The organism is Dokdonia sp. Hel_I_53 (genome assembly GCF_007827465.1).
GTDB lineage: Bacteria > Bacteroidota > Bacteroidia > Flavobacteriales > Flavobacteriaceae > Dokdonia.
In genome coordinates, this window is record NZ_VISL01000001.1 from 1,275,515 (window position 1) to 1,442,500 (window position 166,986).

Genomic DNA, 166,986 nt, shown 5'->3' on the forward strand with positions numbered 1-166,986 from the left:
TGTCAGAATGAAAAAACATGGTTGTACCCACAATAATTCCAAGTCCTACTTGCCCTATAATTTTATATTTACCAGAAAGACCTTCTTTGTTCTTTTCCATTTTCTTTTTATAATCATCAATAAAACCGATGATTCCCATCCATACTGTTGTAATTATGAGAAGTACGATGTAGATGTTATCAAGATTTGCAAAAAGGATCACAGGGATTAAAGTAGAGGCTATAATTATGAGACCTCCCATTGTCGGAGTTCCAGCCTTTTCTGCTTGCCCATCAAGCCCCAAGTCTCTTATTTGTTCTCCCATTTGCTTACGCTGTAAGAACTTAATAATACGCTCTCCGTAAACTGTAGATAATGTAAGGGAAAGCAATATTGCGAGGGCAGCTCTAAACGTACTAAACTGAAATAAGCCTGCACCAGGTACATTATAAGCTTCGTCTAACCATTGAAATAGATGATACAGCATTATTTATCTAGTGTTTTTAAAGTTTCTTGTACGATTTTAAAGTCATCAAAATCAAAGCGCTCTCCATTGATTTCTTGATAATTCTCATGACCCTTCCCTGCTATAAGTATAATATCTCCAGAATTTGCTAATTGACAAGCTGTTTTTATAGCCTGCCTTCTATCCGTTATCGTAAGAATTTTTTTATAATTATGAGGTGCTACTCCATTTTCGATCTCCGCAATAATAGTTTCTGGCTTTTCTGTGCGGGGATTATCACTGGTTATTATAGTTTTTGTGCTTAAGCTACTAGCTATGTGCCCCATTTTAGGGCGTTTAGCCTTATCACGATCTCCACCAGCTCCAATAATTGTAATTAAAGATTCATTTTTTGTTCTGATATCATTGATTGTTTCTAATACATTTTTAAGAGCATCTGGAGTATGCGCATAATCAACGACGGCAGTAATATTTTGAGGAGAAACTATACATTGAAATCTACCTGAAACACTTTCTAACTCACTTAAAAGTTGTAATGCTTCAATCTGAGTTAATCCGAGCAACTCTGCCGTACCGTAGATTGCTAATAAATTATATGCATTAAAAGCACCTATAAGCTTTGTCCAAACTTCTTGGTCTTGGATTTTGAGTAAAAGACCTGAAAGTTGATTTTCTAGAATTTGCGCACGATAATCTGCATAAGATTTTAGAGCATAGGTGATTTTTCTGGCCTTTGTGTTTTGCAACATCACGAGTCCATTTTTGTCATCTATATTCACCAAGGCAAAAGCAGTCTTGGGCAGCTCATCAAAAAATTTCTTTTTTACATCTCTATACTCTGCAAAAGAACTGTGATAATCTAAGTGATCGTGCGATAGATTTGTAAATATTCCTCCCTCAAAATGCAATCCTTCTGTACGTTTCTGGTCGATACCGTGAGAACTCACTTCCATAAAACAAAATTCTACACCCACTTCTGACATTTTTGCCAAATATTTATTAATCGTTAGGCTATCAGGTGTTGTATGCGTTGCTTTATATTCATCCTTATCAACAATAATTTTTACAGTCGATAATAATCCTGTTTTATAACCTGCTTTTGTAAACAGTTGATACAAAAGACTTGCTATTGTGGTCTTACCATTTGTGCCTGTAATTCCTATAAGTTTCAGATTAGCTGATGGATTTCCATAAAAATTTGAAGCCATCGTAGCAAGTGCACTCGCGCTATTTAGAACCTGAACGTATGTGACACCGTTAACTATTTTCGAAGGTAACTTTTCACAAATGATAGCAATAGCCCCTTGATCTACTGCTTTATCTATAAATACATGACCATCACTTTGAGTTCCTTTTATAGCAACAAATACATCATTGAGTCCCACTTCACGAGAATCAAAATGCATATCTGTAACAGCAATATCCGTAGTTCCTACTACAGACTCGAGGGTCACTTTATATAAAATATCCTTCAGTACGATCACGATAATTCTAAGGTTATAGGTTTGTTTTTTTCTAGTTTTAATCCAGGTTTTAGAGATTGGCTTTTCACTTTCCCGCTTCCGCGAAAGCGTACACTGAGCCCTAAGTTTTCTAACAAGGAGACTGCATCCATACCTGACATTCCTTTTACATCTGGAATTGTTTCAAAGCCCTTATTAACATTTGCATAGTAGCGCTGGTAATCATTCTCGACAACTGTTGAACTTTTCATAGGAAGTGCTAGCTCGTCAACTACCGGAGTATCTGAATAAATTTTTTGAGCTATCTCTTTAAAAACCGGAGCAGCAACTATATTACCGTAATAGCCTAATTCTTTTTTAGGCTTATGCACCACAACAATGCAAGAATACTTTGGATTATCTGCCGGAAAATACCCTGCAAAAGAAGAGATATATCTACCTGGTTCAATCCAGTATTCTACCTGACAAGTTCCTGTCTTTCCAGCCATTGAAAATTCTGGACTATAAATATTGCTTGCCGTTCCATGTTCTACAGTATTCTTCATCATTTGCTTTACAGCACCTATGGTTTCTTGCGATGCAATTCGGGAGTTAAGTACTTCCTTATCAAAACGCTCTATACTACGATCCCATTCCTTAACCTCTTTAATAAAACGAGGTTTCACCATCTCACCATTATTAGCCACTGCATTGTAGAAAGTGAGGGTCTGCAATGGTGTGAGCTGAACTCCATACCCAAAAGCCATCCACGGCAATGTAGTACCGTACCAATTATCATCGCCTGGGTAAGGAAACTTTGGAACACCTTCTCCTTTTATTTCCAATCCCAGCTTTTCGTTGAGACCCATATTAAAAAGCCTCTTTAAAAATTGCTCTGGATTATCTTTATAACTTTCGTTAATCATTTTGGCGAAAGCTGTATTACTACTAAGCTCAAATGCTTTTGAAGCCGTAATTTTACCGTAGCCACCCCATTTTGAGTCATAAACAGTACGATCATAAAATTTCACACGACCATTTTCTGTATCGAGTACGGTACTAGAATCTATGACCTTATCTTCAAGCGCAGCGACCATAGACATCAGCTTAAATGTTGACCCTGGCTCGTGAGATTCACCTACTGCATAATTAAGCCTCTCATAATATTTTCCCGCTGATGTACGCCCTAGATTTGAGATAGCTTTAATTTCACCAGTCCCAGTCTCCATTACCACTACACTACCGTGATCTGCCTCAAACTTTTGTAGACTACTCAATAATGCGTTATGTGCGACATCTTGAATATTTACATCTATAGTAGAAATTACATCGTAGCCATCGCGAGGGTCTACAGCATTACCTACGCCTATAGGCTTCCATTCTCCATTTGCGATTTTTTGTTTAAGACGACGCCCTTCCTTCCCTCTTAAATAAGAACCATAGGCACCCTCTAAACCAACTCGAGTATAGTAACCACTATCATCCTGACGCTCATAACCTACCGTACGCTCTGCCATTTTTTCTAATGGATGCTCGCGCTCTGTATGTTCCTCTACGATCACACCACCTCTGTATTGACCCTTATTAAAAAGTGGTAATGCTTTTAATTTTATATAATCTGCATACCCTAACTTTCGAGCTATGAATAAATATCTATTTTTTGTTGACCTAGCTTTACGAAGTCTGTTTTCATAATATGCAGGTGTTTTACCTAACATTTTTGAAAGGCCCTTAGAAAGACCCACAATATGCTCATTAAAATCTTCATTTGAAGGGGAAATGGCATCCCATCGTATATCATATTTAATTTGAGAAGTAGCAAGTAAACTCCCGTCTTCTGCATAAAGATTCCCTCTTGTTGCGGGAATAATATCCATTTTTTCTGTGCTCTTTACCGCCATCTCGCGATACTTATCACCTTGAAAAATTTGTATTGCTACAAGCTTATACCCAACAATAATCGCCAGGATGAACATACATCCTGCGACAAAATATAAACGATTCAATATGTCTTTTTCTCTTGCTGCCACGAGTGGTTATCTACTTTTTATTGATCTCACCTTTATCTTTCTTGGCGGTATATCTGCTGGTTTTATGCCTCGTCCTTTTAAAGACCTTGCTACACTGCTATTTGTTTTCAACTTCCATAAATTCACTCTTGCATCAACACTCTCACTTCTTAACTCAGCAACCTGCTCCTTTAGGCGAGCTATCTCGTATACTTTTTGATCTGCCTTGTGAGAGCTAGCAATCATCACAAGCGCCAGTACTGAGAGAAAAATGATCATACGCCAGTTCTTTACAGAGTCTTCATCTACTAGAAATTTTCCTTTAAGAATATTATTAATATTTGATTTCATTTCTCTTTATTAGGGGATTAGAAAATGGTTTAGCCGTAAGAAAACTATATCTTTTCTGCTATTCTTAATTTTGCACTTCTAGCTCTATTATTAACTTTTATTTCATCTTTAGAAGGAATGATAAGCTTACCCACTTTTTTAAACGGCACTTCAAAATTCCCGTACATATCTTTTTCAGGTTCACCCTCAAACATTCCGTTACGGATATATCTTTTTACTAATCTATCTTCTAATGAGTGATAGCTAATTAAACTTATACGACCTCCGCTTTCTAACAACTGCTCAGTTTGCAGTAAAAATTCTTTTAATACCTCTATTTCTTGGTTTACTTCAATACGTATGGCTTGATAAATCTGAGCAAGAATTTTATGTGCTTTATGGTTTGGCAGAAAAGCGGCTAGCGTTTTTTTTAGTTGCTCACTAGTTTGTATGTGACTCACTTGCCTAGCCTGCATAATAGCACTCGCTAGTTTTGGCGCATTGCGTAGTTCTCCATATTGATAAAACACTTGTTTGAGCTGACCTTCCTCATAATCGTTAATAACATTATATGCAGAGAGCACATCCTTCTGATTCATTCGCATATCCAAGTTACTTTCAAAACGAGTTGAAAATCCTCTTTCTGCCACATCAAATTGATGTGAACTCACTCCAAAATCACCTAAAATCCCATCTACTTTTTTAATTCCGTGAAAACGCATAAAGCGCTTGATATACCTAAAATTTTCAGGAATGAGAGTAAAGCGTTCATCATTCAAATCATTACGTACTGCGTCTGGATCTTGATCAAAAGCAAAGAGCCTTCCCTCCTCATTAAGCCTACTCAATATTTCTTTAGAGTGCCCACCACCCCCAAACGTAACATCTACATAAACCCCATTAGGCTTTACATCCAGACCATCAACGGTCTCTTTTAATAAAACTGGATTATGATAATTCATCTGGTATATCGCTATCTCCCATAACCTCTTCAGCTAGATCTGCAAAGTCTACCGCTGCCTCATCTATGGCTTTTTCATATAAATCTTTATCCCAAATCTCGAGAATATTGAAAGCTGCATTTACTACGATCATCTTCTCTAGACCCGCAAAAGACGAAAGGTCTTTTGAAACTAAAATCCTACCCGTACTATCGACATCTACAGGTTTAACCCCAGCATTAAAACGACGTATAAATTCATCATTTTTCTTATTGAAACGATTAAGCCTATTTACTTTTGCGCTAAGTGTATTCCACTCTGCTATAGGGTACAATTCAAGACACTTTTGAAACACAGCACGCTTTAACACAAACCCGTCTTGAAGAATAGGGGCCAACTGTTTTTTGAACGCTCCCGGTAGCATAAGCCTACCTTTAGCATCAATTTTACATTCATATGTTCCAATGAGATTAAGCACTTAGAATTGATTAGTTTATTTTGTTTAACTCAAATATAGGACAAATATTACCACATATTACCACATTTTACCACTTTGTTAATAAGTTACCCCACTTACAAGCGGTTATTAACAACATTTTGGGCTTTTGCTTTAACGAAGGTGATATGGAAGACCTACTCGTACGCGTTTATCGTCCATCAATTCGGAAAAAACTATTCATTTACCCATAAGATAGTAGTAGATAACTAATTGATCAGAAAGCACATTACTTAGGTATGAAAAAATACAAAACGCTTTTAATCAATTAAATATAGTCTGAAATACATGGCTTATTTTAATATGAATAGCATTTGGAAAAAAAATTTACAATCTATCTTAAATAGCTATATTTGCTAGAACTGACGTCTAACCAACTCTATGGAACACAAACTTACAACCGAAGGAAAATTTACGTACCTCGAAAAAGGCGAAGGCACACCTATAATCATCTTGCATGGCCTTATGGGTGGTCTTAGTAATTTTGACGCAGTAACTACTTTTTTTTCTGAAAAGGGATATAAAGTTGTGATACCAGAACTTCCTGTATACACAATGCCTCTTGTAAAAACCGGTGTAAAAAGTTTTGCAAAATACCTCAACGAGTTTATCAAAATGAAAGGCTACGAAGAAGTTATTCTTTTAGGAAATTCTATGGGTGGACATGTTGGGTTATATCATACAAAAATGCATCCAGAATACGTAAAAGGCCTTGTTATTACAGGTAGTTCTGGTCTATATGAAAGTGCGATGGGTGAAAGTTATCCAAAACGCGGAGATTACGATTACATAAAGAAAAAAGCCGAGGGGGTTTTTTATGATCCTAAATGCGCTACAAAAGAAATTGTAGATGAAGTTTATGACACGGTTAATGACCGCAATAAGCTTCTTAAAACCCTTGCAATTGCAAAAAGTGCAATACGTCACAACATGGCGCAAGATCTGCCAGAGATGAACACTCCTACTTGCATTATTTGGGGTAGACAAGATGGTGTAACTCCTCCAGAAGTAGCTGAAGATTTTGATAAATTATTACCAGACTCAAATCTTTATTGGATAGATGAGTGTGGCCATGCTGCAATGATGGAGAAACCAGAAGAATTTAACACCATTCTTTTAGACTGGCTTAAACAAAGAGGATTCTAAGTGTAGTAGTTATTTCGCACAACAATATTTCCTTTTTGATTATTTCTTAATTGAGCTACTTGGTAAGTAAATGTCTATTTTTGTAGGTATGAAAATTAAATCTGCAACATTTGTTGTAAGCAACTCTGAAGTAGCAAAGTGTCCCAAAACTAAACTCCCAGAATATGCTTTTATAGGTCGGTCTAACGTTGGGAAATCTTCTCTCATTAATATGCTTACTAATCGTAAAAGCCTAGCAAAAACATCTGGACGTCCGGGGAAGACACAGCTCATAAATCATTTTCTTATTAATGAAAATTGGCATTTAGTGGACCTCCCAGGTTACGGATATGCTAAAGTGTCTAAAAAAGATAAGAAAACCTTTCAAAGATTTATCACAAATTACTTTGAAAAACGAGAGCAAATGATTTCTGCATTTGTTCTGGTAGACTGTCGTCACGAGCCGCAAAAGATTGATTTGGAATTTATGGAGTATTTAGGAGAACGCGAAATCCCTTTTTCCATTATTTTCACAAAAGCTGATAAGTTAAGACCGCAGGCACTTGAACGCAATATCGAAAATTATAAAAAAATAATGCTTGATGGTATTTGGTGGGACTTCCCTAACTATTTTGTAAGTAGTTCTTCGTCTGGTGAAGGCCAAGAGGAAATTCTCAGTTATATTGATGACATAAATTCAAACCTTAAGCTGTCATAAAAAAGCTTAGACTTAAATCAATTTCTTTACCTCATCAATTAGTTTGTCTATAGAATCTAAAGCATTCATTTTTTCAGTTGTTATTCCTACTTCTATCTCTTCAGCTCGTTGAATTAAAAGGATTGGAAAACTATACTTAGGCAACCACTTAGAATTATATTTCTTTAAGAACTCATCCTTATGTAAAAATTCAAATGGGATACTTACGCTTTCGCGAAAGCGTAACCACTCTTTCTTCTCTTTTAAAATGCCATGTGTTAGACTACACAGATTACAATTATAAGTTGAAGGACTCAAAAGTTTATGCCCCACATCTAGCAAAGCATTGTGCTTTCCTGAATTTGCATTATAAACAAAGAGGAATTTTTTAATCACTTTTTCTTTTCTAGATCAAGATGCTTAGCGAAGTAATCGCAAAAATCTTTCATCGTGTCTGCCATTTTATCATCGTTAGTTGCTCTACGAAAAGAATCTGTCATCCCAACGAGTGTCTGGTGGAAGAAAATTTGCATTTCATCTACAGGCATATCTTTTGTCCACAAATCAATACGCACAGATTCTTTTTGATTGTGATCCCATAAGGATAATAACATCGCTTTGGCTTCCTCATTTGCAACGCCTCCATCACGAGCTGTCCAAGCCATTTTTTCTGGAACTCGATTTTCATCTAGCTCTATTGCAATTTTTATATCAGATTTATGTGCTACTGCCATTGTATTACGGTTTATATTTTGCCGCTGCAAAGATAGTGGCTGCATCTTGAATGAGCATTGTTTTAAGTGGAACATCGTTATTTTCCATATAAGACTTTACAATCTCAAACCCAATAAACCTAGCAATACGCCCTGGAGTTTCGTTATCAAATTCTAAATAAAACTTTGAAAAAGGCGCTGGGTTCATAAATCTACTCAAGAGTTTGCGATCTGTACTATAAAGCAATTCTTTTTTAATAAAATATTCCCATATATTTCTTTCGTTCTGTTGGGCAAAGTTTAGTTCTTCTTTTGTGTAACCCATTATCTCATACTCTGGCTTTAAAGTGAGTAATCTTTTCATTGCAAAAAGCTTTTTACCTTCGTAGATCATTTCAGATAGAAATTCGATATTCTTTGGTTTTGAAACTACACCTTTTACAAATATGGCAGCCACATCTACATCAATTTGTTCCTTTCTAAAGTTTTTTGATTGAAATCTTGGGATGCCTGTATAGAAATGATGTTCTGCTCCCAAATATGTATCTAGTGCTATTACCAGTAGACTATCTGCAAGTACGACCTTATTACGATAGTCTACCTCTGAGGTTATCGTTATTATTTTTGGAACTGTCACCTGAGGATAATAGTACGTAATATGTTTAAATAAGTCTTGTAAAGATTCTTTTTCCTCTTTAAAATCTGGAAACTCCTTTAGAACTTCTGTGTTTAACTCTAGCTGGATAGTATCCTTAAATTTTTGATACCAATACTCATCTGGATATTTTTTTGAAAAAAGGTAGGGGTAGCGAGTGGTCAACTCCGACAGATCGCTATTTGTTGCTGCAGCAAATTCTTTATCAAATCTGACTACCTCCATATCTACAGGTTGATTTTCAATTTCTGATGGGATTTTAACTTCTTCTGCACATCCCAAAAAGAACACAGAAAGTAAAAACAGCATAAGTAGATTCTTCATAGAGTTTGTATCTTTATAATAGCTAATGTATGGCTCTTTCGAAAGATGTTATAAGCTTTAAACTAATTGTAAAAATACCAAATTTATAAACCATAAATATACGCGATATGCAAACTCAAAAAGTAGTTGATCACATTGTTAACTGGCTAAAAGATTATGCCACAAATGCTCGCATGTCTGGGTTTGTTATAGGTATAAGTGGCGGTGTAGATAGTGCTCTTACCTCTACTCTTTGTGCAAAAACTGGCTTACGAGTTCTTTGTATAGAAATGCCTATACATCAGGATGAGCGTCAAGTATCGAGAGCAAAGGAGCACATCAATCAACTCAAAAAAAGATTTGCAAATGTGACAAATCTTGAAGTGAATCTTACAGAAACCTTTGAAGAACTAAAAAAGGCATTGCCTATAGTAGAAAATAGCGAGCAGCTTAATTTAAGTCTCGCAAATACACGTGCAAGATTACGTATGAGCACTCTTTATTATTTTGCAGGATTACATAAGTATTTAGTTGCTGGAACTGGTAATAAGGTGGAAGATTTCGGCGTAGGCTTTTATACAAAATATGGAGATGGAGGTGTAGATTTAAGTCCTATTGCAGACCTTATGAAGTCTGATGTTTTCAAACTAGCTTCAGCAGTGGGTGTGCCAGAAAGTATTCTAAATGCGGCTCCAACGGATGGCCTTTGGGGGGACGATCGCACAGATGAGGATCAAATAGGTGCGTCATATGATCAATTAGAATGGGCAATGCTCCAAGATGAAAATGGTCATACAGCAAATGATTTTAATGGTGAGCAAGCTAGAGTTTTTAAATTATACAAAAAATTAAACACGGCAAACCTCCATAAAATGAATCCTATCCCTGTTTGTAAAATACCCGTTAATCTTAAGAAGTGAACCTCTTGTCGATTTTGTTTTCAATAACTTCAATTTTTCTACCAATTGAGTTACTTTGTAAAACAAAAGATGCAAGTTTATTCCCTTCTTTACTTGTCCTATTTTACTCGTCAAAGAATAAACAATGAACAAAGTCTTAATTGCAGACCACCATCCAATTACTAGAAAAGGAATATCATCAATACTCCTAGCTGAAGGTAATTTCGAAGTCATTGGCTCCGTGCAAGATGGTAATGATCTTTTAGAGACATTAAACTCAAAAGAGGTTGATTTACTTATTCTAGAAATTGATATACCTAACCTCAACAGTATTACAGCTCTAAAGGCTATAAAACGTGAATTTCCTAACATTAAAATATTAGTATTAAGCTGCCATCCAGAAGAGATGTATGCATTAAGTTCTATAAAATATGGGGCAGCTGGCTATGTAAGCAAAACAGCTTCTATACAAAGAGTTCTTGATGCTATTAATCAAGTTCAACGCGGTGGAATCTATATTAATGAATCCTTGAGCAAGCAATTAGTTAGTGAAGGTAACGCTGGACAAGGGCTCGCTTATAAATACAAAAAACTATCCAGCAGAGAAATTGAGGTTCTTAATTTGTTATCTAATGGAAAACGCAACAAAGAGATTGCCCACGAACTCAATATTAACGAGAAAACAGTGAGCACTTATAAAATGAGACTTCTCAAAAAGCTCGAAGCACAAAACGTAGCAGAACTCATTAAACATGCACGTTTGCTACAAAGCAGCCACGTTTAGACTGATAAAACCCTTCCTAATTTATTTCCTAACAGCGTATTGAGAGATTGATAATCGAGAATGTCTTTGATAATATCATTATTTTCAGAGCTGTTTTGAGTTTGCTCCATTAAATCCTTTATCTTTTGTGTTATCAGGTATTTTCTCAAACTTAACACTGTCTCTGAAACAAACTGTGATATAGAGGTATCTTTTTTACGGACATACACTTCTCTAGTATCCCAGCGATGCAATTCATACTTCTCATCGTTGAGAATAATATTTGAGATTTCTGATGCTTCTTCAGGCGCTAACTCATTGATGAAATTTTGAACTTGAAAGTTAGGGTCTGCATGCAATCGCTCCACGATTTTTGCGTATAGTGTCTTGAAAAGATCATTTGTAAACTCTACCTCATCATCTTGTAGGTCTAGATATATTTTTTCAAAAACTTTTGATGTATGCACAACTGGCTCAAGTTTTACGTTGCCATGATCATCTTCCGTCATAACGAGGTCTTCAAAATCTTCTTCCTTATGACCGTAAAGTAGTAATGCTTCGATAAGTTTCCGTTCTAACTCATAAAGAACATTTATTTTTTCTGACCTAGAAACAGCTTCGTTTGCAACTACAGACATTTCACCTGTAGCTTTAATTGGAGCTTTTTTTGAGGACTCTTTTCTGTTTTTATTTAAAATCTGAGCAAGAGTATTATACAACACATTTTCAGAAATATCCATTATTCTAGCACACTCTTGGATATAAATCTCTTGTTTAATAGCATCGGGTATTTTTGAAATACTCTCTACCATATCTCGCACAGTTCCAGCTTTTTTTACTGGATCTCCAGCGGCTTCCTTTACAAGTAAGTTTGCTTTGAACTGAATAAAATCTTGAGCGTTCTCCTTAAAATAGTCGAGAATTTCATCTCTAGAATGTTTTCGAGCAAATGAATCTGGATCTTCTCCTTCTGGAAAAGAACACACTTTGACGTTCATCCCCTGCTCTAGAATAAGGTCAATACCTCTTATGGCAGCACGCTCTCCTGCGGCATCACCATCAAAGAGTACCGTAATATTCTTTGTAAGTCTATTTACTAATCGTATTTGATCTGCTGTAAGCGCTGTTCCTGATGAAGAAACAACATTTTCGATTCCAGATTGATGCATTTGAATCACATCTGTATACCCTTCAACGAGGTAGCAATTGTCTTCCTTTGCTATCGCTTGTTTTGCATAATAAATACCATAGAGCACTTTACTCTTGTGATAAATATCACTCTCTGGAGAGTTAAGATATTTTGCCGCTTTTTTACTGCTATCCAATATTCGCCCACCAAAACCTAAGACACGGCCACTCATGGAATGTATTGGAAACATCACTCTTCCTTTAAATCGGTCAAATTGTTTCTCTTCTTTTACTATGGAAAGTCCCGTTTTTTCTAAGAATTCTAATTTGTATCCTTTACGAAGAGCCTCTCCAGTAAATGCATCCCATTGATCAAGATTATATCCGAGCTCAAATTTTTCTATAGTTTCATCTGTAAAGCCTCGCTCTTTAAAATAGGAGAGACCTATCGCTTTTCCCTGCTCAGTTTGAAGTAACGTTTTATGAAAATAATCTCGTGCATACTCACTTACGAGATACATACTTTCCCGCTCGTTTGCCTGCTCTTTTTGCTCGTCTGTTTGCTCAGTTTCTTCTACCTCAATATTATACTTCTTAGCAAGATATTTTATTGCTTCTGGATACGTAAAATGCTCATGTTCCATTATAAACGAAACCGCAGAACCACCTTTTCCACTTGAAAAATCTTTCCAAATTTGTTTTACAGGTGATACCATAAAACTTGGTGACCTTTCATCTGTAAAGGGAGAGAGTCCCTTAAAATTAGAGCCAGATTTTTTAAGATTAACAAAGTCACCTATTACCTCCTCTACTCGAGCAGTTTCAAATACTTTAGCTATGGTTTCTTTACTTATCAAAGGAGGATATTATCTGAGTTAAAAATAAAACAGTTTGTAAAAATAGTTTAAAAAATTACAACCCAATAATACTTAAATAGAGATATAAAAATAGCCTAAACTCCATTGAGTCTAGGCTATTTTAAGATTTTGGATATCTACGCTTTCGCGAAAGCGCAAACAACCCAGACTAACACTCAAAAAATATTACAAATCCCAACGTAAACCTAAAGACAAGTTGTTTACCTCCCCAAGATTTTCGGTTTTAAACGCTGAACTTAAATCATATTTTCCATACAAACTTAAGTCCCCAGATAATCTTATGTAACTACTAAATCCGTAAACAAAATTATCACCTCCAAAATCTGTTTTCTCTTTTGTTTTCACACGTTCACCGTCCACTTTATACTTGAGTTTTTGCTGCGTTCCTAAACGAAAACCTGCGTATCCTCCAATTCCCATTCTAAATTGCCTTGCAAGTCTATATCTTACATAATCTTCTTTTTGTTCTTTTTTCCATCCTCCAAATTCAAAATGAATTGGCACTACTAAATTTGAGAACCTTAATTGAGATTTATCCAAATCTTCTGGAAACTCTTCAAAACTAGCCATATCATTTGAAACTACAAGACGTTCATTTTCCTTCTTGAATAACTTATTTGTTTGTAGAGAAAGTCCATATTTTAAATGTAACGCGCCAGAATTTTCAAATACTCTTGTTTTCCATGCATACCCTAACTCAAAGAAGCGAGATCTTCCTATTGAAAATTGGTCCCCTATTTCACTATCCACTTCAGTAATACCATTATTGAGTCCGAACGCAATCACTAACTCACTGTACGTTCTTTTATCATATTCCTTTGTATCACCTACTTTACCATCATTTATTGTAATACCATATGTTTTTTTACCATCATCACCATCCGTACCCATATCAAAAACAACTTGTGATCCAACGTCATTATTAATTTTTCCATTTCTCTGGACTAGCTCAATCTTGTTATCAATAATTGCAGTTTCATTTTTGATATTAAGGGCTACTTTCTCTGCAAAAGCGAGTTTCTGTTCCTCTGCTTCTTCTTTTGTAATTTCTCCGCTTTCAACTTGTTTATTTAAAAACATCACACGCCTTTTAAGGGATTCTTTCTCGACGTTAATAAGCTCTTCTCTTTTTTCTTTGAGATACTCTATTTGATTTTGCTTATTCCTAATTCCTGAAACTTCTTTCTCTGAAGAGTCTTGAGCAGTTAAAGTTTGGGCAAAGATTGCCAGTGTCGCCGCGAGGGCAAGTCTAATAATTGATTTCATAATTGTTTGATTTTTGAGCGCTGTAAAGCGCGTTTATTGATGATTCTAATTAATTGTTTTTTGCTGCTACGGCATCTACTGCTTTATTAAAATTAGCTTTCAAAGTGTGAAATATTTTATCCTTAAAAGTATCTGGGTCTACTTCTGCTTCTATATCTAGCAGCATCGCATGAGCATCAAAGTTTGTGGTACTTGTATCAAATTTCTTATCATTAGTTATCTCACGAAAGGCTGCATCTAATAACTGATTTGCTTCGAAAGCGGCAACAGCATTACTTAGTTCTACCGATGAGTTTTGAATCTTGGTATTTCCAAGTTTTATATCTTTTAGACTTGTTTGTTCTAAATGTACATCATCGGTTTGCGCTACTACAACTGTGTTTTGAACATTTGCTATAGATGAAGACTTCTTAATAATAGGCCTCTTGAGATTCTTGTTGCTAGCCACGGCAGCATTAGGTTGTTCTTCATCATCTTCAATTATCTCTGCTACTTGAGTCGATAATTCTTCTTTGTCATCCTCCTCTTGGCTAAAGATTGGATTTCTTATTTTTTGATCTGTTTCAACGGAAGTATCGGTATTCTCTACATATTGGTTTTGAAGTAATCCTCTTGAATCATTATTGAAGATAAAAGTAGCAATGCTTATACCTGCAATAAAGCTAGCTGCAATACCTATCCATAACTTCCTCTGGCTTTTGTTTTTATTCTTCTCTACAGCGAGTTTACCTTCAATTCTATCCCAGGCAGATGCAGTAGGTGTAATACGCCTAGCTTCTAGTTTTTGTTTTATATTATTTTCAAAGTTCATCTTTGTCTAATTTAAATGCCTTGCAGGCTAGTATTTAATTCTTTGTCCAGTTGCAGTTGTAATCGCTTTCGTGCTTTAAACAGTTGGCTCTTTGATGTGCTCTCACTTATACCCAGTGTTTTTGCAATCTCTTGATGTTTATAACCTTCAATAGCATACATCACAAAAACTACTCTATACCCTTCTGGTAACTTATCTATTAATTCTTGAAGATGAGCAACCTCAAAATCTGTTTGTATATTATTTATCGCTTCACTACTTTCAACTTCCCCATCCTCAGAAAAATATAATTTTTTTACAGTGCGTAGATAAGATATACTCTCCCTTACCATTATCTTTCTTATCCATCCCTCAAAACTACCCTCATCATTAAAAGACTCTAGTTTTGTAAAAACCTTTAAAAATCCGTTACACATGGCTTCTTCTGCCTGATGTACATCTTTAATGTAATAGCGACATACACTTAACATTTTAGGCGCATGCTTCTCATAAAGTTTATGCTGAGCATCTCTGTGGCCTTTAATAGACTTCTTTATGAGTTGCTTTTCTGTATTAAACTGTATGACCTTCATTAGTAGTTGATGCGTTTCTATTTATATAGACGTCACTATTTTAAAAATAGTTGCCTCAGTTCAAAAAAAAAACTCCCAAACTTTTTAAAATTTCTATTTTAAAGGGTTTGGGAGTTGTTATAATTTTCAAGAAGTTTTTATCCTTTATATTTCATGGGGAGATGAACGACCTTTTTTGTTTCAAAAAAGTCTTCCTCAAAAAATGAAGGAAGTTCATAAATTTTTGCAGTCGTATATTTTTGTAATTCTTCTGTAAGATCACCACCCTTAAGGTAAAGGATTCCATTTTTTAATTCATGAGTAGATTTTTTTGCGATATGTCCTTTTACCCATCTTACAAAAGTTTCCATCTGGGCTACAGCCCTTGAAACGATAAAGTCATACTGACCGGGAACATTTTCTACTCGATCATTAGTGGTTTTCACATTAGTGAGACCGAGACCTTCCACAACTTCATTTACGACTTTAATTTTTTTACCGATACTGTCAACTAAATGAAAATCGCATTCTGGATGTAATATAGCGAGTGGTACACCTGGAAAACCACCACCGGTTCCCACATCTAAAATTTTTGACCCTGGATTAAAACGTTGGACTTTTGCAATACCTAAAGAATGAAGTACGTGACGCATATAAATTTCATCAATGTCTTTGCGGCTTACTACATTGATTTTAAGATTCCAGTCTTGATACAAGTCTTTAAGTTTCAAAAATTGCTCGACTTGAGTATCTGTGAGATCTGGGAAGTATTTTGTAATGATTTCCATAAATGATAGACTATTGTTGCAAAAGTACCATAAATCAGACAGTAATTTAACGCAGGTTCATGGTGGTCATACGTATTAAATGTTATTTTTACGAAATTATAGATTGAAATTAAAATTTCCGCGAAAGCGAATCCAAACATAGGATCATATTGCACAATAATAACTTCTATTTTGCGCTATGATCAAGTAATACATCAAGATATGGATACAACAACCATTAAATTTTCTCGCACAGACTCTGCTAAGTTCTTTAGAACTTTAAATAAACGTGTAAATTCTTACTTTAAAGATAACAACATTAAACGTACAGGTAATTGGAAACTCTACGTCAAAGCAATTTTTATGTTTGCTATTTACTTAGTCCCTTACTTTCTATTTCTTACGCTTGATATGCCTGGATGGTTACAATTACTCCTTACCATTTTAATGGGTGTTGGAATGGCTGGAATAGGTATGAATGTCATGCATGATGGGAATCACGGTTCTTTTTCTAGCAAAAAATGGGTCAATAAATTAATGGGTAGTAGTATTTATATTCTTGCTGGAAATGTATATAACTGGCAAGTACAACACAATGTACTCCACCATACCTATACTAATATTCACGGGCACGATGAAGATATGGAAGCTGGAAGAGTGCTACGTTTTTCTAAACATGGTAAGTGGCACTGGATGCACAAATTCCAGCATTATTATTCTATTTTCCTATACGGTCTTTTAACTTTTAACTGGGCACTCACGACAGATTTCTTCCAGATGAAAAGGTACATGAAACGTAAGTTATCCTACGGAAAATTACAAAGCCCTGTAAGACAATGGAGCACACTACTTATTACCAAAGCAATCTACTTAGGAATGTGGATTGTGATCCCACTTATTTTTATAGATCTTCCTTGGTGGAAAATACTTCTTGGCTTTTTTATAATGCACTACGTTGCTGGTGTTATCTTAAGTGTTATTTTTCAATTAGCACACATGGTAGAAGATGCACACATGCCATTGCCAGATGAGACAGGTACTATGAAAAACACTTGGGCAATACACCAATTATTTACTACTGTAAATTTTAGCACTAAAAATAGACTCATGAATTGGTTTTCTGGAGGGCTTAATCATCAGGTAGAGCATCATATTTTCCCACATATTAGTCATGTTCACTACACCAAAATTAGTAAGATAGTAAAAGAGACAGCCAAGGAATTTAACTTGCCTTACCATGAGTATAAAACTACTAGAAAGGCTCTTGTAGCTCATTTTAGTCACCTAAGAGAGATGGGGATGAAACCTGCGATGACTGCTTAATTATAATATAAAATTTATTAAAATATCAAACGCCAAATCCTCAAAGGATTTGGCGTTTTTAGTAACTTGCATTTTTAAATTAATAGACGACTAAACGACCGCTAAGCATGAACAAACTATCTACCCGCGTAACTGAAATGGCAACATCTGCAACCCTAGCTATGGCTGCAAAAGCAAGAGAATTAAGAGGAGAAGGTAAAGATATCATAGGCTTAAGTCTTGGTGAACCTGACTTTAATACTCCAGATTTTATTAAAGAGGCTGCTAAAGATGCTATAGATCAAAACTATAACTCGTACACTCCAGTAGATGGTTATGCAGAGCTTAAGGATGCTATTATTACAAAATTTAAACGTGACAATAACCTTTCCTATAAACCATCACAGATAGTAGTTTCTACAGGTGCTAAGCAATCGCTTGCAAATATTGCGCTTGTAATGCTCGATCCCGGTGACGAGGTGATACTTCCTTGTCCGTATTGGGTGAGCTATTCAGACATTGTAAAAATTGCAGAAGGCGTACCCGTAGAAGTACCTACTTCCATAGAGACAGACTTTAAAATGACACCAGAGCAGCTAGAAGCTGCCATCACCCCAAAGACAAAAATGCTTTGGTACTCCTCACCTTGTAATCCTTCTGGATCCATTTACAGCAAGGAGGAATTGAGGGCACTAGCAGATGTTCTTGTAAAGTATCCTAATATTGTTGTTGTAAGTGATGAGATATACGAGCATATCAATTATGTGGGAGCTCATGCTAGTATGGCACAATTTCCAGATATGTACGACCGTACAGTTACCGTAAATGGCGTTTCAAAAGCTTTTGCTATGACGGGATGGAGAGTAGGTTATATAGGCGGTCCAGAATATATTGCCCGAGCTTGTAATAAAATGCAAGGGCAAATTACAAGCGGTACTAACTGTATTGCACAACGCGCAGTAATTACAGCGCTAGAAGCTCCAGTAAGTAAAATCAAATACATGATAGATGAGTTTAAAAATAGGCGTAAGCTTATTTTAGACTTGCTTTCAGAGATCCCTGGTTTTAAATGCAATGAACCAGAAGGTGCTTTTTACGTATTCCCAGATGTTTCTGAGTTTTTTGGAAAAACATTTGGCGGTAAGAAAATTGAAAATGCAACAGACTTCTCACTGTATATACTAGAGGCTGCAAATGTAGCAACGGTGACTGGAGCTGCTTTTGGAGAGCCAGATTGTATCCGTATCTCATACGCCGCAAGTACAGAGAGTATCAAAGAAGCAATACAACGTATTAAAGAAGCTGTTTCTTAATTCGTTGTAGTTTTTAAATACTTCAATGCCCTATTTCAAAAAGAATAGGGCATTTTATTTTATAAGTTTTAGAACTACAAATTCCATAGACAAGTGTCAAATTGTATCTTAGTAGCTTAAATCTGCGAGGGTTGCTACTTCTTTTGAGTACGCTTTCGCGAAAGCGTAACACTATGAAATTTAAATATTACACCTTACTTCTGGCAATAACATTCATTGCCTGTAAAAGTGAGAACACTGCTACGACCGAGAAGGAAGTAGTAAATGAAACGTCAATGGAATTTAATTCCATGCTTGATGAGTATTATGAGGAGGGGTTAAAATTAAATCCGCTTAATGCCACTATGTCTGGTGACAATCGCTATAACGATAAATTTCCAGATGTACTCTCAGATGAGTATAAGGAAGAGCTTACTGCCTATTACAATAGATATCGTAAGGCAGTGATGCGTTTTGATGATGCAAATCTCACGGATACGGAGCAAATGAGTAAAGAAGTATTACTCTGGGATATTGACGTGAATCTAGAGGGAATGAAGTTTAAAAAAGACCTCACTCCTATTGATCAAATGTGGTCCCCACATCTTATGTTTGGTCAGCTTGCAAGTGGTGCTAGTGCTCAACCTTTTAAAACGCTAGAGGATTACCGCAACTGGCAACTTCGAGTAGATGAGTATTTGGTATGGCTTAACAGTGCAGAAGAAAATATGCGCAAGGGAATGGAAGAAGGCTATGTGCTTCCTAAATCTCTTATTAAGAAGGTGATCCCTCAAATGGACGCAATGACTACAGCAGATGTAGAGAACCATTTATTCTACACACCTGTGACTAATTTTCCAGAAGGCATTTCTGAGGAGGACCAAGAAATACTACGCACGGATTATAAAAATATGATTGAAGGAAAAATCATCCCTGCCTACACGAAGTTGAGCAACTTTTTAAAAGATGAATACCTAGCGGCAGGTCGTGACAGTTCTGGATACAGTGATTTACCACAAGGATCTGAGTATTATGATTATGCAATTAAATACTATACCACTACAAACATGACTGCAGATGAGATTCATCAGCTTGGACTAAGTGAAGTGGCTCGCATTCGTAAAGAAATGGAAAAAGTAAAAGAACAAGTGGGCTTTAAAGGGGACTTAAAAGCATTTTTTGACGATGTACGTACAAATAAGGAATTGATGCCTTATAGCACTCCAGAAGAGATTATTGCCAACTTTGAGGCGATGCATGAAACTATCAAGCCTCAAGTAGATGAGCTATTTAGCGTACAGCCTAAAACGGCTTTTGAGGTAAGACGCACAGAAGAGTTTCGTGAAAAATCTGCAAGTGCAGAGTACAACCCAGGATCCTTAGACGGAACCCGTCCAGGTATATTTTACACGCCAATACCTGATGCTAAAACCTATAATGTATATTCAGATGAATCACTGTTTTTACACGAGGCGATACCAGGACACCACTTTCAAATATCGCTTACTCAAGAAAGTGAAACCTTACCGCAGTTTAGAAAAACACTTTGGTATAGCGCATACGGTGAAGGATGGGCTCTTTATACGGAATCTCTAGGGAAGGAACTTGGACTTTACACAGATCCATACCAATATTTTGGAACACTTGGCGCAGAGATGCACCGTGCCGTAAGATTAGTGGTAGATACGGGTATACACACTAAAGGGTGGTCCCGTGAAAAAGCTATTGCTTACTGCCTTGAAAATGAAGCCGAAAGTGAGGCAGGTATCACCTCAGAAATTGAGCGTTATATGGCCATGCCCGGACAAGCGCTCTCTTATAAAATAGGACAATTAAAAATACGAGAATTGCGTGAACGTGCTACCCAAGAACTGGGCGATAAATTTGACATTCGTGAGTTTCATAAAGAAGTATTAGAAACAGGGTGTATCCCACTTGCACTTTTAGAATCAAAAATTGATAATTGGATCGCTAGTGCAAAATAACAAGCCTAACAGTTGCTTTTAATTACTGACAGCTTTATGATAAAAGCCTTTTAGAGCACTATTGTATTCTAAAAGGCTTTTTATGTAATACCGCTTTCGCGAAAGCGTAAACTTATATTACATCGCACTATAGCTGAGATAAATCTATAGGTTGCGACTTTTAAAGAATAAATACTATGAAAAAAAAGATTGTACTTCTAGGTTCTGGTGAGCTAGGAAAAGAGTTTGTTATTGCAGCCCAACGATTAGGACAAACTGTAGTAGCAGTAGATAGTTATGATGATGCTCCAGCAATGCAAGTGGCTCATCACCGTGAAATTATTAATATGCTAGATGGTGATGCTCTAGATAGAATTATAGAAAAGCACGAACCGGATTATATTGTTCCTGAGATAGAAGCTATCCGTACAGAGCGATTTTACACTTACGAAAAGCAAGGAATAACTGTTATTCCAAGTGCTAAAGCAGCAAACTACACAATGAATAGGAAGGCTATTCGAGATCTTGCCGCAAATGACTTAGGTCTTAAAACTGCTCATTATACCTATGCAACTTCAAGTGAGGAACTACAGAAAGCAGTGGATGAGATAGGAATGCCTTGTGTGGTAAAACCATTAATGTCTTCTAGTGGAAAAGGTCAAAGTACCATAAGAAAAACAGAGGACATCGATAAAGCCTGGCAATACTCTCAAGAAGGCTCCCGTGGAGATGTAGCTGAAGTTATCGTCGAAGCATTTATTGACTTCAATTATGAAATTACACTACTCACAGTAACACAACGTGATGGAAAAACGCTCTTTTGCCCACCTATAGGACATAGACAGGAAGGAGGTGATTACCAAGAAAGCTGGCAACCAGCAGCCATGGAGTCTGTACACCTTCAAACTGCCCAGGTCATGGCAGATAAGGTAACACAAGCTTTAGGCGGTGCTGGACTTTGGGGAGTAGAGTTTTTTATAGCAGATACAGGTGTATATTTCTCTGAGCTTTCACCTAGACCACATGACACCGGGATGGTAACGCTTGCAAACACACAAAATTTTAATGAGTTTGAACTCCACTTAAGAGCTGTATTAGGATTACCCATAAAAAAAATTACACAAGAACGTATAGGGGCCAGTGCGGTAATATTAGCTACAGAACATTCTGACAACCCAACATTTACTGGTATTGAAGAGCTTGCAGAGGCCGAAAAAAGTGATTTCAGATTATTCGGCAAACCAAGTTCACGCCCCGATCGTAGGATGGGCGTTGTGGTTACTTATGATCATGTAGATGGTGATGTAAAGGCAACTGTAGCGAGCGCAAAACAGCTAGCTTCAAAGATTAAAATAAACTCTTAATCTCTTACTAGAGGAAGTGTACTGCACCTGAGTAGCCCTTCTTGCTTGGCTATTTCTGCATAAGGCACTTCCTCTACGGTCATTCCTTGGTTGCGAAGCCAGGTATTAAGTCTAGTAAAATTACGTTCTGATATTACAACTTCAGGAGAAATACTAAATATGTTTGAATTCATTTGAAACATTTCTTCTGAAGTAATATCAAAAATGTTCTCCTTACCATAATGATTCACAAGCCAATCATATTCGCTTTCCTGTAAAAAGCCATTTTTATGTAAGATAGCCTTTCCATTACCTACTGGCTGGAAACAGCAATCTAAATGCAGTGCATTTGTATAAGGGTCTGTATTAGATTTGCGCAAATCAAAAGACTTCACCTTTTTGTTTGGGAATAAATCTTGAATCATCCCAACGGCAAGCATATTTGTTCTGGCAATAATATAATCTGGATAATCTTCACCTCTATAGGTGCCTATAAAAATGTGATCATCTGCTAACATGACATCACCTCCTTCTATGTGAGCCTCTTCTGGCAACCTAAATACATTGGTAGAAGGTATCTGTTTAATGACATGCTGTATTGCTTCTATTTCATCTTCCCTATCTGGGAGAATATTCGCTTTAAAAAACTTATCGTCAATCACGAAACCAATATCTCTAGTAAAGATTTGATTCATATCTTTTACCAGTTCAGGTCTAAAAACTTCTACACCGTATTTATCAAATACCTGAGCCACAGCCTCCATTTCCTTTACCATATCCTCTTCTACTGGATAGGTTCCAGCTTTTATGTGCAAAGCACTTTTAGGATCGTAAGCTTCTTCTAGACTTGGCGTAGGACCATTACTGTTTGCAGTCCCTAGTATAACCGCTCTTAAGCGTGATGTTTCGTTATTTACGTTGAGTTTAAGCATAATGTGAAATTACAAATTACTAAATTTTAAACCTTAAATTGAAAAGAAAAAAAGTGCTCAATTGTATAGTTATTTAATAGGTATCCACACCTCTTCTTGAGCGGTGGGATCGTCTGGACCTGGGTAGTTTGGGGGTAAATATTCAAAATGTGGACCATCAGCCAGTGTGTAGCTTGAGATTGGTAACCACTGACCATAAATATAATTTGCAAAAACTCCAAAATTATTGGCAGTACCTACATAGTTAAATACAGCCCATTTACTTCTTGGTATTACAAACTGCTTTAAACCCACAGGAATATCTTCTCCACTATTTACTTCTACACCAGCCCAACGAATAAATATTGTTGTTGGTAAAAAAGGGTCTCGTAAAAAATCATGGTGGTATTGCTGTATATTATAGCTACCATCAGTTTTTTGACCTTTAATAGATTTTTTTAAAGAATGAAATGTATGCCATAATTCTTGAGATTTATTCTCTTTTAAGCATGTTTTTATGGATAGTCCTGCAATAACCTTGACCGCTTCCGTAACAATTTTTGGTTCTTGATAAATACGATTCTTCATAATAGAATATCAATATTAAAAATTTAATCTCGGCAAAATGGCTCATAAAAAAAGCGAGCTTAATAGCTCGCTTCTATAATATTGATTGAATTATCTTTCAGAAACCTCTTTAAAATCTCTATAAGTCTCTCCCGTATACACTTGACGAGGTCTTCCTATAGGCTCTTTATTTAAACGCATTTCCCTCCATTGTGCGATCCAACCTGGAAGTCTACCTACAGCAAACATTACTGTAAACATTTCTACTGGAATGTCCAGTGCTCTGTATATGATACCAGAATAGAAATCTACATTAGGATATAATTTTCGATCTACGAAATATGGATCTTCTAATGCTTCTTTTTCAAGTCCTTTTGCAATATCCAAAACAGGATCTTCTATACCTAATTGTTTTAGAACATCATCTGCAGCAACTTTGATGATCTTTGCACGCGGATCAAAATTCTTATAGACTCTGTGTCCAAAGCCCATTAAACGAAAAGGATCTTCTTTGTCCTTGGCTTTAGCCATATATTTTTTTGTGTCGCCACCATCTGTTTTAATTGCCTCAAGCATTTCTATAACAGCTTGATTTGCTCCACCATGAAGTGGCCCCCACAAAGCAGAAATACCTGCAGATATAGATGCAAACAATCCAGCGTGAGCTGAACCTACCATACGTACCGTAGACGTAGAACAGTTTTGCTCGTGGTCTGCATGTAATATTAATAGCTTATCAATAGCTTCAATGATTTCTTTATCTACTTTATACTCCCCATTAGGTCTAGCAAACATCATCTTGTGGAAATTCTCCACATATCCAAGTGAGTTATCACCGTAATCTAGCGGCTGACTTTTTTTCTTACGCATTGCCCATGCCGCTAATACTGGAAATTTTGCTAAAAGCTTAACAATGGTATTATACATATCCTCCTCAGATTCAACGTTTACAGAAGAAGGATTAAAAGCTATTAGAGCAGACGTAAGCGCACTTAATACTCCCATGGGATGTGCAGATTTTGGAAAACCATCTAAGATTTTCTTCATATCCTCATCAACATGAGATTCTGCTTTAATATCAGTATCAAATTTCTCTAACTGTTCTTTTGTAGGCAACTCTCCAAAAATTAACAAATAAGCTGTCTCAAGAAAATTTGCCTTCTCTGCAAGATCTTCAATAGCATAACCGCGATACCTTAAAATACCTTTTTCGCCATCTAAAAAAGTGATTGCACTTTCACAAGATCCAGTATTTTTAAAACCCGGATCAATGGTAGTTACACCACCTGTAACTCCTCTTAAGGTTTTAATATCGATTGCTCTTTCTTGCTCAGACCCTGTAGTGATTGGAAACTCATAGCTTTTTCCGTCTATGTTTAGCGTCGCTTTATCTGTCATGTATGATTATAATTATATTTGGTAAGTACTTTTTTTCAAGAAATGCTAAATTACAAAAAAAGACTCGTCTTTTCTGGAGATATACCGTGATAGTTGGTTAAATAATCATTAAAATAACTTGTCTATTCCTAGAAGTCTAAAAAGCTGATTATTTTAGCTTTTCAATTGTGCAGAATCAATTACTAAGTGTAAAAATGAAATTACAAGAATAGAGAGTATTCTCCATAATTCTTAAATTAAAAAGAGCGGACCTATAGCTTAAAAGCCAAATTGCCCGCCCTTTACCCAACTTAAAATTGTATTTGCTTGTTCATTCACTAACTTTGCAACTATCTAGCCGGATGTAATACTTTTTAATCAAATATTATTTAAGATCAAATAAACTTAAGTAGCATATAGTACGTAATAAAACTTATGTAAATGCTTTTTGTTTAACAACAGCAATGTACGTACTTTTTATCGTTAGTAAAAAACAAATTGGTAGGTTTTTTCCTACATTTATAAAAATTTAAATCTAAACTAAATAAAAATTACATTCGCATACATTATTGATAATAAATCTAAATTAATCTCAAAAAAAAAGAGCAATTTAGAAAATTGCTCTTTTAGGTATGTTATAATTTCATTACTTAATTTTAAAGGCATTCATTGCTGGAAAAAAAGCAACATCAGCCAACATTTCCTCAATACGAAGTAATTGATTGTATTTTGCCATACGATCAGATCTTGATGCTGAACCTGTTTTGATTTGGCCTGTGTTAAGAGCTACAGCAAGATCTGCAATTGTATGATCTTCCGTTTCTCCAGATCTATGAGACATTACAGATGTATATCCAGCATTATGCGCCATATTTACAGCAGCTATTGTTTCAGTGAGTGTGCCTATTTGATTTACTTTGATCAAAATTGAATTGGCTATACCTTCTTGAATTCCTCTTGAAAGTCTGTCAACGTTAGTCACAAACAAATCATCGCCTACCAATTGCACATTTGCTCCTATTTTATCTGTTAGGTATTTCCATCCTTTCCAATCATTTTCATCCATTCCATCTTCTATAGAAATGATTGGATATGTTTCTGATAATTCTGCAAGGTAATCTGCTTGCTCTTCGCTTGTGCGGACTTTGCCAGTAGTACCTTCAAATTTTGAATAATTATAATTACCATCTTCATAAAACTCTGCAGCAGCACAATCTAATGCAATCATAATTTCATCACCCCAAGAATATCCAGCATTCTCAACAGCAAGCTTGATGCTATCAAGTGCATCTTCAGTACCATCAAGAGCAGGTGCAAACCCACCTTCATCTCCTACAGCTGTGCTAAGACCTCTGTCATGTAATACTATTTTTAAATGGTGAAATATTTCTGTCCCCATCTGTAAAGCTTGACTAAAGCTTTTAGCTTTTACTGGCATTACCATGAACTCTTGAAACGCTATAGGTGCATCACTATGTGAACCTCCATTGATAATATTCATCATCGGCACTGGAAGTGTATTCGCACTCACACCTCCTATATATCTGTACAAGGGCATACTAAGTTCAGCAGCGGCAGCTTTAGCGCAAGCTAAAGAAACACCAAGTATAGCATTTGCTCCTAAATTCGATTTATTAGGAGTACCATCAAGATCAATCATTAATTGATCTATTGCGTTCTGTTCAAATACGGAAACTCCTAATAATTCTGGAGCGATTATTTTATTTACATTCTCTACAGCTTTAAGAACCCCTTTACCCATAAAATCATTACCTCCGTCTCTCAACTCTACTGCTTCATGTTCTCCAGTAGAGGCTCCTGATGGCACAGCTGCTCTTCCCATTACTCCTAGCTCTGTAAAAACATCTACTTCAACTGTTGGATTTCCTCTAGAATCAAATATCTGTCTAGCGTGAATTTCAATTATAATACTCATTATTGTGTATATTTTAGTTGTGTAAAAATACTATTTTGTTCACTATAAAAATTTATGTCTATATTATATTAGCGACAACGATTGCGATATATCTATAGGATCTTTACTAAAATTAAGATATATCAAAAGTAAAAATCCCTATCAAATTGATAGGGATTTTTATTACACTGTGACTTTTTTTATATTTTCAATAAATTGATCAAAAAGGTATGTCGCATCATTAGGGCCTGGGCTCGCCTCTGGATGGTATTGTACAGAAAAACAATTCTTACCTTTTATTTTAATACCTGCAACTGTGTCATCGTTAAGATGATAATGAGTTATCTCTACATCTGGATGAGCAGCAGCCTCCTCCTTGTTTATAGCAAATCCGTGATTTTGAGAAGTAATTTCCCCTTTTCCCGTAACTACATTTTTTATAGGATGATTTATCCCTCTGTGTCCGTTATGCATTTTATAGGTTGAAATACCTTTTGCAAGGGCAATCACTTGATGACCTAAGCAGATACCAAAAAGAGGCTCATCTGCATTAATAATATCTTTTGCCACTTGTATTGCATTGGTAAGTGGCTCTGGATCTCCTGGTCCGTTGGACAAAAAATATCCGTCTGGATTCCATGATTTCATTTCCTCGTAAGAGGTATCGTAAGGAAAAACTTTTATGTAAACATCTCTTTTTGCAAGGTTACGAAGGATATTACGCTTTATTCCTATATCTAGAGCAGCAACCTTTATTGAAGCATTTTCATCCCCAAAAAAATAAGGTTCTTTAGTAGAAACTTTTGAGGCGAGTTCAAGACCTGCCATATTTGGGATTTTTTTCAATTTTTCTTTTAAACCTTGAATATTATCTACATCTGTAGATATGACAGCATTCATAGCGCCATTATCTCTTATGTGTGCAACTAATGCTCTCGTATCTACATCAGATATTGCAAAGAGATTACTACTATCTAAAAATGATTCAAGTGATTCCTCAGCATCTTTTCTAGACATCGTGTAACTAAAATTTCTACAGATGAGTCCAGAAATTTTAACGGTATCTGATTCTGTCTCGTCATTGGTTGCACCATAATTACCTATATGAGCATTTGTAGTTACCATTAACTGTCCAAAATAAGAAGGGTCTGTAAAGATCTCTTGATATCCTGTCATTCCAGTATTAAAACAAACTTCTCCAAAAGAAGTTGCTTCTTTATTTCCCACAGATTTTCCGTGAAAAATAGTTCCATCGGCAAGAAGAATGATTGCTGGACGTCTTGTTTGATATTTCATAAATTTACATTTTTAGATGTATTAGGAGCAATACAAAAATAATTAAAATTCAATATGCCTAAAAGGCTTCTTAATATTTACTAGCCATAAAAAAAGGGATTTGACAATTGTCAAATCCCTTTTTTATGTTACGACTATGTAATCATTTTTACTCTTCTTCGTTTGAAGCTTTAGTTTCAGTAGCAACAGGCTTAGCGTCTGCTTTCTTACCACCTCTACGAGTAGTTTTCTTCTTAGCAGGCTTACCAGCATTGTAAAGTTCGTTATAATCAACAAGCTCAATCATTGCCATGTCTGCATTATCTCCAAGACGGTTACCCAACTTGATGATACGCGTATATCCACCTGGACGATCACCTATCTTAGCAGCTACATCTCTAAACAGTTCTGTTACTGCTTCCTTCTGACGGAGCTTAGCAAATACTAAACGACGATTATGAGTTGTGTCCTCCTTAGATTTTGTAATCATAGGCTCTACAAACTGCTTTAAAGCTTTAGCTTTTGCAACCGTAGTGTTTATTCTCTTGTGTTCAATAAGAGAACAAGCCATGTTTGCAAGCATAGACTTTCTATGAGCAGTCTTTCTTCCTAAGTGATTTACTTTCTTTCCGTGTCTCATTGTGAGTTATTTTAACATCATCTTGCTCAATCTACCTCGTGTAGAGAGCAAAATATGACGAATTTAATTTTATGATTTGTACGCTTTCGCGAAAGCGTACTAGTCTTTATCTAATTTATATTTTGCTAAATCCATTCCAAAGCTGAGGCCTTTAACATTTACAAGCTCTTCAAGCTCAGTAAGTGACTTTTTACCAAAGTTTCTAAATTTCATTAAATCATTTTTATTGTAAGAAACAAGATCTCCCAATGTTTCAACCTCTGCAGCTTTCAAACAATTAAGCGCTCGTACAGACAGGTCCATATCGATAAGCTTAGTTTTAAGCAACTGACGCATATGTAATGATTCCTCATCATACGTCTCAGTTTGTGCAATCTCATCTGCCTCTAATGTTATACGCTCATCAGAGAATAGCATAAAGTGGTGGATAAGTGTTTTAGCAGCTTCAGTAAGAGCTTCTTTAGGATGAATTGATCCATCTGTGATGATTTCAAAAACTAATTTTTCGTAATCAGTCTTTTGTTCAACACGATAGTTTTCAATACTGTATTTTACATTACGTATTGGAGTATATATAGAATCGGTAAAGATTGTTCCAAGAGGTGCATTAGATTTTTTATTTTCTTCTGCTGGTACATAACCACGACCTTTTTCGATAGTAATTTCCATATTGAGATTTACTTTCTTGTCCATGTTTGCTATTACCATATCTGGATTAAGCACCTGGAATCCTGAAATAAATTTCTGGAAATCTCCTGCTGTTAATTGATCTACTCCAGAAAGAGAGATTGTAACAGTTTCATTATCTATTTCTTCTATTTGTCTCTTAAAACGTACTTGCTTAAGATTAAGGATGATTTCTGTTACATCCTCTACTACTCCAGCGAGAGTAGAAAACTCGTGGTCTACACCTTCCATACGTACAGAAGTAATTGCAAAACCTTCTAGAGAAGATAGCAATACTCGACGCAATGCGTTTCCTACGGTTAATCCGTAACCTGGTTCTAAAGGTCTAAACTCAAATTTACCTTCAAAATCAGTAGAGTCAATCATAATGACTTTATCAGGCTTCTGGAAATTTAATATTGCCATATCGGTTTTCTAGCTTTAGTGGTTATTTATTACTTAGAGTACAGCTCGACGATGAACTGTGTATTGATATTTTCAGGTATTTGAAGACGTTGCGGTACTGCAACAAATGTTCCCTCTTTTTTATCATTGTTCCAAGTGATCCACTCGTAAACGTGATTTGCATTTTGCAAAGAGTTTGTAACTACTTCAAGTGATTTAGATTTTTCGCGTACTGCGATCACATCACCAGGTTTAACTTGAAAAGAAGGTATGTTAACAATGTTCCCGTTAACAGTAATATGACGGTGTCCAACTAATTGACGCGCTCCGCTTCTAGATGGAGAAATCCCCATTCTATATACTACATTATCTAAGCGGCTTTCACAAAGTTGTAATAAAACCTCTCCAGTAATTCCAGGAGCACGGTTTGCTTTGTCATACATGTTTCTAAATTGACGCTCAAGGATACCATATGTATACTTTGCTTTTTGCTTTTCAGCTAATTGTACAGCGTATTCAGATTTTTTTCCTCTTCGTCTGTTGTTTCCGTGTTGCCCTGGAGGGTAATTTCTTTTTTCAAAAGATTTGTCTTCTCCGAAGATTGCTTCGCTAAATTTACGAGCTATCTTAGTTTTGGGACCAGTATATCTTGCCATTTTAAATGTTTGTTGTGAGGGTGGTTAGAAATTAAGGTCAATCCTTTGCAAACCGTTCTCCCTCGATATATTAAATAAATTATTAAACGCGACGTCTTTTTGGAGGACGACATCCATTGTGTGGCATTGGAGTGATATCTATGATTTCTGTCACTTCAATTCCGCTATTATGTACAGCACGTATCGCAGACTCACGTCCGTTACCCGGTCCTTTAACATATACTTTCACTTTACGAAGACCCGCTTCGTGAGCCACTTTTGCACAATCTTCTGCAGCTGTTTGAGCAGCATATGGAGTGTTCTTTTTAGAACCTCTAAAGCCCATTTTACCAGCAGATGACCAAGAGATTACATCTCCTTTCTTATTCGTTAACGATACGATGATGTTGTTAAAAGAAGCAGTGATATGAGCCTCTCCTGTTGATTCAACAACAACTTTACGTTTTTTTGCAGTTTGCTTTGCCATTATGACTTATTATTTAGTTGCTTTCTTCTTGTTAGCAACTGTTTTACGCTTTCCTTTTCTTGTACGTGAGTTATTCTTTGTACGCTGTCCTCTTAAAGGAAGACCTACACGGTGACGAATACCACGGTAACAACCGATGTCCATCAATCGTTTAATATTCAAAGAAACCTCAGAACGAAGTTCACCTTCAATTGTAAATGTACCAACAGACTCACGGATACGACCTATTTCGTCATCATCCCAATCTGAGACTTTTTTGTCTTCTGATACATTAGCAGCTGCAAGAATTTCTTGAGCTCTACTCTTTCCGATTCCAAAGATGTAAGTTAATGCTATTACACCTCTCTTTTGTTTTGGGATATCTATCCCTGCAATTCTAGCCATAACTATTAACCTTGTCTTTGTTTAAACCTAGGGTTCTTTTTGTTAATTACGTATAATCTGCCTTTGCGACGAACGATCTTGCAATCGGCACTTCTCTTTTTTACTGATGCTCTTACTTTCATATCAAGCTTATTTTCCGTTTAGTAACGGTACGTTATGCGAGCCTTTGACAAATCGTAAGGACTCATTTCTAATTTCACTTTATCTCCAGGTAATAATTTTATATAGTGCATACGCATCTTACCTGAGATATGCGCTGTCACTACGTGACCATTTTCTAATTCCACACGGAACATTGCGTTAGACAATGCTTCAATAATGGATCCGTCTTGTTCTATTGCTGCCTGTTTTGCCATTATGCTACTGCTTTACGGTTTTTACCAGACTTCATTAGACCATCATAATGCTTGTTAAGTAAATAAGAATTTACTTGTTGCATAGTATCTATAGCGACTCCTACCATAATTAAAAGCGAAGTACCTCCATAGAATAGAGCCCATCCTTGTTGCATTCCTAATACATTTACTGCAATTGCAGGAAATATAGCGATAAGAGCAAGAAAAATTGAACCTGGTAATGTTATTTGTGACATTATTCTATCTAAATATTCAGCAGTTTCAGAACCAGGACGTATTCCTGCTATAAAGCCGCCGCTTCTTTTTAAATCATCTGCCATCTTATTAGTAGGTACCGTAATCGCGGTGTAAAAATAAGTAAAGATGATGATAAGTAATGCAAAAACTAAATTATACCAAAATCCGAAAATATTATTTCCAAAATTTGCCTGCAACCACGTTCCAGCTGACGTCTCTGCTAAAAAACTTGCTCCTCCTATCAAGCCTGGTACAAACATTATAGCTTGAGCAAATATGATAGGCATTACCCCAGAAGCATTAAGCTTCAATGGTAAAAACTGACGACTACCGAAAACATTTTTTTCATAAGCGCCTGTTGCAGTTCTACGAGCATAAGACACTGGCACCTGACGTACTGCCATAACTAATAGAATACAAAGCAGAATAATTACAAACCAAATCACTAATTCAATTAAGATCATTATAAGACCTCCATTGGATTCAGTAACACGTGCCACCCACTCTTGAACAAAAGATATTGGCATTGTAGCGATAATACCCACCATTATAAGTAATGAGATTCCGTTTCCAATTCCCTTATCTGTTATTTTCTCTCCAAGCCACATTGCAAATACACATCCTGTTACTAATATTAGAACAGATGATATATAGAATGTAGGTGTTAAGCCCATTACAAAGGCAGATGATGGAACACCTAGCGCAGGAAGTGCAGCTAAATATCCAGGTGCTTGTAATAAGCAAATGCCTATAGTTAACCATCGAGTAATCTGATTGATTTTACGACGCCCGCTTTCACCCTCTTTTTGTAATTTTTGCAAATAAGGAATCGCTATCCCCATCAATTGCACAACAATTGAAGCAGATATATAAGGCATAATACCAAGCGCAAATACAGAAGCATTTGAAAATGCTCCACCTGTAAATGCCGCTAGTAAACCTAATATTCCTTGATCTGTACTATCTTGAAGACCTCCTAATTGTGAAGCATCAATACCAGGTAAAACTACCTGTGCGCCAAAACGATATACGAGGAGAAGTGTGAGCGTAAGAATAATTCTATTCCTTAACTCATCAATCTTCCAGATATTCTTTATTGTATCTATAAATTTCATCCTCTTGTATCGATTATAAAGTTACAGCTTCACCACCAGCAGCTTCAACAGCAGCCTTTGCAGTTGCAGTAAATTTATGCGCAGTTACCTTGATTTTAGCTTTAAGCTCTCCTCTACCTAGAATTTTTACTAGGTCATTCTTACCTACTAAACCAGCTTCGATTAAGTTGTCTACAGAAAATTCATTCTCTAAACGACCAGCATCTACATACTCTTGTATAGTATCTAAGTTGATTCCAGCATATTCTTTACGGTTGATATTCGTAAAACCAAATTTAGGAACACGTCTTTGAAGAGGCATTTGACCACCTTCAAAACCTATTTTCTTGCTATAACCAGAACGTGATTTTTGTCCTTTGTGTCCACGACCAGCTGTTCCTCCTTGACCAGTTGCCTGACCACGACCTTTACGGCTATCGTTTTTCTTAACAGCGCCTTTTGCAGGTCTTAAGTTATTTAACTCCATCTGTTATATATATTAAGCTTCTTCAACAGAAACTAAGTGACTAACTTTATTTACCATACCAAGGATGTTTGGTGTATTTTCATGCACCTTTACCTGGCCTATTTTTCTCAATCCAAGAGATTCTAAAATTCTCTTTTGGTTTTGAGTGCGATTAATAGCACTCTTCACCTTTGTTACTTTGATTTTTGCCATTTTACCTTGATTTATCCTTTAAACACTTTATCAAGTGTGATACCTCGTTGCTTCGCAACCGTCTCAGCACTTCTTAGTTGTAATAACGCATCAAAAGTTGCTTTTACTACGTTATGAGGGTTAGAAGATCCTTGGTTTTTAGAAAGCACATCATGTATACCAACTGATTCAAGAACCGCACGTATTGCACCACCAGCAATCACACCAGTACCCGCAGCAGCAGGTAATAACAATATACGAGCTCCACCATATTTCCCTTTTTGCTCATGTGGAATGGTAGCTTTATTTAACGGAATGCGTACTAAATTTTTCTTAGCATCTTCTACAGCCTTTGCAATTGCAGAAGCAACTTCCTTAGATTTTCCTAATCCGTGACCTACTACTCCATTTTCATCTCCTACAACAACAATCGCAGAAAATCCAAAAGCTCTACCTCCTTTAGTTACCTTAGTAACACGCTGAACGCCTACTAGACGATCTTTTAAGTCCAAGCCACTTGGCTTTACTAACTCTACGTTTTTATAATCTTGATACATAACTTTATTAGAATTTAAGACCGCCTTCTCTTGCGCCCTCTGCTAGTTGTTTAATTCTTCCGTGGTAAAGGTAACCTCCTCTATCAAATACTACAGACTCTACACCTGCTTTTGTAGCTTTTTCGGCAATTGCCTTCCCTACAAGCTTAGCTGCTTCTGTTTTATTTGCGTCCTTAGAGATATCCTTGTCACGCGATGATGCTGCCATTAGAGTTTTACCATTAAGGTCGTCAACTAACTGAGCATAAATTTCTTTATTACTTCTAAATACACAGAGTCTTGGTCTCTCCGCAGATCCAGAAATAGTCTTACGAATTCTAAGATGAATTCTATTTCTTTTTTCACTTTTTGATAATGCCATTGCTCTATGTATTATGCAGATTTACCTGCTTTTCTTCTAATTATCTCTCCTACAAACTTGATACCTTTTCCTTTGTAAGGTTCTGGTTTACGGAAGCCACGTATTTTTGCCGCAACTGCTCCTACGAGTTGTTTATCATGTGAAGTTAACTTCACAATTGGATTTTTACCTTTTTCAGAGATTGTCTCAACTTTTACCTCTGGAGCAATATCCATTACGATATTGTGAGAAAAACCTACGGCCAAATCAAGTTTATTCCCTTGATTTGTTGCTCTATATCCTACTCCAACAAGTTCTAATTGTTTCTCGAACCCTTTAGAAACACCCTCGATCATATTTGCGATCAAAGCTCTATAAAGACCGTGCTTCGCACGAAGATCTTTTTTATCTGACTCACGCTCAAGAGTAATAATTCCGTCTTCGATTTTTATATCAATACCTGAATACTCTTGCGTAAGCTCGCCTAATTTTCCTTTAACTGTTACAGTACCATCTGCTACGTTTACTGTAACACCTTCTGGAACTGTAATTGGATTTTTACCTATTCTTGACATTTCTTTGTCTTTTTATCTGATTAGTAAACGTAACAAAGTACCTCTCCTCCAACATTCTGTTGTTGTGCTTGCTTTCCTGTCATCACTCCCTTAGAAGTTGAAACAATAGCAATACCCAATCCATTTAAGATACGTGGTATCTCTGATGATGAAGCATATTTACGTAAACCAGGCTTACTGATTCTTTGGATATCTTTAATTACTGCTTCTTTAGTAATGCGATCGTACTTCAAGGCAATCTTGATAGTATCCTGCGCTTTACCTTCTTCAAACTTGTAACTTAGGATGTACCCTTGGTCAAATAAGATTTTAGTCATCGCCTTTTTAAGGTTTGATGCTGGAATCTCGACCACTCTGTGATTTGCTGCCGATGCGTTACGCACACGTGTCAGAAAATCTGCAATAGTATCTGTATTCATTTAATTATAGTTACGGTAGTGGTTTTCTTTAAGCTTTCGCGAAAGCGATAACTACAAATAGAACCTTCTACCAATTTATACTCTTTAATTACCAGCTCGCTTTCTTAACTCCTGGTATCAATCCTTGATTAGCCATCTGACGAAACATCACACGTGATATCCCGAACTGACGCATATAACCTTTTGGACGACCCGTAAGTTTACAACGATTATGTTGGCGTACTGGTGAGGCATTTTTAGGCAACTTTTGCAAAGCCTCGTAATCTCCAGCTTCTTTCAAAGCCTTACGTTTCTCAGCGTATTTTGCAACAGTCTTAGCGCGCTTTACCTCGCGGGCTTTCATTGATTCTTTAGCCATAATTTAATTCTTTTTAAAAGGTAACCCTAATTCTGCAAGTAATGATTTTGCTTCTTTATCAGTTTGAGCAGAAGTTTGAAAAGTAATGTTCATACCATCAATTTTCTTAATTCTGTCAATATTGATCTCAGGGAAGATAATTTGTTCTTCTACACCCATATTGTAATTTCCGCGACCATCAAATCCAGTTGCATTAATTCCATTAAAGTCTCTTACACGTGGTAAAGCAGAAGTCACAAGTCTATCTAAAAACTCATACATACGCTCCCCTCGTAAAGTTACTTTAGCACCAATAGGCATTCCCTTACGTAGTTTAAATGTTGCAACATCCTTCTTAGACATTGTTGAGATAGCTCTCTGCCCTGTGATAACAGTAAGCTCATCAACAGCATTTTCAACTAATTTTTTATCTGCAACCGCAGCTCCAACTCCACGAGATACTACTATCTTGTTGAGACGTGGTACCTGCATAACGTTTTTATATCCGAACTCTTCAATAAGAGCTGGTGCCACGCGGTCTTGAAACTCTTGCTTTAGTCTTGGTACGTATCCCATCACTATATTATTTCGTTGTTAGACTTTGCAAAGCGTACCTTTTTATCTCCTTCCATACGGTAACCTACACGAGTAGTTTTACCGTCCTTATCCATAAGCGATAAGTTTGAAATTTGAATAGGCGCTTCTTTTTCTTTAATTCCACCTTGAGGATTTGCGGCGCTAGGCTTTTCATGCTTCTTCACCATATTTACACCCTCAACGATTGCTTTGTTCTTTTCTATAAATACTTTAACAACCTTACCTTCTGATCCTTTATGATCTCCAGCAATAACCTTTACAGTATCTCCAGTTTTTATTTTAAGCTTTGTCATCTTCTTCTCTGTATTAAAGCACCTCTGGTGCTAATGATACAATCTTCATAAATTGTTTGTCACGAAGCTCTCTTGCTACTGGTCCAAATACACGAGTACCGCGCATCTCTCCTTGAGCATTCAAAAGAACACAAGCATTATCATCAAAACGAATATATGATCCATCTGGACGACGTACTTCTTTCTTAGTACGAACAACTACTGCTGTAGAAACGGCTCCTTTTTTAACTTGACCCGTTGGCGTGGCATCTTTTACAGATACTACAATTTTATCTCCTACAGAAGCATATCTTCTCTTGGTACCTCCTAATACACGGATCGTCAAAACTTCTTTTGCTCCAGTATTATCTGCTACTCTTAATCTTGATTCTTGCTGTAACATTACTTAGCTCTTTCAATGATTTCTACTAGTCTCCAAGTCTTTGATTTACTCATAGGTCGTGTCTCCATGATCCTAACAGTATCTCCTTCGTTGCAGTCATTTGTTTCGTCGTGTGCTACATATTTTTTCGTTTTTAAAACGAATTTTCCATACATAGGGTGTTTTACTTTTTTCACCTCTGCAACAACGATAGACTTCTGCATCTTGTTACTGGTTACTACACCAACACGCTCTTTTCTTAAATTTCTTTTTTCCATCTTAAGCAGCGTTGTTATTGTTCTCTTTTAGTTAACTCAGTTGCGATTCTAGCGACTGTACGTCTCATTCCTCGCAATTGAATAGGATTGTCAAGTGGAGAGATGGCGTGCGCCATCTTAAGATCCATATAGGCTCTTTTAGTTTTACTAAGCTCCTCTTGCAATTCTGCTACAGATAATCCTTTTACCTCTGATTGTTTCATAGTACTCAAATTTATTCAGCTGAAAAATCTCTAGCTACGATATACTTAGTTCTAACAGGAAGTTTTTGAGCAGCAAGACGTAAAGCCTCTTTTGCTACCGGTTCTGGAACCCCTCCTAATTCGAACATAACGCGTCCTGGTTTTACAACTGCTGCCCAATATTCTACAGCACCTTTACCTTTACCCATACGTACCTCAAGAGGCTTTTTAGTAATAGGCTTGTCTGGGAAGATCTTAATCCAAAGAGTTCCCTCTCTTTTCATGTAACGTGTTGCTGCAATACGAGCTGCTTCTATTTGTCTCGCAGTAACAAAAGATGAGTCGAGTGATTTTATACCGAACTGACCATTAGAAAGCCTATGCCCTCTTTGTGCTAGTCCTTTCATACGACCCTTCTGCTGCTTGCGGAATTTTGTTTTTCTAGGCTGTAACATTTTTTACTGTCTTTTTAAAAATTACTTTCTACGGCGTGGTCCGCGATTATCTTTGCGAGACCCACCACCTTTACCAGATTTGCTGTTTTGCAATCCTACTAATGGAGAAAGTTCTCTCTTGCCATATACTTCGCCTTTCATAACCCATACTTTAATACCCAATCTACCATAAGTAGTGTGAGCTTCTACCAAAGCATAGTCTATGTCAGCTCTAAATGTTGATAAAGGAATACGTCCATCTTTGTAAGACTCTGTACGTGCCATTTCAGCTCCGTTAAGACGTCCAGAAATCTGGATTTTAATACCTTCACAATTCATACGCATTGCAGCCGCAATTGCCATTTTGATTGCACGACGGAAAGAAATTCTTCCTTCTATCTGACGAGCAACACTTTGACCTACCAGAAATGCATCAAGCTCTGGACGTTTGATCTCGTGAATATTAATTTGTACTTCTTTACCAGTGAGTTTCTTAAGCTCTTCTTTTAACTTGTCTACTTCCTGACCACCTTTCCCAATAATGATACCAGGTCTTGCAGTAGTAATAGTAACGGTTACAAGTTTAAGCGTACGCTCAATGATAACTCTAGACACACTAGCTTTACTTAAACGAGCGTGAATGTAACGTCTAATCTTATCGTCTTCGGCAAGTTTGTCACCGTAGTCATTACCTCCGTACCAGTTAGATTCCCATCCTCTGATGATTCCAAGGCGATTTCCGATTGGATTTGTCTTCTGTCCCATCTAATTAATTGCTTTGTGTGTTATCTTTTGCTCCTAATACCACAGTTACGTGATTCGAGCGTTTTCTAATTCGGTGCGCGCGACCTTGTGGAGCTGGACGAAGTCTCTTCAACATCGTTCCAGAATCTACCTTGATCTCTTTAATAAAAAGATTTGCATCTTCAATGCTAGCATCTTCATTCTTTGCTTCCCAGTTTGCAACTGCAGAAAGAACAAGTTTCTCAACTTTACGAGACGCTTCTTTATTACTAAATTTCAATAACTGAAGTGCTCTCTCCACTTGTGTTCCCCTCACCATATCGGCTACTAGGCGCATTTTGCGAGGAGAAGTCGGGCAGTTATTCAATTTCGCGAAAGCGATAGACTTATTAGCCTCCTTGCGACGATTTGCCGCTTCTTTTTTACGAACTCCCATCTTCTGTTATCTTTTACCTTTATTTTTCTTATCAGCTCCGTGTCCTCTATAAGAACGCGTAGGCGAAAATTCTCCTAGTTTATGACCCACCATATTCTCAGTAACATATACTGGTACAAACTGGCGACCATTATGCACTGCAATTGTTTGCCCCACAAAATCTGGAGTTATCATAGAGGCTCTAGACCACGTCTTGATGACAGTCTTCTTATTACCCTCTACATTTGCAGCAACTTTCTTTTCTAACTTATAGTGAACGTAAGGTCCTTTTTTTAATGAACGTGCCATATCTTATTATTTCTTTCTACGTTCTACAATATACTTATTACTCGACTTCGTTTTAGAACGCGTTCTGTAACCTTTAGCAGGTACACCATTACGGTTTCTAGGGTGACCTCCAGAAGATTTACCTTCACCACCACCCATTGGGTGATCTACAGGGTTCATCACAACTGGACGTACACGTGGACGACGACCTAACCAACGACTTCTACCAGCTTTACCAGATACAAGTAACTGGTGATCACTATTAGATACAGCTCCTACTGTCGCCATACATGTCGCTAAGATTAATCTTGTTTCACCCGACGGAAGTTTAACTGTTGCAAACTTACCCTCACGTGCCATTAACTGAGCAAAAGCACCAGCACTACGAGCCATTACAGCTCCTTGACCTGGACGTAACTCAATACAAGAAATAATTGTACCTAATGGAATATCTGAAAGCGGCATTGCATTCCCAATTTCTGGAGCCACATTAGAACCAGACACTAGGTTCTGACCTACTTGTAGACCGTTTTGAGCAATGATGTATCGCTTTTCACCATCTTGGTAATTAAGAAGCGCAATAAATGCAGTTCTATTTGGATCATATTGAATAGACGCAACTGTCGCAGGAATCCCTTGCTTGTTACGCTTAAAATCAATTATACGGTAACGTTTTTTATGACCCCCACCTACTTGGCGTATGGTCATCTTACCCGTATTGTTTCTACCACCTGAGCGTTTATTCGGAACCAAAAGACTCTTTTCCGGCTTATCAGTTGTTATCTGGTCGAAACCATTTACAACTCTAAATCGCTGCCCTGGTGTGATAGGTTTTAATTTTCTTACTGACATTTTCTTGTCTTAAAGGTTGTTATAAAAATCTATTGTATCACCTTCCGCCAGCTGTACAATTGCCTTTTTAATAGCATTTGTTTTACCAGTAAGAACACCAGACTTCGTATAACGAGACTTGCGATCCGGGCGGACATTCATTGTGCGAACTTTTTCAACTGAAACACCATAAGCAGCTTCTACCGCTTTCTTAATTTCAACCTTATTTGTTCTCATACTAACTTCAAAAGTATAGCGATTCATTTCCTCACTATCTTTTGTAGCTTTTTCTGTAATAACAGGTTTTATTAAAATACTCATAGCGTCTTATTTTGCTAAATTTGCTTCTACACCTTCTAAGGACCCCTCTAGGAATACAACATTGTTTGCATTCATGATACCGTAAGTGCTTAATTCTGAGCTTTTTACGACATTAGTGGTCTTTAAATTGCGCGACGACAAATATACATTATTATTTGACTCCCCCAACACTATTAGTGACTTTTTATTTTCTAAGCCTAAGGCTTTCAAAACATTCACAAAATCTTTCGTTTTTGGAGCGTCTAAATTAAAGTCTTCTACAACAGTGATTGCATTATCGTTTGCCTTCATAGTAAGGGCAGAACGACGAGCAAGTCTTTTTAATCCTTTGTTTAATTTGAAAGAGTAATTTCTCGGTCTTGGTCCAAACATACGTCCACCACCTTTAAAAACACCAGATTTGATACTACCCGCACGGGCTGTACCAGTTCCTTTTTGTTTTTTAATTTTACGAGTAGATCCTGCGATCTCTGCTCTTTCTTTTGCCTTGTGCGTTCCTTGACGTTGATTTGCAAGAAATTGCTTTACGTCAAGATAGACAGCATGCTTGTTAGGCTCAATTCCAAAAACAGCATCAGAAAGGTCTGCCTTTCTCCCTGTTTCTTTTCCTTTTATATCTACAACTGCTACCTTCATTACTTCTGAATGATTACATAAGAGTTTTTATGTCCAGGTACACACCCTTTCACTACAAGTAGATTCTTTTCAGCAACTACTTTTAAAACTTTTAAATTTTGAACTTTGATTTTGTCGCCACCCATACGGCCTGCCATTTTCATTCCTTTGAAAACACGAGCTGGATAAGATGCTGCTCCAATAGAACCTGGTGCTCTTAAACGGTTATGCTGACCGTGAGTCGCTTGACCTACACCAGCAAAACCATGACGCTTTACAACACCTTGAAATCCTTTACCTTTTGAAGTTCCCGATACATCGACAAACTCTCCTTCAGCAAAATGATCTACAGTGATAGCATCACCTAATTTAAACTCTCCTTCAAATCCTTGGAACTCAACAACTTTACGTTTAGCAACAGTTCCTGCTTTTTTGGCGTGGCCAGCAGCAGCTTTGTTTGCCTTCTTCGTGTCATCGAAACCAAGTTGAAGGGCTTCATACCCGTCAGCTTCTGTGGTTCTGACTTGGGTGATTACGCAGGGACCTGCTTCAATAACGGTACAAGGAATATTTTTCCCGTTCTCGTCAAAGATGCTAGTCATACCTACTTTCTTTCCGATTAACCCAGACATATTTATAAATATTAATTATTAAAAATTCAATTCAAAAAACAAGGCCGAACACGTTCGACCTTGAATGTGTTTTTCCGTTTTTCCCTCGCACGCAGCTCAGGACATTTTAATGCAATAGTCTTTTTACGCTTTACCGCTACGCTCTCCCTTAGATCATGAATCTCCCAAAGTCGATTTCGCGAAAGCGTAAACCCTATCACACCTTGATCTCTACTTCAACTCCAGAAGGTAATTCTAATTTCATTAAGGCATCAATTGTCTTAGATGAAGAAGAATAGATATCAAGTAAACGTTTGTACGAGCTAAGCTCAAATTGCTCACGTGATTTCTTATTTACGTGTGGAGAACGTAATACAGTAAAGATTTTTTTATGCGTTGGAAGTGGAATTGGCCCCGTTACTACAGCACCAGTCGTCTTCACAGTCTTTACAATTTTCTCAGCAGACTTATCTACTAAGTTGTGATCGTAAGATTTTAGTTTTATTCTAATTTTTTGACTCATTTCCTTAGTAATTAAGCGTTTGTTCCTTTTGATGCAGCGATTACCTCTTCTGCAATATTAGAAGGAGTCTCAGCATAGTGAGAGAATTCCATCGTAGAAGTTGCACGTCCAGAAGATAATGTACGTAATGTTGTCACATAACCGAACATTTCTGAAAGTGGCACTGTAGCCTTCACAGTTTTTGCACCCGCACGATCTCCCATGTCAGATACTTGACCACGACGACGGTTAAGGTCACCTACGATATCACCCATATTCTCTTCAGGAGTAATTACCTCAAGTTTCATAATAGGCTCCATGATCACAGCTTTTGCAGCTTTTGCAGCATTTTTAAAACCAAGTTTTGCAGCAAGTTCGAAAGACAATTGGTCAGAATCCACATCGTGGTAAGATCCATCTGTCAAGGTCACCTTCATAGCATCCACTTCGTATCCTGCAAGCGGCCCATTAACCATTGCCATTTTGAATCCTTTCTCTACAGATGGAACAAATTCCTTAGGAACGTTACCACCCTTGATAGTTGATTCAAACTGCAATCCTTCTGCACCTTCTTCTGCTGGCTCTAGCGTGAAAACAATATCTGCAAATTTACCACGTCCACCAGATTGCTTTTTATAAGTCTCTCTGTGTGTTGCAGATCTAGTAATAGCTTCTTTGTACTCAACTTGAGGCTGACCTTGATTTACTTCTACCTTAAACTCACGCTTAAGTCTGTCTACAATAATATCTAAGTGAAGCTCACCCATTCCAGATATAATAGTCTGCCCTGAAGCTTCATCAGTTTTTACTTGGAACGTAGGATCTTCCTCAGCAAGCTTAGAAAGTGCCATACCTAATTTATCTACGTCTGCCTTAGTTTTAGGCTCAACCGCGATACCAATTACCGGATCTGGGAAGTCCATAGACTCAAGCACTATAGGGTGCTTTTCATCTGTCATTGTATCTCCAGTCTTAATATCTTTAAAACCAACCGCTGCTCCAATATCTCCCGCTTCGATAAAATCGATAGCGTTTTGCTTATTAGAGTGCATCTGGTAGATACGAGAGATACGCTCTTTTTTACCAGAACGATTGTTTAATATATAAGATCCAGCATCTAAACGCCCAGAATATGCGCGGAAGAATGCAAGACGACCTACGAAAGGATCTGTTGCAATTTTAAATGCAAGTGCCGCAAACGGCTCTTTTACACTAGGCTTACGAATTTCTTCTTTTTCAGTATCAGGATTAATTCCTTTGATACCTTCTTTATCTGTAGGAGAAGGAAGGTAACGACATACAGCATCTAAAAGGAATTGCACTCCTTTATTTTTAAATGCAGATCCACAAATCATTGGGATAATTGCCATATCCATTACAGCAGCACGAAGCGCAGCATGCACTTCATCTTCAGTAATAGAATCTTCATCTTCCATAAACTTCTCAAGAAGGTTCTCATCGTAAGAAGCAACCTCTTCGATAAGCATTGCTCTATATTTACGAGCCTCTTCTTTCATGTCTTCAGGAATATCAACCACATCAAAAGTAGCTCCTTGCGTTTCATCATGCCATACAATTGCACGGTTCTTCACAAGGTCAACAATTCCTTTGAAATCACCCTCGTCACCTATGTTTAGTACAATAGGCACTGCGTTAGATTTCAACATATCTTTAACTTGCTGACAAACTGCCAAAAAGTTAGACCCCTGACGGTCCATTTTATTTACAAAACCAATTCTTGGCACTTTGTAATTATCTGCTAGTCTCCAGTTAGTTTCTGACTGTGGCTCAACACCATCCACCGCACTAAATAAGAACACTAAACCATCCAATACACGTAGTGATCTATTCACCTCTACAGTAAAATCAACGTGACCAGGAGTATCAATAATATTAAAGTGATAATCTTTAGTTTCTGGTAATGGTTGTGCATTTTCCATTGGAAACTTCCACGTACACGTTGTAGCTGCAGAAGTAATAGTAATACCTCTCTCCTGCTCTTGCTCCATCCAGTCCATCGTTGCAGCACCATCGTGCACCTCACCGATTTTATGACTTACCCCTGTATAATAAAGGATACGCTCTGTAGTCGTAGTTTTTCCAGCATCAATATGCGCTGCAATACCTATGTTTCTAGTAAATTTTAAATCTCTTGCCATTTCTTAGAATCTAAAGTGTGAGAATGCTTTATTTGCTTCTGCCATCTTATGCGTATCTACACGCTTCTTTACAGCAGCACCTTCTTCTTTTGCAGCAGCAAGAACTTCCGCAGCAAGTTTAGCCGCCATTGATTTTTCATTTCTCTTACGAGAATAACTAATCAACCACTTCATTGCCGTTGAGATCTTACGATCTGGACGGATTTGCATTGGTATTTGAAAAGTTGCACCTCCAACACGACGACTACGTACTTCTACGTGAGGCATCACATTAGATAAAGCATCTTTCCAAAGCTCAAGAGCTGTTTTTTCTTCGTTTGTGTTTTTTTCTTCTACGATGTCAATTGCATCATAAAATACTTTAAAGGCAACCGATTTCTTTCCATCCCACATCATCATATTAACGAATCTAGTTACTAACTGATCGTTAAATTTTGGATCTGGAAGAATTGGTCTCTTCTTGGCCTGTCTTTTTCTCATTACTTCTTCTTAAAGTGTTGTTGATTTACTTCTTAGGGCGTTTTGCTCCGTACTTAGATCTTGCTTGCGTTCTTCCTGCAACACCTGCGGTGTCTAAAGCTCCACGTACAATGTGATATCTAACCCCTGGCAAATCTTTTACCCTTCCACCTCTTACCAATACTATCGAGTGCTCTTGTAAGTTGTGACCTTCTCCCCCGATGTATGCATTCACCTCTTTACCATTTGTTAAACGAACACGCGCAACTTTACGCATAGCCGAGTTTGGTTTTTTAGGTGTAGTCGTGTAAACACGAGTACATACGCCGCGGCGTTGTGGGCACGATTCAAGGGCAGCAGATTTACTCTTCTTGGTAATCTTGGTTCTTCCTTTACGTACTAATTGTGAAATTGTTGGCATAATTTCTTTCTACCTAATTGTTAATTTTCTTATTCTCCCCTTTTTAGGGTTTGCAAAAGTATGCATTTTTTATTGACTTTCAAACCCTTGCTAATTATAATTTTAAAAAACTTCTGATTAATGTAAATTCACATACTTTAGCAATGCAAAAATCCGTTGAGACAAAACACTAAAAAAACTTAATTGAAATTTTACATCCTTCTATTTATTTTAGTTGTTTCGACAAAAACAATTCTCTCTCAGGAAGCGGATCATATTCTTACCTTGACACTTCAAGGCAACACTTTACAAGAAACAGCTCAAATTAAAGAAATAGCAGCGCTAAGGAAAAGTTACAACTCTTTTATTAATTTAAAAGAGGGATTTGAATCTATCGGAAAAGACCTCAATACCATAGGATATGTAGATCACACTAAAAAACTAGCTCAAAAAAATGACTCCTTATATATAGCAACTATTTCCCTAGGTATACTATATGACAAAATCACCCTTCAAGTTCCTCAAGATCTACAACTACGTAAGATACTATCCAAAAGCATCTTAAATATTAAGAATGACAGTGTGTTAGTTGAGACCGCTTTCGCGAAAGCGCACCTTAAAAACCTATCTATCATCGCTGCAAATTCTGGAATACCTTTTTCTGAATTTAAGATTATCAACATTCAGAAAAACAAAGCCAACAAATTAGCTGGAAAACTACTCTTTACACCCCAACAAAAGAGAACTGTCAACAAACTTATTATAAATGACTACAACAGTATTAGGAATAGCTTTTTAAAACACAAAGCTGGATTTCGAAAAAATGAAGTATTCAGCAGAGATCAACTCATTGCCCAAAGTAACCTTCTAGCCTCCCTACCTTTTGTTACAGAAAATAAAAAACCTGAGGTATTATTTACCACAGACAGCACCAACGTATTTTTTTATATATCAAAAAAAAACGCCAACTCTTTTGACGGGTTATTGAGTTTCAACAATGGAGAGAATAATCGACTAAAGCTTAATGGGTATCTAGATCTTTCTTTAGTAAATAATTTTAACTACGGAGAATCTATTTTCGTACAATACCGAGCAGACGGAAACGATCAATCCCAATTAAGCGCTACTATTAATTTGCCTTATATTTTTAACGCCCCTATTGGATTTGAAACAGGATTAAACATCTTTAGAAAAGATAGCACATTTTCAAACACAAGCACAGTCCTTACAATTCTTTATGAAAATTTAAGGAACTCAACTTTTAGCGCCTCAACAAAATACACAGAATCCGACAACCTTATTTCTGAAGACAACAATGATACCATAGCAAATTTCACAAAGAATTCGTTTTCTCTAGGATACAATTTTAAAAATATACAAACGAGCAATTTGTTCCCTGTGAAGAGTTATGTTGAGATTAAAACGGGATACGGAAAGAGAAAATCGCAAAAAAAATCAATTTCGCAGTATCATATTGAATTAATAGCTAGTCATATTTTTAATTTAAATGACAGGAATCACCTGTTCTTAGAAAATCAAACTAGCTACCTCAGATCATCAAATTACCTGATAAACGAACTCTATACTTTAGGAGGAATAAATAGCATTAGAGGGTTTAGACAGAATAGCATTTTTGCCAATTGGTATACTACTTTTAAATCAGAATATAGACTCCTATTAAACAGCAATCTATTCATAAACACAATATTAGATGTTAACTATTTTGAAAACAAGACATCAAACACGAACAGCATCTTAACAGCAATAGGATTTGGGAGCGGCATAAACACAAAAGCAGGATTACTCAAAATAAGCTTTGCAAATGGAAAATTTGGGAAAGATAAATTCCAGTTTACAAACACAACAATAGCTATAACGATAAAAACTGCGTTTTAATTATTACAGATCGAAAAGGTTAAAGAGATGTGAAAAAAAAATCAATTTTAGCAAGTAATAGTTGTGTATTTAACTTTTTATGTAGATTTTTGGCATTGGCTAATTCAAATAATTTATAAAAATGAAAACAAAGTTTAATGGAATTTTAACGCTTTTATTAGCGTTTGTAGTGCAAATATCCTTTGCACAAACAACGGTTTCTGGAACTGTATCTGAAGAAAATGGTCCTTTGCCTGGTGCAAATGTCATTATCAAAGGAACAACCACAGGAACACAAACAGATTTTGATGGTAACTACTCAATAAACGCAAATCCTACGGATGTGCTTATTTTTAGTTTTGTTGGGTTTACTACTCAAGAAGTTGCCGTAGGTGGACAAAATACAATCAATGTTTCTCTAGCTGCTGACAATACGCTGGAAGAAGTTATTGTAACTGCTCAGGGTATAAAAAGAGAGAAAAAAGCGTTAGGATATGCTGTTGCCACATTAGATTCTGAATCGATAGAGGCTAAACCAGATGCTGATGTAGTACGTCAATTAAATGGTAAGATTTCTGGTGTACAAATTACTAGTACATCTGGAGCTGCTGGATCAGGAACTAACTTCATTATTAGAAGTAAGAGTTCTATTAACGGTAATAACCAACCATTATTCGTAGTGGATGGCGTTCCTTTTGATGCTGGTACTAATTCTAACGGAGCCGGATTTGGTGATGGAGGAACAACTACTTCTAGTAGATTCCTCGATTTAGATCCTAATAATATAGAATCTCTTAGTGTCCTTAAAGGATTAAGTGCTTCTGTTTTATACGGTCAAAGAGGTCGTAATGGTGTGGTCTTAATCACGACAAAAACCGGATCATCTGGAGACCCTGATGATGCTGACAAGAAATTTGAAGTTACTTTTTCTCAAACGTCATATGCAACTCAAATATCTAACCTTCCTGATTACCAAAATGAATACGGTCAAGGTGCTGACAACATTTTTAACCCTGCTTTTGTTGGGAACTGGGGAGCGAGTTATGATAGTTTAGACCAAGTGGCTCACCCATACAATGCGGAAGTCAACGGTAACTTTGCATTCCCAGATGTATTCCCACAATTTCAAGGACGCTTTATTGATTACAAACCAGCAAATGCTGCTGGAGACTTTTTCAAAACGGCTTATGGTTCTTCTACAAGTGTAAGTGCCTCTAAGTCTTCTGGAAAAGCCTCTTACAACACAAGTTTTGGTTATACTGATGAAGATGGTTACGTACCTGGTAATAATTTGAAAAGATATAATTTTGCCTTGGGAGGTAGAGCTCAATTGACTAACAAATTAACATTTGACGGTTCTATACTTATTTCTAATAATCGTGTGCAAACACCACCTATTGGAGCCAATAATGCCGCTGGAGCAATATCTATTTTTGAAAGAACCTTATTTGTTCCTAGACAGATTGACCTTGCTAGTTTACCATTTCAACACCCAGTTACAGGTGAAAACGTATACTACAGAACAGATCAAAACAATCCATACTGGCTAGTGAATAATGCTAGAGATTATAACAGAACTGATCGTGCTTTTATTTCTTCAGGTCTTTCATATGAACTAACAGATAAAATTAATTTCAATTATCGTTTAGGATTAGATACTTATAATGAGTATCAAGAAAGAAGAGTGAACAAAGGAGCTGTAGGAGATGCTACCTATTCACAGGGTTATTTACGTCAGATACAATCACGCAATCGTATTTTTAACCAAAACTTCAGCGTTGCTTTTACAGATATTGATTTTAGTGAATCAATAGGTTTTCAAGCACAAATAGGAGCTGAACTTAGAAACGACCAAAACAATACATTTGGTTCTTCAAGTACTGATCAAATTGTTTTTGATGTGTTTACTACACGAAATTTTGCAACTCAAAACAATAATGATCCTTTCGTTGGAAATCTTGATTTTCAAGCTGAGGAAAATATTCTTGGAGCCTATGCAAACTTAAGCTTTGATTTCAAGAACCAATTATTCTTAAACTTAACTGGTAGGAATGACTGGGGATCTACATTAGAGAAAGAAAACCGTTCTATATTCTATCCGGGAGCATCTTTAAGTTGGATTCCAACAACTACGTTCTCAGGATTAAGAGAAGGTCCATTAGATTTTCTTAAATTAAGAGCTAGTTTCGGTTCTTCTGCACGTTTTCCAGGACCATTTAACACAAGGGCAATTTTACTTGCAACCGCACAAGCCTTTAATGCTCCAAATGGAAATATAAGTACTAATAGTCTTTCAAATGTAAGACCTAATCCAGAACTTGATGCAGAGCTACAAAGAGAATATGAAGTTGGTCTTGAAAGTAACTTATTTAACAATCGTTTAAATTTAGAAGTTACTTTATATACTAGAGAAGCAGAAGATCAAATTTTAAATCAAAGTCTTGCGCCATCAACAGGATTTACAAGTACTTTAATTAATGCTGGTACGCTGAATACAGATGGTATTGAAATCGGTTTAAATTTCATTCCTTTGAGATCTAAAAATGGTAATTTCGAGTATTCTGTGAGTAACATCTTTGATGCTTATGAAACTACAGTAACTGATTTACCAGTAGAAAACATTGTATTTGCTGGATTTACAACTCTTGGAAACTTTGCAATTAACGACCAACCTCTTGGTGTGATTCAAGGCTCAGCAGCTGCTAGAGACGATGAAGGTAATTTATTAATTAACCCTACAAGTGGAGCAATATTTGACACGGTAGATGACTTTAATGAAGATATCGAGATTATTGGAGATCCAAATCCAGATTTCAGACTTACAAGTATTCACTCTTTCCAGTATAAAAACTTTAGTTTAAGTGGACAATTTGAGTATGTACACGGTGGTGACATCTATTCACAAACCACTACTCAACTTTTAAGAAGAGGGGTGACTACAGCTAACTCAGGTGGTAGAGAAAATACTTATATCATCCCAGGTGTTTTAGCTGATCCTGCTACTGGAGATCCATTATTAGATGCAAATGGCAATAAAATCGCTAATAATATTCAGGTTGGAGCGAATGACCTTTACTTCCTGAACTTAGTAGATCCTGCTGGTCAAGGAATTTACGACGGTACACACTTCAGAATAAGAGAAGTTTCTCTTGGATATTCTGTGCCTAAAGTATTTTTAGATAAAACTCCATTAGGTAGTTTATCATTAACGGCTTCTGGACAGAATTTATTTGTTAAAGCTTTTAATTTTCCAGATGCAATTAATTTTGATCCAGAGCAGTTAAGTACTGGTGTTGGTAACGGACAAGGTCTTGATTTCCAAACTGGTCCAACTACAAGAAGATTTGCATTAGCACTTAAAGCTACATTTTAAAAAATTATAAAAATGAAATATATAAAGTATAAATTATCGGCATATATTGCCTGTTTAGCTCTCATATTTGCATCTTGTGAATCAACAGAGCTAGATTTGACAACAGATCCTAATAACTTGAGTGTTGAACAATCAGATCCAAATTTCTTACTTAATGGAGTATTGTTAAACTTCACGAGCGTTTGGAATGGATTTAACGGTCCCTCAAGAGATTTGACGAGAATGGAAAATCTATTCTCGACGTACGGAAGTATTGTAAATACTTTGACACTTGATGGAGCAACAGGAGAGTATGCAACTAGCTACAGAACTTTTGGTAACATTCAACTCTTAGAAGACTTAAATAATGATGGAGCTGACATTCCTGTTCACGTGGGGATAGCTAAGACTATTCAAGCTTACAATTTGTTTCTATTAGTTGATTATTTAGGAGACGTTCCTTTTTCAGAAGCTAATAATGCAGCAATAGAACAACCTGTAGCTGATCCAGGAGCAGAAGTTTATCAGGCAGCCTTAGATATACTTGATGAAGCAATTGTTTTATTAAATACATCTACAATTAATCTTCCTACTTCTGATTTTTATTACGATGCAAACACTAATAATTGGATTAGTCTTGCAAATACATTAAAAATTAGAGCGTATACTAACCTTGCACTCTCAAGTCCAGCAGAGTCTGCATCTGCTATTAATAGTATCCTATCTCAAGGTAATATTATTGATATGGTTGATGAGGATTTTAACTTTAGCTATACTCAAACTGGTCCTCCAGTAGAGAGTCGTCATCCTTTTTTCACAGGTAATTATTTACCTGGAGGAGCAAGCACTTATATGAGTAACTATTACATGTTCTTATTAAAAGATGCAAAAGCTGTAGAAGATCCAAGGCTTACATATTATGTCTATAGACAGACTGGAAGAGCTCCAGAAGGTCAAGAAATTCCATGTGAGGGTAATGCTGTTTATGATTATTGTTATATCGGAGATGGATATTGGGGTAGAGATCACGCAGATAATGAAGGTCTTCCTGCTGATAATATTTTAAGAACAACTTATGGCATCTACCCAGGAGGTGGAGCATATGATGACGAGCAATTCGTATCTACTGTAAATAGCAGTAATGCAGGTGGTGCTGGTATACAACCAATCTTTAACTCATCATTTACTCATTTCCTTCTTGCTGAGGGAGCTTTAAAGTATGGGGTTAATGGTGATCCATTAAATTACTTAAATATTGCAATTACTCAAAGTTTTGATAAAGTAAGTGGTTTCTTAGGATCTCCTGAAATTGATGCAGCAGCTGTAAATGCATACTTAGACGCAGTTAACTTAGAATATGCTAATGCTGCAGGAGATGAGGATCAACAATTATTTATCATTGAGCGCGAGTTTTTACTAGCAATGTTCGGAAATGGTGTTGAAGCATACAATATGTACAGAAGAACAGGTATGCCTATAGATCCATCTAACCCTGGTAGTCTTTCAAGCATTCAATCACCAGTTTTTCCTGCAGGACCTTTCCCAAGAGTCTTTGTATACGGACAAAACGTGGTAAACAACAATCAAAATATAACACAAAATGAAACTACAGAAAGAGTATTTTGGGATACAAACCCTGTTGGTTTCATTGATTAATATTTAAAAAGATGAAAAATAAATTTAGAATATTTTTATTTGCCTTAGTAGGAGCTCTTTCGATCACCTTTATTTCTTGTGATGATGATGAAACAGGAGTTGCTGCCGGTGTAGATACTATACCAGAATTCAGAAATGGTGTTTTTGTACGTTTTGCCGATGGTGAAACTGCACCTGCAACTGTAAGTTATTCTGAGCCTGATACTGCTGGCTTTACAGCAACTATTGAGGATTTCAATGGCAATGCAGTATCTTATTCTCTTGACGTGAATGCAACTATTGCAGGAAACACTCAGATAGCAGAAGATGTGTTTGTTGTTACTTCATTTCCTTCAGAATTGAGAATTGATTTACCTACGATAGCATCGGCTTTAGGATTAACTTTAGATCAAATAAGTTTCGGTGATAGCTTTAGTTTTGTGGCTACTGCGACAGATGCAGATGGTAATGAGTCTGTAGGGATTCTACCTTCATTTGATGATGAGACGGGTATAATTGGAATTGGTAACACAAATGATCCATTACTAAATTCGGCTTTCTACAATAGCGCAATGAACTTTGCTTTTACATTAGCTTGTCCTGCATTCACTGTAGAAGATGTAGTGGGAACTTATAATGTGACCGCTCAGGCATTTTTTCCTGATAGTGGAGCTGATCTAATTAGAGAAGTTGTGGCTGGACCTGGAGATAATCAAGTAACAATTGTAGGAGGAGAATACCTTGCGTTGGGGTCTGATGACTTAATCATCACTTTCGATCCATCATCTGGATCTGTTACTGCAGTTAACGATGACGGAGTTTCTCTTCCAGCTAGTGCAGGATTTGGAGTCAATACATATCTTCTAGAAAATGGTCTTGTTTTACCATGTGCCGGTACTGGAGTCATTGATTTAAGATTAAACTTCACACCTTTAAATGGAAATCCTCACGACTTTATCCTTGTGAAACAATAATTTAAAACTTTTAGAAATGAAATTAAATTTAAAAATATATAGTATTTTGTTTTGCGCTGTTGGACTTCTCCTAAGTTGTGAAACAGATGATGAATTACCTGGAGACCCAATTATTGCTGGGCAAGGTTCAGAAACAGCATCATTAAATTTTGAAAGTGACCCATTCTTTGGGAGATCTGAAGCAGCAGGTTATTCTGTTACATTAGCTTCAAGTTCTAGTGATCCTCGTCAGGTTCAAGTTTCTTCAAGAGAAGGTAGTGAAGTTACCAATAGTAGTACTATTGTTGCTGCTGGATCTACTAGTGCTGATGGATCTATTACTATTCCAAATACTGGAGCCACTTTGGCTTATGATGAAAGAGGAACATTTTCTGCTGCAATTATTGGAGCACGAAGAGGTGAAGTAACTGTTGACGAAGACGGAGAAGAAGTCTTTGTTGCATCTGGTGGAGATACTGTTGCAACAACTTCTGACATTGCGACTTTAGAGTACTATGACCAAACTCCTGCGGTTAGCGCAACTGGTTTAAGTTACTTATACGATTGGGAAAACCCTACTGTAAATGACTTTGACCTAGAAGTAATTGATAGAGGTTTTACTGGATTATTTGAAAGTTCAGCCACTGGAAGTCGATACGAATCTGATGTATTTAATAATACTAATCCAGATGGGATTTATGACTTTTACGTGACTGTCTTTGATCCTGTGAATACAGAAACTTCTGCTGATGTGAATTCTAGATTATTTACAGTTGATTCAGATGGTCAAAAGACTCTTCTAGAGTTTGTGATTCCTGCAGGTACGCCTACAAATGGTAGATTCCCTGTTGCGACATTTACACAAACAACTGTAGATGGAAATGCTACTTATACTGATATTTCAGTATTATAATAACTAAGCATATTTTATAGTATTAAAGCGCTCCCATAAGGGAGCGCTTTTTTTTTAAAACAACTATCTTTGGCTCTATGCAAAAAGATCTACAAATATTTGGTACTAGAGCAATCATAGAAGCTATTGAAGCTGGAAAAGAGATTGACAAAGTATTCCTACAGAAAGGATTACATAATTCACTATTAAGTGAGCTGAATACGCTCATAAAAAAACATGGAGTACAAACTTCCTATGTCCCTGTTGAAAAATTAAATAAACTTACCCAGCAAAATCATCAAGGTGCGATTGCTATTGTAAGCGCTATTAAATATGCAGATTTTGAAAGATTGATAAATGAAATGATTGAAAAAGAAGCAAAGCCTTTGTTTCTTTTACTAGATGGACTCTCTGATGTACGTAACTTTGGTGCTATTATTAGAACCGCAGAGTGTACAGGAGTACATGGAATCATCATCCCAAAGAAAGGTGGCGCACCTGTAAATGGTGTCGCTATTAAAACATCGGCCGGAGCTGCCTTCAACATTCCTATAGCAAAAGTAGACCATATTAAAGACGCTATATACTATTTACAAGGATCCGGAGTATCTGTAGTGGCAGCTACAGAGAAAACGGACAACACCCTTTTCAATCAAAACTTCAATCAGCCTCTAGCGATTGTTATGGGAAGGGAGGACAGTGGAGTCTCCCCTGGCGTTCTAAAATTAGTTGATCATAAAGCAAAGTTACCACTACAAGGCACCATCGCTTCTTTAAATGTATCTGTAGCTTGTGGTGCATTTCTTTACGAAGTTGTAAGACAACGGCTATAATATTAATCATCATCTTTTGATGATGGCTTAAATATGTAAACCACCTCTTGAGGTGGTTTATTGCTTTCACTACTTTCTATTTCTTCTGTGTTAGGTAATTCAAAGAAATTACCATCTTCATCAAACTGTCGCATAAATGGGTCATTTTCTTCTTCGTAATGTATTTCTTCCCAGCTGTATTTTGAAGGTAGAGGTACGCTTTCGCGAAAGCGAACTAAAGCCAAAATTCCTGCAATGAAACCAGATAAATGCCCTTCCCAAGAAATTTTTTCATCTAAGGGCAATGTACCCCAAATAAGACTACCGTAAAGAAATACAACTAATAAGGACAAGGCTACAAGTCTGAAATGTTTACTGCAAATACCTTTAAAAAATAAAAAAGAAGCTAATGCATATACCAAGCCACTCATACCAATATGAAAGGAAGTCCTTCCTATAAGCCAAGTACCCAAACCGCTCAGTAACATTAGCCAAATGAAGACCTGCCAAGAAATGTTTTTATAAAAATAAAATAAAGCTGTAGTAAGTACAAAGACAGGCACACTATTATGCCATAGGTGATCAAGGCTTGAATGAATAAAAGGTGAAAAGAAAATCCCTCTTAGACCTTTTATAGATTGTGGCCGTATGCCCCACGAGGTGAAGTTGTAACCAAATTTAACCTCAATCCAAAAAACAATCCACATACAAAGCACAAGAAGTATTGGGTATACCAAAACTCCATTGTAAAAATGAAAATGATCTTTATTTGTACTCATCAATTTTTATATTTCAAAACCAATGCCGAAGAGTGAAACGCGTTAATATGTCACCGTTCGTTCTCAATTTAGTTATTTTTACATTATGAACAAACCACTAGCTGAAAGATTACGACCTGCCAAATTAGAGGATTACTTGAGCCAACAACACCTAGTAGGACCAAATGGCTCATTGCAACAAGCGCTTAAGGTAGGAATTATACCTTCACTGATTCTTTGGGGACCTCCAGGAATAGGAAAAACCACGCTAGCTTCAATTATTTCTAAAGAGTCTAATCGTCCCTTCTACACATTAAGTGCTATCAATAGTGGTGTAAAAGATGTAAGAGAAGTAATTGATAAAGCAAAACAAAGTGGCGGGTTGTTTACCCAAAAAAACCCAATACTCTTTATTGACGAAATTCATCGTTTTAGTAAGTCTCAACAAGATTCATTATTAGGAGCAGTAGAAAAAGGATGGGTTACATTAATTGGTGCTACAACTGAAAATCCTAGTTTTGAGGTAATTCCTGCATTACTCTCTAGATGTCAGGTATATATCCTAAAACCCTTTTCCAAGGAAGATTTAATTAAATTATTACGTAGAGCAATTTCTGAAGATGATATAATTAATAAAAAGAGCGTTACATTAAAAGAAACAGAAGCTCTATTAAGACTAAGTGGCGGTGATGCTAGAAAGCTACTTAACATATTTGAGCTTGTTGTTACTACAGAGAGCACCACCAGTGTAGAAATAACTAATGAGATGGTTTTGAGCAAGGTACAACAGAATACAGTTTTATACGATAAAACTGGCGACCAACATTACGATATTATAAGTGCTTTTATTAAATCTATTCGAGGCAGCGATCCTAATGGAGCTGTATACTGGCTTGCTAGAATGATAGAGGGCGGTGAGGATGTAAAATTTATTGCTCGTAGGCTTATCATTTCGGCATCTGAAGATATAGGGAATGCAAACCCAACGGCACTTGTTATAGCAAATAATTGCTTTCAGGCGGTCACCACTATTGGGTATCCAGAATCAAGAATAATCTTAAGCCAATGTGTCACATACCTTGCTTCCTCTGCAAAAAGTAATGCTTCTTACAAGGCTATTGGAAAGGCTCAGCAACTCGTTAAACAAACAGGTGATCTTCCAGTGCCACTAAACCTACGCAATGCGCCCACACAATTAATGAAAGAGATAGGGTATGGCGAAACCTATAAATATGCTCATGATTATAAAGGAAATTTTGTGGAAGAAGAGTTTTTGCCAGATGAAATTAAAGGCACCACTTTTTATAGTCCAGGCGAAAGTGCTAGAGAGACTACCATTCGAAAAGAACTGAAAAATAAATGGGGTCTTAAATATAATTACTAGTACTAATTTTCTAACTTGAAGACCATCTCAACTTTACCCACTCCCTTTATGTAACGGTTTAATATAAGATCACCTTTTCTGAAAAAAGCTTCACCAGAAAATTGGGTTGTCTCTACGGTAAATGATGAATTTCTAACTGATCTAGCATTACCAATTTCATTCAATCCTTCGTAGAATTTAAGATTATCATCATTTTGGTAAACTTTATAGAGACCATCTATACTTATGAATCGCAACACCGTTTTTGGGGAACTATCTTCTGTAATCTTAGTAGACACTTTCTCAAAATCCTTTGTATCGCTGTTGATCTTATGTTCTTTGACTATTTCATTTTGAACATTTTCTGATTCTGTCACCTCAAAATGAGCTTCATTTTCCGAATGCGGTTTTTCGAATTCTAACGTTTTAAAAGAAATTAAAGCTTCTCTGAAGGCCTCCACATAGGCTTTTTGATACAATTTTTCTTTGCTCTCTCCCATTTGAGAAATATACACTGGTCTTCCCTCACAATCACTTAACACAAGCTTTATCTTAGTGCGCAATAAGCTTGATTCCTGCTCAACAGAAAGATCCAAAATATTGCATATATTTTGCTTTAGGTTAAAAGGAAACTCATCGCTTTTCAAATATGCTTCAAAACCATAACTACGCAATTGCTGTTTTGTAGCGGTATTGAGTCCATATTCATTGTTTTTGTTTGAGAAACTAAATTTATCTGGTACTAGAATATATTTGTAATCATTAAAATCCTGTGCATATGCACCAGCACAAAGACATAAAGAAAAAATAAAAGTGAGTATATAATTCATAATTAGATTTGATTAATCAATTTGTTTTTAAATGTAAGGGAATGAAGTCATATTTTATAAATGAGATGCAATATCACTAATTCTGTTTACGGTAATCACTTCTTTAGGTAGTATAGCTTTATGGTAGTTAAAACATATTGATTGCATCTTAATATTTTGCGCTCCGACAATGTCTGCCTCATAAGTATCACCTATCATGATACTGTTTTCAATTGAAGCATTTGCTAATTTAATCGCATGTTGAAAAATTTTGGGGTGTGGCTTTTTTACTCCCACGTTTTCACTGGTAGTAATCGTATTGAAAAAAGAAGAAAGCCCTGACAATTGTATTTTGCTTTGCTGCACCTCTTCAAATCCGTTTGTTATAATATGTAGAGAATACTTTTCTGATAAGTAACTTAACAATTCCAATACGCCATCAAATAAATGATTGTTTTCTGGTAAATATGTTATATAATCATCTGAAAGCTTATGTATTAAACCATCTGTTACTGGTTTCCCTAATTTTTTAAAGGTTTTTAATAATCTACCATATCTAAGCTGAGATTTAGTTACTCTGTCTTCTCTGTACCATTTCCAATACTGCTTATTTATAGGAACATAAATTTCTATAAAATCTTCAAAAGGCATCGTTAAATCATTGATTTCAAAAACTTTACGGAAAGCTAATTTGCTATTACGGTCAAAATCCCAGAGCGTGTGATCTAGATCGAAAAAAACATGTTTTATATTAATCATCCAGTGCGATTCTTCTAAATAATTTTTTACTAAAAATATCTTCAAAGGAAGCATTTGAAAAGTTTAATCTAAACGTACCTCCTACTCTTTGAATAGACTTCTGCATATCTCGTAAACTTACATAATCTATCGTGTGATTATGATAATTAATTACATTGTCAGATTGCATAGCAACAGGGTGGATCATAAGAGGTGTTTGTATCTCATAATCCAAATCATAAAATAAAAAAGATTGAGAAGTTCCCGCCCTGAAGCCTATCTCATCTGGATAGCCCATCGTGTAGTCATTTTGAATTTCTTGATCCAAAGCGTCCCTATATACTTGAGGAAGTACTAATTTAAAGTCTGCAATATGAATATGCTTGAGTGGTCTATGTATAATAGATTCTAAACGCTTACGCTCTACCGCCAGATCTATGTTTTGTGCGATAGCTTGTGGTGATACCAAGAGGCCCACTTCACAATAATCTGCTATCATCTTCATTACAGATTGAAAATCTTTTTTAGAATGCTTGATATTTTTACTGTGCATCCCATAATTCCCTAATTGATAGAAAACTTTAAATGGCTGCGAAACTTGTTTTTGAACATTTATGAGCCAATTTGAAATATTATAAGGATCCTTTCGTACACCAAGAAGTACTTGTGTTCTAATAAAATTTTCGCGAAAGCGTAATCTCCATGTATCCGTCATATAACCACCCAGTGTCCTTAAGAACCCTATTTTGGTGTATTTAAAAGCTTGAGAAACTGTGACTAACATTTCCTTTTCATAGACTGGTTTATCGATATTTATGTTAGGAAAGTTTGCGTGGAGTATGCTTATAAATCGATCTACCCAAATATCAATAACCGGGAGCTTAATGAATTTATATAATACAGCTATACTCTCTGACGCTGGAAATCTTCCTTGATCATCCTTAACATGAGGCAAATACTCCTCATAACGACTCATTAAATAAAAAGCACCTGCAAAAATATCAAATGGAATCGCTGCTGTAACATCCTTTACTGGAAAAAGTGCTGGCAAACCGTCCCATTGCTGTACTACAACATCTGTAGACAATATACCGTGTTCAAAAAGTAAATCTGTACTACGCAAGTACAACTCATTACCTAGTTTTTTTGTCGTATAAGATAGTTTAGGTCCATCATGTGCAACAAGCTCTTCTACTTTTGTTGTAAAAGACACTGGCAATCCTAAAACTCGAGTACAAATATGCTTAAAGATATAAGTAATACGAGGAGTTATTTTGTGGGTATAAACAAGTAACATTTTGAAAATGGCCGTTAGAGTATGCCATCATCGGCAAAGCTAAAATACGTTTTTTCAGTCACAATAATATGATCTAAAACTTGGATATCTAGACCTTGGGCAGCTGTTTTAAGTTTGTTAGTAAGTAATATATCTGCTTGAGACGGTTTTAATGTTCCAGACGGATGATTATGACCAAGTATCATTCCTACTGCATTATATTCCAAAGCCGTTTTGAGCACCATCCTTATATCCACCAGAGTACCGGTTAAACCACCTTTACTTACTTGCTCTTTACGCAAGACTTTATTCGAATTACTGAGAAAAAGTACCCAAAATTCTTCATGACTTAAATCACCTATCATTGGTTGCAACATTTGATAAGCGTCTTTAGAACTGGATATTCGCTTTCGCGAAAGCGTATCCCCCTCACCTCTTCTTCTCCCTAATTCTAGAGCCGCTGCAATTGATACTGCCTTTGCTTCTCCAATGCCTTTAAATTTCATCAAATCTTTGATGGAAATCTTTCCTAATTCTGAAAGGTTGTTCTCTACACTAGCTAGTATTCTTTTACTAAGCGAGACCGCACTCTCTTCTCTAGACCCTGAACTTATTAGGATCGCTATTAATTCTGCATTTGAAAGTGAAGATCTCCCCTTGATTACTAACTTTTCTCGAGGTCTATCATCTTCAGACCAATTTTTAATAGAGAAATTTTTGTGTTCATCTTCCATATTATAAATATAACAAAAGCGATACTCTAAAAATATAGCATACTCTTGACTCCAAGAACTACGATTTATTTTCCGTTGCTTCTTGTATGATGACTCTTGTAGATTTGTCTCCATTGATATAGTTATATATCCAACTTACAAAAACAATTAGCCTATTCTTAAAGCCTGCAAGTGAAAAGAGATGAATAAATGACCAAAGAAGCCATGCTACAAAACCAGAAAACTGAAATTTACCGATATCTGCTACGGCTTTATTTCTCCCTACTACAGCCATATAACCTTTTTCAAAATACCTAAAGGTTTTCATTTCTTTACCATTTATTGCTCTTGCCAAATTTTTTGCGAGATGATCGCCTTGTTGTATTGCTGGTTGCGCCACTTGTGGATGACCCTCTGGAAAATCATTAGTTTTCATCAATGCAATATCTCCTATAGCATAGATATCTTTACAGTTTTTCACAGCATTATAGTTGTCTACTATATAACGCTTTGCTTTACCTACAGAGGTGTCAGGAATACCTTCTAAGGGTTTTCCTACTACTCCTGCAGCCCAAATAAAATTCTCTGTGCTATACTCTTTATTTTGCGATGTATAGAGTTTACGTCCATCATAGTCATTCACCTCAGTTTCTAAGTGTAGAATAACTCCTAGATTTTTTAAAGAAGCTAATGCTTTCTTTCCAGCATGCTCGCTCATACTTCCTAGTAACCGCTCGCTTCCTTCAAACAAGTGAATTTCCATCAGATCTGTATCAAGATGCGGATAATCCCTTGGGAATATCTCATTCTTCATCTCTGCTAATGCTCCGGAGACCTCAACACCTGTAGGTCCGCCACCTGCTATACAAAAATTAAGCAGCGCTTTTTTTTCTATAACATCATCACATCTATCTGCTTTTTCAAAATTATTTAAAATGGTCTGCCTTATTTTAATAGCTTGCGGTAAAGATTTCATAGGCATTGAAAACTTTTCAATATTTGAGTTGCCAAAGAAGTTAACTTCAGTTCCTGTAGCGAGAATTAAAGTGTCATACATTAAATCTCCTTCAGAACACTTCAAAACTTTATTATGGGTGTCCACCCCTGTCACTTCTGCCCAGCGATAATAAAATGATTTTGATTTGTTTAAAATCTCACGAAAAGGGTATACAACACTTGTCGCCGGTAGTGCACTTGTAGCTGCCTGATAAAGTAATGGTTGAAATGTGTGAAAATTATAGCGATCAATTAATACTATCTGTGCATTTGCTTTGAGCAATCCTTTTGCAACATTAAGTCCAGCAAAACCACCACCTACTATTACAATACGTTTCTGTATTGATTTTGGAATATTCAATTGATTACTCATTACTACTACTTTGTTAATTCACATTTGCAACAGCAAGTTAATTAGAAATACAAATTGATATCTCTCAAATAGATTAATCTTTCGTTAAAGAATAGAGATCATGATTTCATATACAAATCAATAAGCATCATCGTGCACTAACGCAACAGCTCTTCCAGAAGGATCATTCATATTTTTAAATGCCTCGTCCCATTCTAATGCGGTAGGTGTGCTGCAAGCTACAGATGGTACTGAAGGCACACATAATGCTGCTGCATCACTTGGAAAATGTTCTTCAAAAATACTTCTATAGTAAAACTCCTCCTTATTTTGCGGGGTGTGAATAGGGAAACGATGGTGTGCATTTTCCATCTGTGTAGCGCTTATAGCCTCATCTACTACAGACTTAAGTGTATCAATCCAAGAGTAACCCACACCGTCTGAAAATTGTTCTTTTTGCCTCCAAGCAACACTTTCTGGTAAATATTTTTCAAAAGCTTTACGTAAGACCCACTTTTCCATTCCACGGCGCTCTTTAGTGATCATTTTATCTTCTGGGTTAATACGCATCGCTACGTCCATAAATTCTTTATCTAAAAACGGGACTCTACCTTCAATACCCCAGGCAGCAAGAGACTTATTTGCACGCAAACAGTCATACATATGTAGCTTGTCTAATTTTCGTACAGTCTCCTCGTGGAACTCTTTTGCACTGGGTGCCTTATGAAAATATAAATAACCACCAAAAATCTCATCTGCGCCTTCCCCTGAGAGTACCATTTTTACACCCATAGATTTTATAACTCGCGCCATAAGATACATAGGAGTACTTGCTCTTATTGTTGTGATATCATATGTTTCAAGATGATAAATCACATCACGTATAGCATCTAATCCTTCCTGAATTGTAAACTCAATAGGATGATGTACCGTACCTATGTGATTTGCCACAACTTGTGCAGCTGCAAGATCTGGTGAACCTTTGAGCCCTATGCTAAAAGAATGTAATTGTGGCCACCAAGCACCTGTTTGATCTCCACTCTCTACACGCTTCTCTGCATATAATTTTGCAATTGCGCTGGTGATTGAAGAGTCTAATCCTCCAGATAGTAAAACTCCATAGGGAACGTCAGACATAAGCTGGCGTTTTATTGAAGCTGCTAGTGCATCATGTAAATCATCTATACTTGTTTCATTATTTTTAACGTTTTCGTATTCCATCCAATCACGCTTATACCAGCGAGTCATTTCTCCTGTAACACTAGAATAATAATGACCTGGCGGAAATAACTCGATTTTTGAGCAGACACCTTCTAATGCCTTAAGTTCAGAAGCTACATAAAATGTCCCGTGAGAGTCCCACCCTATGTAAAGAGGTATAATGCCCATATGATCTCTAGATATGAAGTATTCATCTTTCTCTACATCATACAGTGCAAAACCGTAAATACCGTTGAGTTTATCTAAAAAATCATAACCGTGTTCTTTGTAAAGAGCAAGAATTATTTCACAATCAGATTCGGTTTGAAAAGAGTAATCAACCGTTAGTTCTTTACGTAATTCTTTATGATTATAAATTTCTCCATTTGCAGCAAGTACTAACCTACCATCCTCAGAGAATAATGGTTGTTTTCCAGAGGCAGGGTCTACTATAGATAATCTTTCATGTGTCATAATAGCGTTATCATTATGGAAAATTCCATTCCAATCTGGACCCCTATGACGTATTTTTTTAGACATTTCTAGTAACTGAGGACGTAAATCTTCTGCTTTCTCTTTTAGATCAAATGCACATACAATACCACACATAATTTTTCGTTTTAATTATAAATAATACGTCAAAGATCAATTTATTGTTTCATATTTAAAATATTTGTCATTTAAATGGTTTCAAATTATAATTTTAAATTAACAAACACCCTCTATTTATAAGTTATCGCTTTCGCGAAAGCGTATTTTCCAAACAATTTGAAACTTTAACCGTGTAAAAGCAAAGCAGTTCTTAAATTTGAAAAATATGTCTTAAAAGACTTATTACTATTAATTTTAAAAAAAATATATTATGAAAAAAATGATTATTACGGCAGTAGTAGCTTTTGCTTTTGCTGCAGCTCCAACAATACAAGCACAAGACTTCAAAGTAGATAAAAGCCCGATGGATCAAGCGGCCTTCCCTAAAAGTTATAAGGAAGCAAATAAAGATATCAAAGTCACTTACAGTCGTCCACAATTAAAAGGCCGTGCAATCGCAGATCTCGCTCCAGAAGGAAAAGTTTGGAGGTTGGGAGCAAATGAAGCGGTAGAAGTGACACTCTATAAGGACATGAAGCTAGGTACGACACCTTTGAGCGCAGGCACATATACAATGTATGCAATGCCGGAAGGTAATAAGTGGAACATTATTTTAAGTTCAGACCTTAATGTATGGGGTTCTTATTTTTACAATAAAGATAATGATGTAGCTCGTATTACTGTTCCAGTAGAAATGGCAGATGAGGCTGTAGAGTATTTTGGGATGGAATTTGTTCCCGTAGAAAAAGGTGCCCACCTAGTAATGGCATGGGGTACTACACGTGTGCAAGTACCTTTTTATAACTAAGTTAATTACACAAGCAAATATAAGCCTGCATTCTCAATAGAAAATGCAGGCTTTATTATTTGTAAATTTTACCAGATAAAGCTAGCCTCCCTTGGTCATCATCAACCAGCCTTTGACTTTAGCTCTCCATTTTAATTCTTCCTCACGTTCGAGAGAATGTTTTGTTTCTAAGTCAAATTGCTCTTGAGCAGCAACACGCTCTTTTTCGACTTGATTATAAAGTGCTTTAACTTCTTGCAAACTATTTTTTGAAAATGTTGTTTTTTCAATTAGCTCTGATAGTTTACGTGCATACACTTCTGTAATATCAAAATGGGTTTGCTCATGTGCTAATAAATATTGAGACTCTCTCCCTTCTTTAATCCAAGAGTATTCTGGATAAAAGTGAGCTTTAATCCTTACATCATTTTTATCTAAAAAGCCCTTGTTATTTATTTGATAGCTTTGACTCATACCTGTACTAGAACTTGCTGCCCAGTTTTCTAAAAAAACAGGAGTTCCTTTAAAATCTGACCATTCTAATTGCCTTTTTATGTCCCATTCTATTCGCTCTGAAATATTGACAAATGAACCTAGTGCACATAGGCTTAATATTAGTAGCAAAAATCTCATTGATTACGTTTTTTGCTTTTTTTTACGAGCAGCAGGAAATAAAACGTTATTTAAAATAAGACGATACCCAGGAGAATTAGGGTGCAACTCTAACTCTGTTTTAGGGTCTCCTACTCTATGACGATAATCTTCGGGATCATGACCTCCATAAAATGTAAAGAAACCTTTTCCCTTAATACCATGTATATATCTTGCCTCACCATTGGTCAAATTTTCTCCCATAACAAGTACATTTGATTTTACTGTCTTAGCATCATAGGAAGTAGTTTGTCCCATAAAACCTTTCACTAAGGCAGTGTGATTTTGCACTAGCATAGTGGGGATGGGATCCCACTTTGCACTATAATCTTTCAAAGTAAAATAATCTGTAGAGAAAGGTATATGTCGTTTGTTAGTCATATCAATAGATGAAAACTCATATCTTGTAGGGGATCTCTCTAGAGTAAAATCTTTAAATGCAAATGTTTTTCTATAATCAATCTTGTTTTGATATCCTGCATCACTCGGGTCTCCATCAAACATAGGTTCACAAATATCAACTTCTTCTGCAGCGAGTGCAATATCAAAGCTATCTGTAGCGCTACACATCGCAAACATAAAACCGCCTCCTACTACATAATCTCGTATTTTTAGGGCTACATCTCGCTTTTCAATTGAAACTTTGCTGTATCCTAATTTTTGGGCGCGCATTTCTGCGTTCTTTTTTTCTTCAATATACCAAGGAGCTGTACGATAGGCTCCATAAAACTTTCCGTATTGACCTGTAAAATCTTCATGATGAAGATGCAGCCAATCGTATAGAATAAGCTGATCTTTTAGGACTTCTTCATCATAAATAGTAGTATAAGGAATCTCTGCATAGGTAAGTACCATTGTTACAGCATCATCCCATGGCACTTTACTGTCAGGTGTATATACTGCAATTTTTGGTGCTTTTTCTAGTACAACAGCTTCAATATTTTGGGAAGGGCTTGCAATATCTACTAGGATTTCTTCAGTTTTACTATTAGAAAGTACTTCGTAAGAAACTCCGCGTATGGTGCATTCACGACGAGCATCTTCTGTATCTGATAGTAAAAAAGAGCCACCTCTATAATTGAGAAGCCATTTTACTTTTTGATTTTTATTTAATGCCCAGTAGGTAATCCCATATGCTTTTAAATGCTCCTTCTGAGATTCTACATCCATCGGAATAAGGAGGTATGACGCTTTCGCGAAAGCGAAGTTCAGCACTAAAAAGGAAAGTAATACTAGTTTCTTCATTCTTAAATTTATAACGTGAAATGTACAAAAATGTTGTTACAATAAGAGTGCCGTATCTCTAGACATCTTAGATAATTATCTAATTTAATTAATGAATTCTTCTCAATTAAAAAGGTCTAAACTCTTGTTTAGACCTTTTTAATTAATTTATATTTTAGAGTAGCTTAAAATGGAATATCGTCGTCGTCTTCACTTGTTAAACCACTAGCAGAAGGCCCTCCAAAAGCATCATTTGCAGAGGGTAGCGCATTAGGATTAAAGGTATCATCATTTGCTGCTGCATTCATACTACTTGCAAATTCATAAGGTGTATGAAAGTCATCAAGATTATCAAATTTACCTAAGTGTCCTACAAATTTAAGGCGGATGTTATCTAAACCACCATTACGATGTTTTGCTACAATAAATTCACCTTGTCCTTCTGTTGGGCTACGCTCATCATCATCCCATTCTTCAATCTTATAATACTCTGGACGATATATAAAAGATACTATATCTGCATCCTGCTCAATAGCTCCAGATTCACGTAGGTCAGAAAGTAAAGGTCTTTTACTACCTCCACGAGTTTCTACCGCACGTGAGAGCTGTGACAGCGCAATTACGGGAACTGCAAGCTCCTTTGCAAGTGCTTTAAGGTTACGTGAAATCATCGAGATTTCTTGCTCACGGTTACCTCCTCCTTTTTGTGCAGATCCTGCAGTCATAAGTTGCAAGTAATCTATCATTATGATTTTTATGCCAAACTGTGATGCAAGTCTTCTTGCCTTTGCTCTCAAATCAAAAATTGATAAAGATGGTGTGTCATCTATATAAAGTGGTGCCTTTTCAAGACTTTTTACCTTTACATTTAGTTGTTCCCATTCATGCTTTTCTAGCTTGCCAGTACGTAATTTTTCAGAACTTAATCCAGTTTCTGAAGAAATAAGACGTGTAATTAATTGTACAGAACTCATCTCTAGAGAGAAAAAGGCAACAGGAATATTTTGATCTACAGCCATGTTACGAGCCATTGTAAGCGTCATTGCTGTTTTACCCATACCTGGACGAGCCGCTACAATTATTAAATCTGAAGGTTGCCAGCCTGATGTAAGCTCATCTACTTTGTGAAAACCAGTGGGTATCCCAGAGAGACCATCTTGGTTTGAAATTTCTTCAATTTTCTTTTTTGCTTGTATTACTAAGTTTTGTGCACTTTCAGAACTACGTTTTACATTCCCTTGTGTAACTTCATAAAGCTTGCTCTCTGCTTGATCTAAAAGGTCAAAAACATCTGTAGTCTCATCATAAGCATCTTCAATGATCTCGTTAGAGATTTTAATGAGTGATCGCTGTATGAATTTCTGTAAAATTATACGTGCGTGATATTCAATATGGGCAGAAGACGCTACTTTTTGAGTTAATTGTATAAGGTAATAGTCTCCTCCAGCGACATCAAGCTTAGCCATTTTCTTGAGTTGCTCAGAAACGGTTAATAAGTCAACAGGCTGCCCTTCTTCAAAGAGAATACGTATCGCTTCAAAAATATGTTTATGTTGATCTTTATAGAATACTTCTGGAGAAAGTATGTCAATTACCTCATCAACACCTTTCTTATCAATCATAAGCGCACCAAGCACAACAACCTCAAGATCAATTGCTTGTGGTGGAATTTTCCCTTTTTCGAGATTAATCACTTGACCTTTAGAAATGTTGTATGCTGGTGTAGGCTTGATTTGTTCCATAGCTACGAATGTAAATAATTTGTAATGGGAAATTATGCTTTCGCGAAAGCGTAATCTTAACAGCTGTTTGTTTATAAATGTTTAATAACTCAAATATATTGTTAATAAGGGTAAAAAAATCCGCAGCTGTAAACTGCGGATTTTTGGTATCAAGTGTAAAACGTCTTATTAACCTTTGAAGACTCCCATTTGAGAATATTTATCCATGCGTTTTTCTACCAGTTCTTCTTTTGATAAGTTCTTAAATTCATCGTATGCTTGTAAAATTGACTCTTTTACTGTTTTAAAAGTCTCTGCACGATTAGAATGTGCTCCCCCTAAAGGTTCTTTTACAATCTCATCAATGAGTTTTTGTTTTTTCATGTCTTTAGCAGTAAGCTTAAGTGCATCTGCTGCTTGTTCTTTAAACTCCCAGCTTCTCCATAAAATAGAAGAACAAGATTCTGGAGATATCACAGAGTACCAAGTATTTTCAAGCATCAATACTTTATCACCAACGCCTATACCTAAAGCTCCGCCACTGGCACCTTCACCTATAATTACCACAATAATGGGGACTTTGAGGCGTGTCATTTCTAGAATATTTCGAGCAATAGCTTCCCCCTGACCTCTTTCTTCTGCCTCAAAACCAGGATAAGCACCAGGAGTATCAATAATTGTAACTACAGGTACACCAAACTTTTCTGCACTTTTCATAAGGCGTAATGCTTTACGGTATCCCTCTGGATTTGCCATCCCAAAGTTACGGTACTGTCTCGTTTTTGTGTTGTAACCTTTTTGTTGCCCGATAAACATAAATGATTGATCATTTATCTTCCCGAGGCCTCCTATCATGGCTTTATCGTCCTTTACATTACGATCTCCATGTAGTTCTACAAATGTATCACCGCAAATAGCATTAATATAATCTAATGTATATGGTCTATTAGGATGTCTAGAAAGCTGTACACGTTGCCAGGCTGTAAGGTTTTTATAGATATCCTTTTTAGTCGCGGCTAGTTTCTTTTCTATCTGCTTGCAAGTTTGCGTGACATCTACATCACTTTCTTGGCCTATTAATGCACATTTTTCTAGCTGCTCTTCTAGTTCTTTAATGGGTAATTCAAATTCTAAATATTCCATTTTTATATATTTATGGCGTCTGGTAACGCTATAATTTTAGTTAAGATTAGTCTACAAATATAAGTGTTTTCTTAGAGTCTCAAACCTCTTTTACAGCCTTGACTCTTTTCCTATTTTTTAAGATCCCGTTTGCTACGACCACAGCAAGTATTACAATTGCTCCATAGTAAAACTCTGTACTCATACGTTCTGCATCACCTAGAATCAAAAAAGCGAGCACAATTCCATATACAGGTTCTAGATTAATTGTAAGCATGATCGTATAAGGGCTTAAGTGTTTCATCACGGCTACTGCAGCAATAAAAGCATAAGCGGTACAAAAAGAAGCTAAAATCATGATATAGATCCAATCCATATTTGATAAATCAAAAAATTGAGAGGAGAAAAAGGTGTCCGCTTTCGCAAAAGCGAGATACAATGTAATACACAAAGTACCTATAGATAATTCATAAAAAGAAATTTTTGTAGGATTATGGTTTGCAATAAATTTCCCATTAATAAGCGTAAACACAGCCGAAAGAAAGGCAGAAAATAGTGCCATTATAATACCTAATTGATATTCTGGCTCTACTTCAAAAATTATATATAAAGCACCTACTACGATAAGTCCAAAAAGAAGTTCGTACCAGATTAGTTTTCTTTTGTAAAATATAGGTTCGAGCAAGGCTGTAAAGAAAGCTCCAGTACTCATCATTGCTAAGGTGATGGAAACATTAGATGCCTTAATTGCCCCAAAAAATGTAAGCCAATGAACCGCTATTATCAACCCTGCTATTGCAAAGCCAAGAAATGTTTTGAAAGAGATCTTTAATGAGATGCCCCTTACTTTTATATAGATAAAAACAAATATACTTGCCAGCCCCATTCTGTACCATACTAATGGCACAGCATCGATGATAATCAATGCCCCTAAAACTGCTGTAAACCCCCAAATAAATACGATTAAATGAAAATGAAGGTATGACTTTAGGTTATCGCTTTGCATTTTGTAATAGATATACTGCTAAAATGGCAAAAAGAATATTAGGAGTCCAAACTGCAATGAGTGGGGGAAAATCTGACTGCTCTGCTAATGTCCCAAATACTTTATCAAAAAATATAAATACAAAAGCGAGTACAATTCCAAATGCTAAGTTTATTCCCATACCTCCACGACGCTTCATCGCACTTACAGCTACTGCAATAATGGTAAGTATATAAGCTGCTACAGGTAGGCTATACCGTTTTTGCAAGGTAACTTCATATCTACTAATGTAGGAGGAACCTCGAGACCTTTCTTTTGCAATAAATTCTCTGAGCTCAGGTGTATTAAGTGTCTCAGCTATATACTCTACAGGGGTGAGGTCATCCATGTCAAAATTAAAAACGGTATCAAGCTTAGATTGTTTATACAGAATATCCCCATTTTCACCAATCTCGCGTTTTTTAAATGTAGATAAGGTGTATGTAGTATCTTCTGGGTTAAATTTAATGCGAGATGCACTCATTTTATAAGTCATCTTATTTCCCTCAAAGTGTTCCCATGTAAAATTTCTACCTGTTTGCGTACTGGGAGTAAAGCTACTTACATAGATATAGTCTCCTTCATCAATCTGTCTATACACATCTTGAGTCTCCCTATCTTTTTTTCCTTTTTTAAGATATTCAAATATAAATTCGTTATATCCTCTATTGGCTCTAGGGGCAAGATATGTTCCCATAATATAAGCTCCTATACAAACAATGGTTGCTCCAATGATGTATGGTCTAAGAAAACGTGAAAAGGATACTCCACTACTTAAAAAAGCAATAACTTCTGTATTGTTTGCTAGTTTTGAGGTAAACCAGATTACTGAAAGAAATAGAAATAATGGAAATAGAAGATTTGCAAAGTAAATAGTAAAATTGAGGTAGTACAAAGCAACCTCTCCAAAGGGAACTTCATTTGCGAGTATCTTGTCAATCTTCTCAGCCAAGTTTACAATAATTCCTATAGGAACAAACAGCGCTAGCATCGTGACAAAAGTCCCGATGTATCTCTTTACTATATACCAGTCTAATATTTTCAATTACAATCTTTTATCCATTTGTTGGACCATTTTGTTTTTCCATATCAAAAAGTCCCCAGCAATGATATGCTTACGAGCTTCTCTTACAAGCCACATATAAAATCCTAAATTGTGAATTGTTGCAATTTGCATTCCTAATAACTCGTGACACTTAAATAAATGACGAAGGTAGGCTTTACTATATTCTGTATCTACCCATGTAATTCCCATCTCGTCTATAGGTGAAAAGTCATCTTCCCATTTGAGATTTTTGATATTTATATGTCCGTGGGCTGTAAATAGCATGCCATTACGGGCATTTCTTGTAGGCATCACACAGTCAAACATATCTACTCCTAATGCAATATTTTCTAAGATATTTATAGGTGTACCAACACCCATTAAGTATCTAGGTTTCTCTTTAGGTAATATATCTGTCACAATTTCTGTCATTGCATAGAGCTCTTCTGCAGGTTCTCCTACAGACAATCCACCTATAGCATTTCCAAAAGCATCAGCATTTGCAATATATTCTGCAGATTGTTGCCTTAAATCTTTATACACACTTCCTTGAACAATTGGAAATAATGCCTGCTCATGACCGTAAAGTGCAGGAGTCTTATTAAAATGATTGATACACCTATCAAGCCATCTATGTGTCATATGCATAGATCTCTTTGCATATCTATAGTCACATGGATAAGGCGTACATTCATCAAAGGCCATCATGATGTCTGCACCTATTTGGCGTTGTATTTCCATCACATTTTCAGGTGTAAATAGATGCATCGATCCGTCTACATGTGATTTAAAACGAACTCCTTCTTCTTTAATTTTTCGTCTTCCAGATAAAGAATATACTTGGTACCCTCCACTATCCGTAAGGATAGGGCGATCCCAATTCATAAATTTATGTAGTCCACCAGCTTTTTGAAGGATTTCCATTTTAGGACGTAGGTATAAATGATACGTATTTCCAAGAATAATGTCTGGATTAATATCTTCTCTCAACTCACGCTGGTGTACTCCTTTTACAGAAGCCACCGTACCCACTGGCATGAAAATAGGTGTCTCTATAACACCGTGATCTGTAGTTAATTTTCCTGCTCGCGCCTGCGATGCAGGATCTGTTGTAAGTAAGTCAAATTGCATAAGCGGCAAAGATAACTTAAACTAGTAAAATCATAGGTTACGTATTTACAGTAAATAGAAAAAATCATGATGATTGTTATGAATCAAAACAGAAGTTTCGGTTCGCTTTCGCGAAAGCGCCTCCCTAAAACAAAGTGGTGAGATACCAAGCGCTAAAGCCTAGTAAAGCAAAAATACTTATAAGACTATATATCTCAAGAGGTTTTGATAATCTAGCCTCTTTAGGAATGTCAGGGTTTTTAAAAGCTAAATAATTACAAATTGCATAAAATGGAGCTGTAAGAAATGAAAAGATAGTCGCTAGTTTTACTAAAAAACCCATCTCACTTATTAGAAAAAACAGGACCACACACGTACCTACGATAAGAATGCTTAACCAAAGTAAATAACCTCTCTTATGCAACCCAAAACCAAGAAGGTTTGTCGTTTTTGCAATCGCTCTTGGAGATGCATCTAGGGTTGTGAGCGTAGTACTAAACATAGTCGTAAATGCCGCAATACCTATTAAAACGGCAGCCCACTCACCTAAACTTGCCGTATACATTCGTGTGAGTTGGCTAGCAAAAATCCCTCCTCGACTAGAAAAGGTCTCCCCACTACCATACATAACTAAGGCTCCTAGCGTCATAAAACATATCCCTAAAACAATAGTTCCTGTATATCCTACATTAAAATCAAATATTGAATTTTGCACAGCCTCTTTACCACGCTGCCCCTTTTCTAAAGTCCATAAAGAATGCCAGATAGAAATATCTAATGGTGCTGGCATCCATCCCATAAAAGCTATTAAAAAAGCAATTGATGCCGAATTGTTAGGAAGTATTTGTCCTAAGTTACTTAATGCACCAGACCCTAATGTGGAAACACTTTCTCTAAAAGCAAAGAAAACAGCTACGAGTGTACTTAATGTTAATACAATAATGATCACCTTCATTAATTTATCGAGGATACGGTACCTCCCTATGGCTAATATCGCAGCACAAAAGAATGTAATTGCGACACTCCAAATTGCAATGTCATTAGTAATACCAAATAACTGCACTGCCAGACCAGCCGTAACTATAGTGACCGCCGTTTGTATAGTAAACATTGTACCTAATGTAATGATGAAATATATCCAAAGCACTGGCTTACCTAATTTAAGATAGCCATCTAATAAACTTTTACCTGTCGCCGCCGCGTAGCGTGGTCCAAATTGAAAAAAAGGATATTTAATAATATTAACTAGCAACAGCGCCCAGAGCAACCCAAACCCAAAGTCTGCGCCTGCTCTTGTACTTTGTACGAGGTGAGACACTCCTATAGCTGCACCAGCAAACAGCAATCCTGGACCTAGCTTTCTAAAAGGCACCGCTTTCATCGATCTGCTTTTTTTATAATATCAGACAATAGCCTTCTCGCACGTAATAATTTTACTTTCACATTATTGATAGGCTCGTCAATTTCTTCTGCCATTTCTTTATAACTCATCTCTTGAAAGTAACGTAGGTTAATCATTTCTTGATAATGAGGTTTCAACTGCTTTACGAAAGCAAGCAATTGAGTTAAATTTTGTTCTTTAATAAGCGCATCTTCTGGAGATGGATTTTGATCAATCACTTTACGAACTTTTTCTTCATCCCTTTCAGAAAGCTGAGCTCTAATAGAAGATTCCCTTTTACGAACTATATCAATATGTATGTTTTTTGAGATGGCTATAAGCCAAGTGCTAAATGTATATTCCTCCTTAAATAATTGAAGCTTATCAAAGGCTCTTGCAAAAGTTTGTATGGTTACATCTTCTGCATCATGAGGATTTTTTGTTCGTTTTAATTGAAAACCATACACCTCATTCCAAAAAGAATTAAGCAAAAAGTTAAAAGCACTTTGTTGCCCATCCTTTGCACGTTTAATTTCTAATAATAGTTTTTCGGAGGTTATTTCCAACGCTTAGGTTTTGAAATCAGGTTTGTGATAAATATACCTAATTGAACACAAACTAGACCTATTTCTAAAATAGGGTAGAAAATTAAAATATCTTTTTCTCTAAATTTCACCCCTGCCATTACAGTCACAGACCATGTAATACTATATCTAATGAGAATTATAAGAAGCACGATATAGTGTTCCTCAACAAAGGTAATTACTGGAATCATCAAGCATATAAATAATAGTTGTGACAGAAAAAAAATACCTAAAAAAAACTGATGTAAACCTTTATAGTGACTTGATGTACTTATGTGCCTTCTTTTTTGAATGAGCCAATCTGAAAAACTCTCTTTAGGAAAAGAATATGTAAAACTCTCTGGGTCTTCCTGCACAGAGACATTAATTGAAGTAGCAGCCTCACTCACAAAAAGATCATCATCACCACCACGTATAGACATATGCTTTGAAAATCCATTGTGCTTGTAAAAAAGTCCAGAAGTATAACTAAGATTACGCCCCACACCCATATAAGCCTTTCCAGCTAGTGCCCAACTAAAATATTGTATAGCGGTGTTTACAGTCTCAAAACGTATTAATTTATTGAGCCCAGAGCCCTTGATTTTGGAATAACCACCATAGCCTAACACAATCTCTTTCTGAGGTACAAACTGGGAAGCCATCAGTGCTAACCAATTCTTAGAGGCAGGAACACAGTCTGCATCTATAAAAACTAAATGTTCATAAGTTGCTTTTTTAATTCCTAGTGTGAGTGCATATTTTTTATTTCCCCAAAACTTTTCATTGTAACGCACTTGCAATTCTTTGACGCGAGCATCACTTAAAGCAAAGTCTTCTATAACTTCTCCTGTCTTATCTGTAGAAGCGTCGTTTATTAAGATAACTTCAAAGCAAGGATACTCTTGTTCTAAAACTTTTGGAATGTTATTTTTTAGATTTCCTTCCTCATTTTTTGCGCAAACCAAAACTGAAATGGGAGGTGTGATTTTGTGTTTTGATTTTTCCGCTTTCGCGAAAGCGAAACGACTATAAAAAAGATAAAAAGCCACATTAATAATTGTGGCTCCTAAAAAAATATAAAATAATAACGTGTTGAGTTGTTCCAATAGATGCTAGGCTTTTAGGTCCTGAGAACAATCTCCCATCTCTTCTGGCATCTTGCCGCACATACTACAAGCTTCTCCATCCTTATTTAAAAATGGACTTTGACTAGCACAAGTACCTGCAAATTTACCGTCTTTTTTAGCCCAAATTTTAATAGCTATTCCTCCTACTGAAAGACCCAATAAAGCCAGAGTAATAAATAATAATTCCATCTCAAAAATTTTAAACAAAGATACAAAAAGCACTGTCTATGCTAAAACTATTGTGGATCTGGAATTTGATTCTCTCTGTTAAAAATTATGGTAGCTACTTCATTTGCAGTGTTTGCGACTTTACTGCCTCCTTTAGGCTCAATAGTCACATTGATGCTTGCCATCCGTTCTTCGTAAGGAATTTCAACTAGATTATCTTTTGTGAGCTTCAAGATATCTAATGGTACCAGTTTACCATCTACTTCTGCCCACATTTGATACACCTGCTCATCTGGCAGTTCTGGTAAACTTGCTACATGTATATAGGATCTTTTTTCTAATTGATTTACATAAGCTACCGCCTCTAGTTTACGCGCTTTTTTATTACCTGTTAAGATATACTTTTGAGTAGCAGCACTATTAAGAATCATAAACTGCTCCTCTACAGATTGTAACATTTGCCTATTAGACACAATATCGTCATTAAGGCTCTCTAATAAATTTGAGGTAAATTGTCTATCTCTAAGTAATTCTTGATTTTGCTCATAAATCATAAAAGCAACAAGACTAAAAAGTATGGCTACCATACAAGCTGTAATTGCTAGTATAGGTAACGCCCTTTGAGGTTTAGATTTTGTCTGTTTAAGTATTGTTGCTCTAAGTTCCTTTGGGACTTTTACAGCATAGGAGGCTGCATAATTTTCAAGATTTTCTTGCAGCTCCTCATAAGTGCTCTTTACCTCTGGAAACTTCTCAATAAAATACTCAGCTTCCTGAGATTCTATAGGAGATGTTGTACCCATAAGATATCGCTCTAACAAATCACTTTCCAAAAATTGTGATACTCTATCACTCATAATCCAATTATAATCAAAACAATTATTCCAAATAATTTACGCAACTCCCGAAGCCCTATTTTTAACCGGGACTTTACCGTTCCTAAAGGTATATTTAATTCATCACTAGCTTCTTGTTGTGTCATGCCTTGAAAAAATAAGGCGTCTATCACAACTCTATATTTATCATCTAATCCATTAGTATGAGTCTGTATATCAATATGCTCTATAGCAAAAGAAGTTGCCTTTAATTGATATACGTTAGAATCTTCCGTTTGGATTTCCTTTGCTTGTTTTCTTTGTCTGCTACGTACTTTATCTATTGCAGTATTTTGCACTACTCTAAAAAGCCAAGTAAAAAGTCTTGCTTTGCTTGCATCATATTTGTGAGCATTTTTCCAAATTTTTATAAAAGACTCTTGCAGTACGTCTTGTGCGAGTTCTTCTTCGTGTGTGACTTTGATGGCAACACCATACAAGGCATCTGCATAATGATCATATAATAATCCTATGGCTCTCTCGTCGCCAGCTTTAAGTAGCTCGACGATATGCTTTTCTACAAATGTCTTCAAAAAGGGTTGGTTTTTGAATTAATAATATGTTAGGGATATATTCTTAATTTGTCATCTAAAGTTAAGGCGTCGGGACAACATAACAAAAGATGTAGCTATAAACTCTTTAAAACATCTATTATTATAATACTAGATTATAATTTTTAATCTAAAATCTTAAACTTTCTACCTTTTAAAATAAGTAATTAAATGACATTGACCTCTGGCTCTATGGCAATTCCAAATTTGTCTTTCACACCATTTTTGACTTTCATTGCTACATCCCATATTTCATCTCCAGTGGCATTTCCATAATTTACTAGTACTAGTGCTTGCTTATCATGTACTCCTGCATCACCATATCTCTTACCTTTGAATCCTGATTGTTCAATAAGCCACCCTGCAGGAACTTTTATAAGGTCATTACCTATTGGATAATACGGAATATCTTTATGTAGCTTTCTCAAAGCTGTAAATGCTTCTTGAGAGATTATGGGGTTTTTAAAAAAACTACCACTATTTCCAATCTTATTAGGATCTGGTAACTTAGATTGACGTATCTCGATCACAGCTTGTGAGATTTCTTTGAGCGTGGGTGTGGTTATATTTTTTTCTTTAAGAGTGTCCCCTATCGCCCCGTAGTCTGTTTGAAGGATATGATCCTTTTTAGTTAATCTAAATGTGACTGAAGTAATTATATACTCATCCTTTAAGTCATTTTTAAACACAGAGTCTCTATACCCAAAATTGCATTCTTCTAAAGAAAAAATCTTTTCTTTAAACGTTTTCCTGTGAATTGCGGTACACTCAAAAAAAGTATCCTTTAATTCAACGCCATAAGCACCAATGTTCTGTATAGGTGATGTTCCTACATTCCCAGGTATTAAGGAAAGGTTTTCAACGCCTCCAAAATTATTTCTAACGCAATACAACACAAATTCGTGCCAGTTTTCTCCTGCTGCAACTTTTAATAAAATTTCAGAATCTGAAAAATTATCATCCACCACTTCTATACCTTTATTATTAATATGGATCACGAGTTTATCAACATTTTCTGTGAGCAACATATTACTTCCACCACCTATAATAAATGGAGCTGTAAAGCGATCATCTCTTAAGAGAGACAAAAGATCATCAACAGTTGAGATGCTAGCAAAAAAACGAGCTTTTGCTGCAATTCCAAATGTATTATACTCTTTAAGTGAGGCGTTTTCTAGGACCAGCATTAATCTTGATATTTCTCTAAAGCTACTTTTAGAATTTCTACTGCCTCTTTAAGATGTTTTTCTTCTAAAACGTAAGCGATACGTACTTGGTTTAAACCTACGCCTTCACTACTATAAAAACCGGCGGCTGGTGCTACCATTATAGTTTTACCGTTATAATCAAAAGACTCCAGTAACCATTGAGCAAATGCATCTGCATTTTTAATAGGTAATTGCGCGATGCAATAAAAAGCACCCTTAGGTTTTGCAACTTTCACACCGGGTATTTTCTCTAGGCCCGTGACAAGTGTATTTCTACGAGAAACGTATTCCTCTATAACATCATCAAAATAACTTTGTGGAGTTTCTAATGCTGCTTCAGACGCTATTTGAGCAAACGTGGGTGGGCTTAAGCGCGCTTGGGCAAACTTCATAGCTGTGCTCATTAACTCTTTATTTCTACTCACAATACAACCTATACGAGCTCCACACATTGAAAAACGTTTAGAAACAGAGTCTATCATTATAGCATGGCTATCAATATCGCGTTGCTTCATCACACTATGATGCTTTAGTCCATCATATGCAAACTCACGATACACCTCGTCTGCTATTAAAAATAGGTCATGCTTTTTTACCAGCTCTGCAAGTTGCCTTATCTCATCTTCAGAATATAAGTAACCTGTAGGGTTGCCTGGATTGCATATGACAATAGCTTTAGTTTTAGTTGAGATTAACTTTTCAAAGTCTGATATAGGTGGCAACGCAAACCCTTCTTCTAAAGTAGAAATCACAGGAACCACTTTTACTCCACTAGCTGTTGCAAACCCATTGTAATTTGCATAAAAAGGTTCAGGAATAATAATCTCGTCTCCTGGATCTGTTACACTTCCCATTGCAAAAAGCAATGCTTCTGAGCCTCCAGTAGAAATAATAATATCATCTGCACTTACTTGTATATCATGCTTTTGATAATACATTGCTAGTTTGTCCCTGTAAGATTGAAAACCTGCGCTATGACTATAAGCAAGCACTTCCATATCTATATCCCTCACAGCGTCAAGTGCTACTTTGGGAGTTTTTATATCTGGCTGCCCAATATTGAGTTGATAAATGTCTATTCCGCGAGACCTCGCTGCTTCTGCATAAGGTACAAGTTTACGTATGGGTGACTGAGGCATATCTTGCCCCTTCTGAGATATTCTAGGCATCTGTAAATTTCTTTTTTACAAAGTTGAGGAAATATTTAAATATTGTAAAGAAAATATAAGGGTTTCCGCTTTCGCGAAACCAAAATAATACAATTAAAAAAGGCCGCCTTAAAAAAGCGGCCTTCATATTATCTTTAGTCAGAAACTTTTACTTTCCACCATCTGGCAAAACTGTTCCTTTTATTTTTAAACTTTGTGGTACTTCTGACGCATTAGTATATACTGTGATAGTTTTTCTAATAGGCCCTTGACGTTTTGTGTCATACTTCACTTCAATCTCGCCTTTTTCACCAGGCTGTATTGGGTTTTCTGGTTTTTTAGGGATTGTACAACCACAAGTAGAATATACACGAGCCACAATAAGGACATCGTCTCCTGTGTTTGTAAATGTAAATTTACGCACCCCATCAGACCCATATGGCACTTTACCATAATCAACCACGTCTGAGTCAAATGTAATTTCAGCTTTCTTTTCTTGAGCTTGCATGCTCACTGTTAGCAGTGTAGCTACAAATAAGATTACTAGTTTTTTCATAATTTCTAATATTTGAGGATAATCAAAAATAGGTAGAATAAGCCCAAGTGCCAAAAATTAAATCATCATTAAATTACAACGCCCTCCATTGAACGTTGTAAAATAAGCACTAGGGAATATTTAAATATCCTACTGTTATCCCTACTTTTGCCTTCTTTAAGACAACAATCAGACCAAACTATGAGTATTGCTTCAAATTATGATGCTTCTTCTGTAGAAGACAAATGGTACAGCTACTGGATGGAACACAATTATTTTCACTCCACACCAGACGACAGAGAACCATATACAATAGTGATCCCTCCTCCTAATGTTACAGGTGTATTACACATGGGACATATGCTTAACAACACAATTCAAGATGTGTTGATACGCCGTGCTCGCTTACTAGGCAAAAACGCTTGCTGGGTGCCTGGCACAGACCACGCCTCCATTGCTACAGAAGCTAAGGTAGTCGCACGACTCAAAGAACAGGGGATTAACAAGTCTGATCTTACACGTGAAGAATTTCTAGCTCACGCATGGAAATGGAAAGAAGAATACGGAGGTGTTATTTTAGATCAGCTTAAAAAACTAGGAGCTTCATGTGATTGGGAGCGCACAGCGTTTACTATGGATCCAGCAATGTCTGAGTCCGTGATAAAAACCTTTGTAGATTTACATAAAAAAGGTCTTATTTATAGGGGATACCGAATGGTAAATTGGGACCCTGAAGCAAAAACAACACTTTCTGATGAAGAGGTTATACATGAAGAGCGTCAAGGGCTTCTTTATTATTTAAATTATAAAATAGAAGGATCTAAGGATACGTTGACTATCGCGACAACACGTCCGGAAACAATTTTTGGAGATACTGCTATTTGTATAAATCCTAATGACGAAAGATTTACACATCTTAAAGGAAAAAAAGCGATTGTCCCAATCTGCGGTCGTATCATACCTATTATTGAAGATGAGTATGTTGATTTAGAGTTTGGAACAGGATGTCTTAAAGTTACGCCTGCTCACGACGAAAATGATAAAATGCTTGGTGACAAACATAACCTTGAAGTAATTGACATCTTTAACGATGACGCCTCTCTTAATAGCTTTGGGCTGCATTATGAAGGTCAAGATCGTTTTGAGTGCCGTAAAAATATAAAGAAAGAACTCGAAGCATTAGAAGCTCTTGTAAAAACAGAAAATCATATAAATAAAGTAGGAACTTCTGAGCGTACAAAAGCAGTTATTGAGCCAAAGCTCTCTGACCAATGGTTCTTAAAAATGAGTGAACTGGTAAAGCCTGCTATAAAAGCTGTATTAGAAACAGGTGATGTAAAGCTCTTTCCTAAAAAGTTTGAAAATACCTACCGTCACTGGATGGAAAACTGTCGTGACTGGAATATATCACGTCAATTGTGGTGGGGTCAGCAAATTCCAGCCTACTTTTACGGGGATGGGAAAGAAGATTTTGTTGTTGCAGAAAATATAGAAGATGCTGTTACGCTTTCGCGAAAGCGTACAGGAGATCAAAGTCTTACTGCAGGCCACCTAAAACAGGATGAAGATAGCTTAGATACTTGGTTTAGTTCATGGTTATGGCCTATGAGCGTTTTTGACGGGATACGTAATCCCAAAAATGAAGAATTTAATTATTACTACCCTACAAATGATCTTGTTACAGGTCCAGATATTTTATTTTTCTGGGTAGCGCGCATGATCGTCGCGGGGTACGAATACACTGGAAAACGACCTTTTGAAAACGTATATCTTACTGGATTAGTACGTGACAAACAACGTCGTAAAATGTCTAAATCTTTAGGAAACTCTCCTGATGCTCTTGAGCTTATAAAAGAATACGGAGCAGATGGCGTACGTGTAGGTCTATTACTCAGTAGTGCTGCAGGAAATGACCTTATGTTTGACGAAGATTTACTTAAACAAGGAAAAGGATTTATAAAGAAAAATCTAAGTGCTTTTAGCTTAATACAAGGCTGGGAAATTGACGAAAATATTGCACAACCAAATCATAGTGAACAAGGATTAGAATGGTATACAAATCGCTTTAATGAGACACTCATTGAAATAGAAGACCATTACTCTAAGTATCGTATCTCAGATGCACTTATGGCAAGCTACAAACTTGTTTGGAATGACTTCTGTGGATGGCTTCTAGAAATTATCAAGCCTGCTTACAAGCAACCTATTGACCGTAAGACGTATGATGGAATAATTGCAGCGTTTGAAAACAACTTACGCATATTACATCCATTTATTCCATTTGCTTCTGAAGAGATCTGGCAGACTATTGCAAATCGCACACCAGAAGATGCTTTAATCATTAACAAATGGCCTATCTCTGGAGCAATAAATAAAGAAATTATTTCTGATTTTGACTATGCGACACAGGTAATATCAGGAATACGCACCATCCGGAAAAGTAAAAATATTGCATTTAAGGATGAGATTGAATTACATATCCTCAAAAACGAAAACACATCCTCTGCGTACGACACCATTATCTCAAAATTAGGTAATGTAAGCAAAATTGCCTTTACGAATGATGTTTTAGAAAACGCATTATCGTTCAGAGTAAAGTCAAATGAATATTTTATTCCACTCGCTGGAGCTATTGATGTGGAAGCTGAAATCTCTAAAATTGAAGAGGAATTGAAATACACAAAAGGATTCTTAAAATCTGTACGTGGAAAACTGTCTAATGAACGATTTGTAAATAATGCACCAGAAAAAGTAGTTGCCATCGAAAAGCAAAAAATGACAGATGCAGAAGCAAAAATAGAAGCTTTAGAAAAAAGGCTAGCTAGTTTAGCTTAATTAAAAAAGGCAGTGATTTAAAAATCACTGCCTTTTTTAATTAATGAGATATTTTTCTGCAATTTCAATATAAGTCTTCTTTGCCTCCTGTATAGATAGGTGCTTTACTTGCAATAATGCATTAAGCTTAAAAGCACTTACTAATTCGTGTTCACCTTCACTATTACTAAAGCTATTTTCTTGTGTAGCCTGTTTATAAAGCGCATAAAACTGTAAAAGCACATCTGGAGGGAAATCTTGTGTTGCCTCGCTCACCCTCTTAAAGGCCTCCTCAAACTTTGTATGGAGCACCTTTTTTTTCATTTACACGGAAGCTATTATAGATTGCGCACCCACTACCTTATCTTCTAATTTAACATCAAGATTTGTGCCTATGGGTAAATATAAATCTACACGGGAACCAAAACGGATAAAACCACTATCGTCTCCCTGAGAAACCATTTGCCCTTCCTCAGCATAATTAATAATACGTTTTGCTAAAGCGCCAGCTATTTGCCGGTATAATATATCACCAAATTTTTGAGTATTTACAACAACAGTAGTTCTCTCGTTTTCAGTACTAGATTTAGGGTGCCATGCTACTAAATATTTACCTGGATGGTATTTACTAAAAACAACTTTACCTGCAATAGGGTACCTAGTAACATGTACATTTATAGGAGACATGAATATTGAAACCTGAAGACGTTTATCTTTAAAATATTCCTGTTCATACACCTCCTCAATTACCACCACTTTACCATCAACAGGTGATGTCACTACATTGGGATTAGCCAAACCAGTTCTTTCAGGGTTTCTAAAAAATTGTAAAACCATAATGAGCAAGAAGCCTAAAATAGCAGCAATTAAATAGAACAACCAATTTTTTTCAAGAAAATGATTAGCTACTAGTAACGAACCAGTTATTAATATTAATGTTATTACAATTATCTTATATCCTTCTTTATGGAACATAGTCGAGTACGATTAAAAATAAATACAAAAAAGGTGCTGCAAAAATTATACTGTCAAGTCTGTCAAACAATCCTCCGTGTCCAGGCATAATTCTACCACTATCTTTTACTCCAGCCTGTCGCTTAAGTTGTGATTGAATAAGGTCGCCTAAAGTCCCAAAAACTGACGTAACAACAGCTACGGTAAGCCAAAGCTGAATGCTTAACAAATCTGTAAATGCACTAAATATGATACTTGCTATGCAGCAAAAAACAAGTCCTCCAACAAATCCTTCAATAGTTTTCTTTGGAGATATACGCTCTAATAGTTTTCGCTTACCTATACTCTTACCAACAATAAAGGCAAACGTGTCATTTATCCAGATTAAAGCAAAGACACTTGCCACCAATAACGATGTATATTCACCTTTATAAGATGGCAGAAGAATTGTAAACACAACACCTCCAATGATGTAAAAAATAGTATATGCGTATTTCTGTGAAACTGTTATATAGCGTTCAGAGGGTCTGATTAAATTTTTAATTAAATATAAATTAACTGTTATTGTCAATGCTAGAAATACAATAGTCACCATTCGCTCAAATTTGAAATAGCATAGCCCTGCTATACAAACTAGCAGTAACAAATATGGCAATATAGATTTAATACCTATAAGTTTCAAAAACTCGTAGAGAACAGCAATACCGAGTACTGAAAATACAACTAAATACGTTGTTTCTAAAGAAAATATAGCAAGCAACAATAATGTTACGTACAATAATCCAGAAAGGGCTCTTATGACGACTTCGCGCATATTATAGGTCTTCTAAAAGCAGTAAATAAAGGTTTTTTGTACTGCTTCCATAGGTCATAAAATCTTTCTCATCTTCCTTAGACTCAAAATTCTTTATGGTTGTGATATTGGTAGGGATACTCCCTGCATTATGGTTTTTTATAATACGGAGGCCTTCACCTATTGTATTAACAATTTGACTTGTCTTACCAAAAACAATAACATCTTTAGGCAGATCATGTAATTTTAGCTCTTTAAGCTGTTTAGAACATACTAAAAGTGATCCGTCACTTGCCACTAGACTTTCACAAGTAGTGAGAAAAAACTCAGATTCTACATTGTGACCATAATTTAAATTATAGCCATCAAACATAGTCTTTAAATGATCATCTATACAAAAGGCTTCTTTTTCATACCAATCATTTTCAAGAAGTATGTTATCAAAGTTCTCTTGCACTTCATCCATATTAAGGGCATAAAGAAATCGACCGCCATTTATTATAAAGTTCTTTGTGAAACGCTCGTCTGCCGGAGTATCTACTTCTGGCATATATTTACTACGTATTTCTTTTCCTCTATATTCTTGGGGGTCGTCTAATTTAGATGATGATTTAAATAATTTACTAAATAGACTCATTTATACACTTTACTCAATGTAATTTATAATGTATTCCAAATATAAAAAAACTTGATCGAACACTACATCCAATCAAGTTTTTTTAAACCATTATATCACAATTAAGTGAAAAATTACGCTATATCTTCGATAGCTTCTTTTTTTCCAAAGGGTCTTTCTCCAAAAATTTCTTCTAGATTATCCTTAAAAATAACTTCTTTTTCTAGCAACAACTCTGCTAATTGAGTTAGCTTATCTTTTTCCTTTGTTAAAAGATCAATTGCACGTTGATATTGTTCCTCAATTATAATTGAGATTTCCTTATCAATTAGCTCTGCAGTGCGTTCACTGTATGGCTTTGTAAAACTACTTTCAGATTGTCCTGTACTATCATAATAAGTAAGATTCCCCACCTTATCATTAAGACCGTATACAGTCACCATCATTCGAGCTTGTTTTGTAACCTTTTCAAGATCACTTAAAGCTCCAGTAGAAATCTGATTAAACATTACTTTCTCTGCGGCTCTTCCTCCCAATGCAGCACACATCTCATCTAACATTTGCTCAGGTCTAACAATCAACCGCTCTTCTGGGAGATACCATGCCGCACCTAAAGACTGTCCTCTCGGAACAATTGTTACTTTAACTAGTGGGGCAGCGTGCTCAAGCATCCAACTCACAGTCGCATGACCCGCCTCATGAAAAGCGATTGCTTTTTTCTCTTCTGGAGTAATAATCTTATTTTTCTTTTCTAGTCCTCCTACGATACGATCAACAGCATCAAGAAAATCCTGCTTTCCTACTGCTTTGTTACCTTTACGAGCAGCTATAAGCGCAGCCTCGTTACACATATTAGCAATATCTGCTCCAGAAAAACCAGGTGTCTGTTTTGCTAAAAACTCAATATCAAGTTCATCATCTACTTTTTTTAGAGGCCTCAAATGTACTTCGAATATTTCCTTACGTTCTCTAACGTCAGGCAAATCAACATATATCTGTCTATCAAAACGACCGGCGCGCATCAACGCTTTATCCAACACATCTGCTCGGTTTGTTGCTGCAAGCACAATAACGTTTGTGTTTGTACCAAAACCATCCATTTCTGTGAGTAATTGATTGAGTGTATTCTCTCTTTCATCATTCCCGCCAGAAAAATTACTTTTACCTCTAGCCCTACCTATTGCATCAATCTCATCGATAAATATAATTGCAGGTGATTTTTCTTTGGCTTGTTTAAATAAATCACGGACACGAGATGCACCCACCCCCACAAACATCTCCACAAAATCAGACCCTGATAGTGAGAAAAATGGAACTTTAGCTTCTCCAGCCACTGCCTTTGCCAGCAATGTCTTACCAGTTCCTGGCTGCCCAACTAACAAAGCGCCTTTTGGAATTTTTCCTCCAAGACTTGTATACTTCTCAGGATTTTTTAAGAAATCCACAATCTCTTGTATCTCTTCTTTTGCCCCTTCAAGACCAGCCACATCCTTAAATGTTGTTTTTACGTCTGTTTTCTCATCAAAAAGCTTTGCCTTAGATTTACCTATATTAAATATTTGACCTCCTGGACCACCACCACCACCAGCAGACATACGTCTCATGATAAATATCCAAAGACCAATAATTAGTATAAATGGAAGAAAACTAGCAACTAGACCCCACATATCACCCTCTGTTTCGTAGGTGAGTCGAGTATCCAAGTTATTTTCATCTATGATTTGATTTACATCATTTTCAAAATTTTGCAAATCTCCAATTTCAAAACGATAATCTGGCGCTGCTGCAGATGGGGCTAAAAAACCCGTCCCTCTATTTTTATTATGAATCTCTTTAGACTCTGCCTCTTTTGTAAGATATACTTTTACAGCATTTTTATTAATGATCTCTACCCGATCTACATCACCATTCTTTAGATATTCTTCAAATTGGTAAATAGATGTTTTTTTAGGCTCTCCTATACCACTACTGCCTGTAAGCATACTAATAGCAATAAAGATGATAATAATAAGTCCGTAAATCCAGTAAGAGCTAAATTTAGGTTTATTTGGAGGTGTTGTAGATGTATTCTTTTTCTTTTCTGTAGACATTCAATTTCTTTTTAATAATTTGTGGGAATAGAAGTGATTTTTGCATCTCCCCATAGGCTCTCAATATCATAAAATTCTCTAATATGTTTTTGAAAAACATGTACAACCACATTTACATAATCCATAAGAATCCATTCTGAATTTTCTAAACCTTCTACATGCCAAGGTTTTTCTTGAAGAGCTTTACTAGCGGTTTTTTGGATAGAATTTACTATAGCACCCACTTGTGTGTTTGAAGTTCCATCACAAATGATAAAATAATCACAAACCGTATTTTCTATCTCCCTAAGGTCCAATATATCAATATTCTGACCTTTCACATCTTCAATTCCTTCAACAATTTTAGCTATTAATTGATCTGTGTTCTTTTCCTTTTTTGCCATTAAATTCTTTTATTTACACAAAGTTATTACAAATTTACATTACTCTGCGGTCTTTACATAAGTTTAGAGTCCCTAGTTTTACATATGCGCATAGACAAACTTCATACCATTGATTCTACAAACGATTACCTCAAACGTATTTCAAAAAAAGAAAATACCCAAGAAGATATGGTGGTATGGGCAAAAAACCAAACTGCAGGTCGCGGACAAATGGGTACCAAATGGATGACCCAGACTGATAAAAACCTGACATTCAGTGTTTACAGAAAAATACAACGTATCACTATAGACGAGCAATTCTTTGCACTAATGGCCGCTTCCCTTGCCATAAAAGATGTACTCACTAAACTCTTAATTAAAAACGTACGTGTTAAATGGCCTAACGACATATTGACAGATAACGACAAGATATGCGGAATTCTTATAGAAAGTGTCATTAAAAAGGGTAGGCTTGATGCAATGATTATAGGCGTGGGTCTAAACGTTAATCAAACAGAATGGAGCCACCTTCCTAGAGCCACCTCCATAAAAAAGCAAACTGGAATTCATTTCAAACTAGAGGAAATTCTTCAAATGCTGTTAGAGCAGTTTCGACATTATGTACAGCTACTTATTGATGGCAAGTTTGAAAAAATCAAAAAAGATTATGAAAATTGCCTTTTTAAAAGAAATAAGCCCGCTACATTTTTGAAGCCAAATGGAGAAAAATTTGTTGGAATCATCAAAGGGACCACTAATAGTGGCAAATTAATTTTACTCCAAGAAAATGATGTTCTTAAAGAGTATGATTTGAAAGAATTACAACTACTCTATTAATTTCTATAGTTCGAACACCTATTGACATAATGTTAGAATTCGTCAAGGTGTCATATAAATAAGCTAGATTACTGTGTAAAAGCATTATCGCTTTCGCGAAAGCGTGTTCGCTACAACTCTTAGAATTTGTATCTTTGTAGCGCTTGAAAAAATGCTATGCAAGAAGAACTTACAATTACTAAACCAGAGAGAGTACCTAAGCCTAAATGGCTTCGAGTAAAACTCCCCACTGGAAAAAAATATACAGATTTACGTACACTTGTAGACAAGTACAACTTAAATACGATCTGCACATCGGGAAGTTGCCCTAATATGGGAGAGTGTTGGAGTGAAGGAACTGCCACCTTTATGATATTAGGAAATGTCTGTACGAGATCGTGTGGTTTTTGCGGTGTAAAAACTGGAAGGCCAGAGCAAGTAGATTGGGAAGAACCTGAAAAAGTAGCTCGATCCATAAAATTGATGGATATTAAGCATGCAGTGATTACCTCTGTAGATCGTGACGATCTTAAAGACATGGGAACCATTATTTGGGCAGAAACTGTTCAAGCCATACGACGTATGAACCCAAAAACCACCCTTGAAACCCTCATTCCAGATTTTCAAGGTAGAGAAGATTTGCTAGACAGAATTGTTGCGGTACACCCAGAGGTGGTATCACATAATATGGAAACTGTAAAAAGGCTAACGAGAGAAGTGCGTATTCAAGCAAAATATGAACGCAGTTTAGGAGTTTTAAAATATCTAAAAGAAGCGGGGATTACAAGAACTAAATCTGGAATAATGCTAGGCTTAGGGGAAACAGAAAGGGAAGTTATAAAAACTCTAGAAGACCTTCGCGAGGTAAACCTTGATATTGTTACTATAGGGCAATACTTACAGCCTTCAAAAAAACATTTACCTGTAAAACAATTTATCACTCCAGATCAATTTCAAAAATACGAAAAAATTGGGCTAGAGATGGGATTTCGCCATGTGGAAAGTGGGGCTTTAGTTAGGTCGTCTTACAAAGCTCAAAAGCATCTTACTTAAAAATTAATGAGCAAGATTAAAATTGCAATTAACGGTTTTGGCCGCATAGGACGCACTGTCTTTAGACTCATTGAAAATCATCCTCAACTTGAGGTGGTAGCCATTAATGATCTGGCAGACGCAAAAACTTTATCACATCTTCTTAAATACGATAGTATTCACGGAGTAAGCGCTAAGGAAATTAGCTTTCGCGAAAGCGTACTCATCGTCAACAAAAAAGAAATACCATTGTACAACTTTGAGGATATTGAGCTTATTCCATGGAAGAACTCGCAACCAGATATCGTTATTGAGAGCACTGGAAAGTTCAAAACAAAGAAAGAACTTGAAAAGCATATTGTAAGCGGGGCAAAAAAAGTGATTTTGAGCGTACCACCAGCAGACGAAGATATTCCTATGGTTGTTCTTGGAGTTAATAATGGCGATCTAGATGGTACAGAAACCATCATCTCAAACGCCTCTTGCACCACAAACAATGCAGCCCCTATGGTTCAAATCATAGACAAATTGTGTGGTATTGATCAAGCATATATTACCACAATACACTCCTACACCACAGACCAGACTCTTCACGATCAACCTCATCGTGATTTACGTAGATCACGTGCAGCAAGCCAAAGCATTATTCCTACTACGACTGGAGCCGCAAAAGCACTTACTAAAATTTTTCCACACCTTGCTAGCGTTATTGGAGGCTGTGGCATTAGAGTCCCTGTACCCAATGGATCCCTTACAGACATAACTTTTAATGTAAAAAAAGATACCACCATAGAAGAGGTGAATATGGCAATGAAGAAAGCTTCTCTAGGTAGGTATAAAGACATACTTGCTTTTACAGAAGATCCTATTGTATCTATTGATATTATAGGGAACCCTCACTCCTGTGTTTTTGATGCACAAATGACATCTGTAATAGGGAAAATGGTAAAAATCATAGGCTGGTATGATAATGAGATGGGATATTCTAGTAGAATAGTAGACTTAATTTTACAGATCTCTACAAAATAATCTATATTAGCTATTAGATACTGACACGTATGAACGCAATATTAGTACGTTTTCTATTTGCGCTCCTCCTTGCTTATCCACTAGTAAGTACCGCCCAAAAGAGAGAGAGCCCAGAAGAAACACTTACAAATGATAAAATTGACTCTCTACTTCAGAGAGCTCTTATTGCTGTTTCAGATCTTAATTATGAAAAAGCAATAGATTTACTTACATATTCTCGTGATTTATCTTTAAGAATTAATCACACAAAACGTGTTGGTCTTGCCTCAGGGACTCTTGCAAAGCTTTATTTCCAACTTCATAACTATGAAAAAGCAGAAATAGAGAATAAAAGAGCTATCGAGGCTCAGTTAGAGGTGAATAGCATTGATTTATTAGGACAATCCTATCTTACAGCAGCGCAAATTGCTAATATCCGAAGTCAAGAAAAACAATTCCAAGAATATATTGCTCGAGGCTTATCCATTCTTGAAGATAGTGAAAGGCTTGATCTAAAGTCACAGCTTCTCATTCTCAAAGCCGATATTTTAAGAAAAGAGAATGATCATACGGAAGCTATACGAATTTACAATAAGGCTATCAATCTTGTTCAATTAGAAAACTACGCGTATTTAAGAGCAGAAGCAAAAGCTAAAAAATCCCTTAGCTTAAGTGCTGCTGGTAGACTAGAAGAAGCCGATGAAGAATTACTTGAAGTTGAAAGTTTTCTAGAAGGGGAAAATTATCCGAATCTAAAAAGATCGCTGTACTTAGCAAAAAATCTCATCGCCCAAGGAAGAGGAAATTATAGAGAAGCGTATGACAATTTAAAAAAATACTATTCTTTTTTACAAAACTACACAAGCGAAGATATCACCAGTACATCTTTACCCACTAAAAATAACAAACAGTTAGAGGAAATGGTCGCCTCTTTAGATAAAGATATAGTAAGAGAAGAAGATCGATCCTCAAAGGCAATGCGTCTCACATTGGTGCTTTCTATAGCACTTTGCTCAATACTCGCATTACTCACGCTTTCACTTTACAAGAACAATAATCTAAGAGCAAAGGCAAATGAACTTTTACAAGCCAAAAATGTTGAACTTATAATTGCTCGTGATAATGCAGAAAAGGCTTCTATGGTAAAGGCTCAATTCTTATCGACCATTACGCATGAATTGAGAACGCCTATGTATGCTGTTACTGGTCTTACGCATTTGTTACTTAGTGAGAACCCTACTCCAGAACAAAAAAAACATCTAGATTCATTAAAATTTTCTGGAGAATATCTTTTATCTCTTATTAACAATATACTTGACCTAAATAAGCTTGAGGCAAATAAAGTAGAGGTAGAAGAGACTCCCTTCAACATCAGAAAGCGTATTGAAGACGTACTCTTTGCGTTGGGTAAGTCTGCTAGAGATAAAGGAAATAAATTAAATCTAGAATTTGATCCAGATATCCCTGAGGAATTGTTAGGTGACCCTTTAATGATTTCTCAAATTCTTATTAACCTTGTTGGAAATGCAATAAAATTTACTAAAGATGGCGAGGTAACTATTCGAGTTCAAAAAGTAGCGCAAACTGAAGCGGACATACGACTACATTTTGAAATCCAAGATAATGGAGAAGGAATATCTAAGAAAAAACAAAAAACAATTTTTCAAAATTTCACTCAGGGGTCTGTAGCCATTAATAGAAAGTTTGGAGGTACTGGATTAGGGCTTTCCATTGTCAAAAATTTACTAGACCTACTCAACAGTAAAATATCATTACAAAGTACTTTAGGTAAAGGCACAACTTTTAAGTTTGACTTAAAGTATAATCTAATACAAAGCGGCCAGAATGAAAATACTCCTACTACCCTTTCATACGATATAGATTACAACTCCTTAGAGAATAGGCATATTCTTGTTGTAGAGGATAATAAAATTAATCAAATGATTACACGTAAGATTTTAGAGAAAAATAAGATGACGTGTGAGACAGCAGATAATGGGGAGATAGCAATTGAAAAGACAAAATCTTCTGATTTTGACTTAATTCTAATGGATATTCATATGCCTGGTATTGGTGGTATTGAAGCAACTAAACAAATTCGAGAGTTTAATCCAAAAATTCCAATTCTAGCTTTAACAGCAGTCACTATTGATGAAAATATTGATGAATTTCATAAAGTAGGCTTTAATGATATTATTCCTAAGCCTTATAAAGTAGAAGAGTTTTTTCAAAAGATTCAAAACTCACTTAGAAATAGCAAGGTACTTTCTTAATCCACTTACCTTGAATTTTCACATATTTAAAGTATAATGGTTAATTACTTCAATCCTTACCTAATAAGTCTATAGATTTAAAAAGTGCTACCTTTTTTCCTCCCGTACACAGTTATAAATCATGGCATCAAATAAGGCAGCATCCTTAATCAATTCTATTTTTATTGGTAAATAAAAAAGCTTTACTTTTTTCAGCATTGGGCGTAACCTCACATAATCCTTTTCGGTGGTTAAGATACACTCTAACTCCTCTAGCTCTTCTAGTTCATTTTTAGAAAAATTATGATGATCTTTATATTGTTTATGTGTAAAAGAAACGCCTTGCAGAGCTATGTGCTGCACAAATAGGGAAGGATTTGCAATACCAGTTACAAGAGTCACTTTTTTTGTCTTTAAACTATTTAATTGCACCCCGCCTTTAGTAGAGAATACCTGAGCATCATATGTGATTTTTGAAAAAAATAATTTTTGACTTACACTTAAATCAAGTTTATTTTTAATTTCTCTCTCCTCATCAATAGTTAATGTATCTGGGCATTTTGTAACTACTATGACCTGAGCCCTTTTAGCACCACTTTTAGGTTCTCTTAAATTTCCAGCAGGTAGGAGATAATCATCACAGTACAAATCACCATAAGCTGTAAGTAATACGTTAAATCCAGCTTCTACTTTACGATGCTGAAAAGCATCATCCAGAAGTATTATATCTGGTTTATTTTCTTTTGTCAATAAAGTCTCAATCCCTAACTGCCGGTCTTCACATACTGCTACACTCAACTCCTTAAATTTTTGAGCAAATTGTAGAGGCTCATCTCCTACTTTTCTTACAGGATCGGATGGAGAGACATCCCTATATCCTTTAGTATGCCTTCCATATCCACGACTTAATGTAGCTACATTACTATCATTTACAAGTAGTCTTATAATATACTCTGTCATTGGAGATTTACCAGTACCCCCAACGCTTAGATTTCCTACGCAAATTATAGGTAAATCATATTTTTTTGAGGATAAAATATCGCTATTATATAGTCTATTTCGCAACAGCGTAACCACATAATAGATAATCGAAAATGGAAAAAGCAAAAGACGTAGTTTCCTCATCAAACGAAGGTATTAAAATAAAAAATTAATTCTCAAAAAAGACATACTATTAGCTTAGACAACAACTACTAGTAAAGGTGAGTGTCAAAATAAAGATCCACAATACAATTTGATTACCTTTACTTCATGAAAGTACATCAAGTTTCAGTTTTATTAAACGATTGGGCACCACTTGCCTATGCAGAAGACTTTGACAATGTGGGATTGCTCGTGGGGAATACTCATCAAAAGGTCAGTAATATATTAGTATCACATGATGCCTTAGAAAATGTAGTGGACGAGGCTATACGTAAGGATTGTAATCTTATAGTATGTTTTCACCCTATCATATTTTCTGGACTAAAAAGATTAGTGGGGCAAAATTACGTGCAGCGATCGGTGCAAAAAGCAATAAAAAATGATATCGCGATCTATGCAGTACACACCGGGTTAGATAATATGAGTAAAGGGGTAAATTTTGCAATGTGCAACGCACTAGATATTGATTTTCCAAAAATTTTAATCCCTAAGAAAAACCACATTCTAAAATTAACTACCTATATACCTCATACCCATACGGAACAACTTCTTTCAGCTCTTTTTGACGCTGGAGCAGGAAGTATAGGTAATTACGATGAATGTAGTTTTACTACAAAAGGTAATGGAACATACCGTGGAAACGAGCTTTCCAATCCTGTCTTAGGCGAAAAAGGGAAACGCCACACAGAACCCGAAACCCAAATAAGCATCAGTTTTGAAAAGCATTTACAATCTAAAATTTTAAACACACTCATCGCGACACATCCTTACGAAGAGGTTGCATATGAAGTTACGACGCTTCAAAATGCCTTGCAGACAGTTGGCATGGGGATGATAGGAGATTTAAAAGATAAAATGTCTGAAAAAGCTTTTCTCGCTTTCGCGAAAGCTAAATTTAAAACAGGCAACATCCGTCACTCACAATTAACAGGTAACTCCATACAAAAAGTTGCCGTTTTAGGAGGTAGTGGTGCTTTTGCTATTGAAGCTGCTATCTCACAGGGCGCTGACGCTCTTATTACAGCAGATTTGAAATATCACGATTTCTATAAAGCAGAAAATAAGATCATTTTGCTAGATGTAGGTCATTATGAAAGTGAACGTTTTACTAAAAACTTAATAGCCGGTTATCTTACAGAAAAAATTAGTACTTTTGCAATCATTTTATCAGAGGAAAATACCAATCCTATCAACTATTTTTAACGTATGGCAAAGAAGAAAGAAGCAACAGTAGAAGAAAAACTACGCGCGCTTTACGATTTACAACTTATAGATTCACGTGTAGATGAAATACGCAATGTACGTGGAGAATTACCTCTTGAGGTAGAAGACCTTGAAGATGAAGTAGCAGGCCTTAATAAACGCATAGAAAAACTAGAGAATGATCTTACCTTGGTAGAAGACTCTATTAAGGCTAAGAAAATTCAGATAGATGATTCTAAAGCTGCCATTAAAAAATATTCTGCTCAGCAAGAAAACGTACGTAACAACCGTGAGTTTAATGCCTTAAGCAAGGAGGTTGAGTTTCAAGAATTAGAAATCCAACTTGCAGAGAAAAACATCCGTGAGTTTAAAGCACAAATTGAGCAAAAGGGAGAGGTTATCACACAGACTAAAGAACGTCTAGCTGAGCGCGAAACTCACCTTAAGCATAAAAAAGGTGAATTAGATGCCATTCTCGCAGAAACAGAAAAAGAAGAAAAAGCATTACTTAAGAAAAGTGCTGACTACGAGAAAGAAATTGAAGATCGTCTTGTAAAAGCATATAAGCGCATTCGTGCAAGTGTGCGCAATGGCCTTGCTGTTGTACCTATTGAGCGTGGAGCATCTGGAGGCTCATACTTTACTATCCCACCACAAGTTCAGGTAGAGATAGCTGGTCGCAAAAAAATTATTACAGATGAGCATTCTGGTCGTATTCTAATTGATGGGGATCTCGCTGCAGAACAACAAGAAAAAATGGATCGTTTATTTAAAAAATTATAAGTAATCCTTCTCATATTAAAAAGCCTCTCATGCCTGAGAGGCTTTTTTTTGCTTAAAACTTATCCGTATTATTTTGAAAACCCCTTATTTAGTAATTACACGATTAACACAACCTTAGCATCCTTGACGTAAGTATCTCCGTACATTTAACGACATAAGAAAAAAATACGCTATGAAATTTGCAACCATAATTGCAGCCTTAACGATTCTTACAAGCTGCAATAACTTTACAACTACAATGACAGAACCTACAGCCTCTTTAGAGCCTGTAGAGGTAACTTCTCAAAACGGTATGAAAAAAGCATATTTTGCAAGTGGATGCTTTTGGTGCGTAGAATCCATTTTTGAAAGTGTAAAAGGGGTTGAAGAAGCGGTAAGCGGTTATAGTGGAGGAAAAGAAGATAACCCAACCTATAAGCAAGTAAGCTATGGTAGGACTACGCATGCAGAAGCAGTAGAAGTGCTCTATGATCCAGAGATCATATCATTTCAACAACTCGTAGATGTCTTCTTTGGTTCCCAAGATCCCACTACTGCAAATAGACAAGGTCCTGATGCTGGCATACAATATAGGTCAATAGCATTTTACCAAAATGACAGTGAAAAAAATATTATCGAGCAAACGATTGATCGCCTTAATAAGTCTACTTACAATGGAGCGATTGTAACTCAAGTACTTCCATTTCGAAAATTTTGGATCGCAGAAGATTATCATCAAGATTATGAAAAAAACAACCCTAATAATCCTTACATACAATCAGTTTCAATTCCTAGATACAAACGCTTTGCTAAGAAATTTCCAGAACTTCTAAAAGAAGGTGCTCATTAAGGTTTTGTAACTTTCAATTCAAAAATTAAAGGGAATAAGCGGTCTTCTGTTGTATAGAGGCCGTTTTTCTGTTTTATGAGACCTGGAAAAATATTATAAGGACTTGCATCGTGCTCTTTGAGATACTTTAAGTGCAAGCCTGCATCTGTAAGCGCTGTGGCTATTTCTCCTAATCCATGATTCCAACCGTATTCTTTACTTATAATCTTTGACGATTCATCAGCATATGTCCCTTCATATTCATCATAAATAGCCTCCTTTTGATTGTACCCGTATTTCATTTTTTTATTACCATTGGAATAATCAAACATCCAAGCGATAGGGTGGAAATCAACTATATAAAACACACCCCCAGACTTGAGACGTTCAAATATTACTTTTGCCCAAGGATTTAAATCAGGCAACCAGCCTATCGTTCCATAACTTGTAAAAACAATATCATATTGTTCATCTATAAATTGTGAAGTATCTAAAACATTACAACAAATGAAGCGCGCATTAAGGTTCAAATCCTCGTTAAGCTTTTGTCCAAGCAGCACTGCATTCTCACTTATATCTACTCCTGTACACTTAGCGCCTAGGCGTGACCAACTGAGTGTATCTTGACCAAAATGACATTGAAGGTGCAATAGCGTCTTCCCTTGAACATTTTTTAGCGCATCTAACTCATATACATTTAGTGAACTATTTCCTGCGACAAATGATTTTATATCATAGAAATTACTTTTTGCGTGCACCGCTACTTTTGTGTTCCAAGTGTGTTTATTGGTTTCAAAATAGTGATTATTGTCTTCTGCCATAATTTGTATTTTTGAAAAGATGGAAAAGATACTACATATTGACAAAAATAAAATAAGCGCTATGGATAAGCGCTATAGAGCAAATTTTATTAATAGTGTAACTGGTTTCAAAAGCGCAAATTTACTAGGCTCTATTTCGACAGATAATATAGAAAACCTCGCTATTTTCAGTTCAATCACACACTTAGGCAGCGACCCTTCATTATTAGGGTTTATCACAAGACCCAACTCTGCGCCACGACACACGTATAAAAATATACGCGACACAGGTATATTTACTGTTAATCACGTTAATGAAAATATTATAAAGGAAGCACACCAAACAGCTGCAAGATATGATGAGAGTATTTCAGAATTTAAAGCCGCCGGGCTTCATACCGAATATTTACATAACTGGAAAGCCCCATTCTTAAAAGAGGCACAGATAAAAATAGCCTGTGAATACGTATCAGAATATCAAATTAAAGAAAACGACACTGTCTTAATAGTTGCTGCTATAAAAGGTGTTTATTTACCTGAGAAAGCTCTTAATGATGATGGATGGATTAATCTTGAAATTACAAGTGGAGTTTCTATTAATGGATTAGATAGTTACTCAAAGCCTAAACTTATTGACAGGTTCTCTTATGCAAAACCAAACATGACACCATCATCTATACTTAAGAAGGATTAAAAAATCTTAGTTAAAATGTATCTTTGTGGCTTATTCCGCTTTCGCGAAAGCGGAATATTAAAATTTCCCTTATGAGCTTAAATAACATCCCAAAAATCAAACATACAACATCAAATAATTTTTTCTTGCTTTGTGGTCCTTGTGCTATTGAAGGTGAAGATATGGCTATGCGCATTGCAGAAAATGTGCTATCAATTACTGATAAGCTAAAAATTCCATACATATTTAAAGGTAGTTTTAGAAAAGCTAACCGTAGTCGCGTTGATAGTTTTACAGGCATAGGTGACGAAAAAGCACTTGAAATACTCGCAAAAGTTTCAGAAAATTTTGATATTCCTACAGTTACAGATATCCATGAATCTTCTGACGCCTCACTGGCTGCACAGTATGTTGATGTATTACAAATACCAGCCTTTCTCGTTAGACAAACGTCACTAGTAGTGGCTGCTGCAAAAACAGGTAAAATTGTTAATCTTAAAAAAGGACAATTTATGTCTCCAGAATCAATGCAACACGCTGTAAAAAAGGTTCACGACTCTGGAAATCAAAATGCTTGGATTACAGATCGAGGAACTATGTTTGGATACCAAGATATGATTGTTGATTATAGAGGTATTCCTACCATGAGGAAGTTTGCACCTACAGTATTAGACGTGACGCACTCTCTACAGCAACCTAACCAATCTAGTGGTGTAACAGGAGGTAGGCCAGATATGATTGAGACAATTGCTCGCGCTGGAATTGTAAATAATGTGGACGGCCTATTTATAGAGACTCACTTTGATCCAGCAAATGCAAAGAGTGATGGCGCAAATATGCTAGACTTAGCTCATCTTGAAAGACTCTTGTCTAACCTCGTTTCGATTAGAGAAACTGTTAATAAGCTTTCATAAAAGTCATTAGGTTTTTATTTTTTTTTCTGCCCTCAGTATATTGAATCAATATAATTCGATTTTTGGCACCATACTTCCTCAATAATATAATTTACCTAAGCCTGAGCTACATCAGGCTTTTCTCTTGATAAAGTTATATATCTGCTTAACAAAAATTAAGTATTTCATCTGTTGCTTTTTTGTAACTTCGTTTACTATGTTAAAACAACAACTTAATTTTAAACTTTCACAGAAGCTTTCGCCACAGCAAATCCAGCTGATGAAGCTTATACAATTGCCTACACAGGCCTTTGAACAAAAGGTCAAACAGGAGCTTGAAGAAAACCCAGCTTTAGACAGCGGCAAAGATGAAGTAAAGGATGAGTTTGATGAATTTAATAATACAGATGACTACGATGAGGCACCTGAGTCTGAAATTAATGTAGATGAGTACTTAAGTGACGATGAAGTGCCTGACTATAGATTAAGTGCAAACAATTACAGTGCAGATGACGAGGACAAACAAGTTCCCTATGCATCTGGAACCTCTTTTAATCAATATCTAAAAACACAGCTCAACACAGTTCGCATACCTGAAGAACACCGACAGATTGCAGAATTCATCATAGGCTCCCTTGACGAGGCAGGATACCTTCGTAGAACCCTGATAGACCTTATGGACGACCTAGCTTTTACTCAAAATATCTATACTTCAGAGGAAGTTATAGAGGGAATGCTTTTTAAGGTGCAAGATCTAGATCCCGCAGGCGTTGGAGCACGTAACTTACAAGAATGCCTGATCTTACAATTAGATAGAAAGACTAGCACAAAGTCTGTTTCCTTAGCAATGGATATTCTAGAAAATTCATTTGACCATTTTTCTAAAAAACATTATAAAAAATTAATGGCAAAGTTTCACATCACTGAAACTGAATTAAAAGAGGCTATAAATGAAATAGAACACCTCAATCCAAGACCAGGCGGGTCATACTCAAGCAATACAAAAATAGTGGAACACGTGGTGCCCGACTTCACCATAAGAATTGTTGATGGAGAATTAGAGTTGAGCCTAAATGGCCGTAATGCTCCTGAGCTCAAAATATCTCGCGATTACAGCAATATGCTTAAGGGGTATAAGGAATCTAAAGAACGTACAAAAGCGCAGAAAGATGCAGTTATGTTTATAAAGCAAAAACTAGATGCTGCAAAATGGTTTATAGAAGCTATTATACAAAGACAGCAAACTCTATTCGTGACAATGAGTTCTATAATGAACTATCAAAAAGAATATTTTCTAACGGGTGATGAGCGCAATTTACGACCTATGATTCTAAAAGATATTGCAAGTGAGATAGGGATGGATGTATCTACCGTGTCAAGGGTCGCAAATAGCAAATATGTAGATACCCCTTATGGCACTAAGCTGATCAAAGTATTTTTCTCTGAGAGCATGACAAATGATCAGGGAGAAGAGGTTTCTACTAGAGAAATAAAAAAAATACTGGAGACAGTAATTAAAGAGGAAAATAAAAGAAAACCACTTACAGACGATAAATTAGCAAAAATTCTAAAAGAAAAAGGCTATCCTATTGCACGTAGAACAGTAGCTAAATATAGGGAGCAACTTGATTTACCGGTTGCTAGATTACGTAAAGAGATCTAATGAAAATTCTTATACGAAGTTTTTCCTATATATTCCATCCACTCTTTATGCCACTAGCTGGCGTACTTATTTATTTTTATATATCACCTAGGTTTTTTAATGCGGAATTTGTGTATTCAAAACTTTTTGCAACTATTATCATGACCGTGATAATTCCCATTTTAAGCTTCTATATGCTAAAAAATTTGCGTTTAGTTCAATCAATACACTTAAAAGAAGTTCGTGAACGTAAATGGCCATTATTATTGTCCTCAATGTTTACATTGCTCCTAATTAAAATGATTTTTGATGGATACGATGTACTTGAGATTTATTATTTTTTTGTGGGTATATTAGGAGCGACCGTTGCGGCACTACTGTTAGTATTCTTTAAATTTAAAGCCAGCCTGCATATGATGGGTTTATCTGGCATTACTGTTTTCATAATTGGTCTAAGCCTTCATTTCGGAGTAAATCTATTGCTTTGGATAGCTTTTTTCATCTTTGCTTGTGGAGCAACAGCTACCTCAAGATTAGTTGCAAAAGCACATACCCCTATAGAATTAATCTTTGGCTTCTTTCTAGGAGCTACATCACAGTTTCTTGTCTTTACCTATTGGATTTGAAACACACACGCTTTCGCGAAAGCTTAAAAACAAATTATAAGAAATAGAAAATTAGTCCAAGCTTAATAGCTTGTAAATTGACGTCCTCATTATTAATACTAGTACCAGAAGCAAAAAGTGAATTTAATCCGTAATACCCCTGAAAATTAAAAGCCCCGTACCCAAATGCAAACGTAGGTCCGTATTGAAGTTTATTGATATCTGAACGTGTACTAACTTTAATTCTACCGTTAGCATCTTTGTAAGAAGATTGAAAATTAAATACATATCCTATTTTAAAGCCAGTATGAATTCGCCAAAATGAATAGGTCGTAGCAGTAGAAGTTCTCCATCTATATTCAATAGGAACCTCTAGCGTATACATGGAAAATCTATTAAAGTCTTCCCCTGCATTATCATCAACAATGCTATACGTAATTCCAGTCCCTTCAACTCTATCAATAAGCAAATTTTGATTATAAGTATCTAAAGCAAAGCCCAGTCCTATTCCTATAGATTTATTACGACGCTTATTAAAAGGGAAGTCTCTTACAAAGCCGGCTTGCAAACCAGCACTAAGACCATTTTGTGTAAATCCAGACGGCTTACTTGTTAAAAGATTAAATGTGACTCCCACATACACTTGATCTTCCCTATACAGTGAGTCAACCAAAACTACATTATCATCAAAATCGGTTTCTTGAGAGAAAACCGAAAAAAGAGGCAACAAAATTAGTAAAGTAGATATCCTTTTCAACTAAAATATTTTAAACAAATATACAGTTTAAGCTTTTGACTAATTGACAAAAAAAAGCCTTGAAATAATTTTCAAGGCTTTTTTTATTAATATATAGAAGTTGTTATTGTACCGCATCTTCTGTTTGGGTAGTGATGTATATAACCTTAAGAAGATTTGCTTGACGCAATTCTTGTTTAACATCATATACGAGACCAGAATTAGTTTCCTTATCAACTTTAAAGGCAACCATTACATAGTCTTTAAGCTCATCTCTAAGCTTTTCACGCTCTTCTAGAATTGCAGGCTGTACTTCATTTACATCCACAAATTTATCTCCTATTTGAATTTTACCTTCTGTACCAAGGTTTTTATACCCCTCTCCAGGTTTTCCTGCAAAGATATAAACACTTCGATCCTTTTTAAGCTTTTCAGTTTGATCTGCCGAAGGTAGAATTTGTGCTACTTTCACATCATTTTTACGCAAAACAGTAGCAACCATAAAGAAGAATAATAGCATAAATACAATATCCGGTAAGGATGCCGTACTGATGGCTGGTAATTCTTTCCCTCCACCTTTTCTAAATTTTGACATATTCTTTTAATTTAATTCTAATTACTGTTTTGGGTCTATTTCAGAGAGCTTTTGTGGATACATATTTTTAATTATATCCAATTTCTCTTTAGTAGCCTCTTCGTTTCCTTTATACACCCCTTCGTCAATCTGAGCACTAACATCGGTATATTTCCAGCCGTATAAGCGTTCTGATTCTCTATCACGCAAGAAATTATAAGCACCTACGAGCTCATTTTGCACTGTTATAAAAGATTCGTAAGATGACTCACGTAAACTTTTTACAGTAATAATAGCTTTATCAGGGTAATCTGAAGAACTAAGGCTTCTTTTACCTTGACAGTAGTCGCAATATCCTTCTTGCCCTCTAGGAGTACCTCCGTTATCTAGAAACTCAATAGCCGCTTCTTGAAGATCTTTCATCTCCATAGGCTCGTTTTCTACTAAAAGTTCTCCATCGTTATTTACAATAACAACAAAAAGATTTTTTTCTTTAATGATAGGAGGTGTCAATTCCGTAGGTGTATCTGGTGGAAGTGCGCGCACTAGACCTCGATCTTTCTCAATAGTAGTTGTTACCAAAAAGAAAATCAAAAGTAAGAACGCGATATCTGCCATAGAACCTGCGTTAATTTCTGGTGCTGTTCTCCTAGCCATAATTTAACTTTTTACTAGTTTCTTAACACCAGAAACAACCATTAAAAGGACTGCTATTGATGCTAATATAAAAAATGCATTAATACCTGCACTCACCCATTGTGATCCACTTGCAGAAAGCATTTCACCATCTTTTAATGGCATAGGATCAGCCGATCCACTAGCTGCAAAGTAAGATATTGCAATGATGAGTAAAAATGCCCCTAAAGCGATAAGAGTATTTTTTGCATTACCAGTAAATAAACCTCGTAGTACAAAAATTATTACCAGAACTAGTGCGATTGCTACAACGATCCACGTGAGTAGCATCATAGTATCTACCAGTCCCTGGGAATCTCCTGCTTTAATGGCTTCGTCGTTTGCCCATACCATACCTGCTATTACCAGTGCGGCAATACCTATGATAGCGACAATTATTTTTAAAATTTTATGTAAGGCCATATTAATTTTGTGTCTTAGTTAATAACTACTCTTATCTCTTGTAACGTACAATTAAGTCCATCAAAGTGATAGACGCATCTTCCATATCGTTTACGATGCTGTCAATTTTTGAGATAATGTAGTTATAAAAAATCTGTAGTATAATAGCTACTATAAGTCCAAATACCGTTGTAAGAAGTGCTACTTTAATACCTCCTGCAACAAGTGCTGGGTTCATATCTCCTGCAGCCTCAATTCTATCGAAAGCTTGAATCATACCTATTACAGTACCCATAAATCCAAGCATAGGCGCTAGTGCAATAAATAATGATAACCAAGATACATTCTTTTCAAGTTGTCCCATTTGAACACCACCGTAAGCCACAACAGCTTTCTCTGCAGCATCTACACCTTCATCCACACGGTCAAGACCTTGATAGTATATTGAAGCTACTGGACCTTTTGTATTTCTGCATACTTCCTTTGCTGCTTCTACACCTCCACTATTAAGTGCGTCTTCAACGTTTTGAGCAAGCTTTTTAGTATTTGTTGTTGCTAAATTTAAGTAGATGATACGTTCTATAGCAATTGCAAGACCTAAGATCAAACACAAAAGAACGATCCCCATGAATCCAGGACCTCCTTCAATAAATCGTTTTTTCAAATCTTGTGTAAATGAAAGCTCTTCTTCTTCCATATCATCTTGGAAAGATGTGCCTGCATCTACATTTGCAACTATTTGTTGTATCTGTACTGGAGGAGTTGTTTGTGCGTTAGTGGCGTTAGCTGTAAACGTGCTTAGCACTACAACAGCGGCAATTGCCATAATAGAGAATAATTTTTTCATTGCTCTTGGTCTTAAAAGTTTAAATTAGTAAAGGGTTAAATATAGTAATTAATTAGATTAACTGTAACAAATATAGGCATCAACCGTCCTATATTAATTGTTTTTATTTTAGTATGTAGAGCACAAAAAAAGTAAAATTTATGCACATTGCCTACAAAAAGCGCAAAGATTTAATGATAAATTAATTTTGGACGCTATAAAAACGACCTGTTTCTCACTTTATTTTTAAGGTTTTAAAAAAAATATTAATAGCATAAACACTGCCACTAAGCACAAAGCATTCATTATGTTCTGTTGATTTTTAGCTTTCGCGAAAGCGGAATTAATTTTTAGATTGCATCCTCATATTTTGAAAAATTAAAAACATTTAAATCTAAAATTATAAATCTGTTGACACTATATTAACGCTCTATTGTGATCCCTGCTAGTAATATGTCCATAATTTTATTAAAAATTAATAGTGTTATGAGTAGAAAAGACTTACAAAAAGAAGAAGCAATTGCAAAGCTTCAAGAACTAGCAGAAAAAATAGATTTTACAATGATGGCTACAGATCTTAGTAGACCCCCATTTCACGTAATTCCAATGAGTACAAAAAAAGTGGATGATGAGGGAAGCATTTGGTTTTTGAGTGATGCAACCAGCGACCATAATAAATATATTAGAGAAGAAGAGCGTGCGCTACTCACCTATAGTAATCCTGGAGATTTTGAATTTTTAAGTGTCTATGGTCAAGCTATTATCCATAGCGACAGATCTATAACTGATGAGCTCTACAGTAGTTCTGATGATATGTGGTTTGAAGGAAAGGAAGATCCTAATCTAACAGCCATCCAAGTGAAACCAAGTGAAGTGCGTTATTGGGATAGCAAAGACAACAAAATTGTATCTGCCATAAAATTTGGTCTCGGAACCATCACTGGAAATCAACCCAACTTATCAGAAAGCGGTGAGCTAAACATTAACTAACAGCTTAATGCACTAAGGCCTTTGTTAGTTAAGGGTCATTGATATGGTGTTTTACTCTTAAGGTTTTCAACACAATAAAAAAAATGACTCATATAGGAAGTCATTTTTTTTTGATTTCGATTTCATTTTGTATCATTGTCCTCCTCAAATCTATACTTATGAAAATCTTTACACTACAAAGAAAAGCTCTTAGTTTTTCTAAAATTTCGCTACTAATTCTCTCTATGTTCTTGTTACAGGGCTGCCCTTATGAATCTACATTCCCACTTACAGGAAAAGACATTGTATTTCCATCAGAGTACTTAGGTACTTGGTATGAAAAAGATGGCAATGAAGGTGTATTGGATTATAAAAAATATATATTCAGAGAACTTGACGATATGAGTATTTACTTAGATGAGATGGAACTCAATGATAATGATGAATGGGAAACCACTACCTATGAATGTCATATTTCTTATGTAGGTGAAAGTCGTTTTGTAAACGTTAAAACAACAGACAAAACAAGTGATGGTGTTTATTATCTTTATAATGTAGAGATGGAAGACGATCAAATGAATGTCCGTGGGATTACAACGAACATTACAAAAGAATTTGAAAATGCAGATTCTTTATATCAATATGTTGAAAAATACAAACATCTTGATTTCTTTTACAGTGCAGAAGATGCTAAAATATTAACACAGTGGGGAGATCATTAGATAGCCTCTAAAGTAGAATGATTCAATTATGTATTTGAGCTAAAGTCTCTGTGCAGATCAAATTCATTCAAACTTTAAAAAATCCCTTTGTATAGCATATACAAAGGGATTTTTAATATAAGCAGAGAGGAAGGGATTCGAACCCTCGAAACGTTGCCGTTTACACACTTTCCAGGCGTGCGCCATCGACCACTCGGCCACCTCTCTAAAAAGAATTCATCAAAATTAAGCCCATTGTAAAATTTCGCGAAAGCGATTTCTTCGACTATTTATTTGAAAGGAGTGCGAAATAACAAAAAAAACCCTTCTTATAAAAGATATTTTATCTTTAAGTGAGCTCTCCTCTCAAAGAGGTTTCAAAAGCTGTTTTAAATACTTTTGAACTCACCTCTTGACCTAACACATACATCATTTTTGTAATAGCTGCCTCTGTAGTCATATCACCACCATTTATCACACCCATTTTTTTGAGCGCGATGCTTGTTTCATAATTACCCATATGCACGCTTCCAGAGGTGCATTGAGTAACGTTTACAATTGGAATTCCACGCTTAATGGTCTCTTTTAAAATCTCTACAAACCAGCCTTGAGTAGTTGTGTTTCCAGCACCAAATGTTTCTAAAACTACACCCTTTACGCAATTAGAACGTAACATAGATTCTACTAAACACTGTGAGATACCTGGATATAATTTCAATAATAGAATGTCTGTGACTAATTGCTTATGTACTTTTAGAGATTTTCTATTAGGTTTCCAAAGATCTTCTTCATTGATAGTAAGATGTACACCAGAGATTAGTAATTCTGGGTAATTAGGAGAAGCAAAAGCCCTGAAATTTTCTGCACTGATTTTTGTTGTTCTATTTGCTCTATACAGTTTATATTCAAAATATAGGCATACCTCTGTTATGAGTGCCTTATTACGTTTTTGGAGTGCTGCAACCTGAACTGCGGTAATTAAATTTTCTTTAGCATCTGTCCGTAAATCACCTATAGGTAATTGACTGCCAGTAAAAATTACAGGTTTAGATAGATTCTCAAGCATAAAACTTAAAGCACTAGCACTGTAACTCATGGTATCACTCCCGTGTAATACTACAAACCCATCATATTGATCATACCCCTCTTCTATAATGCCACACAACTCTCCCCAATATGTAGGATTCATATTAGATGAATCGATAGGTATAGTAAATGAAGTCGTCTCTATATCACAATCTAGTAGTTTTAATTCTGGTATTTTATCTAAAAGCTCATCAAAATCGAAAGCTACCAGAGCTCCTGTATCATAGTCTTTTATCATTCCTATAGTACCGCCAGTATATATCAATAAAATACGTGCCTTTTTCATATATTCTCTGCTTGAATTACAGGATTTGCATACATTAATAAGAAACTCTCTACTTCATTTTTATTTTCAATATTAACACGCACTTCAAGTCTACGCTCAAAATGACGTAGTTCTTTCTCATCGTACTCATTTCTGTATTTATCACTTTTATGATAGATGTCATAGGCAATGTAATTAGTAGGCCATAACTTGTAATTTTCCCAAATCACTTTATCTAGTGCAGTCGCAAATGCCTGTAATTGATCATTATCACTTGCCCGGCTATTTTCAATATCTTCATAGACTCTATCTGGAATTGATGTAGCTGCAATGTGAATATTACGTTTATTCCCCAAAGCTCCTTTTAGGATACTATTAAAATCCTCATTTTCAGTCTTTATATAGGGATGATTTTCTTGTTTTGCGATTAATTCAGGTACTTTTAAGATGTCTGTAGGGTCATACTCATAGGAAATAGCGACTGGAATAATATTCAACTCTTTTAGGTATTGCATTAATGGCATTTTACCTCTAGCCATTGTTATCATCTTAAGAACGCCTTGCTGTGTTTTATCAAGGCCGTCCTTTGTTCTACCTTCGCGTTGTGCGACCCAAACAGATCTTTCTGAGACTAATAAATGTTTAATATATTGAGATAAAAGCCTAGAACTCATTAATAACTCCCTAGGTGATTGATCACGCAATACTAAAAAATTCCTATTAAGGCGGGACAACTCCATTAAGAAATCTCTTTGAACTAAATTATCGCCTATAGCAGACGCCGTTGTAATGAGATTATTATCTATAAGAGTCATATTGAGTAGTGAAGTATCCAACACTATGTCTCTGTGGTTTGAAAGGTAAAGGTAAGATCGCTCTTGCGAAAGCGTATCAAAACCACTACTGGTAAACTCCTCGGCACTTTTCTCTAACAGATTAGCAACTGATTTGTAAATCACCTTTTCTTGAAAATCTGCAATGGAGTGACACGTTTTGAGTATTTCTATAATTTCCTCAGCACTTTTATCTGGAAAAGTAAATTGCAATAACACCTTAAACATAGGGTGTCTTGCCGCTCGCAAGAGGGCTTCGTTAACTTCCGTATCATAATACGGTCTTATGTGGTCATATGTATCCAATGTGAATCTTCTTATATCTCACAAAAGAACAAAATTTTATGGTCTGTTTCAGCTTTATTTGCGAAGTTATTACGCAGGTCTTTTGAAAAAGACCTCATCTGCATTTTTAGAAGTAACTCTAGCGATAACATCTAATGGCTTTTGATAAATTGTTGCAAGTTTTTCTGCGACCAGAACTAGATAACTACTCTCATTTCGCTTTCCGCGAAAAGGGACAGGGCTTAAATAAGGAGAATCAGTCTCTAAGACTATATGGTTAAGATCTATCTCATTTAAAAACTGATCTATTTTTCCATTTTTAAACGTAGCAACACCTCCTATCCCGAGCTTCATATTATAACTTATAGCTTGCTGAGCTTGCTCTTTAGAACCTGTAAAACAATGAAAAATACCATATAGGTCTTCTCCTTTTTCACTTTCTAACACTTCAAAAACTTCATCAAATGCTTCTCGACAATGAATAACAATTGGCTTCTTGTATTCTTTTGCAAGTTTAATTTGCCTTTTAAATGCATCTTGCTGTATTGATAATGAACTTTTATCCCAGTACAAATCAATTCCTATCTCTCCCACCGCATAAAAATCTCGTGTTGCAAATTGTTGTGCTACATGGGAAAGTTCCTCTTCATAATTCTCCTTTACATGAGTGGGGTGCAACCCAGCCATTAAATATATTTTCTCTGGGTATGCTTTTTCTAGTGCGTACATACGCCCTGTATAAGTAGAGTCTATTGCAGGTATAAAGAAGCGATTAACTCCAGCATCTGTAGCGCGTTGAATCATTTCTGATTGATCTTCATCAAAAGATTCACTGTATAGATGAGTATGTGTGTCTGTAAATTTCATAGATCGCAAAAATACTTGCTTCTATAGAAAGGTATTCTTTTTTATGCACCTAATTTTTGAGATAGTTGTTGTGCCTTCTCATGCACTTCTGCCTCAAACGGGATTTTCTCAAGTAGCTTAATAGTTTCTACCGTATTCTCTTGCTTGAGAAAAATGAGCGCCTGATAAAACTGAGCTTTATACTTAAAGACTGAGGATCCATTAATTAGTTTTTGAAACTTATTTTAAAAGAATAAACACTTGTAAGTTATTTTGTTGGCAAAAATTTCAGCTATCAGTTTATTGTAAACAGAAAAGGTATTTCTTTTAATCGATTAACAAATAGTAGTATCGAGCAAACACATTACTGAAAATGTGCAAGGATTTTAATTCATACTTCAAGAATTCAAATCAAATTTTAAATAATCCAAAAGGGTACTCAAAAATAGCATCAAACCTATATCGTTTTTTAAAAGTTCCAAAAACCACAAAGCTTATTATAAGTCCAGAAAGTATTTTAAACTTTATTCCTTTTTCCGCACTCCTTACTTCTAATGATGAGTCTGTGCAGTTAAGAAAAAAACCTTACTTAATCAAAGAGTCTAAAGTCACTTATATACAATCTACCCATTTGTATCTAACGGAAGATAACCACCTAAAAAGAGATTTATCTGTATTAGGCATTTTCCCAGTATTTGAAAATACAGACAGAGCACTAACTCACTCTATAAAAGAAGCCAATAAAATTGATACGCACACAAACCTTACAACTCTCATGAATAGTCAGGCTACAAGAGCCGCATTTTTGCTGGAAGCTGAAAAATTTGATATCCTCCACTTATCTACGCATGCAAATTCAGGAAATTTTAGCATCCCAGCGTCACTTTCGTTTTATGATCAAGACATCACTGTCAGTCACATTTACGGAGAACAATGGTCACCAGACCTTGTGGTGCTTAGTGCATGTGAGACAGGTGTAGGAAAACTAATTTATGGAGAAGGCAGCCAGAGTTTAGCTCGAGCGTTTCACTATGCTGGAGCTAAGAATATTTTATTCTCGCAATGGAAAGTAAATGACCTTTCTACTTCAGTACTGATGGGAGATTATTACAAAAACCTAATTAAAACAAAATCACGAGATATAAGCTTACAAAAAGCACAACTATCATACCTCTCAAACACATCTATTAGTGACTCTCGTATGTCTCCATATTACTGGGCAAGTTTTGTGTATTATGGAACCACAGATACACCAAAACATTTAGAAAATAATTGGTGGCTATGGGGTGCTATTTTTATTATACTATTTTTACTTTTTATTATAATAAAAAAATATGCCTTCACTTCGCGAGTTTCTTCTATCTAAAGATTATTGCCGTATTAGACTTTTTCCTACAGTCACAAATCATTTAGAGATGAAGGCAAAAATAAATGGTGTTGAAGGTTCCTTTATTTTAGATACTGGTGCTTCTAGTTCTTGTATTGATTTTAGTTATGCAGAGAAATTTAATCTGCGTTCTGAAGATAGTGAAGTCCTTGCTGCTGGAGCTGGAGCTACAGATATGATCACTAAGCTTTCGCGAAAAAATAGTATCCAAATACAAAAATGGAAATATCATAGACTAGACATTGTCCTCTTTGATCTCACACATGTAAATACAGCCCTAGAAAATCATAATGTAGCACAGGTACATGGTATCTTAGGAGCAGACTTACTTAATCAAGGTAAAGGTATTATTGATTATCAATACAACTGCTTGTATCTTAAATAAGTTTTATTTTAACTGGTGACGCTAATCTCACAAGATTGTTATTTTTCATAAATACAGCTTAGACTACTGCAAAACAGCTATTTAAAAATTTAACACTTATAAAAAAGTCCAATATCAAGTTTCAAACGTTTAATTAATTAAGAATACATTAGTCAGTAAAAACTGACTTCTTATATTTTTTCAAAACAACATTTGCGGCCGCATTGGTTTTGAATTAGCCTTAATTTAATAAAAAATTAAACTTGATTATGAAATATTTTCAAATTCTAGCAACAACCCTACTCTCTACTGTCTTACTAACTTCTTGTTCTGACGATTTCACTGAAGTGACTACAGAACCTGTCGAAATCGAAGTATCAAATGATATAACAGGCGCCGAAGAAGCTTTCCCTGGACAAACCGGGCGTATAGAATCCATGTATGATGGACTTAACCAAATAAAACTAACAAGTATAAATGACACCTACGTTTTTGAAGGTGATATCTTATTTAAAAAAGACCAGCTTAAACACGATTTAGGTGACTCACAACAACGTAGTACAGGGCGCACAAGTGGCCGATGGGCAAATAATACAGTGTATTATGCTATTGACCCTGCATTACCTAATCAAACAAGAGTGTATGATGCTATAGCAAATTGGGAAGCAAATACGTCCGTACGATTTGTGCAACGTACATCAGAAAACGACTATGTATATTTTACTCCTGGAGGAGGTTGTTCCTCTTACGTAGGCCGCATAGGCGGACGTCAAGAAATATCTCTTGCTAGTGGTTGTACAACAGGAAGCACTATCCATGAGATAGGACATGCTGTAGGTTTGTGGCATGAGCAAAGTCGCGTTGATCGTGATGAGTATATCACAATAAATTTTGACAATATACAAGCTGGTGTTGAGTATAATTTCTTAACCTACGTAGCTCAAGGACAAGATGGTACAGAGTTTACAGACGCATTAGACTTTAACTCTGTAATGCTATATAGCTCGTATGCTTTTAGTGGAAATGGTCAGCCTACGATTACAAAACTTGACGGATCTACATATAGCACTAACCGTAGCGGACTTTCATCTGGAGATATTGCTGGTATTAATCAGATGTATCCTGGAGATGGAGGAAACGGTGGCGATGGTGGCAGCTCAGATGTGTGTGATGGAATCGCAGCATACAACGGCAGCATAAGTTATAACATTGGAGATCGCGTTACTTATCAAGGCGGAGCTTACGAAAGAGTCTCTGGAGGATGGAATTATCTAGGAGAATGTACCGTCACAGAACCTGCAGATATTTGTGAGGGAGTTGCTCCATATCAAGGTGGTGTCTCTTACAGCGTAGGTGATCTTGTTACTTACCAAGGCTACCTGTATGAACGTAGAACTTATAACTGGTCGCGTATAGGTCAGTGCGGATAAACTCAACCCCCTATACTTTTTAATTAGTAAGAAAGCCACTTTTCAAAAAAGTGGCTTTTTTTTCATTTGAATATGTGCTCTCATAAATCTTCCTTAATACTGGGTTAATTTTGCTATAAACCCACCGATTAATTAGAATGATTAGGACATATTTGTACATACCAATCTAAATAAATATTATGGCCATTCTAGGTACCCTTATAAAAAGCGCAATTGACTTAAAGGACTCACTCACAAGTGATGCAAATCCTATTGAAGAGCAACAAAATGTTCTAAAAAATCTTCTTGATACCGCAAAAGATACCGCATTCGGTAAGTATTACGGATTTACTCAACTACTAGAAGAAGAGGATTTGAATTCCGCTTTCGCGAAAGCGATTCCCTATCACGACTATACTCAAATGAATGAAAAATGGTGGGAACGTATTAAAGAGGGAGTAGAGGATATTACATGGCCAGGAAAACCAAATTACTTTGCGTTAAGCAGTGGTACAACTGGTAAGAAAAGTAAAAGAATACCAGTAACAGATGATATGGTTGCAGCTATTAGAAGTACGAGCCTTGCACAAGTATCTGCACTAGCTCATTATGACCTACCAGCAGACTTTTTTGACAAAGAGGTAATGGCGCTAGGAAGCTCTACAGATCTAAGTGAGCACGATGAGTTTCTAGAAGGTGAGATAAGTGGTATTACAGCAAGTAACATTCCCTTTTGGTTTAAGGGCTTTTACAAACCTGGAGAAGATATCGCAAAAATTGACAACTGGGATGAACGGGTAAAAACAATAGCAGAGCGTGCAAAAACTTGGGATATAGGAGCTTTAAGTGGCATTCCTTCATGGATGGAGCTTATGCTTAAGGAAGTAATAGCATACCACAAAGTTGATACTATACATGATATCTGGCCCAATCTTGAAGTATTTACAAGTGGAGGTGTAGCATTTCAACCTTATGAAAAGAGTTTTAGACAATTACTTAATCGTGACATCACGATTATAGATACTTACCTAGCTTCAGAAGGTTTCATGGCGTACCAAAGCAGACCAGAAACAACTGCAATGAAACTTTCTACAGATGCAGGTATTTATTTTGAGTTTGTACCTTTTAAGCCAGAATACATTAACGATGATGGGTCATTATCTCAAGATGCTCCTGCATTATCACTTAAGGATGTAAAAAAAGACGTTGATTATGTACTTATTATAAGTACAGTCTCTGGAACCTGGAGATATCTCATAGGTGATACGATTGCTTTTACTGATGTAGACCGCGCTGAAATTAAAATAACTGGACGTACAAAATTCTTTTTAAATGTTGTTGGGTCACAACTCTCTGTAAATAAAATGGAGGATGCCTTGAGAGATTTAGAAAAATCATTTGATATTGAGATTCCTGAATTCACACTAAGTGCAAAAAAGATTGATGGAGAATTTTATCACTGCTGGTATCTAGGAACGACTACTTCTGTAAGTGAAAATGAACTTGCAGAGGCTTTAGACAAGTCTTTGAAAGAAGCAAATAAAAATTATGGCGTGGCTAGAGGGAAATCTTTAAAAGGTGTCAAAGTAACAGTTATCAATCCTGAGGTATTTCACGAATGGAGCGGGGCCAATAAGAAAAAAGGAGGGCAAGTTAAAATGGAGAAAGTCATGGGAGAAGAAAAATTTGCCGAATTCGAAGATTTTGTAAAAAAGCAATTATAATACCTAAAAGAGGTACATAAGAAAAGCGTTATAGATTAATATCTATAACGCTTTTCTTTTACAAATTAATTTGAATCTTAATTATGTTCGTGTTCTAACATATGCATCACTTCCTCTGGAGACATGTAAAGACTACGTAGACGTTCTTTATAAAGTTCTGATATGTTAGCATGTTCTAAAATAAAGTTCTTTGTTTTTAAAATATAAGTACCCATACCGTGTGTGATAGCATAGACATCTGCCGTACGCTCTACTTCTCTTATATGAGCACCAGAATAAAGATATTTTATACCAAAGATTAACATCCCAAAACTAGAACGCTCTCTATAATCCATAACATGTCCTAGCTCGTGACCAAGCCACCCAGTCACAACATCATTAGGTACATCAGAAAATTTGAGCTCATCTTGATCAATTAAAATATTTCTTGATATTAATATTATGTAACTGCGCTTTTTTCTAGATTTGAAAAAACTAGCCCAAGTGGGTTGGGCTTGCATAGTTGACTTTTTTATATTTTCCTTAAATTGAAATGTAATTTCCGTGTCCCACAACTCAGGATAATGATTAAGCGCTAAGATGGCTTCATCATAAATTTCTTCTGGAATTGTTTTATTTTCCAAGTTAAGTGTACTGTCTTCTATCTCCACGATTTCTTTTTCATCCATAGATTCAAAATAGGGTTTATCAACATCTTGCGCTGTTAATGCGATACTAAAATTAGTTATTAAAATGAAAAATCTAGTGCGTATCTTCATAGTTAAAACATAGGTATGAAAAAAATGTTGATTTTGGAACTGATATGCTGTTTAGCTTTCGCGAAAGCGGTTACCGCTCAACAACCAAACTCTGTTTCTCAAATAACAGGCCAAGAGTTACTAAACAAAGTTATTGCTTTTCATGACCCAGCAAATAAATGGCCTTCCTTTAAAGGAACTTTTACAATTCTCTTAGAAAGCCCAAAGATGCAACCACGAAAAAGCACCGTAACTCTTAATTTACCAGAGGAGTATTTTAAGCTTGTTGAAAATAGAAATGGTAAGATTTCTACAAAAGAAGTTTCTGAAGAATGTTGTATTCTCTCTGATAAAGATATGCCTCCCACTAAAACAGCTCTAGATGATGATGTTTGTAAGCGAGCGCTTATGCTCAAAAATTATTATACTTACCTCTATGGACTTCCTATGAAACTAAGAGATCCAGGCACCATAATAAATCCTATAGTGTTGATTAAAAATTTTAAAGGAAAAGAATACCTTACTCTCCGTGTAACTTATAACGAGGAAGTAGGCAGTGATAACTGGGAGTTTTATTTTAATCCAAAAACTTACGCTATGGAGGCTTATCGTTTTTTTAAAGGGGATGATAGATCTACTGGAGAATACATACTTTTGACAGGATTAAAGGTTATTAACGGAATTAAAATGCCAGAAAATCGAGCTTGGTATTACAATAAAGATAACGGCTACCTTGGAACAGATAAACTCATTCATTAAAATTATAACCCCTAGAACTAATAAACTTCTGTCAACTTACTTATTGGAAGCTTGTAAGATAGTTTGATTATAGTTAGAAGTGCGGTAATATTCATCTTTTAGACTCTCTGCAAATTCTTTTACTTCTTTATAATGGCTATAGCTTGGATTAAGTCCATCTTGAAAGTTTTCTGCCGTTATTAGTAATATCACATACCACCTATTCCACTCACTACTATAGATGTCTCTTAAAACAGCCTCATTCCCATTTGATTCTCGTTTTGCGTCAATAAGTATAGGGATAAGGTTAATGGTTTGTGTTTTTTTATCTGTCTCATAAAAAGATATATAAAACTGCTTTTCGTTAATAATTACAGGCACATTAGATTGCACATACTGATAATTTAGATTGTATTTTGTGTTGATATAGTGATAGAATTCGTCTGCTTTTTTTGAGTCTGTAAAAATATAAGCATATCTGTTAGGTAGTTTACGCTTAAACTTTTTTGCTCTAATTATTTTACCATTCTCTAAATCTGGAGCTATAGCTGTGGGAATACAAGATGTTACTATTAAAAAAAGTACTAAAAGTAACGTTGCTTTCATATGGTAAGTGATTTCTTTATGAGCAACAATAACAATGCCTAAAATAAACAGCTTACTCTCAAAAAATGATGGTATATGTTTAAGCATAAAAAGTCCTTGCTATTTACAGCAAGGACTTTTAAATGAGTAAGATATCATCTTAACTACTATGCCTCAAAAGGCACAATAGAAACATAAGATTTATTATCTTTTTTCTTCTGGAATTTTACCACACCATCCACTCTAGCGTGAAGTGTATGATCTTTTCCTCCGTACACATTTTCACCTGGGTGATGTGTATTACCTCTTTGACGTACGATGATGTTTCCTGCGATAGCAGCCTGTCCTCCAAAAATCTTTACACCTAAGCGTTTTGATTCTGATTCACGACCGTTCTTAGAACTACCAACTCCTTTTTTGTGAGCCATCTTTTTTCGGTTTTAGGATCCTGAGTTACTCAGGATGTATTATACTTTGGGGAAAGATTATTTTCTTCCTCCGTCTAAATTGTCTTGTAATTCTTTAAGCTCGTCCCACTTACCTTCTGCAGCTAATGCAGCTTGCTCTGGCCAAGTGTTTGCTACTAAAGACGCAAGTCTTGAGCTTGCTTCTGCTAAAGCAGCCTCAATCTCCTCTGGTTTTGCTTTTGCTACTTTTGCAAAAGTATCCATCCCTGCATTTACCATAGCTTCAGCAGCCTTTGGCCCTACACCTTCAATTTTTTTCAAATCGTCAGCTTTGCTAGCTTTTTTAGAAGCAGCAGCCTTCTTAGGAGCGGCAGCTTTTTCGTCAGCTTTTTTAGTTTCTTTCTTAGGAGCAGCTTTTTTCTTTCCAGAAGTAGCAATACTCTCAATTACGATTTCAGTAAGAGACTGACGGTGACCATTTTTAACACGGTATCCTTTACGTCTTTTCTTTTTGAAAACGATTACTTTGTCACCTTTAAGGTGTCTTAAGACTTTAGCTCCTACTAGAGCTCCGTCTATAGCTGGGGCGCCTAAAGTGATGCTATCTCCATCACCTACTAAAAGAACTTTGTCGAAATCGACTTTTTTTCCTTCTTCAGTTGATAGGCGATTAACAAAGACTTTTTGGTCTTTTGCAACTTTAAATTGCTGCCCTGCTATCTCTACAATTGCGTACATAGCGATTAATTAAATATGTTGTTACACTAATAATAACTCAAATCATATGATTTAAGCGGGTGCAAATATACTTCTAATCTTTTAATTTACAATACTTGTATGGTAATTTTTAAAGACAATTATAATAAAACCATCATTTACATTAAAGCATAATTGATATTTAAATTTTGGTTTTTCTTAACAATTAGCTTGCGGTTTATCGTATTTAACAATAGTTTTGACGAATAAACACAAAATTTAAATAATGAAAACTATTAAATTGAGCATCTCTTTGTTTCTAGCGGCAATTACTTTTGCATCTTGTTCATCTGATGATGATAATTCTTTTAACATTGATGAGAGTCTTATTGTAGGAGAATGGACAATTACTGATTTTGATTATGATGTTGACACTACAACAAGCTTTGAAGGTCAATCTATAACTGCATCTGCAACTGCCGTAGGATCAAATTTTGATTATAATATAATTTTCAATAAAGACAATACATTGGTTGCAGATGGATCTTACGATGTAACGCTTGAAACAACAGTCGCTGGACAATCAGTAGGTACAGAAACAACAACCGTAAGTAATATTGAAACTTCAGGTGAGTGGAGTATAGATGGAGACCAATTAACTTTTTCTGGGTTTACAACAGGAGATATGAATAACAATGGTTTTGGAGATGATGTAAGTAAATCTACGTCCACTATTACTATCTTAAACGAAAACACGCTTCAAATTGTTAGTGACTTTGAAGATTTAGAGGGCTCAGGTTCAGATTTACCTGATGGAGCTGAACTTTCTGTTACAGGATCAGCTGTTATGACTTTGAGTAGAGTTAATTAATCATAACAATTATTTAAAACAGTCTACTTTTTATCCTAAAAGCCACACATATATAATGAGTGGCTTTTTTTTGATACACCGTAGTAATTATCCGCGTATGGAATCACCCCTGTCCTTTAGTATTTTATTTGTCCCCTGTGTGTTCCAACTGGGTTTGAATAATTGCATAAAACATAGAGCTAAGCATATTGCAGATGCAAAACCACAAATGGCTACTGTAAAGATTACCGCACCTATGCTCGTGTTATAGGTTTTTTGCCAAGGACCTATCATTCCGTCTAAAAATTCTGGATTAATATTCCCTGCGTAAAGAGCAAAAAATCCTGTAAATAATAGTGTCGCTATAAACCCAGAGACAACCCCATTAACTAGCCCGTCTGAATATGAAAAAGACGCACCTTTACGGATCTTGGTGTATTTAATCACTTCAAAAATTCCAAAGCCTACAATAACCCCATTAAACAAGGAAAAGAGTACTTGGGTATGTAAGTCAAAAAGAGATAGTATTAAAAAGTATGCTATAAGTCCCGCAGCCATTGCTATGGCAAATCTAATAGGCATTGTAAATCTTGACATAATGTTTATTTTTATTTACATAAAGATAAACAAAATCAAAATTCAATTATGCCAAGTAGCTGTTAAATAGTAGGGTATAAAAAATCAAACTTAAAGTAATTTACTATATAGATCCCAAACCACCACACCACAGGAAACAGAAATATTAAGTGAATGCTTGGTCCCAACTTGTGGGATTTCTATCACTGCATTTGACAAAGACACGATCTCTTGTTGAACTCCTTTCACTTCATTCCCAAACACTACTGCATATTTTTTATGTGAAGATGGCTCAAACTCGTTAAGCATGATTGCATCCTCTGCTTGCTCCACAGCACAGATTTGAACCCCTTCATTTTGTAACTTTCGCGTAAGCGTAACCACATCTTCTACATACTCCCAAGAAACGGAATCTGTAGCTCCTAAGGCGGTTTTTTGAATATCCCGATGCGGTGGAGAGGCTGTAATACCACAGAGATAGATTTTTTCAATAAGAAAAGCATCTGCTGTACGAAAAACAGAGCCCACATTATTGAGACTTCTTATATTATCTAAAATAATGATAATAGGAGTTTTTACAGCTTCCTTAAAATCTGTAATAGATTTACGAGTGAGCTCGCTATTTTTCAGCTTTCGGTTATTCATAATTACAGCAGGAACATCCTTTTAATTTTATTTCTGATTGTAACCAAAACGTTTGAGCTGGCGTTCACTGCTTCTCCAGTTTTTATTCACTTTTACATATAATTCAAGATGAACTTGTTTTCCAAAAAACTTTTCGAGATCTTTTCTTGCCTCTACTCCCACTCTTTTGAGAGCACTTCCTTTATGACCAATAATAATCCCTTTTTGACTCTCGCGCTCTACCATGATAACGGCGCGCATACGGATAATTTCTTCCTCTTCAAAAAATTCTTCGGTATCAATCTCTACAGCATAAGGTATTTCCTTCTTATAGTGAAGTAAGATTTTTTCTCTTATAATCTCATTTACAAAAAAGCGCTCAGGCTTATCAGTAAGCTGATCTTTAGGATAAAAAGCTGGTGACTCTGGTAATAGTTCAATAATTCTATTGAAAACTTGTGGAACCCCAAAGTTTTCTAATGCAGAAATTGCAAATACCTCAGCATTAGGCACTTTTTCTGTCCATAATGTAAGCGCTTCATTAAGTAACGTTTCATCACCTTTATCAATCTTGTTTATGAGTAATAACACAGGGATTTTTGCGGAGCGTATCTTATTAAAAAAAGCCTCGTCCTTAAGCTCCTTTTCTCCTAGTTCTACGATATACAATAGCACATCTGCATCTTCAAAGGCACTTTTTACAAAATCCATCATAGAGGCTTGCAACTCATATGCTGGTTTTATAATACCAGGCGTATCACTTAATATCATTTGGAAATCCTCACCATTTACAATCCCTAAGATACGGTGACGTGTCGTTTGAGCTTTAGAAGTAATAATACTCAAACGCTCCCCTACAAAAGCATTCATAAGTGTACTTTTCCCAACATTTGGGTTTCCTATAATATTTACAAATCCTGCTTTATGAGCCATAACTAACATCTTTTACGCAAAGATACTTTAATGAAAGCATTTTGAGGCAGCCATGAGGTCAAGAAACTGACTCAAAGCAGTAGATCTCAGGTAATATTACAGTACGCTTTCGCGAAAGCGTAAAATCAAGATCTTGATTTCTGGCGCGTTCTGTCATACATAACAATACTGCCCGCTACAGCAACATTAAGACTAAATGTTGAAGAAAATTGAACTAAAAAATGAGACTCTTTGATAGCATCCTTAGAGAGTCCGTGGTCTTCAGCACCTAGTAGGTAAACACATCTTCTGGGATGCTCAAATGTTTCTAAGGAAGCAGCGTTTTCATCCAGCTCGACACCTACAATACGCACGCCTTTAGGTAAATGGGTTTTAAAATCTTGAAAATTATCGTAGTGATAATAAGGCATTGAATGCACTGCGTTGTGAGTATCACTAGCTTGCTTTGCATACCGTTTACCTATTGTAAAAATAAAGCTTGCCCCTAAGTTTTGTGCAGACCTCCATAAAACCCCTAAGTTTTCTGGGGTTTTTCCATTTTGAATCCCTATCCCAAAGAATTCATTTTTAAAATTATCTGGCTGCATCGTAGTATATATAATAGTAAAGAAAATAAAGATCATAAAAAAGAGACCGTCTTGTGGAGGTCTCTTTTTTATTACATACTATCAGGTCTTCCCTTTAAGCGTTTTTCAATTTTCTTTTTCTTTTCAGTGAGACGTTTCATAGCATCCATAATCTCTGGATCTTTGGTCTCTTTAAAAATCTCATTCAGTGCAAGAATGAGACGCTTTGCTTCTCTTGAAGCTGCAACGCGATCACTGGTGGACATATTGCTCATAGAAGCATTTTCAAACTCCACCGCTTCTTCCATTAATTTCATACAGTATTTCAAATTTTGGCGAATGTAAGACAACGCACTCTAATTTCCAAAGATTGATCAAAAAATATGCCCTAAATGCTACTCAAAAAATTGAAAATCAGCGATTAAGAACCGTTTTGACGCTGTACTATCATCAGTTATTAGAAACTACCCAGCCACCTTCATCCTATCACTAACACGCTTCCAAAGAATATCTGCAGCAACAGAAGTATTTTTTAAGCTATCTAACATTTCATTTACATTAATGTGCTCAAATAATTGAGGATCATCTTGTGACCTCAAATCTCCACCTCCTGATACGGTAGCGAGATGCCAACCTTCAAATGTGCGTCCTACAGTAAAACCTTTCCATATAATTTCGACATTTGTATGACGATCATCAGATTTTATGCTATTGTACAACTCCAATACGTCTTTTTTAGAGCCTTCTATCATTTGAAAAAAAGTAGCTTCATGATGTACTAAACACCCAGAAATATTATGTCGCATATTATTACTTCTAGAATTAGACACCATTTTATCAATATCGCTTTGTGTTAAAGATTTTTTTGCCTTTGACCTGTAACTGAGTTCAAATATTACTTCTTTATCACATACCTTTTTTCTAAAATCACTAGGCAGTAAGCCGTAAACCTCCTTATATTTTTTTGAAAAATAACTTCTGCTTGACAATCCTATTGAGTACACAATCTCAGAGATTGTATTATTTGTATTGAGTAAAAGTTCCCGAGCTCGCTCCATTTTTAAGCGAATAATTAGACTGTTTACTGTTTCTCCAAAAATATGTTGCACCCCACTCTGAAGTTTTGCTGGTCCCATAGCTGCAGTACGAGAGAGTTCTTTTACAGACAGTTTGCTCCCTATATTTGATTTAATATAATCTCCTAAATCAATTATTTTACGTAACTCATCATCGCGTAAACCATGTGTTGTATTAGTATTAGCATCAGACTTTTGGTAAGAATCTATCTGTTCTGAGATAGTTTTAAGCACTGCACTTTCTGCCAATAGCCTACCTATAACATCTGTTCTGGTGTTTTTTACTAACAATGTTGTGTGCTCTGCAATCCTAGGAGAGATTTCTCCAAAATACTGAAAAGCGGTATCCTGCCCATCTACTTCAAAAAGTTCAAATACATCTTTCCATAATCCTTCTCTACTATGATACACGTCCTCAGTCATATTTTCTTTCATCGCTAGGATGGCAGTCATAGATATTTGAACATTTGCAGGTAGAATAATTGTGTTTTGCTCATCTGTAGCACTTGACAGAATTACATTCTGTAAATGACCAATTTTATTTACCTTATCTGTATTTTCAAATTTGTGATAGAAATAACCTTCTATACAATAAAGAAAATATAAAGGATTCATTTGGCTTTCATCCTTTGTAAAAATAAATTCCTCTGATAACTTGATGTTATAGGTCCTTACCACAAGACCTGAGAAGATGACATGGTTTGTAATCACGCCCTTACCGTTATCATTATCCAGCACAAGCTTAGATGCCCCAAGACTCTCACTGAAATCTGCCTCTAGAAATACAGCGAGCTTGCGAAGTTGGTCTGCAGGGGTTAACTCACTAATGTTTAACATTTTTGATAAAACTTAAAACACAAAACTAAGTACTCTAATACTCTCTCATTGACGCAATTGAAAAAAATATGAATGCTGTTTGCTGGATTTGGTGCTATAAAATTAATAAAAAACCTACAATTAAAAGACCTCTAGGGTACTTTTGGTCTATTTCTTAATAAACAGATAATACCCATTTACTAATAATATGGCAACATTTGTAATAATAATAGGGATGCTGCCTAGCAGTACTCCATAAGCTACAAAGAGGGCGCATCCTACAGAGTTCACAATACGCAGCTTACGTAGATCTTTATTAAAAAATGACAGTAACACAAATAGACTTGCTAGATACCCAATGATTTCTGTTGGATTTATTTCCATAAATTTCTAATTAAGATATAAAAAAAGTCCCAACCTTTACGGTTGGGACTTTTACTTAGTAGCGGGAACTGGACTCGAACCAGTGACCTTCGGGTTATGAGCCCGACGAGCTGCCTACTGCTCTATCCCGCGCTATTGGATGGCAAATATACAACCATTTTAAGGCTAAAACCTAATATGAAAGCTTAAAATATTTGTAAAAATTTTTATTTCTATTTATTTCACTGGAAATAAACTAATTGTGAGTAGAGAAATATTATGTCTTTTTTGAAACCCTCAAGTTTGATGACTGGATTATCCATGAAAGTGCATCAACACGCTCCCCTAAAGTGAACGTTTTAAGTTCTGAATCCATTAATACACCTTTAAATGTCGACAAGTTTCGTATCCAGTCTCTGTCTGTTACAACTGCAACTCTTTCAAATCTGTTACTATGGTTGATGTTAAAAAGCATTTCTTCCATCAATGCCTTAAGATTTACATCTTCAGTATCATCTTCTTCCAAATATAGATTTATAGATTCGTACTTCTCCAGCTTTTCAAGAATAGATTCCTTGATCTCATCCACACCTTCTTGGTCAAGTTTTTTTTCAAATACAAACCCTATAACTCTCTCAGAAATATTTAGTGTAACTACCATAGCTTGCTTATTACACAAAAGGTACGGCTTTTAAAGATTCACTGTTCAATATTTGATGCCGTAAATTCTGACAATTCACCTTCTTGAAATACTGTTCGGATTTCTATAGGGTTACAACATACTTCACAATCCTCCACATATATAGAATTTGCAGAAGGATCTAGAAGCATAGATATTGTTTCCCAACAGTATGGACATTGAAAAAAATGCTCGTACATAATGTAGGTTTTGTGTCAAGTTTGCTTTCGCGAAAGCGTAAAACTAAAAATCGACGTTAAGTAACTGTCCCGTCAACTGCAACAGTGTAAGTTCAGCTAGCTTAGCTGTGTATTTTGCAGCGTTCTTACTCGTTTGAGTATTGAGCAAATTAAGCTGCGCCTGCCGAAATTCTATACTTGTGATCTGTCCAAGTTTTAATCTTTCCTGTGAACGTTCAAAATTTGCAATACTAGTTGCTACGTTATCTTCTTGAAGATGGTAGATCGCTAGTGCATTAATATAATTTCCGCGAGCATTTGCAATATCTCTTTTTACAGATTGTTCTAGCTGCGCCTTTAAAATTTCTTGACTATCTAGAGCTATTTTTGCATTTTTTAGTCCTACAATAGAGCGCCCTCCGTCAAAAAGATTCCACCGTAAACTAGCTCCTGCCACTAATGAAGTAGATGTTCTTGTTGTGCTAGGAAAAAATGCAGAGGCAGGATTATTTGCTAGATTCCATCCATAGCTTCCAGTAAGACCTATGGTAGGTAAAAACAGACCTTTTGCTTTTTTTATCTCATAATCATTAATGAGTATGTCTTGTTCAATTTGCAACAAACTCACGTTGTTTAAAGTGGCATTTTCAAGATAGCTATCCATAAGAAGAGGGCTTACAAATGTAACAGTAGTATCTGCCGTTTTTAAATCTTGTATATCACTGGCCAAGACGACATTTAAATCTCGTTGTGCGTTACGCAGTTGTTGAGATGCATTTAATAAATTAATACTATCCGTTACAATATCCACCTGAGCATTGAGTATTTGAAGTCTATTTACCTGTCCATAGTCAAATTGATACTGAGCACGAGTTTCTCGCTGTTTTGAGATTTCTAAAGCCGACTCTAGTACTGATATATTTTCTTCAATTCTAGCAACTTCATAGTATACAGAAAAAAGTTGAAGCATTACATTTTCTATAGTTTCTCTCGCTTCTAACTGAGATAAATTATATCGTTCTTTGAGTTGCTTGTAATTGTAAAATCTTCCCAAGCCGTCAAATAATGTATAACTGGCATTTATGGATGCATCATAACGAGTTGTCTCTGCATCGTCAATGATTATATCAGGACGGGGATTGCCCTGTTGATCTAATGCACCTCCAAAATCATTAGTACTACTTGTTCTATCAAAGTTTGCGCCTGCAAGTCCAAAAACTGTAGGCAAATAATTTGAATTGAGAATACTCGTATTATTTTCAGCAATGGCGACTTGGTTTGTCGCTAGTAGAACCCCAAAGTTGTTCTCTAGCATTTGTTGTACAGCATCCTCTTTGGATAATAATTGTGCCGTTTGCTGTGGGTACGCTTTCGCGAAAGCAAAAAAACAAATAATACATCCAATATGTTTAACTAATCTTGATGGAATCATCCTATATTTTTAATTTTACGTACCAGCTCCTCAAGTGTCATTTTTTGTTTCAAATTATAAGCACTTGCATATATTATTTCATTATCTCCAAGTTTAAAAATGAGCTCCTCATCTTGAGTCTCTAGAGACGCATCCTGCGGCACATATTTTAAATCATCTCCTCCTTTGTGTACTTCTAAAGAATCTCGCTTTTGCTCTAAGCTAAAAGATCTATAATCTAAAAATCGATGCACACCTTTAAGCATTTTAAAACCTACACCTCCAGCAAGTATCATCAGTGCATACGTAATTAATTTTGTAAGTGTGAATTCATTATCACCAAAGAACATCGCTATAAGAAGCCAGAAGTGTATTAATCCTATCAATGCTAACATAAAACCTATTACGATAGCTACGATATCCATTAACTGCGCACTGCTATCTCTTTTTACAATAAGGCTATCATCATCAAACTGAGCCTTGAAACCCAAGTCTTTTAGTACATCGAGGTTTCTTATTGCAGTTTCTGTCTCTGAAATTAGTAATTGAAGTGTTGAAGTATCTTGTGTGATTTTTCTTTTATTAAACTCCCTTAATAAATTAAGTTGCGCCTCGTAAGTGAGTTTATTCACGTTATCAAGTACAGTTATCAATTCTCTATCGGTATGATTTTTATACAAATTCATGAGGCAATCTCCGTGTTTGAATTATACGCTACTTGTTGACCTTCTTCATTTGCTGCTTCTTCTTCCATTTCTTTTACCGCACGCTCTGAACTTTCTCTAGGTACTTTTCTACCCACTATTAATTTTTCTGTAGTTGTTTTCATCCAATTACTAAAAGACAAGAAAATAGGTAACATCACTAGGGTAAGAATTGTAGCAAAACCAATCCCATAAGCTATACTTATTGCCATAGGAATTAAAAATTGAGCCTGTCTACTCTCTTCAAAAATAAGTGGAGCAAGTCCAGCAATTGTAGTTATAGAGGTTAAGAAAATAGCTCTAAATCGAGAACGACCAGCATCAAAAATGGCTTCATCAAAGGTCATTCCTTCCCTGAGATTACTATTAAATTTACCTATAAGAACAAGCCCATCATTTACCATTATCCCAATAAGCGCAATAATACCTAACATTGACAAAATATTTACTGGAAAATCGTGTATCCAATGCCCCCAAGCTACCGCGGGCAAGCTCAATGGAATTAATAACAGCAACATTAATGGCTGACTATAGCTACGGAATGTAAAAGCTATCACAATATAAATAAGTAGAAGTACCGTCAAGCCTACTGGCTTTAGAGATCCAGTAAGTTTACCTGCCTCTCTATTTTGACCTTCATACGATGGTGTCACCGTTGGGTACTTTGATAAGATCTCTGGCATCACATTATTTTGCAGTTCTGCCATCACATCTGTTGCACTTACTTCCTTTGGATTTTCAAGATCTGCAGATATTTGAATTTCACGTCTACCTTCTAGATGATTTATAGCTACATCTCCACGATCAATAGTGTACGTTGCTATTTCATTAAGTGGCACTTTTGCTCCGCTAGGTGTTGCGATGCGCATCTCATCAAGATCTGTTATTGATGTTCTATTTTCTTTGTCGTAACGTACCCAGACGCGTATCTCATCTTGGCCTCTTTGAAAACGCTGTGCCTGAGTTCCAAAAAATCCAGATCTGACTTGAGCCATCACACTTTGGAGATTGAGCCCTAATGCGTAAGCACTTTCATTTAGCTCAAGCCGTATTTCTTTTATTCCTGCGGGGTCATTGTCAGTAACGTCTTTAATCTCTGGATTGGACTCTAGATATTCCTTGAGCTCCTCTTTAACCGCTTTTAATTCTGCAATGTTATTTCCCAATAAGGATACAGAAACTGGGCTACCACCAAAGTTTCCTCCACTTCCATATACTAAGCTCTCTACACCTACAACCTGCCCTACCTTTTTGCGTAAACGATTTGTGACCAATGCGCTTGTAATCTCATTAGGTCGCTCCTCTCCCGGCAATAAATTTAAAGATAGTGAGGCTTGAGAACCTCCAGGACCCACAGTTTTAATTAGATTTTCAAAAAGCTCAGTATTCGTTCCATTTAGATATTCTGAAGTAAGTTCTTGATTAACTTCGTTTGCCTTGTCTTCAATAAAGGATATAATACTATCAGTAACTTTTTCATTTGTTCCGTTAGGCATATTGAGTGTTACACGTACGTTATCACTTGCTATTTGTGGAAAGAACGCTCCTCTTATAATCCCTGCTTGAAAACTTCCTAGCGTTAATATTACAAACACAATAAAAAAGGAAAACATGAGAAACTTGTAATCTAGCGCAAATCTCAAGACAGGACTATATACGTTATCTCGTAACCACTGCATAATACGATCACCAAACTCGTTAATGTACCTCAATTTTGAGAATATTTTTGCTATTCCTTTTTTTGGTGCATTACTCTCTGTTCTCAATGCTTTTGAATGAGCAAGGTGGGCTGGAAGAATAATTAAGGCTTCTACCAAAGAAACTAATAATGTTAGCATCACAATTACAGATACTTCTCCGAAAAATTCACCTATACGACCATCTAAAAACAGAAAAATCCCAAAGGCTAGTATGGTTGTTGTAATGGCACTTAAAATTGGAGGCAATACCTCCATGGTTCCATCTACGGCTGCTTGTATTGGAGTTTTACCTCGCTCATAATGCTGATAAATATTTTCTGCAATTACAATTCCATCATCTACGAGAATACCAATAACAATGATCATCCCAAACAGAGATAAAACATTGATCGTGACATTGAAGTATCCAGCTAGCATAAACATCCCTAAAAAAGCAACTGGTAATCCAAACGCTACCCAAAAGGCTAACCTTGTATTAAGGAACACAGACAGAAAAATTAAAACTAACAGCATCCCTACAATAGCATTTTCAGTAAGTAATTTTGTACGCTGTACTAAGGTTATTGACAAGTCATTTACAACAGCAAGTTGTACGTTATTATATTTTTGATTAAAATTTTCAATGTACTCCTTAGTAGCCTCTGCCGCTCCTATCAGGTCTTCTGTATTAGTAGAAGTGATCGTTACATTTACTGCTAGATTACCGTTGTAATAATTTGCATTAGGTGTTTCCGAAAAACGGTCTCTAACTTGTGCAACGTCTTTAAGTCTAATCGTGCGACCATTTGCGTCAGATCTTACGACCACATTTGACAGCTCATCCCCGTAATAAGATCTATTATTTGCCCTTATTAGATACTCCTCTGCATCTGTTTTTATTGTACCTCCTGTGGTGAGTATATTAGATCTGCTCACTGCTTGAGAAACCTCCGCAAATGTTAGATTATACGCGAGTAAGCTGTTTTCATTTACCGCAATCTCAATCTCTTCTGCAGGATATCCAGATACATTTATTTGAGAAATACCATCAATACCACGCAGGTCGTTTTCTACCTGACGGCCTATTTGCTTAAGTGTTGCTAATTCTACATTGTCACCACTTATAGCAAAAGATATAGTCTGTCGAATGGCTTCTTGTTTGGCAACCACAAGTGGCTCCATACCTGATGGAAAAGACGGAACACGGTCTACCGCATTCTTTATCTCCAAAAGCATAAAATCTATATCCTTTCCCTTCTCGATTTCTACATTAATGTTTCCACTATTCTCACGAGAAGTAGATACGACACGTTCTACACCATCTAATCCTTTTAAATTATCCTCAATTTTAAGTACGATCCCTTCTTCTATCTCTTGAGGAGATGCTCCAGGGTAAACGACACTTATATTAATATTTTTTGAATCTACTAGCGGAAAAAAAGAAGATTTAAGTGATAAAGCTCCTACAATACCAAAAACAAAAAACATCAATACGATCACATTTACTGCGACGTGATATTTTATAAAATACTCTATAATTTTGCGCATACTACTCTGCTTGTGTTTGGGTATCCTTTCCTTCTTGATACATCTTAACTAGCATACCAGCATAAGCGCCAGGAACTGGTTTACTAACAATACGCGTTCCATCAGGAACTCCTTTTACAACTACTTCTTTTTCGGAAAAATATACAGGTTGCACATTTATCATTTCTAGTATAGAATCCCGCACGGTAAAAAGTTGATTTTCTGGCTGTAGTAAGCCTCTAGGTATTGATATAGCGTCTGCCTCTTCTTTTGCCTCTAATACAGCTTCGAGATATACTCCCTCTTTTAAATCTGACCCCTTCACCTCTATGTATGCATTTATAGTTTGCGAAGCTTGATCTATATTTCCATTGACACGACTTACTTTACCTATGTATTCTCGCTCCCCATTAATAGTTGTAAGCATCACTTGGCTCCCAATTTTCAATAAATCTGCGTAAGATTTGCTAATGGCCACCTCAAGTTCATACACACTTGTATCGATAAACTCTCCTAATTTTTGTCCTGGACGAACAAGGGTTCCTTCTGTAACTAGTGTTTCTGTCAATATTCCAGAAAATGGAGCAGCAATTCTATACTTGCTTAATCGTTGTTCGAGGTTTTTTACATTGTAATAGGATGTAAGTATATTACGGCCTGAGATAAAATACTTTTCCTTTTCTGATGTCATTTCTGGAAGCTCAGGTGTGTTCTTATTTACATCAAATGTATTGAGGTAGGCATTCCACTTTTGAAAAGAATCTGGGTAATCTAAACGCAGGTCTGGCATAATCGCTGTAATCTGATCATATAGTGCACTTTTCTGAGCTTTAACTTGGGCGTAATATTCTGCGCTATTTAGGCTTAATAACGTTTCTCCTTTACGATAGGTTTGTCCTGGTTTAAACAATTTACTACCTCGTTGTAAAACACCTTGAACTTCTGAGAAAAGCTCTAGTCTACGTTGAGAAACAAGATTTCCATTAGCAGAAATATTAATAGGAACAATTCCATTGTTTACGGTATCTACGAAAACAGTTTTAATAACTTTCTTAGGCTTAGGACGTTCTTTTTGATTGCTGGCAATTATGGCCTGTGATGCAAAATAGGCTCCTATAATTAATATGAGTCCTACAACTGAAAGTATAACTTTACGCATTTAGAGTAGTTTAAATATATATCCTTAGAGACAAGCAGTCAAAGGATTGGAATTTACAAAGCTACCTATGTAAAACAGTCGCAGTTGTTAAGAAGTTCTTAAATAAAATGTTATAAAAGTTATTATTACAAGGTATTAAGTTATAAGCATGAGAGGGTAATAACTAAGTTACCTTTCCATGTATACCCTAGTACTTCTATATTAAAAAAAACTGATCGATATACCGAGGAGCACTCTTTATGTAGAACCTCTTTGAGTTAGGGAATTTGCAGAAATACGCTTTCGCGAAAGCGTGAAAATTCAACTCAACGCGTCTAGCTCTTCAGTGATAGCCTCCCATTCTTCCATTAGGATGTCTAACTTTTTTTTCTTTTTATTGTAGATGTCAAAAAAATCTGCCTTTGCGATGGTTTCCTCATAATTTACAGCCAGCTCTACATCTAAAGCTTTAACTTCTCGCTCTAGCTTATTAATATTTGCTTCGGCCTTGCTTAATCTATTGTTTAAAGATTTGAGTTTCTTCTGATCTTCAAACGATTTTTTACTTTCCTTAGGTTTTTCATCTGTTTTTTTAACAACATCTCGTTTCTCTATATCCCTTAGATTAGATACATCACGCTGTTCTAGATAATAATCTATATCACCTAGATATTCTTTTATACGCTTATCCTTAAATTCATACACGCGATCTGTAAGGCCTTGTAAAAAATCTCTATCGTGAGAAACTACAATAAGTGTACCCTCAAATTGATTAAGACTATCTTTCAAGACGTTTTTAGACTTTATATCTAAATGGTTTGTAGGCTCATCCATTACAAGCACGTTAAATGGTTGTAACATCAATTTTGCTAAGGCTAACCTATTACGTTCCCCTCCAGAAAGCACCCTTACATATTTATCTACCTCCTCACCTCGAAAGAGAAAAGAACCTAAAATATTACGCACATTGGGCCGCGTTTTTTCATCTGCTGCATCAATCATTGTTTCTTCAACAGTTTTTGATCCATCTAGATATTCAGCTTGATTTTGAGCAAAGTATCCTATCTGGACATTGTGTCCTAGCTTTACATTTCCTTTATGAGATAACTCTCCCACAATGATTTTTGCAAGCGTAGATTTTCCTTGACCATTTTGTCCTACAAAGGCCGTTTTTGTATCACGTTCTATGAGTAAGTCTATGTTTTGAAGTACATTTTTATCTTCGTAGCTTTTTTCAACTCCTTCTGCTTCTACAACGACTTTTCCAGGGGTTACAGATACGGGAAATTTCAGAGTCATCACACTATTATCATCCTCATCTACTTCAATACGATCTATTTTATCTAACTTTTTTATGAGAGATTGTGCCATTGTAGCTTTAGAAGCTTTGGCGCGGAATTTTTCAATAAGCTTTTCTGTTTGTTCAATTTGCTTCTGTTGGTTCTTTTGAGATGCAAGCTGCTGCTCTCTTAGCTCTTTACGCAACACAAGATATTCTGAGTATGGCTTTGGGTAATCATAAATACGACCTAGCGATATTTCAATGGTTCTATTAGTAACGTTATCTAAAAACATCTTATCGTGAGAAACAATAACTACTGCTCCTGTGTATCCCTTTAAAAATGTTTCTAACCATATTATAGACTCAATATCTAAGTGATTAGTAGGTTCATCAAGCAATAAGATATCATGATTTTGCAATAGTAATTTTGCCAGTTCAATACGCATGCGCCACCCTCCAGAAAATGTGTCAGTAAGCTTGTCAAAATCATCACGTTTAAAACCTAAACCTTGCAATATACGTTCTGTTTCACCTTTGTAATTATAACCTCCATGCACTTCATATTGCTCTTGAACTTCATTTACATCAATCATTAATTGATGATAGCCCTCACTTTCGTAATCTGTACGAGTTGCTAGCTGATTGTTTATATCATCTAACTGAGCTTCTAGTTTTTTTATTTTGGCGAAAGCCTCATAAGATTCTTCAAGAACTGTGCGCCCTTCTACAAAATCTATATCCTGCTTTAAGAATCCAATACTTACCTCTTTCTCTATAGCAATAGAACCTGTATCGTATTGCTGCTCACCAGAAATAATTCGTAGCATTGTAGATTTACCTGCTCCATTTTTACCTACAAGCCCTACCCGATCTCCGTCCCCTAGACGAAATGTTATTTCTTCAAATAAGTATTCGCCTTGAAAAGACACTGAAAGATTATGAATATTAAGCATATCTGGATAAGTAAAAATTATAAACCCTTTGTTTTAAGGAGTGCAAAAATGCTTAAATTTGTACTCTAAACCAATGAGATTATGGGATTTCTAAAAGGATCAAAACTATACAGCATCTTCACAGGCACTTGCCCTGTATGTCAAAATGAATCCATGTATAGAACTCAAAACCCCTATAAGCTTTCTCAAACCCTCAAAATGCATGAACGCTGCTCTCATTGCGACACAAAATATAAAATAGAACCTTCTTTTTTTTATGGAGCAATGTATGTAAGCTACCCAGTAGGGATCGCATTTGCAACCGCAGCTTTTGTAATTACTTATTTGTTATTTGAAGCTACACTCACTAATACTTTTATTGCGATAATAGGCACAATGATCGTTTTTATGCCAGTGATAATGAGGATTTCGCGTAATATATGGATTAATTTTTTTATGAAATATGACCCTTCAAAAAGCAAAATTACTTAAATACCAACTTTAACTGCAGCTTTAAATAAAGAGCATATTGATCTATTATTTGTTTGTAAATCTCACACAGTTGAGTTCTTCAGGTATAGACATCCCGTTTTCAATTGCATCATATAAATATTGAGCTAGCATAGGTCCTGCCATTACCCCCCTTGTCCCTAACCCGTTTATGATTGCAAGTTGTTTGTGCTTAGGATGGACCCCAAGAATAGGTCTTCTATCTCCAGTTGTGGGTCTTACTCCCGCTTCTTGATCTATAACTTCATAAGATACATTGATAACTAACTCTAACTTTGCGATTAATTCTTCCCTTGCCGAAAGTGTAGGCTTCCAGTCTTTATCAATCCAATTGTAAGTAGCACCAACTTTGTAAACGTCATTTCCTATAGGAATAATAAAGATAGATGATTTTATGGCTTCAGAAATTTTTAAACCTGGCGCTTTTATAAGTAAATACTCACCTTTATTTCCAACAATAGGTAATGAATTAAAATACGGATTATTTTTTACCCCAAAACCTTCGGCAAAAACTATATACTTCGCCCTATAATTTCCATAAATAGCGTAATCATCTTTAAAGACTATAGTATTATGGGAAAATAACGCTTTCGAGAAACTGCTATTCTTCTCCAGATAATTGATATAGCTTTTTTGTAAATCTCTAATAGCTAATCTTCCTGTTTCTTGCACCTTCCCGTAATCAAATGGTACATTAACTGCTTTGTTTGAGTTTCTAATCACAGAAGGGCTCAAGAATCTTTTTAACCCATCTTTATCGCTAGCGGCAAACCAATTGTTTTGATCCTCTATAGAATGAAATACTTTACGCACGGACAGATCATTCATGAAAGAAACACCGAGCTTGTTTTCTAAACTTTTAAAAAATAATAATGCATTATCAAACTGTTCTACTGCTTTGTAAGGTAATGTATAGCGCTTTAATATGACTGGATTATATAGTCCCGCTGCGACCTTGCTAGCACTCTCAATACCTTGATCTATCACTAAAAAAGACTTCCCTTCACGCTCACAAATATCTGCTAAGCAAATACCCGCAAGACCAAAGCCCACTATAATATAATCTAGATCCTTCATCCCACAAAAGTACCTTTTTAGATTAAGTATCTAAACAAACAAAATAAACGCTATAAAAAAACCACCTAAACAAATAATGCTTAGGTGGTTTTGAATCCATGAATATAGTTTCTAATAATTCCAGAGATCTTGTTCAATATCCCTGATAGTCTCTTTGATACGTTGAGATTCTAATAACTGCATCATTGCATTATCACTAATATAATCTTTAACTCTTCGATCACCTTGTACATTGTCCTCTCTGTAAATTGTAGCGTCAAAACGGCGACTATTTAACAAATGATCAAATGAAATAGGCATAGAAGTGTTCTTTCTATTAAATGCTTTTGCCTTGTGAAGTACATCTCTTGCTCCAGGGAACCAAACCCAAAATAATTCAATATCTGCTGCAGAGGCATCATCTAAAAAGTTTACATCTCCAGAAACCGGAGCAAGCCCTAGTAAACGATACTTTAACTCACCTTGACGCTTATCAATATACCAATATCCACGAATGTGATATGCGTTAATATTGTAAGCTGTAATTTCTGTACGCTCAATATTATAGTCTGAGATAGGCTCACCAGCATTTAACTGATCATACCCTGCGTCTGAGGTATCAACTTTTACCATTGCCGCACCAAGATCTTCTAATAATATTTTTTCAGTAAAATACGAGTCTCTGTAAATCGCATCAATCTTCCCATTTTTAATATTCTTAATAAGAACATCAAAAAGTGAGCGACGGTCAGATCCCATGTTTACCGTATCAATAGGATAATACAATGGAAAATTCACACGTTCATCGAGATCAATAACCTCCCACGTATTTTTTGACCATAGTACGTCTCGTTTCTCTACATAACCATATGGTAATGGCTCGTCATTGTCTTGTGCTTTTTGATCTTCAGTTATCTCAAACATCTCATCTGGCGTTTTTGCATTAAGGATGTTACCTTGTGCAAAAACAGAAGGGACTGTTACTAATAAACCGAGTACGACAAAAAATGATTTCTTAAGACTCATAATTAATTTTATTTTAGTTTGCTAACTCGATAAGTATTGGAGAAACTGTCTTCAATCTGTATCCTGAGTTACCTTTTATACTTGCTTTGATATCAAAAATCTGTACTGTAGATCCTCTCTTAGCTCTTTTTAAAGCAGATTTAGCTTGAGCATTAAGTCTATCACCTCTTACAGATACCGTCGCTGCTTCACCAGCACGAAATTTAAAACTATTTACTTTTAGATTTAAATTAAAATCAAAATCTGGAAGGACAGCACCAATAGGAGCTTTTTCAATAGTTCCTCTAGGTTTTTTTAACGAACCACTGTCGTCTCCACCAAGAGCTCCCACAGGACGTGGTATATCTTTAATACGGAAAACAGCTTTATCCGAAACAGTACCTCCACCGTCTGGTAGTTTTGCATTAACATTTATAGTTACTTCACGACCCTTTCCAGGTTTCATAATATAACTACTTCCTGATCTTTTACTTAAACCAGTACCAGATGCAGTGACTGCATTGTCAGATACACCAGCAAAAGATATCGTCATTGGATTTGCAACTCCACGATATACAACGTTCATTTTGTCTGCAGCTATTGTTGCAGAATTAGGTTTATTAATAGTTGTAAATGCCTGTGTAACTGCCACTTCAATTTCCTTACCATCTTGTGGGTAAAACAAAGATCCTGTTATTTCATGTGTTCCAACTCCTCCAGTGTTTACGCCAAGAACCAGCTTACCACCATCATAAGAAATTTTATCCTCTGGTATTGCTCTACCATCTAATTTTAACTCAACTCTTGAAGGCTTTGTAGACTCATCTACACGACCTAAAGAAAGTACACCATCAAATTTGGATCCTGTATAATAAGCTCCTTTAGAGGTAGTCATTACTGTCTCATAGTTATCTAAAGAGGCCAACTCTTTTAAATTTCCTGAGAGTAATTTAGTCAATAGCTCATTCTCTACAACCTTAATGTCATTTTGTAATTGAGATAATTTTGTTAGAGATGAAACTGACGGAAACCCTACATAATTATAAGAAATATAGTCCTTTTCTACACCTTCACTATCAACAATATCTGCTGTACTAAAATCTGCATTGATTTGAGAAGATAAAGCTTCATTATCACCGGCTAATTCTAACATCCCTTCTCTATACGTAGTCATTTGGTTTAAAAACTCTTGACCTTTAGGTGATATTTTTCCTCCAGCATAATAACGCTCATCTATAAAGTTAGACTTATCCATAGACTCGTAATCTTTAGGATCTTCTACCTCTGCTAAAAGTGCATCTTTCTCTGCTGCTAGATATGCAAAATATGCATCACCAAGATCCTTGGCTGATTTTGCCGTTGCAGCAGCAGCCTTAAACTCCTCGTTCTCATTAGCTTTCTTTGAAAGATCTGCAAGTGCAAGTTCATTTTTAGCTTCAAAAGTTGTGTTTGATCTATCAAACTTTTCATTAATTGATCCAAAGGCTGATAGTACTTCCTTAGACATATTAAGTGCTAGCATCGCTATAAACACTAGATACATCAAGTTAATCATTTTCTGCCTTGGGCTTTGTTTTCCTCCTGCCATTATCTTAAACTTTTAGTTGTTAATTAATTAATTGCGTTAACAACTAAGATTAGTTCTTAGACATTGCAGAAAGCATTCCACCATACACACCATTCAATGAAGATAGATTTGTTGCTAGGCTTTCCATTTGTTCTTTGAGCTTACCAGCATTTGTAGCTACTTGCTCATTGATTTCAGCTTGACGACTTGAAGACTCAACTTGTACTTTGTAAAGACTATTTAAAGATTCCATTTGAGCAGCAGCAAGTGCCATTTCTTCAGAATACTTTTTAGTAGAAGCCATGGCATCAGTAGTAGGAGCAATCCCTTTTGCAGCACCTTCAAAATTACGGATACTGTCTCCTAAGCTACTCATTAACTCTCCATCAATTTTTGCTTCTTTCAACATTACGTCTAATTTCTTAGAAAGTTGTGCTTCTGCATCTACAGGTGCTACCTTATTCTTACCATTAGTGTTTGATCCTGCTAATTCTGGATAAACCAATGACCAATCAAGTTCATCATCAACTGGCTCAAATGCAGAAATTGCAAAAACAACAGCCTCCGTAATAAGACCGATTATAAGCATTAAGTTTCCAAAAGGCCAGTGCATAATTTTAAATAATGCTCCGATAATTACAACTGCAGCTCCAAGTCCGTAGACCATGTTCATAAGCTTCTTTCCTGTGTTAGATTTTGCCATAATAGTTTTTTTTAGTTAAGTAAGTTAATTTAGTTAAGTAATTGAAAAAGTATAATTTGGGATAATTAAAAGGTATTATCTTGATTTTCTTAGGTTAATTTTATCATCAACACCCATAAAATCTTGTACGGTTCTGAAACCAATATAACTACGAGCACTATCTTGATACTCATAATCTCTAGAACTTACCTGTAGGAAGTAAGCAACGTCTTTCCAGGAACCTCCACGAATCACTTTACGGCGATTGTCCATATCGTTCACATTAGGGTTAATCGTAGACATATACTCATATGAGTTAGGATCGTAAGAAGAAGAAACCCATTCTGAGACATTACCAGCCATATTATAAAGATTATAATCATTAGGCTCATAGGCATCTGCCTCAACAGTATACAAAGCTTGATCTGCTCCGTAATCACCACGTAATGGCTTAAAGTTTGCTAGAAAACAACCGCGGTCATTCTTTGCATATGGACCTCCCCAAGGATAATCTCCACTTTCTAATCCGCCACGAGCAGCATACTCCCACTCTGCTTCACCTGGAAGTCTAAAACGATTAACAAACTGTCTATTTCTAGACTTCTGATAAGAGTTTTTATACATTGTTCGCCACTCACAAAATGCTTTTGCTTGCATCCAAGTAACACCTACTACTGGATATTCTCCATAAGCATCATGCCAGAAATAGTCATTGTGCATAGGTTCGTTGTAAGAATATGCAAAATCCTTAATCCAAACTGTAGTATCTGGATAAATTTTAATGGTTTCGGTTTTGATATGATCTTTTCTACTACCCTTACCTTTCTTTGCTGCTTCTTGAATATCTAAGTAAGTATAGCGAAATTCAAGCTTATCGACATCAATTGTACGCTGACCGTTGTACGCTTCATCCAAAGGAATGTACATAGTATCCATTACTTCAACATAGTATTCATCTGGATACTCTGCAGTATCCCAGATAAGATCAACATCCTTATTTAACTTTCGACCTTCAAATTCGTTATCACTTAAACCATAATAGTTATCTGCCATATATTGATCATATGGAGTCATATTTTCAGGATCTGCATCGCTAAATGCAAATTCACCTATACCACCAGTTCCTGGGGTTTCTCCAAGCTCGTCTGCTAAAATTGCAAGTTTAGTACGAATGGTTGAATCTTTTACCCACTCTACAAACTGACGATATTCTTCATTTGTGATTTCAGTTTCGTCCATGTAAAATGAACGCACTGTAACGGTTTTAGTTGGAGCATCATTAACCGCAGCAAAATCGTCATCACTCTTACCCATTATGAATGCACCACCAGAAATTAGGGTCATTCCATATGGTTTCTCGGGATTCCATCTTTTGCCTTTGGCTCCTACGAGCTCGCCCCGATCGCCTTTGCTACAACTAGCCAGCAAAGTCACTACCGCAATAAATGCAATGTACTTTTTCATAATTCTTAGGTTAAGATTCTAAAGTTAAGGTCGCAAACCTATTTATTTTATCTGATATAAACAATTTATTCGTCGAAAATATTGATTTCATCGTTAAAATGCATGATCATACTTCGTTTTTCTTTCTTGCTTTAAACCACCTTTCTGGTATATTTTGATCACAAGCATCTAAATAATCTTGGTATGTGCTAGGTAATAACGTATGCCTTTTTAATTTATTATTCAATCCAACAATAAATGGTATTTCAATCCACCATCTATCTGTTTTCTCACTTTTATAAAACGTAAGCACCTCATCTTCAATAGGTACTTTGTAAGTTGTGAAGCTCCCTTTTTCAACATCAAGGTTTTCGCTTGCGCGAAAATTTACACCCTCAATAAAATACCATACCATCTGAGCTACTAACATAGCTGCCTTTTCTTCTTGAGGATCATTTTTGTACTCAAAAATCCCAAATGAACTTACTTTATCGCTTATTCCAGCGTATCGAGCAATCGAGCAAATCTCTTTCCCGTCAAACCCGTTAGGCATTTTATTATGCCGTACACTTAACTCACTACTTCTAATAGAATTTAAGTCAACCCCCACCACGTCTGCATCTCTCATCACAGGTTCTACACTACTTAAATCTGAAGATACATTACCTAAACGATACGAATCAAAATACAACTTATCCATTAAGTCAATCTCTTCTTGAGGATTGAAATATGTTTGATAGCCAATATTAGAATAATTAAATAAGTTATATGGCTTTTCGACAATTATTTTTCCTACAAAAGAAGTGTTAAGTATTTTTTGACTAGCATCCCCTAAATCAAAGCGGCTATCTACATTTACAAGATTAACCATTTGATCTAATTTATCATATGATCTATAAATTGGATATAAAAGATCTTGACTACCTCCTATAAAAACTGGAATTACACCTTTTTTAATAAGAACTTCATTCAATTCTTGTATTGCAAAATATGTATCGTCAACAGAAGCACCAGCAGCTATATCTCCTAAGTCTGCAATGGAAGTATGCCAGTTTCCTGGAAAAAGTTCATAAAAAGCCCTACGTACTTCTGTAAAAGAAAGAGACTCTCCTAAGTGATTTGGATCTCTCCTATTTTCGCGTAAGCAAATTATTACCAACTCCACTTCTCCAAGGTCCGGAAAACCATCTTGAAGCGTATGTAGTTTAATATTATTTCCTATAGACTGGTGATGTTGCAACTGTATATGAGCTACTGCAATATCGGGAATAGGCAAAAGCACCTCAAATGCCATAATTTATTTCTTTTTTGCGCTGGGTTTCTTTTTTGCTGTGGTCTTTTTCTTAGCCGTAGCTTTTTTCTTTGCTGGGGCTTTCTTCTTAGGAGCTTTCTTCTCAATATAACTCTTAATCTCTTCTAGACTAAGTTTTGCTGCATCAATATCTTTACTTAGTTCTATTTTAAGCTTTCCTTTGATAATATTTGAGCGACCCCATCTTGCTTTCTCTACACGAATCCCTTCTTCAGGAAAATCCTGTAATACTTTATCTATTTCTTTCTGTTTTTTAATCTCAATAAGCTCTACAATATCCTCATCTGTGAGATTGTCAAAATCATACTTTTTATTTACATTAATAAAAAGTCCATTCCACTTAATGTATGGTCCAAAACGCCCCGTACCTTTTTGCACTGGTAAGTCATCATAATGATATATTGGTGCATCTGCAGCTTGCTTCTCCTTAATGTATTCTATTGCTTCTTCAAGATCTACATCCATAGGGTCTCGTCCTTTTGGCAAGGACACAAAAGTTTTTCCAAACTTCACGTAAGGCCCGAAACGACCATTATTCACAGAGACTTCTTGCTCTTCGTAAACTCCTAAATCTTTTGGTAATTTAAAAAGATCCATTGCCTGCTCATACGTAAGGTTTCCTAAAGTTTGATCTGGACCTAAACTAGCAAAGCGTGGTTTCTCATCGTCTTCTACAGATCCTATTTGAACCATAGGCCCAAATTTTCCTAGACGAACGCTCACTGGTTTACCAGACGCTGGATCTGTACCTAAAATGCGTTCTCCTACTTCTCGATCTGCATTTTTCTCTACGTCTTTTACATGGGGATGAAAGTCTTTGTAAAAATCCTTCATCATCTTCGTCCACTCCTGCTTTCCCTCAGCTATATCATCAAAGTCTGCTTCAACTTTTGCGGTAAAATTATAATCAAGAATATTTTCGAAATGCTGTACTAAGAAGTCATTAACCACCATTCCCACATCTGTAGGGACTAACTTCCCTTTATCAGACCCAACTGTTTCGGTAAGTTTTCTATCCTTAATTTCTCCTTTTTCGAGAGTTAAGACATCATATTCACGCTCCTTGCCCTCTACAGAACCTTTTTCAACATACTTTCGGTTTTGGATAGTAGTAATTGTAGGTGCATATGTAGACGGCCTACCTATACCTAGTTCTTCTAGTTTCTTCACAAGAGAAGCTTCAGTATACCTATAGGGCGGCCTTGTAAAGCGTTCTGTTGCGGTAATGTAATTATTAATAAGGGACTCTCCTTTTTTCAAATCTGGCAGTAAACCCGTCTCTTCAGTATCTTCATCATCATTACCTTCTAGATACACTTTTAAGAAACCTTCAAATTTTAAAATTTCTCCATTTGCTGTCATATTAGCGGTACCAGCACTAGAGGCAATTTGCACATTTGTCCGTTCAAGTTGAGCATCACTCATTTGAGATGCAATGGCACGTTTCCAAATTAATTCATACAATCGCATTTGGTCGCGGTCCATATTTACAGAGTGCTTAGAAAAATCAGTCGGGCGTATGGCTTCATGAGCTTCTTGAGCCCCCTTAGATTTACCTTTAAAGCTACGTTCTTTATGAAATTTCTCTCCGTAGGCTGCTAGAATTTCTGACTGCGCACCAGCCTTTGCATCTTTTGATAGATTTACACTATCCGTTCTCATATATGTGATATGCCCTGCTTCGTATAGACGCTGAGCCATCGTCATGGTTTTACTTACTGAGAAATACAACTTCCTACTTGCCTCTTGCTGGAGTGTTGAAGTCGTAAATGGAGGTGCAGGAGATTTTTTAGCGGGTTTTTTAGTAAGATTCTCTACGCTAAAATTTGCACTAAGATTTTTCTTTAAAAAGTCCTGAGCTTTTTCCTTTGTCGTTATATTTTTAGGCAGCTTTGCTTTAAAAGATTTCCCATCCTCTGTAGTAAACTCTGCATCTACTCTGTAAGAAGCTTCGGCTTCAAAGTTAAGGACCTCTCGCTCACGCTCTACTATAAGACGTACAGAAACTGATTGTACACGTCCTGCAGAGAGACCACCTTTCACTTTTCTCCACAATACTGGAGAAAGCTCGTACCCTACTAACCTATCAAGCACGCGACGTGCTTGTTGTGCATTTACAAGATCATAATCAATCTTACGAGGGTTATCTATGGCCCGCAAAATAGCGGTCTTTGTAATCTCATGAAAAACGATACGCTTAGTACGATCTGCTGTAAGACCCAGCTCTTGTTCCAAGTGCCAAGCAATAGCTTCTCCCTCACGATCTTCATCACTTGCCAGCCAGACCATGTCTGCCTTATCTGCCTGCGCTTTAAGATTACGCACTACTTTTTTCTTATCGTCTGAGACTTTATACTTTGGTGTAAAATCGCCTTCTACATCGACCCCTAATTCCTTTGAGGGAAGGTCTGCTATGTGACCAAAGCTACTTTCTACTTTATAATCTTTTCCTAGAAATTTCTCAATGGTTTTAGCCTTTGCTGGGGACTCCACAATGACGAGATTCTTTGCCATACACTTTTATTTTTTCAGAGTACAAAAGTAGACGTTTTATTTAAATACGGCTTGTGAAGACGCTTTTTTGTAGAAAACACATGAGGTTTAAGACTTAATTTAATCTGTATCACAATGCTAACCACGCTTTCGCGAAAGCGAATTAATACTCAAATAAAATTATAAACTATATAAAGCTATCGCTCCCCTATCTGTGCAATCGCATCTTCTACTTCTGTAAAACCAATTACCTCCTTATAAATGATATAGCCAGGAAGCATCACAAATGACATTGTTGCGTATATACCTATTAAACATGCCAGGAACCCAACAATATAAGCCACCAATCCACTTACTAGAACAAGCGCAAAGCTTACGCCCCATTTCTTATTCCCTAACTTAAATCCAGCAGTGTATATATCATTAATAGACCATTCTGGATGAAAAGCAAAAATTATGAGCGCATACTGCAAAGGTACTATTGCGTATAATATAGGTAGAAAACATAAAATATATGACAAAATCATAATACCAAGATAAGCAAGTGAAAACACAGCTAACTTTTTTAAATAGTCTTTTTTAAAAAACATTCCAAAATTAACGCCTTGCTCTTGATTATCATTACGATCTTTCACCCGTACTAGTCTGTAAAAAGCAGCTTGAAGACCTAAGTTTGCGATCGTGGCTCCTGCGATAATAAGAATATAAACTAAAAACAAGATCACCATAAGGAATATTGACCCTCCAACCTCATCATTAGTGATTTGACCATCAACAATAAAATTAGATGCCATCATTGGAACAACAAGAATCATGTATATCCCCATAAAACTAAGAGAAGAAAGTATAATCATAAGCAACCCTTGTAACCATACTTTTTGGTATAATGCAAGTGCATTTCTAAAAACCTCTCCAAAATCGATGTGGGGAGCTTGGTTAATTTTGGTAGTCACTTCTTTTAATGTCATCTTTTCTAATAAATATGTGTTAAAAATACTATAATCCCAATAGACCCTAAATGATTTTTTTAAAACAATCTACCAAATGAAAAAGCGATAAATTGACTCCTACCCTCACGTGCCGTCTCTTTTGTTCTAAAGTTATAAATAAGCTCATACAAATTATGCACACCTCTATATACCGCTCCTAATTTAAAAGACAAAACTCTAGACTCAACAGGCAATGTAAACGGAGAAGAATCATTAAACGGGTGTCCCTCAATCAATGCATTAAGTGCTACGTATTCTATACCCACGCCTCCAAAGCCATAAAACTCTCTATTAGACCCCAACCTATTAAAGGCACTGGTACAACCTATTCTTTCTCTATTACCAATAAACACCAACGCTTCTTGTCTCACAAAAATTCTCCTTGTACCTAGAGCTAATGTGGATGCTAGTGAGAAATTTTTAAGGAGATTTGAGTTAGGTACTGTTAAGTCTTTGACATAGAAGCCATATGTATTTAAATGACTACTATTTGCTATCTGACCAGACCAAACAGGTATAAATTCACCAATAAGTTTATGATAAGAAATTTGAAATACTCTAGCTTTCGATTGCTCTCCCGCTAAACCTAATTCTAAGGCCAAAGAAAACAGCTCGCTTTTGCTTGCTCTTGAAATAGCTGATTTTAAAAATAAATACCCAGCATAAGGACGTTCTAATCTATCAAAGTTTGTATCAAAGAGTTCTCTCGGAGTATAAGTTTCTTGACCTATAGTCAAATCGAATTGCACAGGGTACAGTTCACTACCTTTAAATATAAAATCTCCATCAAGCTGCTTTCTATAACCTATAAAACTGCCAGCCGTATAATAACGATCTATAGCAAAGAGAAAATCATTATCGTGCTGGAAATAATACCCCTGCAACGCTTCTGAGTTTGTAAGCTTATTTTTTTGCGCTTTCGCGAAAGCAAATAAGAACATCATGACAATAAAAAGATACTTTTTCACTAGATATCAAAAATTTAACAGCAAATAACGTGTTTTCGTCAAATATGAGTAGCTGACACTTTGTCACAACATCTCAATAGCTGTATCTTTGCAAATTCAGTAACAGATAGTGATTGAATATTAGGAGATGGAAAAGATAATAGATGAAGGTAAACAAGGTGAAGCCTTAACACTTGAGCGTAAAGCTCAAAATACTAAAAAGCTTTTTATTGAAAGTTATGGTTGCCAGATGAACTTTGCTGATAGTGAAGTAGTGGCCTCCATACTTAACAATGAAGGATATAATACTACTCAAGATCTTGAGGAAGCAGACCTCGTACTTGTGAATACTTGTTCTATACGAGATAAAGCAGAAGTTACCGTACGTAAACGTCTTGAAAAATACCAAGCTGTAAAGCGCAAGAAAAACCCAACAATGAAAGTGGGAGTGCTAGGCTGTATGGCAGAGCGGCTTAAAAGTAAATTCTTAGAAGAAGAAAAAATAGTGGATCTTGTTGTTGGTCCAGATGCCTATAAAGATATTCCTAATCTTCTTAGTGAAGTAGAAGAAGGACGCAATGCAGTAAATGTAATTTTATCAAAAGAAGAGACGTATGGTGATATCTCACCTGTAAGGTTACAGACTAACGGTGTGACCGCTTTTGTGTCTATCACTAGAGGATGTGATAATATGTGTACCTTTTGCGTGGTTCCTTTTACTAGAGGTAGGGAGCGCAGCCGTGATCCGCAGTCTATTTTAGAAGAAGTAAATGATCTTGCTAGTAAAGGTTTTAAAGAAATCACTTTATTGGGTCAAAATGTTGACTCCTACCTATGGTACGGTGGCGGACTCAAAAAAGACTTTGCAGCAGCAAGTGACATGGCAAAAGCTACAGCAGTAAATTTTGCCCAACTCATGGATATGGTAGCTCGTGCGCAACCTAAAATGCGTATTAGATTTTCTACTTCTAACCCTCAGGATATGACACTCGATGTAATTGAGGTCATGGCAAATCACAAAAATGTATGTAATTACATTCACTTACCAGTGCAATCTGGAAGTGACCGTATTCTAAAGTTAATGAATCGCCAGCATACAGCTGCAGAATACAAAAAACTCATCGACGATATTAAGCGCATTATTCCCGACATAGGAATAAGCCAAGATATGATTACAGGGTTCCCTACTGAGACAGAAGAAGATCAACAAATGACCCTAGACCTAATCAACTATGTAAAATATGATTATGGATTTATGTTTTACTATTCTGAACGTCCAGGAACGCTCGCCGAAAGGAAAATGGAAGACGACGTACCCCTAGAGGTTAAAAAACGTCGCTTACAAGAAGTTATAGATTTGCAACGAGAAATCTCTCGCACAAACCTACTACGCTATAAAGATCAAGTAGTTGAAATTCTTATTGAAAAAGAATCAAAAAAGAATAAAAACGAGTGGAGTGGTCGCAACGATCAAAATGTAGTTGCTGTATTCCCTAAAGGAGATTATAAGGTAGGCGATTTTGTAAATGTAAAAGTGACAGAATGTACGACAGGTACACTTATAGGTAAAGCAACTGGATACGCCAATTATTGGCAGGAGTAAATTACGCTTTCGCGAAAGCGTAAAAAGATTTATTAAAAGATTACCTAAATATTGAAAAGCATCGCTTATCAATATTTAGTGCTTACTTTCATTTTCTGAGAAGGAATTGAAGAATTGAATATTCATTAGTATGGAAGGAATACAAACTACAAAACAACGATTCGGGATTATAGGGGATAATCCAGGCCTAAATAGAGCAGTAGAAAAATCTATACAAGTAGCTCCTACAGATATTTCTGTGCTCGTTACAGGAGAGTCTGGAGTAGGTAAAGAATCTATACCGCGCATTATACACTCGCTTTCTCATAGAAAACACAATAAATACATTGCTGTAAACTGTGGAGCCATACCAGAAGGAACGATAGACAGTGAGTTATTTGGGCATGAAAAAGGTGCCTTTACTGGGGCAACCACAACTCGAAGTGGTTATTTTGAAGAGGCAGATGGAGGAACTATTTTTCTTGATGAAGTAGGAGAGCTCCCACTACCTACACAAGTGAGATTACTTCGGGTATTAGAAAATGGAGAGTTTTTAAAAGTAGGATCTTCAAAAACTCAAAAAACAGACGTTCGTATTGTTGCAGCTACAAACGTGCAAATGTTTGAAGCTATAAAAGAAGGTAAATTTCGTGAAGACTTATATTACAGATTAAGTACCATTGAAATAGGCTTGCCGCCACTAAGAGATCGTAAAGGAGATATTCATTTGCTTTTTAGAAAATTTGCTTCAGACTTCGCCATGAAGTACAAAATGCCTACGATTAGACTTTCTGAAGAGGCCATAAAACTTCTAATCGCTTATCGATGGAGTGGCAATATACGTCAGTTACGTAATGTTGCAGAGCAAATATCTGTATTAGAAACAAATCGTGAAGTGAGTGCAGAAACAATGCACAATTACTTGCCAGATACCGGCTCTAGATTACCCGCTGTCATTAAAAACAAAGAACAATCAGATTTTTCTAACGAGAGAGAGATATTGTACAAAGTACTGTTTGATATGAAAGCTGATCTCAATGACCTAAAGAAGCTCACATTAGAGCTCATGAAAAATGGAAATACTAAAGATGTAAGAGAAGAGAACGAGTCGCTTATTAAAAAAATATATGATGATGATGATGATTCTTATGAAACGGTAGAAGAGGTAATGGATGTATTACAAATTCCTCAAAAAGAGGAAATTCAACCCGTTAAAACTCCAGAACCTGCTGCAGATCCATATCACTTTGCTGAAGAAATTGAAGAAGAGGAAACGTTATCCTTACATGATAAAGAGCTAGAACTCATCACAAAATCATTAGAAAGGCACAAGGGAAAAAGAAAAGCAGCCGCACAAGAACTAGGAATTAGTGAGCGTACACTCTATCGAAAAATCAAACAATTTGACTTATAAATTTTCCTCAAGTTGTCATTCCAATTTTTAATATGCATCTTCGTTTTAGATTTATGAAAACAATTAGAAATATTGCTTTATTAGTTTGTTTTGTACTGAGTTTACAAAGCTGTGGGGTTTATTCACTAAGTGGGGTTTCTATAACAACCGAAGAAACTTTTGAAGTGCGTTTTTTTCAAAACGAAGCAGCTATTGTTGAGCCTGGTATAGATCTTAGACTTACAAATGAGTTACGTGACCTTATCGCAAACCAGTCTCCACTATCGATTACAAATACAAACGCAGATGTTATTTATGAAGGTGAGATTGTAGAGTACTATATCGCACCTCAGGCATCAACTTCAGAAAATACTGCTGCTCAAAACCGATTGACAGTCACAGTAAATTGTCGCTTTTATAATAATACTCGCAAAGATGGAACGTATGACTTTGAACGTCGTTTTTCTTTCTTTTCTGATGTCCCTGGCTCTAATCTTTTAACCGGAAGCCAACTGGACACCGCTTTAGATGAAATTTTTGAACGTATTACTCAAGATATTTTTAATGCATCCCTTGCGCGCTGGTAAATGAATATAGAGCAATACACATATCTACTGGAAAATCCTCAGCATATTGAGAATTCTCACACATCACAAATTAAGGAGGTGATAGAAGCTTTTCCATTTTTCCAAAGTGCACACGCATTGCACTTAAAATGCCTTAAAAATGAAGGTAGCTTTTCTTATAATAACGCACTTAAAAAAACCGCTGCTCATACAGTAGATAGAGCTGTATTATTTGATTTTATAACCTCAAATGAGTTTTTGCAAAATGATATTAGTTCATCAATCAAAGAGCAAGATCAAAGATTAAGAGCTATTTCAATCGTAGAAGAGGAAGACTTATCTACAGAAGTTGAGCAACAAGAACAAAATAAAGCGTCTCAAATATTAGATCCTGGTCTATTTGTAGTTAAAGAAGACTCTATGATGACTCGACCTGTTGTTGAAGAGTCGTTACAGTTAGGAACTCCACTACCGTTTACAAAATCTGAATCTCACTCCTTCGGAGAATGGCTTAAACTAGCAAGTTTTCAACCCATTGACAGAAGTAGTGATCCAGAAAAAGCAGTAGATAATGACAGTACTACATCACCAGAAATTTCTGATACCATTATAACTAAAACCATTGTAGAGGCAGATGAAAATCTAAAGGGGTCAACTTTAAAAAAAGATCTAGAAACTACTAAGCTCTCTAAAAAGCGTAAGCAGAAAATTGTCGATTCCTTTATAGAGAACAATCCTAAGATATCTAGAGCAACCTCTAATAAAACAAAAAAAACCTCTCCCTCAAGCGCAGCTCAATTTTCACCTGATGCCTTAATGACAGAGACTTTGGCTCGTGTTTATGTGGAGCAAAAAAATTACAAAAAGGCAAAACAAGCCTTTAGAATTTTAAGTTTGAAATATCCAGAAAAAAGTGGTTTCTTTGCAGACCAAATTCGGGCAGTAGAACAACTTGAAGAACAATAAAGAATAAAGAATTATGAGTACTACGTTTTATATATTTTTAGGACTGATCATTATCGTGGCTTTCCTTCTTGTAGTCGTTATTATGGTACAAAACCCTAAAGGTGGAGGATTGTCCTCTTCTTTTGGTGGTGGTGGCACGCAGCAAATGGGTGGTGTGCAAAAAACTACAGACTTTTTAGATAAAGCAACATGGGCACTTGCAACATTGCTTTTAATTCTTATTCTAGCAAGTAACTTGTCTATTTTTGACGGAAGTGTAGTTGCAGAATCTCAAGTATTTGACGAGGATTCTATAGAAAATACTACACCTGCTCCAGCCCCAGTATCATTACCTGATGATACTACAAATGACACAGACGGAAACTAGTATATTATACTTATAAAATCACAAAAAGCCATCCTAAGGATGGCTTTTTTCTTTTCAAATTTATAGCTCTCAAGTACCTGAGATAGTAATTGTACGATATAATTAGGATTAGTAAAGTACCGCCTAGCATATGTTGTATCACTATCTGACGTTACTAATTACAATGCAAATTTGTCAGTTTCTACCTGCTGGCATAATTTCTGTCTTTTACGCTCGCGTAACCTCAGCCGGAGGTCTTAAAATTCAACTTAATAACTTAAAATAAATCAACAATGGCAATTAACATCAAACCATTAGCAGATCGAGTAATTATCGAGCCTGTAGCAGCAGAGACACAAACAGCATCTGGTTTATACATCCCAGATAGTGCACAAGAAAAACAACAAAAAGGTAAAATCGTAGCGGTAGGTTCTGGTAAGAAAGATTACGAAATGACTGTAAAAGTAGGAGATACTGTAATCTATGGAAAATATGCTGGAAGCGAATTAAAATTTGACGGTGTAGATTATATGATTATGAAAGAAGAAGACATCTTAGCGATCGTTTAATTCTTTTACGCTTTCGCGAAAGCGCACTAAATCGCATTATAAAATTTATTAACCAAGAAATTTTCGCTGAACGAAAATTTTAATTTTAAATAAAATGGCAAAAGATATTCAATTTAATATAGAAGCACGCGACGGATTAAAGCGTGGAGTAGACAAACTAGCAAATGCAGTAAAAGTTACTTTAGGGCCTAAAGGTCGTAACGTAATTATTTCAAAATCATTTGGCGCACCACAAGTAACTAAAGATGGTGTTACTGTTGCAAAAGAAATAGAATTAGAAGATGCTCTTGAAAATATGGGAGCACAAATGGTAAAAGAAGTTGCTTCTAAAACCAATGATCTAGCTGGTGATGGTACCACTACAGCTACTGTTCTTGCACAAGCTATAGTAACTGAGGGACTTAAAAATGTTGCAGCTGGGGCAAACCCAATGGATCTTAAACGTGGAATCGATAAAGCTGTAGAAGCTATCGTTGCAGACCTTGAGAAACAAACAACTAAGGTGGGTAACTCCTCAGATAAAATTAAGCAAGTAGCATCTATCTCTGCAAATAATGATGATGTAATAGGAGAATTGATCTCTGAAGCATTTGAAAAAGTAGGTAAAGAAGGTGTTATCACTGTTGAAGAGGCAAAAGGAACAGAAACGTATGTGGATGTTGTAGAAGGAATGCAGTTTGACCGCGGTTACCTTTCTCCATATTTTGTGACTAACAGTGAGAAAATGAATGCGGAGTTAGAGCAGCCTTATATCTTACTCTTTGACAAGAAAATTTCTAATATGAAGGATTTACTTCCTGTACTTGAGCCAGTGGCACAAACAGGAAAGCCACTTCTTATCATTGCAGAAGATGTAGATGGAGAAGCACTAGCAACACTTGTAGTTAATAAATTACGTGGAGCGCTTAAAATTGCTGCAGTAAAAGCTCCAGGATTTGGAGATCGTCGTAAGGCAATGCTTGAAGATATTGCAATTCTTACTGGAGGCACGGTAATCTCTGAAGAAAGAGGATTCACTCTTGAGAATACAACTATTGATATGCTAGGTACTGCAGAAACTGTAACCATAGATAAGGACAACACAACTGTTGTTAATGGAGCTGGTGACACAACTACTATAAAAGCAAGAGTTGGACAAATCAAATCTCAAATTGAGACTACAACATCTGATTATGACCGTGAGAAGTTACAAGAACGTCTTGCAAAACTTGCTGGAGGTGTAGCTGTACTTTATGTAGGAGCTGCTTCTGAAGTTGAGATGAAGGAGAAAAAAGATCGTGTAGACGACGCTTTACATGCAACTCGTGCTGCTGTAGAAGAAGGTATCGTAGCTGGTGGCGGTGTAGCACTTGTACGTGCTAAGAAAGTTCTTGAAAAGATTACTACAGAGAATGCAGATGAACTTACTGGTGTTCATATTGTAAATAGAGCCATTGAAGCGCCAATTAGAACCATTGTTTCTAATGCGGGTGGTGAAGGTGCTGTTGTTATTTCAAAAGTAATGGAAGGCAAAAAAGACTTTGGTTACAACGCCAAAAATGGTGAGTACACAGACATGATTAAGGCGGGTATTATTGACCCTAAGAAAGTGACTCGTGTAGCATTAGAAAATGCAGCTTCTGTATCAGGAATGATTCTTACTACAGAATGTTCACTTACTGATATAAAAGAAGATACTCCAGCTATGCCTCCTATGGGTGGTGGCGGAGGTATGCCAGGAATGATGTAGTGGAGAGTCGTCACCGACTTTTATGAACTACCTTCTGGCAGTTCTAAACAAAAAAAAACCTCTGCAATTGCAGAGGTTTTTTCTTTTAAGAAACTCCCTAAAGACTTTTAGAAAGTTTATAATTATTTCACTTAGACGTAACTAAATAACATCGCTATTGCCATTAAAATCATAATGGCATTTTCGATAAAAGTTGCCTCAGTCATTGGTAATTTAAGTGCTGTGCCTAAACAAGCGCATTGGATTGATTTTTTATCAAGCAATGTTTTAGTTACACCAATGGTCGTAATTCCTAACACGATGATTGTTGCTACTAAGGCAAATTCCACATAGAAGCGCATTAAAAATAGTAACCCCAAAATGGTTTCAATAAAAGGGTAAACTTTTGCATAAAAAGGAACTTTTTTTGCGAGAGGATCATACATCTGAAAGCTCTGAGCAAAACCTTTTAAATCTAGCATTTTAAAAAAGCTAAACACTATATAAAATAACCCCATAAAGTCTAACATTCCAGCTTTCCAATTCCACTCTTTATAATGAAGTAAAATTGAAGCTACTGTAATATAGAGTAGGATTAAAAATAAAGGTTTGAGCTGACTAAGTTTTGAAGATGTTTCCGCTTCCGCGAAAGCGTGGTCAGAATTTTTAAAAACTCCACTACTACCTTGATTCGTTTCTAGATCTTGCTCCGAAGGTTTATTCTCTATAACTGTATACTTCACAGGCAAAACTTCTTGTAATGTGCTTGCCGTTATATGAGTGGTGGCTTCAATAACAGCTTGTTCTTTTTCAAGATTCACAGCTGCGTGAGAAATACTAGAAATTTCATTGAGCATCTTTTCAACAGAAGACCTACATCCGTTGCAGGTCATTCCTTTAATGGTATATGTTTGCGTCATCTCATATCAAAATTTAAATACTGTTTACACTATCCGTTTTATAGTTAGTATTTGTGATTATCATGATCATGGACTTCACCACTGGTCTGTAGCGTAACCTCTTTCATGTTGAATACACTCAGCGACTTTCCTTTATAATTAGTGATATACAAGTTATCATCAGTCACTAGAATATCTGTAGGCTTTGAAACGTCGCGAGTAAGTGTTTGCTTGAGGTTTCCTTGCAAATCAAAAACAAGCACGCGATTATTCTCAAAGTCAGTAGAGATTACCTCATCACTCGTTACAAAAATACCTGTGGTGGCATTCATGCCTTGATCCTCACCTATGGTTTGGAGGTGGGCTCCCTTTTTATTAAACTTTTGAATTCTGTTATTATAGGCATCAGCTACCCATATAGCACTTTCTGTAATTTGAACATCAGTTGGATAATAAAAATCACCATCAGCTTTTCCTTCTTTTCCAAAAGACGACCATGTCTCAAAATCTGCAGTGTAAAGAATTCTATTGTTGTAAAAATCTGCTATCGCAAACTCATTACCATATAAAGATACACCTGCTGGAGCATCAAGACTATCAGTAATTGAGATAGAAACTCTGTTATCTCCTTTGACACTTAAAATCTCATCATTTCCATATTGGGGAATATAAACAACGTCTTCTTTAGAATCAATGTGCATAGGTCTATCTAAGGAATCGATGGTTTTTGTAATAATTCCCTCATCATTAACAAGAACAACCCGATGGTGATCTCCATCGCTGAGCCATAATCCATTTTTGCCCGAAGAGGAGATACCAATTGGATTTACTCCATCTAAATTAATGGTGCGAGCATGAACCCATTGCAACTTTTTAATAGATGTGTCTTCTTTACAGCTTATTGTTAATAATGCTGCAACTATTAATACATATATATATTTCATAAGATATTTTAAAAAAGGAGAGGTGAAGTGGTTTGGGGGAAACTAGTATCACCCCTCCAAGCCTTTCATTTAAAAGTGAAAGACATTATTTTATTAAGCGATTATATTTACAACAAGCTGGCAAATCATTGTAAGCTTTATCTGTGGCTTTATGTGCTTTTGTATCATGCCCAGCTTTTGCAATTTGTTTTTGGATTCTATTGAGTGAAGTTTGACTATTATCGAAGCTTACTTCTAGCAACTGTGAATCTTTGTTCCACGCTGCATCAATCACACCTTCTATCCCTGTGGTTGCTTTCAAAATTCTTGCTTCGCACATTCCGCATTTTCCAGCAACTATCATTTTCTGGTTCTTGACGTCGCTTTCCTCCGTGAGTTCAGTAGTATTAGAAACAGACTCCTCTACTTTTCCATTTGCTCTAACAATTTTTGAAGTTATAGGTGTATAGCCTGCTTTTTCAACTTGTTTTACAACAGCCTCCATAGTAAGCGCTTTTTCTGCGGGATATTTAAAACTAAAGTCCCCTGTCTCAATATCTATTGCAACATTTTTAATGCCTTTAAATTCTTTAAATTTTTTCTCCAGACCATATGCACAAAAAGGACAACCTAAACCATCTACTTGTACTTGAAATTGATCCATATTTTTTTGAGCTTGTAAGCCGACAGAGGTTACTAGCACAAGGATTAATGTTATTATCGTTGTTTTCATAATTTTAATTTTATTTTTTTAAAATGAATAGCGTGTTCCTAAAAACACACTGTAATTTAATTCTCTTGATGTTGGTAAATTTTGAATAAGTGGCATTTGTACTGCGAGATCTAAAGTGATATTCTTTCCTGCATATTGCACACCTTGTGCATAAAGCAACTGATACCAATCCCTCTCAGTAAGCAGTGTACTTGTATATTCAAAATATAAATTGAGTTGCTTATTTGGATATTGTGGTTTTAATAATGGTAAACCAAATCCGAGTTTTGTTCTAAACTCATCCAAGGTACCATCTGGCTGCCAGTTATAGCCTATCTCTGTACTAATACCGTATTTTAAAGTTTCATATCCAGATACTAAGCCATAATATCCAGCATATTTTCCAGTACTAAGCTCCATTAGATCTAATTCTTCACCTGTAGGCAATGTTTGTAAGGTTTTTGCTACCATACGGAATGTTTTACCTGTAGCATCTTTACGGTAGAATTGATATTTCCCTAGCAGCTTGATATCGGCTAGATCATTTCCAGATGCACCTCCCTCAATATCGTAAGATATATATGGTAGATGCAATGCAACTAATGAGTTAGACGTAGGAAGGTAGTGTAACATTACAGGTAGGTACACCGCATTAAGTCTTTCGGTGTTTCGAAATTCTGTTAGTGTTTTTATTGTAAAACTTCCTCCACCTAACATGATAGGCTTATCGGCGGTTATAGGTGGCCCTTGTGCGTACGCTTTCGCGAAAGCGAAAAACGCAATTATTATTAAAAGATAATTTTTCATTATAATCAATTTTTACACCAGCAAATATGCAGGTGATGTATTAATAGTATGTGTCTTCTTTAGAAAACACTGTATCCATTCAGACAACTAAAGGAATGGGAAGTAATCCTATAAAGTATAGGACGGGGTTTACTATTAAATAAGATATTGATCGTAAAGGACTTGGTAATCTATGGTTATCAAAGGTGGTGGATAACCATCGTTCGTAACAAAATCAGACTCAAATTCTTCAAATAAATCTACATAAGAAAATGTAAAGGTCTTAAAAAAGGTAATTGTTTTTGTGTCTAATTGATCAAGTTGTACTTTAAGTTCATCTTGACCTTCTATGACAATGTTTTCATTAGAACAACATTCGGATTTCTTTGAATGCTCTGAGCCGTACTTAGCTTCTAAGGCTACCTCCATTGCGCATGGCTGCGCATTACCGAATATCGAAACATCTACCAGGTGCTCACCACAAAAATGCTTATCTATACTAAACGACATGGTAGACACTAGCACTAGTAGTGTCAAAAAAAGAGACGTTATTTTAGATAAACTGTTGTTCACGATAGCAAAAATAAATAAAAGCCAATTAACTACAACGCTAATCGGCTTTTACATTACAATTTTCGTGCCTATCTATCTCATTTTTAGTGAATTTTCATAAGCACATAGCTTTGAAAGCTATATTAAATTTATCGTTGAACTTATAGTGGCTATTGAATTTCTATGTCTACCACACCACATTTTAGCATTTTATCTCCAAAATAAGGGTTACGTATTTCTTTAGAATTAGATAACCAGTAAGCGCCTTTACCATCAAAAGCCATAGGACAGTATTGTTTAATCACCTTACCAGAGGTCACCTTACCAGAAAGTAATTTTTCCACTTCATCTGTTACATTTTCAAACAACAATCTTTGTTTTTTCACCTCTGATGAAGCTGCCATTTTTTCTAGAAAAGAGGTTAGCTTTGAAAGTTGTTGATCAGTGCCATTCATTTCCTTAATCATTTCTTCAATATCGCTTGCTATCGAAGCAACATCTCCAGCATTAGTATTAACAAGAGCTGCTTTAAGGTCTAGATAAGATTCATAAATAGCATTTATGTATTCTAGCTCAAAAGTCACTGGTATAGTCCCTGAAGTCTCATTTAAATCGCCAGCAATCTCTTGGGTAACATCTTCCACTTGAGATGGAGCTATTATTACCTCTGCTTCTTTGGATTGTTTACAAGAAAAAATAATTAAAGTAAGTACTATGTAAAATGCTGTTTTCATAATCTAAAATTTAGAAAGCAAAAATACGAATGGTCTATTAATTTACCTTACGCGCATAAAAAAATGCAGGGATTAATAAAAATACAAGGAGTGGTTGTATTAAAAAACGTCTTACATAAAAAAGAGGTAGATAATTCTCCGGCTTATAGAATTGCAACATAACACACATAGCTACCATAAGTAAAACACCTACTACTACGTATAGTAACACGGCAAGTTTGAGTATTTCCTTCTTGTAAAACACCGCCCACAAAAGGCCCATTGATAAAGCCGTATTTAGAAAAAACCTCAATAAAAGATAAAGTAATAGCTTCCATTCAACTATTATTGGTAATGGATGGTTTTGATACGCTCCTTGAAAATAGTTGATAAGAGGATCATAAAATAGTTCGCTTTCGCGAAAGCGTATGCATAACAATCCAATTAAGCAGCCCGTTGTAATTAAAACTCGCACACTATTTTTCATTTTTTTCTGGCTTTCTATAAGACTGAATCCATCCTACCCAAAGAAAAAAGACAGTGCCGTATATGACCGCGGGGAAAATAGTACCGTGTAAAAGTTCTGTATATTCTGGGTATTTATAAAGTGCAATGGTAAGTAGTGCAATCCGTAAAATATTTATGGCATATATAAGTACAGCCCCACTAAAAATATATAGAAGCGTGCGCTTAGTTTCTCCAAAAAAGGCAAGCATAAAAGCTATAAATAGCAATAGTATACTTACAGAATTACAGCCTTCTACTACTCTAGCGAGGGTCGTATCATTATAGTTTAGATTCATAGCTGCCTCCCTCTTACTAGGGACAACCTCCATAGCATAACCCAATGCATTGATTACAGACTGGCTTTGATTTGCGACAGTATGTGTTATGATATCTGGATAATAAGTCTTACTACTGCCATATGTTAAGAATAGATTATAGAGCGTGACAAAAATCAAATAACTGCCAATAAATATGACAAGGAAACGAAGTACAGACTTATATTTGTAAATTAATTTAAGCAAGAGGTGTATTTAGACCTCTAAAATACGAGAATTATGACTTTTGATGATTTAAAAATTCAAGTAACTAATATATTAAATCAAAATGGGGTGACACCAGATAAGATGATGACTGAAATTTGCGAAGCCCTACGCACTAATGTTTCTTACTATGATTGGGTTGGCTTTTACATGGCAAATCACGATTCAAAAACCTTACATTTAGGCCCATTTGCTGGAACACCGACAGATCATACGGTGATTCCTTTCGGTAAAGGAATCTGTGGTCAAGTTGCAGAATCAAACTCAAACTTTGTGGTACCTGATGTCAAAGGACAAGATAACTACATTGCTTGTAGTATTGCGGTTAAGAGTGAGATTGTAATTCCAATTTTTAAAGACGGTAAGAATATAGGGCAGATTGACATTGATTCAAATAAAGTGGATCCCTTTACTAAGGAAGATGAGGACTTTTTAGAATGGGTCAATACACAAATCGCAGAATTACTATAAATACAAACAGCGCTTGTTCTTAAAATATCTCCAAAAATCTGTACAGATTTGTGGAGATATTTTTATGCTTTAAAGAAAAACTTTTACATACCAGTACGGATGGCTTCTACAGGGTCTAAACGTGAAGCCCCAATGGCTGGTATTATTCCTGCTACGATCCCAATCAAGAATGTAACAGACAACCCTAAGACAACGTTTTTAAGAGAGAGAACAAATTCGAAATCTCCTGCAATTCCTGATGCATCGAGACCTAGCACTATGAGCTGCACTAAAGTTAACCCAATTAATCCTCCGAAAATAGAAAGCAACACTGATTCAAAGAGAAATTGCAGTAATATGAATTTTCGCTTTGCACCAAGTGCTTTTTGAATTCCTATAAGATTTGTACGTTCTTTTACAGAAACAAACATAATATTTGCAATTCCAAAACCACCTACTAACAGAGAAAATCCACCTATCCCCCAGCCTACTAATGTGAGAATACTTATAATTCCTGCGATTGCGTCTGCAAAACCACTAAGTCTATTAATAAAAAAATTGTTGTCATCTCCAGACTTTATTGAACGACCACGGCGCATTGTTTGCTCTGCCATGGCATACAATTCATCTGGATCTTCACCATCTGAAGGAATAATAGTGATTGTGGGAAACGTAGATCTATTATTATCACCATAAATCCTACGCATTATATTAACTGGAACTACTAGTTTTTCATCTTTAGAGTCTCCAAAGGCATTGACACCTTCTTTTTTCAAGACCCCTATAATCGTAAATTTTCTACTTAGTGTTTTTACTTGCTTACCTACAGGATTAGTACCTTCTCCAAATAATTTATCCCTCAAGATAGACCCTATAACAGCTACAGGCATCCCGTTAATAGACTCCTGTTCATTAAAAAAGCGGCCGTCTTCAAACTCTAATCGCTCTATATCATAAAGACCCTCTGTAGCGTTATCTACTCGTATACTTTCCATTACTGTGCCCTGATAACTCACTTTTTGAGAACCAACAGACATCGAATAATTAATAGCACCTAACCCAGGTAGATTACGTTGCAAATATTGATAATCATCATAGGTTACTAGTGGAAAACGCTCTCGCTTCCATCTAGGCACCTCTGTGGGTCCAAATGACACATGACAGATTATCATAGAGTTGGAATCCAGAGAAGAAAGACTCCCCTTAATATCTCTTTCTAGGGAATCTACTGCTGCGAGAACTCCGATAATTGAAAAAATTCCTACAGTTACTCCCATTAACGAAAGAAACGTGCGTAATTTATTATTGCGCAGTGCATTAATAGCAAATCTAAAACTTTCTCCTAAAGTACGTAGGTAAATGAGCATAGGTTAATTTTATCAAAAGATATGAGTAAGACGTCACTATTGATAAAATGTTACAAACTCATACTATTTTGTTCATAGAATACTCATTTAAAAAGTCTTAAAATTCCTATTTTTGAGGCTTTAAATTCCTAACGATACGCATAACAGAAACCTTCAACCCTTCTACAATGACCCAAACAAAAAAAATAGGCGCAGCACTCATTTCTGTATTTCATAAAGATGGACTCGCTCCTATTGTACAAAAACTTCATGAGCAAGGAGTAACTCTCTATTCTACAGGAGGAACTGAAAAATTCATTAATGATCTGGGCATCCCGGTTGTAGCTGTAGAGGATGTAACTTCCTACCCCTCTATTCTAGGTGGACGTGTAAAAACTTTACACCCCAAAGTTTTTGGGGGTATCCTCAATCGTCAGGATCACGATGGTGATGTTAGTGAGATGAAAGAATATGATATCCCGCAACTAGACTTAGTTATCGTGGATTTATATCCTTTTGAAAAAACTGTGACTTCTGGTGCTTCAGAACAAGATATCATAGAAAAAATTGATATCGGCGGCATTTCGTTAATACGCGCTGCGGCAAAAAACTTTAAGGATACACTATGTGTTTCTTCAATGGAAGATTATTCTGAAGTTTTAAAGATCATTTCAGAAAATGACGGAAATGTTTCTATGGAAGATAGAAAACGTTTTGCCGCAAAGAGTTTTGCTATTTCATCTCATTATGACACAGCCATATTTAAATATTTTAATAAAGAACAACAAATACCAGCTCTTAAGTTAAGTGCAAATGACGGTAAAGAATTGCGTTATGGAGAAAACCCACACCAGCGCGGAACCTTCTTCGGAGAATTTTCTGAAGTATTTGATAAACTACACGGCAAGGATTTATCTTATAACAACTTACTCGACGTAGATGCTGCTGTAAATCTTATCTCAGAATTCCAAAATGAAAAACCTACGTTTGCGGTATTAAAACACAATAATGCCTGTGGTTTTTCACAACGCGACACAATGCTTGATGCATATGTAGATGCACTTGCTGGAGATCCTACTTCTGCCTTTGGAGGTGTTCTAATTGCAAATGGCCAGATAGACAAAAACACTGCAGTAGAAATACATAAACTCTTTTGTGAGGTAGTCATTGCCCCATCATTTACTGAGGAGGCGCTTGAGATATTAAAAGGGAAGAAAAATCGCATACTTCTTAAACTAAAAAAAATAGTTCTACAAGAGCAGCTTTTGCGCACCTGTTTAAATGGAACTCTTATCCAAGATAGAGATTACATAACAGATAGTAAGGAAGACCTTACAAATGCTACGAACAAAATACCTTCTGAGAACGAGGTAGAAGACTTATTATTTGCTTCAAAAATTTGTAAACACACCAAGTCTAACACCATTGTTCTTGTTAAAGGAAAGCAATTATGTGCGAGTGGAACTGGTCAAACTTCTAGAGTAGATGCTCTAAAACAAGCTATAGAAAAAGCAAAATCTTTTGGTTTTGACCTATCAGGTTCTGTAATGGCTAGTGATGCATTTTTTCCTTTTCCAGATTGTGTAGAGATTGCAGATAAGGCAGGAATTACATCTGTGATTCAACCAGGAGGATCAATTAAAGATCAATTAACGATTGATTATTGTAACGAAAATAATCTTTCAATGGTCATGACTGGAACAAGACATTTCAAACATTAATAAAAGTTTAAGGGACTACGCTTTCGCGAAAGCGTAATTTTAACCCGAATAGTTGTACTTTTAGCAATACACCTAAAACTAACGCATAACCCCGAAATACCTTATGGGCTTTTTTGATTTTTTAACTGAAGATATTGCAATTGACCTTGGCACTGCAAACACCTTGATAATTCATAACGATAAAGTAGTAGTAGACAGCCCGTCTATTGTTGCACGTGATAGAACTACAAAAAAAATTATTGCGGTAGGAAAAGAGGCAGCACAAATGCAAGGCAAAACTCACGAAAATATCAAAACAATTAGACCTCTAAAAGACGGTGTAATTGCAGATTTTGATGCCTCTGAGCAAATGATTGCTATGTTCATTAAGGAAATTCCAGCTCTAAAAAAGAAGTTTTTCCCTCCGGCCCTACGCATGGTCATTTGTATTCCATCTGGAATTACAGAAGTAGAGATGCGTGCCGTTAAGGAAAGTGCAGAGCGCGTGAATGGTAAAGAAGTTTATCTTATCCATGAGCCTATGGCAGCAGCTATAGGAATTGGCGTTGATATTATGCAACCCAAAGGGAATATGATTGTAGATATAGGTGGTGGTACTACAGAGATTGCTGTGATAGCTTTAGGAGGAATTGTGTGTGACAAGTCTGTAAAGATTGCGGGCGATGTATTTACAAACGACATCATATACTATATGCGTACACAACACAATTTATATGTAGGTGAACGTAGTGCAGAGAAAATAAAAATACAAATAGGTGCCGCAACCGAAGATCTTGAAGTTCCTCCAGAGGAAATGAGTGTCCAAGGGCGTGATCTACTTACTGGAAAACCAAAACAAGTACAAATAAGCTTTCGCGAAATTGCAAAGGCGCTAGACAAATCCATACTTCGAATAGAGGATGCTGTAATGGAAACCCTCTCACAAACTCCACCAGAACTCGCTGCAGATATTTATAATACTGGTATTTACCTTGCAGGAGGTGGGTCTATGCTACGAGGGCTAGATAAACGTTTGTCTCAAAAAACAGACCTTCCCGTATATATAGCAGAAGACCCTCTTAGAGCTGTAGTACGCGGAACAGGGATTTGTTTGAAAAATATCAATAAATATAAGAGTGTTCTTATAAAATAAGAGATTTCATAGATTATGCAGCAGATTATCAATTTCTTGATCAGGAACAAACACTTCCTGTTGTTTGCATTTTTAGTTCTCTTATCACTCACATTTACAGTACAGTCTCATTCCTACCATAGAAGTAAAGCTGTAAATTCTGCAAACTTTTTTACGGGTGGTATTTTTAAATCTGTAAGCAGTCTTCAAGATTACTTTAAGTTAAAAACATACAATAAACAGCTTCTCGAAGAAAATGCAAGATTACGTACATATCTTGAAAATTATGTGGATAGTGACATTGAAATTTCAAACTTAACTGAAACAACTTCACCAATACCAATAGACAGTTTACTTCAATATGAGTATATTCCTGCAGAGGTCCTAAATAATAATTATTCAAAAACAGATAATTTTATAACACTTGCGGGAGGTCTTAAAGATAGTATTCTTCCAGATTTAGGAGTTATAACCAGTAAAGGGATAGTAGGTGTTATAGACACATCTTCTGAAAACTACACTACAGTCTTATCAATTCTAAATTCTAATTTCATTACAAATGCTAAGCTACGTAGTTCTGAACATTTTGGAACCTTACAATGGGACGGTAGGGATCCTAATATGGTTCAGATTATAGATATGCAACAACAGGCTCCAGTTAAATTAGGAGACACAATAGAGACTAGCGGAAAGTCTGCAATATTTCCTAAAGGGATTCCTATAGGTACCATTGAAAATTTTGAGTTAGATCCGAGTAAAAATTTCTACACATTATCAGTAAGGCTTATTAATGACATGACTAATCTTGGTCATGTTTACGTTATAAAGAACCACAATAAAAAGGAGATTAAAGCTTTAGAAATCAAAGAAAATGAGCAGTAGCCTAGTTTTAAATATTGTCCGTTTTGTGCTTCTAATGGCTATTCAAGTATACATATTTAATAATGTAAATCTATTTGGGTATATTAATCCTTATCCATATGTTCTTTTTTTACTCATTTTTCCTTTTACAGCCAATAGATCTATCTACATACTCATTGCCTTCATTACTGGAATTACAATTGACATGTTTGGGAATAGTGGAGGAATACATGCAACTGCCTGTTTATTTCTCGCTTATTTAAGACCTTACGCTTTACGTTTTGCGTTTGGAGTGAGTTATGAATATAATACCATAAAGCTTTCTAAGGTTGGTTTTTACGAGCGTTTCGTCTTTATCGCTGTAATGGTTATTTTACACCATTTTATTTTATTTTCATTAGAAGTTTTTAACATAAGCAACATACTTTACACCTTGAATAAAACGTTGGTTACTAGTATATTTACCATTATACTATGCATCACATTTAATATCCTCTTCAGTGGGCGTCGAGAATGAGAAAATTACTACTACTTTTTATTGTACTTACAACGGGACTATTATTTATAGTTCGCCTCTTTTATTTGCAGGTGTATGACACTTCTGCCACTGTTTTATCAGAAAGTAATGCTATAAAACAACAGTTTGAAATACCACAACGGGGTCGTATTTATGATAGAAACGGAAAACTACTTGTTTCTAACCAGCCTTCTTATGATCTAATGGCTATTCCTCGAGAGATAAAACCATTTGACACCCTAAAACTCTGCACACTACTTAATATTGAAAAAGAGCAATTAGTCAAGCAACTCAATAAAGCTCGTGTATTTTCTCCAAGACACCCTTCTGTAATTGTACCGACTATGTCCCAAGAGGAGTTTGCTTTTCTCGGGGAACAGATGCGTAAATTTGAAGGTTTTTACATTCAGAAAAGATCACTAAGAGATTATCAGATTGACTTTGGCGCAAATTTTCTAGGTTTTATACAAGAGGTTCATCAAGGTATCATCAATAAGGATCCTTATTACAAGATGGGTGATTTAATAGGTCGTCAGGGGGTTGAGCAACAATATGAAGAATTATTAAGAGGTAAAAAAGGGATCCAATATTTACAAAAGGACCGTTTTAATAGAGTAATAGGTCCTTATAAGGAAGGACAACTAGATGTCAAACCAGAGGAAGGAAAAAATATATATCTTACTATAGATTCTGAATTACAAAAATACGGTGAGTTATTAATGCAAGGAAAACGTGGTGGGATTGTAGCAATTGAGCCAACCACGGGTGAAATTCTTGCTTTAGTAGCAGCTCCTAACTATGACCCTGCTCTTATGGTGGGAAGGGCCAGATCAGAAAATTACACCCGACTTTATAATGACTCTATTGCAAAACCTATGTTTGACAGAGCGTTATTGGGAGAATATGCTCCAGGATCTCCCTTTAAAGCACTTACAGGTTTAATAGCGCTACAAGAAGATGCAATGTCTTTACAAGATCGAGTTTATTGTAATGGAGGTTTACCTTACGGAAGAGGTCAGATATTTGGATGTCACCATCACAGATCACCTCTAGCTATGATTGACGGGATTGCACAGTCCTGTAACGCATATTTTGGAACAGCCTATCTTAAAACTCTTGCTAAATTTGACAATGTTCAAGAGGGAATGACTGCTTGGGAGAAACATCTTAAAAGTTTTGGCCTTGGGGATTTTATGGGGTATGATCTTCCTATTGGTCGTCCAGGCTTAATACCTACGGCTAAAATGTATAATAGAGTGTACGGGTATCCAGAAAGGAGATGGGGTGCTGCAGCTACGTTATCAAATTCAATTGGGCAAGGAGAAGTCGCGCTTACCCCTATGCAAATGGCTCATTTTACTGCCACAATTGCCAATAAAGGTTGGTTTTACAAACCCCATATACTCAAAAAAATTCAGGGTGTTGACACTTTACCAAAGCAGTTTGAAGAAAAGAATTTTACCACAATTGAACCTAAGCATTTTGAGCCTATCATAGAAGGGCTACACGGAGTGTATACTTCTGGTACAGCATATAACCTAAGAGTTCCTGATATCGAAATTTGTGGTAAAACAGGAACAGCAGAAAATTACACGAAAATTGATGGTGTTACCACACAGCTCACAGATCATTCTACATTTGTTGCTTTTGCTCCCAAAGACGACCCAAAGATTGCTATCGCCGTTTTTGTAGAAAATGGTTATTGGGGATCACGTTACGGTGGTCGTATAGCATCTGTTATGATAGAGAAATATATCAAAGGAGAGGTGACCAGAAAAGATCTAGAAGAATGGGTATTGACCCACACCTTAGAAGAAGAATATGCAAAGCCACTTAGTGGTAAACCTTTCAGAATAAATTATTAATGGCAAGAAATTCCCGTAGTATAGGTAGTTTTGATTGGGTTCTCATTGTTTTATACCTTGCACTTGTTACGATAGGCTGGGTTAACATCTACTCTGCATCATTCGATCCATCTGCAGAGTCTTTCTTTAGTATGAGTAATGAATATTTCAAACAGATTGTTTGGATTTTTCTTGGGTTTATCATCATTGCTTTTATTCTATTTTTAGATTCAAAATTCTTTGACCGTTTCTCAAGTGTCATATATATAATTTCTTTACTATCGCTGCTATTACTCTTCGTGTTTGGCAAAACAATCTCTGGAGCTACCAGCTGGTATAATCTAGGCTTTATGAGTTTGCAACCTAGTGAATTTGCTAAAGCTGCTACCGCTTTAGCCATAGCAAAATACTTAAGTGATTTACAGACAAACATTAGAACTATACGTGACCAAATAATAGCCTTGGTTATCATAGCGCTTCCTGCATTAATCATTATCCCGCAACCAGACCCAGGAAGTGCCCTTGTGTATGCAGCTTTCTTTTTTCCTTTATATAGAGAAGGACTTGCGGCTAGTTACCTTATTTTGGGAGCTACAGCAATCTCTTTATTTGTATTAACACTTCTGATTGGCCCCCTTTATGTTGCACTTATTGCAGTCCTTTTAGCAATCATATATTTTATAAAAAACAGGAAAAAACGTCCTTCAAAGCGACTAATTGTTGGTATTGTAACCGCTTCTTGTTTGTTTGCCTTTTCTGTTAATTATATTTTTGAAAATGTTTTTGAACAAAGGCACAGAGACCGATTTAACATTGTCCTAGGCAAAGAAGTAGATGCAAAAACTATAGGCTATAATACACAACAAAGTGAGATTGCTATAGGTAATGGAGGTTGGTTTGGTCGCGGGTTTTTAGAGGGAACACAGACAAAAGGTAAATTTGTGCCCGAACAACATACCGATTATATTTTTAGTACTGTAGGTGAAGAATGGGGTTTCTTAGGAAGTACTGTAGTTATTGTACTTTTTGTACTACTCATTTTACGCATCATTCAACTTTCTGAAAAACAAAAGAATGATTTTTCAAGAATCTATGGATATAGTGTTGCTGGTATTCTTTTCATACATTTTGTAGTTAATGTAGGGATGGTTATTGGCTTACTGCCTACGGTTGGTATTCCACTACCATTTTTCAGCTATGGGGGTTCTGGACTTTGGGGATTTACGGTATTACTTTTCATCTTTGTAAAGCTTGATGGAAATAGAATAAATGAGTGGTAAACCAATAACTATCTATTAAGGGATATAAAAAAAGCAAACATTTCTGCTTGCTTTTTGAACTCTTAATAAAGATGAAAACTACATATCGTCATTTTCATTCATGTCGTCAGTACCTTCTATCTCTTCTTCGATTTCGTTTCCTGCACTCTCTAATGCCTCACCAGTTTCTTCTGCAGCATTTTCTATTGCATCTCCAGCCTCTTCGAGTCCAGATTCAATAT

178 protein-coding genes and 2 tRNA genes (2 of these 180 only partly in view) are annotated in these 166,986 nt (G+C 36.0%); 51 read left to right on the plus strand and 129 right to left on the minus strand.

Annotated elements, in window-relative coordinates:
• The 6 genes in view from mraY to mraZ are tightly spaced (at most 44 nt apart) and all read right to left on the minus strand, a layout consistent with a single transcriptional unit that may run on beyond the window.
• Window positions 1–466: the 5' end (the start) of a phospho-N-acetylmuramoyl-pentapeptide-transferase gene (mraY, locus tag OD90_RS05660; protein ID WP_144667823.1), read on the minus strand. Its footprint begins 773 nt before the window's first position; only the first 466 of its 1,239 coding nucleotides appear in the window; the start codon lies at window positions 464–466; the stop codon falls past the left edge of the window.
• Window positions 466–1,929: a UDP-N-acetylmuramoyl-L-alanyl-D-glutamate--2,6-diaminopimelate ligase gene (locus OD90_RS05665; protein ID WP_144667826.1), complete on the minus strand. Its 1,464-nt coding sequence runs from the start codon at window positions 1,927–1,929 to the stop codon at window positions 466–468. The genes mraY and OD90_RS05665 overlap by 1 nt, the downstream gene beginning before the upstream one ends.
• Window positions 1,926–3,917: a penicillin-binding protein gene (locus tag OD90_RS05670; RefSeq protein WP_144667829.1), complete on the minus strand. Its 1,992-nt coding sequence runs from the start codon at window positions 3,915–3,917 to the stop codon at window positions 1,926–1,928. The genes OD90_RS05665 and OD90_RS05670 overlap by 4 nt, the downstream gene beginning before the upstream one ends.
• 6 nt (window positions 3,918–3,923) lie before the next feature.
• A complete protein-coding gene (locus tag OD90_RS05675) occupies window positions 3,924–4,247 on the minus strand; it encodes an FtsL-like putative cell division protein (protein ID WP_144667832.1) in 324 nt (107 codons plus the stop codon).
• Window positions 4,248–4,291: 44 nt separating this feature from the next.
• On the minus strand, window positions 4,292–5,188 hold the full coding sequence (gene rsmH / locus OD90_RS05680; RefSeq protein WP_144667835.1) for a 16S rRNA (cytosine(1402)-N(4))-methyltransferase RsmH: 897 nt from the start codon (window positions 5,186–5,188) through the stop codon (window positions 4,292–4,294).
• The gene (mraZ, locus tag OD90_RS05685) at window positions 5,175–5,645 is read right to left on the minus strand and encodes a division/cell wall cluster transcriptional repressor MraZ (RefSeq protein ID WP_144667838.1); all 471 of its coding nucleotides are present in this window, start codon (window positions 5,643–5,645) and stop codon (window positions 5,175–5,177) included. The genes rsmH and mraZ overlap by 14 nt, the downstream gene beginning before the upstream one ends.
• 399 nt (window positions 5,646–6,044) lie before the next feature.
• Between mraZ and OD90_RS05690 the strand changes: the two genes are divergently transcribed.
• Together OD90_RS05690 and yihA are read left to right on the plus strand one after the other, a co-directional pair.
• Window positions 6,045–6,809 carry an alpha/beta fold hydrolase gene (locus OD90_RS05690; protein WP_144667842.1) on the plus strand — a complete coding sequence of 255 codons (765 nt, stop codon included), beginning with the start codon at window positions 6,045–6,047 and terminating at the stop codon, window positions 6,807–6,809.
• An 88-nt stretch (window positions 6,810–6,897) separates the two neighbouring features.
• Entirely contained in the window at window positions 6,898–7,506 is a 609-nt protein-coding gene (gene yihA / locus OD90_RS05695) for a ribosome biogenesis GTP-binding protein YihA/YsxC (protein ID WP_144669643.1), read from the plus strand.
• A 12-nt stretch (window positions 7,507–7,518) separates the two neighbouring features.
• Here yihA and OD90_RS05700 read toward each other — a convergent pair whose 3' ends face one another.
• Genes OD90_RS05700 through gldB form a run of 3 tightly spaced genes read right to left on the minus strand, consistent with a single transcriptional unit; the run spans window position 7,519 to window position 9,177 of the window.
• Complete coding sequence (locus tag OD90_RS05700) at window positions 7,519–7,881, minus strand: GTPase (RefSeq protein ID WP_144667845.1); 363 nt, start codon at window positions 7,879–7,881, stop codon at window positions 7,519–7,521.
• A complete protein-coding gene (gene gldC, locus OD90_RS05705) occupies window positions 7,878–8,219 on the minus strand; it encodes a gliding motility protein GldC (protein ID WP_144667848.1) in 342 nt (113 codons plus the stop codon). Before gldC ends, OD90_RS05700 begins: the two co-directional genes overlap by 4 nt.
• Window positions 8,220–8,223: 4 nt before the next feature.
• Window positions 8,224–9,177: a gliding motility lipoprotein GldB gene (gldB, locus tag OD90_RS05710; RefSeq protein WP_144667851.1), complete on the minus strand. Its 954-nt coding sequence runs from the start codon at window positions 9,175–9,177 to the stop codon at window positions 8,224–8,226.
• Between the two features lie 107 nt (window positions 9,178–9,284).
• On the opposite strand from gldB, the gene nadE reads away from it, so the two are divergent.
• Window positions 9,285–10,076 (plus strand): NAD(+) synthase, encoded by a 792-nt coding sequence (gene nadE / locus OD90_RS05715; protein WP_144667854.1) that lies wholly within the window; start codon window positions 9,285–9,287, stop codon window positions 10,074–10,076.
• 124 nt (window positions 10,077–10,200) lie between these two features.
• Window positions 10,201–10,839 carry a response regulator gene (locus tag OD90_RS05720; RefSeq protein ID WP_144667857.1) on the plus strand — a complete coding sequence of 213 codons (639 nt, stop codon included), beginning with the start codon at window positions 10,201–10,203 and terminating at the stop codon, window positions 10,837–10,839.
• Here OD90_RS05720 and dnaG read toward each other — a convergent pair.
• The 5 genes from dnaG to rsmG form a co-directional block, all read right to left on the minus strand.
• Window positions 10,836–12,803 (minus strand): DNA primase, encoded by a 1,968-nt coding sequence (gene dnaG / locus OD90_RS05725; RefSeq protein WP_144667860.1) that lies wholly within the window; start codon window positions 12,801–12,803, stop codon window positions 10,836–10,838. The two genes, OD90_RS05720 and dnaG, sit on opposite strands and share 4 nt — an antisense overlap.
• 186 nt (window positions 12,804–12,989) lie before the next feature.
• Window positions 12,990–14,090 carry a hypothetical protein gene (locus OD90_RS05730; RefSeq protein ID WP_144667863.1) on the minus strand — a complete coding sequence of 367 codons (1,101 nt, stop codon included), beginning with the start codon at window positions 14,088–14,090 and terminating at the stop codon, window positions 12,990–12,992.
• A gap of 49 nt (window positions 14,091–14,139) precedes the next feature.
• Entirely contained in the window at window positions 14,140–14,901 is a 762-nt protein-coding gene (locus tag OD90_RS05735; RefSeq protein ID WP_144667866.1) for a hypothetical protein, read from the minus strand.
• Window positions 14,902–14,912: 11 nt separating this feature from the next.
• Window positions 14,913–15,473, minus strand: coding sequence for an RNA polymerase sigma factor (locus OD90_RS05740; RefSeq protein ID WP_144667869.1), 561 nt, complete (start codon window positions 15,471–15,473; stop codon window positions 14,913–14,915).
• 137 nt (window positions 15,474–15,610) lie between these two features.
• Window positions 15,611–16,240: a 16S rRNA (guanine(527)-N(7))-methyltransferase RsmG gene (rsmG, locus tag OD90_RS05745; RefSeq protein WP_144667872.1), complete on the minus strand. Its 630-nt coding sequence runs from the start codon at window positions 16,238–16,240 to the stop codon at window positions 15,611–15,613.
• Window positions 16,241–16,441: 201 nt separating this feature from the next.
• Here rsmG and OD90_RS05750 point away from each other — a divergent pair, with 201 nt between their 5' ends.
• The 4 genes from OD90_RS05750 (at window position 16,442) to purT (ending at window position 22,141) form a co-directional block, all read left to right on the plus strand.
• Window positions 16,442–17,542: a fatty acid desaturase family protein gene (locus OD90_RS05750; RefSeq protein WP_144667875.1), complete on the plus strand. Its 1,101-nt coding sequence runs from the start codon at window positions 16,442–16,444 to the stop codon at window positions 17,540–17,542.
• 107 nt (window positions 17,543–17,649) lie between these two features.
• On the plus strand, window positions 17,650–18,834 hold the full coding sequence (locus tag OD90_RS05755) for a pyridoxal phosphate-dependent aminotransferase (RefSeq protein ID WP_144667878.1): 1,185 nt from the start codon (window positions 17,650–17,652) through the stop codon (window positions 18,832–18,834).
• Between the two features lie 173 nt (window positions 18,835–19,007).
• Complete coding sequence (locus tag OD90_RS05760) at window positions 19,008–20,798, plus strand: DUF885 domain-containing protein (RefSeq protein WP_144667881.1); 1,791 nt, start codon at window positions 19,008–19,010, stop codon at window positions 20,796–20,798.
• 176 nt (window positions 20,799–20,974) lie between these two features.
• Entirely contained in the window at window positions 20,975–22,141 is a 1,167-nt protein-coding gene (gene purT, locus OD90_RS05765) for a formate-dependent phosphoribosylglycinamide formyltransferase (protein ID WP_144667885.1), read from the plus strand.
• Here purT and OD90_RS05770 read toward each other — a convergent pair.
• From OD90_RS05770 to rpsL, 37 genes are all read right to left on the minus strand, one after another.
• Window positions 22,138–23,052 carry a dimethylarginine dimethylaminohydrolase family protein gene (locus tag OD90_RS05770; RefSeq protein WP_144667888.1) on the minus strand — a complete coding sequence of 305 codons (915 nt, stop codon included), beginning with the start codon at window positions 23,050–23,052 and terminating at the stop codon, window positions 22,138–22,140. The genes purT and OD90_RS05770 overlap by 4 nt on opposite strands.
• A 69-nt stretch (window positions 23,053–23,121) precedes the next feature.
• Window positions 23,122–23,619, minus strand: a complete 498-nt coding sequence (locus OD90_RS05775) for a GyrI-like domain-containing protein (RefSeq protein WP_144667891.1) — start codon at window positions 23,617–23,619, stop codon at window positions 23,122–23,124.
• A gap of 90 nt (window positions 23,620–23,709) precedes the next feature.
• A complete protein-coding gene (locus OD90_RS05780) occupies window positions 23,710–24,996 on the minus strand; it encodes a citrate synthase (protein WP_144667894.1) in 1,287 nt (428 codons plus the stop codon).
• 625 nt (window positions 24,997–25,621) lie between these two features.
• Window positions 25,622–26,911, minus strand: a complete 1,290-nt coding sequence (gene eno, locus OD90_RS05785; protein ID WP_144667897.1) for a phosphopyruvate hydratase — start codon at window positions 26,909–26,911, stop codon at window positions 25,622–25,624.
• A 162-nt stretch (window positions 26,912–27,073) separates the two neighbouring features.
• The gene (carA, locus tag OD90_RS05790; protein WP_144667900.1) at window positions 27,074–28,186 is read right to left on the minus strand and encodes a glutamine-hydrolyzing carbamoyl-phosphate synthase small subunit; all 1,113 of its coding nucleotides are present in this window, start codon (window positions 28,184–28,186) and stop codon (window positions 27,074–27,076) included.
• Window positions 28,187–28,334: 148 nt separating this feature from the next.
• Window positions 28,335–28,805, minus strand: a complete 471-nt coding sequence (rplQ, locus tag OD90_RS05795) for a 50S ribosomal protein L17 (RefSeq protein WP_144667903.1) — start codon at window positions 28,803–28,805, stop codon at window positions 28,335–28,337.
• A gap of 99 nt (window positions 28,806–28,904) precedes the next feature.
• Complete coding sequence (locus OD90_RS05800; protein ID WP_144667906.1) at window positions 28,905–29,897, minus strand: DNA-directed RNA polymerase subunit alpha; 993 nt, start codon at window positions 29,895–29,897, stop codon at window positions 28,905–28,907.
• Between the two features lie 29 nt (window positions 29,898–29,926).
• Window positions 29,927–30,532 carry a 30S ribosomal protein S4 gene (gene rpsD, locus OD90_RS05805; protein ID WP_144667909.1) on the minus strand — a complete coding sequence of 202 codons (606 nt, stop codon included), beginning with the start codon at window positions 30,530–30,532 and terminating at the stop codon, window positions 29,927–29,929.
• Between the two features lie 82 nt (window positions 30,533–30,614).
• Window positions 30,615–30,998: a 30S ribosomal protein S11 gene (rpsK, locus tag OD90_RS05810; protein WP_144667912.1), complete on the minus strand. Its 384-nt coding sequence runs from the start codon at window positions 30,996–30,998 to the stop codon at window positions 30,615–30,617.
• A gap of 9 nt (window positions 30,999–31,007) precedes the next feature.
• Window positions 31,008–31,382 (minus strand): 30S ribosomal protein S13, encoded by a 375-nt coding sequence (gene rpsM, locus OD90_RS05815; protein WP_144667915.1) that lies wholly within the window; start codon window positions 31,380–31,382, stop codon window positions 31,008–31,010.
• Window positions 31,383–31,387: 5 nt separating this feature from the next.
• The gene (gene ykgO / locus OD90_RS05820) at window positions 31,388–31,504 is read right to left on the minus strand and encodes a type B 50S ribosomal protein L36 (protein WP_013305171.1); all 117 of its coding nucleotides are present in this window, start codon (window positions 31,502–31,504) and stop codon (window positions 31,388–31,390) included.
• A gap of 18 nt (window positions 31,505–31,522) precedes the next feature.
• Window positions 31,523–31,738: a translation initiation factor IF-1 gene (gene infA / locus OD90_RS05825; protein WP_013751343.1), complete on the minus strand. Its 216-nt coding sequence runs from the start codon at window positions 31,736–31,738 to the stop codon at window positions 31,523–31,525.
• The gene (secY, locus tag OD90_RS05830; RefSeq protein ID WP_144667918.1) at window positions 31,738–33,090 is read right to left on the minus strand and encodes a preprotein translocase subunit SecY; all 1,353 of its coding nucleotides are present in this window, start codon (window positions 33,088–33,090) and stop codon (window positions 31,738–31,740) included. The genes infA and secY overlap by 1 nt, the downstream gene beginning before the upstream one ends.
• 13 nt (window positions 33,091–33,103) lie before the next feature.
• On the minus strand, window positions 33,104–33,556 hold the full coding sequence (gene rplO / locus OD90_RS05835; protein WP_144667921.1) for a 50S ribosomal protein L15: 453 nt from the start codon (window positions 33,554–33,556) through the stop codon (window positions 33,104–33,106).
• A 12-nt stretch (window positions 33,557–33,568) separates the two neighbouring features.
• Window positions 33,569–33,748 carry a 50S ribosomal protein L30 gene (gene rpmD, locus OD90_RS05840; protein ID WP_035335938.1) on the minus strand — a complete coding sequence of 60 codons (180 nt, stop codon included), beginning with the start codon at window positions 33,746–33,748 and terminating at the stop codon, window positions 33,569–33,571.
• An 11-nt stretch (window positions 33,749–33,759) separates the two neighbouring features.
• A complete protein-coding gene (gene rpsE, locus OD90_RS05845) occupies window positions 33,760–34,284 on the minus strand; it encodes a 30S ribosomal protein S5 (RefSeq protein WP_144667924.1) in 525 nt (174 codons plus the stop codon).
• Between the two features lie 7 nt (window positions 34,285–34,291).
• Window positions 34,292–34,645 (minus strand): 50S ribosomal protein L18, encoded by a 354-nt coding sequence (gene rplR, locus OD90_RS05850; RefSeq protein ID WP_144667927.1) that lies wholly within the window; start codon window positions 34,643–34,645, stop codon window positions 34,292–34,294.
• An 11-nt stretch (window positions 34,646–34,656) separates the two neighbouring features.
• Window positions 34,657–35,199, minus strand: a complete 543-nt coding sequence (gene rplF / locus OD90_RS05855; protein WP_144667930.1) for a 50S ribosomal protein L6 — start codon at window positions 35,197–35,199, stop codon at window positions 34,657–34,659.
• A 20-nt stretch (window positions 35,200–35,219) separates the two neighbouring features.
• Window positions 35,220–35,618 carry a 30S ribosomal protein S8 gene (gene rpsH, locus OD90_RS05860; RefSeq protein WP_144667933.1) on the minus strand — a complete coding sequence of 133 codons (399 nt, stop codon included), beginning with the start codon at window positions 35,616–35,618 and terminating at the stop codon, window positions 35,220–35,222.
• An 88-nt stretch (window positions 35,619–35,706) separates the two neighbouring features.
• Entirely contained in the window at window positions 35,707–35,976 is a 270-nt protein-coding gene (rpsN, locus tag OD90_RS05865; protein WP_144667935.1) for a 30S ribosomal protein S14, read from the minus strand.
• A gap of 3 nt (window positions 35,977–35,979) precedes the next feature.
• Complete coding sequence (gene rplE / locus OD90_RS05870; RefSeq protein WP_144667937.1) at window positions 35,980–36,531, minus strand: 50S ribosomal protein L5; 552 nt, start codon at window positions 36,529–36,531, stop codon at window positions 35,980–35,982.
• Between the two features lie 2 nt (window positions 36,532–36,533).
• Complete coding sequence (rplX, locus tag OD90_RS05875; protein WP_144667939.1) at window positions 36,534–36,845, minus strand: 50S ribosomal protein L24; 312 nt, start codon at window positions 36,843–36,845, stop codon at window positions 36,534–36,536.
• 13 nt (window positions 36,846–36,858) lie between these two features.
• Entirely contained in the window at window positions 36,859–37,227 is a 369-nt protein-coding gene (gene rplN / locus OD90_RS05880; RefSeq protein ID WP_144667941.1) for a 50S ribosomal protein L14, read from the minus strand.
• Window positions 37,227–37,484 carry a 30S ribosomal protein S17 gene (rpsQ, locus tag OD90_RS05885; protein WP_013751331.1) on the minus strand — a complete coding sequence of 86 codons (258 nt, stop codon included), beginning with the start codon at window positions 37,482–37,484 and terminating at the stop codon, window positions 37,227–37,229. The genes rplN and rpsQ overlap by 1 nt, the downstream gene beginning before the upstream one ends.
• 14 nt (window positions 37,485–37,498) lie before the next feature.
• Window positions 37,499–37,687, minus strand: coding sequence for a 50S ribosomal protein L29 (gene rpmC / locus OD90_RS05890; protein ID WP_144667943.1), 189 nt, complete (start codon window positions 37,685–37,687; stop codon window positions 37,499–37,501).
• An 11-nt stretch (window positions 37,688–37,698) separates the two neighbouring features.
• Complete coding sequence (gene rplP / locus OD90_RS05895; protein WP_144667945.1) at window positions 37,699–38,121, minus strand: 50S ribosomal protein L16; 423 nt, start codon at window positions 38,119–38,121, stop codon at window positions 37,699–37,701.
• Window positions 38,122–38,142: 21 nt separating this feature from the next.
• Window positions 38,143–38,865, minus strand: coding sequence for a 30S ribosomal protein S3 (rpsC, locus tag OD90_RS05900; RefSeq protein WP_144667947.1), 723 nt, complete (start codon window positions 38,863–38,865; stop codon window positions 38,143–38,145).
• 4 nt (window positions 38,866–38,869) lie between these two features.
• A complete protein-coding gene (gene rplV, locus OD90_RS05905) occupies window positions 38,870–39,280 on the minus strand; it encodes a 50S ribosomal protein L22 (RefSeq protein WP_035327553.1) in 411 nt (136 codons plus the stop codon).
• A gap of 6 nt (window positions 39,281–39,286) precedes the next feature.
• Window positions 39,287–39,568: a 30S ribosomal protein S19 gene (gene rpsS / locus OD90_RS05910; RefSeq protein WP_035327551.1), complete on the minus strand. Its 282-nt coding sequence runs from the start codon at window positions 39,566–39,568 to the stop codon at window positions 39,287–39,289.
• 6 nt (window positions 39,569–39,574) lie between these two features.
• A complete protein-coding gene (gene rplB / locus OD90_RS05915) occupies window positions 39,575–40,399 on the minus strand; it encodes a 50S ribosomal protein L2 (RefSeq protein ID WP_144667949.1) in 825 nt (274 codons plus the stop codon).
• Window positions 40,400–40,408: 9 nt separating this feature from the next.
• Window positions 40,409–40,699 (minus strand): 50S ribosomal protein L23, encoded by a 291-nt coding sequence (gene rplW, locus OD90_RS05920; RefSeq protein WP_144667951.1) that lies wholly within the window; start codon window positions 40,697–40,699, stop codon window positions 40,409–40,411.
• A gap of 6 nt (window positions 40,700–40,705) precedes the next feature.
• On the minus strand, window positions 40,706–41,335 hold the full coding sequence (gene rplD, locus OD90_RS05925) for a 50S ribosomal protein L4 (protein ID WP_144667953.1): 630 nt from the start codon (window positions 41,333–41,335) through the stop codon (window positions 40,706–40,708).
• A complete protein-coding gene (gene rplC / locus OD90_RS05930) occupies window positions 41,335–41,946 on the minus strand; it encodes a 50S ribosomal protein L3 (RefSeq protein WP_144667955.1) in 612 nt (203 codons plus the stop codon). Before rplC ends, rplD begins: the two co-directional genes overlap by 1 nt.
• 196 nt (window positions 41,947–42,142) lie before the next feature.
• A complete protein-coding gene (rpsJ, locus tag OD90_RS05935; RefSeq protein WP_013073266.1) occupies window positions 42,143–42,448 on the minus strand; it encodes a 30S ribosomal protein S10 in 306 nt (101 codons plus the stop codon).
• Between the two features lie 11 nt (window positions 42,449–42,459).
• Window positions 42,460–44,586 (minus strand): elongation factor G, encoded by a 2,127-nt coding sequence (gene fusA, locus OD90_RS05940; protein WP_144667957.1) that lies wholly within the window; start codon window positions 44,584–44,586, stop codon window positions 42,460–42,462.
• A 3-nt stretch (window positions 44,587–44,589) separates the two neighbouring features.
• Window positions 44,590–45,066 (minus strand): 30S ribosomal protein S7, encoded by a 477-nt coding sequence (gene rpsG / locus OD90_RS05945; RefSeq protein ID WP_144667959.1) that lies wholly within the window; start codon window positions 45,064–45,066, stop codon window positions 44,590–44,592.
• Between the two features lie 25 nt (window positions 45,067–45,091).
• Window positions 45,092–45,466, minus strand: a complete 375-nt coding sequence (gene rpsL, locus OD90_RS05950) for a 30S ribosomal protein S12 (RefSeq protein WP_035327537.1) — start codon at window positions 45,464–45,466, stop codon at window positions 45,092–45,094.
• Window positions 45,467–45,649: 183 nt separating this feature from the next.
• Between rpsL and OD90_RS05955 the strand changes: the two genes are divergently transcribed.
• The 6 genes from OD90_RS05955 (at window position 45,650) to rlmB (ending at window position 54,985) form a co-directional block, all read left to right on the plus strand.
• Window positions 45,650–47,341, plus strand: coding sequence for a hypothetical protein (locus OD90_RS05955; protein ID WP_144667961.1), 1,692 nt, complete (start codon window positions 45,650–45,652; stop codon window positions 47,339–47,341).
• 121 nt (window positions 47,342–47,462) lie between these two features.
• A complete protein-coding gene (locus OD90_RS05960; RefSeq protein ID WP_144667963.1) occupies window positions 47,463–50,693 on the plus strand; it encodes a SusC/RagA family TonB-linked outer membrane protein in 3,231 nt (1,076 codons plus the stop codon).
• 12 nt (window positions 50,694–50,705) lie between these two features.
• Window positions 50,706–52,328 carry a SusD/RagB family nutrient-binding outer membrane lipoprotein gene (locus OD90_RS05965; protein ID WP_144667965.1) on the plus strand — a complete coding sequence of 541 codons (1,623 nt, stop codon included), beginning with the start codon at window positions 50,706–50,708 and terminating at the stop codon, window positions 52,326–52,328.
• A gap of 11 nt (window positions 52,329–52,339) precedes the next feature.
• Window positions 52,340–53,281, plus strand: coding sequence for a hypothetical protein (locus tag OD90_RS05970; RefSeq protein ID WP_144667967.1), 942 nt, complete (start codon window positions 52,340–52,342; stop codon window positions 53,279–53,281).
• Window positions 53,282–53,297: 16 nt separating this feature from the next.
• Window positions 53,298–54,173 (plus strand): hypothetical protein, encoded by an 876-nt coding sequence (locus OD90_RS05975; RefSeq protein ID WP_144667969.1) that lies wholly within the window; start codon window positions 53,298–53,300, stop codon window positions 54,171–54,173.
• Window positions 54,174–54,250: 77 nt separating this feature from the next.
• Entirely contained in the window at window positions 54,251–54,985 is a 735-nt protein-coding gene (gene rlmB / locus OD90_RS05980) for a 23S rRNA (guanosine(2251)-2'-O)-methyltransferase RlmB (RefSeq protein ID WP_144667971.1), read from the plus strand.
• A gap of 2 nt (window positions 54,986–54,987) precedes the next feature.
• Here the strand turns inward: rlmB and OD90_RS05985 are convergent, their stop codons facing one another.
• Window positions 54,988–55,743, minus strand: a complete 756-nt coding sequence (locus tag OD90_RS05985) for a rhomboid family intramembrane serine protease (protein WP_144667973.1) — start codon at window positions 55,741–55,743, stop codon at window positions 54,988–54,990.
• A gap of 85 nt (window positions 55,744–55,828) precedes the next feature.
• Between OD90_RS05985 and OD90_RS05990 the strand changes: the two genes are divergently transcribed.
• On the plus strand, window positions 55,829–57,106 hold the full coding sequence (locus OD90_RS05990) for a replication-associated recombination protein A (RefSeq protein ID WP_144667975.1): 1,278 nt from the start codon (window positions 55,829–55,831) through the stop codon (window positions 57,104–57,106).
• Window positions 57,107–57,108: 2 nt separating this feature from the next.
• On the opposite strand, the gene OD90_RS05995 is transcribed toward OD90_RS05990, so the two are convergent.
• From OD90_RS05995 to asnB, 6 genes are all read right to left on the minus strand, one after another.
• Entirely contained in the window at window positions 57,109–57,915 is an 807-nt protein-coding gene (locus OD90_RS05995; RefSeq protein WP_144667977.1) for a hypothetical protein, read from the minus strand.
• 54 nt (window positions 57,916–57,969) lie between these two features.
• Window positions 57,970–58,653: a YjjG family noncanonical pyrimidine nucleotidase gene (locus tag OD90_RS06000; RefSeq protein WP_144669644.1), complete on the minus strand. Its 684-nt coding sequence runs from the start codon at window positions 58,651–58,653 to the stop codon at window positions 57,970–57,972.
• Complete coding sequence (locus OD90_RS06005) at window positions 58,646–59,929, minus strand: polysaccharide deacetylase family protein (protein ID WP_144667979.1); 1,284 nt, start codon at window positions 59,927–59,929, stop codon at window positions 58,646–58,648. The genes OD90_RS06000 and OD90_RS06005 overlap by 8 nt, the downstream gene beginning before the upstream one ends.
• Window positions 59,930–59,943: 14 nt before the next feature.
• Window positions 59,944–60,642 carry a RadC family protein gene (radC, locus tag OD90_RS06010; protein WP_144669645.1) on the minus strand — a complete coding sequence of 233 codons (699 nt, stop codon included), beginning with the start codon at window positions 60,640–60,642 and terminating at the stop codon, window positions 59,944–59,946.
• 58 nt (window positions 60,643–60,700) lie between these two features.
• Window positions 60,701–61,990: an NAD(P)/FAD-dependent oxidoreductase gene (locus tag OD90_RS06015; RefSeq protein ID WP_261374467.1), complete on the minus strand. Its 1,290-nt coding sequence runs from the start codon at window positions 61,988–61,990 to the stop codon at window positions 60,701–60,703.
• 117 nt (window positions 61,991–62,107) lie between these two features.
• Complete coding sequence (asnB, locus tag OD90_RS06020) at window positions 62,108–63,778, minus strand: asparagine synthase B (RefSeq protein WP_144667981.1); 1,671 nt, start codon at window positions 63,776–63,778, stop codon at window positions 62,108–62,110.
• A 253-nt stretch (window positions 63,779–64,031) separates the two neighbouring features.
• Here asnB and OD90_RS06025 point away from each other — a divergent pair, with 253 nt between their 5' ends.
• Window positions 64,032–64,568 (plus strand): DUF2911 domain-containing protein, encoded by a 537-nt coding sequence (locus tag OD90_RS06025; protein WP_144667983.1) that lies wholly within the window; start codon window positions 64,032–64,034, stop codon window positions 64,566–64,568.
• 81 nt (window positions 64,569–64,649) lie between these two features.
• On the opposite strand, the gene OD90_RS06030 is transcribed toward OD90_RS06025, so the two are convergent.
• The 16 genes from OD90_RS06030 to OD90_RS06105 all read right to left on the minus strand — a co-directional run bounded on the left by OD90_RS06030 (window position 64,650) and on the right by OD90_RS06105 (window position 80,024).
• A complete protein-coding gene (locus OD90_RS06030; protein WP_144667985.1) occupies window positions 64,650–65,180 on the minus strand; it encodes a hypothetical protein in 531 nt (176 codons plus the stop codon).
• A gap of 3 nt (window positions 65,181–65,183) precedes the next feature.
• Window positions 65,184–66,443, minus strand: coding sequence for an asparagine synthetase B (locus OD90_RS06035; RefSeq protein WP_186434717.1), 1,260 nt, complete (start codon window positions 66,441–66,443; stop codon window positions 65,184–65,186).
• A gap of 164 nt (window positions 66,444–66,607) precedes the next feature.
• The gene (gene dnaB / locus OD90_RS06040) at window positions 66,608–68,164 is read right to left on the minus strand and encodes a replicative DNA helicase (protein WP_144667987.1); all 1,557 of its coding nucleotides are present in this window, start codon (window positions 68,162–68,164) and stop codon (window positions 66,608–66,610) included.
• A gap of 168 nt (window positions 68,165–68,332) precedes the next feature.
• Window positions 68,333–69,286: an acetyl-CoA carboxylase carboxyltransferase subunit alpha gene (locus OD90_RS06045; protein WP_144667989.1), complete on the minus strand. Its 954-nt coding sequence runs from the start codon at window positions 69,284–69,286 to the stop codon at window positions 68,333–68,335.
• 79 nt (window positions 69,287–69,365) lie between these two features.
• Entirely contained in the window at window positions 69,366–70,271 is a 906-nt protein-coding gene (locus OD90_RS06050) for a DMT family transporter (protein ID WP_144667991.1), read from the minus strand.
• On the minus strand, window positions 70,258–71,334 hold the full coding sequence (locus OD90_RS06055) for an LptF/LptG family permease (RefSeq protein WP_144667993.1): 1,077 nt from the start codon (window positions 71,332–71,334) through the stop codon (window positions 70,258–70,260). The genes OD90_RS06050 and OD90_RS06055 overlap by 14 nt, the downstream gene beginning before the upstream one ends.
• Window positions 71,335–72,465 (minus strand): tRNA guanosine(34) transglycosylase Tgt, encoded by a 1,131-nt coding sequence (gene tgt, locus OD90_RS06060; RefSeq protein ID WP_144667995.1) that lies wholly within the window; start codon window positions 72,463–72,465, stop codon window positions 71,335–71,337.
• Between the two features lie 124 nt (window positions 72,466–72,589).
• The gene (locus OD90_RS06065; RefSeq protein WP_144667997.1) at window positions 72,590–73,825 is read right to left on the minus strand and encodes an Nramp family divalent metal transporter; all 1,236 of its coding nucleotides are present in this window, start codon (window positions 73,823–73,825) and stop codon (window positions 72,590–72,592) included.
• Complete coding sequence (locus OD90_RS06070) at window positions 73,822–74,391, minus strand: RNA polymerase sigma factor (protein ID WP_144667999.1); 570 nt, start codon at window positions 74,389–74,391, stop codon at window positions 73,822–73,824. The genes OD90_RS06065 and OD90_RS06070 overlap by 4 nt, the downstream gene beginning before the upstream one ends.
• A complete protein-coding gene (locus OD90_RS06075) occupies window positions 74,382–75,497 on the minus strand; it encodes a glycosyltransferase (protein WP_144668001.1) in 1,116 nt (371 codons plus the stop codon). Before OD90_RS06075 ends, OD90_RS06070 begins: the two co-directional genes overlap by 10 nt.
• Before the next feature lie 6 nt (window positions 75,498–75,503).
• Window positions 75,504–75,707 (minus strand): membrane or secreted protein, encoded by a 204-nt coding sequence (locus tag OD90_RS06080; protein WP_144668003.1) that lies wholly within the window; start codon window positions 75,705–75,707, stop codon window positions 75,504–75,506.
• Between the two features lie 47 nt (window positions 75,708–75,754).
• On the minus strand, window positions 75,755–76,543 hold the full coding sequence (locus tag OD90_RS06085; protein ID WP_144668005.1) for an anti-sigma factor domain-containing protein: 789 nt from the start codon (window positions 76,541–76,543) through the stop codon (window positions 75,755–75,757).
• A complete protein-coding gene (locus tag OD90_RS06090) occupies window positions 76,540–77,094 on the minus strand; it encodes an RNA polymerase sigma factor (RefSeq protein WP_144668007.1) in 555 nt (184 codons plus the stop codon). The genes OD90_RS06085 and OD90_RS06090 overlap by 4 nt, the downstream gene beginning before the upstream one ends.
• A 185-nt stretch (window positions 77,095–77,279) precedes the next feature.
• Entirely contained in the window at window positions 77,280–78,299 is a 1,020-nt protein-coding gene (murB, locus tag OD90_RS06095; RefSeq protein ID WP_144668009.1) for a UDP-N-acetylmuramate dehydrogenase, read from the minus strand.
• Window positions 78,299–79,489: a pyridoxal phosphate-dependent aminotransferase gene (locus OD90_RS06100; protein WP_144668011.1), complete on the minus strand. Its 1,191-nt coding sequence runs from the start codon at window positions 79,487–79,489 to the stop codon at window positions 78,299–78,301. Before OD90_RS06100 ends, murB begins: the two co-directional genes overlap by 1 nt.
• Before the next feature lie 148 nt (window positions 79,490–79,637).
• Window positions 79,638–80,024 (minus strand): DUF1573 domain-containing protein, encoded by a 387-nt coding sequence (locus tag OD90_RS06105; RefSeq protein WP_144668013.1) that lies wholly within the window; start codon window positions 80,022–80,024, stop codon window positions 79,638–79,640.
• A 180-nt stretch (window positions 80,025–80,204) separates the two neighbouring features.
• On the opposite strand from OD90_RS06105, the gene OD90_RS06110 reads away from it, so the two are divergent.
• Window positions 80,205–82,838 (plus strand): valine--tRNA ligase, encoded by a 2,634-nt coding sequence (locus OD90_RS06110; RefSeq protein WP_144668015.1) that lies wholly within the window; start codon window positions 80,205–80,207, stop codon window positions 82,836–82,838.
• A 36-nt stretch (window positions 82,839–82,874) separates the two neighbouring features.
• On the opposite strand, the gene OD90_RS06115 is transcribed toward OD90_RS06110, so the two are convergent.
• The 6 genes from OD90_RS06115 to rsfS all read right to left on the minus strand — a co-directional run bounded on the left by OD90_RS06115 (window position 82,875) and on the right by rsfS (window position 87,653).
• Window positions 82,875–83,141, minus strand: coding sequence for an acyl-CoA-binding protein (locus OD90_RS06115; RefSeq protein ID WP_144668017.1), 267 nt, complete (start codon window positions 83,139–83,141; stop codon window positions 82,875–82,877).
• Window positions 83,142–83,792 carry a phosphatidylserine decarboxylase family protein gene (locus OD90_RS06120; RefSeq protein WP_144668019.1) on the minus strand — a complete coding sequence of 217 codons (651 nt, stop codon included), beginning with the start codon at window positions 83,790–83,792 and terminating at the stop codon, window positions 83,142–83,144.
• Window positions 83,782–84,585, minus strand: a complete 804-nt coding sequence (locus OD90_RS06125; protein WP_144668021.1) for a phosphatidate cytidylyltransferase — start codon at window positions 84,583–84,585, stop codon at window positions 83,782–83,784. Before OD90_RS06125 ends, OD90_RS06120 begins: the two co-directional genes overlap by 11 nt.
• Before the next feature lies 1 nt (window position 84,586).
• Window positions 84,587–85,201 carry an LUD domain-containing protein gene (locus OD90_RS06130; protein WP_144668023.1) on the minus strand — a complete coding sequence of 205 codons (615 nt, stop codon included), beginning with the start codon at window positions 85,199–85,201 and terminating at the stop codon, window positions 84,587–84,589.
• A gap of 113 nt (window positions 85,202–85,314) precedes the next feature.
• Window positions 85,315–87,270, minus strand: a complete 1,956-nt coding sequence (gene ftsH, locus OD90_RS06135) for an ATP-dependent zinc metalloprotease FtsH (protein ID WP_144668025.1) — start codon at window positions 87,268–87,270, stop codon at window positions 85,315–85,317.
• An 11-nt stretch (window positions 87,271–87,281) separates the two neighbouring features.
• The gene (rsfS, locus tag OD90_RS06140; RefSeq protein WP_144668027.1) at window positions 87,282–87,653 is read right to left on the minus strand and encodes a ribosome silencing factor; all 372 of its coding nucleotides are present in this window, start codon (window positions 87,651–87,653) and stop codon (window positions 87,282–87,284) included.
• 84 nt (window positions 87,654–87,737) lie between these two features.
• On the opposite strand from rsfS, the gene OD90_RS06145 reads away from it, so the two are divergent.
• From OD90_RS06145 to OD90_RS06160, 4 genes are all read left to right on the plus strand, one after another.
• On the plus strand, window positions 87,738–88,469 hold the full coding sequence (locus tag OD90_RS06145) for a biotin--[acetyl-CoA-carboxylase] ligase (RefSeq protein WP_144668029.1): 732 nt from the start codon (window positions 87,738–87,740) through the stop codon (window positions 88,467–88,469).
• Window positions 88,470–88,625: 156 nt separating this feature from the next.
• Window positions 88,626–89,501 carry a lipoyl synthase gene (gene lipA / locus OD90_RS06150; protein ID WP_144668031.1) on the plus strand — a complete coding sequence of 292 codons (876 nt, stop codon included), beginning with the start codon at window positions 88,626–88,628 and terminating at the stop codon, window positions 89,499–89,501.
• 6 nt (window positions 89,502–89,507) lie between these two features.
• On the plus strand, window positions 89,508–90,509 hold the full coding sequence (gene gap, locus OD90_RS06155) for a type I glyceraldehyde-3-phosphate dehydrogenase (protein ID WP_144668034.1): 1,002 nt from the start codon (window positions 89,508–89,510) through the stop codon (window positions 90,507–90,509).
• A gap of 29 nt (window positions 90,510–90,538) precedes the next feature.
• The gene (locus OD90_RS06160; RefSeq protein WP_144668036.1) at window positions 90,539–92,761 is read left to right on the plus strand and encodes a response regulator; all 2,223 of its coding nucleotides are present in this window, start codon (window positions 90,539–90,541) and stop codon (window positions 92,759–92,761) included.
• 87 nt (window positions 92,762–92,848) lie between these two features.
• Here the strand turns inward: OD90_RS06160 and lpxK are convergent, their stop codons facing one another.
• Window positions 92,849–93,865, minus strand: a complete 1,017-nt coding sequence (gene lpxK / locus OD90_RS06165) for a tetraacyldisaccharide 4'-kinase (protein ID WP_144669648.1) — start codon at window positions 93,863–93,865, stop codon at window positions 92,849–92,851.
• 126 nt (window positions 93,866–93,991) lie between these two features.
• Between lpxK and OD90_RS06170 the strand changes: the two genes are divergently transcribed.
• The 3 genes from OD90_RS06170 (at window position 93,992) to msrA (ending at window position 96,698) form a co-directional block, all read left to right on the plus strand.
• Window positions 93,992–95,086, plus strand: a complete 1,095-nt coding sequence (locus OD90_RS06170) for a Nif3-like dinuclear metal center hexameric protein (protein WP_144668037.1) — start codon at window positions 93,992–93,994, stop codon at window positions 95,084–95,086.
• Between the two features lie 3 nt (window positions 95,087–95,089).
• A complete protein-coding gene (locus OD90_RS06175) occupies window positions 95,090–95,869 on the plus strand; it encodes a zinc ribbon domain-containing protein (protein ID WP_144668039.1) in 780 nt (259 codons plus the stop codon).
• 172 nt (window positions 95,870–96,041) lie between these two features.
• Entirely contained in the window at window positions 96,042–96,698 is a 657-nt protein-coding gene (gene msrA / locus OD90_RS06180; protein WP_144668041.1) for a peptide-methionine (S)-S-oxide reductase MsrA, read from the plus strand.
• On the opposite strand, the gene OD90_RS06185 is transcribed toward msrA, so the two are convergent.
• Window positions 96,695–97,498, minus strand: a complete 804-nt coding sequence (locus OD90_RS06185) for a class I SAM-dependent methyltransferase (RefSeq protein ID WP_144668043.1) — start codon at window positions 97,496–97,498, stop codon at window positions 96,695–96,697. The genes msrA and OD90_RS06185 overlap by 4 nt on opposite strands.
• A gap of 19 nt (window positions 97,499–97,517) precedes the next feature.
• Between OD90_RS06185 and OD90_RS06190 the strand changes: the two genes are divergently transcribed.
• The 4 genes from OD90_RS06190 (at window position 97,518) to OD90_RS06205 (ending at window position 101,311) form a co-directional block, all read left to right on the plus strand.
• The gene (locus OD90_RS06190; RefSeq protein WP_144668044.1) at window positions 97,518–98,171 is read left to right on the plus strand and encodes a flavin reductase family protein; all 654 of its coding nucleotides are present in this window, start codon (window positions 97,518–97,520) and stop codon (window positions 98,169–98,171) included.
• A 71-nt stretch (window positions 98,172–98,242) separates the two neighbouring features.
• A complete protein-coding gene (gene kdsA / locus OD90_RS06195) occupies window positions 98,243–99,064 on the plus strand; it encodes a 3-deoxy-8-phosphooctulonate synthase (RefSeq protein WP_144668046.1) in 822 nt (273 codons plus the stop codon).
• Window positions 99,065–99,260: 196 nt separating this feature from the next.
• Window positions 99,261–100,706 carry an RNA polymerase factor sigma-54 gene (gene rpoN / locus OD90_RS06200; RefSeq protein ID WP_144668048.1) on the plus strand — a complete coding sequence of 482 codons (1,446 nt, stop codon included), beginning with the start codon at window positions 99,261–99,263 and terminating at the stop codon, window positions 100,704–100,706.
• Window positions 100,706–101,311: a hypothetical protein gene (locus OD90_RS06205; protein ID WP_144668050.1), complete on the plus strand. Its 606-nt coding sequence runs from the start codon at window positions 100,706–100,708 to the stop codon at window positions 101,309–101,311. The genes rpoN and OD90_RS06205 overlap by 1 nt, the downstream gene beginning before the upstream one ends.
• Before the next feature lie 34 nt (window positions 101,312–101,345).
• On the opposite strand, the gene OD90_RS06210 is transcribed toward OD90_RS06205, so the two are convergent.
• The 5 genes from OD90_RS06210 to OD90_RS06230 all read right to left on the minus strand — a co-directional run bounded on the left by OD90_RS06210 (window position 101,346) and on the right by OD90_RS06230 (window position 104,524).
• A complete protein-coding gene (locus OD90_RS06210) occupies window positions 101,346–102,047 on the minus strand; it encodes a porin family protein (protein WP_261374471.1) in 702 nt (233 codons plus the stop codon).
• A 103-nt stretch (window positions 102,048–102,150) separates the two neighbouring features.
• Window positions 102,151–102,621, minus strand: a complete 471-nt coding sequence (locus OD90_RS06215) for an ExbD/TolR family protein (protein WP_144668052.1) — start codon at window positions 102,619–102,621, stop codon at window positions 102,151–102,153.
• A gap of 21 nt (window positions 102,622–102,642) precedes the next feature.
• Window positions 102,643–103,257, minus strand: coding sequence for an ExbD/TolR family protein (locus tag OD90_RS06220; RefSeq protein WP_144668054.1), 615 nt, complete (start codon window positions 103,255–103,257; stop codon window positions 102,643–102,645).
• Between the two features lie 3 nt (window positions 103,258–103,260).
• Entirely contained in the window at window positions 103,261–103,698 is a 438-nt protein-coding gene (locus tag OD90_RS06225) for a hypothetical protein (protein WP_144668056.1), read from the minus strand.
• A 31-nt stretch (window positions 103,699–103,729) separates the two neighbouring features.
• The gene (locus OD90_RS06230) at window positions 103,730–104,524 is read right to left on the minus strand and encodes a MotA/TolQ/ExbB proton channel family protein (protein WP_144668058.1); all 795 of its coding nucleotides are present in this window, start codon (window positions 104,522–104,524) and stop codon (window positions 103,730–103,732) included.
• A gap of 465 nt (window positions 104,525–104,989) precedes the next feature.
• Between OD90_RS06230 and OD90_RS06235 the strand changes: the two genes are divergently transcribed.
• Together OD90_RS06235 and OD90_RS06240 are read left to right on the plus strand one after the other, a co-directional pair.
• Window positions 104,990–105,493 carry a pyridoxamine 5'-phosphate oxidase family protein gene (locus OD90_RS06235; protein ID WP_144668060.1) on the plus strand — a complete coding sequence of 168 codons (504 nt, stop codon included), beginning with the start codon at window positions 104,990–104,992 and terminating at the stop codon, window positions 105,491–105,493.
• Window positions 105,494–105,651: 158 nt separating this feature from the next.
• The gene (locus OD90_RS06240; RefSeq protein ID WP_144668062.1) at window positions 105,652–106,194 is read left to right on the plus strand and encodes a hypothetical protein; all 543 of its coding nucleotides are present in this window, start codon (window positions 105,652–105,654) and stop codon (window positions 106,192–106,194) included.
• 122 nt (window positions 106,195–106,316) lie between these two features.
• Here the strand turns inward: OD90_RS06240 and OD90_RS06245 are convergent.
• From OD90_RS06245 to OD90_RS06260, 4 genes are all read right to left on the minus strand, one after another.
• Window positions 106,317–106,401 (minus strand) — tRNA-Ser (locus tag OD90_RS06245).
• Window positions 106,402–106,522: 121 nt separating this feature from the next.
• Window positions 106,523–107,545, minus strand: coding sequence for an asparaginase (locus tag OD90_RS06250; RefSeq protein ID WP_144668064.1), 1,023 nt, complete (start codon window positions 107,543–107,545; stop codon window positions 106,523–106,525).
• Window positions 107,542–108,663 (minus strand): 1-acyl-sn-glycerol-3-phosphate acyltransferase, encoded by a 1,122-nt coding sequence (locus tag OD90_RS06255; RefSeq protein WP_144668066.1) that lies wholly within the window; start codon window positions 108,661–108,663, stop codon window positions 107,542–107,544. Before OD90_RS06255 ends, OD90_RS06250 begins: the two co-directional genes overlap by 4 nt.
• Before the next feature lie 69 nt (window positions 108,664–108,732).
• Complete coding sequence (locus OD90_RS06260) at window positions 108,733–109,509, minus strand: TatD family hydrolase (RefSeq protein WP_144668068.1); 777 nt, start codon at window positions 109,507–109,509, stop codon at window positions 108,733–108,735.
• A 352-nt stretch (window positions 109,510–109,861) separates the two neighbouring features.
• On the opposite strand from OD90_RS06260, the gene OD90_RS06265 reads away from it, so the two are divergent.
• The 4 genes from OD90_RS06265 (at window position 109,862) to OD90_RS06280 (ending at window position 114,372) form a co-directional block, all read left to right on the plus strand.
• Complete coding sequence (locus OD90_RS06265; RefSeq protein ID WP_144668070.1) at window positions 109,862–110,854, plus strand: CHAT domain-containing protein; 993 nt, start codon at window positions 109,862–109,864, stop codon at window positions 110,852–110,854.
• The gene (locus tag OD90_RS06270; protein WP_144668072.1) at window positions 110,823–111,260 is read left to right on the plus strand and encodes a retropepsin-like aspartic protease; all 438 of its coding nucleotides are present in this window, start codon (window positions 110,823–110,825) and stop codon (window positions 111,258–111,260) included. Before OD90_RS06265 ends, OD90_RS06270 begins: the two co-directional genes overlap by 32 nt.
• 248 nt (window positions 111,261–111,508) lie before the next feature.
• Window positions 111,509–112,669: a M12 family metallopeptidase gene (locus OD90_RS06275; RefSeq protein ID WP_144668074.1), complete on the plus strand. Its 1,161-nt coding sequence runs from the start codon at window positions 111,509–111,511 to the stop codon at window positions 112,667–112,669.
• A 179-nt stretch (window positions 112,670–112,848) separates the two neighbouring features.
• On the plus strand, window positions 112,849–114,372 hold the full coding sequence (locus tag OD90_RS06280; RefSeq protein ID WP_144668076.1) for a GH3 auxin-responsive promoter family protein: 1,524 nt from the start codon (window positions 112,849–112,851) through the stop codon (window positions 114,370–114,372).
• Between the two features lie 77 nt (window positions 114,373–114,449).
• Here the strand turns inward: OD90_RS06280 and OD90_RS06285 are convergent, their stop codons facing one another.
• The gene (locus OD90_RS06285; RefSeq protein WP_144668078.1) at window positions 114,450–115,130 is read right to left on the minus strand and encodes a hypothetical protein; all 681 of its coding nucleotides are present in this window, start codon (window positions 115,128–115,130) and stop codon (window positions 114,450–114,452) included.
• A gap of 15 nt (window positions 115,131–115,145) precedes the next feature.
• On the opposite strand from OD90_RS06285, the gene OD90_RS06290 reads away from it, so the two are divergent.
• A complete protein-coding gene (locus OD90_RS06290) occupies window positions 115,146–115,868 on the plus strand; it encodes a DUF6503 family protein (RefSeq protein WP_222430159.1) in 723 nt (240 codons plus the stop codon).
• 36 nt (window positions 115,869–115,904) lie between these two features.
• Here the strand turns inward: OD90_RS06290 and OD90_RS06295 are convergent, their stop codons facing one another.
• Genes OD90_RS06295 through rplU form a run of 3 tightly spaced genes read right to left on the minus strand, consistent with a single transcriptional unit; the run spans window position 115,905 to window position 117,577 of the window.
• On the minus strand, window positions 115,905–116,540 hold the full coding sequence (locus OD90_RS06295; protein ID WP_144668080.1) for a hypothetical protein: 636 nt from the start codon (window positions 116,538–116,540) through the stop codon (window positions 115,905–115,907).
• A 59-nt stretch (window positions 116,541–116,599) separates the two neighbouring features.
• Window positions 116,600–116,860, minus strand: a complete 261-nt coding sequence (rpmA, locus tag OD90_RS06300) for a 50S ribosomal protein L27 (protein WP_144668082.1) — start codon at window positions 116,858–116,860, stop codon at window positions 116,600–116,602.
• A 57-nt stretch (window positions 116,861–116,917) separates the two neighbouring features.
• Window positions 116,918–117,577: a 50S ribosomal protein L21 gene (gene rplU, locus OD90_RS06305; RefSeq protein ID WP_144668084.1), complete on the minus strand. Its 660-nt coding sequence runs from the start codon at window positions 117,575–117,577 to the stop codon at window positions 116,918–116,920.
• Window positions 117,578–117,821: 244 nt separating this feature from the next.
• On the opposite strand from rplU, the gene OD90_RS06310 reads away from it, so the two are divergent.
• The gene (locus OD90_RS06310) at window positions 117,822–118,406 is read left to right on the plus strand and encodes a lipocalin family protein (protein ID WP_144668086.1); all 585 of its coding nucleotides are present in this window, start codon (window positions 117,822–117,824) and stop codon (window positions 118,404–118,406) included.
• 87 nt (window positions 118,407–118,493) lie between these two features.
• Here OD90_RS06310 and OD90_RS06315 read toward each other — a convergent pair whose 3' ends face one another.
• The 15 genes from OD90_RS06315 to abc-f all read right to left on the minus strand — a co-directional run bounded on the left by OD90_RS06315 (window position 118,494) and on the right by abc-f (window position 132,891).
• Window positions 118,494–118,982, minus strand: a complete 489-nt coding sequence (locus tag OD90_RS06315) for a DUF4199 domain-containing protein (protein ID WP_144668088.1) — start codon at window positions 118,980–118,982, stop codon at window positions 118,494–118,496.
• 90 nt (window positions 118,983–119,072) lie between these two features.
• On the minus strand, window positions 119,073–119,606 hold the full coding sequence (locus OD90_RS06320; RefSeq protein WP_144668090.1) for an RNA methyltransferase: 534 nt from the start codon (window positions 119,604–119,606) through the stop codon (window positions 119,073–119,075).
• Between the two features lie 27 nt (window positions 119,607–119,633).
• Complete coding sequence (era, locus tag OD90_RS06325; RefSeq protein ID WP_144668091.1) at window positions 119,634–120,518, minus strand: GTPase Era; 885 nt, start codon at window positions 120,516–120,518, stop codon at window positions 119,634–119,636.
• Between the two features lie 125 nt (window positions 120,519–120,643).
• A complete protein-coding gene (locus OD90_RS06330) occupies window positions 120,644–121,105 on the minus strand; it encodes an RNA methyltransferase (RefSeq protein ID WP_144669651.1) in 462 nt (153 codons plus the stop codon).
• Between the two features lie 71 nt (window positions 121,106–121,176).
• Window positions 121,177–121,401: a hypothetical protein gene (locus OD90_RS06335; RefSeq protein WP_144669652.1), complete on the minus strand. Its 225-nt coding sequence runs from the start codon at window positions 121,399–121,401 to the stop codon at window positions 121,177–121,179.
• Between the two features lie 147 nt (window positions 121,402–121,548).
• Window positions 121,549–122,997, minus strand: coding sequence for a BLUF domain-containing protein (locus OD90_RS06340; RefSeq protein ID WP_144668093.1), 1,449 nt, complete (start codon window positions 122,995–122,997; stop codon window positions 121,549–121,551).
• A 147-nt stretch (window positions 122,998–123,144) separates the two neighbouring features.
• Window positions 123,145–123,360, minus strand: coding sequence for a YgjV family protein (locus OD90_RS06345; RefSeq protein WP_186434718.1), 216 nt, complete (start codon window positions 123,358–123,360; stop codon window positions 123,145–123,147).
• A 59-nt stretch (window positions 123,361–123,419) separates the two neighbouring features.
• Window positions 123,420–123,492: transfer RNA gene (locus OD90_RS06350), tRNA-Met, on the minus strand.
• 124 nt (window positions 123,493–123,616) lie between these two features.
• Window positions 123,617–124,018, minus strand: a complete 402-nt coding sequence (locus tag OD90_RS06355) for an STAS/SEC14 domain-containing protein (RefSeq protein ID WP_144668095.1) — start codon at window positions 124,016–124,018, stop codon at window positions 123,617–123,619.
• 20 nt (window positions 124,019–124,038) lie between these two features.
• Complete coding sequence (locus OD90_RS06360; protein WP_144668097.1) at window positions 124,039–124,218, minus strand: CPXCG motif-containing cysteine-rich protein; 180 nt, start codon at window positions 124,216–124,218, stop codon at window positions 124,039–124,041.
• Window positions 124,219–124,261: 43 nt separating this feature from the next.
• Window positions 124,262–125,629, minus strand: a complete 1,368-nt coding sequence (locus tag OD90_RS06365) for a TolC family protein (protein ID WP_144668099.1) — start codon at window positions 125,627–125,629, stop codon at window positions 124,262–124,264.
• Window positions 125,626–126,294, minus strand: coding sequence for a hypothetical protein (locus OD90_RS06370; protein ID WP_144668101.1), 669 nt, complete (start codon window positions 126,292–126,294; stop codon window positions 125,626–125,628). Before OD90_RS06370 ends, OD90_RS06365 begins: the two co-directional genes overlap by 4 nt.
• Complete coding sequence (locus tag OD90_RS06375) at window positions 126,291–129,539, minus strand: efflux RND transporter permease subunit (protein WP_144668103.1); 3,249 nt, start codon at window positions 129,537–129,539, stop codon at window positions 126,291–126,293. Before OD90_RS06375 ends, OD90_RS06370 begins: the two co-directional genes overlap by 4 nt.
• Before the next feature lies 1 nt (window position 129,540).
• The gene (locus tag OD90_RS06380; protein ID WP_144668105.1) at window positions 129,541–130,677 is read right to left on the minus strand and encodes an efflux RND transporter periplasmic adaptor subunit; all 1,137 of its coding nucleotides are present in this window, start codon (window positions 130,675–130,677) and stop codon (window positions 129,541–129,543) included.
• A gap of 300 nt (window positions 130,678–130,977) precedes the next feature.
• The gene (gene abc-f, locus OD90_RS06385; protein WP_144668107.1) at window positions 130,978–132,891 is read right to left on the minus strand and encodes a ribosomal protection-like ABC-F family protein; all 1,914 of its coding nucleotides are present in this window, start codon (window positions 132,889–132,891) and stop codon (window positions 130,978–130,980) included.
• An 81-nt stretch (window positions 132,892–132,972) separates the two neighbouring features.
• On the opposite strand from abc-f, the gene OD90_RS06390 reads away from it, so the two are divergent.
• On the plus strand, window positions 132,973–133,362 hold the full coding sequence (locus tag OD90_RS06390) for a DUF983 domain-containing protein (protein WP_144668109.1): 390 nt from the start codon (window positions 132,973–132,975) through the stop codon (window positions 133,360–133,362).
• A gap of 45 nt (window positions 133,363–133,407) precedes the next feature.
• Here OD90_RS06390 and OD90_RS06395 read toward each other — a convergent pair whose 3' ends face one another.
• The 9 genes from OD90_RS06395 to OD90_RS06435 form a co-directional block, all read right to left on the minus strand.
• The gene (locus OD90_RS06395; RefSeq protein ID WP_144668111.1) at window positions 133,408–134,457 is read right to left on the minus strand and encodes an NAD(P)/FAD-dependent oxidoreductase; all 1,050 of its coding nucleotides are present in this window, start codon (window positions 134,455–134,457) and stop codon (window positions 133,408–133,410) included.
• A gap of 111 nt (window positions 134,458–134,568) precedes the next feature.
• Window positions 134,569–135,462, minus strand: a complete 894-nt coding sequence (gldN, locus tag OD90_RS06400) for a gliding motility protein GldN (RefSeq protein WP_144668113.1) — start codon at window positions 135,460–135,462, stop codon at window positions 134,569–134,571.
• A 13-nt stretch (window positions 135,463–135,475) separates the two neighbouring features.
• Window positions 135,476–137,029, minus strand: coding sequence for a gliding motility protein GldM (gldM, locus tag OD90_RS06405; RefSeq protein ID WP_144668115.1), 1,554 nt, complete (start codon window positions 137,027–137,029; stop codon window positions 135,476–135,478).
• A 49-nt stretch (window positions 137,030–137,078) separates the two neighbouring features.
• Window positions 137,079–137,711: a gliding motility protein GldL gene (gene gldL / locus OD90_RS06410; protein WP_144668117.1), complete on the minus strand. Its 633-nt coding sequence runs from the start codon at window positions 137,709–137,711 to the stop codon at window positions 137,079–137,081.
• A gap of 75 nt (window positions 137,712–137,786) precedes the next feature.
• Window positions 137,787–139,154 carry a gliding motility lipoprotein GldK gene (gene gldK / locus OD90_RS06415; protein WP_144668119.1) on the minus strand — a complete coding sequence of 456 codons (1,368 nt, stop codon included), beginning with the start codon at window positions 139,152–139,154 and terminating at the stop codon, window positions 137,787–137,789.
• A 106-nt stretch (window positions 139,155–139,260) separates the two neighbouring features.
• A complete protein-coding gene (locus tag OD90_RS06420; RefSeq protein WP_144668121.1) occupies window positions 139,261–140,427 on the minus strand; it encodes a formimidoylglutamase in 1,167 nt (388 codons plus the stop codon).
• Window positions 140,428–140,430: 3 nt separating this feature from the next.
• On the minus strand, window positions 140,431–142,959 hold the full coding sequence (topA, locus tag OD90_RS06425; protein WP_144668123.1) for a type I DNA topoisomerase: 2,529 nt from the start codon (window positions 142,957–142,959) through the stop codon (window positions 140,431–140,433).
• Window positions 142,960–143,135: 176 nt separating this feature from the next.
• Window positions 143,136–143,906 (minus strand): hypothetical protein, encoded by a 771-nt coding sequence (locus tag OD90_RS06430; protein WP_144668125.1) that lies wholly within the window; start codon window positions 143,904–143,906, stop codon window positions 143,136–143,138.
• A gap of 59 nt (window positions 143,907–143,965) precedes the next feature.
• The gene (locus OD90_RS06435) at window positions 143,966–144,895 is read right to left on the minus strand and encodes a lipid A deacylase LpxR family protein (RefSeq protein WP_144668127.1); all 930 of its coding nucleotides are present in this window, start codon (window positions 144,893–144,895) and stop codon (window positions 143,966–143,968) included.
• 127 nt (window positions 144,896–145,022) lie between these two features.
• Between OD90_RS06435 and miaB the strand changes: the two genes are divergently transcribed.
• The 7 genes from miaB to groL all read left to right on the plus strand — a co-directional run bounded on the left by miaB (window position 145,023) and on the right by groL (window position 152,025).
• Window positions 145,023–146,477, plus strand: a complete 1,455-nt coding sequence (miaB, locus tag OD90_RS06440) for a tRNA (N6-isopentenyl adenosine(37)-C2)-methylthiotransferase MiaB (RefSeq protein ID WP_144668129.1) — start codon at window positions 145,023–145,025, stop codon at window positions 146,475–146,477.
• Window positions 146,478–146,607: 130 nt separating this feature from the next.
• A complete protein-coding gene (locus tag OD90_RS06445; RefSeq protein WP_144668131.1) occupies window positions 146,608–147,870 on the plus strand; it encodes a sigma-54 interaction domain-containing protein in 1,263 nt (420 codons plus the stop codon).
• 53 nt (window positions 147,871–147,923) lie between these two features.
• Complete coding sequence (locus tag OD90_RS06450) at window positions 147,924–148,436, plus strand: LptE family protein (RefSeq protein WP_144668133.1); 513 nt, start codon at window positions 147,924–147,926, stop codon at window positions 148,434–148,436.
• Window positions 148,437–149,381: a hypothetical protein gene (locus OD90_RS06455; RefSeq protein WP_144668135.1), complete on the plus strand. Its 945-nt coding sequence runs from the start codon at window positions 148,437–148,439 to the stop codon at window positions 149,379–149,381.
• Window positions 149,382–149,394: 13 nt separating this feature from the next.
• Window positions 149,395–149,748, plus strand: coding sequence for a preprotein translocase subunit SecG (gene secG / locus OD90_RS06460; RefSeq protein WP_144668137.1), 354 nt, complete (start codon window positions 149,395–149,397; stop codon window positions 149,746–149,748).
• A 272-nt stretch (window positions 149,749–150,020) separates the two neighbouring features.
• On the plus strand, window positions 150,021–150,296 hold the full coding sequence (gene groES, locus OD90_RS06465; RefSeq protein ID WP_144668139.1) for a co-chaperone GroES: 276 nt from the start codon (window positions 150,021–150,023) through the stop codon (window positions 150,294–150,296).
• A gap of 94 nt (window positions 150,297–150,390) precedes the next feature.
• Window positions 150,391–152,025, plus strand: a complete 1,635-nt coding sequence (gene groL / locus OD90_RS06470) for a chaperonin GroEL (RefSeq protein WP_144668141.1) — start codon at window positions 150,391–150,393, stop codon at window positions 152,023–152,025.
• A gap of 131 nt (window positions 152,026–152,156) precedes the next feature.
• Here groL and OD90_RS06475 read toward each other — a convergent pair whose 3' ends face one another.
• The 8 genes from OD90_RS06475 to xrtF all read right to left on the minus strand — a co-directional run bounded on the left by OD90_RS06475 (window position 152,157) and on the right by xrtF (window position 157,617).
• Window positions 152,157–152,924, minus strand: a complete 768-nt coding sequence (locus OD90_RS06475; RefSeq protein ID WP_144668143.1) for a heavy-metal-associated domain-containing protein — start codon at window positions 152,922–152,924, stop codon at window positions 152,157–152,159.
• 44 nt (window positions 152,925–152,968) lie between these two features.
• On the minus strand, window positions 152,969–153,847 hold the full coding sequence (locus OD90_RS06480; RefSeq protein WP_144668145.1) for an NHL repeat-containing protein: 879 nt from the start codon (window positions 153,845–153,847) through the stop codon (window positions 152,969–152,971).
• 85 nt (window positions 153,848–153,932) lie between these two features.
• Complete coding sequence (locus OD90_RS06485) at window positions 153,933–154,559, minus strand: heavy-metal-associated domain-containing protein (protein ID WP_144668147.1); 627 nt, start codon at window positions 154,557–154,559, stop codon at window positions 153,933–153,935.
• Between the two features lie 18 nt (window positions 154,560–154,577).
• On the minus strand, window positions 154,578–155,345 hold the full coding sequence (locus OD90_RS06490) for a hypothetical protein (RefSeq protein WP_144668149.1): 768 nt from the start codon (window positions 155,343–155,345) through the stop codon (window positions 154,578–154,580).
• Between the two features lie 135 nt (window positions 155,346–155,480).
• A complete protein-coding gene (locus OD90_RS06495) occupies window positions 155,481–155,897 on the minus strand; it encodes an HYC_CC_PP family protein (RefSeq protein WP_409994633.1) in 417 nt (138 codons plus the stop codon).
• Between the two features lie 149 nt (window positions 155,898–156,046).
• Window positions 156,047–156,610 carry a DUF3347 domain-containing protein gene (locus OD90_RS06500; protein ID WP_144668153.1) on the minus strand — a complete coding sequence of 188 codons (564 nt, stop codon included), beginning with the start codon at window positions 156,608–156,610 and terminating at the stop codon, window positions 156,047–156,049.
• 37 nt (window positions 156,611–156,647) lie between these two features.
• Entirely contained in the window at window positions 156,648–157,076 is a 429-nt protein-coding gene (locus tag OD90_RS06505; protein ID WP_144668155.1) for an exosortase F system-associated membrane protein, read from the minus strand.
• Window positions 157,066–157,617, minus strand: coding sequence for an exosortase family protein XrtF (gene xrtF, locus OD90_RS06510; protein WP_144668157.1), 552 nt, complete (start codon window positions 157,615–157,617; stop codon window positions 157,066–157,068). The genes OD90_RS06505 and xrtF overlap by 11 nt, the downstream gene beginning before the upstream one ends.
• A 33-nt stretch (window positions 157,618–157,650) precedes the next feature.
• Here xrtF and OD90_RS06515 point away from each other — a divergent pair, with 33 nt between their 5' ends.
• Window positions 157,651–158,106 (plus strand): GAF domain-containing protein, encoded by a 456-nt coding sequence (locus OD90_RS06515; RefSeq protein WP_144668159.1) that lies wholly within the window; start codon window positions 157,651–157,653, stop codon window positions 158,104–158,106.
• A gap of 83 nt (window positions 158,107–158,189) precedes the next feature.
• Here the strand turns inward: OD90_RS06515 and OD90_RS06520 are convergent, their stop codons facing one another.
• Window positions 158,190–159,452 carry an ABC transporter permease gene (locus OD90_RS06520; RefSeq protein WP_144668161.1) on the minus strand — a complete coding sequence of 421 codons (1,263 nt, stop codon included), beginning with the start codon at window positions 159,450–159,452 and terminating at the stop codon, window positions 158,190–158,192.
• Window positions 159,453–159,619: 167 nt separating this feature from the next.
• Between OD90_RS06520 and purH the strand changes: the two genes are divergently transcribed.
• The 6 genes from purH to rodA all read left to right on the plus strand — a co-directional run bounded on the left by purH (window position 159,620) and on the right by rodA (window position 166,765).
• Window positions 159,620–161,152 (plus strand): bifunctional phosphoribosylaminoimidazolecarboxamide formyltransferase/IMP cyclohydrolase, encoded by a 1,533-nt coding sequence (gene purH / locus OD90_RS06525; RefSeq protein ID WP_144668163.1) that lies wholly within the window; start codon window positions 159,620–159,622, stop codon window positions 161,150–161,152.
• A 103-nt stretch (window positions 161,153–161,255) separates the two neighbouring features.
• On the plus strand, window positions 161,256–162,284 hold the full coding sequence (locus tag OD90_RS06530; RefSeq protein ID WP_144668165.1) for a rod shape-determining protein: 1,029 nt from the start codon (window positions 161,256–161,258) through the stop codon (window positions 162,282–162,284).
• Window positions 162,285–162,299: 15 nt separating this feature from the next.
• Window positions 162,300–163,145 (plus strand): rod shape-determining protein MreC, encoded by an 846-nt coding sequence (gene mreC, locus OD90_RS06535; RefSeq protein ID WP_144668166.1) that lies wholly within the window; start codon window positions 162,300–162,302, stop codon window positions 163,143–163,145.
• Window positions 163,135–163,641, plus strand: a complete 507-nt coding sequence (locus tag OD90_RS06540; RefSeq protein ID WP_144668168.1) for a rod shape-determining protein MreD — start codon at window positions 163,135–163,137, stop codon at window positions 163,639–163,641. The genes mreC and OD90_RS06540 overlap by 11 nt, the downstream gene beginning before the upstream one ends.
• On the plus strand, window positions 163,638–165,506 hold the full coding sequence (gene mrdA / locus OD90_RS06545; protein WP_144668170.1) for a penicillin-binding protein 2: 1,869 nt from the start codon (window positions 163,638–163,640) through the stop codon (window positions 165,504–165,506). Before OD90_RS06540 ends, mrdA begins: the two co-directional genes overlap by 4 nt.
• Window positions 165,506–166,765, plus strand: a complete 1,260-nt coding sequence (gene rodA / locus OD90_RS06550; RefSeq protein ID WP_144668172.1) for a rod shape-determining protein RodA — start codon at window positions 165,506–165,508, stop codon at window positions 166,763–166,765. Before mrdA ends, rodA begins: the two co-directional genes overlap by 1 nt.
• 78 nt (window positions 166,766–166,843) lie before the next feature.
• Here rodA and OD90_RS06555 read toward each other — a convergent pair whose 3' ends face one another.
• Window positions 166,844–166,986: the 3' portion of a hypothetical protein gene (locus tag OD90_RS06555; protein WP_144668174.1), read on the minus strand. The gene runs 112 nt beyond the window's last position; the window shows 143 of its 255 coding nt (coding positions 113–255); its start codon lies off the right edge, out of view; its stop codon occupies window positions 166,844–166,846.

Excerpts from the sequence above, each read along its gene's own strand:
- OD90_RS06145 (WP_144668029.1), top strand. The coding sequence starts at position 87,738 with ATGCGCATAGACAAACTTCATACCATTGATTCTACAAACGATTACCTC.
- OD90_RS06450 (WP_144668133.1), top strand. The coding sequence starts at position 147,924 with ATGAAAACAATTAGAAATATTGCTTTATTAGTTTGTTTTGTACTGAGT.
- OD90_RS06485 (WP_144668147.1), bottom strand. The coding sequence starts at position 154,559 with ATGAAAACAACGATAATAACATTAATCCTTGTGCTAGTAACCTCTGTC.
- mrdA (WP_144668170.1), top strand. The coding sequence starts at position 163,638 with ATGAGAAAATTACTACTACTTTTTATTGTACTTACAACGGGACTATTA.
- rplE (WP_144667937.1), bottom strand. The coding sequence starts at position 36,531 with ATGGGATACGTACCAAGACTAAAGCAAGAGTTTCAAGACCGCGTGGCA.
- gap (WP_144668034.1), top strand. The coding sequence starts at position 89,508 with ATGAGCAAGATTAAAATTGCAATTAACGGTTTTGGCCGCATAGGACGC.
- OD90_RS06185 (WP_144668043.1), bottom strand. The coding sequence starts at position 97,498 with ATGGCAGAAGACAATAATCACTATTTTGAAACCAATAAACACACTTGG.
- rplD (WP_144667953.1), bottom strand. The coding sequence starts at position 41,335 with ATGAAGGTAGCAGTTGTAGATATAAAAGGAAAAGAAACAGGGAGAAAG.
- rpsN (WP_144667935.1), bottom strand. The coding sequence starts at position 35,976 with ATGGCTAAAGAATCAATGAAAGCCCGCGAGGTAAAGCGCGCTAAGACT.
- OD90_RS06045 (WP_144667989.1), bottom strand. The coding sequence starts at position 69,286 with ATGGAATATTTAGAATTTGAATTACCCATTAAAGAACTAGAAGAGCAG.
- OD90_RS05775 (WP_144667891.1), bottom strand. The coding sequence starts at position 23,619 with ATGAAGAATCGTATTTATCAAGAACCAAAAATTGTTACGGAAGCGGTC.
- OD90_RS06530 (WP_144668165.1), top strand. The coding sequence starts at position 161,256 with ATGGGCTTTTTTGATTTTTTAACTGAAGATATTGCAATTGACCTTGGC.
- ykgO (WP_013305171.1), bottom strand. The coding sequence starts at position 31,504 with ATGAAAGTAAGAGCATCAGTAAAAAAGAGAAGTGCCGATTGCAAGATC.
- OD90_RS06335 (WP_144669652.1), bottom strand. The coding sequence starts at position 121,401 with ATGAAATTAATGGAAGAAGCGGTGGAGTTTGAAAATGCTTCTATGAGC.
- OD90_RS06540 (WP_144668168.1), top strand. The coding sequence starts at position 163,135 with ATGAGCAGTAGCCTAGTTTTAAATATTGTCCGTTTTGTGCTTCTAATG.
- rplO (WP_144667921.1), bottom strand. The coding sequence starts at position 33,556 with ATGGAGTTAAATAACTTAAGACCTGCAAAAGGCGCTGTTAAGAAAAAC.
- OD90_RS06100 (WP_144668011.1), bottom strand. The coding sequence starts at position 79,489 with ATGCCTAGAATATCTCAGAAGGGGCAAGATATGCCTCAGTCACCCATA.
- OD90_RS06515 (WP_144668159.1), top strand. The coding sequence starts at position 157,651 with ATGACTTTTGATGATTTAAAAATTCAAGTAACTAATATATTAAATCAA.
- OD90_RS06240 (WP_144668062.1), top strand. The coding sequence starts at position 105,652 with ATGAAAATCTTTACACTACAAAGAAAAGCTCTTAGTTTTTCTAAAATT.
- OD90_RS06015 (WP_261374467.1), bottom strand. The coding sequence starts at position 61,990 with ATGAGTAATCAATTGAATATTCCAAAATCAATACAGAAACGTATTGTA.
- OD90_RS06420 (WP_144668121.1), bottom strand. The coding sequence starts at position 140,427 with ATGGCATTTGAGGTGCTTTTGCCTATTCCCGATATTGCAGTAGCTCAT.
- OD90_RS05975 (WP_144667969.1), top strand. The coding sequence starts at position 53,298 with ATGAAATTAAATTTAAAAATATATAGTATTTTGTTTTGCGCTGTTGGA.
- gldM (WP_144668115.1), bottom strand. The coding sequence starts at position 137,029 with ATGGCAGGAGGAAAACAAAGCCCAAGGCAGAAAATGATTAACTTGATG.
- radC (WP_144669645.1), bottom strand. The coding sequence starts at position 60,642 with ATGGAAGATGAACACAAAAATTTCTCTATTAAAAATTGGTCTGAAGAT.
- OD90_RS06295 (WP_144668080.1), bottom strand. The coding sequence starts at position 116,540 with ATGCTTAAACATATACCATCATTTTTTGAGAGTAAGCTGTTTATTTTA.
- OD90_RS06225 (WP_144668056.1), bottom strand. The coding sequence starts at position 103,698 with ATGGCCTTACATAAAATTTTAAAAATAATTGTCGCTATCATAGGTATT.
- OD90_RS06270 (WP_144668072.1), top strand. The coding sequence starts at position 110,823 with ATGCCTTCACTTCGCGAGTTTCTTCTATCTAAAGATTATTGCCGTATT.
- rpsE (WP_144667924.1), bottom strand. The coding sequence starts at position 34,284 with ATGTATCAAGATTATAAAAACGTAGAGTTAGTAAAGCCAAGTGGCTTG.
- OD90_RS05995 (WP_144667977.1), bottom strand. The coding sequence starts at position 57,915 with ATGAATTATATACTCACTTTTATTTTTTCTTTATGTCTTTGTGCTGGT.
- OD90_RS06025 (WP_144667983.1), top strand. The coding sequence starts at position 64,032 with ATGAAAAAAATGATTATTACGGCAGTAGTAGCTTTTGCTTTTGCTGCA.
- OD90_RS06445 (WP_144668131.1), top strand. The coding sequence starts at position 146,608 with ATGGAAGGAATACAAACTACAAAACAACGATTCGGGATTATAGGGGAT.
- rpsC (WP_144667947.1), bottom strand. The coding sequence starts at position 38,865 with ATGGGACAGAAGACAAATCCAATCGGAAATCGCCTTGGAATCATCAGA.
- OD90_RS06390 (WP_144668109.1), top strand. The coding sequence starts at position 132,973 with ATGGGATTTCTAAAAGGATCAAAACTATACAGCATCTTCACAGGCACT.
- gldK (WP_144668119.1), bottom strand. The coding sequence starts at position 139,154 with ATGAAAAAGTACATTGCATTTATTGCGGTAGTGACTTTGCTGGCTAGT.
- gldL (WP_144668117.1), bottom strand. The coding sequence starts at position 137,711 with ATGGCAAAATCTAACACAGGAAAGAAGCTTATGAACATGGTCTACGGA.
- OD90_RS06370 (WP_144668101.1), bottom strand. The coding sequence starts at position 126,294 with ATGAATTTGTATAAAAATCATACCGATAGAGAATTGATAACTGTACTT.
- OD90_RS06375 (WP_144668103.1), bottom strand. The coding sequence starts at position 129,539 with ATGCGCAAAATTATAGAGTATTTTATAAAATATCACGTCGCAGTAAAT.
- secG (WP_144668137.1), top strand. The coding sequence starts at position 149,395 with ATGAGTACTACGTTTTATATATTTTTAGGACTGATCATTATCGTGGCT.
- eno (WP_144667897.1), bottom strand. The coding sequence starts at position 26,911 with ATGAGTATTATAATTGAAATTCACGCTAGACAGATATTTGATTCTAGA.
- purT (WP_144667885.1), top strand. The coding sequence starts at position 20,975 with ATGAAAAAAAAGATTGTACTTCTAGGTTCTGGTGAGCTAGGAAAAGAG.
- kdsA (WP_144668046.1), top strand. The coding sequence starts at position 98,243 with ATGAGCTTAAATAACATCCCAAAAATCAAACATACAACATCAAATAAT.
- rpoN (WP_144668048.1), top strand. The coding sequence starts at position 99,261 with ATGTTAAAACAACAACTTAATTTTAAACTTTCACAGAAGCTTTCGCCA.
- OD90_RS06000 (WP_144669644.1), bottom strand. The coding sequence starts at position 58,653 with ATGATTAATATAAAACATGTTTTTTTCGATCTAGATCACACGCTCTGG.
- rpsH (WP_144667933.1), bottom strand. The coding sequence starts at position 35,618 with ATGAATACAGATACTATTGCAGATTTTCTGACACGTGTGCGTAACGCA.
- OD90_RS06050 (WP_144667991.1), bottom strand. The coding sequence starts at position 70,271 with ATGCAAAGCGATAACCTAAAGTCATACCTTCATTTTCATTTAATCGTA.
- OD90_RS06320 (WP_144668090.1), bottom strand. The coding sequence starts at position 119,606 with ATGAATAACCGAAAGCTGAAAAATAGCGAGCTCACTCGTAAATCTATT.
- groES (WP_144668139.1), top strand. The coding sequence starts at position 150,021 with ATGGCAATTAACATCAAACCATTAGCAGATCGAGTAATTATCGAGCCT.
- gldN (WP_144668113.1), bottom strand. The coding sequence starts at position 135,462 with ATGAGTCTTAAGAAATCATTTTTTGTCGTACTCGGTTTATTAGTAACA.
- OD90_RS06480 (WP_144668145.1), bottom strand. The coding sequence starts at position 153,847 with ATGAAATATATATATGTATTAATAGTTGCAGCATTATTAACAATAAGC.
- rpmC (WP_144667943.1), bottom strand. The coding sequence starts at position 37,687 with ATGAAACAATCAGAGGTAAAAGGATTATCTGTAGCAGAATTGCAAGAG.
- rodA (WP_144668172.1), top strand. The coding sequence starts at position 165,506 with ATGGCAAGAAATTCCCGTAGTATAGGTAGTTTTGATTGGGTTCTCATT.
- OD90_RS05780 (WP_144667894.1), bottom strand. The coding sequence starts at position 24,996 with ATGACAGATAAAGCGACGCTAAACATAGACGGAAAAAGCTATGAGTTT.
- OD90_RS06030 (WP_144667985.1), bottom strand. The coding sequence starts at position 65,180 with ATGAGATTTTTGCTACTAATATTAAGCCTATGTGCACTAGGTTCATTT.
- OD90_RS06265 (WP_144668070.1), top strand. The coding sequence starts at position 109,862 with ATGTGCAAGGATTTTAATTCATACTTCAAGAATTCAAATCAAATTTTA.
- OD90_RS05740 (WP_144667869.1), bottom strand. The coding sequence starts at position 15,473 with ATGAAGGTCATACAGTTTAATACAGAAAAGCAACTCATAAAGAAGTCT.
- OD90_RS06160 (WP_144668036.1), top strand. The coding sequence starts at position 90,539 with ATGAACGCAATATTAGTACGTTTTCTATTTGCGCTCCTCCTTGCTTAT.
- asnB (WP_144667981.1), bottom strand. The coding sequence starts at position 63,778 with ATGTGTGGTATTGTATGTGCATTTGATCTAAAAGAGAAAGCAGAAGAT.
- rpsG (WP_144667959.1), bottom strand. The coding sequence starts at position 45,066 with ATGAGAAAAAGACAGGCCAAGAAGAGACCAATTCTTCCAGATCCAAAA.
- OD90_RS06380 (WP_144668105.1), bottom strand. The coding sequence starts at position 130,677 with ATGCGTAAAGTTATACTTTCAGTTGTAGGACTCATATTAATTATAGGA.
- OD90_RS06205 (WP_144668050.1), top strand. The coding sequence starts at position 100,706 with ATGAAAATTCTTATACGAAGTTTTTCCTATATATTCCATCCACTCTTT.
- groL (WP_144668141.1), top strand. The coding sequence starts at position 150,391 with ATGGCAAAAGATATTCAATTTAATATAGAAGCACGCGACGGATTAAAG.
- OD90_RS06110 (WP_144668015.1), top strand. The coding sequence starts at position 80,205 with ATGAGTATTGCTTCAAATTATGATGCTTCTTCTGTAGAAGACAAATGG.
- rplU (WP_144668084.1), bottom strand. The coding sequence starts at position 117,577 with ATGTACGCAATTGTAGAGATAGCAGGGCAGCAATTTAAAGTTGCAAAA.
- OD90_RS06120 (WP_144668019.1), bottom strand. The coding sequence starts at position 83,792 with ATGTTCCATAAAGAAGGATATAAGATAATTGTAATAACATTAATATTA.
- rpsM (WP_144667915.1), bottom strand. The coding sequence starts at position 31,382 with ATGGCTAGAATTGCAGGGATAGATATCCCAAAACAAAAGAGAGGTGTA.
- rsfS (WP_144668027.1), bottom strand. The coding sequence starts at position 87,653 with ATGGCAAAAAAGGAAAAGAACACAGATCAATTAATAGCTAAAATTGTT.
- rpsS (WP_035327551.1), bottom strand. The coding sequence starts at position 39,568 with ATGGCACGTTCATTAAAAAAAGGACCTTACGTTCACTATAAGTTAGAA.
- OD90_RS06235 (WP_144668060.1), top strand. The coding sequence starts at position 104,990 with ATGAGTAGAAAAGACTTACAAAAAGAAGAAGCAATTGCAAAGCTTCAA.
- OD90_RS06520 (WP_144668161.1), bottom strand. The coding sequence starts at position 159,452 with ATGCTCATTTACCTACGTACTTTAGGAGAAAGTTTTAGATTTGCTATT.
- OD90_RS06080 (WP_144668003.1), bottom strand. The coding sequence starts at position 75,707 with ATGGAATTATTATTTATTACTCTGGCTTTATTGGGTCTTTCAGTAGGA.
- OD90_RS06430 (WP_144668125.1), bottom strand. The coding sequence starts at position 143,906 with ATGACATTAAAAGAAGTGACTACCAAAATTAACCAAGCTCCCCACATC.
- murB (WP_144668009.1), bottom strand. The coding sequence starts at position 78,299 with ATGCTGGTCCTAGAAAACGCCTCACTTAAAGAGTATAATACATTTGGA.
- OD90_RS06035 (WP_186434717.1), bottom strand. The coding sequence starts at position 66,443 with ATGAAGAAACTAGTATTACTTTCCTTTTTAGTGCTGAACTTCGCTTTC.
- OD90_RS06340 (WP_144668093.1), bottom strand. The coding sequence starts at position 122,997 with ATGTTAAACATTAGTGAGTTAACCCCTGCAGACCAACTTCGCAAGCTC.
- OD90_RS05970 (WP_144667967.1), top strand. The coding sequence starts at position 52,340 with ATGAAAAATAAATTTAGAATATTTTTATTTGCCTTAGTAGGAGCTCTT.
- OD90_RS06065 (WP_144667997.1), bottom strand. The coding sequence starts at position 73,825 with ATGAAAGCGGTGCCTTTTAGAAAGCTAGGTCCAGGATTGCTGTTTGCT.
- rplX (WP_144667939.1), bottom strand. The coding sequence starts at position 36,845 with ATGACAAAGCTTAAAATAAAAACTGGAGATACTGTAAAGGTTATTGCT.
- OD90_RS05735 (WP_144667866.1), bottom strand. The coding sequence starts at position 14,901 with ATGAACTTTGAAAATAATATAAAACAAAAACTAGAAGCTAGGCGTATT.
- rsmH (WP_144667835.1), bottom strand. The coding sequence starts at position 5,188 with ATGAATTATCATAATCCAGTTTTATTAAAAGAGACCGTTGATGGTCTG.
- infA (WP_013751343.1), bottom strand. The coding sequence starts at position 31,738 with ATGGCAAAACAGGCAGCAATAGAACAAGACGGATCCATTATTGAAGCA.
- OD90_RS05985 (WP_144667973.1), bottom strand. The coding sequence starts at position 55,743 with ATGAGTACAAATAAAGATCATTTTCATTTTTACAATGGAGTTTTGGTA.
- rplB (WP_144667949.1), bottom strand. The coding sequence starts at position 40,399 with ATGTCAGTAAGAAAATTAAAACCTATCACACCAGGGCAGCGATTTAGA.
- OD90_RS05960 (WP_144667963.1), top strand. The coding sequence starts at position 47,463 with ATGAAAACAAAGTTTAATGGAATTTTAACGCTTTTATTAGCGTTTGTA.
- gldB (WP_144667851.1), bottom strand. The coding sequence starts at position 9,177 with ATGAAGAATCTACTTATGCTGTTTTTACTTTCTGTGTTCTTTTTGGGA.
- yihA (WP_144669643.1), top strand. The coding sequence starts at position 6,898 with ATGAAAATTAAATCTGCAACATTTGTTGTAAGCAACTCTGAAGTAGCA.
- nadE (WP_144667854.1), top strand. The coding sequence starts at position 9,285 with ATGCAAACTCAAAAAGTAGTTGATCACATTGTTAACTGGCTAAAAGAT.
- OD90_RS06130 (WP_144668023.1), bottom strand. The coding sequence starts at position 85,201 with ATGAGTCTATTTAGTAAATTATTTAAATCATCATCTAAATTAGACGAC.
- rpsJ (WP_013073266.1), bottom strand. The coding sequence starts at position 42,448 with ATGAGTCAAAAAATTAGAATAAAACTAAAATCTTACGATCACAACTTA.
- OD90_RS05750 (WP_144667875.1), top strand. The coding sequence starts at position 16,442 with ATGGATACAACAACCATTAAATTTTCTCGCACAGACTCTGCTAAGTTC.
- rplQ (WP_144667903.1), bottom strand. The coding sequence starts at position 28,805 with ATGAGACACGGAAAGAAAGTAAATCACTTAGGAAGAAAGACTGCTCAT.
- OD90_RS06315 (WP_144668088.1), bottom strand. The coding sequence starts at position 118,982 with ATGTCAAGATTTACAATGCCTATTAGATTTGCCATAGCAATGGCTGCG.
- mreC (WP_144668166.1), top strand. The coding sequence starts at position 162,300 with ATGCAGCAGATTATCAATTTCTTGATCAGGAACAAACACTTCCTGTTG.
- OD90_RS06215 (WP_144668052.1), bottom strand. The coding sequence starts at position 102,621 with ATGTCAAAATTTAGAAAAGGTGGAGGGAAAGAATTACCAGCCATCAGT.
- purH (WP_144668163.1), top strand. The coding sequence starts at position 159,620 with ATGACCCAAACAAAAAAAATAGGCGCAGCACTCATTTCTGTATTTCAT.
- OD90_RS05800 (WP_144667906.1), bottom strand. The coding sequence starts at position 29,897 with ATGGCAATATTAAATTTCCAGAAGCCTGATAAAGTCATTATGATTGAC.
- OD90_RS06230 (WP_144668058.1), bottom strand. The coding sequence starts at position 104,524 with ATGAAAAAATTATTCTCTATTATGGCAATTGCCGCTGTTGTAGTGCTA.
- OD90_RS06005 (WP_144667979.1), bottom strand. The coding sequence starts at position 59,929 with ATGTTACTTGTTTATACCCACAAAATAACTCCTCGTATTACTTATATC.
- rpmD (WP_035335938.1), bottom strand. The coding sequence starts at position 33,748 with ATGGCAAAAATCAAAGTAACAAAGGTGAAGAGTGCTATTAATCGCACT.
- OD90_RS06285 (WP_144668078.1), bottom strand. The coding sequence starts at position 115,130 with ATGAAGATACGCACTAGATTTTTCATTTTAATAACTAATTTTAGTATC.
- OD90_RS06170 (WP_144668037.1), top strand. The coding sequence starts at position 93,992 with ATGAAAGTACATCAAGTTTCAGTTTTATTAAACGATTGGGCACCACTT.
- rsmG (WP_144667872.1), bottom strand. The coding sequence starts at position 16,240 with ATGGAAATCATTACAAAATACTTCCCAGATCTCACAGATACTCAAGTC.
- OD90_RS06395 (WP_144668111.1), bottom strand. The coding sequence starts at position 134,457 with ATGAAGGATCTAGATTATATTATAGTGGGCTTTGGTCTTGCGGGTATT.
- rplC (WP_144667955.1), bottom strand. The coding sequence starts at position 41,946 with ATGTCTGGGTTAATCGGAAAGAAAGTAGGTATGACTAGCATCTTTGAC.
- OD90_RS06365 (WP_144668099.1), bottom strand. The coding sequence starts at position 125,629 with ATGATTCCATCAAGATTAGTTAAACATATTGGATGTATTATTTGTTTT.
- OD90_RS06260 (WP_144668068.1), bottom strand. The coding sequence starts at position 109,509 with ATGAAATTTACAGACACACATACTCATCTATACAGTGAATCTTTTGAT.
- rlmB (WP_144667971.1), top strand. The coding sequence starts at position 54,251 with ATGCAAAAAGATCTACAAATATTTGGTACTAGAGCAATCATAGAAGCT.
- rplP (WP_144667945.1), bottom strand. The coding sequence starts at position 38,121 with ATGTTACAGCCTAGAAAAACAAAATTCCGCAAGCAGCAGAAGGGTCGT.
- lipA (WP_144668031.1), top strand. The coding sequence starts at position 88,626 with ATGCAAGAAGAACTTACAATTACTAAACCAGAGAGAGTACCTAAGCCT.
- OD90_RS05675 (WP_144667832.1), bottom strand. The coding sequence starts at position 4,247 with ATGAAATCAAATATTAATAATATTCTTAAAGGAAAATTTCTAGTAGAT.
- OD90_RS05690 (WP_144667842.1), top strand. The coding sequence starts at position 6,045 with ATGGAACACAAACTTACAACCGAAGGAAAATTTACGTACCTCGAAAAA.
- OD90_RS06290 (WP_222430159.1), top strand. The coding sequence starts at position 115,146 with ATGAAAAAAATGTTGATTTTGGAACTGATATGCTGTTTAGCTTTCGCG.
- OD90_RS05965 (WP_144667965.1), top strand. The coding sequence starts at position 50,706 with ATGAAATATATAAAGTATAAATTATCGGCATATATTGCCTGTTTAGCT.
- rplV (WP_035327553.1), bottom strand. The coding sequence starts at position 39,280 with ATGGGAGTTCGTAAAAAAGAAGCGGCAAATCGTCGCAAGGAGGCTAAT.
- secY (WP_144667918.1), bottom strand. The coding sequence starts at position 33,090 with ATGAAATTTATAGATACAATAAAGAATATCTGGAAGATTGATGAGTTA.
- carA (WP_144667900.1), bottom strand. The coding sequence starts at position 28,186 with ATGAAATATCAAACAAGACGTCCAGCAATCATTCTTCTTGCCGATGGA.
- topA (WP_144668123.1), bottom strand. The coding sequence starts at position 142,959 with ATGGCAAAGAATCTCGTCATTGTGGAGTCCCCAGCAAAGGCTAAAACC.
- lpxK (WP_144669648.1), bottom strand. The coding sequence starts at position 93,865 with ATGAGGAAACTACGTCTTTTGCTTTTTCCATTTTCGATTATCTATTAT.
- OD90_RS06125 (WP_144668021.1), bottom strand. The coding sequence starts at position 84,585 with ATGCGCGAAGTCGTCATAAGAGCCCTTTCTGGATTATTGTACGTAACA.
- miaB (WP_144668129.1), top strand. The coding sequence starts at position 145,023 with ATGGAAAAGATAATAGATGAAGGTAAACAAGGTGAAGCCTTAACACTT.
- OD90_RS06105 (WP_144668013.1), bottom strand. The coding sequence starts at position 80,024 with ATGAAAAAACTAGTAATCTTATTTGTAGCTACACTGCTAACAGTGAGC.
- rpmA (WP_144668082.1), bottom strand. The coding sequence starts at position 116,860 with ATGGCTCACAAAAAAGGAGTTGGTAGTTCTAAGAACGGTCGTGAATCA.
- msrA (WP_144668041.1), top strand. The coding sequence starts at position 96,042 with ATGAAATTTGCAACCATAATTGCAGCCTTAACGATTCTTACAAGCTGC.
- OD90_RS06455 (WP_144668135.1), top strand. The coding sequence starts at position 148,437 with ATGAATATAGAGCAATACACATATCTACTGGAAAATCCTCAGCATATT.
- tgt (WP_144667995.1), bottom strand. The coding sequence starts at position 72,465 with ATGCAATTTGACTTACTTACAACAGATCCTGCATCGCAGGCGCGAGCA.
- OD90_RS05755 (WP_144667878.1), top strand. The coding sequence starts at position 17,650 with ATGAACAAACTATCTACCCGCGTAACTGAAATGGCAACATCTGCAACC.
- OD90_RS06330 (WP_144669651.1), bottom strand. The coding sequence starts at position 121,105 with ATGCAGCCAGATAATTTTAAAAATGAATTCTTTGGGATAGGGATTCAA.
- rpsQ (WP_013751331.1), bottom strand. The coding sequence starts at position 37,484 with ATGGAAAAAAGAAATTTAAGAAAAGAGCGTGTTGGTGTAGTAACCAGT.
- OD90_RS06280 (WP_144668076.1), top strand. The coding sequence starts at position 112,849 with ATGGCCATTCTAGGTACCCTTATAAAAAGCGCAATTGACTTAAAGGAC.
- rpsL (WP_035327537.1), bottom strand. The coding sequence starts at position 45,466 with ATGCCAACAATTTCACAATTAGTACGTAAAGGAAGAACCAAGATTACC.
- rpsK (WP_144667912.1), bottom strand. The coding sequence starts at position 30,998 with ATGGCAAAGCAAACTGCAAAAAAACGTAAAGTTGTTGTTGAATCAACA.
- OD90_RS06220 (WP_144668054.1), bottom strand. The coding sequence starts at position 103,257 with ATGGCTAGGAGAACAGCACCAGAAATTAACGCAGGTTCTATGGCAGAT.
- rplN (WP_144667941.1), bottom strand. The coding sequence starts at position 37,227 with ATGTTACAGCAAGAATCAAGATTAAGAGTAGCAGATAATACTGGAGCA.
- dnaB (WP_144667987.1), bottom strand. The coding sequence starts at position 68,164 with ATGGAACAAATCAAGCCTACACCAGCATACAACATTTCTAAAGGTCAA.
- era (WP_144668091.1), bottom strand. The coding sequence starts at position 120,518 with ATGGCTCATAAAGCAGGATTTGTAAATATTATAGGAAACCCAAATGTT.
- OD90_RS06345 (WP_186434718.1), bottom strand. The coding sequence starts at position 123,360 with ATGGAAATAAATCCAACAGAAATCATTGGGTATCTAGCAAGTCTATTT.
- OD90_RS06360 (WP_144668097.1), bottom strand. The coding sequence starts at position 124,218 with ATGTACGAGCATTTTTTTCAATGTCCATACTGTTGGGAAACAATATCT.
- OD90_RS06190 (WP_144668044.1), top strand. The coding sequence starts at position 97,518 with ATGGAAAAGATACTACATATTGACAAAAATAAAATAAGCGCTATGGAT.
- OD90_RS05760 (WP_144667881.1), top strand. The coding sequence starts at position 19,008 with ATGAAATTTAAATATTACACCTTACTTCTGGCAATAACATTCATTGCC.
- OD90_RS06505 (WP_144668155.1), bottom strand. The coding sequence starts at position 157,076 with ATGAAAAATAGTGTGCGAGTTTTAATTACAACGGGCTGCTTAATTGGA.
- OD90_RS06310 (WP_144668086.1), top strand. The coding sequence starts at position 117,822 with ATGAAAACTATTAAATTGAGCATCTCTTTGTTTCTAGCGGCAATTACT.
- rpsD (WP_144667909.1), bottom strand. The coding sequence starts at position 30,532 with ATGGCAAGATATACTGGTCCCAAAACTAAGATAGCTCGTAAATTTAGC.
- OD90_RS06115 (WP_144668017.1), bottom strand. The coding sequence starts at position 83,141 with ATGAAAAAAAAGGTGCTCCATACAAAGTTTGAGGAGGCCTTTAAGAGG.
- OD90_RS05730 (WP_144667863.1), bottom strand. The coding sequence starts at position 14,090 with ATGAAATCAATTATTAGACTTGCCCTCGCGGCGACACTGGCAATCTTT.
- OD90_RS06250 (WP_144668064.1), bottom strand. The coding sequence starts at position 107,545 with ATGAAAAAGGCACGTATTTTATTGATATATACTGGCGGTACTATAGGA.
- OD90_RS05770 (WP_144667888.1), bottom strand. The coding sequence starts at position 23,052 with ATGCTTAAACTCAACGTAAATAACGAAACATCACGCTTAAGAGCGGTT.
- abc-f (WP_144668107.1), bottom strand. The coding sequence starts at position 132,891 with ATGCTTAATATTCATAATCTTTCAGTGTCTTTTCAAGGCGAATACTTA.
- OD90_RS06175 (WP_144668039.1), top strand. The coding sequence starts at position 95,090 with ATGGCAAAGAAGAAAGAAGCAACAGTAGAAGAAAAACTACGCGCGCTT.
- gldC (WP_144667848.1), bottom strand. The coding sequence starts at position 8,219 with ATGGCAGTAGCACATAAATCTGATATAAAAATTGCAATAGAGCTAGAT.
- fusA (WP_144667957.1), bottom strand. The coding sequence starts at position 44,586 with ATGGCAAGAGATTTAAAATTTACTAGAAACATAGGTATTGCAGCGCAT.
- rplW (WP_144667951.1), bottom strand. The coding sequence starts at position 40,699 with ATGAGTATTTTAATAAAACCTGTTATTACAGAAAAAGCTACAAAAGAT.
- OD90_RS06275 (WP_144668074.1), top strand. The coding sequence starts at position 111,509 with ATGAAATATTTTCAAATTCTAGCAACAACCCTACTCTCTACTGTCTTA.
- OD90_RS06475 (WP_144668143.1), bottom strand. The coding sequence starts at position 152,924 with ATGACGCAAACATATACCATTAAAGGAATGACCTGCAACGGATGTAGG.
- OD90_RS06085 (WP_144668005.1), bottom strand. The coding sequence starts at position 76,543 with ATGAGTGATAGAGTATCACAATTTTTGGAAAGTGATTTGTTAGAGCGA.
- rplF (WP_144667930.1), bottom strand. The coding sequence starts at position 35,199 with ATGTCAAGAATAGGTAAAAATCCAATTACAGTTCCAGAAGGTGTTACA.
- OD90_RS06500 (WP_144668153.1), bottom strand. The coding sequence starts at position 156,610 with ATGAAAACAGCATTTTACATAGTACTTACTTTAATTATTTTTTCTTGT.
- ftsH (WP_144668025.1), bottom strand. The coding sequence starts at position 87,270 with ATGTCTACAGAAAAGAAAAAGAATACATCTACAACACCTCCAAATAAA.
- rplR (WP_144667927.1), bottom strand. The coding sequence starts at position 34,645 with ATGGCATTATCAAAAAGTGAAAAAAGAAATAGAATTCATCTTAGAATT.
- OD90_RS06490 (WP_144668149.1), bottom strand. The coding sequence starts at position 155,345 with ATGAAAAATTATCTTTTAATAATAATTGCGTTTTTCGCTTTCGCGAAA.
- OD90_RS05990 (WP_144667975.1), top strand. The coding sequence starts at position 55,829 with ATGAACAAACCACTAGCTGAAAGATTACGACCTGCCAAATTAGAGGAT.
- OD90_RS05720 (WP_144667857.1), top strand. The coding sequence starts at position 10,201 with ATGAACAAAGTCTTAATTGCAGACCACCATCCAATTACTAGAAAAGGA.